Source organism: Myxosarcina sp. GI1(2024) (genome assembly GCF_053543375.1).
Genome location: NZ_JBKGTY010000003.1, coordinates 375,125 through 546,901, shown reverse-complemented (window position 1 = coordinate 546,901; position 171,777 = coordinate 375,125). Strand labels below are relative to the sequence as shown.

Annotated in this window: 152 protein-coding genes and 19 pseudogenes; 97 read left to right on the top strand and 74 right to left on the bottom strand. The window is 41.4% G+C overall.

Translation table 11 applies throughout. The features are described from left to right. From ACLFKQ_RS16190 to ACLFKQ_RS16155, 8 genes are all read left to right on the top strand, one after another. On the top strand, positions 1 to 3,468 hold a 3,468-nt coding region (locus tag ACLFKQ_RS16190; RefSeq protein WP_449000806.1), incomplete at its 5' end, for a type I polyketide synthase. Between the two features lie 49 nt (positions 3,469 to 3,517). Beyond that, positions 3,518 to 5,398 (top strand): TubC N-terminal docking domain-related protein, encoded by a 1,881-nt coding sequence (locus tag ACLFKQ_RS16185; RefSeq protein ID WP_449000805.1) that lies wholly within the window; start codon positions 3,518 to 3,520, stop codon positions 5,396 to 5,398. Positions 5,399 to 5,457: 59 nt separating this feature from the next. Further along, positions 5,458 to 6,324, top strand: a complete 867-nt coding sequence (locus ACLFKQ_RS16180; protein WP_449001051.1) for an SDR family NAD(P)-dependent oxidoreductase — start codon at positions 5,458 to 5,460, stop codon at positions 6,322 to 6,324. 50 nt (positions 6,325 to 6,374) lie between these two features. After that, positions 6,375 to 7,550, top strand: a complete 1,176-nt coding sequence (locus ACLFKQ_RS16175; RefSeq protein WP_449000804.1) for an MGDG synthase family glycosyltransferase — start codon at positions 6,375 to 6,377, stop codon at positions 7,548 to 7,550. Next, positions 7,551 to 8,717, top strand: a complete 1,167-nt coding sequence (glf, locus tag ACLFKQ_RS16170; RefSeq protein WP_449000803.1) for a UDP-galactopyranose mutase — start codon at positions 7,551 to 7,553, stop codon at positions 8,715 to 8,717. A gap of 139 nt (positions 8,718 to 8,856) precedes the next feature. Continuing rightward, positions 8,857 to 9,987: a sulfotransferase family protein gene (locus ACLFKQ_RS16165; RefSeq protein ID WP_449000802.1), complete on the top strand. Its 1,131-nt coding sequence runs from the start codon at positions 8,857 to 8,859 to the stop codon at positions 9,985 to 9,987. Positions 9,988 to 10,330: 343 nt separating this feature from the next. Continuing rightward, a complete protein-coding gene (locus ACLFKQ_RS16160; RefSeq protein WP_449000801.1) occupies positions 10,331 to 11,965 on the top strand; it encodes a cyclic peptide export ABC transporter in 1,635 nt (544 codons plus the stop codon). Between the two features lie 280 nt (positions 11,966 to 12,245). Beyond that, entirely contained in the window at positions 12,246 to 14,066 is a 1,821-nt protein-coding gene (locus tag ACLFKQ_RS16155; RefSeq protein ID WP_449000800.1) for an SBBP repeat-containing protein, read from the top strand. Between the two features lie 25 nt (positions 14,067 to 14,091). On the opposite strand, the gene ACLFKQ_RS16150 is transcribed toward ACLFKQ_RS16155, so the two are convergent. From ACLFKQ_RS16150 to ACLFKQ_RS16105, 10 genes are all read right to left on the bottom strand, one after another. Continuing rightward, entirely contained in the window at positions 14,092 to 14,613 is a 522-nt protein-coding gene (locus ACLFKQ_RS16150) for an isoprenylcysteine carboxyl methyltransferase family protein (protein WP_449000799.1), read from the bottom strand. A gap of 20 nt (positions 14,614 to 14,633) precedes the next feature. Next, entirely contained in the window at positions 14,634 to 15,326 is a 693-nt protein-coding gene (locus tag ACLFKQ_RS16145; protein ID WP_449000798.1) for a methyltransferase domain-containing protein, read from the bottom strand. A gap of 135 nt (positions 15,327 to 15,461) precedes the next feature. After that, complete coding sequence (locus ACLFKQ_RS16140) at positions 15,462 to 16,583, bottom strand: type III polyketide synthase (protein WP_449000797.1); 1,122 nt, start codon at positions 16,581 to 16,583, stop codon at positions 15,462 to 15,464. A 17-nt stretch (positions 16,584 to 16,600) separates the two neighbouring features. Then, a complete protein-coding gene (locus tag ACLFKQ_RS16135) occupies positions 16,601 to 20,596 on the bottom strand; it encodes a beta-ketoacyl synthase N-terminal-like domain-containing protein (protein WP_449000796.1) in 3,996 nt (1,331 codons plus the stop codon). Beyond that, positions 20,593 to 27,132, bottom strand: a complete 6,540-nt coding sequence (locus ACLFKQ_RS16130; protein WP_449000795.1) for a type I polyketide synthase — start codon at positions 27,130 to 27,132, stop codon at positions 20,593 to 20,595. The genes ACLFKQ_RS16135 and ACLFKQ_RS16130 overlap by 4 nt, the downstream gene beginning before the upstream one ends. Before the next feature lie 70 nt (positions 27,133 to 27,202). Then, complete coding sequence (locus ACLFKQ_RS16125) at positions 27,203 to 28,561, bottom strand: hypothetical protein (RefSeq protein WP_449000794.1); 1,359 nt, start codon at positions 28,559 to 28,561, stop codon at positions 27,203 to 27,205. Between the two features lie 54 nt (positions 28,562 to 28,615). Next, positions 28,616 to 28,939, bottom strand: a complete 324-nt coding sequence (locus ACLFKQ_RS16120; RefSeq protein WP_449000793.1) for an acyl carrier protein — start codon at positions 28,937 to 28,939, stop codon at positions 28,616 to 28,618. A 323-nt stretch (positions 28,940 to 29,262) separates the two neighbouring features. After that, positions 29,263 to 30,171, bottom strand: a complete 909-nt coding sequence (locus ACLFKQ_RS16115) for an acyl-CoA desaturase (RefSeq protein ID WP_449000792.1) — start codon at positions 30,169 to 30,171, stop codon at positions 29,263 to 29,265. 17 nt (positions 30,172 to 30,188) lie between these two features. Beyond that, the gene (locus tag ACLFKQ_RS16110) at positions 30,189 to 31,094 is read right to left on the bottom strand and encodes an acyl-CoA desaturase (protein ID WP_449000791.1); all 906 of its coding nucleotides are present in this window, start codon (positions 31,092 to 31,094) and stop codon (positions 30,189 to 30,191) included. Between the two features lie 95 nt (positions 31,095 to 31,189). Beyond that, positions 31,190 to 31,507: a hypothetical protein gene (locus ACLFKQ_RS16105; RefSeq protein WP_449000790.1), complete on the bottom strand. Its 318-nt coding sequence runs from the start codon at positions 31,505 to 31,507 to the stop codon at positions 31,190 to 31,192. Positions 31,508 to 32,010: 503 nt separating this feature from the next. On the opposite strand from ACLFKQ_RS16105, the gene ACLFKQ_RS16100 reads away from it, so the two are divergent. Next, entirely contained in the window at positions 32,011 to 32,265 is a 255-nt protein-coding gene (locus ACLFKQ_RS16100) for a hypothetical protein (RefSeq protein WP_449000789.1), read from the top strand. 179 nt (positions 32,266 to 32,444) lie between these two features. Here the strand turns inward: ACLFKQ_RS16100 and ACLFKQ_RS16095 are convergent, their stop codons facing one another. The 6 genes and pseudogenes from ACLFKQ_RS16095 to ACLFKQ_RS16070 form a co-directional block, all read right to left on the bottom strand. Beyond that, the gene (locus ACLFKQ_RS16095; RefSeq protein WP_449000788.1) at positions 32,445 to 32,717 is read right to left on the bottom strand and encodes a hypothetical protein; all 273 of its coding nucleotides are present in this window, start codon (positions 32,715 to 32,717) and stop codon (positions 32,445 to 32,447) included. A 32-nt stretch (positions 32,718 to 32,749) separates the two neighbouring features. Next, positions 32,750 to 34,585 (bottom strand): fatty acyl-AMP ligase, encoded by a 1,836-nt coding sequence (locus ACLFKQ_RS16090; RefSeq protein ID WP_449000787.1) that lies wholly within the window; start codon positions 34,583 to 34,585, stop codon positions 32,750 to 32,752. Positions 34,586 to 34,814: 229 nt separating this feature from the next. Further along, a complete protein-coding gene (locus ACLFKQ_RS16085; protein WP_449000786.1) occupies positions 34,815 to 35,366 on the bottom strand; it encodes an NUDIX hydrolase in 552 nt (183 codons plus the stop codon). A 324-nt stretch (positions 35,367 to 35,690) separates the two neighbouring features. Then, positions 35,691 to 35,927 (bottom strand): hypothetical protein, encoded by a 237-nt coding sequence (locus ACLFKQ_RS16080; RefSeq protein ID WP_449000785.1) that lies wholly within the window; start codon positions 35,925 to 35,927, stop codon positions 35,691 to 35,693. A gap of 33 nt (positions 35,928 to 35,960) precedes the next feature. Further along, positions 35,961 to 36,203 (bottom strand): annotated as a pseudogene (locus tag ACLFKQ_RS16075) (IS110 family transposase); the annotation flags it as partial. Positions 36,204 to 36,265: 62 nt separating this feature from the next. Next, positions 36,266 to 36,950: pseudogene (locus ACLFKQ_RS16070) on the bottom strand (IS1 family transposase); the annotation flags it as partial. Positions 36,951 to 36,991: 41 nt separating this feature from the next. Between ACLFKQ_RS16070 and ACLFKQ_RS16065 the strand changes: the two are divergent. Together ACLFKQ_RS16065 and ACLFKQ_RS16060 are read left to right on the top strand one after the other, a co-directional pair. Continuing rightward, positions 36,992 to 37,378, top strand: coding sequence for a helix-turn-helix domain-containing protein (locus tag ACLFKQ_RS16065; RefSeq protein WP_449000784.1), 387 nt, complete (start codon positions 36,992 to 36,994; stop codon positions 37,376 to 37,378). 73 nt (positions 37,379 to 37,451) lie between these two features. Further along, positions 37,452 to 37,754 (top strand): annotated as a pseudogene (locus tag ACLFKQ_RS16060) (transposase); the annotation flags it as partial. A gap of 15 nt (positions 37,755 to 37,769) precedes the next feature. Here ACLFKQ_RS16060 and ACLFKQ_RS16055 read toward each other — a convergent pair. Further along, positions 37,770 to 37,934: an IS1/IS1595 family N-terminal zinc-binding domain-containing protein gene (locus ACLFKQ_RS16055; protein WP_449001050.1), complete on the bottom strand. Its 165-nt coding sequence runs from the start codon at positions 37,932 to 37,934 to the stop codon at positions 37,770 to 37,772. 112 nt (positions 37,935 to 38,046) lie between these two features. Next, a pseudogene (locus ACLFKQ_RS16050) lies at positions 38,047 to 38,166 on the bottom strand (ISKra4 family transposase); the annotation flags it as partial. 418 nt (positions 38,167 to 38,584) lie between these two features. Here ACLFKQ_RS16050 and ACLFKQ_RS16045 point away from each other — a divergent pair. From ACLFKQ_RS16045 to ACLFKQ_RS16015, 7 genes and pseudogenes are all read left to right on the top strand, one after another. Further along, entirely contained in the window at positions 38,585 to 40,381 is a 1,797-nt protein-coding gene (locus ACLFKQ_RS16045) for an XRE family transcriptional regulator (RefSeq protein ID WP_449000783.1), read from the top strand. A gap of 420 nt (positions 40,382 to 40,801) precedes the next feature. Then, positions 40,802 to 40,942 (top strand): hypothetical protein, encoded by a 141-nt coding sequence (locus tag ACLFKQ_RS16040; RefSeq protein WP_449000782.1) that lies wholly within the window; start codon positions 40,802 to 40,804, stop codon positions 40,940 to 40,942. Between the two features lie 94 nt (positions 40,943 to 41,036). After that, positions 41,037 to 41,366, top strand: a complete 330-nt coding sequence (locus ACLFKQ_RS16035; RefSeq protein WP_449000781.1) for a hypothetical protein — start codon at positions 41,037 to 41,039, stop codon at positions 41,364 to 41,366. Between the two features lie 17 nt (positions 41,367 to 41,383). Further along, positions 41,384 to 41,632 carry a hypothetical protein gene (locus tag ACLFKQ_RS16030; RefSeq protein ID WP_449000780.1) on the top strand — a complete coding sequence of 83 codons (249 nt, stop codon included), beginning with the start codon at positions 41,384 to 41,386 and terminating at the stop codon, positions 41,630 to 41,632. Between the two features lie 234 nt (positions 41,633 to 41,866). Then, on the top strand, positions 41,867 to 42,019 hold the full coding sequence (locus tag ACLFKQ_RS16025) for a hypothetical protein (protein WP_449000779.1): 153 nt from the start codon (positions 41,867 to 41,869) through the stop codon (positions 42,017 to 42,019). Positions 42,020 to 42,041: 22 nt separating this feature from the next. Beyond that, positions 42,042 to 42,870: pseudogene (locus ACLFKQ_RS16020) on the top strand (transposase). A gap of 3 nt (positions 42,871 to 42,873) precedes the next feature. Continuing rightward, positions 42,874 to 43,071, top strand: a pseudogene (locus tag ACLFKQ_RS16015) (transposase); the annotation flags it as partial. A gap of 75 nt (positions 43,072 to 43,146) precedes the next feature. On the opposite strand, the gene ACLFKQ_RS16010 reads toward ACLFKQ_RS16015, so the two are convergent. The 3 genes from ACLFKQ_RS16010 to ACLFKQ_RS16000 all read right to left on the bottom strand — a co-directional run bounded on the left by ACLFKQ_RS16010 (position 43,147) and on the right by ACLFKQ_RS16000 (position 48,229). Then, entirely contained in the window at positions 43,147 to 44,523 is a 1,377-nt protein-coding gene (locus tag ACLFKQ_RS16010) for a chromosome partitioning protein ParB (protein ID WP_449000778.1), read from the bottom strand. A gap of 859 nt (positions 44,524 to 45,382) precedes the next feature. Beyond that, on the bottom strand, positions 45,383 to 45,673 hold the full coding sequence (locus tag ACLFKQ_RS16005; protein ID WP_449000777.1) for a hypothetical protein: 291 nt from the start codon (positions 45,671 to 45,673) through the stop codon (positions 45,383 to 45,385). A gap of 1,197 nt (positions 45,674 to 46,870) precedes the next feature. Then, positions 46,871 to 48,229, bottom strand: coding sequence for an HlyD family secretion protein (locus tag ACLFKQ_RS16000; protein ID WP_449000776.1), 1,359 nt, complete (start codon positions 48,227 to 48,229; stop codon positions 46,871 to 46,873). A gap of 649 nt (positions 48,230 to 48,878) precedes the next feature. Between ACLFKQ_RS16000 and ACLFKQ_RS15995 the strand changes: the two genes are divergently transcribed. From ACLFKQ_RS15995 to ACLFKQ_RS15970, 6 genes are all read left to right on the top strand, one after another. After that, the gene (locus tag ACLFKQ_RS15995; protein ID WP_449000775.1) at positions 48,879 to 49,157 is read left to right on the top strand and encodes a hypothetical protein; all 279 of its coding nucleotides are present in this window, start codon (positions 48,879 to 48,881) and stop codon (positions 49,155 to 49,157) included. 457 nt (positions 49,158 to 49,614) lie between these two features. Next, positions 49,615 to 51,762, top strand: a complete 2,148-nt coding sequence (locus tag ACLFKQ_RS15990) for a peptidase domain-containing ABC transporter (protein WP_449000774.1) — start codon at positions 49,615 to 49,617, stop codon at positions 51,760 to 51,762. 55 nt (positions 51,763 to 51,817) lie between these two features. Further along, positions 51,818 to 53,770 carry an SBBP repeat-containing protein gene (locus tag ACLFKQ_RS15985; protein WP_449000773.1) on the top strand — a complete coding sequence of 651 codons (1,953 nt, stop codon included), beginning with the start codon at positions 51,818 to 51,820 and terminating at the stop codon, positions 53,768 to 53,770. A gap of 1,178 nt (positions 53,771 to 54,948) precedes the next feature. Further along, positions 54,949 to 56,271, top strand: a complete 1,323-nt coding sequence (locus ACLFKQ_RS15980) for an ABC exporter membrane fusion protein (protein WP_449000772.1) — start codon at positions 54,949 to 54,951, stop codon at positions 56,269 to 56,271. A gap of 39 nt (positions 56,272 to 56,310) precedes the next feature. After that, positions 56,311 to 57,480 carry an ABC transporter permease DevC gene (gene devC / locus ACLFKQ_RS15975; RefSeq protein WP_449000771.1) on the top strand — a complete coding sequence of 390 codons (1,170 nt, stop codon included), beginning with the start codon at positions 56,311 to 56,313 and terminating at the stop codon, positions 57,478 to 57,480. A gap of 12 nt (positions 57,481 to 57,492) precedes the next feature. Further along, positions 57,493 to 58,173 (top strand): DevA family ABC transporter ATP-binding protein, encoded by a 681-nt coding sequence (locus ACLFKQ_RS15970; RefSeq protein ID WP_449000770.1) that lies wholly within the window; start codon positions 57,493 to 57,495, stop codon positions 58,171 to 58,173. A gap of 84 nt (positions 58,174 to 58,257) precedes the next feature. On the opposite strand, the gene ACLFKQ_RS15965 is transcribed toward ACLFKQ_RS15970, so the two are convergent. From ACLFKQ_RS15965 to ACLFKQ_RS15925, 9 genes and pseudogenes are all read right to left on the bottom strand, one after another. Beyond that, the gene (locus tag ACLFKQ_RS15965) at positions 58,258 to 58,569 is read right to left on the bottom strand and encodes an Hsp20/alpha crystallin family protein (protein WP_449000769.1); all 312 of its coding nucleotides are present in this window, start codon (positions 58,567 to 58,569) and stop codon (positions 58,258 to 58,260) included. Positions 58,570 to 58,787: 218 nt separating this feature from the next. Next, on the bottom strand, positions 58,788 to 59,276 hold the full coding sequence (locus ACLFKQ_RS15960; RefSeq protein ID WP_449000768.1) for a DUF4278 domain-containing protein: 489 nt from the start codon (positions 59,274 to 59,276) through the stop codon (positions 58,788 to 58,790). Positions 59,277 to 59,436: 160 nt separating this feature from the next. Beyond that, positions 59,437 to 59,805 (bottom strand): STAS/SEC14 domain-containing protein, encoded by a 369-nt coding sequence (locus tag ACLFKQ_RS15955; RefSeq protein ID WP_449000767.1) that lies wholly within the window; start codon positions 59,803 to 59,805, stop codon positions 59,437 to 59,439. 19 nt (positions 59,806 to 59,824) lie between these two features. Beyond that, complete coding sequence (locus ACLFKQ_RS15950; protein ID WP_449000766.1) at positions 59,825 to 60,361, bottom strand: universal stress protein; 537 nt, start codon at positions 60,359 to 60,361, stop codon at positions 59,825 to 59,827. A 279-nt stretch (positions 60,362 to 60,640) separates the two neighbouring features. Continuing rightward, positions 60,641 to 60,838, bottom strand: a complete 198-nt coding sequence (locus ACLFKQ_RS15945) for a hypothetical protein (RefSeq protein WP_449000765.1) — start codon at positions 60,836 to 60,838, stop codon at positions 60,641 to 60,643. Between the two features lie 304 nt (positions 60,839 to 61,142). After that, positions 61,143 to 61,352, bottom strand: coding sequence for a hypothetical protein (locus ACLFKQ_RS15940; protein ID WP_449000764.1), 210 nt, complete (start codon positions 61,350 to 61,352; stop codon positions 61,143 to 61,145). Between the two features lie 198 nt (positions 61,353 to 61,550). After that, the gene (locus tag ACLFKQ_RS15935) at positions 61,551 to 61,775 is read right to left on the bottom strand and encodes a hypothetical protein (RefSeq protein WP_449000763.1); all 225 of its coding nucleotides are present in this window, start codon (positions 61,773 to 61,775) and stop codon (positions 61,551 to 61,553) included. A 111-nt stretch (positions 61,776 to 61,886) separates the two neighbouring features. Further along, a pseudogene (locus ACLFKQ_RS15930) lies at positions 61,887 to 62,171 on the bottom strand (IS701 family transposase); the annotation flags it as partial. Positions 62,172 to 62,895: 724 nt separating this feature from the next. Beyond that, a pseudogene (locus tag ACLFKQ_RS15925) lies at positions 62,896 to 63,018 on the bottom strand (ISAs1 family transposase); the annotation flags it as partial. Positions 63,019 to 63,893: 875 nt separating this feature from the next. Between ACLFKQ_RS15925 and ACLFKQ_RS15920 the strand changes: the two are divergent. The 3 genes from ACLFKQ_RS15920 (at position 63,894) to ACLFKQ_RS15910 (ending at position 67,324) form a co-directional block, all read left to right on the top strand. Then, complete coding sequence (locus ACLFKQ_RS15920; RefSeq protein ID WP_449000762.1) at positions 63,894 to 64,499, top strand: FeoA family protein; 606 nt, start codon at positions 63,894 to 63,896, stop codon at positions 64,497 to 64,499. Between the two features lie 58 nt (positions 64,500 to 64,557). Then, positions 64,558 to 66,906, top strand: coding sequence for a Fe(2+) transporter permease subunit FeoB (feoB, locus tag ACLFKQ_RS15915; protein WP_449000761.1), 2,349 nt, complete (start codon positions 64,558 to 64,560; stop codon positions 66,904 to 66,906). A gap of 67 nt (positions 66,907 to 66,973) precedes the next feature. Further along, positions 66,974 to 67,324 (top strand): YwiC-like family protein, encoded by a 351-nt coding sequence (locus tag ACLFKQ_RS15910; RefSeq protein WP_449000760.1) that lies wholly within the window; start codon positions 66,974 to 66,976, stop codon positions 67,322 to 67,324. A gap of 45 nt (positions 67,325 to 67,369) precedes the next feature. Here ACLFKQ_RS15910 and ACLFKQ_RS15905 read toward each other — a convergent pair whose 3' ends face one another. Then, a complete protein-coding gene (locus ACLFKQ_RS15905) occupies positions 67,370 to 67,501 on the bottom strand; it encodes a hypothetical protein (protein ID WP_449000759.1) in 132 nt (43 codons plus the stop codon). A 147-nt stretch (positions 67,502 to 67,648) separates the two neighbouring features. Here ACLFKQ_RS15905 and ftnA point away from each other — a divergent pair, with 147 nt between their 5' ends. After that, on the top strand, positions 67,649 to 68,170 hold the full coding sequence (ftnA, locus tag ACLFKQ_RS15900; protein WP_449001049.1) for a non-heme ferritin: 522 nt from the start codon (positions 67,649 to 67,651) through the stop codon (positions 68,168 to 68,170). A gap of 53 nt (positions 68,171 to 68,223) precedes the next feature. Here the strand turns inward: ftnA and ACLFKQ_RS15895 are convergent, their stop codons facing one another. The 4 genes from ACLFKQ_RS15895 to apcD all read right to left on the bottom strand — a co-directional run bounded on the left by ACLFKQ_RS15895 (position 68,224) and on the right by apcD (position 71,663). Beyond that, on the bottom strand, positions 68,224 to 68,730 hold the full coding sequence (locus tag ACLFKQ_RS15895) for a ferritin-like domain-containing protein (RefSeq protein ID WP_449000758.1): 507 nt from the start codon (positions 68,728 to 68,730) through the stop codon (positions 68,224 to 68,226). A gap of 259 nt (positions 68,731 to 68,989) precedes the next feature. Beyond that, positions 68,990 to 70,474, bottom strand: a complete 1,485-nt coding sequence (locus tag ACLFKQ_RS15890; RefSeq protein ID WP_449000757.1) for a chlorophyll a/b binding light-harvesting protein — start codon at positions 70,472 to 70,474, stop codon at positions 68,990 to 68,992. Positions 70,475 to 70,557: 83 nt separating this feature from the next. Then, the gene (locus tag ACLFKQ_RS15885) at positions 70,558 to 71,043 is read right to left on the bottom strand and encodes an allophycocyanin subunit beta (RefSeq protein WP_449000756.1); all 486 of its coding nucleotides are present in this window, start codon (positions 71,041 to 71,043) and stop codon (positions 70,558 to 70,560) included. 146 nt (positions 71,044 to 71,189) lie between these two features. After that, positions 71,190 to 71,663: an allophycocyanin subunit alpha-B gene (gene apcD / locus ACLFKQ_RS15880; RefSeq protein WP_449000755.1), complete on the bottom strand. Its 474-nt coding sequence runs from the start codon at positions 71,661 to 71,663 to the stop codon at positions 71,190 to 71,192. A gap of 1,543 nt (positions 71,664 to 73,206) precedes the next feature. Here apcD and ACLFKQ_RS15875 point away from each other — a divergent pair. From ACLFKQ_RS15875 to ACLFKQ_RS15855, 5 genes are all read left to right on the top strand, one after another. After that, complete coding sequence (locus tag ACLFKQ_RS15875; RefSeq protein ID WP_449000754.1) at positions 73,207 to 73,614, top strand: FeoC-like transcriptional regulator; 408 nt, start codon at positions 73,207 to 73,209, stop codon at positions 73,612 to 73,614. After that, positions 73,611 to 73,886, top strand: coding sequence for a heavy-metal-associated domain-containing protein (locus ACLFKQ_RS15870; RefSeq protein ID WP_449000753.1), 276 nt, complete (start codon positions 73,611 to 73,613; stop codon positions 73,884 to 73,886). Before ACLFKQ_RS15875 ends, ACLFKQ_RS15870 begins: the two co-directional genes overlap by 4 nt. Positions 73,887 to 73,952: 66 nt before the next feature. Continuing rightward, the gene (locus tag ACLFKQ_RS15865) at positions 73,953 to 74,516 is read left to right on the top strand and encodes an HMA2 domain-containing protein (RefSeq protein WP_449000752.1); all 564 of its coding nucleotides are present in this window, start codon (positions 73,953 to 73,955) and stop codon (positions 74,514 to 74,516) included. A gap of 31 nt (positions 74,517 to 74,547) precedes the next feature. Then, on the top strand, positions 74,548 to 76,866 hold the full coding sequence (locus tag ACLFKQ_RS15860) for a heavy metal translocating P-type ATPase (RefSeq protein ID WP_449000751.1): 2,319 nt from the start codon (positions 74,548 to 74,550) through the stop codon (positions 76,864 to 76,866). 39 nt (positions 76,867 to 76,905) lie between these two features. Next, positions 76,906 to 77,241, top strand: coding sequence for a DUF5132 domain-containing protein (locus ACLFKQ_RS15855; protein ID WP_449000750.1), 336 nt, complete (start codon positions 76,906 to 76,908; stop codon positions 77,239 to 77,241). Here the strand turns inward: ACLFKQ_RS15855 and ACLFKQ_RS15850 are convergent. After that, a complete protein-coding gene (locus ACLFKQ_RS15850; protein WP_449000749.1) occupies positions 77,229 to 77,549 on the bottom strand; it encodes a hypothetical protein in 321 nt (106 codons plus the stop codon). The two genes, ACLFKQ_RS15855 and ACLFKQ_RS15850, sit on opposite strands and share 13 nt — an antisense overlap. Before the next feature lie 428 nt (positions 77,550 to 77,977). Next, positions 77,978 to 78,937 (bottom strand): NAD-dependent epimerase/dehydratase family protein, encoded by a 960-nt coding sequence (locus ACLFKQ_RS15845; protein ID WP_449000748.1) that lies wholly within the window; start codon positions 78,935 to 78,937, stop codon positions 77,978 to 77,980. Between the two features lie 216 nt (positions 78,938 to 79,153). Between ACLFKQ_RS15845 and ACLFKQ_RS15840 the strand changes: the two genes are divergently transcribed. From ACLFKQ_RS15840 to ACLFKQ_RS15820, 5 genes are all read left to right on the top strand, one after another. Beyond that, complete coding sequence (locus ACLFKQ_RS15840) at positions 79,154 to 79,384, top strand: hypothetical protein (RefSeq protein ID WP_449000747.1); 231 nt, start codon at positions 79,154 to 79,156, stop codon at positions 79,382 to 79,384. Positions 79,385 to 79,466: 82 nt separating this feature from the next. Continuing rightward, positions 79,467 to 80,177: an IS6 family transposase gene (locus tag ACLFKQ_RS15835; protein WP_448997902.1), complete on the top strand. Its 711-nt coding sequence runs from the start codon at positions 79,467 to 79,469 to the stop codon at positions 80,175 to 80,177. Positions 80,178 to 80,365: 188 nt separating this feature from the next. Beyond that, entirely contained in the window at positions 80,366 to 82,135 is a 1,770-nt protein-coding gene (locus ACLFKQ_RS15830; RefSeq protein ID WP_449000746.1) for a hypothetical protein, read from the top strand. Further along, positions 82,135 to 82,596 carry a hypothetical protein gene (locus ACLFKQ_RS15825; protein WP_449000745.1) on the top strand — a complete coding sequence of 154 codons (462 nt, stop codon included), beginning with the start codon at positions 82,135 to 82,137 and terminating at the stop codon, positions 82,594 to 82,596. Before ACLFKQ_RS15830 ends, ACLFKQ_RS15825 begins: the two co-directional genes overlap by 1 nt. Before the next feature lie 175 nt (positions 82,597 to 82,771). Then, a complete protein-coding gene (locus ACLFKQ_RS15820) occupies positions 82,772 to 83,179 on the top strand; it encodes a hypothetical protein (protein ID WP_449000744.1) in 408 nt (135 codons plus the stop codon). Between the two features lie 80 nt (positions 83,180 to 83,259). Here the strand turns inward: ACLFKQ_RS15820 and ACLFKQ_RS15815 are convergent, their stop codons facing one another. Together ACLFKQ_RS15815 and ACLFKQ_RS15810 are read right to left on the bottom strand one after the other, a co-directional pair. Next, a complete protein-coding gene (locus ACLFKQ_RS15815) occupies positions 83,260 to 83,712 on the bottom strand; it encodes a hypothetical protein (protein ID WP_449000743.1) in 453 nt (150 codons plus the stop codon). After that, positions 83,709 to 85,016, bottom strand: coding sequence for a ParM/StbA family protein (locus ACLFKQ_RS15810; RefSeq protein WP_449000742.1), 1,308 nt, complete (start codon positions 85,014 to 85,016; stop codon positions 83,709 to 83,711). The genes ACLFKQ_RS15815 and ACLFKQ_RS15810 overlap by 4 nt, the downstream gene beginning before the upstream one ends. Positions 85,017 to 85,310: 294 nt before the next feature. Between ACLFKQ_RS15810 and mobC the strand changes: the two genes are divergently transcribed. The 4 genes and pseudogenes from mobC to ACLFKQ_RS15790 form a co-directional block, all read left to right on the top strand. Beyond that, entirely contained in the window at positions 85,311 to 85,532 is a 222-nt protein-coding gene (mobC, locus tag ACLFKQ_RS15805; RefSeq protein WP_449001048.1) for a plasmid mobilization relaxosome protein MobC, read from the top strand. Then, positions 85,529 to 86,164, top strand: coding sequence for a relaxase/mobilization nuclease domain-containing protein (locus tag ACLFKQ_RS15800; protein WP_449000741.1), 636 nt, complete (start codon positions 85,529 to 85,531; stop codon positions 86,162 to 86,164). Before mobC ends, ACLFKQ_RS15800 begins: the two co-directional genes overlap by 4 nt. Before the next feature lie 96 nt (positions 86,165 to 86,260). Further along, the gene (locus ACLFKQ_RS15795; protein WP_449000740.1) at positions 86,261 to 87,301 is read left to right on the top strand and encodes a hypothetical protein; all 1,041 of its coding nucleotides are present in this window, start codon (positions 86,261 to 86,263) and stop codon (positions 87,299 to 87,301) included. 302 nt (positions 87,302 to 87,603) lie between these two features. Next, positions 87,604 to 87,714, top strand: a pseudogene (locus tag ACLFKQ_RS15790) (transposase); the annotation flags it as partial. Positions 87,715 to 87,877: 163 nt separating this feature from the next. Here ACLFKQ_RS15790 and ACLFKQ_RS15785 read toward each other — a convergent pair. Beyond that, the gene (locus tag ACLFKQ_RS15785; RefSeq protein WP_449000739.1) at positions 87,878 to 88,444 is read right to left on the bottom strand and encodes a peroxiredoxin; all 567 of its coding nucleotides are present in this window, start codon (positions 88,442 to 88,444) and stop codon (positions 87,878 to 87,880) included. A 363-nt stretch (positions 88,445 to 88,807) separates the two neighbouring features. Between ACLFKQ_RS15785 and ACLFKQ_RS15780 the strand changes: the two genes are divergently transcribed. From ACLFKQ_RS15780 to ACLFKQ_RS15755, 6 genes are all read left to right on the top strand, one after another. After that, positions 88,808 to 89,458: an ISAzo13-like element transposase-related protein gene (locus ACLFKQ_RS15780; RefSeq protein ID WP_449001047.1), complete on the top strand. Its 651-nt coding sequence runs from the start codon at positions 88,808 to 88,810 to the stop codon at positions 89,456 to 89,458. Next, a complete protein-coding gene (gene pdxR, locus ACLFKQ_RS15775) occupies positions 89,445 to 90,866 on the top strand; it encodes a MocR-like pyridoxine biosynthesis transcription factor PdxR (RefSeq protein WP_449000738.1) in 1,422 nt (473 codons plus the stop codon). The genes ACLFKQ_RS15780 and pdxR overlap by 14 nt, the downstream gene beginning before the upstream one ends. A 433-nt stretch (positions 90,867 to 91,299) precedes the next feature. Next, positions 91,300 to 92,259: a diiron oxygenase gene (locus tag ACLFKQ_RS15770; RefSeq protein ID WP_449000737.1), complete on the top strand. Its 960-nt coding sequence runs from the start codon at positions 91,300 to 91,302 to the stop codon at positions 92,257 to 92,259. Positions 92,260 to 92,270: 11 nt separating this feature from the next. Then, positions 92,271 to 93,011, top strand: a complete 741-nt coding sequence (locus tag ACLFKQ_RS15765) for a glutamine amidotransferase (RefSeq protein ID WP_449000736.1) — start codon at positions 92,271 to 92,273, stop codon at positions 93,009 to 93,011. A gap of 120 nt (positions 93,012 to 93,131) precedes the next feature. Beyond that, positions 93,132 to 94,070, top strand: coding sequence for a hypothetical protein (locus ACLFKQ_RS15760; protein WP_449000735.1), 939 nt, complete (start codon positions 93,132 to 93,134; stop codon positions 94,068 to 94,070). Between the two features lie 163 nt (positions 94,071 to 94,233). Continuing rightward, entirely contained in the window at positions 94,234 to 94,872 is a 639-nt protein-coding gene (locus ACLFKQ_RS15755; protein WP_449000734.1) for a methyltransferase domain-containing protein, read from the top strand. Here the strand turns inward: ACLFKQ_RS15755 and ACLFKQ_RS15750 are convergent. Then, on the bottom strand, positions 94,837 to 95,751 hold the full coding sequence (locus ACLFKQ_RS15750; RefSeq protein WP_449000150.1) for a tyrosine-type recombinase/integrase: 915 nt from the start codon (positions 95,749 to 95,751) through the stop codon (positions 94,837 to 94,839). The genes ACLFKQ_RS15755 and ACLFKQ_RS15750 overlap by 36 nt on opposite strands. A 202-nt stretch (positions 95,752 to 95,953) precedes the next feature. Here ACLFKQ_RS15750 and ACLFKQ_RS15745 point away from each other — a divergent pair. Both ACLFKQ_RS15745 and ACLFKQ_RS15740 read left to right on the top strand, forming a co-directional pair. Beyond that, positions 95,954 to 98,920: pseudogene (locus tag ACLFKQ_RS15745) on the top strand (Tn3 family transposase). Positions 98,921 to 99,091: 171 nt separating this feature from the next. Further along, on the top strand, positions 99,092 to 99,721 hold the full coding sequence (locus ACLFKQ_RS15740) for a Vat family streptogramin A O-acetyltransferase (RefSeq protein ID WP_449000733.1): 630 nt from the start codon (positions 99,092 to 99,094) through the stop codon (positions 99,719 to 99,721). A 64-nt stretch (positions 99,722 to 99,785) separates the two neighbouring features. Here ACLFKQ_RS15740 and ACLFKQ_RS15735 read toward each other — a convergent pair whose 3' ends face one another. Next, positions 99,786 to 100,394 carry a tyrosine-type recombinase/integrase gene (locus tag ACLFKQ_RS15735; protein WP_449000732.1) on the bottom strand — a complete coding sequence of 203 codons (609 nt, stop codon included), beginning with the start codon at positions 100,392 to 100,394 and terminating at the stop codon, positions 99,786 to 99,788. A gap of 129 nt (positions 100,395 to 100,523) precedes the next feature. Here ACLFKQ_RS15735 and ACLFKQ_RS15730 point away from each other — a divergent pair, with 129 nt between their 5' ends. The 6 genes from ACLFKQ_RS15730 to ACLFKQ_RS15705 all read left to right on the top strand — a co-directional run bounded on the left by ACLFKQ_RS15730 (position 100,524) and on the right by ACLFKQ_RS15705 (position 106,836). Continuing rightward, complete coding sequence (locus ACLFKQ_RS15730; protein ID WP_449000731.1) at positions 100,524 to 100,988, top strand: pyridoxal-phosphate dependent enzyme; 465 nt, start codon at positions 100,524 to 100,526, stop codon at positions 100,986 to 100,988. 517 nt (positions 100,989 to 101,505) lie between these two features. Then, positions 101,506 to 102,831: a Na+/H+ antiporter NhaC family protein gene (locus tag ACLFKQ_RS15725; protein ID WP_449001046.1), complete on the top strand. Its 1,326-nt coding sequence runs from the start codon at positions 101,506 to 101,508 to the stop codon at positions 102,829 to 102,831. A gap of 257 nt (positions 102,832 to 103,088) precedes the next feature. After that, complete coding sequence (locus ACLFKQ_RS15720) at positions 103,089 to 103,829, top strand: MOSC domain-containing protein (RefSeq protein WP_449000730.1); 741 nt, start codon at positions 103,089 to 103,091, stop codon at positions 103,827 to 103,829. Between the two features lie 30 nt (positions 103,830 to 103,859). Continuing rightward, positions 103,860 to 105,155: a serine hydroxymethyltransferase gene (gene glyA / locus ACLFKQ_RS15715; RefSeq protein WP_449000729.1), complete on the top strand. Its 1,296-nt coding sequence runs from the start codon at positions 103,860 to 103,862 to the stop codon at positions 105,153 to 105,155. A gap of 16 nt (positions 105,156 to 105,171) precedes the next feature. Further along, the gene (locus ACLFKQ_RS15710) at positions 105,172 to 105,774 is read left to right on the top strand and encodes a trimeric intracellular cation channel family protein (RefSeq protein WP_449000728.1); all 603 of its coding nucleotides are present in this window, start codon (positions 105,172 to 105,174) and stop codon (positions 105,772 to 105,774) included. A 126-nt stretch (positions 105,775 to 105,900) separates the two neighbouring features. Beyond that, the gene (locus ACLFKQ_RS15705) at positions 105,901 to 106,836 is read left to right on the top strand and encodes a gamma-glutamylcyclotransferase (RefSeq protein ID WP_449000727.1); all 936 of its coding nucleotides are present in this window, start codon (positions 105,901 to 105,903) and stop codon (positions 106,834 to 106,836) included. Between the two features lie 473 nt (positions 106,837 to 107,309). Here ACLFKQ_RS15705 and ACLFKQ_RS15700 read toward each other — a convergent pair whose 3' ends face one another. The 4 genes from ACLFKQ_RS15700 to ACLFKQ_RS15685 all read right to left on the bottom strand — a co-directional run bounded on the left by ACLFKQ_RS15700 (position 107,310) and on the right by ACLFKQ_RS15685 (position 109,629). Then, positions 107,310 to 108,182 carry a tyrosine-type recombinase/integrase gene (locus ACLFKQ_RS15700; RefSeq protein WP_449000726.1) on the bottom strand — a complete coding sequence of 291 codons (873 nt, stop codon included), beginning with the start codon at positions 108,180 to 108,182 and terminating at the stop codon, positions 107,310 to 107,312. Between the two features lie 55 nt (positions 108,183 to 108,237). Next, positions 108,238 to 108,639 (bottom strand): hypothetical protein, encoded by a 402-nt coding sequence (locus ACLFKQ_RS15695; protein ID WP_449000725.1) that lies wholly within the window; start codon positions 108,637 to 108,639, stop codon positions 108,238 to 108,240. A 74-nt stretch (positions 108,640 to 108,713) separates the two neighbouring features. Continuing rightward, positions 108,714 to 109,037, bottom strand: a complete 324-nt coding sequence (locus ACLFKQ_RS15690) for a hypothetical protein (protein ID WP_449000724.1) — start codon at positions 109,035 to 109,037, stop codon at positions 108,714 to 108,716. Beyond that, complete coding sequence (locus tag ACLFKQ_RS15685; protein WP_449000723.1) at positions 109,030 to 109,629, bottom strand: ParA family protein; 600 nt, start codon at positions 109,627 to 109,629, stop codon at positions 109,030 to 109,032. The genes ACLFKQ_RS15690 and ACLFKQ_RS15685 overlap by 8 nt, the downstream gene beginning before the upstream one ends. A gap of 303 nt (positions 109,630 to 109,932) precedes the next feature. Between ACLFKQ_RS15685 and ACLFKQ_RS15680 the strand changes: the two genes are divergently transcribed. From ACLFKQ_RS15680 to ACLFKQ_RS15670, 3 genes are all read left to right on the top strand, one after another. After that, positions 109,933 to 110,712: a hypothetical protein gene (locus ACLFKQ_RS15680; protein WP_449000722.1), complete on the top strand. Its 780-nt coding sequence runs from the start codon at positions 109,933 to 109,935 to the stop codon at positions 110,710 to 110,712. Positions 110,713 to 110,938: 226 nt separating this feature from the next. Further along, positions 110,939 to 111,547 carry a hypothetical protein gene (locus tag ACLFKQ_RS15675; RefSeq protein WP_449000721.1) on the top strand — a complete coding sequence of 203 codons (609 nt, stop codon included), beginning with the start codon at positions 110,939 to 110,941 and terminating at the stop codon, positions 111,545 to 111,547. Positions 111,548 to 112,039: 492 nt separating this feature from the next. Further along, a complete protein-coding gene (locus ACLFKQ_RS15670; RefSeq protein ID WP_449000720.1) occupies positions 112,040 to 113,515 on the top strand; it encodes a DUF3854 domain-containing protein in 1,476 nt (491 codons plus the stop codon). Between the two features lie 12 nt (positions 113,516 to 113,527). On the opposite strand, the gene ACLFKQ_RS15665 is transcribed toward ACLFKQ_RS15670, so the two are convergent. Both ACLFKQ_RS15665 and ACLFKQ_RS15660 read right to left on the bottom strand, forming a co-directional pair. Then, a complete protein-coding gene (locus tag ACLFKQ_RS15665) occupies positions 113,528 to 114,238 on the bottom strand; it encodes an IS6 family transposase (protein WP_448997902.1) in 711 nt (236 codons plus the stop codon). Positions 114,239 to 114,999: 761 nt separating this feature from the next. Then, positions 115,000 to 115,669: pseudogene (locus ACLFKQ_RS15660) on the bottom strand (RNA-guided endonuclease InsQ/TnpB family protein); the annotation flags it as partial. A gap of 120 nt (positions 115,670 to 115,789) precedes the next feature. On the opposite strand from ACLFKQ_RS15660, the gene ACLFKQ_RS15655 reads away from it, so the two are divergent. After that, positions 115,790 to 117,136, top strand: a complete 1,347-nt coding sequence (locus tag ACLFKQ_RS15655) for a glycoside hydrolase family 15 protein (protein ID WP_449000719.1) — start codon at positions 115,790 to 115,792, stop codon at positions 117,134 to 117,136. Between the two features lie 139 nt (positions 117,137 to 117,275). On the opposite strand, the gene ACLFKQ_RS15650 is transcribed toward ACLFKQ_RS15655, so the two are convergent. Continuing rightward, positions 117,276 to 117,599 carry a hypothetical protein gene (locus ACLFKQ_RS15650; RefSeq protein WP_449000718.1) on the bottom strand — a complete coding sequence of 108 codons (324 nt, stop codon included), beginning with the start codon at positions 117,597 to 117,599 and terminating at the stop codon, positions 117,276 to 117,278. Positions 117,600 to 117,697: 98 nt separating this feature from the next. After that, on the bottom strand, positions 117,698 to 118,138 hold the full coding sequence (locus ACLFKQ_RS15645) for a hypothetical protein (RefSeq protein ID WP_449000717.1): 441 nt from the start codon (positions 118,136 to 118,138) through the stop codon (positions 117,698 to 117,700). An 88-nt stretch (positions 118,139 to 118,226) separates the two neighbouring features. Here ACLFKQ_RS15645 and ACLFKQ_RS15640 point away from each other — a divergent pair, with 88 nt between their 5' ends. The 3 genes from ACLFKQ_RS15640 (at position 118,227) to ACLFKQ_RS15630 (ending at position 118,881) form a co-directional block, all read left to right on the top strand. Further along, a complete protein-coding gene (locus ACLFKQ_RS15640) occupies positions 118,227 to 118,520 on the top strand; it encodes a nucleotidyltransferase family protein (RefSeq protein ID WP_449001045.1) in 294 nt (97 codons plus the stop codon). Continuing rightward, entirely contained in the window at positions 118,517 to 118,690 is a 174-nt protein-coding gene (locus ACLFKQ_RS15635) for a hypothetical protein (RefSeq protein ID WP_449000716.1), read from the top strand. Before ACLFKQ_RS15640 ends, ACLFKQ_RS15635 begins: the two co-directional genes overlap by 4 nt. Positions 118,691 to 118,755: 65 nt before the next feature. Further along, positions 118,756 to 118,881 (top strand): HepT-like ribonuclease domain-containing protein, encoded by a 126-nt coding sequence (locus ACLFKQ_RS15630; protein ID WP_449000715.1) that lies wholly within the window; start codon positions 118,756 to 118,758, stop codon positions 118,879 to 118,881. 86 nt (positions 118,882 to 118,967) lie between these two features. On the opposite strand, the gene ACLFKQ_RS15625 is transcribed toward ACLFKQ_RS15630, so the two are convergent. The 4 genes from ACLFKQ_RS15625 to lepA form a co-directional block, all read right to left on the bottom strand. Then, the gene (locus ACLFKQ_RS15625; RefSeq protein WP_449000714.1) at positions 118,968 to 120,260 is read right to left on the bottom strand and encodes an Ig-like domain-containing protein; all 1,293 of its coding nucleotides are present in this window, start codon (positions 120,258 to 120,260) and stop codon (positions 118,968 to 118,970) included. A gap of 463 nt (positions 120,261 to 120,723) precedes the next feature. After that, positions 120,724 to 121,095 (bottom strand): DUF1622 domain-containing protein, encoded by a 372-nt coding sequence (locus ACLFKQ_RS15620; protein WP_449000713.1) that lies wholly within the window; start codon positions 121,093 to 121,095, stop codon positions 120,724 to 120,726. A gap of 46 nt (positions 121,096 to 121,141) precedes the next feature. Beyond that, complete coding sequence (locus ACLFKQ_RS15615; RefSeq protein ID WP_449000712.1) at positions 121,142 to 121,492, bottom strand: DUF952 domain-containing protein; 351 nt, start codon at positions 121,490 to 121,492, stop codon at positions 121,142 to 121,144. Between the two features lie 15 nt (positions 121,493 to 121,507). Then, the gene (gene lepA, locus ACLFKQ_RS15610) at positions 121,508 to 123,322 is read right to left on the bottom strand and encodes a translation elongation factor 4 (protein WP_449000711.1); all 1,815 of its coding nucleotides are present in this window, start codon (positions 123,320 to 123,322) and stop codon (positions 121,508 to 121,510) included. Between the two features lie 148 nt (positions 123,323 to 123,470). Between lepA and ACLFKQ_RS15605 the strand changes: the two genes are divergently transcribed. Both ACLFKQ_RS15605 and ACLFKQ_RS15600 read left to right on the top strand, forming a co-directional pair. Continuing rightward, positions 123,471 to 123,701 (top strand): hypothetical protein, encoded by a 231-nt coding sequence (locus tag ACLFKQ_RS15605; RefSeq protein ID WP_449000710.1) that lies wholly within the window; start codon positions 123,471 to 123,473, stop codon positions 123,699 to 123,701. 419 nt (positions 123,702 to 124,120) lie between these two features. Then, complete coding sequence (locus ACLFKQ_RS15600; protein ID WP_449000709.1) at positions 124,121 to 125,806, top strand: ATP-binding protein; 1,686 nt, start codon at positions 124,121 to 124,123, stop codon at positions 125,804 to 125,806. On the opposite strand, the gene ACLFKQ_RS15595 is transcribed toward ACLFKQ_RS15600, so the two are convergent. After that, positions 125,800 to 125,985 carry a type II toxin-antitoxin system HicB family antitoxin gene (locus ACLFKQ_RS15595; RefSeq protein WP_449000708.1) on the bottom strand — a complete coding sequence of 62 codons (186 nt, stop codon included), beginning with the start codon at positions 125,983 to 125,985 and terminating at the stop codon, positions 125,800 to 125,802. The two genes, ACLFKQ_RS15600 and ACLFKQ_RS15595, sit on opposite strands and share 7 nt — an antisense overlap. 226 nt (positions 125,986 to 126,211) lie before the next feature. On the opposite strand from ACLFKQ_RS15595, the gene ACLFKQ_RS15590 reads away from it, so the two are divergent. From ACLFKQ_RS15590 to ACLFKQ_RS15565, 6 genes and pseudogenes are all read left to right on the top strand, one after another. Next, positions 126,212 to 127,651 carry a DUF7305 domain-containing protein gene (locus tag ACLFKQ_RS15590; RefSeq protein ID WP_449000707.1) on the top strand — a complete coding sequence of 480 codons (1,440 nt, stop codon included), beginning with the start codon at positions 126,212 to 126,214 and terminating at the stop codon, positions 127,649 to 127,651. Positions 127,652 to 127,799: 148 nt separating this feature from the next. Then, on the top strand, positions 127,800 to 128,240 hold the full coding sequence (locus tag ACLFKQ_RS15585; protein ID WP_449000706.1) for a hypothetical protein: 441 nt from the start codon (positions 127,800 to 127,802) through the stop codon (positions 128,238 to 128,240). Next, the gene (locus tag ACLFKQ_RS15580; RefSeq protein ID WP_449000705.1) at positions 128,185 to 128,706 is read left to right on the top strand and encodes a pilus assembly FimT family protein; all 522 of its coding nucleotides are present in this window, start codon (positions 128,185 to 128,187) and stop codon (positions 128,704 to 128,706) included. Before ACLFKQ_RS15585 ends, ACLFKQ_RS15580 begins: the two co-directional genes overlap by 56 nt. Positions 128,707 to 128,852: 146 nt before the next feature. Then, a complete protein-coding gene (locus ACLFKQ_RS15575; RefSeq protein ID WP_449000704.1) occupies positions 128,853 to 130,415 on the top strand; it encodes a PulJ/GspJ family protein in 1,563 nt (520 codons plus the stop codon). A 205-nt stretch (positions 130,416 to 130,620) separates the two neighbouring features. Beyond that, positions 130,621 to 131,331 (top strand): IS6 family transposase, encoded by a 711-nt coding sequence (locus ACLFKQ_RS15570; RefSeq protein ID WP_448997902.1) that lies wholly within the window; start codon positions 130,621 to 130,623, stop codon positions 131,329 to 131,331. Between the two features lie 100 nt (positions 131,332 to 131,431). Then, positions 131,432 to 131,858: pseudogene (locus ACLFKQ_RS15565) on the top strand (zinc ribbon domain-containing protein); the annotation flags it as partial. A gap of 13 nt (positions 131,859 to 131,871) precedes the next feature. Here the strand turns inward: ACLFKQ_RS15565 and ACLFKQ_RS15560 are convergent. The 3 genes from ACLFKQ_RS15560 to ACLFKQ_RS15550 all read right to left on the bottom strand — a co-directional run bounded on the left by ACLFKQ_RS15560 (position 131,872) and on the right by ACLFKQ_RS15550 (position 134,794). Further along, on the bottom strand, positions 131,872 to 132,543 hold the full coding sequence (locus tag ACLFKQ_RS15560; RefSeq protein ID WP_449000703.1) for a Uma2 family endonuclease: 672 nt from the start codon (positions 132,541 to 132,543) through the stop codon (positions 131,872 to 131,874). Positions 132,544 to 132,571: 28 nt separating this feature from the next. Further along, positions 132,572 to 134,260, bottom strand: a complete 1,689-nt coding sequence (gene ilvD / locus ACLFKQ_RS15555) for a dihydroxy-acid dehydratase (RefSeq protein WP_449000702.1) — start codon at positions 134,258 to 134,260, stop codon at positions 132,572 to 132,574. Between the two features lie 270 nt (positions 134,261 to 134,530). Continuing rightward, positions 134,531 to 134,794 (bottom strand): hypothetical protein, encoded by a 264-nt coding sequence (locus tag ACLFKQ_RS15550; protein WP_449000701.1) that lies wholly within the window; start codon positions 134,792 to 134,794, stop codon positions 134,531 to 134,533. 231 nt (positions 134,795 to 135,025) lie between these two features. On the opposite strand from ACLFKQ_RS15550, the gene ACLFKQ_RS15545 reads away from it, so the two are divergent. After that, a complete protein-coding gene (locus ACLFKQ_RS15545) occupies positions 135,026 to 135,958 on the top strand; it encodes an AAA family ATPase (RefSeq protein WP_449000700.1) in 933 nt (310 codons plus the stop codon). Between the two features lie 191 nt (positions 135,959 to 136,149). Here the strand turns inward: ACLFKQ_RS15545 and ACLFKQ_RS15540 are convergent, their stop codons facing one another. Both ACLFKQ_RS15540 and ACLFKQ_RS15535 read right to left on the bottom strand, forming a co-directional pair. Next, positions 136,150 to 136,473 carry a thioredoxin family protein gene (locus ACLFKQ_RS15540; protein WP_449000699.1) on the bottom strand — a complete coding sequence of 108 codons (324 nt, stop codon included), beginning with the start codon at positions 136,471 to 136,473 and terminating at the stop codon, positions 136,150 to 136,152. Between the two features lie 185 nt (positions 136,474 to 136,658). Next, positions 136,659 to 137,426, bottom strand: a complete 768-nt coding sequence (locus ACLFKQ_RS15535; RefSeq protein WP_449000698.1) for a PspA/IM30 family protein — start codon at positions 137,424 to 137,426, stop codon at positions 136,659 to 136,661. 307 nt (positions 137,427 to 137,733) lie between these two features. On the opposite strand from ACLFKQ_RS15535, the gene sbcD reads away from it, so the two are divergent. Then, positions 137,734 to 138,951: an exonuclease subunit SbcD gene (gene sbcD, locus ACLFKQ_RS15530; protein WP_449000697.1), complete on the top strand. Its 1,218-nt coding sequence runs from the start codon at positions 137,734 to 137,736 to the stop codon at positions 138,949 to 138,951. Between the two features lie 44 nt (positions 138,952 to 138,995). After that, on the top strand, positions 138,996 to 139,424 hold the full coding sequence (locus tag ACLFKQ_RS15525; protein WP_449000696.1) for a hypothetical protein: 429 nt from the start codon (positions 138,996 to 138,998) through the stop codon (positions 139,422 to 139,424). 23 nt (positions 139,425 to 139,447) lie between these two features. On the opposite strand, the gene sfsA is transcribed toward ACLFKQ_RS15525, so the two are convergent. Then, the gene (gene sfsA / locus ACLFKQ_RS15520; protein WP_449000695.1) at positions 139,448 to 140,197 is read right to left on the bottom strand and encodes a DNA/RNA nuclease SfsA; all 750 of its coding nucleotides are present in this window, start codon (positions 140,195 to 140,197) and stop codon (positions 139,448 to 139,450) included. Between the two features lie 123 nt (positions 140,198 to 140,320). On the opposite strand from sfsA, the gene ACLFKQ_RS15515 reads away from it, so the two are divergent. The 3 genes from ACLFKQ_RS15515 (at position 140,321) to ACLFKQ_RS15505 (ending at position 144,252) form a co-directional block, all read left to right on the top strand. Further along, entirely contained in the window at positions 140,321 to 141,796 is a 1,476-nt protein-coding gene (locus ACLFKQ_RS15515; protein WP_449000694.1) for a folate/biopterin family MFS transporter, read from the top strand. 249 nt (positions 141,797 to 142,045) lie between these two features. Then, the gene (locus ACLFKQ_RS15510; protein WP_449000693.1) at positions 142,046 to 143,443 is read left to right on the top strand and encodes a cytochrome P450; all 1,398 of its coding nucleotides are present in this window, start codon (positions 142,046 to 142,048) and stop codon (positions 143,441 to 143,443) included. Between the two features lie 44 nt (positions 143,444 to 143,487). Next, positions 143,488 to 144,252 carry a phytanoyl-CoA dioxygenase family protein gene (locus ACLFKQ_RS15505; protein ID WP_449000692.1) on the top strand — a complete coding sequence of 255 codons (765 nt, stop codon included), beginning with the start codon at positions 143,488 to 143,490 and terminating at the stop codon, positions 144,250 to 144,252. 42 nt (positions 144,253 to 144,294) lie between these two features. Here ACLFKQ_RS15505 and ACLFKQ_RS15500 read toward each other — a convergent pair whose 3' ends face one another. The 4 genes from ACLFKQ_RS15500 to ACLFKQ_RS15485 all read right to left on the bottom strand — a co-directional run bounded on the left by ACLFKQ_RS15500 (position 144,295) and on the right by ACLFKQ_RS15485 (position 147,529). Further along, complete coding sequence (locus tag ACLFKQ_RS15500) at positions 144,295 to 144,927, bottom strand: DUF1361 domain-containing protein (protein WP_449000691.1); 633 nt, start codon at positions 144,925 to 144,927, stop codon at positions 144,295 to 144,297. 50 nt (positions 144,928 to 144,977) lie between these two features. Next, complete coding sequence (locus ACLFKQ_RS15495; protein ID WP_449000690.1) at positions 144,978 to 146,294, bottom strand: alkaline phosphatase PhoX; 1,317 nt, start codon at positions 146,292 to 146,294, stop codon at positions 144,978 to 144,980. A gap of 56 nt (positions 146,295 to 146,350) precedes the next feature. Further along, on the bottom strand, positions 146,351 to 146,689 hold the full coding sequence (locus ACLFKQ_RS15490) for a hypothetical protein (RefSeq protein WP_449000689.1): 339 nt from the start codon (positions 146,687 to 146,689) through the stop codon (positions 146,351 to 146,353). A 72-nt stretch (positions 146,690 to 146,761) separates the two neighbouring features. After that, the gene (locus tag ACLFKQ_RS15485; RefSeq protein ID WP_449000688.1) at positions 146,762 to 147,529 is read right to left on the bottom strand and encodes a TIGR00297 family protein; all 768 of its coding nucleotides are present in this window, start codon (positions 147,527 to 147,529) and stop codon (positions 146,762 to 146,764) included. A gap of 42 nt (positions 147,530 to 147,571) precedes the next feature. Here ACLFKQ_RS15485 and ACLFKQ_RS15480 point away from each other — a divergent pair, with 42 nt between their 5' ends. The 14 genes and pseudogenes from ACLFKQ_RS15480 (at position 147,572) to ACLFKQ_RS15415 (ending at position 159,050) form a co-directional block, all read left to right on the top strand. After that, positions 147,572 to 147,790, top strand: coding sequence for a hypothetical protein (locus ACLFKQ_RS15480; protein ID WP_449000687.1), 219 nt, complete (start codon positions 147,572 to 147,574; stop codon positions 147,788 to 147,790). Positions 147,791 to 148,038: 248 nt separating this feature from the next. Beyond that, a complete protein-coding gene (locus ACLFKQ_RS15475; protein WP_449000686.1) occupies positions 148,039 to 148,503 on the top strand; it encodes an orange carotenoid protein N-terminal domain-containing protein in 465 nt (154 codons plus the stop codon). A gap of 22 nt (positions 148,504 to 148,525) precedes the next feature. Next, the gene (locus tag ACLFKQ_RS15470) at positions 148,526 to 148,729 is read left to right on the top strand and encodes a hypothetical protein (RefSeq protein ID WP_449000685.1); all 204 of its coding nucleotides are present in this window, start codon (positions 148,526 to 148,528) and stop codon (positions 148,727 to 148,729) included. Between the two features lie 954 nt (positions 148,730 to 149,683). Further along, complete coding sequence (locus ACLFKQ_RS15465) at positions 149,684 to 150,232, top strand: methanogen output domain 1-containing protein (protein WP_449000684.1); 549 nt, start codon at positions 149,684 to 149,686, stop codon at positions 150,230 to 150,232. Then, a pseudogene (locus ACLFKQ_RS15460) lies at positions 150,229 to 151,395 on the top strand (ATP-binding protein); the annotation flags it as partial. The gene ACLFKQ_RS15465 and the pseudogene ACLFKQ_RS15460, both read left to right, overlap by 4 nt. Positions 151,396 to 151,588: 193 nt before the next feature. Beyond that, positions 151,589 to 151,840, top strand: a pseudogene (locus tag ACLFKQ_RS15455) (poly(ADP-ribose) glycohydrolase domain-containing protein); the annotation flags it as partial. Between the two features lie 54 nt (positions 151,841 to 151,894). After that, positions 151,895 to 153,946, top strand: a complete 2,052-nt coding sequence (locus ACLFKQ_RS15450) for a S9 family peptidase (RefSeq protein ID WP_449000683.1) — start codon at positions 151,895 to 151,897, stop codon at positions 153,944 to 153,946. A 160-nt stretch (positions 153,947 to 154,106) separates the two neighbouring features. Next, positions 154,107 to 154,331: pseudogene (locus ACLFKQ_RS15445) on the top strand (IS1/IS1595 family N-terminal zinc-binding domain-containing protein); the annotation flags it as partial. A gap of 109 nt (positions 154,332 to 154,440) precedes the next feature. Next, entirely contained in the window at positions 154,441 to 155,583 is a 1,143-nt protein-coding gene (locus ACLFKQ_RS15440) for an IS4 family transposase (protein WP_448998311.1), read from the top strand. A gap of 27 nt (positions 155,584 to 155,610) precedes the next feature. After that, entirely contained in the window at positions 155,611 to 156,087 is a 477-nt protein-coding gene (locus tag ACLFKQ_RS15435; RefSeq protein ID WP_449000682.1) for an L-dopachrome tautomerase-related protein, read from the top strand. Positions 156,088 to 156,127: 40 nt separating this feature from the next. Beyond that, positions 156,128 to 156,787, top strand: a complete 660-nt coding sequence (locus ACLFKQ_RS15430) for an L-dopachrome tautomerase-related protein (protein WP_449000681.1) — start codon at positions 156,128 to 156,130, stop codon at positions 156,785 to 156,787. A gap of 84 nt (positions 156,788 to 156,871) precedes the next feature. Beyond that, entirely contained in the window at positions 156,872 to 157,438 is a 567-nt protein-coding gene (locus ACLFKQ_RS15425) for a hypothetical protein (protein WP_449000680.1), read from the top strand. A gap of 103 nt (positions 157,439 to 157,541) precedes the next feature. Further along, entirely contained in the window at positions 157,542 to 158,684 is a 1,143-nt protein-coding gene (locus ACLFKQ_RS15420; protein ID WP_448998311.1) for an IS4 family transposase, read from the top strand. 90 nt (positions 158,685 to 158,774) lie between these two features. Then, on the top strand, positions 158,775 to 159,050 hold the full coding sequence (locus ACLFKQ_RS15415) for a hypothetical protein (RefSeq protein WP_449000679.1): 276 nt from the start codon (positions 158,775 to 158,777) through the stop codon (positions 159,048 to 159,050). A gap of 181 nt (positions 159,051 to 159,231) precedes the next feature. On the opposite strand, the pseudogene ACLFKQ_RS15410 reads toward ACLFKQ_RS15415, so the two are convergent. Beyond that, a pseudogene (locus tag ACLFKQ_RS15410) lies at positions 159,232 to 160,210 on the bottom strand (SDR family oxidoreductase). Positions 160,211 to 160,532: 322 nt separating this feature from the next. On the opposite strand from ACLFKQ_RS15410, the gene ACLFKQ_RS15405 reads away from it, so the two are divergent. Next, positions 160,533 to 161,081, top strand: coding sequence for a hypothetical protein (locus ACLFKQ_RS15405; protein ID WP_449000678.1), 549 nt, complete (start codon positions 160,533 to 160,535; stop codon positions 161,079 to 161,081). A gap of 128 nt (positions 161,082 to 161,209) precedes the next feature. Here the strand turns inward: ACLFKQ_RS15405 and ACLFKQ_RS15400 are convergent, their stop codons facing one another. The 5 genes from ACLFKQ_RS15400 to ACLFKQ_RS15380 form a co-directional block, all read right to left on the bottom strand. Further along, complete coding sequence (locus tag ACLFKQ_RS15400; RefSeq protein ID WP_449001063.1) at positions 161,210 to 161,536, bottom strand: hypothetical protein; 327 nt, start codon at positions 161,534 to 161,536, stop codon at positions 161,210 to 161,212. Continuing rightward, entirely contained in the window at positions 161,436 to 161,765 is a 330-nt protein-coding gene (locus ACLFKQ_RS15395; RefSeq protein ID WP_449000677.1) for an IS110 family transposase, read from the bottom strand. The genes ACLFKQ_RS15400 and ACLFKQ_RS15395 overlap by 101 nt, the downstream gene beginning before the upstream one ends. Before the next feature lie 4 nt (positions 161,766 to 161,769). Continuing rightward, entirely contained in the window at positions 161,770 to 162,096 is a 327-nt protein-coding gene (locus ACLFKQ_RS15390) for a hypothetical protein (RefSeq protein ID WP_449000676.1), read from the bottom strand. Between the two features lie 371 nt (positions 162,097 to 162,467). Continuing rightward, on the bottom strand, positions 162,468 to 162,674 hold the full coding sequence (locus ACLFKQ_RS15385) for a chlorophyll a/b-binding protein (protein ID WP_449000675.1): 207 nt from the start codon (positions 162,672 to 162,674) through the stop codon (positions 162,468 to 162,470). 389 nt (positions 162,675 to 163,063) lie between these two features. Then, positions 163,064 to 163,798, bottom strand: coding sequence for a hypothetical protein (locus ACLFKQ_RS15380; RefSeq protein WP_449000674.1), 735 nt, complete (start codon positions 163,796 to 163,798; stop codon positions 163,064 to 163,066). 394 nt (positions 163,799 to 164,192) lie between these two features. Here ACLFKQ_RS15380 and ACLFKQ_RS15375 point away from each other — a divergent pair, with 394 nt between their 5' ends. From ACLFKQ_RS15375 to tnpC, 5 genes and pseudogenes are all read left to right on the top strand, one after another. After that, positions 164,193 to 164,978, top strand: coding sequence for a DUF5765 domain-containing protein (locus ACLFKQ_RS15375; RefSeq protein ID WP_449000673.1), 786 nt, complete (start codon positions 164,193 to 164,195; stop codon positions 164,976 to 164,978). Positions 164,979 to 165,099: 121 nt separating this feature from the next. Next, a complete protein-coding gene (locus ACLFKQ_RS15370) occupies positions 165,100 to 165,690 on the top strand; it encodes a DUF4126 domain-containing protein (RefSeq protein ID WP_449000672.1) in 591 nt (196 codons plus the stop codon). Positions 165,691 to 165,768: 78 nt separating this feature from the next. Further along, positions 165,769 to 167,082, top strand: coding sequence for an FAD-binding oxidoreductase (locus ACLFKQ_RS15365; protein WP_449000671.1), 1,314 nt, complete (start codon positions 165,769 to 165,771; stop codon positions 167,080 to 167,082). A gap of 132 nt (positions 167,083 to 167,214) precedes the next feature. Next, on the top strand, positions 167,215 to 168,522 hold the full coding sequence (locus ACLFKQ_RS15360; RefSeq protein WP_449000670.1) for a (Fe-S)-binding protein: 1,308 nt from the start codon (positions 167,215 to 167,217) through the stop codon (positions 168,520 to 168,522). Between the two features lie 235 nt (positions 168,523 to 168,757). After that, positions 168,758 to 169,715, top strand: a pseudogene (gene tnpC / locus ACLFKQ_RS15355) (IS66 family transposase); the annotation flags it as partial. A gap of 118 nt (positions 169,716 to 169,833) precedes the next feature. Here tnpC and ACLFKQ_RS15350 read toward each other — a convergent pair. The 3 genes and pseudogenes from ACLFKQ_RS15350 to ACLFKQ_RS15340 all read right to left on the bottom strand — a co-directional run. Beyond that, a pseudogene (locus tag ACLFKQ_RS15350) lies at positions 169,834 to 171,104 on the bottom strand (IS701 family transposase). A gap of 187 nt (positions 171,105 to 171,291) precedes the next feature. After that, positions 171,292 to 171,606: a response regulator gene (locus ACLFKQ_RS15345; protein WP_449000669.1), complete on the bottom strand. Its 315-nt coding sequence runs from the start codon at positions 171,604 to 171,606 to the stop codon at positions 171,292 to 171,294. After that, a pseudogene (locus ACLFKQ_RS15340) lies at positions 171,593 to 171,777 on the bottom strand (IS66 family transposase); the annotation flags it as partial. The pseudogene ACLFKQ_RS15340 and the gene ACLFKQ_RS15345, both read right to left, overlap by 14 nt.

The window sequence follows — 171,777 nt, the reverse complement described above, 5'->3', positions numbered from 1 at the left end:
GGAGTCAGTTCTTTTGGGTTTAGCGGTACCAACGCCCATGTAGTTTTAGAAGAAGCACCACAACCAAAGTTAAAGCAAGCTGAATTCGAACGCCCCGTACAATTGTTATCGCTTTCAGCCAAAACCAAAGGGGCACTAGCTGAATTAGTCACATCCTATCAACAGTATCTCGCAACTTACCCGGAATTAGCCCTCAGCAATATTTGCTTCAGTGCCAATATCGGGCGTTCCCACTTCAAACATCGACTGAGTGTGGTAGCTCCCTCTACTTTAGAAATGGGGCAAAAATTAGCCAGCTATGTCGATGAGCCCTCAAGTTCAGGCATCTCTACCGGACAAATTTCAGGAACGACTCAGCCCAAGCTCGCCTTGATGTTTAGCGGACAGGGGTCGCAATACGTAGGTATGGGAAGACAACTCTACGAGACCCAACCCACCTTTCGAGCCAGTCTCGAGCGCTGCGAGGAAATTCTGCGTCCCTATCTCGATGTCTCCCTACTAGAAATACTCTACTCCAACAGCGACAATTCCCGATTAGACCAAACCGCCTACACCCAACCCGCCCTATTTGCCCTCGAATATGCCCTCTACCAGTTATGGCAATCTTGGGGGATTGAAGCCGATGTAGTCATGGGTCACAGTGTCGGAGAATATGTCGCCGCCACAGTCGCAGGAGTGTTTAGTTTAGAAGAGGGCTTAACACTAATCGCCCATCGGGGAAGATTGATGCAACAATTACCCTCTGGGGGGATGATGCTAGCAGTGATGGCCTCAGAAGCCCAAATCGAGCCACTGATACCCCCCTACCAAGATAAAGTAGCCATCGCCGCAGTTAACGGACCTCAAAGCGTAGTAATTTCCGGTGCGGCAGCAGCGATTGAGACGCTGAGGGACAAGTTAGAAGCAGCAGGCATCAAGACCAAACAACTACAAGTATCCCATGGCTTCCACTCTCCACTGATGGAACCAATGTTAGCGGAGTTCGCAGCCCTAGCCAATCGAGTAACCTACCAGCAACCTCGGATTCCATTGCTCTCAAATGTAACGGGAATTAGAGAAGACGAGCGTCTGACCAGAGCAAGCTACTGGGTAAATCATGTCAGACAACCGGTGCAGTTTGCCCGCAGTATGGAGACTTTGCACCAAGAAGGTTACCAAGTCTTCCTCGAAATTGGACCCAAGCCAATTTTATTATCTATGGGGCAACAGTGCCTACCAAAAGAAGAAGCCCTATGGTTACCCAGTCTGCGTCCGGGACGGGATGATTGGCAACAAATGCTTCATAGTTTGGGGGAATTATATGTGCGGGGAGTCAAAGTAGATTGGTCTGGGTTCGATGCAGATTATTTTCGTAGCAAGGTAGTATTGCCAAATTATCCATTTCAGCGACAGCGTTATTGGGTAGAGGAATCTAAAAATAGGCATCAAACAGCAGGGACTTTATCTTCACAAAAAGTTCAGACCCCAATTATCAATCTCCTTCAACAAGGAGATAGTCAAAAACTTGCTCGACATTTAGAGACTGTAGGACAACTGTCAGAAGATGAAGTAAAACTACTGCCTAAGCTGCTGGAATTATTAGTCGAACAGCACCAACAACAGCTAACGACAGCCTCGATTGAAGATTGGCTTTACCAGCTAGAGTGGCAATCTAAGCCCAGAATTCCCAAGACTTCTTTAAAGAGAACCCAAGCTTCCGAACCGGGCATTTGGTTGATTTTGGCTGACCCTGATGGTTTAGGACAAAACCTAGCCGACCTATTACGAGCTCGGGGACATAGCTGTATTCTAATTTATGCCGGGCATGGCTATCAAGCTAAAGAAACCGGAAGTTGGATTCTCAACCCAGCTAGTCCTGACGATTTCGAGCGTTTGTTACAAGAAGATTGGGCAACCAGTGAGATGCTCTTAAGGGGTGTTATCCACCTGTGGAGTTTAGAAGCAGCTCCGCCAGACGTGCTGACCGCCTCTTCTTTAGAATGGGCTCAGAGCCTCTGTTGTGCTAGCTTATTACACCTAGTACGAGTCTTGGTCAAGCACAAGTGTTCGACCTCACCTCAATTGTGGTTAGTGACCAGGGGGGCATTACCAGTCAGTCAGTCTCTGCCGGCAGTAGCTCAAGCTCCTCTGTGGGGACTAGGTAAAGCGATCGCTCTAGAACATTCGGAATTTTGGGGAGGGATGGTGGATTTAGCTCCTGAGATGACCGATGATGAGGCGGCAAAGCTGTTGGAAGAGATTGAGGATTCCCAAGGAGAAGACCATCTTAGTTTTCGAGATGGACGACGCTATGTGGCACGCCTAGTGCGGAGCCAACCCTCAGAAGTCCAAACATTATCGTTACGCTCAGACAGTACTTATCTAATTACTGGTGGATTGGGGGCTTTGGGACTTAAGATAGCTCGGTGGATGGTGGAGCGGGGCGCGAGGCACTTGGTGCTTATCGGGCGTCGTGAAGCTTCTTTGCAGGCACGGCAGGTCATTACTAATCTGGAGCAGGTAGGAGCGAAGGTCCTAGTGGCTCGCGGTGATGTGACTAACCGAGGAGAGTTAATCAAAGTTCTCGAAGAGATTCAGGCATCAATGGCTCCGATCAAAGGCATCGTTCACGCTGCTGGTATTCTTGACGATGGCATTTTGTTGCAGCAAAATTGGTCTCGCTTTAAGCTGGTTATGGCTTCAAAGGTTGAGGGTACTTGGAATTTGCACATCTTAACTCAGCAGTTACCATTGGACTTTTTTATAATGTTTTCTTCTGCTGCTGCTTTGCTGGGATCGCCAGGGCAAGGTAATTACGCCGCAGCGAATAGTTTTATGGATACTCTAGCCCATTATCGCCGCTCACTGGGACTGCCGGGATTAAGCATTAACTGGGGACCATGGGATGATGCTGGAATGGCGGCTAGTTTAGCCAGCAGTCACCAGAACCGCATGATCTCTCGAGGACTAAATGCGATCGCGCCAGAGCAGGGATTACAGGTGCTAGAGCACTTACTAGGGCAAACTAACGCTCAAGTTGGCGTGTTGTCAGTCGATTGGTCGATGTTTGAACGACAATTTCCCACTGACATACGATTACCGTTGCTTTCTGAGTTAGTCGATGAGACGCAATCTTTGAAGCAAGAAGAGCAGAGCTTAGCAAAGCGAGCTGAGCTGTTACAGTGCTTAGAAGAGGCTACCACCAGAAAAGAGCGTGAGGCAATTTTAATTACCTACATTCAAGATTGGTTGGTCTGCCAAGTTGCCAAGGAGTTAGGATTTAAACCTGAGGACATAGATATCAGAGCACCTTTTGATAGCTACGGCATGGATTCATTGCTAGCAATAAGTATTAGCAGTGCTGGCAGGCAATTTCTAGGGATTGAGATGTCTCCTCTTCTGCTGCTTCACTATCCTACTATTGAGTTGCTTTCACAACACTTAGCCGAAGAATTTGAAGCTAGCGAATCAGAAATCATTGAGATTTAAATACTATACTACTGTTTCTCAATTGCAGAACTAGGGAGATTGTCGAACTATGAAGGTAACCGAGCTTTTAGAAAACCTTACCCAACAGGGCGTTCACTTGTGGAGCGATCGCGGAAAACTAAAGATTCATTCTCCAAAGGGAATACTTACCCCAGCACTACGCACAGAGTTAGCCGAACGCAAAACGGAGATTCTAGCATTGTTGCGGGACACCGATCGTACTGCAAGGGATAGTTCTCCACCTAATGGTCTAGATTTGAGTTTGCAGACAATTGGTTACTTAATTGGAGGACTTGACGCTTGCTCCACAGTAAACTTCAAGCCACCGGTTATTGAGCCAATAGCAATGGCTAAAAAGCTCAAGATTGCTTTTAGACCTTTGCCCAGTGGATACACAAATAAAACAATTCTGAAATTTAGAGAAGAATTAAAAGACAAACTAGAAAACTATGGAGTTCGGATTGAACCCTGGGAGCGAGCTACCAAAGAGTTCAGCTATGAGATTAACCTACCACTTACCAAATGGAAGAAAAGAATTAACACCAGAGTAGTTAAGTCTGATATCACTGCAGTAATTGATGTCGAAAGACATCCTTCTTGGATAGGTAAAGTAAAGCTCCACATAGCAGAAATGCTATATGGAATATACTCACAATTTGTTTTGAGAAATCGAAAAATATCCGTCTGGAAAATTGCTCAGTTTATTAGTTGGGCTGAAGATAATCTCAGAAACATTGAAAATCCCACCAACACCCAGACGATCGTACTTACAGAACTAGATGAGGAGTTTGTCAGCCCGAAACTTTCATATCAGGATAAGATCCCAATTGGTGTCAACACTTTGGTCAGAACATTTTCTGAGATTGTTATCGGAGTTTCCAATACTGATATTTCCATCCTAAATATGAATCTTTCAGATTCAAAATTTCCTGTTGAGAAAATAGATAAATTTGTCTTGAATTCTCTGATTCCCAAAATTTATGTGCCGATACTTCCATTACCGATGAGCAGATTTGAAGTGGGAGAATACGATCCTCAGCAATCGAGCTATGCAGTCCAATTGGTAAGATTGGGTCGGCAATTGGCTTCGACAGGTCTACTCCCTTCTGGTTTTAAAATCGGTAATGTGATTAAAAGAAAATCCCATAGAGATATTGTTGACTGGATGGCGAATGGCAGGACGGGTGTTTCTTATGGTTTTGTTGCCTATGCCGAGCCCCCAAAATACATTGGAGCACCTGAAATATCAGAGAAGGAATGGGAAAATTTATCTCCTGTATCGGGATACAGCAGCAATGAAGTACGACAGAATCAACATGGTAGAAGATATCTCAAAACAAGATTGGGAACCAAATATGCATTCAAGCAGATACCAGATATCTGGCTAGTGAGTTCTCGCTCCGGTTCGTGTAAAACAGACTTAGATCTTGAATGTGACATTCTCAGAATTGGTTTGAAAAATAAGTTATTGCTGCAATTTCCGCAAGGAGTTGAGCCAGGAACTATGGATATCAAACCTTCTTACGATATTTATGTCATGGTTGCTATTGCTCTGGCAACTGCTTTATATCTACCGAAGCTAATTGAAAATGGCGCGCCCATGGTTCATTTTCACGGATACCCATCTAAGAACTGGTTTAAGTCGGAAAACGAATACTACACTGGAGTTTCTAATCCTTCCGTTCCCTGTGGAACTTATGAATCGGGAGTCTTTAACTTCTTAGGAGTGCGTAATTTGGTCGAGCGCTATGGTAACGATATTGCTTTAGCTTGTTCGATCGAGCCAGATCATGGCACGAACATCATCGCCTCTAACTGGGAGTATTTAGTTGAGAGAATCAAAACTGGCGTAGAAAGGGGACAAATCGAACTAGGTGGCAAGCATTTCGCTTCTCTTACCGAAAGACAATTAGCAGTTACCAAGTTGTAGGGACGCAGTATGACACCTTAGCACAGAAGATATTAATTTTGAATTCGGAGCAAAGCGACGTGACAACTATAGCAGGTAAGACAGTACTTCTAACGGGTGCCTCCCGAGGAATTGGCGTATTTATCGTTCGCGAACTAGCCCAAAAAGGAGCAACTGTAATTGGCATCTCCCGTTCTCAAGCAGGACTCGATCGAGTTTGTGCGGAAATTAAAGCTATGGGTGGTAAAGCCATAGGTATTCCTTTCGATCTTAGTCAGGTAGAACAACTACCAAAGCTAATAAAAGAAATTGAAAAACTTTTCGGTTCGGTTGACATCTTAATTAACAATGCTGGCATGGAAATTTATAAAGCCTTTCCAGATTATTCCCTTGCCGAGCTTCAGTTGATAATGTCAGTTAACTTACTTGCTGCGATGGAGTTAACTCGTTTCGTGTTGCCAAATATGTTACATAGGCGTAGCGGTCACATTGTCAATATTGCCTCTCTCGCCAGTAAAAAAGGACATCCTTACGACAGTGCTTATTCTGCTAGTAAAGCAGGTTTGCTGATGTGGAGCGATGCCCTCCGACAAGAATTAGCCGATACCGGAGTGGAGATTACTTCTATTTGTCCCGGATACATTTCCGACTACGGATTGCTTGCCGATACTGGTGTAGCCGCACCGAAATTAGCAGGAAACTCTAGAGCGATAGATGTAGCTAAAGCAGTAGTCAAGGCGATCGAGAAAAACAAGGCTGAAATCATCGTAAATGGCGGATTGCTCTCAGAAATTTTGTCAAAGCTGTTATTGGCAGTCGAACAATTTTACCCTCGACTGGGAGATTTGGTTAATCGGTGGCTTGGTGTGACTAAGCGCAATCAAAGGCGGATAAAAAGTTTAGATAACAGTAAAGAAAATCTTAAACAATCGAGTTTGGTTGGCTAAATTTTTAAGGCAAAAAGAGTATAAAAGCCTCACGCGGGAGATTTAATTAAATGAAAAAAATATATTTCACTATTTATGATATGGGAGCAGGCCATCGCAGCACTGCTAATGCCTTAAAAGAAGTAATCGAACAGCGAAAATTACCTTGGGAAATTCAAATAATCGAAGTTTTTAAAGAAGTTTTTGATACCACTAGACCTCAGTTTATCTACAACAATTGGGTCTTGACAAAAAAGTGGGCAAAATTAATTAACGACCCCTTATCAGTGCCCCTATTTAAGCTAGAAATTCGCCTTCGTCATCGAGCTTGGCGAAAACGCCTGCAACAGTATTGGCGCGGGCATAAACCAGATCTCGTTCTTTCTTTAATACCATTAGTCAACCGAGTGCTGTATGAGAGTGTATTAGCGGAGTCGCCAGAGACTCCTTTTGTCACTTTTATAACAGATTTTGCCGATTGTCCTCCCAGCTACTGGATAGAACCCCAAGAGCAATTGCTCATTTGTCCTTCGGAACGAGCAGTCAAGCAAGCCCAAGATTTCGGGTATCCAGACGAGAGAATTTTCCGGACATCAGGAGTAGTTATTCACCCTTGCTTTGAGGAGCCAGTGACAGTGAATCGGCAGGTTGAAAGGCAACGACTGGGACTAGATCCCGATTTACCCACCGGCTTAGTCATTTTTGGCAGTCATGGCTCGAAGGAAATGCTCGAGATTGCCGAACGTTTAGAGCGCTCATCCTTGAAACTCCAACTCATATGTATCTGCGGTAGAAATGACCGACTAGCAAAAGATTTGCAAAATAGGCAAACTCGCTTTCCTAAGTATGTTGAAGGATTTACCAAACAAATTTCTTACTATATGGATTTGTGCGATTTCTTTATTGGCAAACCAGGCAGTGTTGGCGTTAGCGAGGCTGTAGCCAGAAAATTGCCAGTGATTACTGAGTGCAATCATACCACGACTTTGTTTCAAGAAAGGGCTACTGCTGATTGGCTGGCAGATAATCAATTGGGCATTGTGGTCGCTAATTTTCGTGAGATTGACCGAGCTGTTGCCGAGCTAATCGCTCCTGAAAATTTTCCCGGTTATAAAACTCGTGTTGAAAATTATCACAATCAGGCTGTATTTGAAGTCGTGGATATTTTGGAAAACATTTTGACAAACTCCGATTTGAAAGCCGACCAAAAACTAATTCAAGTTGGAGAAATCACCGGAGTGAAATAAATGATATTTGATTGGCTAATCGTAGGGGCAGGATACTCAGGTTGTGTAATAGCCGAACGAATCGCAACTCAGTTAGGACAGCGAGTGCTAATTGTAGAACGGCGAGACCATATCGGTGGCAATGCCTACGATTATTACAACGAACATGGCATTTTAGTGCATAAATACGGACCGCATATCTTTCATACTAAATCTAAAAAAGTCTGGAATTACCTCTCCCAATTTACAGAATGGAGACTTTACCATCATCACGTATTGGGAGTAGTAGAAGGAAAAAAAGTTCCCATTCCTTTTAATCTCAATTCCCTTTATGCTCTGTTTCCGCCAAAATATGCAGAAAAGCTCGAGAATTTACTGCTAGAAAATTTTGGTTTTGGTGTAAAGGTACCTATTTTAAAACTGCGTGAGAGTGCCATTGGAGATTTAAGGTTTCTAGCCGATTACATCTATGAAAATATTTTTCTTCGCTACACGATGAAGCAATGGGGTGTAAAACCGGAGGAACTAGACCCAGGGGTTACTGGACGCGTACCGATTTATATCAGTAGGGATAACCGTTACTTTCAAGACCCCTACCAGGCTATGCCCAAGCTTGGCTACACGCAAATGTTCCGGCGAATGCTGGCTCATCCCAACATTAAGCTCTTACTAAACACGGATTATCGGGAGATTATTAAGGATGTTAAGTTTAATCGGCTAATTTACACCGGACCAATTGATACCTTCTTCGACTACATGTATGGAGAATTGCCCTATCGCAGTATTCGTTTTGAGTTTGAGACTTTAGATCGCGAATACTATCAAGAAGTGGGTACAGTCAACTACCCCAATGACTACGATATTACTCGTATCACCGAACAGAAGTATTTGTCAGGACAAAATTCTCCTAAAACTACCTTAGTTATGGAATATCCCCAAGCTTATCTACCGGGAAAAAACGATCCTTATTATCCTATTTTGAATAAAGAAAATCGCGATCGCCTGAACCTTTATCTTAAAGAAGTGGAAAACCTTAACGGTACAGTATTATTTACTGGTCGACTTGCTGATTATAAGTATTACGACATGGATCACGCAGTGCTTCGAGCACTTGGTGTATTTGAAAAAAAGACAGCGAATTCAAGCCAGAAAGATCGAAGCGGGCGAGAAAAGTTAATTCACGTTTAACTTGCTAATTATCAACTTTCAGAAGTATGGAAACATCATTTTATCCTAAACAAAGGTTTTTAATTAGCTCTCTTTTGTCACTCTAGGAAAATTGAACGAGTTTACGTCATTTATTTTAGAAAAAAGTAAGGATCGACCTATGATGATAAAATTACATCGATTGTCTGGTGGCTCATTTACAAATTGGATAAAGCTCCTCTGGAAAAATGGAGGTATTGATAGAAATTATCTCTTGAGAGCTTTGTCTGTTTCATTGCTCAGTTTTTTGAGTATTCCAATGTTAATTTATGAGAATATCAGATTTGGCAAAAAGATTGAGAATATTCAAATCAAGGAGTCTCCAATATTTATTATTGGACATCCCAGAAGTGGAACAACATATCTGCATAACTTAATGAGCCAAGATAAAAATTTTGGATGGGTATCATTACTTCAGTGTGTAGCTCCAAACCATTTTTTGGTAAATGAAAAACTCCTGAAATTAATATTAAAAATATTTCTGCCTAAAACAAGAGAGATGGATAATGTAACTCTGTCTATTTACGATCCACAAGAAGAACAGTTTGCTATGTCAAATATTTCATTTTATTCTGCGTTTCACTTATTTCATTTTCCCAAGAATATGGTCGAAATATTTACAAAATATGTCTTGCTCGATGAAATTTCACAAAAAAACATAAATCACTGGAAAAATCAATATGTAAAAGTATTAAAAAAAGCTTCATTTTGCATGTATGGAAAAAAAATGCTCCTTAAAACTCCTGAAAATATGGGTAAAATTAGATTATTACTAGAAATATTTCCTGATGCAAAATTCATTCATATTTATAGAAATCCTTATTATGTTTATTTGTCTACTAAAAAAATGTATTTATCGACCTTGTCAGAGTACAGCTTTCAAGACGTAAATATCAATGAAATAGAAAGGAATATTTTTTTGTTTTATACAAAAATGATGCAAAAGTTTTTTAAAGAAAAACAACTAATTCCATCGCAAAATTATGTAGAAATCAAATTTGAAGATTTTGAAGCTAATCCTTTGGAAGAACTTGAGAAAGTGTATTGCGCACTCAATCTTCCGGGTTTTCAGGAAGCACAAGAGCATTTTAGAAAGTATATTGAGACTCAGAAAAAATATAAAAAGAATGAATATATGTTAGATGATAAAACCAAAGAGAAAATCGAACAAAACTGGAAGTCTACGATAGAAAAATGGAAATATGATGTTCCTAATAACTTACGACCAAAAGTAGGAATTAATATTTTATAGATCCGGATCTAGCTCGCTGTATCCGCGCTCTGCTCAATCAGGTCTGCCTACAATACAGTTTGGGGTCTAGGATTGCTCAATAAGAACATCTTTATCAACTCTCAAGTCATACTAAATCCAATCGATCTAGGTCACAATCGCCGTTCTTTAAGTTTCCAGAATTGGTGGATTTAGGAAGCTTTTTAAAAGTCACTTATACGAACGGGATTTAGTATCAGTGTAAGGATTCAGGTAGGATCAAAAACCTTTAAAACTTTACTTCTTTAAGCTGCAAAATTCTAGAAAAGAAAACTACTAAGTTCGACTATGCAATTCTCGATTAAAACAAACTAACAGTTTAGTAATGAACCTGATCCGCTTTCTCTTACGTCATTCTCCTCTTCACCTTACTCTCGCTGTGTTAACCGGCATTCTCAGCGGTGCTAGTGCTGCTGGTCTGGTCGCCCTAATTAACACCATGTTAACTCAGAATAAACCTTCAGCGGCTACCCTAATTTGGTTCTTTGCCAGTCTCTGTCTGCTGCGACTCGTTACTAGCCTAGCTTCTCAAGTCCTCTTAATCCGTCTGGCACAAAATGCGATTCTCAACTTGCGGATGCTACTGAGCCGTCAAATTCTTGCCTCTCCCTTACGTAAATTAGAAGAGATCGGTGCTTATCGCCTTCTAGCAGTCCTGAGTGAGGATGTCCAAGTCATCTCTGATACATCTCTGATTATTCCCTTTTTCTCAGTTAATATCGCGATCGCGATCGGCTGCTTGGTCTATCTATTCTGGCTCTCCCCAACTGTATTTTTGTTAGGCTTTACCTTTTTGGTCATAGGAATATGCACCTATCAATTACCAATGAGAAAAGCTTGGTTTTTACTGAAGTTGGCACGAGAGCAAGAGGATAGGCTGTTTCATCACTTTCGCGCTCTCACCGAAGGAGTTAAGGAACTCAAGCTCCATCCTCAGCGACGCCAATCATTTCTCTTAGAAGAACTTCAGACTACTGCTCTATCCTATCGACGACATAACATTCTCGGCAATACTGTTTTTGCTGCTGCAGCTAGTTGGGGTCAGGTTTTATTTTTTGTCGCCATTGGCTTGCTGATTTTTGTCCTGCCTGCGCTTCGAGGGATCGATGTTCCAATTCTATCGGGTTATGCCTTGACTATTATTTATTTAATTAGTCCCTTGGAACACATTATGGCTATGCTACCGCGATTAAGCAAAGCTACCATTGCTCTGCAAAAGATTGAGTCCTTAGGTTTATCCCTGGCAACCTATGCTGGTAAGAAGGTCTCGACTTCCCTGATTAAGTTCCAAGATTCATCGAGTTACTTAGCACTTGTTGGCGTGACCCATACTTATTATCAGGAACGAGGCGACGCTGATTTCACCTTTGGTCCGATTGACTTAGTCTTTCATCCTGGAGAACTAGTTTTTATCGTGGGCGGTAATGGTAGTGGCAAGTCTACTCTCGCTAAGCTGCTGGCGGGTCTCTATACCCCTGAAACTGGACAAATTTATCTAGATGGTCAGCGGATCGATCGCCATAATCGGGAGTGGTATCGCCAGCAATTTTCGGTAGTCTTTGCTGACTTCTATCTTTTTGAGCGTTTACTGGGTATTGACAACCTCGATCTCGACGCTCGGATAAAAGACTATCTGGTCAAACTGCAACTCGATCATAAGGTTCAGGTCAAAGATGGCGTGTTTTCTTCTACTGCTCTTTCCCAAGGGCAGCGTAAGCGTCTCGCTTTGCTGAATGCCTATCTAGAAGACCGTCCGATCTACTTGTTCGATGAGTGGGCATCAGATCAAGATCCGCTGTTTAAAAAAATTTTTTACACTCAACTACTGCCTGAGCTAAAGAGTAGAGGCAAAACCGTCCTGGCAATTAGCCACGATGACCGATATTTTAGTCTGGCAGACCGAATTGTGAAGCTGGAATACGGCAAGGTGATAGATAACAAATGCCTCTACATTAAGTAAATCAAATGCAGAAGATTTTCTTGCATTCAAACCCAAATAACTTAAAGGAGCAATTTAGGCATGAAAATACTACTACGGAATGCGGTCATCGCAGGCACCGTCGTTGATTGGCGATGTACCGATGACCCAAAGGTAGAAAAATAAGACACTACGGGTTTCAAAGTAGACGGGGTTTAAATTTAGCAAATTGAATTATTATGCCACTCAATTGAATGGTTTTAGAGCAATAACTTTGAGCCTCAGCTCCATGAAATTTTTATTAGGAGACAATTAAACCAAAATGGCTATTCTAGACCGAGTATTAGCAATTCTTTTGCCTTTATTCGACACTTTCTTTGATATTCAAACATTAACACCAGGCAGCGACCTCGTTCCCGGAGGACCGAACAATCAAATTCTTCTGGGTCGTGATGGAAACGATACTCTGGTTGCTTTTAATCCTGCTGCTGATGAATTCGAAAGTCAAAAACTCGATCTTTTTTTTGGTGATACAGAGCTTGCTCCCACATCGATATTATCAGTAATATTTCCAACTATCGAAGATCCTTTACCAAAGAATGGGAAAGATAGATTTATTTTGGGTGATTGGCAACAGCCTTACTATGTCAATAGCGGTTTTAATGACTTAGCTTTAATTTTTGATTTTCAATTGACTCAGGATAGCATTGCACTATACGGCGAACCTCAAGACTACCAACTACTGGAAACACCAATAGGCACAGCCCTTTTTGGGAAGCAGGGAATTATTCCCGAGCCAATCGCTTTTTTTTATTTAGTTTCCGATTTGAAACTTGAAAGCGACTCTTTCGAGTTTGAGGGCGACACTCCACCGAAAGGACCAGTCCTAGAGAAAACGCAGCAACTGGGAACTGCCGGGATTGATGTCTCTATTAGTTCGGTCGCCGATTCTGAGAGTAATGTTTATTTAGTAGGACAAACCAGCGGCGATCTGGAAGGAACCAATGCCGGGGCTTCTGATGCCTGGCTAGCAAAGTATAATAGCCAAGGGGATCGGGCGTGGCTCGAACAATTTGGCACTTCTAGTTCAGAATTAGCCACTAGGATCGTTACCGATAAGGACGGCAACTTATACTTGACAGGAATTACTGGAGGTAATTTAGCAGAAACCAAGCAAGCAAATAATACTGATGCCTGGTTAGCTAAATATGATAGCCAGGGCAATCGGCTATGGATTCGACAGTTTGGAAGCGATCTGATTAATACTCCATTTGGCATTGATATTGACGGGGAGGGTAATGTTTACTTGTCTGGAGTAACTGTTAAGCAAAACGAAGAAGGAGCAGAATTTCCCGTTCAAGATGATTCTTGGGTGACCAAATACGACAGTAATGGCAACCGACAGTGGTTTCGAGAGTTTGGCACTCCGACGGCATTCGACGAAGCTTACGACGTTACTATCGATCGCGATGGCAATGTCTATGCTACTGGATGGACTGTAGGAGATTTAGGAGGAGCTAATGCCGGTGGTTACGATCTCTGGCTGGTTAAATATGACAATGATGGCAATCGACAGTGGCTCGAACAGTTTGGAAGTTCGGAAGATGAATTTCCCTGGGGAGCAGAAACTGACAGTCAGGGCAATATCTATGCTACCGGATGGACGAAAGGAGACTTAGGAGGAATCAATGCGGGCTCTTATGATACCTGGATAGCTAAGTATAACAGCCAAGGCGATCGCTTATGGGTCGAACAATTTGGTACTAGTGGAGATGATGGCTCTTTTGTTGGCGGCATGGAAATCGACTCAAGTGACAATATCTTTACGGTTGGATATACTAATCGCAATTTAGGTGGGGATAATGCCGGTGCATACGATGCCTGGGTAGCTAAGTATGACAGTGAGGGTAACCAACTCTGGCTCGAACAGTTTGGTACCTCCGAACTAGACTATGCCACGGATGTGAGCGCCGATCGCTTTGGCAATCTCTATGTAACCGGATTTACAGAAGGCTCTTTGGGCGATACTAATGCTGGCTCGGTGGATGCCTGGGTAGCCAAACTAGATATTAATTCGGGCAACCTAAAAGACTTTTCTGGCAGTAGTATGGAGCCATCGTTGGATGTTGGAGGTGAATTGTAGTCAGCGTTCATTTAGTTAATTGGTACTAATTAAAGTTTCGAGTAAAAGCTAACTCTTCGGTTTGTATGCGTTTATGGAGCAAAAATGCATTAGCCAGACTAAAAATAGTTGCCGTTAGATAAGCACTGTGAATCAAGGGCAAACCAGCAATTTCCAGCATAACTCCCAGCCAATTAGGGTGTCGCAAATAACGATATATTCCGTTTTCGACTTTAGGCATCCCAGGAATTGTGATAATCGGCAGAGTCCAACGGTATTCCAAAGCCCGCATAGACAAGTAGCGTAAAATTTGACCCGTGACTATCGCTAGTAACCCCAAGATAGCCAAAGTAGGAATAAAGGGGCGATCGAGCCACCATACTTCTACAAGCATTGCGAGCCACCAGCTTACCTGTAGAACTTTGACCATGCCAAGAAAATTATCACTATGTTTCCGGGCTCCTAGCGCCAAAAGATATGCTTCATTGCGCTGGCTCAAGCGCAGTTCGAATAATCGCTGTAAGATAACAGCGGCAATAATGATATAAAAAAAACCTTGAGTCAACATCGTCAACTAGAATTAAAATTTTACTGAGAGTAAATGAGTAACAGTCGAGAGAACAATAGGCGTTTTACTCGCCAGCGATCGCCAGCGATTGCTATTAATTCCGAACTAGTATAGCTTCGTCTAATCGATCGCGGACCATCTATCCAAATAAAAGAACTGGGAAAAAATGGTTTTGTAAGTAAACTAAGCAGACTGAAAGCAAAATATAAAGTATCGGAACGCTCGACATCATTGAAAATAACTAACTTGTTTGCCAAATGCTCTACGTCGCTCATAATCTCTTTTAATTCACTGGGGTTGAGATGATGAATTAAGTGGTTAGAAATGATTAAATCGAAAGATCTATTTGAAGATAGTAGATCTTTGGTCGAAGCGTGCTGAAACTTGACATGGTGAGGATTACTCAAGTTTTTGACAAAATTAATCGCTCTGATGTCTGTATCTATAGCAGTGATATCTAATGATAAATTATCTGCTGCTGCCCATTCAGCTATTTTTAGAGTTACATCACCCCCTCCACAACCAATATCTAGTAAAGTCAACGTTCTATTTTCCCGTTCTAGCAGAGGTCTGATATAAAGCTCGTATATGCTTCGCCAGTGTGAAAAGAGTAAATTGAGAATTTTAAATTGGGTATAGGTATTATAGAGTATCTCTTCGCTACAATCGGGAGCATCAGCTAGTTCTCGTAACTGGGTTGCTCTTTGATTCAAAAAACAAAGCATAACAGCATGGCACGATAATTGTTTACAATGCGAGCGACTTAAATGGCACCAAACTACCAAGTCCGGTAATAAATATCAAAGCATTGATTGTTTAGCTAATTTTGGCATCATCTCGGGCAAAATTTACCATTGCAACAAAATTACTTCTTGAGAGAAGCCAGGTCCCATAGCCAATAATAAGCCATAAGAACCTGGAGGCGGCTGTTCGCCCTCTAGAGTTCGGTCGAGAATGTAGAGTACTGTAGGAGAAGAAATATTGCCAATTTTGGCTAGGGCATCGCGACTTGCTTGCAGTGCTTCAGGAGGTAGTCCAAACTCGTCTTCTATGGCTTGAATGATTTTCGGACCACCTGGATGTACGATCCAGCGAGCGATTTTATCTAGGGACAGATCGTATTCGTCTAAAAATGGATCGATTAACTTTCGCAGTCCAATTTTGACATGGTCGGCTACTTCAGGTCTGAGAATATTCCTCGTACCCGTATCGACTAAATCCATACCCATCAGGGGAACGGTGTTGGGCAGCATAATCGAGCGGCTGTCGATGATTCGAGGCTGTCCTGGCTGGGCTAAAGGATGTTCGCTACCGACCATTAATACTGCTGCCGAGCCATCACCAAACAAAGCCGCAGTAACGATCGCCATGATAATATTAGTATATTGAGATGGATCTTCGGGCAATTGCTGGATCAGAGAGTATAAATCCCGTTGTAGCGAGCCTTGCCAAAGACATGAAGAAAGCTCGATCGCAAATAAGACTGAGGCTTCTGTAGGACGGCACTTGAGATATTCTGCGCTTCTGGCCAACCCAAAAGCTCCACCCATACAACCCACTCCGCATAAAGGCATTCTCTTCACATTGGGAGTGAAGGGAATCTGGTTGATCAATCGGATATCCAGTGAAGGAACTGCCGGAGTTAAAGTGACTGAGGTCAGCTGTGAAACTTGCTGTGGCTCTAGTCCTGCTTGCTCTAATAATCTACCTACAGTTTCCTCCAGAAGCTCGACGCTAGTTTTAATCGCCGCATTAGCTATAGTTCCAAATCCAGGCGGCTCGTAAAACGAATCTAGAGGAAAGGCAAAGTAACGACCGTCGATCGCGCTATTGGTAAAAAAGCGATCGATAGTATTGAGATCGAAATTTAGTTCCATAGCCAGAAAGTACTTTTGCAGAGCTGTAGATAGCACCTCCTGTGGGTAATAGTGGGGAGGAAAGCCGGTAGATGTAGCAACAATAAAAGCCATAATGTTTTGTCTGGTGTTTAGCTAAGAATCAAAAGTTTTTGCATCTGTTGAGCTAGAGCGGGCAGCAGCTTGCGGCAGGCAGTATGTAAGAAGAAATGGTCGCCAGAAAACATTTGTAGGTTAAACTCACTATCGGTTTGTTCGCGCCAGGCAGCAAGTTCTTCTAGGCTAACTTTGTTATCTTCTAAACCACCAAAAGCAGTAATGGGAAAGTTCAAGGGTTTCTCGTCAAGATAAAAGTAAGTTTCTAACAGCTCGAAGTCAGCACGTAAAGCAGGAAGAAATAGCTGCATGAGTTCTGAGTTTTCTAGCACCTCCTCTGGTATGCCCTGGAGACGCTTGAGCTTTTCCATAAACCTAGCTTCAGATAGGCGATGAATGGGCGGTTCGGGGTCTGGCAGTTGGGGAGCACGGCTACCAGAAACTAGTAAGCGAACTGGGTTTTGGCAATTTCGCCGCCGCAGTTCGCGCGCTAGTTCGAAGCTCAGCAAAGCTCCCATACTATGACCGAAAAAGGCAAAGGGTTTATCTAAATAGGATTGAATGAGTGTGGCAAGAGTGTCAATTATTGGTTTCATCCTTGTTAAAGGAGCTTCCATTCTGCGATTTTCCCTTCCTGGTAACTGAATCGAGCAAATTTCTATTTCTGATGGCAGAGACTCAGTCCAGGTGCGGAAACAGGAAATCCCCGCTCCAGCATAGGGAAAGCAAAATAGACGAAGATGGGCTTGAGGATTTGGTCGGGAGCAGACGATCCACGAATTAGCTGGAGTACTAATTGGGCTGTGGGTACTGACAGAGCCGATCGCACTCTCACCATTGGTGACAAAACTTTGAGAATTAGTAGTGCTATTGACTGGGGACGGTAATTTTGATGAAGATTGCTGCTCGATTAGAAAAAGAACCTGAGTGATGAACTGTTCGATCCTCAGCTCGGCGAGAAACTCTACCGGAACTTCAATACCTAAGTTGTCCTCAAGCCGTTTTCTCAGCTCGGTTGCCATTAAAGAATCGAGACCTAGATCGGAAAGACGCTGCTGCCAGTCTAGTTCCGAGGCAGAAAGTCCCATCACTTGACCGAGGAGCTGGCTAAAGTAACTTTCTAATAAAGGTCGGCGTTTTTCTGGATTAGCACTCAAAAGCTCATCGCGCTTTTGGCTCCACTCTATCTCTGAGTCAGCAGCACCGAGAGGGGAAAATTTTTCATTTAGTCGTATAGACTGATTCGATTCTGCTTGTCGCTGGTCACCCTCGGCAGACTCAAACCAATAACGCTGACGCTGGAAGGGATAAGTGGGCAATGCTAGTTTGCGGCGCGGATAATCTCGGTCGAATCCCCTCCAGTCCACTTTGACTCCCCGCAGGTATAACCGAGCTAAACTAGACAGCAATTGTTCCCAATCACCAGCCCTTGGACGCAGACTCGGCAGCCACTGTCGGGCTTGAGTACCATTACTCTCTCCTGCTGCCAGACACTGACGACCCATCGAGACTAATGTCGGCTTGGCTCCGATTTCCACAAACAGATCGTACCCCTGTCGTTCTAGCTCGCCGATTCCGGCAGCAAACTGGACTGGCTCGAGCAGATGACGACACCAATAGCGGGCACTGGCTACTTCTGTTCTTACCTCTCGTCCGCTCAGATTGGAGATTAGAGAGATTCGCGGTGCAGAATAGTCGATTTCCTTAGCAACTTGCTCGAACTCTGACAGCATCGGCTCCATCAGCGGAGAATGGAAAGCATGAGAGACTCTTAACTTTCTCGACTCGATTCCCTCTGCTGCTAGGGAGACAGTAACTGCGGTCACCGCCTCAGCCTTTCCAGAAATAACCACATTTTGGCTGCCGTTAATCGCAGCAATGGCAACTGTTCCGGCGTAGGGTTTAATCGCTGCTCTAACTCGTTCTTCATTAGCAAACAGGGCAACCATAGCACCAGTTTGAGGTAGAGCTTGCATCAACCGTCCTCGCTGGGCAATTAACCTCAGCCCTTCTTCGAGGCTGAAGACTCCGGCGATGCAGGCAGCGACATATTCGCCCACGCTATGACCCATGACGGCGCTGGGACGAATGCCCCAAGAGAACCATAATTGACACAGAGCATATTCGAGGGCAAATAGGGCGGGTTGGGTGTAGGCGGTCTGGTCTAATCGGGAATTGTTGCTGTTGGAGTAGAGTATTTCTAGTAGAGGAACATCGAGATAGGGACGCAGTATTTTATCGCACTGCTCGAGGGTGGCTCGGAAGCTAGGTTGTGTTTCGTAGAGTTCTCGTCCCATTCCCACATACTGTGACCCCTGTCCGGTAAAGAGAAAGGCGATTTTGGGCTGAGTTTCCCGCACTCGTTCCCAAAAAACTCCTGGAGCTTCTTGTCCAGAACTGTAGGCAGCTAGTTTTTGCGCTACTTCGGCAGTCGAGCCAGCCAATACACCCAATCGATGAGCAAAATGCGATCGCCCGCAATTGGCGGTATGGCAGACCTCTGCCAGGGTTAAACTGGAATCTGCGGCTAAGTAACTTTGGTAGCGTTGAGTTAACTCCAACAGTGCAGTTTCTGTTTTCGCAGATAGGGTCAGTAGATGTATTGGGCGTTCCAATTCAGCTTGCGCCAGTTGGGTTGGCGGTGCTTCTTCTAAAACTACATGGGCGTTGGTACCGCTAAACCCAAAAGAACTGACTCCTGCAATTCGCCTCTTTACTCCGGCAGTCCAAGGTATCGGCTCGGTTGGCACTGATAATGGTAAGTCGTCCCAATCGATATAAGGATTGGGCTCTTGGAAGTGCAAATGTGGCGGAATTTCCTCGTGTTGTAAGGAAAGCACTACTTTGATCGAACTTGCTATGCCAGCCGCTCCTTCTAAATGCCCGATATTAGTTTTGATCGAGCCAATCTTCAGCGGTTCTTCAGTGGAATGGTTATTAGCAAAAACACCTGCTAAAGCTCCGACTTCAATGGGATCGCCTAGAGCTGTGCCGGTGCCGTGAGCTTCGATATAGCTGACTTCGGCTGGTTCTACTCCAGCATTTTTCAAAGCTTGACGAATCACCACTTGCTGAGAGGGTCCATTAGGTACGGTCAAACCACTGCTACGACCATCCTGATTGACTGCCGAGCCGCGAATCAGAGCTAAGATATTATCGCCGTCGTTTACAGCATCTGACAAACGTTTGAGAACTACGACACCACAACCTTCTCCTCGCACATAGCCGTCTGCTCTGGCATCAAAAGTCTTGCAGCGACCATCTGATGATAGCATCCGGGCTTTCGAGAAATTAATCGACACTTCTGGGGCGAGAAGCAGGTTTACCCCTCCAGCCAAAGCTAAGTCACTCTCTCCATTACGCAAACTGGCGATCGCTAAATGAACTGCTACCAATGATGAGGAACAGGCTGTATCTACTGCTAGGCTCGGACCAGTGAACCCTAAGAGGTAAGACAAACGTCCTGCCGCCACACTATGACAATTACCAGTACCTACATAAGCATCAATCTCAGTTGGCTTTCTAGTCAGCAAGCGTTGGGAGTAATCATTGCTACAAATGCCGATGAATACTCCCGTGGAACTGCCTGCTAGTCGCTCGCTCGCTAGCCCGGCATTTTCTAGAGCTTCCCAACTAACTTCTAACAATAAACGCTGCTGAGGATCGAGACTGATAGCTTCTCGAGGAGAGAGCCCAAAGAACTGAGCATCGAACTCCCGCAACTGATTGACAAATCCGCCGTAGCGGGTATGCATTTTTCCTGGAGTATCTGGATTGGGGTCATAATACATATCAATGTCCCATCGGTCTGAAGGAACTTCCGCGATTGTATTTACTCCATCGTGCAACAACTGCCAGAAAGCCTCTGGATTATCGGCTCCTCCTGGAAATCTACAGCCCACTCCAACAATCGCAATTGGTTCGGTTTTGGCATAGTTCAAAGCACTGAGTTCGGCTCTCATTTCCTTTAACTCAAGCAGTGCCTTTTTCATTAAAGTTTGATAGTTTGTCTCTGCTGCATTCTCGCTCATCGAACTTTCTCCTCCTCAATGGCAGTTAATTCTCTGGCAAGTAGGACGGCAATTTCATCGTTAGATAGTTCTTCCATGTTGGTTGTTAATTCAAACTCCTCTATAGTTGGTGACTCTTCAGTAAAGCTTGGGTCTGGTTCGAGGGAAAGCAGTTCTCCTGCTAGATAATTCACCAGTGCTTCCACTGTGGGATAGTCAAAAGCCAATGTGGAGGGAATAGAACATCCTAGGCTCGATTGGAGTCGGTTTCTAAATTCTACAGCCATCAATGAGTCCATTCCTAGCTCCGCGAAACCCTGCTCTAAATTTATTGCTTCAGGAGAATTCAAACCGAGAACTGTAGCCAGTTGCTCTCGAACCTGGGCTTGCAACAACTGCCACTGCTGCTCCTGTGGTGCCTGGTGTAATTGTTGCACTAACTCTGGTGTCTGCTGAGAAGACGGCTCGGAGTCCTCTCCAACCAACTCCAAAAACGGCGAAACCATTGCCGATGGTAACTGTGCTAAAAATTGTGACCAGTCAATCGCCATCACCCCTACTTGCGGTCGCTGTTGCCCGAGTAACTGCCCCAATACCTGCAAAGCTCTCTCGGCAGCTATCGGCTCGAGCCCGCTAGCAGAGAAGCGACCGGACTGACCGCGAGCGGCCATACCCAAATGAGCCCAAGGTCCCCAGTTAATCGTCAAACCTGGCAACCCCAAGCGGTGACGATAACCAGCTAAACCATCGAGGAAAGCATTGGCCGCCCCATAGTTACCCTGACCCGGGGAACCCAGCAGGGAAGCTACTGAAGAGAAACAGACAAAAAAGTCTAAGGGTAACGAGCGGGTCAACTGATGTAAATTCCAGGCTCCGGCCACCTTGGGCGCCATCACTCGGGTAAAGCGTTGCCAATCGAGTTGCTGCAGTACTCCATCATCGAGGACTCCGGCGGCGTGAACTAGCCCTCGCAGGGGTGGACCCCAACTATCAACCCGAGCTAGCAGTCTGGTGACATCTTCTGGCTGTGAAACATCGGCGGGGACGGTGAGGAGCTTAGCGCCCAAGGCTTCTAATTCTGTGAGTGTTTGCCGCGCTGCGGTGGAGGGTTCGCTCCGTCCGCTCAGGACTAAATGCCGCGCTCCTCGCTCGACCATCCAGCGAGCGACGGTCAATCCTAAAGCTCCCAGTCCACCAGTAATCAGATAGCTGTTCTCGGGCAGTAACTGAGGCGGCTCCGAGCTGGTAGCAGCGGGCAGTGAAACTATCACTTTGCCAATGTGTTTGGCTCCGGCCAGATAGCGGAAAGCATCCACCACTCGCCCCAGAGGAAAGACTCGATGGGGCAGTGGTTGCAAGCTTCCTGACCGCAATTGTGACATCAGCTCCCTCAACATTTGTCTGATTAAGCCGGGGTCTTGCTGGGCAATTTCTAAGAGATCGAAGGGAATGTAGTCAACATCGGGTCTAGTGGCGCTTACTTGACCTTCAGACCAAATGCCGATTTTACCAATTTCAATCAATCGCCCTTCCCGAGCTAAAGCTTGCAAGCTTTTGGGGATAAATTCGCCATTGAAACTGTTGAGTACGATGTCCACACCCTGCCCTTCGGTCATCGTCATCACTTCGTCGGCGAAATCTAAGCTGCGGGAGTTCATCACCCGGGTGATGCCCAGAGACTTGAGGTAGTCCCATTTAGCTGGACTGGCGGTGGCGAAAACTTCCGCTCCTGCTTGTCGTGCCAGTTGTACTGCTGCCTGTCCGACACCGCCGGCAGCGGCATGAATTAAGACTCGCTCTCCCGACTGAATTTTTGCCCGATGGTGTAATCCGTAGTATGCCGTTAAAAAGGTAGTGGGGATCGTAGCTGCCGCTTCAAAGCTCAATTGCGCTGGCTTGGGTACCACCATGTCGGCCTTGACGGTGACAAAGCTGCTAAGACTACCAATCGCCAGGGCGGCGATGACTTCATCACCAATGCTCAAGTGGCTGACTCCTTCTCCTACTGCTACGATGACTCCGGCACATTCTCCGCCGAAGGGTAAATCGGTAGTCGAGTCGAGACCCAATTCGGAGCTATATTCTTGGAGCATCCCTAAAGCGTTGAGTACATCTCTAAAGTTAAGTCCGGTAGCCCGTACTTGAATTTCCACTTCTCCTGGTGCTGGTGGACGTCGTTGTAGCGGCTCGAGTCTCAAGTTTTCCAAGATTCCCGGGGGAGATATCTTGACTCGCACCGCTTCTCCCTGCTGGGGATGTTCTCGAAACTGGGTTCTGACTAGTCGGGCGACATGACGCACCTGCTGACGATAGGCAATTTGGTTTTCAGCATCCCTCGAATACAACTCCTCAACTAAAGCTTGAAGCTGACCGCTCGGCTCTGCTGGGTCGAGGTCGAGGCAGGTACAGTTAAGCTCGGGATGCTCTAAACTAATGGTGCGTCCCAAGCCCCACAATGGTGTTTGTGAGAGCCCAACTGGCACTCGGTCGGTGTCGAGCAGTTGCGCTCCGGCAGTGACTAGCCACAGACGAGGTAACTGAGACCAGTTGGTGTTAGTTAGGGCTTGCACCAGATGTAAGATGCTGCCACAGCTGTTGTTTTGCGCTGGTTGTAAGTCGGCGAGGGATAACTCGGTGCTGCTGGGGTGGTCTAAGCTCCACAGGTGAACGATCCCCTTGAGGGGCGGTCGCTGTTGGCGGCATTGGTCTAGTAGCTGTCGAATATCTTCTGGTCGCTCGGGATTGAGTTGATAATTGGTTTCGTCTTGCTGCTGATAATTAGTGCCTCGAGTAACTAAGAGGGGGTAATCTCCTCGTTCTTGGAGTTGTCGAGCAACTCGAGCGGCGATTCCTCCCCCATCGGCAAACAACAGCCAGGTACTTGGTTGGGTTGTTGCTGCTGGCTGGGAGTGGTGAGTTTGGGGTTGCCAGGCAATTTCATAGAGCCAATCGTTCGCGTCTTGTGCTTTGGACTCTGCTGGTGGCAGGATTCGCTTGAGGGCAGCTCGACTGACCCGTCGCAGAGACAAACCTTCGATTGAGACGACGAGATTTCCCGTTGCGTCTAGTAGTCGCACTTGGGCAGTTAAATGCTGCTGCTGGTGACCATTAATCGGGCTGAGGGATACTTGACTCCAGAGGCGGGAACTCTGAGAACGGTATCGTCTCAATCGTTTGAGCTTCACTGGCAGATAAGCATCTTCTCCTGGCTTATCTAAGAAGAGTGCTCCTAGTACCTGAAAGCTGGCATCGAGTAAGACTGGGTGCAGTTGGTATGCTGCTGAGTCTAATTCTAGGTGGGGCGGTAACTGAATTTGTCCCAGGGCGGCAGTACCAGGCTGCTGGGACAACCGGCTAATGGCTTGGAAACTGGTGCCATATTCCATGCCTCGTGCTCGCAATTTTTGGTAGTAGCTCTCTGGAGAGATGGATTCGGCATACTCTAGTGGTACACTCTCTAAATCGATTTGGGGAGTTTCTTCTTCTTCAGCTACGGCAATTTTGCCCGAGGCGTGAGTTATCCAACTAGGCTCTGAGTTACCCGACTTGAGGTCGAGGCTGTAGATCCCGAATGAATAACTGGTGGCAGTTTTGGGAGTGAGAATCGTCTGGATGGTGGTGACTGATGATTCTGGTAGTGCCAATGCCTGTTGAAGGTTGACCCGTTCGAGAACTAAGTTTTCAGTTCCCCAAATCTGTTTTCCTGCGGCTAAGGCAATTTCGAGATAGGCGCTGGCTGGGACGATGGCGGTTTGGTAGAGCTGATGGTCGGCTAAATATCCAGTCTGCTCTCTACTCAGCTGGCTCTCGAATTGGATTTGGTTCGAGTCGGCTAAATACAGCCGTCGACCGAGCAGGGGATGAACAGCACTACTTCGAGCTCCGTTAGTCGAGCTAGATTGGGTTTGATGAGACTGTGGTTCGGCGGTTTCTACCCAGTAACGCTGACGTTGGAAGGGATAAGTAGGCAATGCTAGCTGGCGCCGGGGATAATCTCGGTCGAATCCTCTCCAGTCAACTTTCACCCCTCGCCGGTATAACTGAGCTAAACTAGACAGCAGTTGTTGCCAGTCCGAGCCACCAGAACGCAACGAAGGCAGCCAGAGCGATCGCTCTGACTCGATGCACTGTTGCCCCATAGATAATAAAATTGGCTTGGGTCCAATTTCGAGGAAGACTTGGTAACCTTCTTGGTGCAAAGTCTCCATACTGCGGGCAAACTGCACCGGTTGTCTGACATGATTTACCCAGTAGCTTGCTCTGGTCAGACGCTCGTCTTCTCTAATTCCCGTTACATTTGAGAGCAATGGAATCCGAGGTTGCTGGTAGGTTACTCGATTGGCTAGGGCTGCGAACTCCGCTAACATTGGTTCCATCAGTGGAGAGTGGAAGCCATGGGATACTTGTAGTTGTTTGGTCTTGATGCCTGCTGCTTCTAACTTGTCCCTCAGCGTCTCAATCGCTGCTGCCGCACCGGAAATTACTACGCTTTGAGGTCCGTTAACTGCGGCGATGGCTACTTTATCTTGGTAGGGGGGTATCAGTGGCTCGATTTGGGCTTCTGAGGCCATCACTGCTAGCATCATCCCCCCAGAGGGTAATTGTTGCATCAATCTTCCCCGATGGGCGATTAGTGTTAAGCCCTCTTCTAAACTAAACACTCCTGCGACTGTGGCGGCGACATATTCTCCGACACTGTGACCCATGACTACATCGGCTTCAATCCCCCAAGATTGCCATAACTGGTAGAGGGCATATTCGAGGGCAAATAGGGCGGGTTGGGTGTAGGCGGTTTGGTCTAATCGGGAATTGTCGCTGTTGGAGTAGAGTATTTCTAGTAGGGAGACATCGAGATAGGGACGCAGAATTTCCTCGCAGCGCTCGAGACTGGCTCGAAAGGTGGGTTGGGTCTCGTAGAGTTGTCTTCCCATACCTACGTATTGCGACCCCTGTCCGCTAAACATCAAGGCGATTTTTGGGGGTTTACGGCTGCGTACTCTACCTTGGACTAATTGGGGTGTTTCTTTCCCAGCCATCAAAGCTGTTAGTTGCTTACCCAACTCTAAGCTAGATTCGGACACTATGCTCAGGCGATGTTCGAAATGCTCTCTTCCCGTATTGGCACTGAAGCAGATATCGGCGAGCGCTATTTCCTGATGGGACTCTAAGAAATCTTGATACTTTTGTGCCAATTCTACTAAAGCTGTCTCACTTTTAGCTGAGAAGGTAAACATATGCTTGGGGCGTTCAAACTCGGGAGCTATCAAAGTAGCCACGGGAGCTTCTTCGATGATTACGTGACAATTAGTGCCGCCAAAGCTAAAAGCACTCACTCCAGCTAAGCGGGTTTGTGTGGTAACATTCCAAGATTGAGGTTCGAGAGGGATTGAGAGGGGAGTTCCTTCAAGAGAAATATAAGGATTGAGCTGTTTTAAGTGTAGGTGAGGAGCAATCTCTCGATGTTGTAGCTGTAAAACCACCTTAATCAAACCTGCGATGCCTGCTGCTGCTTCTAAATGTCCGATATTTGTCTTGACCGAGCCCAGCCAACAGGGCTGATCTGGCTCACGTTCTTTCATCAGTACGGACTTAAGTGCTCTGACTTCAATTGGGTCTCCTAAAGGAGTACCCGTACCATGGGCTTCGATGTAACTAATTTGTGCTGGCGCTACACCAGCATTTTTAAGAGCTTGACGAATAACCTTTTCTTGAGCTGGTCCATTGGGAGCGGTCAGCCCGTGGCTAGTACCATCTTGGTTAACTGCGGAACCTCTAATAATGGCTTGAATGTTGTCTCCATCCTGAAGAGCCTCGGAGAGACGCTTGAGCACGACTATGCCGCAACCTTCTCCTCGAACATATCCATCGGCAGCAGCGTCAAAAGTCTTGCAGCGACCGTCGGCTGCCATCATTTGAGCCTGAGAAAAGGTAATACTAGGCTCGGGGGAGAGCATCAAATTTACTCCTCCGACAAGACAGAGACTCGATTCGCCTTGTAGCAAACTCTGGCAACCTAAGTGTACGGCTACCAAAGAAGAAGAGCAAGCGGTATCGATTGTCATACTCGGTCCCCGCAAATCTAGCAAATAAGATAAACGGTTGGCAGCAATACTGGGACCGGTACCCGTGCCACTATAAGCATTAAGACAGGCATAATCTCTGTAGAGCATCCTGTGGTAATCTATATTGCTGAGACCGATAAACACACCAGTCTGACTACCAGCAAGATCGGCTCGAACGATGCCGGCATTTTCTAGAGCTTCCCAGGCTACCTCTAAGACTAATCTTTGTTGGGGATCCATCTGCTCGGCTTCTCGAGGGGAAATCTCAAAAAAGCTAGGCTCAAAACGATCGACCTGTTCCAAAAATCCCCCCCACTGAGTAGTCATTTTTCCTGGTTTGCCTGGCTGTGGATCGTAGTAAGCGTTAACGTTCCATCTTTGAGGGGGAATTTCAGTGATGGCATCAACCCCATTACTTAACAGATGCCAGAATTCTTCTGGGTTCTGAGTACGGGGAAAACGACAACCAAGACCGATAATTGCTATGGATTCCATGCCAAACCTACTTAATAGATGTACTTTACAAAATTTTTGGTCATACGAGCGAGCCGAGCGATCTTTACGATTAGCCGATGGTAAGCTTAGAAAACTGCTTAAAGGTTTTGATATTATTCTGAATGGCTCGATTGATGTCGGCTCCTAAAGCCATGAGGCGCATTTTTCGGTTTACCGACCACAGATAGTCAAAATCTTCGAAAAAGCGGAGAAAATCTGCAAGTAGCCGCCGGTGGTTCTCAATTGCTAGATGAAAACCCTGATGTTCGCTACAAAAGCACTGATTCATCCAATGTAGTGCTTCTCGTGATGACATTCCAAATACAGGTGACTGTAACACTTCGTAGATAAAAGTCATCAAAAAGAGATCGTCTGACAGATAACGATGGGGGAAAACACCAGAAATTCCACTAAAGCTAGCTTGTTGCACCATGTAGATTGACATATTAGCTATAAATTTTTCATATGCCGTCGGCTTGGAAAAATCTTTGTACATTTCCTTGGATAAAACCTTAGATATTGTCGTGTGATAGGCTTCATCTAAATGATGGTAATAAGAGACTGCGGTCGGAACTGGAATAAATTCGCCGTGTTTTTCTAGTTTCCGAAAATACTTAACCAGTGGGTATTCCATACCCTTGAGTAAGATGTTCCCCATCATGCGTGCGGCATAGTATTGGCAAGCCAAAAAAGGCGAACCTCCTCCCCAATTAAAAGTGAAGAAACCTTGCCAGGAACTAGAAACCGCACGCCCTAAAATTCCTTTAGTAGGAGTCGTAACTACAAACTTTTCTCGAGCTTCTAACTGACTTAGATACTGAGAATAATATTGCCTTTGACTTTTAAGCATATTTTTAGCTAAAAAGCGCAAGGCGTAGTATTGAGATGTTGCCCAAGAATCTGTTCCCAAACTCGCTTTGTATGAGTGAGCTTTTTGCAGGTTTTGCAGCGGTTTTTTACCGATTAGAGCCGTCGCAGTCATCAACCCCATTTTGCGAAAGGCGTGAATATGCGAATATTCCTGCTTCGTTTCTAGATCTAATTCTTGACAAACCGTATCGTATCCTCCAATAGCTTTAAAAACGCTAGAGGTAATCTGATTAAAAGCAACTGTTTCGGTTTCAGTTTCGGCAGTGTAATTGTATTTAGTAAACCAATGAAGGTGATTTAAAGCTATTTTTTGAGAGGGAGAAGCAGTCTCATAGACTGGAGTACCATACAGCAGAGAATGTTCTGGTTGGCTCCAATAGCAATTGCTATTCTCGCTATATTTGAAGTTTTTGTCTAGTTTTTCTATTTTTTCGGTGTAGTCAGAAACAATATTGCTGAGATAAGTAGTTTCAATTAGTTTAGAATGTCTATTTCTGGGTCTTTCAATGACAGTTGAAGACGGGCGGTTCGTTGCTGAAGCTTTGATAGTATCTCTCATGTCTTTTTTAGAATAAAAATGTCGATCTTGCTTTCACCGTAAATAGTTCAATATTTAAAATTCCTCAACCAAATATCGAGTCAAAGCCTCAATGGTGGGATAGTCGTACATCAGGGTTGGCTCTAATTCTATTTTTAGCCAATCTTCTAGATCTCCAGTCATACCAACTGCTGCAGAGGAATCAAGACCGTAGCGATCGAAAGGAGTGGTAATATCGATATCATCTGAATCGACTTCTAACAGTCGAGCAAGATAGGAAATCATCCAGGCTTGAATCTCTGCTGTTGTCGGCAGGTTATCAAGGTGGTCTTCAGTAGTAAATGTTTGTTTTTCTGAAACTTTGGGCTTGCTAGCACTCGAAAAACTTTGAAATTTCATTTTCTCAACCTCTATGATTAGTATTAATGCGGCTTGTTAATTAAATTCTCTCAAGCGACCGCAATAAAAGTAAGTCAGTTCGGGATAGGCTATCTAAGCCCATGAGTTTACGAAGGAATAATATTTTTAGCCAACGAAATCATCAGTGTTTCAGCTCCCACCCGAACTTAGGTTTTTGAAAGAGTAAATAAGGTAGTGGAAATTGGGAGTATCTTATGCCATCGGCAAAGCCGTAGGTTTGAGAAGCAGACGAACTACTCGCTCTATTACTCACTCCCAACTTTCTCGACCGAGTAGGCAAGACTAAAACCACAATCTCTCGACTACTCAATTTTTTTTGCTTCGATCGCGCCTGCTTTAGGAGCTTTGACTTTCCAAACCAAACCTACTGCTTCTAGTACCCGAATTACCCAGGTACTGAGGTCGATTTGCCACCACTCCAGTCCGACGATTGCCGAGTTGGGAAAAGCGTGATGGTTGTTATGCCACGACTGGCCGAAAGTCGGTATGGCGAGCCAGATATTGTTAGTACTGCGATCGCCAGTGTCGAAGGGACGACTGCCATAGAAATGGCAGATGGAGTTAGTACTCCAAATAAATTGATGTACTAGAAAAATTCGGACTAGCCCCCCCCAGATAAAGCCTCTAAAGACTCCCATCCAGGTTCCAGTTATCGTTCCTCCCATAACTGCTGGGATAACTAACCCCAAAACTACCCAGATTGGTTGTAGCCGATTGATCTTGGTCATCATGGGATCGCGCAGTAAATCTTTGGCAAAAAGCATGGAATTGGTAACTTCGCCTTGTAAAATCCAACCGACGTGAGCATGCCATAGTCCCCGTACTTGCTCTTTAATTCCATTTCCCCATAAATGAGGTGAATGAAGATCTCCGAGCTGGTCGGCGTACTGATGGTGACGTCGATGATGGGCTACCCAATAAATGACTCCTCCGCCAACTGCCATAGAGCCTAAAATAGCTAAGGCAATCCGAATGAGATTGGTTGTCTCAAAAGCGCGATGGGAAAAATAGCGATGAAAACCTAATTCGAGTCCAAGTGCGGTTAACCCATACATACAAACTAGCAGTGCTATTTCCCAGGTACTAATTCCCGTCTGCCAGAGTAATCCCAGTCCGACTATGAAACCAAGGGTAGGAATGATAACAATAAAAAAGCTCAGCCTTTTGTAAGTGTTTTGTAAATATCTACTCTTGATGGTGATATTCATCATAAATTACTCAAGAAAAATTACACAACTTTAGCTTTTTTAAACTCGATCGCGGCTGTAGTAGGAACTTTGACATCCCAGACTAAGCCAACTTTTTGAAGACCGCGAATCAACCAACTACTAGGGTCAATTTGCCACCACTCCAGTCCGACAATTGCCGAGTGAGAAAAGGCATGATGGTTGTTATGCCAAGACTCTCCCATAGTAGGTATGGCTAGCCAGATATTATTGGTACTGTGATCGCCGGTATTAAAAGGACGTCTGCCATAGAGATGACAGATCGAGTTGATGCTCCAAAAAGCATGATGTACTAGAAATATCCGCACAAATCCCCCCCATAACAACCCTTGTAAGACTCCCATCCACGTTCCCGTGAAAACTCCTCCTAAAACAGCAGGAATTGCAAAACCCAAGAATACCCACAATAAATAGAGTCGATTTATCTTAACGAGAATGGGGTCTCGCAGCAGGTCTTTGGCTAGGAGTACATTGGGAAACTCGCTGTCCAAAAACCAACCACAGTGGGCGTGCCATAGACCGCGAATTGAGTCAAGGTACTGTCCCTGGGGGTTTATATGGGGTGAATGGGGATCTCTAGAGCTGTCGCTGTCCTGATGATGACTTCGATGATGGCTTACCCAATGAACGATGTGACCTACTGCAGCCATAGAACCCAGAATAGCGAGTAGAACTCGAATGGCAGTAGTGGTTTGAAATGCACGGTGCGAGAAATAGCGATGAAAACCCACTTCAAGTCCGACTGTAGTCGAGACATACATACCGACGAATAAGACTACTGCAACAGGATCGATGCCCGCGTAGGGAAGTAGCCCGACTGCGAAAAGTGTCCCGAAACCAGGAACCAAAACAGCCGCCCAGCCAAAATTTCTTTGGATTTTTTTTAAGTGGGCATTGGCTACTGTCATTTTCCGTCTTGACTGAAAATTGTTGTCAAGCTCGATTTGTGTTTCTCGATTTGATTGCACTGACATCGATCTATTCATGATGATTGAGATTAACTCTATTGAGGACTGAAAATGTCATTATCTTGGCTGGAGTTATCTTCTGGATCTGGTATTTCATATTGGATGATGTAGTTTACGACTTCTGATTCATTACGCCCTGTTTTGAACAAACGTTTGACAAAATCTAGACAATAAACTTGATAATCACTCCAATGAGTTTGCTTGGGTATATATTTAAATCGCTCATTCCAGCTAACGACTAATACATTGATGTATTTGTGAAATGTAGCCTCACTAATTTTTAGCTTTCTTTTTGCTTCTAAGCGACTATAAAACCGAACTTTCTTGCCGGTTCTTGGGTCGGTAGCCCACATTAATTGTTTCCCCTTTAAACATGAAAGTTAACTTCTGGTAAAAACTTAGTATTTTCAAGTATTAAGCTTTATTCTCAAATACTCGAATTTTCTTTGTGGCTCCTCCTCCTTACCTTGCTTGCTATTCTAAGCTCAGTCGTTCAATTTTGTCTGTGGAAAGAATCCACATCTTTAAATTTTTTGTTAGAATTTGGTTTGGTAGCGACTTTAGCTAGAGCTTGCTCGATCTGAGCGAGTAACTGAAAGAAGCTCGCTTATAGACCAATCTCTCGGTCAGAGCTCAATCTCTGCTCGATAGAGATCGGATAAAATAGGTACTTTAGGTATGATTTAAAGATTGTTCGGCTAGATGTATTATTCCAATAATTATCCAGAAGTCTTCGCATTAAATCGATCGCTCTGAGTAGGGAACTTTTTTAGCAATCTCTCGCTCTGTATAATTTAACGAACCAAAAATGCGATTCCCGCAATTGAAATTCAAAATCAGAAAAATATAATTAGAAATGTTAGAGATGAAATTAGTGCCGACAGAGAAAAAATCTTACGACTCCAACTACGACTATGCGAAAATCTATGTTCGGGTTTATTGCACCTTACTAAGTCAATCAGAAACTTCTGGATTTTTACCGTCAATTCCTTCTACTCAAGACAAAGCTAAAGCCGACGCAATTGCCAAACAAGCAGGAGTCCACACTGAGGCAATTATTGAATATCTTAGAGCTAATGTTTCTCGAAAAGCACAATCGGCTAAAAGTTAAGTAGAATTTGACTGTTTCGAGCGAGTTATCCTCAAACAATGCCATACTTTCCTAGTGGTTGGCGATCGAATGCAAAATTTTAGCTAAAAAAGATAAATACATTAGATCGAATATTTTAGGTTGTTTGAGCAGATTTGATTTTACAATTACTTTTAGCTTGAGAGTGGTCTCAACAAACTTTAACGGGGATTGATTAAATAGGTCGCATCAACTAACTGGCGTTCTCCAGAAAGCCACTTCTTGGCAATTGTAGCTGCTAGCTTTTTCACTCGTCTAGATGGATTATTCTTCAAATAAGCTCTCATTGTCTGTGGTTCTAAGCATAACTCCTCTGCTGCTTCTTCATGAGTTAGACCAAAAGCCAAGCGAAAATCCAAAGGATGTAATTCCTCTAGCTCACTAATCAACTGATCTGTATCAATCTCACAGTTTTCGTTGTTAGTTACAATCACTTTACTATACCTCTTTAGATCGATTGAACAATTTACAGAAACTTATTTAGTTGTAATTTAGCCAATAAAGACTCAGTGTCAGTCCACAACTGTAAAAACTCGGCTTTACTTTGAGGATTCTCGCTCCAATCAGACACTACCTTCAAACTGCCCTCCTCAAATCCCGAGCGACAGGCATAACGCCGGATTTTGCCACTGGAAGTCTTGGGAATACTCCCCGTCTTGACTAACACTGCCGCATACACCTGTAGTCCGTGTTGCGCTGCCACTGCCTGTCGCAGTTGTCCCACCACCTCGTTGGCATTGAGCCGCCGCAGGTAAGAACGTTTCACCTCCTGCACCACTACCAAGCGCTCTCTCCCTTTAATTTCGACTCCAAAGGCCGCGCCACAACCCGGTCGCAGTGCTGGATGACTGTTTTCCACCGTCCGTTCGATGTCCGTGGGATAGTGGTTTTGTCCCCGAATGATAATCGCATCTTTGATTCTGCCGGTGACGTACAATTCTCCCTCTCGGATAAATCCTAAATCTTCGGTGCGCAAATACGGTCCGGCACCGCTATCGGCGAGGTAGGCTCTAAAGAGCCGTTCGCTTTCTGCGGCTCGCTGCCAATATCCTTGGGCTACCGAGGCTCCGGCTACCCAGATTTCTCCTACTCGCTCTTCGGGGCATTGAGTACTAGTTTCGGGGTCGACGATGATTACTTGTTGGTCGGGCAAGCTCTGTCCGCAACCCACTAAGGTGCGGTATCCTTCTCTTGGGTTTTGGCTGACTACCACTCGATTTTGTTCCAAGGCCGTTGCTGCTACCGAGCAGGTTACTGGTGGCTGGTCTTTGCTACCTCCCGAGACAATTAAGGTGGCTTCGGCCATGCCGTAGCAGGGGTAAAAGGCTTCTCGGCGAAATCCGCAGGGGGCGAAGACCCGACTGAATTCTTCGATGGTTTCGGCTCGCACTGGTTCGGCTCCGCTAAAGGCTACTTCCCAACTGCTCAGGTCTAGTTGGGCTAGTTGGCTGTCGTTGATTTTGCGCAGGCACAGTTCGTAGGCGAAGTTGGGTCCGCCACTGGTGGTGGCCCGATAGCGGCTGATTGCTTGGAGCCAGCGCCAGGGTTTTTGCAGAAAGTCCACTGAGGACATCAGGGTGACTTCGAATCCGCCGTAGAGTGGTTGCAGTACTCCTCCAATCAAGCCCATGTCGTGATAGGGTGGCAGCCAGATTACTCCTTGGCTGTCGGGTCGATGTCCGAAGCATTGATAGATGGCGCCGAGATTGTGCCAGAGGTTGCCGTGAGTGACCATTACTCCTTTGGGGGTTCCGGTGGAGCCGGAGGTGTATTGTAGTAGGGCTAGGTTCTCTGGCTCGCTTGGTCTGGGTTGCCAATCGTTACCTTGGCTGGCGATGCTGTCGGTTGCTAACCAGGGGATTGCTCCGAGTTCTCGATTGTCGACGATGCGCTCTCTGAGGTTGGCGACCAGAAGGCTGATACTCAGTACTACTGAGGCTTGGGCATTACTAACGATGGCCTCTAGTCGCGAGAGGTTTTGATTGCGTCTGGGGGGGTAGGCTGGTACGGCGATTACTCCGGCGTACCAACATCCGAATAAGCCGATGATGAATTCTAGTCCTGGTGGATAGAGTAGTAGGGCGCGACTTCCTTCTAGTTCGAGCTGTTGTAGCTGACTGGCTACGGCTCTTGCTTGCCGGTCTAATTCTCCATAGCTGAGTGTTCCTGATTCCCTTTCTCCGTGGCGGAGATAGGTATAAATGGTTTTTTCTGCCTCTCTTTGGGCTTTGTCTCTTAACTGTTCTACTATTGTCCCTCTTTGACGCTTTTTCTCTGATGATTTGTTGACCAAAGCAGTCATTTCTTTCTCCTAAGTTAGAAATTTAAAACACTTTGTCATTGCTGCTGCAGTGGGTTAATTGGTATTAACAAGCAAATGGAGCAAATTGGCGTTACACAATTGCAGGATGATTTATAATCAAAGGAAAAGTTTTTTTTGCGTCTGGTGCGTCTTTTGTCACCGTATCAAACTATATCATAGGCTTATCGTGCAACGCCAGCAAATTTAAAGCTTATGCTAAAATTAAAGTTTATGCTAAGATAGTAGTAGCATTTAAGTAATTCTTTAGCTGCTCGTCATTATCATAAGAAAGCCCAACCAAGGGCAAATCTTTAGGATTAAAAGCTTTTACTTCGCTTATTTCTAGCGGATCCTGAATTCTGATTTTTCCTTTTACCTCTGCTTCGACGACAATGCAAATAGAGTGAACTCGCGAATCTCGCTCCGGTTTAGAATATACTCCTACCAAACGCGAAATACATACTAATTCCAATCCAGTTTCTTCTTGTAACTCCCGGCGAACTGTAGTGGCAATCTCTTCGCCCCATTCAACCATGCCACCCGGCAGAGCCCATTGCCCAGTATCATGGCGTCGAGCTAGGACAATTCGACCATCTGCTAAAACTGGTATGATACTAGTCCCAGTTACGGGATGTCGTAATATGATCCCCAGTAATGACTTAGCCAAATACAACAAACGCCTAACACTGTAGTCAACTTCTAAAAAAAGGTCGATTGCTTTGAATAGAAAGCTTTTACAGTTAGTTCTACTGCTACTCGCTTCGCTCGTATTATTACTCATTTTCAAAGTTAGCTGAGAATTAATTAAATTTATCAAGCTATCACTAGTCAATTTTACCGATTCGAACTAAGAGATTGATATGTTACGATTAGCTCTTATTAACAGAGAAATATCGCTCTCTATATTGAAAAATCGACATTTTTTTCATATTTAATTTAAACCTATTTTCTTAATCTTGTCAGTCGAAAAAATCAACTATTGTAGCTAAAACTTGAACTTGACAGTATCGAGCCAATTTTGTTGTTATTTCATTAATATTCGGCGTCAGTAAGCTACTCAAAAGATTTACGGAAGGTTATCGGCTCAATAGTTCGGGGTAGACAATTATTCTGGTTGCCACGACCAACCTAAGGAATTAAGAGAAGACTTCTCACGAATAATAGCTGCCAGAGGAGGAATTGTTCCCGTCTTACAAATACGGTCACGCACATAGTCAAAAAAGCTGATTCCCAACTTCCGAGTAGTCGCCACCAGAGACATAAAATTGTCCCAAGCCTGAGTACCTTCAATTGTCTGAATCCCATAACTAATACTTAAGTCGCTGCACCATTGTCCTGGCACCTAACTCGACCGGATTATTGTGTAATCCCTCTTCTAAGAAACCAGATTTGCTGAGGGTTGAGGAATAAGCTCAAAACCCAAAGCAATCGCTTTTTTGTGGAGGTTATTGACCATTCGCTCTCGGTAACGCTGCTCATAATAATCCATGCCAGGAGCGGTATAATCTCCTTGGGTTGTCCAAAGTTTGTAAAAAATTCGTGCAATTTTATGAGCGGTAGTAATGGCTTTAGGGGAGCCAAGTCGAGAACGTCAGCGACGATAAAATGCGCCTAAAGCACAATTTTCAATCTTACTCCCGATCTCTTCCTCCCTCAATTATGCAACGCCCAAGTCAGAGGTCATGAAATAATTTCATGACCTCTGACTTGGGCGTTGCTGAATAGTAATGATTTAAGCGATCGCGCTAACAGTTTTAGACTTGAGATAATGGAGTAGAATTTAGACTTGAGATAATGGAGTAGAAGACGAATAGAATACCTGAGCATTTCCAAAGATTTGGAATAACACAAAGTTTTTCGGTGTAGTCTGGCTAAATAGTGCCTGAGCCTGGTATTTTCTCCCTCTACCCGTGTCATGCATGTTTTACTAACAGCGAACCCTGTTCGCTCCACAGCGTAGCTGTGGGAGAATCAAAAATTCTCGGTCTTCTGGTTCAATAAAATTAGGATAAACAGGATAGCCATCGCTTACATACCAAAAACTACTCCAGCATTTGATAATTAACCAGAGAGAACGGAAAGTTTCATTACTGCGATTGCGCTCCGCGCACTGGCAAAGCCAATCGCCAATTTTCCACTTTAAAATACCTGGTCGCCAGTGATTAACTACCGTCCAAATCCAAATTTTGTTTTTTTTGTTATCAACAAAAGTTTGTCATTCGTCTATTTCGATTATTTCAGGTATTTCGTCTTCTTCTGGACTATCAGGTAAATGTATTCCTGCTACTTTAATCCAGTTCATGATTGTGGTGTGATGAATTTCTGTTACTCTTTCAATTCCCCTCAAACCCATACCATTTATAGCGGTGTGCAAATAGAATAAGTACAATCATTTATACTAACTGATTGAAAGAAATTGTATTTTTAATCAAGCCATACTCTCTAGATTTGCGACAAAAAATTGTTGATAGTTATGAACAGCAAGAAGGTTCGATTAGACAGCTAGCACAACGCTTTAAAGTTAGTTCAGATTGTGTTAAGAGACTTCTCAAACGCTATTATACCGAAGGTACAATCAAACCCAAACCTTACAATGGAGGCAATAAACCGCTTTTACAACCTCAACATCTAGAAGTTTTGACGGCTTTAGTTGAAAAAGACAATGACGCAACTTTACCGCAGTTAGCTCAAAGACTTCAGTCGCAAACAGAGCTGAAAGTTAGTAGCTCAACTATTAGTCGTAGTATCAAAAAATTGGCTCTGACGAGAAAAAAAAACGTTCAAGGCAGCTAAAGTTTACACCCAGGAGAAACAACTTCAACGTTGTGAATATTGGCATCAAATCAAAGATATTAAAGCTGAGAACGAAGAAATTTTAGTTCCCCAATTATGGTCAGGAGCAGTGGTAGTTATGGATAATTTACCAGCACATAAAGTTGAAGGAATCACCGACGCGATCGCGTCGGTAGGAGCTAAAGTTGTCGATCTTTCCCCTGACTCTCGAGACTTTAACCCAATTGAACATCTCTGGTCTAAGCTTAAATCATCTCTTCGTTCTGTCGAGGCTCTAACTCGTGAAACACTTCATCAGGCTATTCGAGACGGATTACAACTTATTAATTTGAAAGATATTCGTCATTGGTTTACTCATTGCTGCTACTGTACTTAACCAGTTTGCACACCGCTATAGGTACATTTTGAGACACAATTGTTTAACTTCTTCTGAATAAGGTTGAAATTTTGGTGATTCTACAAACTGGCGACCGCAAGAGCGACATTGATAGCATTGTTTACTCTGGCGACGACCATTCTTCCGAATTTTGCTACAGTTGCATCTAGGACATTTCATTCCTTCATTTTGCAACATTTATCATTATTTTTCAGCAATGCCTTTTTTCTTCTCTACCCAGGCGTCCCTAGGTAGTGTTGGCAGAGCCTACTTCTTTTAAGATACAAGGACATAAACAACATTTTTGCAGCAAAGGACTGATACGGCTTCTCTCTCCTACTCCCAATCTTTCGAGTTGCTGACGACGTAAACGTAATTTTCCTATAGAACTCTTGATTACTCGCTCTTTTCCTCATCCGCCTAAATCCGAAGCAATTTATACTTGGTTATTTTATTACTAGTTAATTGAAAACGTGGATTTTTTCAACAGACAAAATTTATGATTTAGGTAAAAATATCTGTATCTGCCAAACATTAATTTATGCAATTTAGAGTTTAAAGTTTTTACTTAACTAAAAGTTCTTTGACTTACAAGATAATTATCTACTCACTCGATTGTAAATCAAATCAATCTAAAAAATAATTTCAAAAAACTTTAAGCATAATGGTTAATAAATATGTAGGTCAGAAGTTTCTTAACCATTTTTTGTTAATTGAGTTATTTAAATAACTTTCAATTTCTGCCGAAAGGTTTATGCCTAGTATTTAAGTTACACTTCTAGTGCAGATTTAGTAACGATGAGCAAATCATTAAAAAATAGCCATAACTCATGGAAATTCATAAATTCTACACGTTTTATGACTTTAACAATCATAACGGCTATCCACCTTTTAAACCATTGATTCAAATTCAATTGAAAAGAAGAATGGAATGGCTAGTCAAGCTGTATCCCAATTGGGATCGCAATACATGGGTTAATTATTTTATAAAAATTATTAAAGACAACTCTCAATCCGAGTTAGAAAAACGCTTTGCCCATTGGCACTTAATAGCTTACTTAGATCAAGATCGTTGTTATTTTATCTGGAAAAATTTTCGTAAGTTTCCTTTTTATCCGATCGATTACTACGAGCTTTATGATTTCAGTAATAACTTATTTTTTCAAAGAGATAAATTCCAAAAGTATATTTATAAATACGATTTACAAAATCCCAGTAGTGCTAATTTAAAGACCTACATTTTAGCTATACTTAAAAAAAAGCTTTTGGAAAAATTAGATTTAAAATCTATCTGGCGTATTTTATGCGATGTAGACATTAATAGTACTAAAAAAATCGATCGCGCCTTACAAAAAAGAAGAGAAGCTTTGGAAAACTATGGAATAACAGAGCCATATACATCTCAGTATATTTTCGCCTTAAAACATTTTATTTTAGTTTATAAAAATAATAGAGTTTTTCATCCTAATAGAAAAAAAGGAAGTAGATGGCCAAAACCAGAATGGTCTGATTTTGTAGAAGTTGCCAAATACTATAACGCTCAAAGATTTCTACCAGATGCTCCGCTTCAAGTAGCGGTAGGCTCGGAGGTAACACCAGAAACAATACAAAAATGGATAAATATTTGTATTAAAGCTTTACAATATTCTCCTAGAATAATGGAGATCTCCTATAATCCAAAAATTTACGAACACCATAATAATGAAACGAGCAATCCTTGGAAACTTTTAGAGCTTGAAGACGAACAGACAAACATTTTACAACAAGCTGATTCTATTTTACGGGAAAAAATTGAAATTATCGAGGATAGTTTTGAAAAATTTCGCACCAAAATTCCACAACAGTTTCGGCAAGCAGTCATGCCACTTTGCTATCCTCATTCATTTGCCCCTTTAAACCAAGAAAAACTAGGTAGTCAAATTGGAGTCCATCAAGGAACTGTTTCACGCTATATTTCTAAGTATTTCGAAGTTCCTTTGCTGAATAAATTTAAGCAATTTACCAATGAACAATTAAACCTCAAAACTTATTTGACCGTATTTCTAGAAAAAAAATTTACTAACCCTAGACTTTCAAATTTATTGGATAAAATTTTAATTGAAGCAATTAGAAATTTAGATGACGAATCTCAAAAAATTTTAAAACTACGCTATAGTCAGAAGATGAATATAGCTGATATTGCTCGTCTTATGAGTAATCAAAAAATAGTCGAGCCTAATGAAATTAAATTAATACTCGTCGATGTTAAATATAAGTTGGAAAAAGAATTTTTAAAGAAGCTGAGTAAGTGGCAAGTAGAATATGTTAAGTTGTGGATAAAAAACTATTATCAAGATTTAATCCAATCAGTATTATTAAATTCTTTTAAAGAACTAAATTGTGTGGTTCAAGAAATCGTACAGATGAGATATTGCCAAAAAATAGACGAAGACACAATTATTGATTTTTATTCCCAGGTCAACCCGAAGCAAACTATCGATGAAGCCAAGCAGCATTTACAACGTTCTTTACTGCGTTGGATAGAGATTAATTTCGGTATTGCTTTGGTAACAGAAGATCTACAAATACTAAAAATAGTAGAAGATTGGCTGTCAACTAACTTAATTTATCTCGACCTAAGAAAATAGTTTAATTCACAGGACTTACGCACTTCAGCATTGTAAACCTAGATTTACCGTTGCAAACTCGCTGCTCAAACAACAAAATTTCATTCAACTGCGTAAGTCCTAATTCAAAAAATAGTGGACGTTGTCTGCTCGGGCAACAAAAAGCTTAAAAAGTAAGTGCAATCGGCAATTGAAGGAGATAATCCTCTAAAAAATCAGAGTAAGCTCATCTAATTTAGTAGAAAATGTACTTGACAAAAAGGAAGCACATGAGTTTTTGAGAGGAAATTGAAGAAGTAGTAGTAGAACAGGAAGATAGTGTGGATTGGGTTAGCGGATTAAATTTGCTAACTTGCCCGTCAATGGTTCACTGACAAAGTTTTTTGACCATAAAATCTATAAGATAGTCTTACATTTGAAGATTATTAGAGGAAAGAATTGATGGCAATGGAATTTACACCTGTAGCAGCTAAACCAGTAAAACTACCAGATAAAACCGCAAAATTAGCCTCAATTGCCGAAATACAAGCGAATTTATCCTACTACTTTTCTGAGATTAAAGACCCTAGATTGACTGCCTGACACAAGTAGGTGAAAGTATTGAAATCTCAAGCGAGAAAAGAAAAGGGCGAGTATTCATGGGAAGCTGAAAATAGACGTTTTTAGCTTAGAGTCCATGTCAACTTCTACCCCTCTTTATAATCAACTGTTCAGTTGGCTAAGTCAACACAGCAAATATCGAGACTTACGACATCTAAAAGCATTGGCTTGGATGATTAATAGTTTGATTTGTAGCGGTAAAATTAATCTCAGCGAATGGGAATCTTATGTAGCAAGCCGTGCAACAAAAGCTCAGAGTGTCGAAAGAAGATGGCAGAGGTTGATTCGTAATCCAAGGATTCGAGTCAAATCGTTATACAGACCTTTATTGATGGGAGCAATCAAGAATTGGAAGTTTCAACGCCTTTATCTGGCACTAGATACGACCATATCCACCTTTCAATAGTTTGTGGTGGTCGAGCTGTGCCATTTCTTTGGAAAGTATTAGAACATAAAAGCTCTACTGTGGCTTTTGAAGAATACAAACTGATTCTAAGATTAGCACAACTACTACTGTCTGGTTACTCGAATATCATGCTTCTAGCAGATCGTGGGTTTGGTAATCATGAGTTGGTTAATTGGCTTCACAATAGTAGTTGGCATTACTGCTTGCGTTTACCTTGTGATGTTACTCTTCACGTTGCTAGAAAGCATCCAATTGAATTAAAGTAGGGTGAACGAAAAAAGGTGTGGGAGTAAAAAAGAAAGAAGTAACTCGTCTTGAGTAAAGAGTAAAGAGTTTTTTACTTATTACTTATTACTCCTTACTTAAACGACGCAAAAAATAATTTTTCCACGGTAAATTTCGCTCACCCATTAAAGTATCTCTATCCGGCAAAATCCGAAGCGGTTTTCTACCGTCATGTAGGCTTATGGCTAGACGGAAAACTGCGTTGTAATATCGTCTTGGCAAATGTCAAAGGTGTTAAAGAACCTTGGGCTGTAATCACTGATGAAGAACCTTCTCTACAGACTCTTTGGCAATATGCATTGCGCTTTGGCATTGAAGAATTATTTTTATACCAATTTGAAAAAGTAGCGAGAGACTTGATAAACTAACAAAAACCTAGAGTGTTTGTCAATGTCAGGAGTTTCTAAGATAGCAATTGCTGAATCAGTAGAGCAACTAAAATCTCTGATGAAGCAACAAAAAACTGGATTGGAATATGCCAAAGGACAGACTTTGTATCTGTTAAAAATCAATGCTGTAGAAACCATCAATCATTTAGCAGTAATAATTGGTCGAGGCGAATCAACGATTCATCGCTGGTTGAAAACCTACCGAGAAGAAGGCTGAGAAAAATTACTGGAAGAACCGCCCAAAACTGGAAGAAGAAATAAGCTGGACATTGAAACAATAGCACAACTGCAACAAGAACTATCCGACCCTGAAGGATTTAACTCTTATAAAGAAGTCAAGTTGTGGATTTATATCTGGAAGGAGATTCAGGTATCTTACTCCACAATTTATAAAATTGTCAGATATAAGCTGCAAGCAAAACTCAAGGTTCCACGACCAAATCATGAAAAACAAGTTCCTGGTGTCGTTGAAGTATTCAAAAAGTTTTAATTCTGAGTGTTTTGAATTATACCTCCAACAATTTTCTCAAACGTATCGTCAAGAAATACACATTATTCAGTTGGATAATGCTCCTAGTCATACTGCCCAAAAAATAGTCGTACCAGATAATGTAATTCTTTTATTTCAAACTCCCTCTGCTCCCGAATTGAATCCCATTGAAAGAGTTTGGGAAGATCTTAAGTACCAAATCAAAAACTTGTGGTTTTCTAGCCTAATTGATTTGAAAGAGAAAGTGGCAAGTCTGTTATCTAATTTATCCAATGAAGTAATTGTTTCTCTAACTTCTTGGCAGCACATAGTTGAAGCTCTATCTCTCTCTTCACTTTAGATAATTGGTATAACTTTTAGTGAGGATCGCTGTCGCATTCGATCATGCCACGCACCTCGTAACTTTGCTCTCCTGAGACACATGGCACTAAATGCCCTGAATCTAGAGACAACTTTGAAGCGATCGCTGCGTCAAACAACGAAACGCGCAGCTATGAATAATGACTATATGATGACTGTTATAGAATTATACAATCCTTAAAGATTTATTAATAATGTAAATTATTGGAATTTTGTCTTTGATTAAGTTTGATAATTTTAGTTCTGTAAAATCCGATTATTTCTTTGTATTTGTCAATGGTTTAACTCGGTTCCGATTTTGATTTTTTCGACTTTCTTTAATTGGCTGTTTTTCAGTCCAATTTTGCCATCGAGATATTGCCAGAGACACTGTTTGGGGATTTTTATCTCCGGCAAAACAGATACGTCCCATTTTTTCACAAGTTATGATGATTTCGCCATTTCCCAAGTTAGGTGCGAGGACAAAGAAGCCCAGGTTTCTATTGGTATATTGGTTGACGAGATAAGCTACAATTCCTTCTACTCCTTCTATTTCTGTTGTTTGTCGAAGCTTAGAGATCGATTGATGAGAAAAAATTGCGACGTATAGCTTACCCATCATTAATTCAAATCTAAAAGGCATCTGCTGTCGGGTACAAAAGTCACAAATTTGTCCTTCTTTGAGAATTACAGAAACGACACGAGCTTTATCGATTAAATAGTCATGATTCCAGGGTGTAGAACAAGTCGCGATTGCCAAAGCAGCCTCAGAAGGCAAAAGCTCGATAAATTTATTCTCGGTTGTGTCTCCACAATAAACCAGATGCCGCTCTAAGAGCCATTCATCACCATCGTGAACTTGAGGCTGATTGGAATGACTTGAAGCTCGAATTTCAGTGTCAACTTTTTTGGTAGTAGACTTAGCTTTTTTGTTCAGAACTTCGTTTAAGGTTAACAACTGCAGCTGTTTTTGTTTGGCTCTTGCCCGAGCTAGGATCGCTTCTTGCCGTTGAGCTTCTTCTTTGTTCCCTTCGCTTCTGGCTTTAAGTGCGGCTTTTTCTGCCTCTTCTGCTTTCTTATCTTCTTCACTGCCAGCTCTTGCTATCTCCAGCAACGCTGTAGTTTTTCTCGCTATTTGAGTACCTTTAATTGCCTGCTTTACTTCGGGAAGAATTTTACTAGCAATCTGCTTGCCATATTGGTAAGTTCTTTTGGTAAATCCAATCTCTTTGGCAAGCTCTTCAGTAGTTTTGGGAGGTGAGGGAATCCCTGTATTTGGTTTGCGGATATACTGATTTTCTCCTGGTTTAGCCCTTAGTCCCATTCGTTCGAGTATCCGCTCTCGCTCCAACCAAAGCTCGGCACGTTCTAAAGCTTCTAACTCACTACGGATCAGATTTTCGTCAATCTCTGCCAGACGCGCTTGATCGGAATCTTCGCAAGTAATAATATTACACTCAATTTGTTTAAACCCAAGCATTTTACAGGCTGTAAGCCGGTGTAAACCTGCAATTAAATTCAATTCTCGGTCTAAAGTGATTGGGTTCAGCAGTCCATTAGCTGCAATTGACTCCTTCAATTCGGCTACTTTTTTAGGCTTGAGAGGTCGTCTTCCTGCTTTAACTTTAATTCGATCTATCCCTATAGTTGGCATATGTATACTAGTTCTGGAATTTTAAAATTACTATTGCTTTTGTCCCTAAAATAGTTGACAGGTCTAAAATTGGGCTATGTTCAACCGACACAGTGAACTTAAAACATTATCATTTTGGGTGTATCAAACCCACATCCAAACACGACGAAATGCAACTTCAACTTATCTGCGCCGATTGAAGCTAAAGTCACACCTGATGTAGGAGCAAGGCAAGAATCCAAGCTTAATATAACTCAATACAGTCAAAATTCTTGCTCAAAATCTCAAATTGGCTCAATTTTCTTGCACTTATCCCCATGCCTTATCTTATATCACTATGGTTTTTTTGTCATCGTAATTTGAGTATTGTCCGTGTATTATAACTGCAGGTAAGCTTCTTAACAGTAAAATCTGCTAAGTTATCCATCTCCATCGTTTCACTTAGCTTAAAAGAAGAATTATCACAAGCTAATTCAAGCGATCGCTTACCAAAAGAGAGAGCGAGGTACTTTTTAGTGTGGGGCAATACGTTTTTCTTTGGAGTTATAGTCTCGGTCTACAGCTGAAATTTTGACCGACGGTCAGAGCAGCAGGCAGACCCCCTAAAGAGTTCGGCAGTTGCTCATGGGTGGACCCCTCAAGATTGCATTGCTTCTCAGCGCCGCCGTCAGAGGTCGAAACGCCTTTGAGGTTTTCTCAAAGGGCGCAAGCTAACCTAGCAAGAGAATGCTACCTAAGACAGACTTCGTCAAGGGCGCGGAGTAATCTTTGACCTGCTAAAGTTTAGAAATTAAGCTCTTCTCTGCTTAGCGAGCACGCTCGCTTTGTTTTATTTATCTGTTTATCGGCATTCATTCTATTATCTTTGGTTACTTCGGGCTCAGCCTACTGTTTCATATTGTTCTGGTCGATCCTGAGGTAGTAAATCGATTACATTATTGTAACTGCTGAAATAATCTCGTAGTCCTTGGGCGTGGCTACCTGTAAAATGAAGCCATTCATAATGATATAATTCTGGAGAAGTAGTGTCTTCCCCTGCTAGTAAAGGAAATCTTGGAGTAGCCATGAGAACGGAAAGACTTCTTTCTCCGCTAAAAGTTTGACTTTCTAGTTTGATACTAGCAATGTAATTGGAGTTGAGAACGATATTACCAACTTTCAAGAAGGCCATAGGACAATTGAACTAAGTTTAGAATAGTTAAAAAATAAAGTTGTGTAACTTAATTGACAAAAAAACATTGAATTCAAATAATGTATTAACGGATATTCATCTAGAAATAAGTTATAGTTTTGGTAGTAAGTTTTGAGTCGAATTTGACATGATTTTGACATCATTAGTTTTAGAGAATAAATAATTAGTTCAACTCAAAAAACAAACACCTACCTACTAGCATATTACTCATACTACCCTAGAAATAAAATTTGTAAATATTCGAAAAACTCATACTTAAGACTTATTTGAATGTTTGATTTATCTTTAGTTCTAGCTTCGCTCTAAATAAATATTAAATATTTTAAATGTTTTACAGCTGGCAACTGAAAGGCAAATATTAAATACTTATCTCTAGTTTGTATAAACTATCAGCTAAACTACTGTTTGGTTCGCTCCTGATTCGACTAATAAAATAAATTATGTAAAGTGTAAAGTAAACCAAAACTTACAAATTTTGTGCAAAACTTAAAACTACTCAAACAATACTAGTATTAGACTCATATATTACTTATACCATAATAACCAAATAAATCAAGCGAATTAAATTCATATTTAAATTCTTTATATATGATTTTTAAGTATCCTAATATACGATTTGTAGGTATCATAATATACATCAGATTAAATAATCTAATGTTGGTAAATTCGGGAGCGATTGCGGTCTAAGTAGTCCTAATGTTTTACTAATAATTTGTCACCGAAATACACATCAATTAGAATCTACTTTCCAGTTGTTAGGGCTCGAGAATTAACATTTTTACATTCGTACATAACGTTTTAAACGTTTCCGTTCACTAACATACATATTTAAGTTTAAGCTTTAACAATTCTCAGTCATTCTATTCGATCGTTAAGATTACCTAAAATTTTGTAAGTTTCCATTTCTTTTGTTGGAGCATTTTGCTTGAGTAACGACACCGTTTTCTAGATAGGCTAATTTACACTCAGGATGTTACCACGCGTTAATTAAATACTCAAAAAAAGCGCTTACTTTGATTTGTAACTTACGTAAAATATCCGTTTTCCACGCCAATTCTAGGTTTCGACCACTTGTGTCCGTCAGTCAGCTAGCATTCGTAATGGGATAACTGGGTGACAAAACAGCTCGTGACCCAGTCCGTTGCAACTACAATTTTCTCGTTTTATAGAGATCGATTAAAAATCTGTAAGTAACCTTGCTTTTCTCAAAACAAAAGTTAACACTGTTTCTTCTTTGGAAATAATATCGGCTCTTCCCTCCATGCCCGATCTAATCGCACATTTCTTGTCGCCAGCATTCAAAGACAGAGTTTCTGGTTCGATAGTCACATTATAAACAGTTTGAGCCTCATCCAAACTATTGGTTTCAGCCAAAGTATTAACACCATTGCCTTGAGGAGTGGTGGCATCAGGAGAAATTGTCTTAACGGTGCCTTTGAGAGTGCCATAGTCGGGATAAGGACAGGCAGACACTCGCATTTGGACTTTTCGACCTAGATCCACTTTGTCGATATCCTGTGAAGAGACCAAAGCTTTAATTTCTAGGGGAGCCTTACTAGGAGAAATTTGAGCGATAACATCACCGGGGCTTACTAGTTGATCTGGGTTGCGAAGATTTAGTTCTTGAACGATGCCAGATGCCGAAGCGCGAACTATCGTACCTTCAAGTTCGGTTTCTATTTGTTGGAGTTCTTGGCGATCGCGACTGAGTTGATTTTGGGTTTCAATTTCGTGTTGAATGAGCTGCTCTCGTTCTTTATTTAGTGAAGCTAGAGTAGCCTTCCCTTGAGCTCGTGCTTGAAAAATTTGTTCTCGGGCAATCTCAACCCCTGCTTGGCTGGGATTGAGAACGGCTTGAGCTTTTTCTAAACGAGCCAAAGCAGTTTTGTAAGCCGCTTCCTTTTCTTTTACTTGCAACTGGGGGATGACGCCCGTATCGGCTAGCTGTTGATATCGAGTCATTTCCTCTTTAGCTAACTCGGCTGCGGCGGCTGCTTCTTTAACTTCCGCCTCAGTGGTAACCAACTTATCTTGATAATCCCTTTGAATACGTCTGAGTTCGGCATTTGCGGAGGCAACATTTCCTTGAATGCGATCGCTTTCTGCAGCAATTTGCCTTTCAGTTGCCAGCAGTTGAGCGGCGATTTGAGTCAGTTGTAACTGGGTTCGCTCGATATTGCCCTCTAGTTGGCTTTTTTGCGTCTGAAGACGGGAATCGTCAATATAGGCAACAATATCCCCTTTGGTAACTGTTTGATTGGCTTCGATCGGGATTTGTTCGATTTTACCTTCTACTGCTGCCTGCACGATGCGCAGTTCGCCAACCGGACGCACGGTGGCAGGAGCTTTGATGGTTACTTTGTATTTAAGAATGCTAGTTAGAGCGATCGTTGCACCGAAGATAGCGATAAAGATGAATCCTCCGATAGTCACCCACCAGTCGATCCGAGGCAAAAATTCTTCTGGAGCCACGGGACGGAGAGAATCAGCATCCCGATTAAGCTCGAGAGATTTGGCATTAAGATTACTTAGCATAATTGATAATTGTTAGTGTGAATCCAACTTGGTTGCCTAATCTAGCAGATAGGCAAAATCGATCGTTCGCTCGCGGTTATTGACTAGCTGATTAACTAGTTATTTTTTGTTTTTTCTGCAAATTTAAAACTATATTTTTACAATATAAAGTACCGTTAAACATTTTAATTCAAAATGTTTTTGATTTACTTGTTGATTAATGAAACATTTCGACATTTAATTGTTTAACCTAGCTTACTTTTGCCGATACAGCTTATTGCTTCGATCTGCTCTGATTAAGTTGCCAGTGTGGAGCTTGGAATGCCACAATTTCGTTTACCGACACTTAACAAGTCATTTATTTACGTTAGCTTCAATCTCAGCTAGATACATTTTAAAACAAAAGATACATTATTAAAACAAAATTTTAGGAACTGAACTATATATTAATTATTATATTAATTGTTAATTAGTTCGATTGTAGAAATATTCAACTTAATTAGTTCGATTGTAGAAATATTCAACTAAAATAAATTTTGAATGTATAATTTTTCGACTGACAAAAACAAAATACTAAGTTTAAATGAATTTAGTCGAGAAAGAAACATTAAATTTTGAATGGGTTTTTTCGACTGTAAATTTTTGAGTATACTAGGAGATACGAATTAAAATGATGGGAAAAAATAATACCGCTTCTCAACTAGATTTTCTTCAATTTGAAGAAATTTCCAATGAAGCAGCTGAAGCTATTTCTGGAGGTCAAGACATTTTACTAGGTGGAGTTCAGGAAGTAGAATTTGAATTAGGTGAACTTCCTTTATTACCGCTTATTGCTGCCCAAACCACTGCAGAAACAGCCCTAGACCTCTTTACGGGAATACCTGCTACTGCTCAGGATATGCTTGAGCCAATACTTGGAATAGTCCCGGCTTTTGGCGCAATATTATAGTAAGATCCTACCCACATAGGATCGTAAAACAACTAGCTCTTCTTGCTACCTTAATAAGCTCGGTCGCTCCATTAGCCCTTGCTATTAGCGATTGAGCTAAGCAAAAAACTCATTTTTTGCAGTTTAAAAGTTTACCGAACGAGTCTTAGGTAGGCAAGCCTAATCCTAAGACTTGTTTATTTTTAATTTATTAGAACTTGAAATTGACAATCCCTCGAACAATTATCTAAAAAACTACAGGTTTCAAAGTGGACGCGGTTTAAAAGACAGAAATAGAGAAATAGAATAGATTGCAATTATTTTATTTTTTGATGAAAAAATTTTGACTTGTTTGAGTTGGAGTCAAAATAACCTGGTTGGCTATCTGTGTCGTTTGCTAAAGCCAACCTCTATCTACTATGGTCGCGATCTAAACAAAACTAATTCTGGACAATCCACATACATATTTTATATTTTCATGAAATACCAGACAGTTTTACAGCACAGTGAAGAAGACTGTGGTGCGGTTTGCCTTGCCACTGTTGCCAAACATTACGGACGCACCTTCGCTATCAATCGCATTCGAGAGATTGTCGGTACTGGACAAAGGGGTACCACTCTATTAGGTTTGAGACGAGGAGCGGAAACCCTGGGGTTTAACGTCCGGCAAGTCAAAATCACTAGTAGACTATTCAAGCGTCTTAACAGAGTTCCTCTACCGGCAATTATTCACTGGAAAGGCAATCATTGGGTCGTACTATACGGAAAAAAGCGTAGAAAATATGTTATAGCCGATCCTGCTGTGGGAATCCGTTATCTAACTAGTAAAGAACTAATTGCTGGTTGGACTAATGGCATCGCGCTGTTATTGGTGCCAGACCCCATCCTGTTCGAGGAACAACCGAGCGATCGCGTAGGTGGATTTGGGCGTTTTCTCAAACGAGTTTGGCCTTATCGAGGGATTCTGACTGAAGCATTTTTAATTAACTTAGTCATTGGAATTCTGTCTCTGGCGACCCCTTTTCTGTTTCAAATTCTCACCGATGATGTATTAGTACGAGGAGATACTCAACTGCTTACGGTTGTAGCTATTGGGGTAGTAGTAATGAACCTCTTTAGCAGTATGCTTCAATTTGTTCAATCTAATCTCATCTCTCATTTTGCCCAACGACTTGAGTTAGGATTAGTTCTCGCCTTCGGAAGACAAATTTTGCGCTTACCTTTGAGTTATTACGAAGCTCGTCGCAGTGGTGAAATCGTCAGTCGTCTGAGAGACATCCGCGAAATCAATCAGCTAGTTTCTCAAGTCGTCATCAGCTTGCCCAGCCAAGTTTTTATCGGCACCATCTCACTGGCTTTTATGCTGTTTTATAGTTGGAAACTCACTGCCGCTGCCGTTGGTATTGCTGCGAGTATGACACTCTGCACTGTCATTTTTCTACCCGCCCTACAACATAAAACTCGTACGGTTTTAGTTACTGCTGCTGAAAACCAGGGTTTTTTAGTCGAAACCTTTAAAGGTGCACTGAATCTTAAAACTACTAATGCTGCGCCTCAAGCTTGGGAAGAAATTCAAAGCCGCTTCGGTCGTTTGGCTAATGTAACTTTTGGTACGATTCAGATTGGCATTATCAATGGTGTTTTTTCTAAGTTAGTTTCTGGGATAGGCACTGTGGTCATACTATGGTTGGGTAGTAGCTTGGTCATCGACAGAGAATTGACTATCGGTCAATTGTTAGCTTTCAACAGTATGAATGGCAATTTTGCTGGTCTAATTGTCACCGCGATCGGTTTTGTTGATGAATTTGCCCGTGCTAAAACCGCTACACAGCGGCTTAGCGAAGTAATTGACGCTACACCAGAAGATCGAAGCAACAGCAACAAATCTTGGACGGAAATCTCTGACGAAGCAGACATCGTTTGTACTAACCTGAACTTTCACCACGCTGGAAGAGTCAATTTACTAAGAGATTTTTCTTTGACTATTCCCGGTGGCACAGTCACCGCTTTAATTGGTAAATCTGGCTGTGGCAAAAGTACTCTGGCGAAACTAATTGTCGGTTTATACTCTCTTGAGTCTGGTAATATTCGCTTTGGCAACTACAATCAACAAGATTTATCTTTAGAATGCTTGCGACAGCAAGTGGTCCTAGTGCCCCAAGAATCACACTTTTGGAGTCGCTCGATTATTGACAATTTTCGTTTTGGCACTCCCTATGCCACGCTCGAACAAATTGTCGCAGCTTGTCAGATAGCTGGTGCCGATGAATTTATCAGTCAAATGCCAGATAAATATCAAACCGTTTTGGGAGAGTATGGTGCCAACCTTTCGGGAGGTCAAAGACAACGTCTGACGATCGCACAAGCAATTATCAACAATCCTCCCGTACTAATTTTAGATGAATCTACTAGCGCCCTCGATCCCGTACTAGAAGCTAAGGTATTAGATCGACTCTTGTCTTATCGGCAGAATAAAACGACTATTTTAATTAGCCACCGCTCGAGTGCGATCGGACGTGCCGACTGGATCGTATTGCTAGAGAACGGCGAGCTACAGCTTGAAGGTACGACAGATAAGTTACGGGCTCAGCAAGGCGTACACCTAGATTTTTTGACTGGAAAATAACATATATGACCCTACAGCTTTGAGAAGTTGACATTGCCGGTCGAATGGAGAAATCATGAATAATTTGAACTCCCCCATCTCAAAGGATTTGTCGAACGATGAGTTGCCAAAACCCGAGTTTTTATCGCTCGAACCAGATAAACAAACCTCTCCACCATTCTTAAATATCATCGATTCTTATTTAGGAAGAATTTCGTTTCAAGATGTAATTTCACAGATTTCTTCCTTACCAGCTCATTTATACGAGCTAACTCAAAATTTTATAGTTTTAGAGTTACTCGGACTCATACTTGGTACTCCGGGAAGTGATGCATTTGTTCTCGGTAGAGCCGAAAAAAATGACACTCTTTTGACGCGACAAGGAAAAGATGTTTTATTAGCTGTAGATCCCGCTGCTGACCAACCAGGACAGGGAGAAATCGATATTCTTGCTGGCGATCTAGATATTTTTGAGCTATTTCCTTTACCCGGTAGACCACCATTAGAAGAAAACCCCCGCAGTTGGCAAGATAGATTTATTCTGGGTGATGAGCGCCAGCCTTATTATATTGGTTCTGGTGCCGACGACTATGCCTTAATTCTCGACTTCGATCCAGAATTAGACATTCTTCAACTCCACGGCACGCCAGAAGACTACCAGGCGATCGCATCTTCTAACGATACAAAAATATATTGGCAGCAAGCAGGGGAATTAGACCTCGTTGCCTCATTACCTGGAGTCTCAGATTTGAGTCTGACAGAAGACTACTTTTTGTTCGACGATCCGCCATCGGAAGAACCAGTTTTAGAGGAGGTCGAACAATTTGGAACTTCGGGTGCCGATCTATCTGTTGGTATTGCCAGTGCCAACACCTCCAACGCGGTCGAGACAACTGAGAATCTGGACGCGGTAGAGTCTGCCGACGGTAGTGTCTATGTGACGGGAGTGTCTGGTGATTCTTTTTGGGTGGCTAAGTACGATCGCAATGGCGAGTTGGACTGGTTGGAGTCGTCCCCATCTACTGGAAATCTCGACACCGATAACTTGGGTAATGTCTATGTAGGAGGAGGATTGGGAGATGTTGAGATCGCCAAGTACGATAGCGAGGGCGAGCAGCAGTGGACTCAGTCGTTAGGCACTTTTTCTCTCGATAATTCTTTCAATCTCGACGTTGATGACTTTGGTAATGTCTATCTAACAGGTTATACACTCGGTGACTTGGGAGGAGAAAATGCCGGTGAATTAGCAGTAGGTCCTTTTCCGATATTTACTACCGATGCCTGGATAGCTAAATATGATACTGATGGAAATCAACTATGGCTGGAACAGTTTGGCTCTGGTGATTTTGACGAAGCTTTTGCGATCGCCACTGACAGCAACGGCAATGCCTATACAAGCGGATGGACTTTAGGAGATTTGGCAGAACCCAATGCCGGACTATACGATATTTGGGTTGCTAAAAATGACAGCGATGGTAACCAGCAATGGCTCAAGCAGTTTGGCAGCGAAGATTATGATTGGTCTTGGGATGCCGCTACCGATAGTGAAGATAATGTTTACGTCACTGGCTGGACTTTAGGAGATTTGGGAGAAACTAATTTTGGCTCTTACGATGCTTGGGTAGCCAAGTATGACAGCAATGGCGATCGTCAATGGCTGAAGCAGTTCGGTACTGCTGGGGATGATATTGCTCGTAGTATCGATTTTGATGATTCTGGTAATTTTTATCTGACGGGATATACCGATCGCGATTTGGCAGGGGCTAATGCTGGCTCTTATGATATCTGGGTAGCCAAGTACGATCGCGATGGCAACCAGCAGTGGCAACAACAATTTGGAACCTCTGAAATTGACAATCCTTTCGAGCTTACTGTCAATAGTGAAGGTCGGGTTTTTGTTACTGGATTCACGGAAGGCTCTTTAGGAGCAGTCAATGCTGGATCTTACGATCCCTGGTTAGCTGAGTTGTCTTCTGCAGATGGCAGTTTGCTAAATTTTGGTAACAATGGGGTAGATAATTTGCTTTAAGACTCAAGTTTGTTTGTCAATAAGTTAAATACCAATATGACATTATTACTTCTCTATTTATTCATTGCATGTGGCTACTTTAGTATTTTAATCTTATTAATAGTTAAGGATAGAGAATCATCTTTTAAAAATCCAATTCATTTGCAAATTGCCTTGTTGGCTTCACTGTTATGGCCCATAGTCATACCTCTATCTCTATTAGAACTAAGGCTTAAAGCCAATAAAGCCAAACAAGAAACTGTTTTCTCTAAATTTAAGCTATTATCAATAATTCAAAATAAATTGAAATATTTTAAATCGAGCAAGCAAATTGAAGCAACTAAAAACGAGACTACCTCATCCGATCTGAATCTATAAAGTTGAAATCTATATTTATTGAGTTAAGTCATTAAGATTATAATGATATTTGCAAAGTTTGAATTTGAAAAAATAAAAATGTCATTTACAAAATAACCAGATTGAATCCAATAACTTGAAATAAAAAGTAGTAAGATGTCGATTTTATCGACAGACAAAATTCAACAATCGGTCTTAAATAAATAAAGCCAGAAATTTTCTAGCGAATTATAATTTCAATTAAAAGCTGGAAATTTTGTCAAGTTGTCGCTGCCGATCTATAGTCAGAATAGCTAGTGAGAAAATCAATTATAGCGTTTCTCACAGTGGAGAAGTGCGCTTGCTTCTGCCTTGGGTTTCCTGGCTTCTACCTCAAAGCGATTAACATTGTACCTCGATGAGTTTGAGAACTGCTATATAGTAAAGTAGTTGCTTAACGAGAACTATGGCTATCATAAATTTGCTCTCAATTAAATATAGGAACCTCCAACCATCATGACTCCACTAGAATTAATTTTATTACCAATAATTACATCAGCGATCGCTGTGGTGACTATTAGATTGACAATTTGGATAGACGACAATTTACCTCGTTAATATTTTAGAATAGCTAGATAGCTTCAAATAAAAAGTAGCCAAGTGTTGATTTTATCGACAGACAAAATTCAATAATCCGTCTTAAATATAAACAAGGAAAGTCCTAGTGAACTGCAATTTATTTAATCGAAAAGCTTGAAGTCGAGCTCAATGCTCGTAAAGATTCAGGTCAAAACAATTAATTGCAATCTACAGCTAATAAGCTATTTAAAACTGCCTTCTGTGCAAGCAGAAAAAATTATAGGATGAAAAGTCAGCTATTTTTCAGAGCGATCCAGCGGAGAACGACGACCCTTTTAGTCACTGCTAGTGTAGCGACCACTGCTGTCAATATCTACTTTTTTTTAAGTTACCAGCCTACTGCTCAAAATATCTCAGCGACTTCCTCAGACGATCCGGTAAACGTTGATGCTGTTGCCGCCTTAGGATACATAGAACCATCAGGAGAAGTAATCGAGCTATCTGCTCCCAACTCCTTTGAAGGATCGCGAGTCGAGAAACTGTTAGTCCAACGGGGAGATAAGGTTGAGGTGGGTCAAACGATCGCGATTCTGGATACTCGCGATCGCCTTGAGGCTGCACTTCAGCAAGCAAAAACCCAGGTTGAAGTTGCTAATGCTCGCTTGGCACGAGTGAGAGCGGGTACTAAAGAAGGGGATATTCAAGCGGCAAAGGCAAGATTTCAAGGTACTCAAGCTGAATTACAGGGGCAAATTGCCACTCAACGGGCAACGATCGCCAATTTGGAGGCTCAGTTGCAAGGAGAAAAAAGCGCCCAAGAAGCGACAATCGAGCGGATCGAAGCCGAGCTGCGTAATGCTCAAACCGAATGTAGTCGTTATCAATCGCTGTATCGAGACGGAGCAGTATCTGCACAAGAACGTGATAACTTTTGCCTACAGGCGAAAACAGCCGAAGAAAGACTCGAGGAAGCACAAGCCAATCTCAACCGAATTATCACAACGCGCCAAGAACAAATTGCCGAAGCACAAGCCAATCTCAATCGCACCATAACTACGGTGCAAAGACAGATAGACGAAGCACAAGGAACTTTCGATGCGGTAGCAGAAGTTCGTCCTGTAGATGTACAAGTAGCAATTGCAGAACTTAAAGCTGCCCAATCTGATGTCAAACGAGCTCAAAGCGAACTAGATCTAGCTTATGTGCGCTCGCCTATAGACGGTAGAGTTCTAGAAGTTAATACTCGCTCGGGTGAAATTGTTGGCGAGGGAGGAATAGTCGAAATCGGACAGACAGACCAGATGTACGTAACCGCAGAAGTTTATGAAACCGATATTGGCAGAGTGCGTCTCGGTCAAAAAGCAACCATTAAAACTGGTGGCGTAACCGAAGAGTTACAGGGAACAGTTGATGAGATCGGTTTGCTGATTGGCACTCAAGATGTTCTCGGTACGGATCCGGTAGCAGATGCAGATGCCAGAGTTGTTGAAGTTAAAATTCGTCTGACTCCAGAAGATAGTAAACGAGTAGCGGGATTGACGAATTTGAGAACTAACGTCATCATCCATACCTCCTCGCCACCAAGCTCTAGCGAGGGAGCTAATTAATCTCATAAATCTCACAGTAGATTTTTAAGGAAAATAATCATGTTTCAAAAACTTCCTACCGCTTGGCTACAGCTAAGATATCAAAAAGTTAGGTTGCTGGTAGCTCTTTTGGGGGTAGTCTTTTCTGTCGTTATTGTCTTTATGCAATACGGCATTCGCGATGCTTTATACGACAGTGCAGTTCGGCTCTATCAGGGTATGGTAGGAGATTGTTTTTTAATTAGTCCTCGCTCTACCGCTTTAGTGGCGTTAGGAAGTTTTCCAGAACGCCGTCTCTTGCAAGCTTTAGCTTTTGAAGAAGTCGAACTGGTCAGTCCGATTTACATACAGCAGGCTCAGTGGAAAAATCCCGTAACCAGAGATTATTGGCGTAATATTTTTATCATTGGTTTCGATCTGCGCCATAAGGTTTTTAATTTTCCGGGGGTTGACGAAAATAAAGATAAACTCCAACTTCCCGATGTCGTTTTATTCGATCGAGAATCTCGTTCCGAATTCGGTCCGGTTGTCCAACTATTCGAGCAGCGAGGCAGCGTTACTACAGAAATTGAAACTAGTGGATTCAATCGTCAAGTTCGAGTAGTTGGATTATTTGAATTGGGTACATCTTTTGGCTCTGATGGCAATTTACTGACCAGTCATCTCAACTTTCGCAGGATCTTTCGCACTCGTCCTGCGGGTTTTATCAACGTAGGTTTAATCAAATTAAAGCCAGGAACAGACGTTGAAAATTTTAAAAATAACCTCCAGAAATATTTGTCGAATGATGTCCGTATCTACTCTAAGGAAGAATTGATCGAGTTTGAAAAAAATTATTGGCAAAGCAGCACCGCTATTGGATTCATTTTTAGTCTGGGGGTAGGATTGGGAATTATGGTCGGGGTTGTAGTCGTCTATCAAATTCTTTATACCAATGTTTCCGAACATCTAGCTGAATACGCTACTCTCAAAGCTATGGGATACAAACACGGCTATCTTTTATCGACAATTTTCCAACAGGCCATATTTATTGCTGTTTTAGGTTATATACCGGGATTCTTACTAACCATAATTGCCTACGAATTTGCTAAAGGTATGACGCTTCTACCTTTTGCCATGACTTACAGTCGTGCCGTCATGGTCTTATTAGGAACGATTATTATGTGTTTGATTTCTGGAGCGTCGGCTGTTAGAAAGCTCAGAGCAGCAGATCCGGCAGATATTTTTTAAGCTCAAACTGCTATGAAATCAATTATCGAAATTCGCAACCTCAATCATTATTTTGGTGAAAAATCGTTAAGAAAGCAGATATTGTTTGATATCAATTTGGAATTACACGCTGGAGAAGTTGTGATTATGACGGGTCCTTCGGGATCTGGTAAAACGACTCTACTCTCACTAATTGGTGGATTGCGATCGGTTCAAACAGGAAGTCTTAAAAATTCTGGAGAAGAGCTAAATGGCGCGGATGAAGAGCAACTAGTAAGAGTGCGTCGCTACATTGGCTACATTTTTCAATCTCATAATTTATTACCATTTCTGACCGCGCTTCAAAATGTACGAATGTCAATCGAACTACATGAAAATATCAGCCAATCAGAAGCTATTAATAAATCTAAAGCCATACTCCAAGCAGTTGGGTTGGGAGATAGAATTGATTATTATCCACACGATCTTTCTGGAGGACAAAAACAAAGAGTCGCGATCGCTCGTGCTTTAGTAAGTTATCCCAAATTGGTTTTAGCCGACGAACCTACCGCTGCATTAGATAGTAAGACGGGTCGAGATGTGGTCAATCTGATGCAGCATCTAGCAAAGGAACGAGGATGTACCATTTTAATAGTAACTCACGACAATCGCATTTTAGATGTTGCAGATCGCATCATCCATATGGAAGATGGTCGGCTAGTATTGTCAGGTTAACAATTTATTTAACCTTAATTAAACTAGCAGCTTGTCTACACTAGTAGAGTTAGTTAATCTCGTGTTGCAACCATTCTCACTAAATTACATCTTAGGCATAGTTATAGTCAGCACTCCATCAATAAGTTCGGCATTAACTTTTTCCACTCGAACTTTTACGGGTAAAGGAACATTACATTGAAGCCGACCATAATGAAGTTGAGAAAAAATTAACTCTTTTTCAGATGTTGACTTATGTTGGTCGTGAATTCCAGAAATTGAAACTGATTCTGTTTCAGCATGAATATTTAAATCTTTGATTTCAACTCCTGGAACTTCTGCTTTGAGAATCAAATCTTCATCAGTTTCATTTAATTCAATGGCAGGACACCAAGTTTTACTTTGCTGTTCATTCATCGAAGTTTTCTCCTAATGCTTTGATTAATATGAAATTTTATATGAGATAGTAATTTTGACCGACTTGTGAGGCGAATTGATAAGTTACCACCCTAATTATAGCAATCCTAAATCATTCACGAGATTTACCAGCACTAATGAATGATTTAGGATAATTATAGTATTTGAGTACTTAGTTGCCATCGTAATTCATTCAACTCAAATAAAATCATCCTGTCTTATAACATCTTACTTGATGTTTCCGAATTATTATTTTGGTTATAACTAGGAGTTATTGGCAAACTATCTCGACTAACTTGGCTGGGTTTAATTGGAAGTTTATTACCGTTAATTGCCATAATGCCACTAATACGATAAGTGACACCGCGATACTTTAGCTCAAAACTAGGCTGAGCAATCAAAATGGTATTCTGGGGTGTCTTTTTCCAAGGCAGACCTCGATAAACACCAGTTTTGGTAAAACTTCTAATTAGTTCGATATCCTGTTCTCGTTCCTGTTGTACTGGCTGCCACTCGATTTTTAAACAGCGTTCTAAGTAGCGAACTAGATTAATTTCCCAACAAGTTTCTAAATACCTATTTCTATATCTGCGCCAGAAGCTAAAGGGATTGAGCGATTTTACATAGGTATTAGGACAAACTAATTGTTGAAAATAGAGACTAAAAGGAAAACTAATTTTTATCCTTCGTTCTTCATTAGCTTTCATAGACAAACCTCCACTACGAGCCTTTTTATTTTCAGACTAAGCTAATAATTTGAAGAACTTGTGAGATAAAGTTTTGGAAATTAAAAAGTAAAAATTTAAATATGACTAATCGTGCGATTCTCAACTAAATAAGTTGACAAACAAAAAAACAAAAAAATTTCTAACTAGCGATCCATTCTAAGGCTTTATCTCGATCGGCAAAGGTAAAATGTTTGACTTCGATGCTGGAAAATAATAAATTTCCAAATATAGCTAAGTATTCGAGCCATCCACCCTCCGAAACGATCGCTTCTTTGTCAAAATCTTGGAAGTGTTGTAGGCTGAATTTAAGATCTTTTATCAAAGCCTCTAAAGACATTCCCGACCAATTACTAACCTCAGCATAAATTTTTAATTTTTCTTTCCGTTCCAGTTTTAGACTGTTTTCAATTGATTCGATTACGCGGTCGATATCTTCAGCTTCAATTCTGCCGTCAATATTTAAACCGATTATCTTATCTGGTTTGTGAGGAATGAGTTTAATGGTCATAATTAGTAATCTCTTATAGCTAGCGGCTGGCTGTGAGTTCTTCGTTAGAAGTAATAGTATCTAAATTCGAGCTATTAGCGTTTGCTGAATGCACGACTAAAACCGAACAAGGTGCATGGTGAGTTACATAATTACTAACGCTACCGAGAAACATTTCTTTCAGTCCTTTTAAGCCCCGACTACCAACTACGATTAAATCGGCCGACCAGTTACTGGCTATTTCGCAGATTGTCTGTCCTGGATTACCGGTTAGTTGAAGTTGACTATATTCAGTCTTGACTCCTGCTGCTGTTGCCTTTTCGGTTAGATTTCGTAATAAATCGATTCCCCACTGCTTATACTCAGCCAACTTTTCTTCATATACGTTGTAATTGCGATCGTCCACGATTGGATAGTAAGCATAGGTAGGTAATACGGGATAGTCCGCTTCGTCTTCAGTTAAAACTTGGAGCAACAATAAAGTTGCCCCTGTAGTTTTGGCTAAGAGTATTGCCGAATCAAAGACGGATTTATTTCTTTCGGAACGGTCTATTGCAACCAAAATTTTATCGATCATATTAAGTACCTCGTTCTTAGTTTCTGTTATAGCTAGCTAATTTGAGGAACTTGTGAGGATATTTCTGATAGTTTGACGAGCGCTTTTTCGGCACTAATAGTTAAACTTAATAGTTCCATGTCTCACTTGATTTCTGGTACGCTAGCAAACATTAAAAAGAGGTGCTTCCAAATTGGAATTACACCTCAAGTTATAATCATGCACTCAAAATCGAGCTGCGTTTGCTTTTAAATTATTTAATTGTCTTTTAAATAAACTAATAATTTGACTATTTAATTATTAGCTCATAGCTGCATTAGAGCGGTCGTAAACAGTACCAAAATCATTAATGGTCTTGCCTTGAATGTGATTGTGATAATTGGGATCGACATCTACGCCGATATCAGCAGCAGCACGAGCTAACATCGATCTTTCGCGGTTCATGACCAATTTGTGATGGCGCATCAATAAAGAGCGAGCTTGAGTTTGAATAGACATTTTTCCTTCCTCCTTTTCCTTCCATCATAAATATACTATATTTTCTGTATCAAAAGTTACTTTTTTTGACTAACTTCGCATTTCTTCTTAATTTGCCAGCCAATTTCACAAGACGCAAACCCAGAGAGGATAAAAATATCACCGATACTCTACACCGTTCGAAGATGTATGGATCTGCTTACACAATTCAATTTCAATAAAAAATTGACGATTACCGTCTGTTTGCCTTAACTAAGTTTAAGTTGCCATCGAAAGGTAATCGCCAATCTTAGAGTAGACAGTTTTTCCGAGCGAACGCTCGTGATTATTGGTGACTGATGTTCCATTGAGATAGTAGACGAAATGCCCAGATGCTCAATGTAGCTCCGATGAAAAGTCCCAGCCAGGAGCCCCAGAGCGGAACTGTCACAGCACCAATTTGAAATGTCCAGTTAGCTAACAGTCTGATTAGATGTAAGGTTGCAACTAAAGCAAAAATAGTTGCCGAGATTAAAATATAGTTTTTTTCGCTCATTTTTCAAATCCTTCCTGGCGTATCGCTGGAGGACTGGAAATGTCTATTCCTATAATTCGATCTTGCATCAAACACCAAAAAAGTAGTGACAAATTGTTATTTTCGTAACAAAAAGTCATCCATTACCTCAAAGAAGCAAAAAACTGTGCCGATAATACCGATTGTTAGGACAGTATGTTAGTTAAGAACTATAAGATCTTAATTTAGCTCGAAAGACTCAATTTTATCGAGACGAACGACCGTATCGTCGTTTAGTTTACACCAATCGGCACCGTCGGCAGCATAGACATCGACGATCGAACCCCGTACTTCAGTTAGTTCGTTATTTTCATTGCGATAACTTATATGACATTTTTGATTCATTATCGCCGTAGCTCTCAGGCGATCGTACAACTTGCTACTTACGGGAGTATAATCACTCATAATTTATTTATTTCTTCTAACAATCTGTTTTGAGACTAATTTGAGACTAATTTTATAAATTCAGTCTCGCGATCGACATCTTAGGAGTTTCGCATTGACAGAAAAACCAAGCTATGTAGGCAAAGAAATTGAGGCAAATAATCGCTTCTTAATAAATTCTCTGGACACTTTTAAAGAGAGTTCTTTTTTGAGAAAATACCAAGTCTCAATTTCTTCAGTTATTCTCATCAATTCCAATTGGCAAAAGGCTCTTAAAGAGCAAAACACATGAGTAACCATAGCCTCTGTCTTTCACACTTGAAATTTAGATAAACCACATAATTATTTTAAGGCTCTATGATAGCATTCAATGCCCCAATGGATAGATTGTAACTCTCTGAACTGAAGACAAGTCCAATAGACTTGTCCGAAAATAAGATGAAATACTTAAATGTTTGCTACAGATGACCAAAGTGGGTAAAGCCAATAATTTCTTCTTCTGCCTTCTGCCTCCTGCCTTCTACCTTATAAGATCTATGTGTAGCATTTTTTTTTAGATTTCATATAAGCAACACTAGATAAGCCAAGGGAAAGCAGGGTAAGCGCAAGAAAATTTGGAAAGAAGAAATGCTATTGTAGAGCAGTGTTTAAAACTTTAAGCATATAATCGCAATTCATGGAAGCCAATTTAGTTTTCTGTCTTAAACTACGTTGAGACTCAACTTCTTGATGGAGTAAACTAATCACCATTTTTCTAAAAAGAGTAAAGTTCTCAGGGCTATGTCCTCGACGAACTCGCGACTTATCTTCGTTGAATGTCACATCAAGAACCCAATGCAATTAATTCTCAATTCCCTAGTGTTGGCGGATGGCTCCACTAATAAATGTTTAGTTGGACTATCGGGTTGAATTCTGTGCTGGTTAAAACACTGTTGCACCTGTGAATGTAAAGTAGGATGGTTTCCTTTAAGACTGAGGATGTAATACCATTTACCTAAAGTAGTGAGATGGATAATAATGCTGAAATGACGATATATCGAAATTGAGATTGACTAAGTCTCTCATTACTTTTTCCAATTGGTATAATCTCCTCATCGCCGAACAAATAGTGCGGTGAGGAGGGTTTGTGTTCCCATCGCATGATAATACAACCTGTCAAATCGAATAAATTTAGTAATTGAGGAATCGCCGTGATTTCATTGCTTTTAGTGTTTACTTTTACCTGTCCGAAAATTAAGCGATGTTCATTTGCCCATGCTGTCACTACACTCAAAAAACTATGTTTTCTTCCTTGTTCCCCTCTAGGGTCTTCGAGACTCTTGAAGTATGACAGCCATTGCTGTAACGTTTGCTTAGCTTCGCTGCCTAATTCTGATTGACGAGCAAAATCTTGATTCATGCTGCTTTAGAGATAATTTGCTGTTCTCTCGTCTAGCATATTTTGCTCACTTTTTTCTTGCGCTTACCCTGTAATTTAAAGAGCACAGAGCTCTCTATAGTCGTTCCTCTTTATAACGAAGAGAAAAATATTGATATCAAATTTTCTAAATAGAAAATATTTTTGATAATTCACTAATTTGCTGCTGTCTCGAGCTCACCTCGAAAGCACTCAATATACTTTTAATATTTCTTTAACTACAAAAAAGTTACTGATAATAATAGCATCAGTATTATTTATTTCTACAAATTAGGCGAGCGCATTACCGCTCGTGCCGCTCAAAGCTCTTAATAATAGGGAATACGTCTAAAAATTTTGACCTTAGCTATAGTAAAAAAATTGTAGATTAAGAATTTTTAACCTTTCAAATTGAATTCTCAAATTTGCCTTACAAGGTGCTAAATGTACCCTCTAACTTTAGTGAAAACTTAAACATCTGTTAAGAGAAAGATAGTCATCAAGTTAACCATGATATTAGTAGATCGTGGTAATTAAATGAAAGATCATCTCAACAACTACTAAGAGGTTTGAGTTCGTAGTAAAACTACAAGGGGATCTGGGTTCATCGACATTTAAGACGAGCAAATTGCCTTGGTGCAGGAATAGCTCACGAGGGCGATCGTAACTGTTGTGGCTGATGTAGTTGAGAACATAGTTTCCATGCCAAAGAGTTGATGAGATGAGCGAGCAGGAGGCAGACAATGAATCCCAGCAATAGTAACGAACAACACCGTCATCGACATCGAGAAGGCGATCGCTCAAGAGAAACTGAAAACCATCGCTCCCAACGCTCTCTTATGCCATTGGCAAAGGCTCGGGTAGGCGATCGCCTGTGGATCGCTGGCTATGAAAGTAAACAGGGGATCGAGCGGTTACTGGGAATGGGATTAGCTCCAGGTATGGCGATTGAAGTGGTGCAAAATTTGGCAGGTAACTTACTGGTCGCTGTGGGGGAAACTCGCATTGGTATCGACGGTGGGATGGCGAAGCGAATTCTCGTATCAGACAAGCCGTTTGATTATTTAGTTGAAGTGCAAGAGGTGAATGAAATGGAAAGTAGTGCCACGACATTAAGAGATTTAAAAGTCAATCAACAGGGGAAAGTAGCTCGTTTTGAGGCAATGGACGATCCCACTAAGAAAGCCTACAAGAGAAAGTTATTGGCAATGGGTTTAACTCCCGGTACCGAGTTTACCGTTACCCGCGTCGCTCCACTAGGCGATCCAGTAGAAATCAAGGTGCGGGGCTTTAAATTAAGTTTGCGTAAGGATGAGGCTGCTGCATTAGTGATCGAGGAATTACCGTAGGGGCGAACGGCTGTTCGCCCAGTAAAGAAATAACAGCTAATTATTGATAGGTAAACAGATGAAAAAACAGACGATCGCTTTAATTGGCAATCCTAATTGTGGAAAAACTACTCTGTTTAACGATCTCACGGGGGCTAACCAGCGTACGGGAAATTGGCCTGGGGTGACGGTCGATCGCAAAGAAGGTAAGTATAAACATGACGGTGTGGAAGTTACCGTTGTTGATTTGCCTGGGGTGTATTCCCTAGATGCCGAAGACGAAAGCACCGGACTAGATGAGTTAATCGCCCGGGATTATCTCCTGTCTGGAGAAGCGGATTTAATCATTAATATCGTCGATGCTTCTAATTTGGAACGCAACCTCTACCTAACCACTCAGATTATGGAAATGCGCGTACCGATGGTAGCAGCACTAAACATGATCGATGTGGCGCGAGAACGAGAGTTAGATATCGATACCGAGGTTTTGTCTCAAAGATTGGGTTGTTATGTCATTCCCGTTAGTGCTTTTTTGGGAGAAGGGATCGACATTCTCAGAAGTAGAATTAATGAATTGCTTGATAATCATGGTAATTTGCCGACAGTGGTAGCTTACCCCGCAGTGATTGAAGATAGTCTCAATCAAATTGAACCCTTAGTTGAGGACAAGGGACGCAATAAAAAGATTTCTACTCGTTGGTTTGCTCTCAAATTACTGGAATACGAGGATCGAGTTGCACCCGAACTCAAAGGAAAAGAATTAGACCGTATTGTTATTGAAAATCGCCGTAAAATTCACCAACTATTACATGAAGATATAGATATTATTATCGCCGATAGTCGCTATGGCTTTATCCGCAGCCTGATGCAAAGTTCGGTCAGACAGACTAGAAATATTAGTACTACTACATCAGATAGAATCGACCAATTTGTCCTCAATCGTTGGATTGGTATTCCTCTATTTTTAGTGGTAATGTACCTGATGTTTTTCATTGCCATTAATATCGGTGGTGCATTTATCGATTTCTTCGATATTTCCTTTGGTACGGTTTTTGTAGATGCGCCTCAAGCTTGGCTAGAATCCCTCAATGCCCCAGGATGGTTAATTGGGTTTATCACTGCTATTGGTGGCGGGATCCAAACCGTAGCGACTTTTATTCCCCAAATCGGCTTACTATTTGTCATTCTTTCGATTCTGGAAGACTCTGGTTATATGGCAAGGGCAGCCTTTGTCATGGATAAATTGATGCGTCTAGTGGGATTGCCTGGCAAATCCTTCGTGCCGATGTTAGTGGGTTTTGGCTGTAACGTACCCGCAATTATGGCGACTCGGACTCTAGAAAATAGACGCGATCGCCTGATGACGATCATGATGAATCCATTTATGTCTTGTGGGGCGAGATTACCCGTCTATGCCTTGTTTGCTGCGGCTTTCTTCCCTCGTAACGGACAAAACCTAGTTTTCGGCTTATATTTAATCGGCATTGCTGCGGCGATCTTTACGGGGTTGGTGATGAAAAACACGATCATGCAGGGAGAAGCCTCCCCCTTTGTCATGGAGTTGCCACCCTATCACATTCCCAAACCCAAAGGAATTGCGATCCGCGCTTGGGACAGGCTGAGGGGATTTTTACTCAGAGCGGGTCAAGTAATCGTACTAATGGTAATGGTCTTGAGCTTATTAAATTCTATTGGTACGGATGGTTCTTTCGGTCAGCCAGACCGCAAAGATTCGATCCTCTCAGCTACCAGCCGAGCCGTAACTCCTGTCTTTGCGCCGATGGGTGTTCGTCAGGAAAATTGGCCTGCGACAGTGGGGATTTTTACAGGAGTATTTGCCAAAGAAGCGATGGTTGGTTCTCTCGACTCTCTTTACACTCAGCTAGCAGTTGCAGAATCGGGAGAAGTAACCGAAGCAGAATTTGATTTTTGGGATGGTATTGCTGCGGCTTTTGTCAGTATTCCCGCTAATTTAGCCGATCTGGGCAATCAAATACTCGATCCTATTGGTTTGAATATCGGCGATGTCCGAGACCCAGAGTTGGTTGCCGAAGAACAAGAAATAGCCGTGGGAACGTTCGGTCAGATGTCCCAAAGATTCAACACTACGACAGCAGCTTTTGCCTATCTCTTATTCGTGCTAATGTACTTTCCCTGCGTTGCCGCGACAGGTGCCGTTTACCGCGAAACCAATTTGGGTTGGACGCTTTTGGTTGCCGGATGGACGACTGGTTTGGGTTATTGGGTAGCCACTATGTTCTATCAAATTGCTACTTTCCTCCAACATCCAGGTTCCTCTCTAGCTTGGATTATCGGTGGCGCAGTCGTTATGGCAGGAACTATTTTTATCCTCAAGCTGTCTCGAAGTCCTCAGAAAATTTCTGGCGATCGCGAACAGCAAGGAGCTAGAACCACAACTCGCGTATAGCAATTATGGAAAGTAGTCAACTACCCACTCTCCAAGCATCAGAGCAACTGTGTAATCGATAAATCAAATGACCTCGATCGCGACTCATTCCCATTTACCAAAGTCCCAACAGTTGTATCGTCCGACATTTTCTCCAGAACACGGGGTTTATGTGATGCTCATAGTATCATTTCTTACGGGGGCTGCTGCCGCCCAACAGTGGACGTGGGGAACGACCCTGGGATTGATTTGTGCTTTCTGTGGCTTTCAAGCAGAACATCCCTTAGTTTGGCAAATTAAGCAGCCTAAAAGCTGGAAACCAAGATTATTAGTTTGGGCGAGTTTTTATAACAGTAGCTACTGGCACGATTTCCCAAATTGCGCTCGCTCTTTGGCTACTAAATACATTATTCTTTTCCACTGCCATTTTTACCGTTAAGCTGCGGAAAATCAAAACTGCTGCAGTTATTCCAGCTATTATCTTTCATGGAATAGCTAGTGCGATCGCTCTATTACTTTGCCTGACTGGCTGGCTATCACCAATTACAGCTTCGGCATTTGGAGTATCACTAATTAAGTTCGCTCTAATTATCTGGCAAAAGAACTGGTACTGCACTGCTAAAATTCAGCAGGTGGCATTGTTGGAAACATTATCGAGCTTCGCTTTTTTAATAATTGTCGCTTTGTCAGTGCTGCCAGCCCATTTATCTGGGAATGATTCAATAACCTATATTCAATTTTGACTAACAAAAAAGGACAAATTATGCTATCTCAAAAAACTATCGATCGCCTTAACCAACAAATTAACTTAGAGATCTATTCTTCCCATCTCTATCTGCAAATGAGTTCTTGGTGCGCTTACAAAGCCCTCGATGGCTGTGCCACTTTTTTAAGTCAACACGCCGATGAAGAAATGATGCATATGCGCCGCCTACTCAACTATCTGCAAGAAACAGGTGCATTAGCAACTATTAGTGGGATGCAAGCACCACCCACTGATTTTAGTTCTCTAACAGAAATGTTTGAGCAAATCTACGAACACGAACAACTCGTTACCAGTAAAATCAACGATCTAGTGCATCTAGCCAATACCGAACCAGACTATGCTACCCTTCAGTTCCTCCAATGGTATGTCACCGAACAACATCAGGAAGAATTTTTGTTCAAAAGCATTCTGGACAAAATTAAGCTAATAGGTACGGAAGGACAGGGGATCTTTTTTATCGATCGCGAAATTGCTAATATGGCAGCCAACCGAACTGCCGAAACAACAGCGATGAATTAGAAAAGCAGGCAGGAGGCAGGAAAAAAGACATTTTCACACGCTAACAATATTAACTAACAGTAGCGATGTCTTCTGCCACCACAACCACCATGATGTTGTCTTCTTCCTTTACCTCTGGTGAAGTTAGCATTTTGTCGTTCTGGCGAAGCAGTTATGTCAGCAAGTTGCTCTGCACGACGTTGAAAAGCACGTAGATGATTTTCTTGGGATGCTCGTTGTAAGTTGGAAAAAACTCGCCGAACATCTGGATATTCTTCGGTTACAGCTAATAACCGTCGATACATCTCTCCATTCTCTATTTCTGCTTCAACACCAATCTGACAAGCTTCTAAAACCGAAGCAGGCACTGTAACCTTTTCTGCCCAATTATCTACGGGAATGGGGATTTGATACTTCTGAAATAATGAAAGCAATGCTTGAATATGTCCTTCTTCGGACTCCAGAATGTTAATAAACGGTCTAATTTGTCCAAATTTATTAATTACCAGTCGATAGGTCGCACGAGCTTTATATTCGTCCTCAAGAGCTTCAACTAAGGCTCTTTCTAAATTCTCTAGCATAGTACATTTCTCGAAAGCTAATTTTTGATTATCTCAGGTTCTATAGCAATCTTATCTGAGTTGTGAAAATTATTAGTCTTGAGTGTCATTCGTCATTAGTCTTTTGTCATTTGGTAAAGATATCTGGATATTCTCCTTACCTCTTTGTCCTTTACCTTAACGTGCGACATAAGCCCCTGCCTTGAACGCAAGAGCTTATGTCAACTCAACCAAGCATGAGATAGTTAAATCGTTAATTTAAAAGTATTAACTAACTAGCCTAGTTATTCTCTTTGGCTACTGGGGTTGCTACTTCAGAAATATGAGTTTTTCCTGATGAGTTGCGATTATGTTTGGGTTCATAAAACACTGTTTCAATTCGTTGGGAATAAGGCGACGCTTTAGTCCGAGTCCTTGGCTGTTCGTACAGTTGCGTCGAGCTATTACTACCATATCCAAACATTTCCTTAGCCTTCGACTGCTTAGGAGATTGATAAAAACTGTATTTTCTGGTTTGATAAGTGGTTTGATACAGTGTATTCTCAATCCCATCGATCGTTGTCAAGTCAGGTTGCTCAATTCCTCGAGACGGACGATAAAAATAGTCATCAAAGGGTTGTTTTTGTTTGAGGTAGGGTTGAGGTTCAGCTTGAGGCATTCCGTATTGTAGCAAAGGAAAAGTCTGAGGCTGTGACTGCCTTGGCTGCTGATACGCTAACTGTGGATTGTCACTTGCTAACATCAGATTCTGCTGCCAGTTTTTTAGTACCTTGCTAATATCAAAGCCCATTGCTCGCTGAAAATGCCATAAGCCTCCTTGTAAAAAGAAAAATGCCAAGTAAAAATGAGCATTAGCCAACCAAGTACGGACGGTATAACCTTCGGCTTGGGTTGGTTGAGACTCAATATAGCGTGGCAAAAATGCCGATTTCAATTCTAAAGTGGGACCGTAAAATTTCTCTGGATAGGACAGTGTATCAAAGCCACAGTAATAAGACGCAGCAAATCCTGCCAAGGCAATGCCAAACAAGGAATAAGACAAGATACCATCCCCCGAAAAAAGGAAGACTCGCTCAACCCACTTAAAGGGTGGTCTCAGGATATGCCAAGCACCTCCTGCGATAAGTAACACGGCTACATATATGTGTCCGCCTACTAGATCTTCCAAGTTTTTGACATCAAACAGATGGGTTTTATAATCCCAAATGATAGCAGGATCGAGGGTCGGAGACGTGACTAGGCGCACTCGATCCAAATTGGCATCATAAAGACCACCAAAGAATTGTGCTTTGACAACGAGCAACAATGCACCTAAACCTAAAAAGATTAGGTGATGTCCTAAAATAAAGCCGAGCTTGCGAGCATCTTGCCATTCAAAATCAAATTTCGCAGCTTTTTCTCCAGCCTTCGCTAAGCTAGATGGCAGTCGAGTGCGATGAAAATAGGCTCCACCTGCTAATACGACTGCCGCAACAATATGAATTACACCGATCGCAAACCAGGGGTAAGTATTGACAATAGCTCCTCCTGAGCCTATGCCCCACCCTTCAGTCGCCAAATGCGGCAACAAAATTAGTCCTTGAGTGTATAGTGGCTCATCAGGAGAATAGACGGCTAACTCAAATAAGGTAAATGCTCCAGCCCACAACATAATTAGGGCAGCATGAGCAACGTGAGCCACAATAAACGTGTTAGATAAGTCAATAAATCGGGCATTTCCCGACCACCAGGGATATTGCTCCTGGGTTTTATTAGAAGCGTACATAATAATAGGTTGACTTCAGCAATAATTTCTCAAGTAAGCCTACCCGTAAGAAAGAGTAGGCTTTAGGGGAAGATTTTTAGAACCTATCCCAGACCATTAATAATGTGATCGAGATAGAAATCCATTTCTTGACCTGCTTCAGTCCCCACCCGCCGAGTAACTACTTCTTTCATAGCCTGAAGAGCCTGAATCGTTGGCTCAATAGGAACTCCAAGAGATGAGTAGGTGTCCTTCAAGCCATTTAGAACTCGCTCATCCAAGATAGAGGTGTCAGCTGCCAACATGGCATAAGTTGCATAACGCAAAAAGTAGCTTAAATCCCGCAGACAAGCTGCATAGCGTCTTGTGGGGTACATATTGCCACCAGGGAGTGTAATGTCTCCATATAGTAGGCTTTTGGCAACTGTTTCACTGATAATACTGGCAACACTCGACCCAATCTGATTAGCTGCTTTGACCCGCAGAGTACCAGTTTGAAAGTATTTCTTGAGTTTTTCTAGTTCATTACCCTCAAGATATTGACCTTTCTCATCAGCAGGGTTAATGAGGGAAGTAATTGTGTCTTGCATGGCTATTTCTTATTTTTTAATACGGAGTTTAAGTACAGAAAAAATACGCTTTTATGTCTTGAACCTGTCTCGCCTCAGAACCTAGAATTTTTGATTCCTTTCTAGGCTTGAACCAAGTTCTTTAAGAGAGTTAAAAGCGATCGACCTTAAAAGGCACGTACAAGCTGATCGAAGTAAGGACCAGCTAGGGCAGCTTCCTCGGAAGTTAATAGACCCATAGCAACTGACTTTAAGCAGCGCATTGCTAACTTTAGATTAGTAAGGGGAACTCCTAGAGAGATATACATATCGCGCATACCATCCAGTCCAATATCTTCTAGAGGCTTAGAATTACCAGCTAGTATGCAATAACTCACTAAACGAATGTACCAACCTTGATCGCGTTGGCAAAGGGCAGTTTTTTTCGGGTCACCGCTATTACTGGGGGTATTGGGGCAACTAGACCAGAACTGCTTGCTGCCTTCATCAACAATCTTCTGTTCGTTAGCTGCTAATTTTTGGGCAGCGCTAATACGTACACTACCTTGATTGAAAAAATCTTGAAGTTGAGTTAACTCAGCACTACTTAAAAATCGCTCAGAAAGATCCGATTGAGCAATCACTTTAGCCACAATACTCATTGATAAAATCTCCTTTAAATTGATGCTATTTTGCTCGGGAAATTTACATTTGAAGTTAGAATTTCAAACCGAACGCTTGATGTGAATTAAAATTACCTTTTATTCAATAAGGATTCTAAAGCTAGTCAAAAATGGTAATTTTAAATTATCGAAGATATTACAAAGGTTCTATAATTTAATTCACATTAAACGTACAGAATAAATTCTAAAAATGATTTTTTTGATCTATCAAAAAAACCAAAGGATTGAAATCTTTTCCATAGAAAAAATCCAATCTTTTCCATAGAAAAGTTCTATTGCCAATTGCTTCCTTTTTAGATCGATATTGATTTTTCAATTTTTAGATTATCATATCTAATTTTAAATTATCATATCTAAATCTTGTCTTAATATAAGTTAATGATTATCTCGGGGATTCAATAAAGAATAAAAATTGCCAAGTTATTCTTATTTTCAGCATTTTTCACAAATCAAGGCTTTTACTTAAAGTTATATATACTTAACAAAGTATTTAAAGTTAAGTTTTATAAACTATTTTTTGAGCTAGCTTCCTATATACAATTACTGAAGTTAATGTAATTTATCTAAATGCTTTATTTCTAATTTGTTGAGGTATTTCTGTTATCTGCAAAATTATTATATAATTGACTGGGTAATCGCATCTTAATCGAGGTCTCAAATTGCCGAAACCTGGTTGAAAATTTGACTGAACAATTCAGGCTCTGCCCCGAACAAAGCTCTATAATTAGTGTGTTTGTATCAAACCAGTACTGGTTATCCTGGAGTTGGAGCTGGTTAAGTTAGTCCATCAGCTCCTTAAACTAGTTACGCTTCGTCTTGCATCTACCTGGGGCAACTCCTCACTCAGCCGTACTAGCCGCCAGGATTTTCATGAGGAAGTTGTTGTCGAGCCCGGCTTTATACCGTTTCATCTTTAGACTCAGCTTGGATGGTTCGCGCTTCAATAAGTTGACACTTAAATGGAATGGCGCCACAACCCCAGGTTTTCGGCAGCACGATCCTGGCGAATCCGACTAGCATCTTCATTAAAGGTGACATCTAGCACCCAATGCAGACTGTCTCTTGGTGCGCGTTCTCTTGCGGAGGAAAACTCTGCGGGGTCACACGGCTTTTCAATACTCTAATGAGACCGAATCACCCGATTGTGCTGCTGTGCATCCGCATCCAGGCTACTGATGTAGAATCGAACAGGTGTCGTAGTTTTGTTTCATAACTGCCGTCTACTCAATATCATCACGACGGTAGTTAAGCCCAGCCACTGCCGTTGCCGATGTAACGGTGGTAATTGACTTATTAGATGCGATTACCCTGGGTAAATCTATTTATTAGGGTATTTTACTGATATTATTAAATGAGAACTATTAGCTATAGTTTAAAGTTTATTTAAATAATATTAACGCCAATAATTTTTAAAATTATTATCATATCTTACTTAACAGAGCCTAAAAAATCTATAACCTAAAAATATATAGCATTTATCGTAACACTCGATTGCTAAAAATTTCTAAAAAGGATTTTTCTAATGATTCTTAAAGAACTACAAGACTTTGTACTCGATTATCATCGAGTTTCTCTAGCAGAAATGGAGTTGCATTTTCATATGGATGGAGAAGCACTCAGGCAAATGCTTAACAAGTTAATTCAAAAAGGCAGGGTGCGCAAGCTGCCAATTCCCGATAAGTGTCATGGCTGTACTTTCTGCGATCCCGACACGATCGAATTTTATGAATGGGTGAAGGGAAACAATTTTGGTTCTCCCCATCTACCTAAAAGTTCTTTCACAAAAGCTCAAATTCACAGTATTCAACCTCTAGGGGAAGATAATGCCCATGCCGAGCCAACAGAATTCAAATATGCTGTCATTTTGCACGACTGTACAGCAGCAAAAGAAGAAGATAAACGATCGCTCCTTGAAGAAAATCAATCATGAACTGGTTTTTTAAACGCTTTAAACGTTCGTCACCTAAAAATGAAATTCAATTCCACGTCGCAGATCTGCACTGTCAGATGTGCGCTCAAACCGTTAGAGAAGCTTTACGCAAAGTCGAAGGAGTGAAGCAAGTGAGAATTAATTTAGCACGAAAAAATGTAGCGATCGCCGCCGCTCCAGAGATTGAGGTTGATAGCTTGATTGAAGCTTTAAAACCTACGGGATATCGAGCCGAGGCAATCGATCCAGCTAGAGCGAATAAGTTTTCTTAAAATTTCATTTACCAACAGCACATTTTTTCTTAACCTAATAAATAAATATTAGGAGTAATTATAGCCATGACAGCTAATACAGCTTCAACCAACAATCTTAGTAATCTCTCCCCCGAAGATGCTACCGCTCAGTTGGGAGCATTTTTAAAAGAACATGGAGAGATTGAAATGATTCTTCCAGTGGCGATCGGAGTGTTAGCCACCAGTCAGTTCAAACTGCGAGGAGCCAATGCTTTACTAGTTAATTTATTGGTAGCAAGTTTAACCCGTCAAATTTTTACTCAACTCAAACAAGAAGCCCCTCAAGCGGTAACTCAGAGGGATGATTTGGGTTCGACTGAAGAAGAAACGGCAGCATTAGAGACCAATCTTCAAGGCTATGCGATCGCTCATGCCGTACCCGGACGAGTGCGTTTAAAAATGCCTCAATTAGCCATTGACGCTGATTTCGCCCATCGCCTCCAACAGGCTTTAAACGCAGATGAATACGTCAACCACGTCCGAGTTAATCGCACGGCAGCTTCTATTGCCATTAATTACCACAATCTCGGACTTTCTGATTGGGAGTTGGGTATGCGTTTGATGAGTATTATCAATAACGTGCGACAAGAAAGCCAAGTTGTTGTGTAGGTAGTAGATAGTTAGTGGTTATTCCTCATTAATGGCAAAGAATAAAAAACAGAAAAAACGGGAACGCAAACTGCAAAAAAAAGCGAAAAAACTGCAAAAAAAAATTGAAAAACAAAGGATAAAGTATTTGTCAGATTCCCCAACTAGTGGTGACACTCATCAAATTGAAGCAATTGAAGCTCGTTTGGTTCATCATATTCCGGGTAGAGCGAGATTTCGCCTTGACCGTTTACAAAATGATTCAAACTATGCAGCCAATCTTCAACAATTTTTGCTAGCCCAACCCGGAATTAATCATGTCAGGGTAAATTCCGTTGCAGCTTCGATCGCAATTATTTATAGCTACAAAAACGCTTTGCTGAGCGAAATTGCTTCTGGGTTGAGCGAACTAATTCAACGAGTAGATACAACTAAATCACCCACGAGCAAACCAACCAAAAATTCCACTTCAGACAGGGAAAATTGGTTTAGTTTAACTTTACCTGTCTTGACCACTGTCGTTAGTTGGTTGAGCAATTATCGTAGATTGCTATGGTTACGACCTCTCGCCCTAGCAAGTCTAGTCACCGTAACCATACCCATAGCTAAAAGAGCCAGTCAAAGTATTTGGCGCGATCGCAAAGTTAACATAGATTGCCTAGACCTACTAGCGGTGGGTTTGAGTTACGGTCAAGGAAGACTGGCGACTCCTGCTTTAGTGATTACGTTGCACGAACTAGGAGATCTAATTCGCGAACGTACGGCTCGTTCCACAGCAACCCAAACCGCCGATCTCCTCGATGCCATCGGACATTTTGCTTGGGTAATTAGAGAAGGAAAACCTATCCAGATCGAGAGCGATCACGTCGAAGTAGGAGAAACTGTAATTGTCTATCCTGGAGAACAAATTCCTGTAGATGGAGAAGTGCTGAAAGGTTCGGCAACGGTCGACCAACAGCAACTTACAGGAGAATCGATGCCCATCGTCGCCCAAGTGGGAACGGTGGTTTATGCTTCAACTTTAGTTCGCTCTGGACAAATTTATCTTCGTGCCGATAGGGTAGGAAAACAGACTCGTGCTGCTGCCAGTCTCGAATTACTCCAAAATGCCCCCGTACACGATACTCGCATGGCAAATTATGCAGCACAGCTAGCAGATAGGTTAATTTTACCTTCTCTAGTTTTAGCTAGTATTGTCTTAGCCATTACTAAAGAACCAGCACGGGCAGCCTCGATCCTGACTTTGGATTTTGTCACGGGTATTCGCGTTTCCATGCCGACAGCATTTTTAGGTGCATTAAACCACAACACGCGCCACGGTATTTTGGTACGTAGTGGACGAACCATAGAACAATTAGCAGAAGTAGATACGGTCGTTTTTGATAAAACGGGTACTTTAACCCAAGGACAATTGACTGTAGTTGGCATTGAAACCATACCAGGCAGAATGTCTGCAACAGAAGTATTAACTCTAGCTGCTGCTGCCGAACAAAGAATTGCCCATCCCGTAGCCGAGGCAATTACCCATTATGCTCGAAGCCAAAAGATTAATATTCCCCGTCGGGAACAATGGAACTATGAAGTTGGGTTGGGGATTCGTGCCACTGTCGAAGACAAAGAAGTTTTAGTCGGAAGCGATCGCTTTTTACTACAAGAGGGAATTAGTTTAGAATGCCTAGAAACTAAAGCTTTTCCTTTGCGTCATAGCTGCGATCTCGAACAAAAATCCGTCACTTCCTCCTGGTTATCCTTAATCTATGTCGCTGGCGATCGCAAATTACAAGGAGTAATCCAATATGCCGATCCCCTGCGTGTTGAAAGTCCTGCTCTAATCGAGTCTCTCCAAGCATCTGGTCGCGAGATTCATTTATTGACGGGAGATAACCAGCAAAGAGCTAAAATAGTGGCAGAGGAACTCAATATTCCCCTCGCTCGAGTCCACGCCCAAGCTTTTCCCGAACAAAAAGCTGCGATCGTTCGCGATTTAAAGCTGGCTGGCAAAACTGTCGCCTTCGTCGGTGATGGCTTGAATGATTCTGTCGCTTTAGCTTATGCCGATGTCTCGGTATCTTTTGCTAATGGCTCGGATATTGCTAGAGAAATAGCTGATGTGGTGCTGATGAATAACGATCTAGCTAGCTTGATGCAAGCACTCGATATCGCTCGGGAAACTAAGAAGCTAATCGAGCAAAATACCTTGATGGTTGTGGCTCCCAATTTAATGGCTTTGGGTTTGGCTTCTACAGTGGGATTAAATCCGCTAATGGCGACGGTAGTTCATAACGGTTCGGCGATCGCTGCTGGACTTAACAGTCTTCGTCCTCTGATGCAACATCAGTTGGAGGAACAAAATTACTGGAATTTCCAGTAAAATCGGTTAATTTTAGTTAATTTTAGGAGAGGTAACCAAATGTCATCAATACAACGAACGGGAAGTTCCGTTCTCAACCAAGTTCAAAATGCTTACAAAAACAATCCCCTTCAGACTCTTGCTCTTGGAATGGGAGCGGTGATTTTAGCTCCTACAGTATTGCCTTTGGTAAAACCCTTTGCCAAAGTAGCGATCAAAAGTGGTGTCAGCTTCTATGAAAAAAGTAAAGGTGCGATCGCCGAAACCGGAGAAGTAATCGGCGATATTGTTGCCGAAGCTAAAGCAGAAGTAGCTGCCGAACGAGCTAAACAAGCTAGTGTAGCAGCAGGATTAATGTCTACACCAAATACCAATCGAGAGTCTCAAGACAACTGATTGGTTAATTCTCGAGACTGGCGCTCGTCATTATTTTCGATGGCGAGTGCTGCTTGTTGCCAAATTTTAGTTAATTCAGTGGTTGACGAGTTAACTGGTAATGCCTTATCCGGATAAACAGATAAACCATTCTTAATTGCTGCCTTAATTAAAGGTCTGCCTAATTTTGTCACCGCAGGTACGAGCAGGGAACTTACGGCGATCGCGCTCAATCCTGCTAGAGCAACGGGGTTATTGCCGTGACCATCTTCAATGATTTCTTTAAGGTGAAACGAAAGCACGGACTTATCCCAATGAATCAATGACATAATTTTCTTTCTCCACAGCGATCGAGATTAAGAGTTAGAAGAGGATAACTGGTTTGCTATTCGAGAGCTCCAATTCTATAGCTTATTAGCATTTATCATCATTTCACCTAGAATTTATCTCAGCAATGATTGCTATCTAATCTGGGTGTCGATAACTAAATAACCCTTGTTAGTCTGGATTACTCGAGCAAAATTAAATTACCAAGTGTAATTTAATCTTTAAACTTAATGATAATTAATTTCAATTAATTGTCAATAGTCTAACAAAATTCGGTCAAAATTTTAACCGGAAAAAAATTAGATCGATGTCATTAGTGAGACAGTGCTTGGCGAGCGTATGGCAATAGGTTTTGGTCAATTAAAACCATAGAGAATGGTTAACTTGCGATCTATCTGTAGCCAACTTAAGTATTTCGTCTAAAAAGACATTATCGCTCGATTATACCTTGCTGCTGCCAAACCCCGATTGTTTGTTCTAAACCTTCTCGATAACTGACATAGCTAGGACTCCAGTTTAACTGTTGAGTGAAGCGATCGCGGTTGACCGTAGTTGAAAGGTCGAGTATTTCCATTTGTGGCTCTTTAATAATTACTTTAGCTACTGGAGCAGTGAACAAAGGAATGTGACCTGGTTTGGTATAACCCAACTTCATCGCATAGGTATCGATAAAATTAGCAAAAGATGTCGGCGTACCATCAACCACATTAAATACTTCTCCTACAGGTTGCCGTTCGACTACTAAGACCAAAGCTTTGGCTGCATCCTCATAGTGCAGAAAGTTAGCTAGATTATCTTCAGGACCAGCATAATAAGGTCGGTGTAGTTTGAAAGAAGTTTCGTATTTTTTTAAGTCTTCTGATTGAGGACCGTAAAGAAAACCCATTCTTAATAGACAATAGGGAAGATTACTCTCGATTATCTGTTTTTCTGCGGCAATTGCCGCACGAAAGATAGGATTTCGGTCGGGTGCAGTTAAGGTCGTGTTTTCAGTAGCATTTGTAGCATTACCATACAGAAAAGCATAGCTGGGGTGAACTAATAGCTTAACTTCAATATTTTCTAGTGCTTTCAATAAGGCTGCGGTAGTAACGAGCAAAGTCTCGTCATATCCTTGCCAGTTCTGTCTATCATGTAGCAAAGTATTGGGAATTTGAGGAGTCAGATTCAATACGATGTCGGGTTGAGCCGCTCGTAAAGCTTCAGTTAGTTCTGCAGCTTTGGTTAGGTCGGCTTGAGTAAAGGTAGCACCATGTTCTCGCAGCGTCTGGACACTTTCAGGTTTACTCCCAACCCCAGTAACTCGATGTCCTTTTGCTACCAATTGTCTGGTGGTTTCCCGTCCCAGTTCGGTATCTGCACTCAAAACTAAAATCTTTAACGCTGCCATGTTGCACGCTCTCGGCTGAAGTAAACTTTTTCACACTGTCAATTACCGTTCCAGTTGGTATCTTTCTGCGGAGATACAAAGTCCACCGTATGGAGAACGAACGAGATCTAGATCGAACTCAAGCAAATAGTTAGTTTCTTACTGAGGTAGGAAGATATTAGCCAAAAAAATTTTTAAATTTAACATAAATGGATCTTAAAATTGGAGGGAAAACATATGAATATGGATATCGAACACCAAGCTCGAGAAGAAACCACAGCTAGACGACAACGGGAAAAACATTTGCACGATACCATGTCAACTCGCGCCGAAGCTGAGCTCGAAACAGCCGCAGACAATGAGACTAGCGAACGAGCTCGTGAAGGGGAAACTACACGACGACAGCATGACGACCATCTCAGAGAAAAAATGCTGAAACGTTCTCAAGCAGAGATTGGCGATCGCTGATGACAAAAAGTAGATCGGTAATGTTGCAAAAACTTAAGACAAACTTGTAGTATTTAACAAACGTAAATAACTACTAGACCAGATGAACTCAAAGCAACCATTTAAGTGGAAACATTTTCAAGGAGAAATAATTTTACTTTGTGTGAGGTGGTATCTCCGCTATGGTTTGAGTTATCGTGATTTAGCAGAAATCATGCAAGAGCGAGGACTATCTGTAGACCACACCACGATTTACCGATGGGTGATGATTTATGCACCACAAATAGAAAGAAGAGCCAGAAAGCATCTCATCTCAACTAATGACTCTTGGCGAGTAGATCAAACTTATCTCAAGGTCAAAGGAAAATGGAAATATCTATATAGAGCAGTTGACAGCAATGGTATTACCATAGAGTTTATGTTTAGTGCCAGGAGAGATAAACAAGCTGCTAAAAGATTCTTGAAGAAAGCCCTGAAATCGAGACATAATAAGCAGCCAAGAGTTATTAACGTAGACCAAAATCCTGCTTATCCCGCAGCAGTTGAAGAACTTCAAACGGAAGAAATTATCTCTAGTGAGTGTGAATTGAGACAGAACAAATATCTTAATAATATCATCGAGCAAGACCATAGATTTCCGAAAAAGCAGGCTAAGTATAAATTATACTTTCAACATTTCCACTCAGCATGGCGGACATTAAAAGGGTATGAAATCATGAATGTGATTCGCAAAGGGCAAATAAAAAATATCGCTAAAGGTGACATCTTGGGACAAAGAAATTTTGTCTATTCTCTGTTTGGGATCGCTGTCTAAAAAATTAGTTAATCACAGGTATATTCTCTCTGTTCGGATTTTTTGCAACAGAACCAAATTATTTCTCCTTGAAAATGTTTCCACTTAAATGGTTGCTTTGAGTTCATCTGGTCTAGTAGTTATTTACGTTTGTTAAATACTACAAGTTTGTCTTAAGTTTTTGCAACATTACCATATTTACTGCTTTGATGCTGGGATTAAAGATTATGGTGGTTTCTGACTCGAAGAAATTTATCAAAAAATTAGAAGCTGCCATGACGGTCAAAGTATTTGAAGGCAGAGGGCAGAGGGCAGAGGGCAGAAGTGAATTAGACAGTAAATCCGATAATAAATTACGTATCTGGTCGATTCACGCTGAAAATAGCGGTAGCGAAGAGAATGTGGCGTTTATCAAGGATATTTCTACTGAAGTAAAAAATGTCGATGTTCTGCTGGCTTCTCCCAGTTTGGGTACGGGGGTCGATATTCCCAATTACCACTTTGATGCGGTATTCGGGGCATTTCACGCGGTAAGCCAAACTGCTACCGAATGCGCCCAATCCCTCCATCGCTATCGTCCCCAAGTCCCCCTACATATCTGGGTCGCTCCCCGTCCGCCCTTCGGGTACAAAGAAACCAATGCTGCTAAGATTAAGGAGCGGATGCTAGAACTAAACGAGATGACGGCATTTTTAATTCGCATCGACCGCGAAACTGGCAGACGTGGGGCAGAAAAAGATTGGGCTTTGAACGCTTACTGTGAAATTGAAGCTCAGAGAAACCGTTCTATTAATAATTTACGGGACGATTTACATTCTCTGTTGAACGAGATGGGGTATAACCTAACCCCAGCCGATAGTGAAGCAGACCCTTTTGTCGCGATGGAGTTAAAGGAAGCTGGTCGTACTTTAGATACCGCTCACCAACTAGCTGTAGTTCAAGCTAATAATATTAGTAGTAGTGAATACCTCAGCCGTCAGTCAAAAGACTATCTCCAACCAGAAGAGCTTGTGGAGTGCGAAAAATATCGGATTCAACGAGATTACGGGATGCCAGTAACTGAAGAGTTGGTCAAGCAGGATGCTGGGGGCTACCTGATTAGTAAAATAATTGCTTTGGAATCTTTATTAGCCCCCGATGAAGGAGAAATTATCGATCCTACAAGTGGTAAAAAATATCCCACACCACCGCAGATTGTAGCCGAGAAGGATATAAGAGAACGGGATAATCTGTCTTTGTGTATGGATTGGCATAATTACTCTAGTAAATGGTTAGCCCGTCATATTTTGGGTTTACCAAAGATATTAGCCCGATTGCTGGCAGGAGAAGAACTCTGTGCCACTGACACTGATGTAGTTCAGATGACTAAGGCTGCTGTTGCTACTCGCGCCCATATTAAAGCAATCCTGGGATTTACCATTCCAGAAAACTGTAAACCGATGTGGTTGCTGGGAATATTAATGGGGCAACTGGGGTTAAAGATGATTGGTCGTAAAAAAGGCAAGCGAGGACAACAGGTTCGCTATTACAGTTTGTCAGTAGAAGAACTAGCCTTTGCTGTGGAGGTGTTGCAATACAGAGAGCAACAGAGGATTGAAAAAGCGCAAGCGGAACAGGAAATTAAAGAGGAGAATCGAATTTATCAGGATAGAATGCAGACGCAGTATGGCATAGACCCGCCATTACCAACCGTAACCACTCCCCCCGAAAAAAGGGATATTTATCCTTTAAGGGGAGTGGTGGATACGGGAAAAGATGATCCCAATTTGGCAGATAATAGTTCAAATGAACCATCACCCGATCCGTTGTCAAAGCTCAAACCGTGTCTAGAATTATTAGAGGTCACAATAGATCTAGGTTTATCGGTAATTAAAGAGATTATGGTCAAGCTGATGACAAACGATGGCGTACCGAACCAGATTCTTAGTTGGCTCGATCGATCGAAGAAATCGATGATTGTGTATATGGGGGATGGATAATGGGTAAAGCGAATCGTCGGAAAAAACCAAGAAGAGTTTTAGCTGACATAAAAAAGCTAGACAATAAATCAGCTTCCCCCAACACATCAAAGCCAGGACAAGGCTCGTTGGTTATGAGTCTTTTGGACGAGCAGCAAAAAATTACCGTAGCTCAACTGATTAAAGAAGAAGCGATAACTCCTCCCCCTGCTGATGTTCAGTTGGGAGCTTTAAACGGCATCTTTCATGCTGCTTTGGGTCGGGGAATTTTTTCTTTTACCTCTGACAGTCAGCCAGCCTATGTTCCTTTAACTAATCTTCGCTCATCACAAACCCAGGCGATTTCTCTGGTTAACAGTTACGATCCTGAAACCGAATTTCTATTTCATACACAATTAGACCCCGATGATGCCAAATTGGGTGCTGTTGTGGTACACGATCTAAATAGTGGGGTAGGTTGGCGATCGCTTATTCTTAAATAAAACGGCGCATAGTTGGACTTTTGCTTTTGCTACTCTGCTTATATTTCTTTTATTTAACAGTTACCTATTTAGTTAAGTATTAAGGCAGAAAATACCTAGCGGTCATGGTTTTAAACATTGATACTAAAATAATAGACAATGCCAGAATTACTATTATCTATTGGGGGTTGACGTTTTGGGTGAGGCAAAAAGACGAGCAAGGTTAGACCCAGATTTCGGCAAATCAAACTACGAAATAACTTTCTTTAATCTCGATGAGGCAAACGAGCCGATTAAGAAGCTTTGGTCAAATACGACCAAAGGTCATCCACCTTTTACTGGTTTTAAGTTTAGTCATAAATCGGAAACTTTTTTCGGTTTAGCCTTTATCAGAGCCAAAAATGGCGTGATGGCTCTAGATTACGAGTGGATTTTCAATCCTGAAACAATAGCGAGGCAAAAAAGAATTTTAGATCGGTTTATAGAATCAATTAATCAAGAGATGCTAAAAAAACTTTTGCAGGAAGTAGAGCCTGATTTGGAGACCAAAGATATATCAAAAATTTTCCCAAAAAGTACCGAAGCAAAGTTTAACCGATTTTAGAGGTAAATTTTTTCTATGTATGACTGAAGCTTGGTTTGCTTTTGTAATTGTTGGCGTTTTATAACTTGGCTCAGGGTAACCTACCCAAACTCATCATCGGGAAATAAATCATCATCGCCTTCTTCTCCTTCAATTAAACTTTTAGGAATCAATTCCTCATCATCCTCATCAAGCTCAATTTGAGGGTTTGAATTATTGACAGTATGCTGACTATTGCGACTACCATGTGCCACTGTGGTCGGCATAACATTAGAATGCCACTGGGGTTGAGAAACTCGCAAAGAGGAGCGCAGATTAAATCCATGCTTATCTAACAGATTCTGTGTCTCCCAACAGCACCTTTCTATCTCAGTCGAGTCAACACCTTGACTAGCTCTGGCGTAGGGTAAATAAGCCATAACCACAGCGTCTGCTATCAGGTTATTCTTTTCATCGTTCTGATGAGAGTTTAACCACTCAACCACTTCAGCCAACAAAGTACCCGAATAAGGCTGCAAACGGGTACTCAAACTCACTCGCTTTCTTTTGCTCATGCCACCGACCCCTCTTTTACATTTTTGGGCGAAACTTTCTTAGATTTTTTCTGATTCAATGAAATTAAAAGGTCGAACAAGCCGTAGGCATCTACTAACCTATAAGACAAAGAATTTTCCGCTTCTTTTTTACCATCCAGGGCTAAAATCTCTTCAATTTCTTTGGTAAAACCAGCTCCCCAAACCATAGGGGTAAAATGCCGATCGTATTCTAAACGCCTATATTTCCCAGTACGTAGATAGCGAGAAGAATAACCAGATTTTGTCTCGTAAGCGTGTTCACAGTTAAAATGCTTTTCCAAATCGGGTTCTAAAAACCTGGATGCACCACCCGAAATCACCACGGAATCCAAATCTGAGGGAAATATTTTAGCCAGCCATTTTGATACTGTTGCCCAATATTCCTCTGTAGCAATCTCGATCGCGTTACTAACCTCTCTTATTTCAAGGGAGCGTAAATCTCTATCTTTGGCATTAGCCAACTGTTTGATGGCATCCAAACTAGACCATTGCGGATAGTCGGTATGGCTTGCACTATGAGAAGAACTGTAGCTTTCTGTTCTCTTTGATTCTAATCCCTTAAAAATAGCCGATGCTATCCTATCCCTATCTAACCCACTGGTTCTATCGATTACATTGTCGAGAAATTTAGAAAATCCAATTAAGGGGCTATCTCCCGTTAACTCTCCATACTCAAAACACAAAGCCGTAATATTACGATGACCGAACATCAAAATACCCAGCTTCTTATCTTGTTGCCAGTCGCTACCTTGTTTACGTGTATGAATAGCTGCTAACCCACCACCTTCAGGGCGACAAATAAACTTATCTAGTTGGACTGAATATGATGACCCTCGAAAGACGAAATTAGATAAATACTCCTTTAGCTTGTTGTAGAATTTTGCGCGATCTTCGTACTCATTCCAGGGCAATAAAATTGCTAACTGTAGTGAGATTTTTTTAGGGTTAAGCTGACTTTGTTCGGCAATTACACCTACAGCAGCTAAGGTTTTATACAGAGCATTTTCATACTTAATCTCTTGTAATCTGTCTTCGGGGTCAAACTTACTGGCAAAATAACCAACTACAAATGTCCGCTCTTTGACCTCTAAATAGGCTTGTCTAATTGCCGAGGGACTAGACATCGAGGATTCTTTTTCCAGATAGCGTTTCAAATTATCTTCTTTAATTTGTTCTACCTCTGGAGGCATTAATAAGTATCTGGGTTTTTTATCTCTTGTAAGTTGATAGATAATTTTGGTTTGACTCCCTCCAGGGTCAACACAAAGAAAAATTTTGGGCATATAAAATAAGTTATGAATATAATACAACTCAAGTTTAGCCCTCAAAAAAACTAACGTCGATTAGAAACTAAATTAGGCGAAGCAATACTTTCACAGTTTTGGCACTATGATTACCAAAATAGAGCTAAAAACTGTGCCATTTGATAAATTGGTCTGCGTTAAATAGCATTATTACTTTGAACTAATTTGTGCTTAATCTGTGCCAAATGTTGAATCAAACTAGAATATATGAAGTCAAAGTGTGCGCCTACTAAAAAAATTAGTCGCGATTAACTTTCTGGTTGTTTCTGGTCAATAAGAATAGAGATTGGAGAGCCAGCTATCGGGAACAACATCAATCAGATAGCTAAAGTCATAAATACAGCACAATTTAAAGGAGAAGCAATTCCCCAATCCCTACCAAAGCCTGAAAGCCTAGAAAATGCTTTGAAGTTAATCGAGATGATGAAAGAAAAACTGACTGAAGTTAGGTTAGCTCTGTCTGGGGTTAAGCAAGATAATGACATTGAACCATGATCGGTCATATCGAACATGGCAGCGACTTTGGCGGTTTGTTTCGTTACCTTTTGGCTGAAGATAAAGGAGCGAGAATAATAGGGAGGAACGCTGCGGGACGAACACCATCTGAGTTAACCCAAGAATTTAATAATTGTGCCGACCAACGTAGGACTACTAAAAAGCCAGTTAAGCACTTAATTATTAGTTTTGCTGCTGCTGATGGTTATGTATCGGATGAGGTTAAAGCCAGAATTGCCACCGAAGCAGTTGAAGAACTGGGCTATACCTACAATCAATATGTAGTAGTAGATCATCATCGCGATGACCCAGGACACGATTGGAATCACGACCACGACCATATTCATATTGCGGTCAATATGATTACCTTAGACGGTAATAGGGTAGACGATTGGCAGGATAAGCGTAAGTTTGAAGAGATCCTTCGACAGTTGGAACTAACAGAACAATTGACAACTGTTGCTCCGTCCAAAAAGAGAAAGCGAAAAGCCTTATCTCACGGACAAACACAAAGAATTAAACGAGAAATCAAAGAGTTTAAAGAGGGCGAACGCACGGCTTTACCAGAGATCCCATTGAGTATTAAGCTACAGGCTGCTATCGACAAGGCGAGCGAGGACAAGCCCGACTAAACTACGTTTATCGGTCGGTTACAGGGTTTAGATATTGATGTCAGACCAACTATCTCCGATAAGGGTAGAAAGCGTATCAGTTATCGATTGGGAGATTTGAAAGTAAGGGGAAGTAAGCTGCATAATGGTTCTTTTCCTAAATTAATCTCTCAACGAGGTCTTGATTTTGACTCTTATCGCGATCGCTCTGCTATGGATTTGGCTTATTCTGGTCAACGAGTAAGTATTCCCCAGTCGAAACAAGTAACATGGTCCCAGATCGATCTGGTGAGTTATTTGCCGTCTTCTCTTCATAACGATTTCATAAGGGCGCAGACGAACTTCAAACAAAATGAGTCACAGTTGAGCAATGATGTAAAAGATGAAGAAACAAACCAACAGCCAACTGAACTTACTGACGATAAACTATTAGAAATTAAATCGAATGTAGAAAAATGGCTATCGTCGCGTCCATCTGAACCGAAACACGAAATAATTCAAAGTATTGAAACAGAGATCGAAAGGTTAGAAAGGCTCAAAAAACTAGGAGAGCGAAGAATTAGTTCCCAAAAACAACAGCTAGAGCAACTATCACCTCGTTCTCTGCTCAATCCCTTTGGAGTAAGCTCTGATGTCATCGAACAGAAAAAAACTCAGATCCGATTAAATCAGTCTAAGTTAAAAGACATTCAGCGCGAGTTAGCTACAGCCAATAACAACCAGGAAAAATGGCAAAAAAAGGTTCAAGTTTATCAGGATTGGCATACCTCACCCCAAACTCAAGAGATGGAGAAATTAGCCCAGTTGCTTTTAACACCCGATAATATTGCTCGCCTAGACAGAATAGAAGAAGGTTTAATGGTTTATGATTGTGCCAGCTATATTTTGAAGCAGTTGGGAGAGTCATCAGGAGGAACGCGCTGTTTCCAAGGTAAGTTCTATCGGCTTGAAGAACGAGAAAAGACTTTGACCATTTTTCGTCTTCATGACGACTCGATCCTTTATGCAGCGTCAAAAGGTCGAGAACAGGGAGGCATTATTGAAATTGAGAAATTTAATTTGAGCCAACAAGACAGGGAAAGACTAGATGAATCTGTACGATACTTAAAGCAGCAAGAAAAGCAAAAGAAAAGATCTAAAGGATTCTCCATTGGTTAACTGCGCGGGTTCATTCAATGTCTAATAGCGAGTGTTAAACAACGGCTAACATATAACATATAGATAAAAACAGTTGGCTGTTGTTAGCATTGCGCTAGTTCGCGCTTGTAGTCTTCTGATTACTACCTTGCTCCGCGCAACGCTAATCCGCTTCGCCAACACCCTCGAACAAGATGAAGAATGTATATCAAGGCGGAAAAAACTTGGTGTAATAGCTACCTTATATACAACAGATGCAACCAAATTTCTGGGAGTAAATCAACGATGGGAGCATTCCTCAAGCTATTAGAATTACCTTAAAAAGAACCTCTGTAGATTGGTTTTATGGTTTCAAGCTTCATTTGGTAATTAACGATCGCAGAGAACTATTAAATGTTGCTCTCACTCCTGGAAATGTAAACGATAGAAAACCCTCGCCAAAGAAGCCCCGTCGAAATCTAAGATTTCTCGCGATGTACCCAAACGAGCAAAAGATTGGAATGAATTGTTACAGCACATCAGACAGAAAGAAATAACTCGCCACAGACAAAATAGGAGTAGAGGCTGGTCATTGTAAACATTTGTTTGACAAAATACTTAACGCCAAAGTTTTGCTTGCTTTAACCATTCAACAACATCCCTAGCATTTTGATTAGGAGGAAAAACTGGATAAAAAACTTTTACTATTTTTCCTTCTTGGATAATCAAAGTTAGTCGCTTAATAAGTCGTTTGTTTTCTACCTCGAAAGTTGGCAACTGTAATGCTGTGGTCAATTCAAAATCTGCATCACTTAGAAGTTCAAATGGTAAATGAAGTCTTTTCACTGCTTCAGTTTGAGCAGTAGATTCTTGTGTACTTATTCCATAGACTTGAGTACTAAGTGCTTGAAGCTCTTGATAGTGATCTCGAAAACTACATGATTGTGGAGTACATCCTCTCGCGCCAGGAATTGAATCCCAACCATCAGGGAGTTTAATACCTGGTTGTCCCGTCATTGGATAACAATAAAATACTACTTTGCCCTCAATGTTTGAAATATTTACCTGTTTGTCAGAAGTAGAATGAAGAATAATATTAGGCAAGCTTTTTCCTAATAAATGAGAACTTGCTCCATCATCTTGAGGTACAGGTAAGTTAGATGGTAGGTTTGTAAAATTTTTCATTATCGTTTTTCTAGATGGGGTATGAGTATCATTCGATACTGCTGACGAACTTAACAAAAGGGAGAGGGCGAGCGCCTGAAGCATTGGAAGCATTTCGTACAGCTGTGTCTTACCGTTTTGCATCATGGCTCAATCACAATATAGAAGTTTTTACTGCTTATAAAGCTAGTTTGGGGTTTGTTTGGGCTTAATTTTTGTTTAAGGGACTTGCGGATAAATAGAATCCCAGGCATTTTAGAAGATAGCTAATACTAAATTAGAAGCAGATATCCGTTCCCTGGTAGATGCCCAAGCTCAAGCAGACCCAAAATTTCGCTCTACTTTTGGTTATGCTCGTATTAGTGCCAGAGCGGTACGAGAGGCATTAATTGGCGAAAAGGGATATACCGAAACACAATTACCAACTCGCCAGACAATTGGCGAAATTCTCAATCGCTTAGGATATCGCTTAAAAAAACTCAAAAGACCAAGCCTCTAAAGAAGATAGCGCAAACCGATGCCATCTTTGAGAATGTTTTCGGCGAAAATCAACTATCTGATAACAATCAGAGATCGTTGCGAGTATCGATTGATAGTAAAGCCAAAGTCAAGATTGGCAATCTACCGAGGGGTGGCAAAGCGCGGACAATTGAGGCACAAGAAGCAGATGACCATGACACACAATGGCAAGCTACTCTAGTCCCCTTTGGTATTCTCAATACTAGCAATGACCAATTATCGATTTATATGGGTCACTCGTCTGAAACCAGCGATTTTATCGTCGATTGTTTAACGGCTTGGTGGGATGAAAATCAACCTCAGAAATCTCAACTCGATGAATGGGTAATTAACCTAGATGGAGGAGCAGCGACTAGAAGTGACCGAACTCAATTTATCAAACGTATGGTCGAGTTATCCCGAAGTATTGATGTCAAAATTCGACTAATTTATTACCCTCCCTATCGATTAAGTAATTGGTCTAACGTTATACTCTACTTGGTAAGTTTTTTGTTGCACCAATATGCTGCATATTGATTTAGATAAAACTCCAAAGCATCTCCCGTATTACCTGCAAATATCGGAGCAGATTCGCGATGCAATTTCGTCTGGGAAACTGACATCAGGTACAAGGCTACCTTCAAGTCGTCAATTGGCGTTCGAATTGAACATTGCTCGTCAGACGGTGGTTATAGCGTATGAAGAACTTTGTTCACAAGGATACTGCACAAGCACAATAGGACATGGCACTTTCGTCGCTCAGATTCCAGTTGTACAACAAAAATACATTGGCAACACTCGAAGATTTCCCGATTGGCTATTAATGAAAGTCGACTACACCTTTCGAGCAGATGACCAAAATATAGACAAGATATGTTTTACACCAAGCCTCGCTCAGAACACTTACCTACCGTTTAAGGCAATGCGACAGACCTTTAATCGGATGATTCGCCAAACTATTCCTGAATTTAATAATTACAAGAAAGATAGTGGAGATTTATGGCTAATTCAGGCACTCTGCCAACGGGTTTTACCAGCACGAGGCATTCAAGCGGAACCGAATCAAATTTTAATTACTCACGGGTCGCAGCATTCTTCTTCTCTTCTGAGTATGTTGCTTGCACCATACGGTGGCAGCATTACCTATGGGGTTCCTGGTTATCTATCAATTCCTCGAAATTTCACGATTCGGGGCATCAAAGGGATTGCCTGTCCAATAGATTCAGAAGGTATGTATTTAACGGAAGATGCTTACTCAGCTCGAGTTCACTATGTCATGCCCGAACATCATTTTCCTGTAGGTGTAACTCTATCTCCTCGCCGTCGTTCAGCTCTATTACAACTCGCTGAGGAGCAGGATGCACTAATTATTGAGGATGATTATGATAGTGAGTTTTATTATAATAGACATCCATTGCCAGCATTAAAATCCGACGATTTGGGGGGACGAGTCGTTTACTTAGGCACTTTTTCAAAGTCATTGTTTAATAGTTTACGGCTAGGGTATATTGTTGCTCACCCAGAAATTATTCGTTGTCTAGTTGATATTCGATGGCAGTTGGATGGTGGAACGAGTTTAATCTTACAACGTTGGGTCGCGGAACTTTTAAAAGATGGGGCAGTGGAACGTCATCAGCGACGCATGCGAATTCACTACCGTAAAAAACGCGACTTGATTGCGACATACTTACGAGAGTTGTTTCCAAAGTGGAGTTGGCAACTTCCTAGCGGTGGTATGCAGTTTTGGATTAAGCTTCCATCCATTCAGCCAGCAGAAGAGTTAATATATCAGGCCGCAGAACGAAGAGTGGGTCTGTGGTCAGGAGCGACTTATTATGAGCCAGAGGCCAAAAGGGAAGATTGTCATTTGGTACTGGGATATGGTGCAATTACAGAATCTGAGATTCATCAGGCGTTTAATAGACTTCGAGGTTTGATACATTGATACCAGTCAAGGATCATTGGTGACAAGTTAAAGCAGAGCGTAACAAGTCGTGTAAAACTTACGAAAGACGAATGGTTGAGCGATTTGAATAACCATAAGCAAAAATCCAAAATTAAACCGAGACGAAGAGCAAAAAAAACACAACGTTTGATCGTAGAAGATCGAGCAATTGCTCGATTTTCTAGAAGCATTATTTACTCCAGCAGCAGTCTTAACGGACGAAGATACTGGAGATGAACCCTTTCTGCATCTTGTGAGAAATGCGAAATTGGTACACAAAAAAAATCTCTAATTGGGGCTTTTACTAACTCATATAAGGCGATAGCATACTTTAAAGAGAATTATTGTAACTAAGATAACAGTATTATTGGAAAACTGCAATTGTTATTAATTTTCTCTACTGTTGTTTTGCTGAATATCTAGGAGCTTTTTTATGACGACGGCAAACTACCTTGCTGAACCAACCTCTCAAGAAAACTACCGAAGTCCTTTTAGCCGATGGAATAAATCAAGTTGGATACGGAGCAAACCATTTCGAGAGTGCGACATTGGTAACGTTGAAGGTTTACCCTTTTCTCCAGATCTCGTTCCAGTTGCAACTCATCCTGCCATTGTGTCAGTTCCGACTCATCGGATAACGTTTCTAGCTTATCGACTCCTTGCTCATTTGCAATTCACAACCTTATTAGAATTGAGCCATGTCAATCCCGTTTGCAAGAGTCTGGCTCTGGGACGAGCGCCCATTTATTTGAGCACTCTCCAGCAAAATGACGCTTTGAGAATTTACTGCGATGAAGGAGGACATGCTCTTTTTGTAGAACTATTTTCAACTCAGGTGGAAGATGCATTTGGACTCAACCGCTCGGTTGTTGGTCGTCCTCAATTTGACCGCATCATCGAGAAAATCATTACTCAACATCAAACTCGACTGTCACCCAATCTCATTAGATTATTTTTTGTCACTATCTCAGAAACTCTGGTGACAAAAGTCCTAAACGATATTCCCCACGATCCTCAAGTCGCTTCCATTGTCCGTGCAGTCATCGGCAATCATGCGGCTGACGAAGCTTTACACAGCGTTTATTTCCGTGGCTTGTTCCCTGCCCTTTGGCAAAGCCTTACATCCTATGACAAGGAGGAAATGGGTCAATTACTGCCACAATTGGTCTGGGCATTTCTAGGTCCCGATCATCAACTTGAATACAGCATCCTGCGCCGCTTAGGATTTGATGCCAAGGATTCAGAAGGAATTCTAGAAGAGGTTTACGTACCCGATCGAGTCGCCCAGGTTGTTCGGCAAGCTGCTAATCCAACCTTAAAGATGTTTGCAGCGGCAGGAGTATTCGATAATCCTGCAATTGAACGAATTTTCGCAGATTACAAATTGATATGAGGATGACTACCATGAAACAGGCCACTATCATTCGACATATTGCCTTTGAGGATCTGGGAAGTTTAGCTGAAGCCTTGAATCAACGAAACTATACCTTGAGATATGTAGAAGCTGGCTCAGATGACTTGACTAGCATTGATCTTAGCACAGATCTGCTGGTGATTCTCGGAGGTCCAATTGGAGCTTGCGATGAGCACGATTACCCATTCTTAGTTGATGAGCTGCATTTGTTAGAACGCCGTCTTGCTGAAGATTTACCTACATTGGGGATTTGCTTGGGGGCACAGTTAATGGCTCGTGCCTTGGGAGCAAGAGTCTATCCAGGTTCGCAAAAGGAGATTGGGTGGTTTCCTCTAGAGTTAAGTTCAATAGGTCAGAAAACATCGCTTGCTCACCTGGAAGGAGATCGAACAGCCGTTCTCCACTGGCATGGAGACACCTTCGATTTGCCTACTGACGCTACTCATTTAGCCTCTAGCTCACTTTACCACAATCAAGCTTTTTCCTGGAAGCAAAGAGGGTTGGCGTTGCAGTTTCATCCAGAAGTCACAGCTAAACAGCTAGAGCAGTGGTTTATCGGTCACGCCTGTGAGATTGAGGCAACGCCTGATATTACAGTAGCTAAACTTCGAGAAGAAACAGTTCGTTACGCTGAGCGACTATCAATTCAAGCAGCGAAATTCTGGCAAGATTGGTTAGGATCTTTGGCAACTTCTGAAAGCAGAGAAAAGAACGTAGTTACCAGCATCTAACCCCATCTTCATGGCTGGGGTTAGATTTGATTGTTGCCCCGAACGCTGAAAACGGTCATGAATTTTCGACCTGCACTGTCCTGTAGAAACTACCCAATTCTGAGTATTAGAAAGATTCTTATGAAGAGTAAAAAAGTGTATTTAACAGGTCTTGCATATGAGCTAGGAGATCTTTGTGATATTAGAGAAATAGACGATTTGAAAAGAAGTTCTCAACTTCTAGACATGCTATTAATGCTTAATTTAGATAAATACAGTAAAAGTCAACTAACAGCATCAGAGCTTGCTAAAAATAGCATCTTGCAAACTCTAGAGAAAGCACAAGTTTGCCGAAAAGATATTGATGTAGTTATATACGCTACTAATAGTTTTTGGAATTTAGGTGCTGGGGTGAATGGTACTGGATTACCAGAAGTTGCTCGTCTGATCGACGAATTAGCATTAGAGCAAGCTTATCCTATAGGAATAAATCTTTCTGAGTGTGGAAATTTACACTCAGCCTTAAGGGTAGCAGCAAGTTTAGTCAGAGCAGGAGATTGTGAAAATGTTTTGATAGTCACTACTGATAAGAATTCAGAGGAAGAAAGAATACTTCAGGGTACATTGTCAGTATTAAGTGATGGAGCAGCAAGTTTTCTTCTAACTAACTCTAGAGAAAAAGGAGAATTTGAACTACTTTGCACTAGTCAATATATAAATTCAAAAGCTAGTAATATCGATCCGAAAACACCAGAATTCCTCGAAGAGACAATTAAAGGGGTAAAACAAACCGCGAACATAGCCTTAAAGAAAATAAACAAAAAGCCCAACGATTTTCGCCGGCTAATAACCAATTGTTATAACATTTCAGTATCCAGAACCTTTTGTCATATCTTGGGTTTTAATGAGGCTCAAACCTATACTAAAAACATTTCGAGATTTGCTCACGCCTGGGCCTCAGATAACATAATAAATTTGCATGACTTTTCTATCGAAAGCCCTCTTTTAACAGATGAACTTGCCATGTTGATTGGAACAGGATCGAGTGGATGGGGATGTAGTTTGTTATCTAAAACTTGAAGATTGAAACTATGTTTTTGCCGAAATATAGTTAGATGTCGCGACTAGAAATTGAAATTGAAAATATTCTTTTGAGGAAGTATACGGAAAAAGTTTACAGATAAATTGCCTTTCCGTTATATATATTCCGCTAACTCAACATATATGGTAGGAATAGTAATTTATGTTTAATGTTAGTGATACTGTAAATGTCGGTGATGCTATATCTGTAAAGAACGCGCGTTGGTCTTTTGGTGGTAATGTACCGCAGACATTCGATCAGCACGTTAGCCGTTCGGTGCCGCAGTATGAACAAGGTCACAAGATTGTTGTAGCACTGTCCGATTTTTTTATTCGTAACGGTTCGGTAGTTTATGAATTAGGCTGCTCGACAGGTGAACTTACGCGCCGACTAGCTGAGGCTAATTGCGATCGTGATGTTTCTATTACCGGTTTAGAAATTGAGCGAGCGATGGTTGAAGTGGCAAATCGCAAAAACTCGGACTTATCAAAGGTCAAGATTTGTCAAGCTGATATCTTGGATGCGGAACTAGATGCTGCCGATTTGATTGTTGCTTACTACACCATCCAATTCGTTAATCCTGCCATGCGACAACTATTATTTAACAAAATCTACAACAGCTTGAACTGGGGCGGCGGCTTCATTCTTTTTGAAAAAGTTAGAGCTGCCGACGCTCGTTTTCAGGACATAATGGCGTTGAGCCGAGATACGTGTAAAATCGTGCCACATCTCCTTCTGACCCTTGCCAGTCAAAGCTTTCAAGCTTCACTGCCAAGCAATCTGCTCCACGTCTCTCTGTAAATCTTCACTCGTCCCGCGAACATAAACCATCGTCGTATCAAGAGAATCATGTCCCATGATTTGAGCCAAACGATGCAAAGGTACAGTTTCAGCCATTCGATAGCCAAAGCGATGGCGTAAATCGTGAGGACTAATATCTTCAAACCCAGCAATTCGAGCATATTTACTAACTAAATAGCCCAAGGCACGGGTAGTTATGGCAGATTTAGTTTTTCGAGAAACAAATAACCAACTACCTTTTACTGTGGGAAGATACTCTAGCAACATCTTTCTGACTGTGGCATTAAGAGGCACTTCTCGATACTTATTTCGTTTGCCATAAACCTGTAGATAGCCACTACGTTTTCTCAAATGAATATGCCCTTTCTTTAGCTGACAAACCTCTGCTGCTCTCAAGCCTGTATGAAGCATCAAAATGATTATCGTGCGATCGCGAGCAGAACCATAATTGGTAACAGCCGAAACTATCGCCGATTCCTCCCCATCGCTAATTTGACGTGGCGAAGATTTAATCAGAGGAATTAATTTAACTACTTTTGCGGGGTTACTAGTAATTTTCTGACCTTCCACAGCGAGCGCAAAATAGGATTTAAGAGTTACTAAATAGCGATTAATCGAAGCAGGAGCTAACTTTAGCTGAGATTGAAGATAGCTACGATAGCGAGTCAAAGTAGGAGTTGTAATTTTGGTTAAATTGAACCCGACTTTTGCCGAGTTAATACTTTTTGTTTCATACCAAGTAATAAAAGAACGTAAATCTGACAAATAATTACGAACCGTTACGGGACTAATATCTCTTTGTCCGCGCAGATAAAGTTCGTAGTCAGCTAATTCCTGACGACCTAATGGAGATAAAGATGTGGTAGCATCAGGCTTCATAACTACGAAATATGCAGGTGATTCATCGTCGGCGACGGGGGGTCACTCTTCAATGCTACCGAGGAAAAACCTTAGCAGACATTAAGAATTGAAGTTAATTACAGCATTAGCAGACATAAACGGTAAGATTATGGCAGTTTTATGTCTGCTAATATCAGTTATCAGACACGATGAAAACACTATCAGATGGAGGTGATGAGAAATTACATCAATCGAGCGTACTGCTTACCCTCGTTTTAAACCCAATCCCAGTAACAAAGAATTAATTGAGCTTTACACCCCAACATCCGCAGAAATTAAATTAGCTACATCTAAGACTCGAAGTTACGACGGACAGTTTAGCTTTCTAGTTATGCTCAAAACCTTTCAGCGTTTGGGCTATTTCTGTCAATTCGAGTTTATCCCCCTTCCCATTATCGACCATATCCGTAGCTGTTTGAATTTAGGTAAAAAGAAGAGCGCGATCGCTCCCGAACGTTCTTGCCGTCGCTACAGAGAAGCAATTCGGCAGTATTTGAAAATATCTACCTACAACAAACAAGGACAAAAAATCATAGCTAAAGCAGTGGGAGTTGCAGCTACAGTTCGCGACCATCCTGCGGATTTAGTTAATGTCGCTATCGAAGAACTGGTTAAAGAACGCTACGAATTACCAGCCTTCAGCACGCTAGACCGTCTGGTACTGCATATTAGAACAGTAATTAATAATCGCCTGTTTAGAAAAGTAGCTAGTTCCCTTTCGGTGACTGAGATTTCTTATCTCGATAGTTTATTAATCGATGACCCCGATTCGGATTCGGTAACTCTTAACGAAGTCAAACAACTCCCTAAAAAAGCTACATTAAATCAAATCAAGAAGCTATTAGCTAAATTCGAGCGTTTGATGTCTTTTGGCGATGCAAAGAGACTATTTTCGACTATTGCCACCACTAAAATCAAACATTTTGCTGCCTATGCTCGAACCTTAGATGCAGCCGAATTTCAAGATATTCTCCTACCCAAACGGAGAACTTTACTGCTGTCTCTAATATATCAATCCCAAGTCAAAGCCAGAGACAATTTAGTATCCATGTTTCTCAAACGGTTGGCTACCATTCACAATCGAGGTAAGGAAAGGCTAGAGCAAATTAGAGAAGAACAAAGAGCTATGACTGAGGCTCTTTTGGGGGTTTTTGGAGAGGTGCTTGATGCTAATGATGCTACTGACAACGAAATAATCTTAGGTCGGCAGGTAAAATCTCTCATTCAAACTCATGGTGGAAGCGAGAAGATACGCGCAAATTTGGAAGAAGTCACCGCTTACAACAACGATAATTACCTTCCCTTATTAAGAAAATACTACTCTAACTACCGTGCTTCTCTATTCAAGCTAATTCAGGGCTTAGAGCTACGTTCCACCACTCAAGATCGTTCGGTAATAGACGCAGTAACCTTCTTGCTCGATAATCAGCACCGAAGAGGAAAATGGCTACCCCCAACGGTGGAGTTAGATTTTGTCTCAGAAGCTTGGCGTAAATTGATCAAAACCCAGAAGAGAAACAATCCCATGTATCTACGTCGTTCCTTTGAAATCTGTATTTTTTCCTATCTGGCAAATGAGTTAAAGACGGGAAATATTTGCGTTGAGGGTTCGGAGAGTTTTGCTGACTATCGCGAACAGTTATTATCTTGGGAGCAATGCCAAAAGTCCCTTCAATCCTACTGTGAGGAATTAGATTTTCCGACTGAAGCCGAAGAGTTCGTCGCATCTTTAAAAACTCAATTAAGCGAATTGAGCCATTCGATAGACCAACTTTGCCAACAAGGAGATTTTATTAGTATCAATGAAGATGGTGAACACGTTCTAAAAAAGGTTCAGGCAAAAACACCATCAACCGACGCTGCTGCATTAGAGAAAGCGATTCTTCAACGAATGCCAGAACGCAGTATCTTAGATATTCTCTGTAATGTAGAGCATTGGCTCAATTGGACGAGACATTTTGGGATGCTTTCTGGTTCAGAGCCAAAGATAGATAAACCCCAGGAACGCTATATCCTAACTGCTTTTGCTTATGGCTGTAATCTGGGAGCGAATCAGATGGCACGTCATGCGAGAAGAAAGATAAGTTCCCATGCTCTGTCGTACACCAACCGCCGTCATATCAGTGCCAAGAAATTAGAAGCAGCAATTCGAGATATTATCAACAGCTACAATCGCTTTAACCTTCCTAAAATCTGGGGTACGGGGAAATGAGCAGCAGCCGATGGTACGAAGTTTAATATCTACGAGAATAATTTAGTAGCAGAATATCACATCAGGTATGGAGGCTATGGTGGTATTGCCTATCACCACGTAGCCGACAATTATATTGCTTTGTTTACTCACTTCATTACTTGTGGAGTCTGGGAGGCAGTCTATATTCTCGATGGACTGCTGAAAAACACCTCGGATATTCAGCCCGATACTCTCCATGCGGATACTCAAGGTCAGTCATCTCCTGTATTTGCTTTGGCTCACTTGCTGGGTATCAAGTTAATGCCGAGGATTCGCAACTGGAAAGACTGTAACTTTTATCGTGCCAGTACTGACGATAAATATCAATATCTTGAGCCTTTGTTTGGAGATGTCATTAATTGGGAGCTAATTAAAACCCATTGGCAGGATTTGATGCGAGTAGTACTGTCCATCAGAGCAGGAAAGCTGATGCCCTCAACTATCTTGAGAAAATTGGGAACCTATAGTCGCAAGAATAGACTATATCAGGCTTTTCGAGAATTAGGCAGGGTAGTGAGGACTATGTTTCTACTACAATATATTTCCGACATGGGTTTGAGGAGGCAAATTACTTCCTGTACCAATATCGTAGAAGCATATAACGGTTTTTCTAAATGGCTGTTCTTTGGTAAAGATGGACTGATTACTGACAATGACCCCTTAGAACAGGAAAAACGGCTTAAGTATCTCGATTTAGTTGCCAATTCGATTATTTTGCAGAATGCTTTTGATATTTCTTCGATTATCCGTTCTTTGAGTGCGGAGGGATATGTCATTAAGCCTCGAACTTTAGCTACTTTGAGTCCTTATCTGACAGGTCATCTCAAGCGTTATGGAGATTATATAGTTGATTTTGATAACTTGCCTCAACCTCTGGAGACAGTGATGGTGATTCCTATAGAACCTGAAATGTAATCAGGGTAGTGGTTAGAGGGAGATGTGGCACGATTTTACACGTATCTCGGCTCAACGCCAGGTTATCGCAACCATTGGTAGCTTAGAAGTTGATATCGAGACTATCACAACCATCAGCATAAATCCGACTAAACTTAAGTTGACTTTAAGAAAAAGAGAAAAATCAGAGTAATGTATGGCGCAAATCCTCAAGAAAAACATCCAATGCCAGGATTCCCCCAAATTTGTTTTATCAAGAACACCGTTAAAAATCCTAAAATCATTATTGGAGACTACACATATTACGACGATCCAGAAGATTCAGAAAATTTTGAGCGTAATGTTTTATATCACTATTCTTTTAGCCAAGACAAATTAATTATTGGTAAATTTTGTGCTTTGGCTAGGGGAATAAAATTTATTATGAATGGCGCAAATCATCAGCTATCTGGATTTTCTACTTATCCTTTTTATATCTTTGGCAAGGGTTGGTCAAAAGTAACTCCAAAAGATGAAGAATTACCATTCAAAGGGGATACATTAGTCGGAAATGATGTTTGGATTGGTTATGAGTCTGTAATTATGCCTGGAGTAAAAGTGGGAGATGGCGCGATTATAGCTGCTAAATCAGTTGTAGTTAATGATGTCTTACCATATACCATTGTCGGAGGTAATCCTGCTCAAATTATTAAGCAAAGATTTAATGACGATATAGTTGAAAAACTACTAGAAATTGCTTGGTGGAATTGGGATATCAAGAAAATATCAGCTAACTTAGATAGAATTGCGGCTGCTGATATTCAGGCTTTGCTGTCAGCTTAGAATAGTTTTTTCGTAATTGTTTTTACCGTTTTCAGTCAAATCTACTTCAAAGTACTTCTTCAATTTAATCCATCCAAAAGTTCTCAAACCTTTGGGGCGACATCTGAGTATAGCGAACTGTGTGGTGAATATTTTTATGTCCCAAGTAATCCTGAATCGCTCTCTTATCATGTCCTTGGGCAGCTAAATAGTATCCGCACCCATGACGCAGTTGATGTGGACGAACCTGAAAGGAAAGACCAGCTAATTCTCCCGCCCTACCTATAATGTGACGAATAGAACGAGTTGATAAAGGAGCTTTGCGTTCGGAGACAAAAACATAGCTCGTATCGGCATAGTCTCTCTGAATTTGGCGTAAGGCTCTTATTTCGGGAGAGCGTAGGGGATGAATACTGTCGCGACCGTGTTTGACCCGATGAACTTCAATGTAACCACCTGCTAAATCTATCTGCATCCATTTGAGGGCAACTAATTCAGCAGTTCTCAAGCCGTGACGAAACATCAGTAAAATAATTCCTCCATCTCTGATGCCATGACGACCTACTTTTTTAGCTGCGCGAATCATCGCATTAATTTCTGAGCTACGCAAGTATTCTCTTTCTCTGGTTGATGGTTTTTTGGGTGGAGGAGAAAACTTTGCCTTTAAGGGAAGTTGGGCAGTGGTTTGTAGCATGGGTTAGGTCCTCATGCTGATGTTTATATCTTCATGATACTTTGCCTAGAATGCTTCATTCTAGGCAATGTTTTGATTTGTATTTCTTATCATTCAGACCGAAAAATGGTATAAAAAATCACAATTATTTTGAGGCTGCACTTCGTTGCACGAACCTTCTATTTCCGCCAAGTAGTAGCAGTGGATGCGGTCGGCTCTTCAATTTTTAATTTTCCTTTCAAACCTTATTTAATGAACGGAATTGGCTTGAGCTGGCAACCTGCTAACCTAGACACCCAATACATCGACCGAGTAAAAATAGTTTCAGATTTGGAAGCATTCTCAACTTGCCACCTGTTAGCCAAAAAAGAAGGTCTTCTAGTTGGAGGGTCTAGTGGAGCAGTATTATTTGCCTGCTTGTGTGCAGTCCTGGAAAAACAGAATCCACAGAGGGTATTGGGTATTATGCCCGATAGTGGAACGAATTATTTAAAGGAAATTTTTAGTGATGAATGGCTAAGTCAGAAAAATTTAAAGCTATTTGCCAACTTAGACGAATTGTTTGACGCTATCAAACATACCACTCCCAGTAAACCATTGAATTTAGTTTGCTGATGAAAAATATTAATTATATTGCTGAACCTTAGTATTATACACCTCAATGTTTTGGGATGAGTATTGTTAAGTACGCTTCTGTGTAATTTATCGAAGAAAAGCTGTATCAGTAGTTTCTAGAATCGTAAAACACAAAAGTACTGGCGTTTCATTTACTCATTTTCAGGAAATGACTCAACAGGCAAAAGATAGATTATCAGAAAGAGCGAAGAAAATCGGTGCATTCATCACGATATTAATACTTCTTTTTATTCAAGGCGCGATGTATCTACTTCCCTTGTTGTCACCTGGACAGGTTCGGCAAGTCTGAATTCAATTCAACTTTGGGAATAGTCTTTCTAGACTTACTTTAAACAACTTGTAAAGTCTAATTGTTCCCTTTATCAATAGACACTTTTTGGTTTTTGGCAATTCCTTCGAAACACGCGAAATGTAAGTTTTAAGTTTGATTCTTACTTGCCCATTTACTTTCTTTTTCGGTTTTCCCCTTGAAATAAGATGCCTCCAAAGAAGTTTTATGCAAAGGATAATATTGTTATTCGTTCTGACACTGTGCTTTCTGATTCTGCTGGTTAGCACAGCTCAAGGTATTTTTATTGCTTATCCACTGCTGCTGACTCTCACTATTATAACTTTTGTTTATGTTTGGCAAGGATTTACACTTCAGTCTCTCATTCGAATGGCTATTGTCGGCAGTCAAAAGTCTTTTTCAATTTTAATTATTTTGCTTTTGATTGGGGCTTTAACTTCTGTTTGGATGGCTGCTGGCACCATTCCAGCCCTTATTTATTATGGAGTTAAAGTTATTAATCCTCAATACTTTATCCTTTCTGCATTTATCTTAACGAGCTTTGTTTCTCTGCTCATCGGCACTTCTTTTGGTACTGTTAGCACAATTGGTGTGACTCTTATGGCAATCGCTAGAGGCAGCAATGTTAATCTACCTCTGATTGCTGGAACGATTATTGCTGGAGCTTATTTTGGAGATCGATGCTCGCCTATGTCTTCTAGTGCTCACTTAATCGCTAGCTTAACTGAAACCAACATCTATCAAAATCTCAAAAATATGATGAGCAGGAGCAACCTGGTGTCGCTGCTTGGTTCCATTCTTGTTTATGGGGTTTTATCGTGGTTGAATCCAATTGCAGAAGTCAAACATTCTCTCACTCTAGCAATCAACCAAGTTTTTGAAGTTAACTTCATCGTCTTACTACCTGCATTAGTAATTTTAGTTCTCTCTTTGGTGCAGATCGAAGTCAAGCTTACCATGCTAGTCAGCGTGATAATTGCTCTAGCAATTGGCATAGAAATCCAGCACTACTCTTTGGCGGAACTTTTTAAATTTGTCATGCTCGGTTACAGCTTAGAAGAACCATCCTTGAATAACATTTTAAGGGGAGGAGGCGTTCTTTCTATGGCTAAGGTTTCATTAGTTGTAATTATCTCTACTGCAATAGCTGGCATTTTCGCTGGAACAAAAACTTTATCGATGATTGAAAGGTTTGTAAATCAAGCCAAATCGAGAAGAGCATTATTTTTGAGAACAATTACAATTTCTTTAGCTGCTGCCGCCTTTGGCTGTACCCAAACTATTGCTATCGTTCTAACGCAGCAGCTTGTTCAAAAAAAATACGAACAAGAACAACTCGATAACTATCAGTTGGCAGTAGACCTTGAAAACACAGCAGTTGTTTTGTCTCCATTAATTCCTTGGAACATTGCTGGATTAGTTCCTGTTACTGTGCTCATGACCGACTCAAGTTTTATTCCTTATGCATTCTACTTATATTTTTTACCACTGTTTTACTTGGCTCGATTGGAAATAAAGCAGAGATATTTATGAAATATAACTTTTAAGCTGAGAGCGATCGCCTGATTGGTCGCTTTTTGAATTCGTCAACAGTATCAAGTTTGTGAAAAATTGGCATACAAAAATTATCTTAAATTGGCTCATTACATCAGTCTATTTGCTCTTATATGATGAGATGATATCTAATTCGCGAATTTTTTTACCGTGCACTGATAAAAGAAATTTAGTAGCAAACGCTTAGCAGATTGAGTTCTCAGGATTGCCTCAGAACTCGATAAACAACTATATTGATGCCGACTAAACGTATGAGTTTAATAAATACGCCCCATTTAATTTCAATTCAAGTGAGTTTACCTATAAATTTAGGGATAGAAGATGCTCTTAATCCAATGGATCGTCCTTGGTCAACTGGATTTTTTAAGAAGCCGATTGAGGGTGCTGTATGGCTAGGAAAAACGAATTTAGATGGTGATGGACAAGCTGATTTATATCATCATGGCGGACTCGAAAAGGCAGTGCTTGCTTATGCAGCCGAGCATTATCATAAGTGGCAACGGCGATTAATGCGTTCAGAGTTAACATGGGGAGCATTTGGAGAGAATTTTACTATCGTTGGACAAACGGAGTTGTCGGTCTGCATCGGCGATATTTATAAAGTTGGCGATGCTCTAATTCAAGTCTCTCAGCCCCGTCAGCCTTGCTGGAAATTGTCGCGACGGTGGCGTATTAAAGATCTGGCATTGCAGGTGCAGCGAACAGGTTGGACAGGCTGGTATTTTCGTGTTTTACAGGAAGGATTTGTAGCACCCAAGCAGCCCGTTATTTTGGTTGAGTGTCCCTATCCCCAATGGACGATCGCGCGTGCTAATGAAATTATGCACCAGCATCTTAACGAACGCAAATTAGCTGCCGAGCTAGCCGATTGCCCATTACTAGCTCCAAATTGGCAACGAACCTTAGTGAATCGCGCTAGTAGAGGCATCAACCCAGATCCTAAACCTCGGCTTGTTGGAGCAAATGAACAGCTATGAATTATAGATTTGAATTGTATTAACAACATCATGCCTAAATCCAACTTTGATTTTTTGACTGAAACTGATCCCGTAATCGCCGAGTTGATTCAGTGCGAGCTTCAACGACAACAAAATCATCTAGAACTCATCGCCAGTGAAAACTTCACATCGCCTGCTGTATTGGCAGCGCAAGGATCGGTGCTCACCAATAAATATGCTGAGGGGCTTCCAGTTAGACGCTATTACGGAGGATGTGAATTCATCGATCGAATTGAGCAGTTAGCAATTGACCGCGCCAAACAGCTCTTCAATGCAGCATACGTGAATGTTCAACCGCATTCTGGTTCACAAGCCAATTTTGCGGTTTTCTCAGCTTTATTGAAACCAGGAGACACTATTCTCAGTCTCGATCTTTCTCACGGTGGACATCTTACCCACGGTTCTCCCGTCAATCTTTCAGGGCAATTGTTTTACACCGTTCATTATGGTGTTCATCCTGAAAAAGAAATGTTGGATTATGAGCAGATTCGTAAACTTGCTCATCAGCACAGACCACAATTGATTATTTGTGGTTATACTGCCTATCCTCGCAAAATTGACTTTGAGAAGTTTCAAGCGATCGCCAATGAAGTTAATGCCTACTTGCTGGCCGACATGTCCCATATTGCTGGATTGGTTGCCACGGGCTATCATCCTAGTCCAGTCCCCTATTGTGATGTTGTGACGACAACCACCCATAAAACCCTGCGAGGTCCCAGAGGGGGGCTCATTCTCAGTCGTGATTCAGAGTTGGGTAAACAACTGGATAGAGCCGTATTCCCAGGTACTCAAGGAGGTCCGTTAGAGCACGTCATTGCGGGAAAGGCAGTCGCTCTAGGTGAAGTCTTACAGCCAGCTTTCAAAGACTATGTTCAGCAAGTGATTACTAATGCTCAAGTCCTAGCCGCTCAACTTCAACTACAAGGAATCAGAATAGTGAGTGGTGGAACTGACAATCACCTCCTGCTCATTGACTTGCGTTCACTCGGACTCACAGGAAAGCAAGCCGATCAAAAACTGAGTGACATCGCTATAACTGCAAACAAAAATACTGTCCCTTTTGACACCCAACCCCCGTGGATTACAAGTGGGATTCGACTTGGATCTCCTGCGCTCACGACTCGTGGCATGGGAAGTGTCGAATTCGCAGAAATTGGGGAGATTATCAGTGCTTGCCTCTTAGATTCAAGTAATACTGTACTCAAAGAGCAGTGTCGTCAGCGCGTTGCGCAACTGTGTGAAGCTTTTCCACTTTATCCCCATCTCAATCAGAAACCGTCAACGCTTGTCTCAAGTGCTTGTTAATCAATTTTTACTGTCTATGAACGCTGTACTCATTCTTGATTTAGTTGGAACATTTGCCTTTGCAGCGGTAGGAGTAATTGCTGGATTACATAAAGGTGTAGATATTTTAGGTGCGTTTCTTATCGGCTGCGTAACGGGTCTTGGCGGAGGAATTATTCGAGATTTGATTCTAGAGCTCCCAGTTTCAGCCTTTCACAACTCTTGGTATTTGCCCGTTGTTTTTCTGGCAATAATATTGACCTTTCTATTCCCAAAACCTTTTATTTCGAACTACCAAGTTCTCATCGTTCTAGATGCATTAGGATTAGGAATTTTTGCTGTAATCGGAACTGAAAAAGCAATTCAAAGTGGGATAACGTTGGCAGGAACATTGGTTTTAGGAATGATTAGCGCAGCAGGGGGCGGGATGTTGAAGGACATACTGTTAGGAGAGATGCCGTCAGTGCTATGTAAGGAGGTTTACATGACAAGTGCCTTAGCTGGTTCAAGTGTATTTTATTTGCTCCATTCGTTACTACCGCTTGATCTTGATTTCTTGTTCAGTGCCTTAATCACGCTCTTTTTACGGCTCGTTTCTCTAAAGAATGGATTGAACTTACCATTTAAGTTTTTACAATAAGATAGAACCGATATTCCGCAGACATAAAATGGCGACTGAACAATTAATTTGAGAGACAAAAAGACAATTATCAAATGAACAAAAATAGAAGAAGAAGTTGACGATATTTATCTTGTAATGACACCAGTGAACAGCGCAATAATTACATTAAGAGAAAAAATCATCAGTGGAAGCTTTCTAAGTATTCTGAATAACTCCTTTGAGTGGAATAAAGGAAGCGTTATAGTTAGTTCTGCTCCAGTAGAAGCCAATAATGAAAAAATGATCGTTATTACGACTCCGTACGCTTCTGTTATGAGTTGGCTTTTCCAACAACTTGAAGAGACTATGTATGCTCTTCAGAATCCTCAGAAAGAAGATTTTTACAAGAAGTTTGCCATTTTCATAAAAAGATATCTTGGCGAAGTTGATACTAATGATATTCATCTGTGTGACTTTCTGCTCAATCTGACTAAGAAAGCTGAGGATATTTTAGACGAGTTTTATGTTGAAGTTTTTGTCTACGGTACTCTCATGTCTGGAGAATCTAATCATTCTATAATGAGGAATGCTGAATTTTTAGGAGAGGATATTGTCGAAGGAGCTCAACTTTTTCATCTAGGGACTCATCCCATGCTAGTTCGAGGGGAGGGTATAGTTGGCGGTGAATGCTACCGCATTTCCCTTAAAACTTTGGAAACGCTAGACAGGCTGGAAGGTCATCCTGAATATTATCATAGAAAACAAACCTGTCTAAAGAGTGGACGTCAAATGTACGTGTATCAAGGAATGATTGAACAGGTTCGAGGGTATCCACATATCTTTTCTGGTCAGTGGAGTGAAGTATCTCGCAGTAAAACTAGGTTTAGCGTGAGCTCTGAAGAAGATTTTGTGTCTTCAGATACCTACGACCTAATCTTGCGCTTGCGTAGATTGAACGTCAAGATCCATGCTGAGAATGGAAATCTACGCTGTGAGGGTCCTCATGGAGCTTTATCAGCTACTCTTCGAGCAGAAATATCTCAACAAAAAAAGGAGCTACTGATGCTGCTACGCAGAAATAATTCTATTAGAGGGGTTTGAGTAGCAACTGATATCGCTATTTCCCTTGGATTTTAACCACAGCGCAAAACCATCTAAATCGCAGAAATAGTTTCTAATCGTATAAGCACTTCGTTCTGATTCGGTTAGAAACTGCTCGAAACTGTCTCGATGGAAAATTGAGAGGGCATTTGAGAAATCAAAGATAGGCTTTAGGATAGCAACGGAGAAATTTTGGTCGGTAAGGAAAATTAAAGTGCTGAAACCCTTATAAATAAAAAATTTTGATTTTCGGGGTAGAATTACATAGCGATCGCGTACAAAAAAATGAGCATTCTTCAGTTAGTGTCCCACTTTTGGGACAGTTTTTTCTGAAACTGTTGCCACATGGTTATCACAGACTTGAATAAATTGAATATTCAACCATTAAAAATGGGACAGTTACTATCCAAAAATCTTTTAGCGACCAAAATTTCTCTTCTGCTATACAGACACCAGATACGGCGATCGCTCCTCTACAAGTACAGACTACTACTCTGGTCTGGTCGAACATGGAGATAACGGGACGTAATAGCAACACTGCTATGACCTAAAGTCTCTTTAACTAATGAGATCGGCGCACCTTTTTCTAGAGAATTAGTAGCATGGCAATGTCTGAGGGTATGAGACGAGACAGGTTTATCAATGCCTACCTCCTTCGAGATCGCCTTAATCAACTGAGTTACAGACTCTCTTCTCAACTTAGATTTAGTTCTAGCTGAGATAAACATATAGTCATCTCGTTTACTCAAGCGAGGCTTAAAGTCTTTCAACTCAGCAACTATTTTGGCTGGTAGTCTAACAATTCTGGTTTTACTGCCCTTACCAAACACATTGAGATATTCCCCGTTCAAATCTTTCCAGGTCAGATTAATTAATTCACTTACTCGCAAGCCAGCATAGTAAAACAGGTTCAGGATTAACCGATTGCGATCGCTAGTGTTGGCATTGAGCAGAGCGTATAGTTCATCTCGGTCTAAAATTCGTTCTGAGAGCTTGTCTTTAGCCATCGGAGGTTTGACAGAAGCACCCACATTAAAGTTGATTAACCCGCATTTGCTGGCGAAACTAAGAAGAGACTTAGCAGCACTGATATACGTCCGACGGCTAGAATCAGATAATTCTTCAGCTTCTAGGCGATCGCAGAATAGTTGAATATCCTCTAAAGTAAGCCAAGCTAAAGGTTTATTGTCTGTGGCTTCATTTAATCTCACAATAGTTCTGTGGTATAACTCCCGTGTGTGTGAGGATTTACCGTGTAACCACAATTGTTCTATCTTTTCATTAGTAGGAGTATCGGCGGTGATTCTGTGGCTTGGAAGTGGCGATAGTTTAGACGTAGAGTACATAGAGCGTAATTCTCACATTAGAACAGTTATGTGCGATCAATCGGGTTTTTAAAAACTACTGGAGCTTGCTTGCCATCCAGAAAAAGCCAGCAATACCACCTAAAATACTGACAACCAAGCTTCCGCCGATAACACGGTTAAAAAACTCTTGGTTGCTAATCCTCTTTTCTAATTGGTCGCTCTTGGTGTCGATTGCCTCCTTTTGCCCCGATACCTTTTCGTCTAGTGTCTTAATTTGTCCTGACAATTTCTCATCGACATTTTTAATTTCTCCCGACAACTTTTGGTCTAAGGTTTCGATCTGTCCTCCCAGTCTTTCGTCAACCGCCTCAATCTTCCCTTCGATCTTGGCTTGACCCACTTCTAACCTGCCCAGGCGATCGTTTATACCTCTTAATTCCTGCCTAACTTCGCTTAGTATTTCTGCTATGTCAGTTTGAACAACTGGATTAGTCATTGCTATACTCCTAATAGTATTGATTTGATTAGAACATCCCTTCATGATTGGTAGTCGGTGGGGATGTTCTCATTTTATGACCCAAGCTCGGTTTTTAGATAGTCCGAAATGATAGCGGTTAAAGTAGTTCCCCTCAATCTAGATTCTGCTACCCACTTCTGTCTGAGTCTTCTAGGCACTTTAATACTCAAATTTACCAGATCTTCCGATACTACTTTCTGGTTTTCTGGTTCTCTGGTTTTAATGTTTTCTCGCCTGCCAGATTTATTGCTTTCAACATTACCAGTTTTACTGTTTTGTTCTTTGATGGTTTTATTACTTTCTGGTTTTGTTACTTTTTGGTTTTCTGGTTCGCTGTTTTGACTTTTGCGTTTGACGATTTCGCTGTACTTACCCATTAATTATTTCCTCTACTTCTTTACCTAAAACTTTGTAATCTTCCCAAGCTACCCTTGTCTTATCTCTTAGATCTCTGATCGGAATGCCTGCGATCGCAGCTTTACCGAAACCCGATGTCCGCCGAATCGTGGTATTAAAAACTGGAACACCGCCAGAAATTAGATCGTCTTTCATCTGTTCCCCTTCCTTGCTTGGGTAGGGAGGAACGACGCAGATTAACACTCGATAGTTAGAACTACTAGGTAAATCATTCGCAGTAGCTAACATCGGCTGGAGGCTTACTACGTCGGGGATAGTCGGTAGAATTAATAGATCGCAGCCGTCGGCTAACTCCTGTAGATCGTCGCTTTTCGGTCTAGCTGGCGTATCCACAATGACATAATCGCTGCCAGGAATGAGCTTAATCGCTTTTCGCTCGTCTTCCACTGTGAAAGGTAGATTGCCTCTTTTAGACCATTCGATTGATGTCCGATTTGGGTCTGAATCTATTAGTAATGTCTTCCCGCGATCGCTGAAGTAAGTAGCTAGATGTATGGCTGTGGTTGACTTTCCGCAACCCCCCTTATATCCAGTGACGGTAATTAATTTCATGTTTTCTCCCTTTACAGAAAACCAGATAACAATATAACCTGCTTTCTGCACGGCTGGTTAAACTAAATTGTTAAGTTGTTTATCTGTATTTAGGATTAGCTTCTTTGAGCGTATGGAAGTAGAGGGCATCACTTCTAGCTATTCTATATGTAGATTATCATAGTCTTTTACTAAGCAAAAGACTCTTTACATTACTTTTAAAGCGCGAGCAAAAACTTATACATTACTATTACTTATTGGTACTTTACCAAGTCAATTACTTTTAATACAATACTAAGTAAGGTCTATAGTAAAATACTCACTTTGGCTACCAACAAAAAAGCGATCTCAGCTTACCTAGCATCTGATCTTGAAGAGTACTTGACTGAGTACTGTATTGAGTACGATATTACCCGTAAAGATAAATCGGGAGAAATCAAACCCGCATTAGGAACAGCAGTAGTAGAGATACTTAGAATATTTTTTAGTAGCGAGAATATCCTTAGTCCATTACCAGATAATGTACCTTTACTTCCAAGTAATGTAGTCACCGAAGATAGACTATCAGAAGCATTATCAGAGTTCAAAAAAACTAGCAAGCTAGTAGATACTGTACCCAGTAATGTACTTACTAAAGATGACCTTGATAAACGGGTTGAGGCTGTAATCAATGAAACTATACCAAAAGCGATCGCAGTTTTGAAAAGTGATGAGGATTTTTTAAAGGCGATTGCGCTCCGCGCACGCGATAGCATCGCCAATTCCGTTGTTCAAAAAACATCTACAGTAGCTACAGGTAAAGAGAATTACCCCAACGAAAAAGCTACAGAACAAACGGAAACTGAAGAAGATGAAGACGAAATCATTACTCAAATAGATAAAGCTTCTTCTTCTCCTATCTTTGAGGAAATAGAAGCAGAAAAGTCTACAGAACCTACACAATCCGCTTCATTAACTGATGCTGAATTAGCCAAGCAATTAGGCATGAGTAAATCTACTATTTATCGCTACCGTACAGGAAAATCCAAACAAAGCCAAGGTTATCAACAAGTAATGAACGATTGGAAACCAGTTGGCGATCGCTGGTATAAACAAGAAGAATAAATCATGGGACAACAAACAAACTATTATATTGTCTTAAAGATAATGATTTATTCGAGCGAAAATAAATGTAAGATAGATTACATTGGGTAAGCGGTGAAGCTATAAAGCTGATGTTTCATCGCCTTGAGCTATCTACTCTCTTCCAAAGATTGGTTGAATATTTGATAGCTAAATGTAGCTCGAACTAGAATTAGGTATCGATCTCAATCTTTAGCAGAGTGCAGTCATGGTAGATAAAATTGCCTTCCAGAGTATTGGTGGAGTCGAAGGAATTTATTTGCCCTCAAAAGAGAATCCTAAATATGGAACACTACTTACTGACTATGGAATTTTTACCACAGAGACATCTAAACAAGTAAGAAGAACATTTCCTAGATTTGCAGGTCATCCTATATCTGAAGCTAATGGCGAGACACGATTAAAATTTTTGACTTGGGTTAAAGGTACTGAAAATAGTCCCTTCTACAGCCTCGATCTACGCTCGATACACAATAGCTTTCCTGAATGGATTGAAGGCAGCAACTGGTTCTATCTTCAAGGAATAGTTCGCGAACGTACTCCCGATCTGGTTAGCCTAAGAATGCAGCGTAATTATTGGCAAAATTATACCTCTGAAGCGATCGCCTCTTCGATTAACTATCTCAAGATTAAAAATTGCCCTAGTTCAGTAAGAGCGTCGCAATTTTGGCTCTTTACGGTCTGTTTTCGTGATGGCTTCCTATACTGTTTAACTGGCGAGAGATTAGCCGATGCCATCACCACGAAAAAGATTTTAAAATCTTGGCATACCGATCCCATACATGCCGACAATTATGAAGAATTATTAAAACGTTAGCAATAATTGTGGCGGTTTCCATCTCTGCTTTGATTCGGATAAGGTTATTTGTACCCCAATGCAGATAAGGAATAGAAGCGTCGATAACTCAGTGTGATTGTCTTGCTAAAAAAGTTAAAGGTAGATGGAGAATCGAGTACTTAAACTCAACAATTAGATCGATTCCGCATCTGAAGTTAAAATATGGTGAGTAATTAAATATTTAGGACGGACGCTGGTCCGATACCTCAAAGCAGTGAGAATATTGTTTGCCGACGATACCACTGAATTGAGTCAATTTCTGTTGGATGGATACCCGTCCTACTGATAATTGTACCGCGTTTGTCTGTAATCCTCAACTTTTAGATCCTGGATACAGACCGTACAAAACAAAGCAATAACCCTCAAATCCCACTAAGTCAAGAACCAAGCCGAGTTTTCGACCATCACTTAACTGAATGGCGATCTAGTTCAGTTGACCCAAAATTAATAACTCTTAACCTAATTTCCCTATTGGGGTTTACTATTTACGAGTACCTCCTCTACGGACTCCCAGACTCGGAACGCCGTAATGACGGAAGGTTAAGGGATAAATGGTTAAATCGCTATGCTCCCTTACTCGATGGGGGCTGGTGGGTATCGGGGCTTGACCCCTTAAATAATTGGCTGCCGATGATTTGGGGCAGATACAAGCCCGATAATTCCAGGATTATTGGCAGTAAAAGTAAGCCGATTAAATATGAGTCTCCTCCAAAAGTTGCTAACAGAGTCACCTATTTCAATGTTCCCCAACATATCTGGTCAAGGGTAGCCCAACGCTATGGCATTAAACTTTACCACTCACCATTAGCTCGACGTTTAACTGCCAGAACCAAACCCCTCTGCTTCTGGGAGTGGGTACGTGCCAATTCTCAAATTCCAATTATTCTGACCGAAGGAGAAAAAAAAGCAGCTTGTTTGCTTTCAATGGGCTTTGTGGCGATCGCCCTCCCTGGAATTTGGAATGGTCGGGTAGGTAAGAAAGAACGGGAAAGACTACATCCTGACTTAGTGCCAATGGCTCAAGCAGGACGTAAATTTATCATCCTCTTCGACTACGAAACCAAACCTAAAACTCGCTATGCTGTCTATCAAGCTACTCTTCGCACGGGTAAGGCAATTGAGGCTGCTGGTTGTGAGTGTGAAGTAGCAATCTTACCAGGACCAGAAAAAGGCGTTGATGATTTTGTAACTGCTCGTGGGTCAGAAGCGGAAGCACTTTTGAGCGCGATTATCGATGACGCACATAGCTTAAAAGATTACCGTCGAATTTGTTTTCCTAAGAAGCGAGGACTCAGTAATAAGTATCCCCCTAATGTCAAACTCAATACTCGCTTTTTAAGTAACGCGGTAAGTTTACCAACAATGGGGCTGGTAGTTCTCTGGAGTGGTATGGGGACGGGTAAAACCGAACTAATGGCGAAGTTTCGCGAGCTTTACCCACAAATGCGCTTCCTCAATCTCGGTCATCGGGTAAATCTGCTTAAAAACCTTTCCAAGCGGTTAAATACGGAGATGTATTCTGCCATTTCTCAAGGAGATTTAGCCAAAGCTGTTGGACTTTCGATTACGGTAGATAGCTTACACAAGCTACAGACCCAGCTTAATGAGTACGGCTGCATTTTTATCGATGAAGCCTGTCAGTATTTAGCCCACCTGCTTCATAGTAAAACCTGTAGAGAACATCGGGCAGAAATTTTAGAAGTTTTAGAATTTCTGCTCCGCAAGGCTAAATTAGTGGTGCTAGCAGATGCCCACATGGATGATGTGACGCTCGATTTCTTCCGTGCTATGCGTCCATGTGGGGAAGTTCCTTTTATTATTAAGAATGATTATAAGCAAACTGGCAGAACGGTTTATCTCTACGAAGGTGACGATAGCAGTGCCTTAGTCTCTAAAATATTTACGGTTCTGTTGCAAAAAATCCGAACAGAGAGAATATACCTGTGATTAACTAATTTTTTAGACAGCGATCCCAAACAGAGAATAGACAAAATTTCTTTGTCCCAAGATGTCACCTTTAGCGATATTTTTTATTTGCCCTTTGCGAATCACATTCATGATTTCATACCCTTTTAATGTCCGCCATGCTGAGTGGAAATGTTGAAAGTATAATTTATACTTAGCCTGCTTTTTCGGAAATCTATGGTCTTGCTCGATGATATTATTAAGATATTTGTTCTGTCTCAATTCACACTCACTAGAGATAATTTCTTCCGTTTGAAGTTCTTCAACTGCTGCGGGATAAGCAGGATTTTGGTCTACGTTAATAACTCTTGGCTGCTTATTATGTCTCGATTTCAGGGCTTTCTTCAAGAATCTTTTAGCAGCTTGTTTATCTCTCCTGGCACTAAACATAAACTCTATGGTAATACCATTGCTGTCAACTGCTCTATATAGATATTTCCATTTTCCTTTGACCTTGAGATAAGTTTGATCTACTCGCCAAGAGTCATTAGTTGAGATGAGATGCTTTCTGGCTCTTCTTTCTATTTGTGGTGCATAAATCATCACCCATCGGTAAATCGTGGTGTGGTCTACAGATAGTCCTCGCTCTTGCATGATTTCTGCTAAATCACGATAACTCAAACCATAGCGGAGATACCACCTCACACAAAGTAAAATTATTTCTCCTTGAAAATGTTTCCACTTAAATGGTTGCTTTGAGTTCATCTGGTCTAGTAGTTATTTACGTTTGTTAAATACTACAAGTTTGTCTTAAGTTTTTGCAACATTACCTACCGTTTCGACCTATTAAGTAAGAGTTACTAGAGGATTTCTTCGTTCCAAATAACCTGTTGATATGAACCTTTAGAGTGTGTCTATATACCGACTGTGGCTAGTGTTGTATTTCTTAAAAAACAACTTAAGAAATAACCTTTGTTACAGTTTCACCTTTTTGGTTGCAGCTTCTCAGTTCTGTTTAGCTGCCTCGTGATAACGATACTTGCGACTTTTACCTATCTACCGACTACAGTTAGTGTTGTATTACTTAACCGGTAATTAAGTAATAACTTTCGCGTAGTTTTACCTTTTGGTTACAGCTTGTCAGTACTGATTTAGCTGTTTTGTGGTAACGATAGTTACGGTACTTTGAGCGAACGCTCTACTCATGGGTTTCTTGCTAGAGGATGATTGGCTCAGACTACCGTTCAGAGCCCCGTTTAACCCCGCTTTACCGATTGATGACCAGTCACTACAGTAGGGGTTATGCTTTCACTCCCAACACCGAGAGGGTAGGGCTTGAACTGTTATGCTTTTATTAATATTTAGCAGCCTTGTTACAGGTTGTTCTCACCTACACAGGTTATTTAGTTGTCATGGTTCAATTTGGATGGTTAAGTTTTGTCAATTTCTTGACATAACTCAATTTTCCATCTTTTTTACCAAGCTAGTATCACGTACTTTCCAGTACTTTTGTACTAAACGAGTCGCACTGTATTTGTCATATCACAAAGTTTATGAGCTAGCTTGAACTGGTAATCCTTGCGTTTGAAAGCAATATGATTATGTAGCCACTCTACCTTTTTTCTAGCTTTCTCGTAATTCGCCGAACGCCTTTGTTTCTTCGACAGTCTGTGCTGTAGTACTTTCAACCGACGATGCAAACTTTTGAAGAACTTGCGTCTAGGCTCGACAAAACCATCGCTGGTAGAAACGTAAGAATAACAGCCCGACATCTATTCCAATGCAGTGACCGTGAGGTACTGGGTCGGGGATAGATATATCCGATTCTTTAGCAATCACCGCCAACCAACCTATAGCTTTCTTGAGAACTCGTACCTGCTTGACCGCAAACCCTTCAGGTATAGGTCGATGTAAGTTGATTGATACGCTACCTAATTTTGGTAGTTTCACGTGGAAGTCTCTCAAAGGATTAGTTTTGAACTGTGGAAACAACAAAGATTTCATTTGCCCAAACTTTTTGAATCTGGGAAATCCATACCCCCGATTACGAAAAAAATCCCAGGCATCGTGCAGTCTTCTAATATTCGTCTGAAGAACCTGAGAAGGTACTGTTTTGAGCCTGGGATACTCTTTTTTTGCTTTGGGAAGATTGTTTTGCTGTTGGTGGTAGCTTGGAAAAGGGTAATCGGCTGCCATACGCCGCAGATTAATTGGTTTAAAGTCTAATTAGCTGGTTCGCTGTCGAGGGTTAAGTGAAAATTGAAACTATCGACAATCGACGATCGACTATTAATTATTTGCAAAGTAGAATAAGTTATGCTGAAGCTGCCGATTATCAATAACAGTGAAGTTGCGCGATTAGTTAAAACTGATTACCAACTGCACGATCTACAAGCGATTGCCTCCTTATTAAATCATAGAAAGACTTTACAATTTCCCGCCTTAGAAAACGGTCTATTTCCCGCCGCGATCGTAGCAGATTCCACAGAATATACGGGATACACTGCGGTGTGGGTGCGAGATAATGTTTACGTTGCCTATTCCTGCTACCTTTCAGGAGAAATTGACGTTGCGGTTAAAAATGTTCGCTGCTTGATAGAATACGTCAAAGAACATCGATTTCGTTGGCAACAGATTATCGATCGCCAAGTAAATCCAGATAACGTAATGCAGCGTCCTCACGTACGATTTAATGGCAGAGATTTAACCGAAATCGACCAGCAGTGGCAACACGCACAAAATGATGCTTGGGGTTATTTTTTATGGTTCTACTGTAAGTTAATTAGCGATCGCGTCTTAGAACCCAGTCCAGAAGAAATAGAAATCTTAATTCTGTTGCCGCTATATTTTCAAGCCATCGCCTACTGGGAAGATGAAGATAGCGGACATTGGGAAGAAGATCGCAAGGTGTCAGCTTCTAGTATTAGTGTAGTAGTGGCAAGTTTGCAGGTTTTTAGAGATTTACTTAAAGAGCGTGCTTGCCTGTTGTCCCACTGCCGTTATCGAGAGCGTCCAGTTGCGATCGCACTTTTAGATAAGTTAATCGAACGAGGCTGGAATGCTTTGCAGAAAATTCTCCCGTCTGAGTGTATTCAGCCAGAGAAACCAAGACGTTATGATGCTGCCTTATTGTTTGCAATTTATCCTCTAGGAATTCTAACTGACGATTTGAGTGATCGCATTATTCAGGACGTAACTGAGAATTTGCAGGGTGAATACGGTATTTCTCGCTATTTATACGATTCATTTTGGTGTCGCGATTATCAACAGATTCCTGAAAGTATCCGCACTAGCATCTCTACGGAACGGGAACAGTGGATGAAAGAACGGGGACGCACTCTACAAGAAGGTGAAGAAGCACAATGGTGTATTTTCGATCCGATTATCTCGGCTATATTTGGGGTGAGATTTCAACAGACTTTAAAGTCAGAGTTCTTAACAAAACAAACTTTTTATTTAAATCGCTCTTTGGGTCAACTAACTGCTAAAGACTTTAGTCTCGGTGGATGTAAATGTCCAGAGCTTTATTATTTAAAGCAAAATCGCTACGTTCCTAACGATGCTACACCGTTGTTATGGACTCAGGCAAATCTGCGTACGGCAATGAAGATGATGGAACGAAGTTTGAGATTTAAAGAGCGCGATTTTAGAATCTTGATTTAAAACCCATATATTCAATTACTCAAGGTTGCTCCCTGACGATTTTAAGGCTTGATGGATACAATCTTTATTGGCAGAATGGGTGATAATTTTATAGCGATCGCCCGAGTAGCAAGCGATCGCGCCTATTAATAATACTCAGTTATTGCGGTGGTTGCTGAGTAATTCGCTGTAAAATTTCGACAATTTCACCCTGACGGCGGGATAGTTCGTCTTGCCGTTGGTCTACTTCTGCTAAACGACCATAAAAACCAGCTTGTGCAGAAGCTAAGTCAGCCATTGTTTGATATAGTCTAGCGCGATCGCGATTGAGTTCTCGTTCTACTTGTTTTCTCTCGTTGCTGAAAGCTTCAATCGACTTACCATTAGCATAAGCGACCGCTCTAGTTTCTTCTAATCTTTGAGCAATTGATTCGAGTAAGGCTTCAATTCTATCTAATCGGTTACTACTATTGTTACTAGTCATTGAATTGCATTAAATTTTTTCTGTAGTAATTTTAATTTATTGTCAATAAAAAGCGATCGCCAGAGTAGAGAGCGATCGCGCCTATTAACATTACTCAGTTATTGCGGTGGTTGCTGAGTAATTCGTTTTAAAATTTCAACAATTTCTCCCTGACGACGGGATAGCTCATCCTGTCGTCGATCTAACTCTTCTTGTCTAGCATACATATTACTTTGAAACTCAGCGTGGGTAGTTGCCATGTTTGCTTGTGCGCTAGCCAAGTTAGACATAGATTGATATAGTCTAGCGCGATCGCGATTGAGTTCTCGTTCTACTTGTTTTCTCTCGTTGCTGAAAGCTTCAATTGCTTTGGCATTAGAATTAATTCTATTGTCTAATTGTTCTAAGTTTTGGGTAAATCTTTCTTGGCTCTGAGCAATCGAATCAATTCGATCGTCCAACTGTTCTAGGTTTTCGGTAAACCTTTCCTGCCTTTGGGCAATTGATTCTAGCAAAGCTTCTATTCGGTCTAATCGGTTGCTGCTATTGCTGTTAGTCATTAATTTACATTACAAAAATATTTATAATTTAGAAAGTTTTATTTAATTGTAACTCTGTGTGCATTGGCGATCGCCCGATCGCCAAAAAATGAAAACTCTAGCAGAAATCGAGCAAATTTTAAGTCAATTAAAGCCAATAGTTGCCGAGAAATACCATGTAACCCAATTGGGAATATTTGGTTCTTATGTTCGTGGCGAACAAGATAAAAGTAGCGACGTAGACGTTTTAATTGACTACCAAGAAGCTCCTAGCCTATTAGAATTAATAGACTTAGAATTCTATTTAAGCGAACGTTTGGGCATTAAAACTGATGTAGTGACGAAAAAAGGGCTTAAACCTCGAATTAAAGAAAAAATCCTGGCTGAGGTTGTTTATGTATGACTTCCAGAAAGGCAGTTGACTCGTTACAAGATATTCTTGAAGCGATCGCCGCTATAGAAAGATTTACCACAGAGGTCGATTTTGAGCAACGCTCAATCGCAGCGCTGGATGTAAAATCCAGCGAACGATTGAGAGCTTTCATCAAAATGAAGAAAAAATATTTGCTGTAGAAAAAGCATTAGAAATCATTGGAGAGGCGGTTAAAAATATTCTCTTATCTGTCAGAACTGCTTATATGCGAGATAAACTAGCTCATCAATATTGGCGAATAGACGTAGAAGTAATATGGAAAGCTGTTACTAACGATCTACCAAAACTCAAATTAGCAATTTCAGAAATTATTGAAGATATGCAGATCTGAGTTATTGATACTATAAAATATTAAGCGATCGCTCTCTAGTCGGGCGATCGCTTACATTGTTATTTCAAATTTGGCCGATGTTTAATTTAGTCGGCGAAATATGAAATTCCATTTATATTTATAGTTACATCAGCACTGCTAACCACATCATTTTCATTTGTGATTGTATAGTTAAAAGTATCGCTATCAGTCTCACCGTCATTAAGTGCATCAAAACTATTGTTAGGATCGTATTCATAAGTTCCATCTTCATTGAGAGTTAATAAAGCTCCCGATTCTAGAGTGTAGGAACCAGCAGTAGTGACGGTTAAAGAACTACCTGTATCATTAGTCAAAACATTACCAGTAACAAGAGTATTTTCATCGGTAGTGTTTGAATCATCAACCGCAGCAGGAGGATTGAAGACCGCTTCTTGAGCACCCTTAGGAACAAAAAGTCCACCACTAGAAATTAGATCGAGTCCACCATGATTCGACTGAGAACTAGTATTTAAAGGAAAATCGGAAAGACCAACTAAATCATTGTCCGAATCAATATCACCAGGAAAGACAGAATAACCATAAATAGTTTGCTCGGCGGTAATTCCCAAGGCAGAAATTGAAACAAAAACGCCTTTAAGGTTTTGGCTAGGAACATTAGCTGTTATTTTTGGCTCGGTCCAGTCTGCCTGATTTTGAAAGACGGCGGTTTCCATGCTGATTCCCGAACTTCCCCAAGTCTCTTGAGAAACACTAACCAAATTTCCAAACTCAGTTGGATTGCCATTAGCATCAATTGCAGTAATAGCTGCAATTTTGAATGGATCGTTCCCGCCTCGTTCTAAAAGCAAAAATCCAGCATTATTAACGTAGGTAGGTTTGACGTTCAAGCCGCTGTTAATAATAAAATCAACTCTTTCAATATTATTGAAGTTTGGCGTACCATCATTTTCTCTGTTGGCAAAAACATTATCCGTTCCACCATTAATAAAATCACTTCTTACCGCTTCTTGCATCGTGGATATAGCAGAACTAGCTATAGAACCGTCAGAACCCTTTTCCAAAAAGTATATGTGTCTTTGACCACTGATAGATTCATTATCCTTTCTTTGAAACTCAACCCTATCTACAAGTTCAAAAATTTCATAGTCTTGCTCTCCAACAGTAAATCCATTCAGTTTAATATTGTTTCCAGTACCAAAATTTTTAGAACTACAACTATTTCCCTCACAAACATTCATAGATGAAGACGTAGCGTTTTCTGTTGTTGTATCCAACGAACTAATCCCTACTGGTTCGTTAGATCCTGCACCTACTGGACGAATAGACAAAGAGCTTGCTATTAATAGACTAAGAACACTAGTGGAAGAAATTTTCTTAAAATTAACTGAATTAAGCATTATAGAGATTCCTTTTTTATTTAATATCTGTTTTGAAGCTATTTAATTAAGAGGTGAAATTTATAAATCAGACTTGGTAAGTTCATTTGAATCTACAATAGCAATGACCACGAGCTATAGTAAATTCAAAAAAATACCGATTTTTTTTATAAAGCAATGATTAAAATCGCGTAGTTTAATTTAGCTTTTGATGAAGTTAATAATTTAAAGCAAAGGAATATAAATTAAATTACTTAGCTTTTATTCTTTTGTGTACTGGAATCAAAATGCTTTTTTAGTAGCTGTGATTTGATACTAGAGAATGTCAAAATTTAATCAGTCAGGAGCCACACACTTGCCCCCTTATATCTTGAATTTAGAGAAATACCACGTTCGTCATCAAGACTTTCAAAGCGAATCGTAATTTTTTAGAGTGAAGAGGAAAATTAGATAAAGTAATTGTCGGTATGAGTTTGCCCTTTCATCAAGACAGGCTTTCACTAAGTTCCTGCGATCGCTCTACAGTGGAACTACCTGCGTCGATCGCTCGTAGCAAGAGAAAGTTAATCACCGTGCGCAAGGCAATAATTGCGGCTAGTTGAGCGATTTCATTCCAATCTGGGGCGATCGCAGTTTTAAGGATACTCGAGCCGATCAAAAAACTCAGTCCCAAGGAAAAAGAATAGCCGATTGCGAGGCGACTTGCCTGAAAAGAGATTGCCGCACCAGAAATCGAAAAAATATTTTGACAGAAGATAATAAATCCTTTGGCAATACCTACGACAATAATTATTAGTGCTAGTGTTTGGGTGAGAATAATTCCCCAACCGTAAAGAGTTGGAATTAAGCTTTTCATCTTAATTGTTTTGAGTCAAAGTTTCTTACCAGAGACAGCGATCGCCCTATTTAGCTAATTGTGTTGGTAGATCGAAACTGCCGTCACTATTGCAGGGAAAAGCAATTATTTCTACCACGGCAGCTATAGGTAATGAACCATAAAGATGAGGAAATAATTCTGCCTCTCCTAGCAAATTTTCTTCGACAATCTCGCCTGTAACTAAGCTTGGCGCGATCGCTAAGATTGCCAAATTATCTCTGCCGCGAAACAAGCGATTAGCCACTGGTAGTAATTGCCAAGCGTAAGAACAGTGGATAAATCCCTCCGTAGCAAACGAACTAGGTCGGTATTCTCCCGTACTTTGTGCCTGCTGCCATTCTTCAAGAGAAGTGATGTGGTAGATCTGCCGCTCCATCGTTACTAAATGATATTATTGTTGACCGCTCAATCTCAACACTGCCATAAATGCCTCTTGCGGAACATCAACCGAACCGATCGCTTTGAGGCGTTTTTTACCTTTGGCTTGTTTTTGCAGTAATTTTTTCTTACGAGAAATGTCACCGCCATAGCATTTGGCGAGTACGTCTTTACGGAGAGGAGGAATATGTTCGCTGGCAATTACTTTAGAACCGATACTAGCTTGTATGGGTACTTTAAACTGATGACGGGGAATTAATTCCTTAAGTTTTTCGGTCAAAGCTCGACCTACGTAGTAAGCTTTATCACGATGGACGATGGTGGAGAGAGCATCCACGGGCTCTTTGTTAACTAAAATGTCTAATTTGACCAAGTTATCGGCACGATAGCCCAACAGCTGATATTCCATGCTTGCATAGCCGCGAGAACGAGATTTCAACTGGTCGAAAAAGTCGGTGACTACTTCAGCTAATGGCAATTCGTAAACCAGACAGGTGCGGTTTTGGGCAAAGTATTTCATGTCCTTAAAAACACCCCGACGGGTTTGACATAACTCCATCAGCGTACCGACAAAGTTCTCGGGAGTAATGATCTCGACTTTGATGTATGGTTCTTCGATTTTTTCTCTTTTTTGAGGTTCGGGCAGCAAGGAAGGATTGTCAACTTCCAAGACTTCTCCCTCTACCGTAGTGACGCGATAGATTACTGAAGGAGCGGTAGTAATCAAATCGAGATTATATTCTCTTTCCAATCTTTCCTGGACTATTTCCATGTGCAGCAAGCCCAAAAAGCCACAACGGAAACCAAATCCCATTGCCGACGAGGTTTCGGGTTCGTAAGATAGAGCCGCATCGTTGAGTTTGAGCCGATCCAAGGCTTCACGTAAGTCTTCGTATTGGTCGGCATCTGTGGGGAACAAACCACAGAAAACCATCGGTTTGGCTTCAGTATACCCCGGTAGTGGTTCGTCAGCAGGAGATTCAACTAAAGTTATGGTATCGCCAACGCGTGCATCTTCTACCGCTTTAATCGCTGCCGCAAAATAACCCACTTCTCCTGCATGAAGTTCTTCTACTTCTATTTGATTGGGAGAAAGAACGCCCAGTTCGTCGATTTCGTATTCTTTACCCGATGCCATCAGACGAACGTTATCACCTTTTCTGACTCTGCCATCCATCACCCGAAAATAGACGATTACGCCGCGATAGGAGTCGTAATAACTATCAAAAATTAAAGCTCTCAGTGATTCGTCTATGGTATCCTGTGGCGGAGGAACCAAATTAACGATCACCTCTAAGATTTCATCGACACCAATTCCCATTTTGGCGGAGGCTTTGATAATTTCGGTACAGTCTAAACCTACTACGTTTTCAATTTCCTGGGCAACTCGTTCGGGTTCGGCACCGGGAAGATCGATTTTATTGAGTACGGGAATTATTTCTAAATCGTTTTCTAATGCTAGATAGACGTTAGCCAAAGTCTGAGCTTCTACCCCTTGAGATGCATCTACTACTAGTAATGCCCCTTCACAAGCTGCTAGAGAACGGGAGACTTCGTAAGAAAAATCTACGTGACCGGGAGTATCGATTAAGTTTAAAATATAGTCCTGACCGTCTTTAGCCTTGTAGTTCATTCTCGCTGCCTGAAGCTTAATCGTAATTCCTCGCTCTCGTTCCAAATCCATATTGTCGAGGAATTGTTCCTTCATTTTCCTCTGGGCGACAGTTTCGGTATACTGCAACATGCGATCGGCTAAAGTTGATTTGCCGTGGTCGATATGGGCGATAATTGAGAAGTTACGAATACGAGAGACGGGGACGTCAGTCATAAATAGTAATTAAGTTATAATCTTGAAAATTTTAGTCGTTCTTAAACTATTGTAAGGTCGATCTTTACCGATTTTCTATGGAGCGATAAAATTTGTCTTCACCATAGACGAAACAGGTAAAATTAAAGAGAAGCAATAAGAAACTTATATGAACGAAGATGCCTTACAACAAGAGCGTTCTGCTGAAAAAGTAGAAATATCAATTCAACTCGATTCTGAAATTTTAGAACAAATACAACATTTAACTAACGACCCCAGTCGGGCAATTGAAGCTGCGCTCAAGCACTGGCTGAGAGGCGAACGCGATCCCAACACCGATCTTACTCGCACTTGGCAACGCAATCCACCCCTACCGCCGCGAGGAGAATGGAATGATTGAGCTATAGACAAATATCTAGAGCTAAACTAAGCTATTAGTCACAGATTACTCTGCCGCACTCGTTAGGAGTGCGAATCTCTGTCTTTTGCAAGATGGCGATGCTAGAAAAACTCTAAGGTTGACGCTATTGGCTTGAAGTCATTACGGCTCGAGCGTGAGAGGTGTCGAGCAGCGTTATTCTGCTAGATTTAAGCGTTTGCCGTCTAGCTGTTGAGGTTTGGCACCACTCTCGGCGATCGACAGAGACCGGTTTTCAAACCTACTGGGATCGTCAATTTACTATAAGATAAATACTCTAAATATTATGTTGTGCGAGCCTCTAAAAAATAGGTTAATTTTACTCTAATATCTATAAAAGTTTTAGTTTTGCCAGAACTCGCTATTTTTTAAAACTTAATTCAAACCAAACTCATCTGCTAATGTTGCCTAGATTTCATCCAGAAATATCTACTACGAGTGCTACTGCACCAAATATTAGTACTAATTGGCAAGATTTAGGCGCAGAATTAGTTTTTATTCAGGATATTTCTGGAAACTATTTTTCATTTTGGTGGGCAAAAGCTGAAGTATATGGATTAAATCAGGATGATTTGAGTTGCTCAGAAACAGCAGTTTTTACTCCTGTAGATCGCCAGGCTTATATTCGGAAAATTCAGCGTGTCATAAAACGCAGGCTTCCCGAACAATGTTACTGTATGTTTGAGTGCGGGGATTATTCTTTTTCTTTTGAATTAGTTATCAGTCCAATTTTGCCCCCTCAAGGAGAGGTTCGCGCGGTAATGGTGATTGGGCATCTGCTCGAAGAGCAAGAAGTGTTTTCTTGTTCTCATCCCAAAACTTCAGTACCGATTTACAGTTATCAAAAACTGCTAGACCGAATCGTACGCAAGATTCGCCGTAGCTTAGATTTAGATAATATTTGGCAACAAACAGTTACTAGTTTGGGTCAAACTCTATCGGTAAGCCGCTGTTCGATCTTAGTCCCCAATCCTTACCAAACCAAGTTAGAGGTAAAGGCTGAATACTGTCAGACAGAATTAGCTTCGATTTTGGGGGCAGAGATTGATTGGCGGGAGCAAACCGAGTTCAAACAGGCTCTAATTTCTTCTTATGTCATCGCTCTAGATTATATCGTTCCAGATCGATTCGAGCAAAAATCGGTTTTAATGGTTTCTACGTCTTGTACTAGCGAGCATAATGTTTTAATCTGCCTCCAGCAGTGCGATCGCTATCGCTTTTGGACGACGGCAGAAATGGAACTAGTCAGAGAAATTGCCGAACACGTAGGAGGAGCGATTTATCTGGCTAAACTCTATCAAGAAGTAGAACAAGCCAGCATTCAAGCAGAAGAAGCTAACCGTCTCAAAAGCGACTTCTTAGCCAACACTTCCCATGAATTACGTACTCCACTCAACGGTATTATTGGCTTTCTCAAGTTGTTGATGGAAGGGATGGCAGATAACCCAGAAGAACAGCAAGAATTCATTGAAGAGGCGTATAAATCTTCCATACATTTACTAGATCTAATCAATGACATTCTCGATATTGCCAAAATTGAAGCTGGCAAAATGGAATTGGAATTAACGGAGATAGAATTAGATGAATTACTCCAAGATGTGGATAAACTAGTTCGTACCCAAGCCGAGCAAAAAAATCTTCAATTTCAGATCGCATATCCCTCTACCCTCACTCCAGTAACGGTTTATGGTAATTATCAACGCATATTGCAGGTAATGCTTAACTTGATTGGTAACGCGATTAAATTCACTCACGAAGGGGGAATTGCGATCGCCGCAGAAATTAGTAATAAAAAAATCGAGTTTCAGGGTAGAGAGTTTCCCGGTACGGTGAAAATTAGCGTTGCCGACACGGGTATTGGGGTTTCCCTAGAAAAGCAAGATAAGCTGTTTGAAAACTTTTTTCAGGTAGATGGTTCTCGTACCAAATCTTACGGTGGTACTGGTTTGGGTTTAGCAATTTCCCAAAAGCTCGTCGAGGCAATGGGAGGAACGATTTCTTTCTACAGCATGGGTGAAGGCTTGGGTTCTACTGTTACCTTTAACGTTCCCCTTAGCCACATACCCGTAATTAAGACCGTTCAGTAGCGCGATCGCACTGGTTCCCTGGAGATATCTGCCAAGCGATCTTCAATAATCAGTTGAATAGCATTTTTCAAACTTTCCTTAGCTTCTTCGATAGTTTCACCCTGACCATTAGCACCAGGAATCTCAGGGCAAATAGCCCAGTATCCACCCTCGATAGTTGCTGTTAACTCTGATTTCATAACAATTTTTATTTTTTGAAATGTCTACTTTGTGAATAAAAAATATTTGATGCGATTGCATAGGAAAGAACCAACAAAGTAATTCGCGATCGCGCTACTACAATTTCTCTTTCTAATTAACTTGATAGATTTTTCGGTTTTTGTCAACGATCGCGATCGCACTAGATTGAGAATATTTGAGCCAAACTACAGATAGTGACTATTTATATCTATCTGTAGATTTTATATGAAATTACTATTAAAAACGTTATTAATTCGTCGCGCTAGGGATGAAGGTTTTGTCCTTCCTGTAGCCGTTGCGCTGGGTTTAATTATGGCTTTATTGGGTACATTTAGTATAGTTCAGTCAAGTGAAGAAAATTTATCTGCAACTGTTCAAAATGAAAAGTCTAAATCTCTAGCTGCGGCTGAAGCTGGAGTTTCTCGTTACTTAAATTTGATTGCTAGAAATCGTCCGATTGCGCTTTACGATAATGCTGATTGGTCAAGTTGGGATAGTACACCTACACCTGCTGGTGTTCCCACCAATGGTCTTTGTAATATTTACAGTGAAATAAGTGATGCAATTGACGGCTGGGAGGATGTAGTTAGCAGTACTGGTACTTATGATGATTTGGGACAATATCGATTGATTAGTTATCAATATTTGGACAATACTAATGCCGTTGTTCCATCAGGAACAACTCCTACAGACTTAACGAAAGGAAGATTAATAGTCGAAGGTAGAGCTAGTTCTGGAGATACTAGCGCAACTAGAGTTCAAGTTGATATTCCCGTTCGACGAGAACAACCAGACTTGAGTAATTTCGATCCCGCTTTGTGGATTGGCAGTCCTCAAGTTACTAATATTGGCGGTAACAATCTCAAAGTTGGGGATAATAATGGTGGTCTCCGCAACCTAGATCCAGCCGATGGCGATACTTACAACACTATTGTTTTTTCCGACCCAGCAGGAGGAGCAGAAGAATGTAATATACCTACAGTAAGCAATCAGCCGTCTTCAGACAACACTACACAAGTCATTTATCAAGCTTATAGTTTACCTGACACTCCCGCAGAACCTACAAAGTATATTCTAATTACCTCAACTCAGTTAAACAATGCTTTAGCAGCAGGAGCAAGCCTACCTTATCGCTTTACTTCACCAAATATTTCTTCGGCTGAGGATAGTAGTGGATATTTCCATTACATAATTAATGGCAATCTTACTATTGATAATACTTTATCAGTAACTACTGGTGCAAAAGTTATTCTCTATGTTTGCGGTGACATTACTATCGATAACAGTGGAGGAACTTTAAATATAAACCAAGGTGGTAATACCTCAGAATTTTTAGAAATTTATGGAAACTATGTAGATAGTGGTGTCGTTACCAGATTTAATACTGTTTGCGGTGCAACCACTACACAAAATATTACATTGCAGGGAAGTGGAACTACTAATATTACAGCTTTTATTCACGCACCTGATGCTGAAGTTAAGACCAACAGCGATCCCACAGTAAACTTTACTGGGGCAATCTGGGTTGATGATTGGAACGATACATCTACTAATTCAGATATTATTATTACCCCAGATTCATACGAATCATATAGCAGCAGACAAACAATGGTAATTCCCAGCATTGGTGCTCCTACTGATTGGCAAATAGTCGATACTAATTAACTCACAATGAAAATACTTAAATTTACAGAACTAGAACCAAAAAAAAAACCAATCTGACCGAGGTTTCACTATTTTAGAGGTTTTAATTGCTATTCTAGTTGCTTTATTTTTTGTCAGTACTTCTTTACAGGCAATAGTTTTAGCAACCATGTTCCGAGTTAAAGCACAAGAAAAGCAATTGTCTTATCAGGCAATACAAGAAGATATTGAGGCTATTCAGGCTACGGCTAGTAGTCTGCCAGCCGATAAAAGCCTTTGCAATGCTACTAACTTTGCTGATGGATACGCCGATGCTTTAATCGACCGATATCAAACTCTCAATGGTTACACAGGTCCTAATGTTTCATTGCTTTATTCATTAGACGAGAATTTTCTAGGCTATACCATGCGTCTGCATAGAGACTTCTTAGGTGATGGTCGGGATATTGATGGCAATACTGGTGATGCTACGGATACTGCCGAAAGTGATGCACCTCACAGAATTTTAAAAATTAGATATTTAACTCAATCAATAAAAAATAGTCAAACAAAAAATGTCACCGAACACTATGTTGAAATTGTACCAAATGCCGCTTTACAGTGCCCCTAAAAATAACAGAGGTTTTAGTCTTATGGAGTTGTTAGTTGCTGTGATTTTTGTGGGAATAATTTCGGCAATTGCGGCACCAAGCTTTATCGGTTTGTTTGCTCGCAATCAAGTAATAGATGCAATGGGAAGTATAAAAGGAGCTTTAAAAGAAGCCCAAAGACAGGCTAAAAAAATTGGGCAAACCTGTACTGTTACTTTCAATGATTCTACTAAAGCTATTACTGGTGCTCCAAATAGCTGTTTACTTAGTGATAGACTGCTAGATGACAGAATTAACATTAGTGCCACGGGACGTACGAGTCCCTTTGATATATCTTTTTCTTATAAGGGAACTACTACTGATGCAACAACAATAATTGTGACTGGAAATAATACCGCTCTTCAGAGGTGCCTTTCTATCAGTAATGGAGTTGGAATTATGAGAATAGGTAATTACGTAGGTAGCAATTGTGAAAAATTAGACTAAATATAAAAAGTAATATTTTAACTTTTGATAAAAATTATTCAACAAGCTTTCAAGATAGTTTATTGCTTTTACTCATTACAAAAGCTTTTTATATACATAAAATACAAATAAATTATGTAAATTTTAATTTAAATTTTACCAAAATTATGAATAAATTAGATTTGCTTAAAAGCGTTTATAGACGAAAATACTCTACTGGTTTTACTTTAACAGAATTAATAATCGCTTCATTCATCAGCATAGTTGTAGTAGGTGCCGCAGGTTTTGGCTTATTACAAATGATGTCAGCAAGTGGCAGTAATAGTGATGAAACAGAAAGACGAGAAGAAGTAAACCGCGCCATGGATTTTATTTCTGATGAAGTAAGACGTGCCCGAAGAGTCTGGCAGAACTATCCAGGAAGTGCTGCTGTCACTGGTACGAGAGTTTTGCAACTAGAAATTCCTGACGTTGATGGCAATGGAATTGATGAAATTGTTACTTATCACATAGTAGACTGGGCAAATCTTAGTTCAAGCAGTCAAGCTAGATGGTACGGACCGCAAGTACTATATCGTACTGGTCCTGCCTTTAAAGGTGATGGAGACTATTCTATAGATTCTGGTACTGGCTTAGTTAATACCTCTACCAATCCACTTATCGATCGCCTTGTCACATTTAACACTCCACCCTGTGGTGGTTTAGTTAGCCCAACTCCAAGTAGTGGAGACGTACCAGGTTTTGCAGTATGTTTGGAAAATTCTGAAACCGTTAATATTAGTGGTACAAATTATACTGCTTATGAAGCGGCTCAACTACACTTTAATGCTGTTTTTGATTCTAGCGGCAGCGATACGTATACAGCAAATTCCAAAGTATATGCCAGAGTAGATGAGGATTTCACTGTTGCTGCTGCAACTCCATCACCTTCATCATACACACCACCAACTAGCTCTTGTAGTATTGCAAATAATGGAATAAGCTGTACCAACAATACTATTATGACTATTCGTAGTATAGGAAGTAGCTATAGTTGTGATACATCTGGCACTAACTGGAATATGAAAACGACTGTTAAACTTGGAAGTGATGATGGAAGTGGCAATATCGCTAGTCCTACTCAATCGGCAATTTTGGATGAAAATAATAGTTCTACCACTGTACAATTAGCAGCAGGAGAGTCAACACAGGTAGAGTCAGATCCGTACATTCCAACCTCTGGAGGAGATTGGAGTAGTATAGATACTACTGCTGAAGGAAATTGCCTGAATAGTTCCAATCCTGTTGATAGTACCAACACAACACAAGTTTCTTTACTGGACGTTACCAATAACTCTTTTACCAGAAGGGATGGTTACGATTTCACTCCTGACGATGATTCTGATGATGATACAACACAACAAGATTCAATTTTTGATATTCTGGCTGCTGAAGAAGATATACTTTTAACTAAAGAACTTGTTGAGCAGATAGATAGATATCAGCTTTTAGATGACGGAACTATCCAAGAATTACAGGATGATGGAAGCTATGCTGATACCACTCATAAAGTAGTTGATGTTGATGGGACGGACTATATTTTTACTTCAGATGATAAACCAATATTAAACATTGAAAAAGATCAGCAAGTTTTTCTATATCTTTTTGAAATAGGTCAAACTGATACAAGTGCACCAGGATTCGACCAACAAGATAACATTGTTTTAATTATTACTGATAACGCAAGTTAATTAGATTTCATTTGTTTATTTAATTTTCGCGATCGCATTAACTAACAATTTTCATTTGTGCGATCGCTTTTTTATTATCTTAAGTTGCGATCGCCTATTATATAAGTACCATTTTATAGTTACTTTCTTTATGACTTCTGGTACTGTTGCAAAAACTTAAGACAAACTTGTAGTATTTAACAAACGTAAATAACTACTAGACCAGATGAACTCAAAGCAACCATTTAAGTGGAAACATTTTCAAGGAGAAATAATTTTACTTTGTGTGAGGTGGTATCTCCGCTATGGTTTGAGTTATCGTGATTTAGCAGAAATCATGCAAGAGCGAGGACTATCTGTAGACCACACCACGATTTACCGATGGGTGATGATTTATGCACCACAAATAGAAAGAAGAGCCAGAAAGCATCTCATCTCAACTAATGACTCTTGGCGAGTAGATCAAACTTATCTCAAGGTCAAAGGAAAATGGAAATATCTATATAGAGCAGTTGACAGCAATGGTATTACCATAGAGTTTATGTTTAGTGCCAGGAGAGATAAACAAGCTGCTAAAAGATTCTTGAAGAAAGCCCTGAAATCGAGACATAATAAGCAGCCAAGAGTTATTAACGTAGACCAAAATCCTGCTTATCCCGCAGCAGTTGAAGAACTTCAAACGGAAGAAATTATCTCTAGTGAGTGTGAATTGAGACAGAACAAATATCTTAATAATATCATCGAGCAAGACCATAGATTTCCGAAAAAGCAGGCTAAGTATAAATTATACTTTCAACATTTCCACTCAGCATGGCGGACATTAAAAGGGTATGAAATCATGAATGTGATTCGCAAAGGGCAAATAAAAAATATCGCTAAAGGTGACATCTTGGGACAAAGAAATTTTGTCTATTCTCTGTTTGGGATCGCTGTCTAAAAAATTAGTTAATCACAGGTATATTCTCTCTGTTCGGATTTTTTGCAACAGAACCGTTCTGAAGACGAGTCGCCTCGGTGACGAGGTGGCTTAGTTTAACATCTTTGTTGAAGATTGCGACTTTCGTATTATGGCTAAAGGTTTTTTAAGTAAGCATACTATTGACGCTAGCTTTGGTCAGTTTCGGCAGATACTCAAGTACGTTGGCAAACGAAGAAATGTTTTTGTGGGTGAGGTTGACCACCGAGGTACTAGTCAAGTATGCCCGAATTGCCAAATAGCAGTCAAGAAAGAACTTGGCGATAGATTACACTCATGCCCAGAATGCTTATATGAAGTCGATAGAGATATCGCATCGGCTCAAGAATTATGTAATCGAGGGATAGAAACGTATCGGGGGACTTCCGAAAAGCAAGAAATTGGCTCTCAAGTCGTAATGTCGGGGAACTTGGCTAGATAAGTGGCGCGGGGGAGCAATGCCCAATTGTGAGATTGGGAAGCCCACACTATATTGCAATAGTAATTAGCGTCGGGAGGATGTCACTTGGCAAAGATTCGTTCGGCAGTAAGTTGCAGTTGAGGAAAAATTTTAGAAGCGATCGCGCGATCGCTTTCATATACGGTTTCTTCGTAAAGTCCCTCATTTAAAATTAATATCGTTACTTTACTCGCTTGAGGATCGACAATCCAATATTCAGCAATACCTCTAGCTGCATACTCCGACTTTTTATAACGATAATCGCGATTTCTACTTACCTTTCCAGGAGAAACAACTTCTACTACCAATGCCGGAGTAGGCATATCTGACATAATTGTACTGCGTCTATTGCCATATAAAGCATCAGCTAATTCTTCTGTTAATACCATTAAATCTGGTAGGCGAACCGTCGTGCGACTGCCACTAACGACAATTTCAGTGTCCTTACAGCGAAGTAAACGAGGAGCGACAAATTGAGCGAAGAGTAATAATAGTTTGATAGCGATTTCGGCATTTTCAGGGCTTTTAGGTGGCATTTCTATCAAACTTCCCGCCACTAACTCAAAGTGCAGTTCGGTATCATTATTGTTGCTGTATTTTAGATAGTCTTCTAGGGTGAGCCGTTCTCTAGCGATAGTCATTCGTTTTAAAGAACACAGTAGTAAAATTTTAGCAATTCCCGATAAATGACAAAACCGAGTAACCTGAATTTCTAAGGACACAGCACATGCCATGTCCCCATAATTGGAGTTGCAACTCAATCTAATCAAATAAATCCAAATCCGTTACTGCGCCCAGGCTACTAGAAGAAACCAACTTAGCGTATTTTGCCAGTACTCCGCGTCGATAGCGAGGAGGAATTGGTTGCCAGTTAGCTCTTCTTTTAGCTAATTCTTCATCGGAAACGTCGAGATGTAATAATTTTTGTTGGGCATCTATGGTAATGTTATCTCCTTCTTGGACTAGCGCGATCGCGCCACCAACAGCGGCTTCAGGTGCGACGTGACCCACAACCATCCCGTAAGTACCGCCAGAAAATCTGCCATCGGTAATCAAGCCTACAGAGTCACCCAAACCCGCACCGATAATTGCTGAAGTAGGAGCGAGCATTTCTCGCATTCCAGGACCACCTTTAGGGCCTTCATAACGAACGACGATAATGTCTCCTGGTTTAATTTTGCCCGTAAGGATCGCATCCAAACAGCTCTCTTCGGATTCAAAGACTCTCGCCGAACCAGTAATCTGTGGCTTTTTAACCCCCGTAATTTTAGCAACTGCACCTTCTGTCGCCAAATTGCCTTTTAAAATCGCCAGATGTCCTTGTTTATATAGAGGATTATCCCAGGTACGAATTACCTCTTGTCCAGTCGGAGGCATATCGGGAACCTCGGCGAGAACTTCGGCGATAGTTTCACCGGTAATGGTTAAAGCGTCGCCATGTAGTAAATCGTTAACCAACAACATCTTCATGACCTGGGGAATACCGCCAGCCTGATGTAGATCGACAGTAACGTATTTACCAGAGGGCTTGAGATCGCAGAAGACAGGTACTCGTTTGCGGATTTCCTCGAAGTCATCTAAGGTTAGTTTCACTCCAATGGTATTGGCGATCGCCAGTAGATGCAGTACGGCATTAGTCGATCCTCCCACCGCCATGATAACGCTAATGGCATTTTCAAAAGCCTTACGAGTCAAAAGATCTCTGGGTAAGATTTGCTGGCGAATTGCCTCAACCAAAGCAAAAGCAGATTTTTGCGTACTGTCTGCTTTCTCTGCATCTTCAGTCGCCATCGTCGAGGAGTAGGGCAAACTCATGCCCATCGCTTCAAATGCTGAAGACATAGTATTAGCTGTAAACATACCGCCACAAGAACCAGCACCAGGACAGGCGTGATGTTCGATCGCATCCAACCTTTCCTTATCGATTTTTCCCGCACTATACTGCCCGACAGCTTCAAAGGCACTAACTACGGTTAAATCTTCACCATTGTATTTTCCTGGCTTAATCGTACCCCCATAGACAAAGATTGCCGGAATATTTATACGCGCCATAGCAATCATTGCCCCAGGCATATTTTTATCGCAACCGCCAATTGCCAATACGCCATCCATACTCTGTCCGTTACAGGCGGTTTCGATCGAGTCGGCAATTACCTCGCGGGATACTAGGGAATATTTCATCCCTTCCGTACCCATAGAAATTCCGTCGCTAATGGTAATGGTGCCAAACATCTGCGGCATTGCCCCCGCCTGCTTTAAGGCAGTTTCAGCTCGTTGCGCTAAGAGATTAATGCCCATATTACAGGGAGTGATAGTGCTGTAGCCGTTAGCCAGTCCCACTATTGGTTTATTAAAATCATTATCGCCAAAACCCACCGCCCGTAACATAGCGCGATTGGGCGATCGCTGGTTGCCTTGTGTAACTACTTTACTTCTGCGATTGTCCGACATTTATCTACATTTCCTTACTAACCGTAACTGTAAGATATCTAACTATTGACCGAAACGGAATTGAAGTTAGTAATTTTCCCGATAGATAACAACTATAAGATTTTGCTTTCTTGTGCCCAAATTTAGGGAAAAATAAAATTTAAGCAGCCGTGTTGGTTCAGTAGGATTAAACCACAGGGTGTTTGAGATATTTTTGTTTTACGATTACTGGAAGTGTATTAACTGTAACAACATTGAAAACATACAACCATCGCAATAATTTGTATCAGTTCATGGATTGGGAAAGAAAATAAATTTGCCCAATCCAATTACCAAACTTACTATGGCAGTAAAAGCCAAAACAATTAACGCCCAAATCTGTTTATTCTGCGAATCTTTAAGCTCTGTAACTATTTTTTCTTGTGCTTCAAACTTCTCTTCTAATCGTGCCTGAGAGATTTCTATATTATTTAGGCGATCGTCAATCTTACCTAGCTTGGAGTCGATCTTACCCAATATTTCTTTGAGGTCAGATTCTACCTGTATGTTACTCATAGTGAACGTTTAAGAGCATTAAATATATTCTACTACTGGGCAACCGCATCATCCCTAACACTACAATAAAGCTATAGCTACATTAGTTATACTATTAGTCAAAAATAGCAAGATAAATAAAGAACGAATTGTAGATTTTGGGTTTCGTCACAACTGTTAGTTTTTATTTAGTTGCGGGAATATTAAATTTATCGATAAAAATCTTTAAGAAACTATCAAATCAAAGTTACTATGTACAGTTGGGGCGCGCACAGTTTACATAACGATTGGGTCGATAAAGAGTTTGAGCTTTTAGAGCTTCAATTGAACAGACAAGATAGAGAAGCTCAAATTTACGAACAAACAAAGTTAGATAATCTCGATGATATTTTACGAGAATTAAATAGCTTAATCGGACTAAACGATCTAAAATCAACAATAAATAATTTAATTAATTTTCTCAGTATTCAACGCCAACGCCAACAACAGGGTTTAAAGCAAGTTCCCGTTACTTTGCATTCGGTGTTTTGTGGTTCTCCTGGCACGGGTAAAACTACCGTTGCTCGATTAATTGGAAAAATATATAAAGAACTAGGAATACTCAAGAAAGGACATCTGATTGAAACAGACCGTTCTGGTATTGTTTCGGGGTATATCGGACAGACGGCAATTAGAGTCGATAAATTAGTAGAATCAGCTTTAGATGGCGTGCTTTTCATCGATGAAGCTTATAGTTTAAAACCAGTAAATTCTGATAAAGATTTCGGACAAGAAGCGATCGATACTTTACTCAAAAGAATGGAAGATTATCGCGATCGCCTGGTAGTAATTGTTGCTGGCTATAGCGATGAAATGACCAGATTTATTAAATCCAATCCAGGTTTACAGTCTCGATTTACTCGTTATTTTTATTTTGAAGATTATCAACCGAATGAACTATTGGCTATATTTGAAAAAATTTGTAACTCATATAATTATGAACTGGAAGTAGCAACTAAACAGCAACTAATAGATAAATTCCATCGATTATATCTCGAAAGAGATAAAAGTTTTGGTAATGGTAGATTAGTTAGAAATTTATTTGAAACAATTGTAGAAAAACAAGCAAATCGTTTGGCACTCATAGATAAAGTCGATCGCCAGATGATGAACCAAATAATTCTTGAAGATATTGATATATTTTAATTTAATTGATTAATTTATAGTTTATTTTTTGGTTGCAAGTATAGCAAGTAGCGAATAACTCGCTACTTAATTACTATTTAACAATTGATGTATTTTATCTCAAAGCTAAAAGCTACCAGTCATGGCACGATCTCTAGATCGCAGAAGCCAGTGAGCTAGTCAGAAGATTACGCTTAAAGCTGGCGAGCGATTTATAAATATTTTTCTAGCATAGTTTGTAATTGCTGTTTGCCGATCGCTCCTTCGTGAGAAGATAGAACTTTATCATCTTTAAACAATCTCAAAGCTGGCACCCCTTCAACCTTACATTTAGCTACAGCTTCAGGACTGGGATCGATTTCCAGCTTAACTACCTTGAGGCGATCGCTGTAGTTTTCTGCTGCCCAATTAATGGAAGGAGAAACCAAACGACAAGGACCACACCAGTCTGCCCAAAAATAAACCAGCACTGGCTTATCGGCTTCAAATACTTCTTTATCGAATTGGGCATCTTCAATTTCAATTACGCTACTCATTACTTCTTACTCCTGGTCAAAAAGCGAATATCTTTAAAAAACTCTACCGAAATGTGGCTAAAAATGGAAATAGCAGGTAGCTAGTACCTGCTCGAATTGCTGATGAAAGCAATAATTTTCGATTGGCGATTTATTATATAAATCTCTAAAATTTCTCCCAGTCTTAGAGCGAAAAAGGATCTGGTTTAGCGATCGAGTTGAGAACGTAATTCATCTAACTCGGCATCTATTACCGAATCTTTGGATGAAGTGTCAGATTCTTCACCAGCAGGCAGAGCTTCTTGACTGGGGGATGCACCAGACAACTGAGCTTTCATTGCTGCTAGCTCGTCGTCAACACCAGTACTGGCTTCGAGTTGGGCAAACTGTTGCTCGATTCCCGTACCGCCCAATTCGGCAGCAGCTTGAGATGTTGCTTCCAGCTCAGCTACCTTATCTTCCATGCGCTCGAACGCTCCCATAGCGCTACTAGTACTCATATTACTCACGCTATCTTGCAGTTGTTTCTGAGCTTTTGCAGCATTAGCTCTGGCGCGGAGCATATCTTTTTTGGTCTTGGCTTCAGAAATTTTGCTTTCTAAGGCAATGAGGTTGCGTTTGAGAGCAGTAACTGTATTGGATTGTTGCTCTAGCTGCACTTTCAAAGTGGCAGCAGTATCGGCAAAAGATTTTTTGCGTACTAGTGCCTCGCGAGCTAGATTTTCATCACCTTTAGAAAGAGCCAGTTGCGCCCTTTGCTGCCAGGTGTTAGCTTCAGATTGGTTTTTATTGTACTGTTGTTCGGTTCGTTTCTGAGTCGCGATCGCACGGGCAACGGCTTGGCGAAGCTGTACCAAGTCCTCTTGCATATCGATTACGGCTTGTTCTAGAACTTTTTCCGGGTCTTCAGCTTTGCTAACTAAATCGTTAACATTAGCTCGAACCACTCTGCTAAGACGATCGAATAATCCCATGATGACTGTATAGATCCTTTATTCGTTGACAAAAAGCGTGAAAAATCGGCAAACTCAAGGATATTAGCCTGCCATAAATTGCGTCTTCAGACTGTGATGACCAACGGTCAGAGCAGGCTCCGTCGTGTCTTGGTGCGCGTTCCCTTGCGCCGTGAGACGACGCGGGGTCGCACCGCTTTTACGGCGGAGTAATCTCTGACTTTCACGAAGTTAAAGCAAGCCCCATCGTTTGACAGAGGGGTTTCTCTAACATTATTAGTGTTACACATTCCACTAGGCTAACTTCTATTTTAGAAAATAGGACAAAATGATTAAAATCCTTCACTTATCAGATATTCATATGGGTAGCGGCTTTGCTCACGGTCGCATCAATCCCGAAACTGGAATTAATACTAGATTAGAAGATTTTCTCAATACTCTCAATCTCTGTATCGATCGCGCCATCTCCGAACCCGTAGACTTGGTTTTATTTGGTGGCGATGCTTTTCCCGATGCTACCCCCGCACCCTATATTCAGGAAGCTTTTGCCAGTCAGTTTCGCCGTTTGGCAGATGCCAACATACCTGCGGTGTTGCTGGTGGGCAATCACGACCAGCATTCCCAAGGCAATGGGGGCGCGAGTTTGTGTATTTATCGCACTCTGGTAGTACCGGGATTTATCGTCGGCGATACGGTTAAGACTCATCGCCTCACTACTCGCAATGGCGAGATTCAAGTAATTACCCTTCCTTGGTTAAATCGCTCTACTTTGTTGACTCGCCCTCAAACAGAAGGTTTAACTCTAGCAGAAATCAACCAGCTACTGGTACAAACTCTACAGCCAGTTTTAGAAGCAGAAATACGACGTTTAGATCCCGACTTACCGACCGTCTTGCTAGGACATTTGATGGCGGATCGGGCTAATCTGGGGGCGGAGAAATTCCTTGCCGTCGGTAAAGGGTTTACTATTCCCCTGTCTATGTTAATTCGCCCCGAATTCGATTATGTGGCTTTGGGACACGTTCACAAACACCAAAATCTCAACCCAACTAACGATCCTCCTGTAATTTACCCAGGTAGCATCGAACGAGTTGATTTTAGTGAAGAGAAAGAAGATAAGGGTTACGTTTTAGTCGAAGTAGAAACGGGTAAAGCTAAGTGGAAATTTTGTCCCTTGCCCGCACGTCCCTTTCGTACGGTAGAAATAGATGTTTCCCAGTCTGAAGATCCTCAAGAGGCAATTTTAGCAGCGATCGCCAAAACTTCCATTGAAGGGGCGGTAGTTAGATTAATCTACAAACTTCGCTCCGAACAGTTAGAGTCGATCGATATTGCAGCCATCAACTATGCTTTAAAACCCGCTCACAGCTACAGCATTCAACCCCAACTCCTCAGCCAGCTAGCTCGTCCCCGTCTACCAGAATTAGGCGCGGGTAACACCTTAAATCCTATCGAAGCTTTGAAAACTTACCTCAATAACCGCGAAGATTTAAAAGATATTTCTAGCGATTTATTAGCAGCAGCAGAAAATTTGCTAAGTAAGTAGTATGAACCAAGGGAATAGAGCACGGATTAGGTAGATAACCATATATGGAACGTGGATTACTTTGGCTACCTCTATTGTTGGCATTTATTTGGCTGGCTTGGAGTGGTTGGAATGAATACCAGAAACTAGAAGCTTATAAGATTTGGGCAGAACAATTCGACCGAGCTAAATATGATATCTATGCAGTATTGGGTAAAAAAGATGCACAGTTAACCTGGGGCAAACCGACTCGCAAGGGAATGGTAGATTTGAAAAGCTTTTCTCTCGACGAGGTTACGGCAATTGAATTATTAGTCGGCGATCGCGTCGTCGAGCTTGACAATCTTCCTACCAAAGGTAAAACTGCGCTTAAATTTAGTCGCAATCGCGCCGAGTCACTAGAGATACCTTTTACCGAAATTCCCCTCGCTGCGAAGTGGTGTCAATATCTACAAGAGGAACGAGATAAGCTAGTAAAAAACAGTAGTACGTAAGGGCAACGAGCGTTTTTCCCCGACTAAATAGAGTAATGGTTGGATAGAGAAGCTTTATCTAATAATAATTTTGCCAGTCCTAAATAATTAATTCCTTGGGGCGTAATTTCAAAACGACATGGTAAAATTTGGACTCCCATTGCTGCCGCTTCTCGTAGTAATTGGGCATATTGCGGATCGCAGCGATCGCTCGGTGAAAACTGAGAACAGTCGTTTCGATTGATAAAATAAAGCATTACTGGTTGGGCAGCGGGTAGTAGTGCCATTAACTCTTGCAAATGTTTCTGTCCGCGAGTGGTTACTGTATCGGGAAATAGAGCCAGGTTTTCTGCTGAGAGAGTAACATTTTTTACTTCTACGTATAGAGGTGGTTGGGCATCATCACCTGTAAGTACGAAATCGATCCGACTTTTTTTATTTTTGCCGTAGGGAACTTCAGCGCGGACTTGACTATATCTTCCTGCTAATTCGGGCAAGAGCTGTTGTTGTAAAGCTGACTTGATGATGCGGTTGGGTAGAGCTGTATTAATCCCTACCCAGGTATCTCTAACTAAAATCGCTTCCCAGGTGTATGCCAGCTTGCGTTTGGGGTTATTGCTGTATGACACCCAAACCGAGCTTTCTGGGGTGCATACTCCCGTCATGGGACCTGTATTGGGACAATGGGCAGTTATTACTTCCCCGGTAGCTAGCTCGATATCTGCCAAAAAACGTTTGTAGCGTTTGATAAGCTTACCAGAAATCAGAGGTGGATAGTGATAAATATAGGTCATATGGCGATCGCAATAAAGTATTGTAATTGTAATCGATCGGCTTAAATCCAACTTATAGAAGAGAGACTTTGACAGTATAATTGCTTATGATTAAAGAACCGATATAAATCTTTAATAAAATACATGAATTTTTCTTCTCTTGAGCTAAAGGATTTTAGGCATCAGCTACAGGAAAAAGTTTTTTTGGGTTATAAAATAACGCCAGAACTTTTGGGAATTCTGACGGTTTACTTCGTTCAAGGAATATTAGGTCTAGCACGTTTGGCAGTGAGTTTTTTTCTCAAAGACGATTTGGGATTGAGTCCTGCCGAAGTTGCTGCCCTCACTGGTATTGCTTCTCTACCTTGGATCGTTAAACCTGTTTTTGGCTTTTTATCCGATGGCTTACCTATATTTGGCTATCGTCGCCGTCCCTATCTGATCTTATCGGGGTTGTTGGGCAGTCTCTCCTGGCTGGCATTAGCTACAGTTGTCGATACTGGTTTGAAGGCAATGGTAGTAATTTTGCTTACTTCTCTTTCCGTAGCAATTGGCGATGTGATCGTAGATTCTTTAGTTGTAGAAAGAGTTAGAAAAGAATCTTTAGCAAGAGCAGGTTCTCTACAATCGTTATGTTGGGGAGTTTCGGCGATTGGTGGTTTGATTACCGCCTATTTAAGCGGTTGGTTGCTCCAGCATTTCAGCAATAGTACCGTATTTGAAATCACTGCTACCTTTCCTCTATTAGTAGCGATCATAGCTTGGTTAATTAGCGAAGAAAAAGTAGATCTCTCTAAATCTCAAGAAAAAACAGAATCTGTAGTTACCAGTCAAGTTCGGCAACTCTGGCAAACAATGAGGCAAAAAACTATTTGGTTGCCCGTAGCTTTTCTGTTTATTTGGCAAGCCACTCCTACGGCAGATTCGGCATTTTTCTTCTTTACCACCAATGAATTGGGATTTGAGCCAGAATTTTTAGGAAGAGTGCGCTTAGTAACTAGTATTGCTTCTCTAATTGGTATTTTTATTTTCCAACGTTATTTAAAAACCGTTCCTTTTCGCACTATTCTGGGTTGGAGTACGGTAATTGCCGCTGGTTTGGGTATGACCACCTTATTACTGGTCACTCATACTAACCGAGCTTTGGGAATTGACGACCATTGGTTTAGTTTGGGTGATAGTCTGATCCTAACGGTGATGGGACAAATTACCTGGATGCCGATGATGGTTTGGTCGGCTCGTCTTTGCCCCAAGGGTATAGAAGCCACTTTGTTTGCTTTGTTAATGTCAATTTGGAATTTGTCGGGACTGCTATCCCACGAATTTGGAGCGTTGTTAACTGCTTGGTTGGGAATCACTGAAACCACTTTCGATAATCTGTGGTTGTTGGTAATTATTACCAATCTTTCTACTTTACTTCCCCTACCGTTTCTAAAATGCTTGCCCGCAGAGACTACAGAAGAGGTGGCGGAAAATCAAAATGGCTCTTTTGCTCCTGCAGAAGCCCCAGATCGACACCGTGTAGGTTCTCTAATTGAAACTAAGTTAATGCCCGATCTCGTACCGGAATTTGTGGTCGATATTTTCGATCGAGAGAAACATGAACATTCCCAACAATAGCTAAGTTGGAAGACTCGTGTCGAGCATTTTCATCAGTCATCAGTTCACCGCCTTCCGAAAGCGCAGAAAGATAGAATAAACATAAACCAGTCTGGTGGCTAGCAATAAATGTAATCTCACGAGCTTTTTAGGCAGGGACATTGCTGAGAAAATAATGGCAACCCAAACGTTCTCCAGTTGGAAATTGAATACTAACCACTAACTACTAACACTACGATTCATTCTGCAAGATCTTTGGCAGTATAGTTTATGTCTACCTCAACTGATTCCTCCATAACTAAACTTCCCAATGGACCTAAAAAGTTTATTTTTCTCGCCAATCTTCAAGCCATAATCGATCAGTTTGGCTCTCTAGATAAATACAGTCGAGAATATGGTGACATTTTTTATATCCCCCAATCGATGGGATTTCCGCCGTTAGTAATTTTTAGCAATCCTCAAGCGATCGCTCAGGTATTTACTGCCGATCCCAATTTATTTGAGGTAGGAAAACAAACTTCTGCACCGATTAAAGCTTTACTGGGGGATAATTCTCTGGTTTTACTCGACGGCGTACGACATCAACGTCAGCGCAAGCTATTGATGCCTCCTTTTCATGGCGAAAGAATGAAAAGTTATGGTCAGACAATGGTAGATGTCACTAAAGAAGTCATCGAGCGATGGCAAGTCGGTCAAACCGTTGCGATCCGCTACTACACTCAAGAAATTTCTTTGGAGATTATTATCCGGACTATTTTCGGCATCGATCGAGGAGAAAAATACCTGCATTTGAAAAAAGTTCTGCTCGACTGGCTCGAAATTTTTAATTCTCCGGTTAAATCGATCTTTCTCTTTTTTCCTGGGCTGCAAATAGATTTAGGTTGGTTGACTCCCTGGGGTAAATTCGTCAGACAAAAGCAGATTATCTATGAAATTTTACAGACAGAAATCGATCGCCGTCGCCATAATCCGGCTTTATTGGGAGAAGATATTCTTAGTTTGTTGCTTTCGGTTAAAGATGAAGACGGACAGCCCATGAGCGATGAAGAAATTTGCGATGAGTTGATGACCATGCTGTTTGCGGGACACGAAACCACCGCCAACACCTTAGCCTGGTCGTTTTACTGGCTGCACTATCTTCCTCAAGTGGGACAAAAATTACGGACTGAGTTGAATTATGTAAGCGATACTGACTATGGAGCGATCGCCAAACTACCCTATCTTAATGCCGTAGTATCTGAAACCCTCAGACTCAATCCCGTTGTCGCTTTTGTCGGTCGTCAGTTAAAACAACCCTTCGAACTAATGGGATACCAATTAGAAGCGGGGACGACTTTGCTGCCTTGCATTTATCTAACTCATCAAAGAGAAGTTGTCTATCCCCAACCCAGAGAATTTAAACCAGAAAGATTTTTGGCAAGAGAATATTCTCCTTATGAATTTATCCCCTTTGGTGGCGGTAATCGACGCTGTTTGGGTTATGCCTTCGCGCTGTATGAAATTAAGTTGGTTTTGGCGACTGTTTTGTCTCGAGTAGAACTAGAACTTTTAGATAATCGTCCCTTAAAGTCTCTGCGTCGGGGTATTACCTTTACCCCTGCCGGTGGAGTCAAAATGAAGGTGAACCAGATTAAATTCGATCGTTTTTCAGCCGCCGATAAACTATAAACTATTGTTTTCGATAACTGACTTGCTAAACTAAAGCGATTGCCATGAAGTTTAATATTCAAGATTTAACTCAAGAAATTATCCACGGCAGAGGTTATGTTACCCTTCCCAATTTGATTAGCCCTCAAGAAGCTGAAACCGCTCGCCATTTGGTTTTAGAACGAGCAGAACGCGATAGACAACGAGATAAATCTAGACGCAGCAATAAAGAGAGAGTTTATGGTTTAATCTATCAGGGACAAATTTTCGAGCGATTGGTTCAAAATTCGACTTTACTATCGGTTATCGAAGCAATTTTAGGGGAAGATCTAATTTTAGGCGGATTTTCAGCACATATTCTCCATCCAGGCGCGTCGCCAATGGGAGTTCATGTAGATTATCCCTACTGGGCAATGTCTTCTCCTTTTCCCCAATATCCTATTTTGGAAATACAAGTAATTTGGTTAGTAGAAGATTTTACCGAGGATAATGGCGCACCGTTATTTGCCGCCGCAACTCAAAAACTCCCTACCAAACCAGATTTAGAAAAGTTCGCACAAATCGCGGAAAAAGTCACGGGAACTGCAGGAACGGCGATTATTTCTCATGGACTGTGCTGGCACGATACTTCTGAAAATAGGAGCGATCGCCCTAGAGTGTCTCTACTGGGCAACTACACGCCTCAATACATTCACCCCTTAGAAAACAACTTATTCGAGTATCAACCAGCGGTATTCCAACGCGCTACTCCCAAACTCAAACACCTACTACGACACGAATGGCAATCGCCACAGGAGCCAATGTTGGGGATGAAGTTCAAAATGGACTGAGTGGAATTATGAGGGGGAGTGCCTTATTTATCTTGGCATTGGTTACTTCAGTTTCAAAATCGTCTGGCGAATTCTCAACAGTAAGCCCAGAGTAATTTGCTTCATCAACCAATAAGTTACGATTAAAACAACAAAAGTAATAGCGATTACTAGCAAAGGTCGTTTGTCAGTAAGTTCCTCGATCGCACTGACAAATAACACATTAGGCTGGGTGACAATGTCCCAACTATTGAAACGCAGAAATCTGCCTAAATAAATCCCGATCGCGCACAGAAAGTGGGTAATTAATTCGCTGCCTAGAATAAATCTTTTCTTACCTTGCTGTTTGAGATAGTAACCTTGATTTATCAGGCAAATAACATAAGCTTCCCAACCCAGCCAAATTGCGATCGAATGTAGGGGAATAAAGACTAAGGTAGTAATCCAAACTGAATAGCCAGCGCGAATTGCCTCAATTAAATGAATGATATCCGTCAATAAATATGGCGCATTGGGTAGAAAGGCAAAATAAACTATGAAACCAAGCCACCACAAAGGCGATCTCCTATAGGCTTTGGGTTTGAGAAATAGCCAAAAACTCAAAACGAGGGGAATAAAGGCTAAAAATAAGTTCCAGACAATCCAGCCGCTATATTTATTAAATGCTCCTAAAGCATTAGCCAGTATCGCTTCCATTTGTTTGTTTCGTTTACTTTAAAAACAGATTAACAAAAGCCCGACCGATCCTACCACTCTCCCCAGACTGCTAAAGTCATGCCTGGATTATAGATATTAACGAACATAGTCTTTCCGTCAGCAGAAAAGCAAACACCAGCAAATTCACTACTATTTAAAGCATTACGGGCGAATTTATAGTATTTGCCCTCTGGAGTAATTCCCACTAAAAACTGTTCGCCTCTACCGTCTTCGCAGACGATCAGATCGCCAAAAGGTGCTAGAGTTAAATTATCGGGGTAGTCTAGGACACTCTTACCTGGAGACTCGACGAATAGTTCGAGGGTTCCTGTAGCGGGACTGTAGCGAAAGATTTGTCCCACACCCGCTCGACCTCCATTAGTACAAGTCCAGTAGAAATCGCCCCTTGCATAACACATTCCTTCCCCTCTTCTAAAAATGGCTCCACCTTTAGATTGAGCCTCATAGCGTAGGGTATCGTGTTCGGGATCGACATCTTCCAATCTCACCCAAGTAACTGGTTGGGGTTCGCCGACGGGAAAATTCATTCCCGTATCTACTTGAGGCAACTTGGCGATCGCCAAAGCTTCTAAAGTTCCTCCTGCTGCCAAATTGCCTGCTTTATAAGGTCGAAACCGATAGATACAGCTATCGGTGCTATCTTCTGTTTGATAAATGTAACCCGTTTGGGGATCTGTGGCGATCGCTTCATGATGGAATCTGCCCATAGCAGTTAGAGGTACTGGTTGGGCTAATCCCCCCCTTGCCGGAACTTCAAAGTTATAGCCGTGTTTGCGAGATACCTGACCCCAACGAGCTTCGCTCTCTTCGATGCTATAGTTTGGTGGCGGATACGGGGTAGTAGTTACTTCCTCGCAACTGATCCAAGAACCCCAGGGAGTCGTTCCTCCCGCACAGTTACGACTAGTTCCAGCCAGGGAAAGATAATGTCGTTTGAGTCGATTGTGAGGATCGATAACTAGGGTAGTAGTGGCGCCAGGACACAGGCGATCGTATTGGGGAAGATCTTCAGCTAGAGTATTTCTGGCTTGCAAGGGATGGAGTTCGTGATTTCTGACTAGAATAGTCGCGCCATCTTTGTCTGCAAAAGCCGCCATGCCATCGTGATGGTTGGGTACGAGATGTCCGTCATTCATGGTTTCGCCGACGGGAGAGAGAATGCGATACTGAAAACCTGCGGGTAAGTCTAAGATTCCCCGAGGATCTGCTTTTAGTAGTCCAAATTTATTAGTGACCAGAGATTTTCCGCGATCTGCCCTCAGATAAAGCTTTTTAAGAGGTTCGGCGAGTAAACCTCCTGCTACTCCTACTCCTGTAAGGGAAAAAAACTTTCTTCTAGATAACACAGTTCAACTCGGCGAATCATCATTTGCCAATATAGCCTATGAAATGGTTAAAATAACTACTCCCCACAACAGCGATCGATACCGAGACTGTCTAAAATTAGATCGCTAACTGCATTGGCGATCGCAAACTCGCTATAAAAACTACGACTAAAATCAAAAGCTTGCATCTCGGTAACAATGGCAATCACCAAAGAACCCAGATCGTTTTCCCCTTCCAAACGCTGGCGAACGAAAATTTCTGAAGCTCTAGTGGCGATCTTTTCATTGATCTTCTCTGGTAAGAACTCCGTATCTAACCAATGATGTAAAGACTGCTTGAGCCACTGAGCTTCCACATCTGGGTGTTGTATGGGCGGTAAGATAATTGGAGGAATCGGTTGGGCAGATTCTGTCATATATTTATCAGTCTATACTTAAATTTAATTTTAACTATCTCTCCATCGCCGCCATTAATAGATAATTTAATTTTATTGCAAGATATTCAGTTGAGTATAGATGAGTGCCAAGCCGATCACCGCGATCGCACCAATTGTCGTATTGATAAAGTTAACCACTTCGTTGCTCAGCCAAGTAAATTGAGACTGCAGCGTCGCACCGATTAGACTCTCAATGGTAGTGGCAATTAATGCCGCGATTGCACACCAGACCACACCAATGGGAGCGATGATGCCAATTGACCAGGCTAGTGAGGCAATAACCAAAGAAGCCGCGAATCCTGCTATGGTTCCTTCCCAACTTACCGCTCCTTCCGTACCTTGGGGGACTGGTTTTAGGGTAGTAATTAAAAAAGTATGCTTGCCGTAGGCTTTACCGACTTCACTAGCGGTAGTATCGGAAAGCTTGGTGGCAAAACTGGCTACGTAACCCAGAATTAATAACTCTTTAATTGGAGCAGCATAGAATAAACTCGCTACCGCACAAATCGCTGCCGTCAATGCCGAACCCCAAACATTTTCGGGACCTCGCATTCCCGAGCGTTTTTCGGCAATTCCCCGTGCCTCTTTTTCGGTCATGCCGATGCGAGTTACCAGCGAACCGACTAAAAAGTAGAACATTACTACTACATATCCCCGCCAGCCTAAAGTTGCCCAAACCAATACGCCCAAGATCCAGGCATGAACGTAACCAGCAGGGGTCAATAACTTTTTCGAGGAGATCCAGGCGATCGCCAAAAGTACCGTATTTAAGATCGAAGCAATCGACCAGGGGTTATACCAATCAATGTTAATTTGCATGTTTAATTACAATAAACCACAGCAATCTCTTAGCTAATTCTTATGACTATTTCCAAAGCTGAAGCCAAGCAAGTTTTAGAACGCCTAATCTTTGACGATCGCCAACCCCGAGAATGGGTAGAAGATGTTTGGGGACTTACGCCAATTTTAGGAGACAGTGCGGCAAAATTACTAGAAGTTTTTGAAGCGTTAATTGAATGCTGTCCTGAAGAAAAACTCGATAATCTCTTACAAACTTACTTACAGGAAAGGATCGAGTAGTCTCGTGATAAGCTCTTTGGTTCGACTTCGTTCTCTACGTCCATAATTGCCGTTAAAGCTGACAGAGTGCTTCTCTTCTATCTGGTGACAGAATTTTCCAGTTTAATTTCGGCGCCGATGTCTATCTCTGGTTCATTAGTTTCTTAACATTACTTCACTAAGCTATGTAAAGAAAGTAAAAACAACGACTGGCGAAGTAAAGATAAACAAGTGCTCGCTAAGTCGATGAATTAATTCGGAGGTATTTTATGACTTATACAACTCTTGAAAGTATCAAACAACCCCTTAACGAATTCAACAAATTCGATGCCGATACTAAGCTTGCTTTGCTGTGGTATGGTTATCTAGATATTAAAGACAACTTAAGCCCCGCACCTGCTTCTGATGTCGAAGCGATCGGTAACAGTGTGTTCGACAATGTTAAAGCTATGTCTCAAGAAGAGCAACTAGAGGCTCAAAGAGACATTGTCAATCGCAAAGACACAGCCATTAGTCGCGAATATGGTGCACTAAGTCCTAGTGGCGCATTGGAATTTTGGCTGTTACTAGCTCGCGGAATGGAAGAAGGTACTATTATTAACGTTCCCGATGACTACAGTTTGCCCGAACAGACAAATGAGTTCGTCGAGATGATTAAAAAGCTTGATTTTGAAGAACGAGTTAACTTTACCCGTAACGCCGTCGAACAAATGGGTAGTAAGCAATCTGCATAAAATTTCGCAGCAGGATCGAGGGTTGAGAAAATACCCTTGTCTGCTATATATCATCAAGAATTGCTGTTGTAGCAAATTGGGCGATCGCCGTCGAGCTTCCATTGAGCTTGGATCGATCGCTTCTCTTTGGCAGCAATTTTCGTTGGTAAAAATAGGCTTTCCAGACTTAGGCGACGCAAAACAATTACAAATTAAAGATAATTGCGATCGCAAGCGTTTCCTATAAGTCGGATGTCTATTTCTTTATTCTGCGGTACTAAATATCAAAGCGATCGCCCTTGACGGACTTTAATCGACCTCTATCCTCACGATTTTAGTAATCTGGGTTGTTCGATAGTATTTTACTCGATCGAACACAGCCCTGAGTGGCTCAGATCCTTAATTGTAGCCAATATCAAAACGCAATTACGTTCTGCGTCAGTAGATGGAAAGTATGTCGGCTCGTTTGATTGAAATGATTAAGCTGATTCCTCTTACTCGACAGTCTAGATTTGAATACTCTCGACAAAAGAACCTATCGACGTTTTATTTCCGTCGTCTCTCAAGAAACAATTTTATTTGAAGGGACAGTGATAGAAAATTAGCAACGACAATTGAAGAAAATAGAGTCAGAGATTACTGCGGAGACAAGCGAGTCCTACTCGCGAGGCGAGAAGCTACGCAACGGACTTGCTGAGTCTACGACTTGCTCCGCAAACGCAACCCGCAGCCTGTGACCGTTGCTCAAATTATCGAGGTGACAAAGACAGAGATTGGCAATTGCCCTTGCTTTAATTCGCAATCCGAGAGTATTAATTTTAGACGAGGCGACGGCTTATTTAGATACTGCTTCGGACTCTCTGATTCAGGAGGCTTTGAAAAGATTAATGCAACATCGCACTACATTTGTGTGCTTATCGCTTTTCCGCAATTCGCCAGGCAAATCGGATTATGGTACTAGACAGAGGAAGAATAGCAGTGATTGGCAATTATCGTTTTTTGCTTGCCAATGGAAGAATTTTTGCCAAACTACACGAGTTACAAATCTAAACGCGATCGCCTTAAATTGCGATTACTCGTTCTTTGTATAAATATAATAGTGACATTGGTCTCTATGTTTACTCATATTGCCTGTCACTCTGCTTGGTGACATTATAGTTGTAAGTAAATTTCTGTCGAACTCCATTCACGAGATATTGCGATGAATAATTCTCTTAAGTCTGAAATACCTGTCGACGAGCTAAAAATTTCTTTCAACCACGATGTGTTTTTACGTAACTTAATTAGAGAGTTAACAGGTACATTACAGGATGTAGTAGGCTTAGAGGAAGCTTCGGGGTTTATTAGTGTAGTGGGTCAAAATATGGGTAGGCAAATAGACCGCGACTATAAAGGGGCTCTACAGGTATCCCATCTGACGCGAGAGCAAGTAGCCTATGTCTTAGTGGATTTGAAGCGACGAATCCGGGGTGACTTTTATATCATCGAACAAACGGATGAAAAAATTGTCTTAGGTAACCGTGTTTGCCCGTTTGGCGAAAAAGTCATCGATCGCCCTGCTATGTGTATGATGACCTCCAATGTTTTTGGTTCTATTGCAGCAGATAATCTAGGATACGCTAAGGTGGAACTAGAAGAGACCATCGCGAAGGGTGACTCTGGTTGTCGGGTAGTGGTTTATTTGAAATCTACTCCGGAGGCAGAGGCAAGTCAAGGAAGAGAATACTTCAATGGAGGAAACCAGGGGTGACTCCCGAACAGTTTCTCGAATTCGCCAGTCTTTTGCCGGAACCCGTACTCTTGATTTTGGGAAACGGTCAAATTATCGCTGCTAACCCTTCATTTTCTAAAATGCTGGGGCTACCCCTCCAGAGCCTGCTAGGAAAAATGCTCTTTGAGTTAGTAGTCAATCCTCCCGTGCAGGTCAAACAATATCTAGGCAATTGCTCCAGCAGTCGAGAAATGGTGCTTGGTTCCTTAACCTTGAGGCTCGAAAACGGAAAAACTTGTTCGTGTCGCTCTGAAGGAGCGGTTATCCGTCCGTGGTCTCCTGAATCCCCCGCACTAATTTTATTGCGCTTAACCAAGAGGCAATCTGCCAGTAGGCGATTTATCCTACTCAACCAAAAGATCGATGAATTGTCACGAGAGATTCGGCAGCGTCAACAAGCAGAAGCAGAACGTGCTCGACTTTTGGTACGAGAACGGGAAGCACGAGCCGAAGCTGAGAAACTCAACCGTTTAAAGGACGAATTTCTGACAACCGTTTCCCACGAACTGCGGACTCCACTAAATGCTATTTTAGGCTGGTCTCAAATCCTTCGAACTAACAGACAAGACGAAGCAACACTCGCTCGTGCCCTAGAAACGATCGAGCGCAACGCCAGATCTCAAGCCCAGTTGATTGAAGACCTTCTAGACATTTCGCGCATGGTTACAGGCAAGATTAAGATCGACGTTCAAACGGTCGAACTATTACCAATTATTGAAGCAGCGATAAATACGGTGCGACCTGCGGCTGATGCCAAGAATATAGAACTGCAATCGGTGCTCGATCCAGCATCGGGTTATGTTTTAGGTGACTCAGAACGATTACAGCAGATTGTCTGGAATTTGCTTAGCAATGCCATTAAGTTCACACCGAAACGCGGGCGTGTTCGGGTTTGCTTGGAGCGAATTAACTCTTACGTTCGAATTATCGTGGCGGATACAGGTCAAGGTATTAGTGCCGAATTTCTTCCCCACGTCTTCGATCGCTTTCGCCAGGCAGATAGTTCGAATACCCGTTCTTCTGGTGGGCTGGGACTGGGTTTGGCGATCGCTAGTAAATTAGTAGAGCTACATGGCGGAACGGTACATGCAGAAAGCCCAGGGGAAGGACAAGGAGCGACGTTTACAGTAAAATTACCACTTCACCTACACTTTATTTAAGAGCAAAAAGAGCCATTCTCGCTCGTACCTCCATCTTCTGCTACTGCAACCCCTCTAGAAAAAAATTACTAAAAAATACGTGAGTTCGACGAAAGAATTTTATTCATTGTGGTTACGAAAAATATACTCTTCTGCATCCTGACTTAACCTAAAAAATTAATTTTGTTCTGGTTTATACTCCTGTTTGCTAAAGCAACCTACTTATTATCAGGTCAATCGCTCATTTAGATCTCCGCTCTATACCGATCGTATTATCTATTTGTCCCAAGTTCCTTGGTTTAGAACTCATAGCCACGAATTGTTAGAAGATTTTTTTAGCCTCGGTAATTACGTCTCCAGCACCCAATGCAGGGGAGATATTGCTCTTGGAGTCCGGGATAAGGCGATCGCTTTTGTGGTTACTCTAGATTCGGTGCGGTCGCCCTAAATTATTAAATCTAATCTTTAAAATAAACTCAAAGCCGGAAAAAAATCTCTAAACATGACTCAACAAACGACTCCTCCCATTGCTGCCAAACATCCTCACGAATTGGTAACCCACGGCGATAAAAGAATCGATAACTACTATTGGTTGCGCCAACAGGAAAATTCCCAAGTTATCGCCTATCTTAAAGCTGAAAATGACTATACAGCCGCTAAAATGCAACATACGGAAGGGTTGCAAAAATCCCTGTATGACGAAATGCTCTCGCGGATTAAAGAAACCGATCTTTCCGTACCCTATCGGATTAAAGATTACTTTTACTACTCTCGTACCGAAGAAGGTAAAGACTATTCAATTTTATGCCGTAAATATCAGAGTTTAGACGCAGCAGAAGAAATACTCCTAGACCAAAATGAGTTAGCCGCAGGCAAAGAGTTTTTTAGTTTGGGAGTAAGCTCGATTAGCCCCAATCAGCAAATTTTGGCTTATTCGACCGATACAACTGGTGCAGAGCAGTATACGCTCTTTTTTCTCGATTTAGCTACCAAAGAGCTTTATTCAGAAACAATTGCCAACACCTATTATTCTTTTGCTTGGGGTAATGACGACCGGACGGTTTTCTACACTAAAGTAGACGATACCAATCGTCCCTATCAGTTATGGCGGCACGTTTTAGGTAGCGATTCGAGTAGGGATGTTCTAGTCTACCAGGAAAATGATGAAGCCTACTATCTAGATGTAGGAAAGACTCGTTCTCGTGCTTATATTTTACTGGAATTGGGCAGTCAAATTACTTCAGAAGTCCATTATCTCGATGCCGACAATCCTGATGGCGAGTTTCAACTATTCCAACCCCGTCAGTTGGGAGTTGAATATTCTTTAGAACATCATCAAGATCGCTTTTATATCCTGACTAACGAAGAGGCAATGAACTTCAAGTTAATGGCAACCCCAGTTAATTCCACCGATAAAACTAACTGGAAAACCATTATTCCCCATCGAGAAGAAGTAATGTTAGAAGAAATTGATGCCTTTGCCAATCATTTAGTCATTTACGAACGCCAAGGAGGTTTACCTACCGCCAGAATACAAACTTTAGCCACGGGAGGAATGAGAGATCTAACTTTTCCCGAACCAACTTACTCTTTTTCAGGAGGAAACAATCCTGAATTCGATACTACCAAGTTTCGCTTTGCCTATACCTCAATGGTTACTCCTTCTTCTGTTTTCGATTACGATTTAGAAACGGGGGAAAAAGAACTCAAAAAAGAAACAGAAGTATTAGGCGGATACGATCGCACTCTCTATGCTAGTGAGAGATTGTATGCCACTACTTCAGACAGTACGAAAGTTCCCATCTCTTTGGTATATAAACAAGGAATTGCCAAAAATGGTAATAATCCTCTGTGGTTGACTGGTTATGGTTCTTACGGCTATTCTTATCCCGTCACCTTCTCTTCACTGCGTCTTTCTCTCTTAGATCGGGGATTTGTTTTTGCGATCGCCCATGTTCGCGGCGGAGAAGAAATGGGACGTAAGTGGTATGAAGATGGGAAGTTCCTCCAGAAAAAAAATACCTTTACCGATTTTATCGCCTGTGCCGAACATTTAATTGCCGAGAAATGGACCGATCGCGATCGCCTGGTAATTTCTGGTGGTAGTGCGGGGGGGTTGCTGATAGGTGCGGTAATTAATCTCCGTCCAGACTTATTTAAAGCCGTTGTCGCCGATGTCCCCTTTGTCGATGTCTTAACCACTATTTTAGATACATCTTTACCTCTAACGATTTTAGAATGGGAAGAGTGGGGCAATCCCAATCAGCCAGAATATTACGACTATATCAAATCCTACTCGCCCTACGACAACGTTACTGCTACAGACTATCCTGCCATGTTAATTACCGCAGGTTTGAATGACTCTCGGGTTAAATATTGGGAACCGGCAAAGTGGACAGCGAAACTGAGAGAACTGAAAACCGATAACAATCTGTTGCTGCTAAAAACCAATATGAGTGCAGGACACGGCGGCGCATCGGGACGTTATGAAGCTCTTAAAGAAATTGCCTTGGAATATGCCTTCGTTCTAGATCGTTTGGGCATAAGTTGCTAATTTTGGGCGGTCGTAATTGATGTGGGAGCAGGAGAATATTAATACAGGGCACCTCGATTAATTAGGTTCTTGGGAACTTGAGGAAGAGAAAAAAGGAAGGTAGTCCTGTAGAAGTAACGATCTAAAATAAACGTCGAGCTTAAATAACTCGAGAGCAAAGCCTACTTGTCCAAGCTGCCATTCTGAGAAAATTGTCAAAAATGGTCGGATTCACAACGGAAAACAAAGGTTTAGATGTAATCAATGTCATCGTCAATTTGTAGAGAAACCGCAAAAAATCGTCGTTAATCAAGAGAAACGGGAGTTGATTGACAGGCTCTGATTAGAAAGAATTTCTTTGGCGGGTATTGCACGAGCAGTTGAAGTGTCAGAAAAGTGGCTTCAAACCTGACGGGGTGACAACCCTGTGAGAAGTCAGACAGTGTAGGGAACAGAGACAACCTATGGTAAAAAAGATTCGGTCAGTTATTGAGAATCCGACCGAACCCTAAAAAATGTTAAACCAATTGTACCGCAATCATCTTTCACGTTATCTGAGTGATGACCAACTAATTACTTTGGAAGTGCTGGTATACCTTATCCAGACCTACAAACAAGTAAAGATAGAAAGACTAGCTGCATACTTCCCTTTACCAATTAAATATGAGAGCCGTCGTCGCCGAATCCAAAGGTTTTTGAAGTCCTCAGCTTTATCAGTTTCGTTAGTCTGGTTTCCCATAGTCAAAGAAGTAGTTCAAAAGAAATTCTTGCCAGACCAGACAATTTATCTAGTCTTAGATAGAACTCAATGGCAAGATAAAAATCTGTTCATGGTTGGAGTAGTGATGGCGAAAAGAGCTTTGCCTATATACTGGCAGTTTCTAGAGAAGAAAGGAGCCAGTAACTTCGCTCAACAAAAAGCCATATTACGTCCAGTATTGAAGCTGTTTAAACAACACCAAATCGTTATTTTAGGAGACAGAGAATTCCAGAGTGTTGAACTAGCTAAGTGGCTGACCCAGCAGCAGGTCTACTTTGTGCTTCGACAGAGAAAGAGTACGAAGATAATGGTAACTCAATTAGGTTTTACTCCCTTAAAAGACCTAGACGTTAATCCAGGAGACCAACGGTTTTATCAAGAAACTAAAGTCACTCAACTGCATCAAGTTTCGGGGATTTATTTAGGGGTCTATTGGCGACGTATTTACCGAGGCATGGGGGCAAAGGAACCCTGGTATCTGCTGACAAATTTACCCAATTTACCTGAAGCTGTCAAAGCCTATAAAAAGCGCGTAGGGATTGAGGCGATGTTTAAAGATTGCAAGTCAGGTGGCTACAATCTCGAGGGGTCGCAAGCTCAGATTGAACGCCTTACTCGTCTAGTTTTGCTCATCGCCATTGCTTACACTCACTCGGTGTTCAAAGGACATACTCTTAGCCTTCGAGGTCAGTCTAAATACATCGGTCGCCATCGAAAAATTAAACAATCTTTGACTCGCAACAGCTACTTTTGGCTTGGTTTATATGGTAGTAGCTGGCTGGTTTCATTTACCTTGATGAAGGAATGGATAAACAAATTGATGTGGCTCAATCTCAATAAGCTGCCTTTTTACCAGAGGGGTCTACGAGCTATGTTTATTATCCAGCAATCTTTCTAGCTCCCTTGTCACCCCTTCAGAGTCTGCATGACTGCTTTTATAGTCTGCATTGCTAATTATTCAAAAATCGAGAAAGTTGCGAATTCAACTCCTAAGACGGAAATACCAGTCGAACTAGCTGCCAATGATACTGAGAATGCCCAAATTGGACAAACAGAAATCGTCGCCGAACTCGACATCATGCCTGGCAACGTTACGGTTTCTCGTGACGGAAGAATATTTGCTTCGGTACATGGCAGACGACGCGGGGAAGCACAGCTTATAGAGGTTACGGGTTATAACACTTGGGAGCCATTCCCCAATGAAGCTTGGAATGCTACTCCAGGTAGCATTCCTGACGTACTTAACACACCTCATGGCGTGGTTATTGACTCGCGCGATCGCCTGTGGGTTATCGATCATGGGAACTGGCTTTCAGAACAACAAAGACCTAAACTACTCGCCTTCGATATTAATACCCGCGAACTGGTCTACCGCTACGACTTTAACGAGCTACGACTTTAACGAGACGGAAGCACCAGGACAATTTCCAGACGGGCAGTTTATGCAAGATCTGGCAGTAGATAGCGACCGTGGTTTTGTCTATATTGCCGATAGTTCTTCCGAATGTCCTGCAATTGTCGCAGTTGACATCAATCGCAATACAGTAAGACGCTTTGAGGGTCATCCTTCATTACAGAAAGAAGAGCGAGTTGTCGTCATGGTTGAGGGAAAAGTCTGGACGATTACAACTCCCGACGGTGAAAATATCCCAATTGGTGCGCCTCTCAATCCCATTACTCTATCGGCAGATGGAGAAACTTTATTTTTCGGTGCGGTCAGAGGATTGACTTGGTATGGCGTACCTACTCAACTGTTTCACAACGGTGCTGACGATGAAGAAATTGGCGCAGCTATCGAAGTAGTAGGGTCTAAACCAGTTACCGATGGTGTCAGCACCGATGCAGAAGGAAATCATTTTTTTACAAATCTTGCAGCGAATTCGGTAGATGTACTGTTTAGCGATGGAAATATAACTCGTTTAGCTCAAGACCCAAGATTCCTTTGGCTGGACAGCGTGCGGTTCGGTCCAAATTCCTGGCTTTATGCGTCGATTAATCAACTGCACCGCGCTCCAAATTTCAATAACGGAAAAGAGCTGGGAGAACCGCCTTATTTAATAGTCCGAATTTGGACGGGAACAGAAGGACAAATTGGACGATAAATTCTTATGACTGCAAAATTAGCTATTCAAAGTATCAATCATTTAGCAGTAATTCAGTAAATCACCTTTCATCTAAATCAGATTATGACTAATATCAAAAAACTTGTTTTATCCCTAATTGTAGTAACACCTTTGTTTGTGACTAAAGGTTTCGCTCAAACACCAACAGAGACAGAAGAAACAACTGCAAGAGTATTACTCAACACGACATTAGATAGCGATACGGGTGCTATGGTTCTCGATGAAGTCACTATCTACGAAGGTACGAGAGTCAGAAATCTTACCGATCGAGATTTACAAAAACCAGAACTGGTAGGCTATCAAAATAGTGGTTTATCACCCGCTCTCTACGCTCATCCAATGTCCCCAGGAACGGAAATCGTTGAGGTTGAGGGCGACATAGGTAGTCCAGTTTCGGATAGTGTACGACAGGAGGCAAAAAATTATCTCAGCGATAATATTGTTAACTCTGTATTTTTTGATATTGGTAGTAATGATAACGGAATCACCTTTCGTTTCGATCCCCCTTTAGTCAATGAACCTGGAGTAGATCTGCTCGTTGGAGAAATGGGCGCGCCAGCTGGTAGTGTTAGTTCTGGTTGTCCCAATACTCCCTCTCCTGGTGGCGATCGCCTTCTATTACAGAGCTGACGGGGTGACAACCCTGTGAGAAGTCAGACAGTGTAGGGAACAGAGACAACCTATGGTAAAAAAGATTCGGTCAGTTATTGAGAATCCGACCGAACCCTAAAAAATGTTAAACCAATTGTACCGCAATCATCTTTCACGTTATCTGAGTGATGACCAACTAATTACTTTGGAAGTGCTGGTATACCTTATCCAGACCTACAAACAAGTAAAGATAGAAAGACTAGCTGCATACTTCCCTTTACCAATTAAATATGAGAGCCGTCGTCGCCGAATCCAAAGGTTTTTGAAGTCCTCAGCTTTATCAGTTTCGTTAGTCTGGTTTCCCATAGTCAAAGAAGTAGTTCAAAAGAAATTCTTGCCAGACCAGACAATTTATCTAGTCTTAGATAGAACTCAATGGCAAGATAAAAATCTGTTCATGGTTGGAGTAGTGATGGCGAAAAGAGCTTTGCCTATATACTGGCAGTTTCTAGAGAAGAAAGGAGCCAGTAACTTCGCTCAACAAAAAGCCATATTACGTCCAGTATTGAAGCTGTTTAAACAACACCAAATCGTTATTTTAGGAGACAGAGAATTCCAGAGTGTTGAACTAGCTAAGTGGCTGACCCAGCAGCAGGTCTACTTTGTGCTTCGACAGAGAAAGAGTACGAAGATAATGGTAACTCAATTAGGTTTTACTCCCTTAAAAGACCTAGACGTTAATCCAGGAGACCAACGGTTTTATCAAGAAACTAAAGTCACTCAACTGCATCAAGTTTCGGGGATTTATTTAGGGGTCTATTGGCGACGTATTTACCGAGGCATGGGGGCAAAGGAACCCTGGTATCTGCTGACAAATTTACCCAATTTACCTGAAGCTGTCAAAGCCTATAAAAAGCGCGTAGGGATTGAGGCGATGTTTAAAGATTGCAAGTCAGGTGGCTACAATCTCGAGGGGTCGCAAGCTCAGATTGAACGCCTTACTCGTCTAGTTTTGCTCATCGCCATTGCTTACACTCACTCGGTGTTCAAAGGACATACTCTTAGCCTTCGAGGTCAGTCTAAATACATCGGTCGCCATCGAAAAATTAAACAATCTTTGACTCGCAACAGCTACTTTTGGCTTGGTTTATATGGTAGTAGCTGGCTGGTTTCATTTACCTTGATGAAGGAATGGATAAACAAATTGATGTGGCTCAATCTCAATAAGCTGCCTTTTTACCAGAGGGGTCTACGAGCTATGTTTATTATCCAGCAATCTTTCTAGCTCCCTTGTCACCCCTTCAGATTACAGAGTAACGATTCTACCTTCACTATCGAACCAGAAACCTACACTCCGCAGGGACCCTTGGGCGTTATGCATTACTACGGAAAAGAAGAGCTACGAGAGAACACTCAAATAACCTCTGTAGCCAATCTGGAAAATTATCCCGCATTAGAACGCAATGTAATCGACCATTTGCATCTTTACACTACCACTGTCGATTTGAGTAATCTGGGAATTTCTGAAGGAGAAACCATCAGTCAATTAACAGTCGGTGCAGTTCCGATTGAAACTACAGTTGAGGGAGAAGTAGTACTCTGCTTTACTGCCGATCCAGCCTTTGTTTATGGACTTTCAGCCGAACAGTGAACAGTATTCCCTCCTTTACGGTCGGAGCTTACAAGAGTGAGGAAGCGGTACGCTCGCATATACGCGCACGAATACATTTCTCGCGACCATCTCACTACTTCGGAAGTGAAGCTCTGAATTGAGGCGGTAAAGAATAAAAGTAGTTGGTAAGCAATTTTGAAATTCTTATGTAGCATGGATTTCAGCCTAGATTGCACTTGGTAACAGCTTCGCTAGTTTTGCCCCTAATAGTGGGATTTTTCGCCAGCCAGTCGGAAATGCTGGGAATGGTTAAGCGATCGAAATCACCTGTTACTTGAGTATATCCTGCCATTGGCGCATACAAATTGTTAGGCTCGTCGATAGCTTTGGGTTCTGTGGTACGCTGTCCTGAAAAGCCAGTAGCTAATAACAAAGCGTCCATCAGTTCTGGAGAGAGCCGTTGACAAAAGTCTAATATTCGACCCACATCACCGACAATAAAATCACGAGTGGGATGTTCTGCCGTGTAAAGAATGGCTTCAGCTACTAGCTTGGGGGAATAGTAAGGTGGTAATCCCGTAGGCTTTACTCCTAATTTAGTTAGTACGTGGTTGTAAAAGGGTGTGTTAATTACTGCTGGCTTGATGCTAGTAACGCTGACGGGTATTTTTTGATGTTGCAGTTCTATGCGCAGAGATTCGAGAAAACCTTCTAAACCCTGTTTGGCTGTGGAATAGGGACTTTGGAGCGGTAAGGCTCTTCTTCCTTCCATAGAAGAAATATGGATCTCCGGTTCCTTCCCGTTTGAGATGGGGTAGTGCTGCCATTGCTCCATACACCTGTCCCATTAAGGTAACATCGATGACGCTCTCGAACTCTTCGGGAGTAATTTCGGTAAAAGGAGCGAGAATACCAGTAGCGGCGCAATGTACCCAGGTATCTATTCGTCCATACTGCTCGACAGTATAATCGGCGATCTCTTTTACTTGTTGGTAATCTGCCACATCAGCAAGAATTGCCTTAGCCTCACCTCCAGCAGCTTGAATTTCCGCTACGAGAGAATTTAGTCCTGATTCGTTGCGTGCCGAGACGACTACTTTAGCTCCTCTGTCGGCAAATTGAAGCGCTGTTTCGCGTCCGATCCCACTAGAAGCACCGACGATGGCGACTACTTGCCGCTCGATTGGTTTTAGTTGCATTTGGATTCCTGTGAATAGTACGAATCACACTAAATAAAATAAGATTAGTGTTTACAATCTATTGTCCGCTTGCTGCTAAAATCCTCTGTCAAAAGAAGTGAACGACAAAAATTTACTTGGTAATTTAAGTATCGGTTGGATTTCTCTTCTTGGTTCTTTTCGAGCTAATATTTAAATTTCCTTTCTGCCTCAATTATAGATGCTGGATCTAACCAAAGGTATAAATTGAATCGTCTAACTTCAGTAATTTAACGCTACCATAACCCTGACTTACTATGATGAGCTAGATACAATTGAATTAGTCGGTCTTAGCGATATTTCCATGATTAACTTAGGTAAAAAAAGAGTAGAATCTCTCAGTGCAATCGCCCGTTATGCTGTCGGTGGGGGAACTTTGGCAGCCGCTCCGCTTCTGGGAGGTGAAATTCCCAAACAAATCGCTCTGACTGCTTCTGATATATTTATGTATGTCTCGATCTGGAGAATTTATTTTGAGGAGGATTTATCTCACAAGGAATTATTTGAGGTATTGAAAGAGATAGGAATAATTACTATAGCGGCAACAGGAACGGCATATGTCGTGGCTAAAGGCAGTAGTGCGCTATTAAGCGAAATTTGCAATCGTTTCGGACCCGTCGGCTGGGGAATTGTAGCTACGATAACGGGTTCGTTAACCGGTCTGTGTGGTTTGTTATGGATTTTGTATTGTGATTTTGCCTACGAATACCAACGAAAATCTCGTCAAAAATCAGCTGGAGTTGTCGATTCGGGCTCTGAAACCGATAGTAATACTATTCGTAGCTTTAAGCGCGAAATGCCTCGTTTGGAAGCACTTGAAGCAGAGCTTAGCGGCTCAAATGCCTTTGGTTAAAAAAGCTCGTCACTATTTATTCTATTTTGTACCGAATTTGTACCGAGCCAAATTTAGGGTAGTGGGATCGCTTACAGCAGTTTTTTCTTGGGTAGGAAATTATTAAATCGCTGTAAATCGTCTTACTCTTAAGAAACACATTCGCTCTTGGAGGAATGGGGAACAAGGTCAAAACCAAGAGCCTGAGCCTTTTGCTCAAGATATGAAAGGGTGCGTTGGCGATACTTTTGTTCATAAGCATCGACACCAGGCTCGATGTAAGCATCACCAGTCTTCCAAAGATGATAAAAAATACGAGCTATTGTCTTGGTGCGCGTTCCCATGCTGGGGAAACCCCAGCGGGGTCGCACCGCTTTATGTGCGGTAGCAGTGATAGCTTGAGGTCCACCTAAGCGACTTCGCATTCGCCGCTCGATTAACAACATGGCGGGTTTGAGAACTTTTAACTTTACCACCAGTAATGCGACTGCCAGGGCATAAACCCAGCCAAGAAGTAAAATGTTTAACTGTGGGAAATCGAGAAGAGTCTAAACCTAATTCAGACAAAAGAACTAAAACAGTTAAAGCTCCTATTCCATCAACTTGGGTAAAATCTACACCACTGAGACGGTAAAGATAAGTGCCTAAATCAAATTGAGGATCATTAGCTGGTTGCTTTTTGCCTCGACGCTTGGGTTGAGGCAAAGGTTTAGCAGCTACATCCGACTTGAGGGGCAAAGGTGGTCAAGTATTGCTCAATTTGAAGCTCGATAGCCGTAATTTGAGCTTGATAACTTTCGTAAAGTTGTAACTCTTGAGAGAGGATAAACAACAATTCAGGTCGATAATCCCCTGTTAAAGCAGCAGCGATATCCCTACAGCTTGCCTTAATTCGACCATCTCTTAAAGATGCTAACTTATTAGGGTCGCCGTCTCCTGCCAAAATTGCGGTGATAATTGCCATTCCAGTTTTACCAGTTATATCGCTAATGACTCGATGCAGTTGTAGGTTCATCTCCGTGAGGGCTTTTTGCATTCGTTGAATGTGAACACAGCTACTTTTGATTAGATTATCCCGTTGTCGGATGTAACTACGTAAAACACAAATCTCTTAAACGGGATAGTGGGAATCCACTTCACCAATACTATTGCCATTTACCTCCAGAACTAGGCTCACATTCGGACGCGATTGCGTACCATTGTGATGACGGTCTTAACTGTCACGGTACAAGTAATAGTGTAGGGTGGATTGCTTGTGTTTCTTTCTACTATTGCTAGTGGCGATCGCCGCTAGTTAGAGGCTCACATCAAAAAAAATACCCAAGTACAGTTTTACCTGTTACTTGGGTTGATATATTTTATTCAATTAATAAATACTTTTTTAGGACTAAAAGCGTAACCGACTAATTACACTAGACCTAGCCAGTGAAAGAAGCCTTGTCCTGTAGTTAACTCTACGATAAGAGCAGCGAGAAAACCAATCATTGCTAATCTGCCGTTCCAGATTTCGGCACTAGGATTAGAACCAAACTGAAACTTGGTGGCGAATTCGCCGTATTTACGCTCTGATTGTTCTGAGTAATGTGGGGTTGTGTTAGGATTTGGACTTGTCATAATAGAGAATAATTACGTTTGTGTGTGCTCAACTATTGGTTATATTAAAAAAAATGAAGTTAAATTTTTTCTATCAAAAGTCATAAAAAAGATATCTAGACCGAATATTTCAAAATAATCTTTCTACCAATTAGTATTTTTAGTATTTTGGTATACAAAATCGCAGAATTCGGCTTCGGAGCAATATTTTATAGCTGAGTTTATTTAAAAGGGAAATTTAAGCTATCGCTGCTCCAACCTACATCAGAATCAATCGATCTACTTAATTTAGATTTATATGTAGAACTCGGAGGCATAAAGTTTTAGCGACAAAAAGATTACAATTAGGATTGCTATTCGATTTAAAATTAAACAGAATATTTTCTAGTCTTAACTGAGAGAATCCGAGTCTACCTACGACGATTAGAATTTACATATTTCAAAATATCGCTATTGTCTTTGTCGAGTTCGTAAATATATCCCAGGTCGATCGCAATTCTTCTTCTCAAACCCCAAGAAGGATATAAGTTATCCTCTAAAACATTGGTAGCATAGAAATTTGCAGCTTTGATAATTTGAAGAGTAGTATCTTTGGACAAGTTTTTACCAAAAGTACTAAAAATATTGTTGGCACATTCATTTTTAGGGATTTTTTCTAGTTCTAGTTCTCTCTGCTCGTAGGCTAATAAAATTGCATCTAGACAGATCCCATAATCATAAGAATTATCAAAATTAAAAGTTAGTTGTTCTACTCGGGGATCTTTAGTTACGGCTGCATTATCAACCGATTCGTTTTGTGGTGTATTCGTCGAGCCATTATTAGTTTGAACTTGTGGTGTATTAGTCGAATCAGTAGCAACTTGACGAATTTTATTGTTAGTAGAGTCATAAATAAACTTACCAGCATCAATTCTTTCATCGGGAACTATGCAAGCAATTTCTCCAGTACGATCGTGTTCGATCTCGGCAACATTACCTTGACAGTTGGTAATTTCAAATCCCCATGCAGTAGACAACTCGATCATCTGGTTAGAAGCATTTGAAAATTCATTTTTAGTTACCTCAGTTTCGATGGGAACTGCTATGACCGAGGGAGCACTAACTAGTACTCCTAAAGTTATCGATATTTTTACGATTTGGTTCATTGTTAATAATTCCCTCGAACGAAAGATGAAATAATATCTTAACTCAATCAAACGAGCTCTTGGATTGATTTTTATTAATAGTATGCATACCCTTAGTACATTTTTAAATGCTGCGATCGCCACGAATCATGATAGCAATTTGTGATTATTTATAGATGTAATTAAATTTTAAAAAGATTGTGGTTTTTGTCTATGTCTTAGTGGTAGTCTGAGGCATACGATTCAATAATCGAGTGAGTGTCGCGATCGATACCAGATTGTTCTCAAACGGACACCTTGAAAAGGCTGCTCTGTATTCACGAGTATTGGCTAATTTATTCCGAACACGATCGCAGTAACTGTATTTAAGGTCACAACAATTCAATTTTCAAGCTAAATTGAGGAGATATTATTTATGTGTTGGAGCGGAGAAGCATCTGCAACCTTAGCCACGGTCGGTCTGACCAGCACCGCATATGTTGCTTGGAAAGGCGAAAAAAAAGCATTTTGGATTCCACTCGGCTATTTCTCATTGATGGAATTGCTGCAGGCATTTACTTATACCGTTATCGATCGTCCCGAACTGCCTCTAAATCAGATTTTTACCCTGCTTGGAGTCTTACATATTATTTTTCAACCGTTTTTTATCAGCGCGGTAGCACTACAATTTATTCCCGAGAAAGTCAGAAACCAAGTTACCCCGATTATCTATACTCTGTGTTTTGTGGGAACGATCTTGATGTCCATCAAGCTGTATCCTTTTGAATGGGCTGGAAAATGTACTATTGGATACGAACCTCTTTGTGGTAGTCAACTTTGTTCTGTGTCGGGAAATTGGCACATTGCCTGGAACGTACCGATGAACGGCTTGAAATGGCTGACTTTGGGTTATTATATTCCAGTATTTGTCGCTCCCCTAATTTATGGTTCTTGGAAATTTACGGTGTACCATCTGCTCGTCGGACCGTTAGCAGCTCGCATTTTAACCGATAATATTAATGAATGGCCTGCCGTATGGTGTTTGCTATCGATTGGCATGTTTTTAATTGCCATCAAAACTCCCTTGCGACAAGTACTCTACGTCAAAAATTGGTGGTTTTGGCAATCTGACGAACCGCAATCCGAATTGGCTGCGACACCAAGTATTCCATCAACTGTAAAAACTGCTACTAAACAAATCGAACAAGTAACTGCCGAGTGAGTTGTTATCTGCCTTTGCCCTAGGAATCCTGCAAATTTGTCAGGCTCATTATCATCAAACTGCTACGGTATTTAAGTAAAAGACTATTGGGCGAGCGATCGCCAAGGAATCAGCGCAGGTTATGGAAATTATTTTAGGACTTTGCTTGGGAATAACTCTAAGTGCGGCTTGTGGCTTTCGGGTTTTCGTACCACCTTTAGCAATGAGTTTGGCAGCTATTTATGCTAATTTTCCTCTATCCTCGGGATTTGAATGGCTGGGTACTCCCGAAGCGGCGATCGCCTTGGGGGTGGCAACTTCAATCGAAATCTTAGCTTATTATCTTCCCTTTATCGATAATCTTTTAGATACCATTTCAATTCCCTTGGCGATAAGTATTGGTACCGTAATTACTGCAGCCAATCTTACCGATGTCGATCCGGTGGTGCAATGGACGTTAGCGGCGATCGCCGGAGGTGGTAGTGCGGGAATTATTCAAAGTGTGTTTGGATTTAGCCGCTTTGCCTCTACGGGAATGACGGGGGGACTGAGTAATTTTATTATCGCTACTGTAGAAGCATTGGGGGCGGCAACGCTCTCGGTTTTAGGCTTGACCGCACCTTGGTTCGCTGGGGGAATTGTGATTGTCTTACTAATCCTAGCTATAGTTAAAATCGCTCAATTTGTGCTTTCTAGGTTGCCCGACAATCAGAGTCAGAGCAACGATGTTTAACTGAATGGGTTTTTGCTTCTTTTTAAAGCTAAAAAAATGGGACAATCGATCGCACGTAGAAGTAAGCTAACTATCTAAATGGATAAGGCGATCGCCACTCAACTGCAATCTCTAATCGGTACGGACACCGAATTAATCGAATTAAGTAATAGTGAATTTTGGCTAAAAAAAATTTCTACAGCTATTACCGAGCCTGTCGATTCTCTTTATGTGGTTTTTCCCGAAACAATAGAAATCCTCTCAGAAATCGTCAAACAAGCCCACCAGCAGGGGTGGCGAATTTTAATTTGTGGTAACGGCACTAAATTAGACTGGGGCTACTTAACTTTGAACATTCAACTAGTAGTCAGCACTCAAAAATGCGATCGCCTCATCGAACATGCAGTGGGAGATTTAACGGTTACGGTAGAGGCGGGAATGAAATTAGCCGATTTACAGGCAAAGTTAGAGGTTCACCAGCAGTTTTTGCCACTCGACCCGGTATATCCCCAACAAGCTACCATTGGTGGCATAATTGCTACGGCCGATACGGGAAGTTGGCGACAGCGTTATGGTGGGGTTCGAGATCTGCTACTGGGAATATCTTTTGTCCGCGCCGATGGTCAAGTTGCCAAGGCAGGAGGCAGAGTAGTTAAAAACGTGGCGGGTTACGACTTGATGAAGTTGTTTACTGGAGCTTATGGCACTTTAGGAATTATCTCTCAGGCAACTTTTCGAACTTACCCCCTACCCAAAGCCTCGACAACACTGCTGTTAACCGGAGATGCCGATCGTTTAGCCACAGCAACTCAAACTATTCGCAATTCTGGTTTGACTCCTACCGCCATGGATTTGGTTTCGGCATCGGCGATCGCCAAGCTAGAGTTGGGCAATGACATGGGTTTATTACTACGCTTTCAAACCATACCCGAAAGCATCGAGCGACAGTCAGAACAGGTAAAAGCGATCGCCCAGCAGACAAATCTAGCGGTCGCTTGTTTTACCGGTAGAGATGAACTAGATCTATGGCAAGGATTGACTAAAATCGTTCGTATTCCCCACACAGAAACTGGAATTGTTGGCAAAATAGGAATAGTACCCACTGAAGTTGTAGCTTTACTGTCAAAACTATTCCAGAGTGATCGCCAAAGTCTAGCTTTGATTCATGCCGGAAGTGGTATCGGACACATCCAGTTACCCACTGGAACGACTATAGATTTAATTCGAGAACTACGTTCCTTTTGCCAAGTTCGTGGCGGCTTTCTAACTGTTTTGAGCGCGCCTAACGCCATCAAACAGCAATTGGATATTTGGGGTTATACCAGTAATGCTTTAGAGATTATGAAGGCGATCGCTCGTAAGTTCGATCCCAATCGAAGCCTAAATCCAGGTCGTTTTGTCGGCAAGATTTGAGGGTACGATGACTACAGCAATTTTTAAGCTATCTCCTCTAATAATAGGCAACGGGAAATAGAACTTTGTAGCTTCTTACCGAGCTGAATTTTCAAGGCAGATCGATTTAAAAACCGCTATAAAAAATCTAAAATGACTCATTTTGATTCTAAGAATCCTCCTCAACCAGAACTAATTGACACCTGCGTTCATTGTGGTTTCTGTTTGGCTACCTGTCCGAGTTATCGAGTTATCGGTAAAGAAATGGATTCTCCCAGAGGTAGAATTTATTTAATGGATGCAATTAATCGCGGTGAAGCAATCATAGATGACACGACTACCTCACACTTCGATTCTTGCTTGGGTTGTTTGGCTTGCGTTACTACCTGTCCTTCTGGGGTAGAATACGGTAAATTAATCGCTGCTACTCGTCCTCAAATCGAAAGAAATCAATCCCGCAGTTTACCAGATAGACTGGTTAGAGCTTTAATCTTCAATTTATTTCCCTATCCTAACCGCTTGCGCCCTTTACTCGTGCCTTTATGGCTATATCAAAAGTTGGGATTATCTCAATTAATTCGCCAAACCAAACTACTCCAGAAAGCCGCACCTCGTTTGGTAGCGATGGAGGCGATCTTACCAGAAATCAGCAACCCTTTGGTAACCAATAATCTACCAGAAGTTATTACCGCCCACGGAAAAACACGCTATCGTGTCGGTGTTATTTTGGGTTGCGTACAAAGACTATTTTTCTCTCATGTCAATGAGGCTACGGTTAGAGTATTAACAGCTAATGGTTGTGAAGTGGTCATCCCTAAAAATCAAGGATGTTGTGCTGCTTTACCCGCGCACCAAGGGCAAGAAGCCCAAGCCCAAACTCTAGCCAAACAAATGGTCGATCGCTTTGCCGATACGGGTGTCGATGCAATTATTATTAATGCGGCTGGTTGCGGACATACTCTTAAAGAATACGGACACATTTTAGCAGATGACTTGGAGTATCAAGCAAAAGCTCGTGAATTTTCCGCCAAAGTTAGAGACGTACAAGAATTTCTAGCTGAAATCAAGATGACTGCGGAACTATCGCCCCTAACTTCCAACGAATTAGAAGTGGTTTATCAAGATGCCTGTCATTTACTCCACGGACAAAAAATTAGTCTGCAACCCCGTCAGTTATTAAGACAAATTCCCAACCTTAGACTAAAAGAACCAATTGATGCTAGTTTGTGTTGCGGTAGTGCGGGAGTTTATAACATGTTACAGCCCGAAGTGGCTGACGAACTAGGTAAACAAAAGGTCGCTAATTTAGCTAATACTGGTGCTAAATTAATTGCTTCTGCTAATCCTGGCTGTGCTTTACAAATTAAAAAACATCTAGCTGCACGAAAAATCGACCTTCCCTTATTACATCCAATTGAATTATTAGATTATTCAATTCGCGGTATCAAATTGAACATTTAAATTTTCATAAATCAGACCAAATTTCTGTGCGCTTGAATACATCTTGAGATAAGCGCCTGTAAATTGACACTGAATATTGAGCTGTTGCTTCTGTCCCCAGCTATCTTCCTAATTGACTAGCTAATTTACTACTACATATAGTCTATATATAGTGATTTTCAGTTGAAGAGAACAAAACTAATAACCTATTATTTTTTGCCTTCTGCCTTATACCAAAATGCGATTTACCCAAATGATTCCAGGTCAAGACTTGGGAGTCAGACTACAGGGGTTACTTTCCTGGCTGGGAAACTATGCTCATATGTCCTATGCTAAACAGCAAGAACTGTTGTGGGAACTGGGAGCAATAGAAATTAGTAGGGGAACTTTAGTTGCCACCAATGAACGAACGAGTACAACAAGCGAGTATCAACAGTGTTGAAGGGTTGAAAAAGTCGATTAATTCAGAGCATCCTCCTCTACATTGTGACGAAACCCCCTGCTCAGTTAAAGGAGTCAAAGAATGGCTCTGGGTTTTAGCTGGGTCAGAGTTCTGCCTGTTTCATGCCGGCGATACTAGAAAACGCAGAGAATTGGAAGCTGTATTAGGAGTATTCTATGATGGAGTTTTGATTAGCGACGATTTTAGTGTCTACAACGGCTATTCAGTAGCAGGACAACAAAAGTGTTTGGCTCATCTACGTCGTCATTTTCAAAAACTGTTAAAGACTAAAGGGGTAGATAACCAAGAAATTGCTACCACCTTTCTGTCTCTAATTGATGAGGCATTTAAGCAACATCGGGTTTGGCGACAGACCCATCAGGAAAGCCACTATCGAGATTGGGCAGAGGATTTCCGAAGGCGAGTGACTAGCGCAATTAAGACTTGGCTCAAGAATGCTGGTCATGAAGCTGGAAAACTGCTACGTTCGCTGCGTGATAAGGCGGAGCAATGGTGGTATTTTCTGACACATCCTCAGATACCCCCCGACAATAATCTAGCTGAACGATGTTTGAGAACTGCTGTAACCAAGCGGAAAGTTTGTGGTGGCTCTCGTTCCATCGAACGGTTTCAACATACAGCCAACCTGCTGAGTGCAATTCAATCTTGTCGTTTGCAAGGACGTTCGGTGATTACTTTTTTTCAACAGACTTTACAAGCTACAGTTGGACATTGTTCTTATCCTTCTCTTATTCCTCATGCTTGCACCTGAATCCTTACCAATTGAGATTGTTGGAGCATCATCGTCTTTAATTGGGTAATTTCTTGCAAATCGTTCTGAGATTTTCCAAGTTTGTGTAAATACTTTTCTAACGGTACTTAAACAAAAATCAAGCCCAAACAAAGCCCAAACTAGCTTTATAAGCTACGAATACGTCGCGATTTTGGTTCAACCATTGGACAAAACGATAAGATATACCTGTACGAAAAGCTTCTAATGCTTCAGGAAATGTCTCCAAAGGTTTGTTCGCCCAACGTCTTCTTAAACCTCCAGTAAGCTTATGCCAAAGGATAAAAGTATAGGCACAAAAAACTAGAATAAAATGTCTTTCCAAACTCTTCTTATCTCTAACTTGATACTCTTTTAATCCTAACCATCCCTTGGCTTCTCGATAGAAAACTTCTATCCAGTTTCTCTGAGCATAAGTTTGAACTATCCATTGCTCGGTTACTATTTCTCCCTCAACATTTGTGAGTAAGTAGTCAATATCTTCAGCATCTTCAAAGATTGGTGCACTCATGACGATAGCTATTTTTCTGATTCCTTCTAGCCTTGATATTTCTGCTTCTATTATTGCTACCCAGACGGTTCTAGGTTTTTCACCCTGGATTTGAATCTCCTTAAATTCCTCATCAGATAACCATTGAGCATATTCATCTACTCTGATTTTTTCTAATTGATTTGATGGAGTTTTAACCAAAATATTACGATTTTTAGCGATTCCTCCTATATACTTTAATTTCTTTTTTTCCAGTTCGAGTAAAACAGTTGTGTTGTTACCATAGGACGAATCTATTAATACTAGTCCTGGTCGATATCCCCTCTTCAAACTTTTATCGATTAATTCTAAGGCTAAGGTGGGTTTTTTCTTGAATTCTCTGTCTTTCTTTCCTTCGGGCAACGAATTACCATGTTGATATAGTTCTATGTCTAAAGGTAAGCTTTTTTGGCCATCATATAGATGAGTTGTTACTACAACATTGCCATTATCTGTTTTCCCAATTTCCCCAATATATTGACGACCTACTGCTGCGGTAAAGTTACCACTTTTTCTATGCCCAGAGTCATCAACAATTAGACTAAATCCCTTACTGATTCTCGTTTGATTACACTTGTTCATCACTTCTAAGCGACGTTCATTTATCTTGTTCGCTGACCAAGTTGCTTCAGTTAAGAAATGGTGTAATTTGTGGTATGTGACCTCTACTGCGTCTTTAGCCATTTGAGATACATTTTTTCGCTCACTTTCCCCTAATAATCCTCCTAAATAATGTCTGAATTCCCTTTTTTGCGCTTTAGTTCTCAGTAAATCATCAAACTTTTGACACCATCTCATCTATCGAAACAGGGAGGCATGGCTGCGGGAGTAGTTTCTTTCATAAAGTAAGTGCGATCGGGCTTTAGAATAATGTTAAAGTTAATCAGCAAAGGTATTCTATCTTATTTTGTCTGTTTAAATTGTTTAAGTACCGCTAATAGTCCCGATCCTAGATGAAAATAACCTTTATATGCAGAATAAACAGCATTAATTAATTCTTTGGCTGGAGTATTTTTTAATAAATATCCTTTAGCACCGACTTGCAAAGCAATATTTAAATAATTCTTTCTCTTCATCATGAACACTGATGATTATGACATTACAATCGACAAATCTCTCTGAAATGATTTTAGTAGCTGTCAAACCATCTAGTACGGGCATTTCTATATCCATTAAAATTATCTGAGGACGATGAATTTCAACAATTTTTAAAGCCTGCTGTCCATTTCTAGCGCAATCTAATATTTCTAAAGAAGATTCTGTTTCTAGATGGCTTTTTAAAATCTCTTGAACTGTTATTCGATCGTCAACTATTAAAACTTGTAAGGATTCAGGTGCAAGCATGAGGAATAAGAGAAGGATAAGAACAATGTCCAACTGTAGCTTGTAAAGTCTGTTGAAAAAAAGTAATCACCGAACGTCCTTGCAAACGACAAGATTGAATTGCACTCAGCAGGTTGGCTGTATGTTGAAACCGTTCGATGGAACGAGAGCCACCACAAACTTTCCGCTTGG

Bases quoted from the DNA above. Each gene is read 5' to 3' on its own strand.
- ACLFKQ_RS15440 (WP_448998311.1), top strand. From the start codon at position 154,441: ATGTTAAACCAATTGTACCGCAATCATCTTTCACGTTATCTGAGTGAT.
- ACLFKQ_RS15360 (WP_449000670.1), top strand. From the start codon at position 167,215: ATGACTCATTTTGATTCTAAGAATCCTCCTCAACCAGAACTAATTGAC.
- ACLFKQ_RS15825 (WP_449000745.1), top strand. From the start codon at position 82,135: ATGGGTAAAGCGAATCGTCGGAAAAAACCAAGAAGAGTTTTAGCTGAC.
- ACLFKQ_RS15390 (WP_449000676.1), bottom strand. From the start codon at position 162,096: ATGCAAAAAGCCCTCACGGAGATGAACCTACAACTGCATCGAGTCATT.
- ACLFKQ_RS16185 (WP_449000805.1), top strand. From the start codon at position 3,518: ATGAAGGTAACCGAGCTTTTAGAAAACCTTACCCAACAGGGCGTTCAC.
- ACLFKQ_RS15585 (WP_449000706.1), top strand. From the start codon at position 127,800: ATGTTCCGAGTTAAAGCACAAGAAAAGCAATTGTCTTATCAGGCAATA.
- ACLFKQ_RS15600 (WP_449000709.1), top strand. From the start codon at position 124,121: ATGTTGCCTAGATTTCATCCAGAAATATCTACTACGAGTGCTACTGCA.
- ACLFKQ_RS15815 (WP_449000743.1), bottom strand. From the start codon at position 83,712: ATGAGCAAAAGAAAGCGAGTGAGTTTGAGTACCCGTTTGCAGCCTTAT.
- feoB (WP_449000761.1), top strand. From the start codon at position 64,558: ATGAAAAAACAGACGATCGCTTTAATTGGCAATCCTAATTGTGGAAAA.
- ACLFKQ_RS15365 (WP_449000671.1), top strand. From the start codon at position 165,769: ATGGATAAGGCGATCGCCACTCAACTGCAATCTCTAATCGGTACGGAC.
- ACLFKQ_RS15370 (WP_449000672.1), top strand. From the start codon at position 165,100: ATGGAAATTATTTTAGGACTTTGCTTGGGAATAACTCTAAGTGCGGCT.
- ACLFKQ_RS15465 (WP_449000684.1), top strand. From the start codon at position 149,684: ATGAATAATTCTCTTAAGTCTGAAATACCTGTCGACGAGCTAAAAATT.
- ACLFKQ_RS15695 (WP_449000725.1), bottom strand. From the start codon at position 108,639: ATGACTAATCCAGTTGTTCAAACTGACATAGCAGAAATACTAAGCGAA.
- ACLFKQ_RS15690 (WP_449000724.1), bottom strand. From the start codon at position 109,037: ATGGGTAAGTACAGCGAAATCGTCAAACGCAAAAGTCAAAACAGCGAA.
- glf (WP_449000803.1), top strand. From the start codon at position 7,551: ATGATATTTGATTGGCTAATCGTAGGGGCAGGATACTCAGGTTGTGTA.
- ACLFKQ_RS15655 (WP_449000719.1), top strand. From the start codon at position 115,790: ATGCTGAAGCTGCCGATTATCAATAACAGTGAAGTTGCGCGATTAGTT.
- ACLFKQ_RS16140 (WP_449000797.1), bottom strand. From the start codon at position 16,583: ATGGCTTTTATTGTTGCTACATCTACCGGCTTTCCTCCCCACTATTAC.
- ACLFKQ_RS15835 (WP_448997902.1), top strand. From the start codon at position 79,467: ATGAACTCAAAGCAACCATTTAAGTGGAAACATTTTCAAGGAGAAATA.
- ACLFKQ_RS15870 (WP_449000753.1), top strand. From the start codon at position 73,611: ATGAACTGGTTTTTTAAACGCTTTAAACGTTCGTCACCTAAAAATGAA.
- ACLFKQ_RS16130 (WP_449000795.1), bottom strand. From the start codon at position 27,132: ATGGAATCCATAGCAATTATCGGTCTTGGTTGTCGTTTTCCCCGTACT.
- sfsA (WP_449000695.1), bottom strand. From the start codon at position 140,197: ATGACCTATATTTATCACTATCCACCTCTGATTTCTGGTAAGCTTATC.
- ACLFKQ_RS16155 (WP_449000800.1), top strand. From the start codon at position 12,246: ATGGCTATTCTAGACCGAGTATTAGCAATTCTTTTGCCTTTATTCGAC.
- ACLFKQ_RS15845 (WP_449000748.1), bottom strand. From the start codon at position 78,937: ATGGCAGCGTTAAAGATTTTAGTTTTGAGTGCAGATACCGAACTGGGA.
- ACLFKQ_RS16165 (WP_449000802.1), top strand. From the start codon at position 8,857: ATGATGATAAAATTACATCGATTGTCTGGTGGCTCATTTACAAATTGG.
- ACLFKQ_RS15550 (WP_449000701.1), bottom strand. From the start codon at position 134,794: ATGAGTAACATACAGGTAGAATCTGACCTCAAAGAAATATTGGGTAAG.
- ACLFKQ_RS15860 (WP_449000751.1), top strand. From the start codon at position 74,548: ATGGCAAAGAATAAAAAACAGAAAAAACGGGAACGCAAACTGCAAAAA.
- ACLFKQ_RS16115 (WP_449000792.1), bottom strand. From the start codon at position 30,171: ATGATGAATATCACCATCAAGAGTAGATATTTACAAAACACTTACAAA.
- ACLFKQ_RS16005 (WP_449000777.1), bottom strand. From the start codon at position 45,673: ATGGCCTTCTTGAAAGTTGGTAATATCGTTCTCAACTCCAATTACATT.
- ACLFKQ_RS15765 (WP_449000736.1), top strand. From the start codon at position 92,271: ATGAAACAGGCCACTATCATTCGACATATTGCCTTTGAGGATCTGGGA.
- ACLFKQ_RS15405 (WP_449000678.1), top strand. From the start codon at position 160,533: ATGATTAACTTAGGTAAAAAAAGAGTAGAATCTCTCAGTGCAATCGCC.
- ACLFKQ_RS15895 (WP_449000758.1), bottom strand. From the start codon at position 68,730: ATGCTAGAGAATTTAGAAAGAGCCTTAGTTGAAGCTCTTGAGGACGAA.
- ACLFKQ_RS15500 (WP_449000691.1), bottom strand. From the start codon at position 144,927: ATGGAAGCGATACTGGCTAATGCTTTAGGAGCATTTAATAAATATAGC.
- ACLFKQ_RS15375 (WP_449000673.1), top strand. From the start codon at position 164,193: ATGTGTTGGAGCGGAGAAGCATCTGCAACCTTAGCCACGGTCGGTCTG.
- ACLFKQ_RS15950 (WP_449000766.1), bottom strand. From the start codon at position 60,361: ATGATCGATAAAATTTTGGTTGCAATAGACCGTTCCGAAAGAAATAAA.
- ACLFKQ_RS16110 (WP_449000791.1), bottom strand. From the start codon at position 31,094: ATGACAGTAGCCAATGCCCACTTAAAAAAAATCCAAAGAAATTTTGGC.
- ACLFKQ_RS15345 (WP_449000669.1), bottom strand. From the start codon at position 171,606: ATGCTTGCACCTGAATCCTTACAAGTTTTAATAGTTGACGATCGAATA.
- ACLFKQ_RS16040 (WP_449000782.1), top strand. From the start codon at position 40,802: ATGGCAATGGAATTTACACCTGTAGCAGCTAAACCAGTAAAACTACCA.
- ilvD (WP_449000702.1), bottom strand. From the start codon at position 134,260: ATGTCGGACAATCGCAGAAGTAAAGTAGTTACACAAGGCAACCAGCGA.
- ACLFKQ_RS15840 (WP_449000747.1), top strand. From the start codon at position 79,154: ATGAATATGGATATCGAACACCAAGCTCGAGAAGAAACCACAGCTAGA.
- ACLFKQ_RS15785 (WP_449000739.1), bottom strand. From the start codon at position 88,444: ATGAAAAATTTTACAAACCTACCATCTAACTTACCTGTACCTCAAGAT.
- ACLFKQ_RS15725 (WP_449001046.1), top strand. From the start codon at position 101,506: ATGCAAAGGATAATATTGTTATTCGTTCTGACACTGTGCTTTCTGATT.
- ACLFKQ_RS15675 (WP_449000721.1), top strand. From the start codon at position 110,939: ATGGTAGATAAAATTGCCTTCCAGAGTATTGGTGGAGTCGAAGGAATT.
- ACLFKQ_RS16035 (WP_449000781.1), top strand. From the start codon at position 41,037: ATGTCAACTTCTACCCCTCTTTATAATCAACTGTTCAGTTGGCTAAGT.
- ACLFKQ_RS16085 (WP_449000786.1), bottom strand. From the start codon at position 35,366: ATGAGTAATAATACGAGCGAAGCGAGTAGCAGTAGAACTAACTGTAAA.
- ACLFKQ_RS16100 (WP_449000789.1), top strand. From the start codon at position 32,011: ATGTTAGAGATGAAATTAGTGCCGACAGAGAAAAAATCTTACGACTCC.
- ACLFKQ_RS15415 (WP_449000679.1), top strand. From the start codon at position 158,775: ATGCATTACTACGGAAAAGAAGAGCTACGAGAGAACACTCAAATAACC.
- ACLFKQ_RS15985 (WP_449000773.1), top strand. From the start codon at position 51,818: ATGAATAATTTGAACTCCCCCATCTCAAAGGATTTGTCGAACGATGAG.
- ACLFKQ_RS15630 (WP_449000715.1), top strand. From the start codon at position 118,756: ATGCGAGATAAACTAGCTCATCAATATTGGCGAATAGACGTAGAAGTA.
- ACLFKQ_RS15450 (WP_449000683.1), top strand. From the start codon at position 151,895: ATGACTCAACAAACGACTCCTCCCATTGCTGCCAAACATCCTCACGAA.
- ACLFKQ_RS16150 (WP_449000799.1), bottom strand. From the start codon at position 14,613: ATGTTGACTCAAGGTTTTTTTTATATCATTATTGCCGCTGTTATCTTA.
- ACLFKQ_RS15605 (WP_449000710.1), top strand. From the start codon at position 123,471: ATGAACGAAGATGCCTTACAACAAGAGCGTTCTGCTGAAAAAGTAGAA.
- ACLFKQ_RS15955 (WP_449000767.1), bottom strand. From the start codon at position 59,805: ATGACCATTAAACTCATTCCTCACAAACCAGATAAGATAATCGGTTTA.
- ACLFKQ_RS16000 (WP_449000776.1), bottom strand. From the start codon at position 48,229: ATGCTAAGTAATCTTAATGCCAAATCTCTCGAGCTTAATCGGGATGCT.
- ACLFKQ_RS15960 (WP_449000768.1), bottom strand. From the start codon at position 59,276: ATGAAAGCTAATGAAGAACGAAGGATAAAAATTAGTTTTCCTTTTAGT.
- ACLFKQ_RS15580 (WP_449000705.1), top strand. From the start codon at position 128,185: ATGTCACCGAACACTATGTTGAAATTGTACCAAATGCCGCTTTACAGT.
- ACLFKQ_RS16045 (WP_449000783.1), top strand. From the start codon at position 38,585: ATGGAAATTCATAAATTCTACACGTTTTATGACTTTAACAATCATAAC.
- ACLFKQ_RS15625 (WP_449000714.1), bottom strand. From the start codon at position 120,260: ATGCTTAATTCAGTTAATTTTAAGAAAATTTCTTCCACTAGTGTTCTT.
- ACLFKQ_RS16175 (WP_449000804.1), top strand. From the start codon at position 6,375: ATGAAAAAAATATATTTCACTATTTATGATATGGGAGCAGGCCATCGC.
- sbcD (WP_449000697.1), top strand. From the start codon at position 137,734: ATGATTAAAATCCTTCACTTATCAGATATTCATATGGGTAGCGGCTTT.
- ACLFKQ_RS15560 (WP_449000703.1), bottom strand. From the start codon at position 132,543: ATGGCATGTGCTGTGTCCTTAGAAATTCAGGTTACTCGGTTTTGTCAT.
- ACLFKQ_RS15865 (WP_449000752.1), top strand. From the start codon at position 73,953: ATGACAGCTAATACAGCTTCAACCAACAATCTTAGTAATCTCTCCCCC.
- ACLFKQ_RS15505 (WP_449000692.1), top strand. From the start codon at position 143,488: ATGAAGTTTAATATTCAAGATTTAACTCAAGAAATTATCCACGGCAGA.
- ACLFKQ_RS15770 (WP_449000737.1), top strand. From the start codon at position 91,300: ATGACGACGGCAAACTACCTTGCTGAACCAACCTCTCAAGAAAACTAC.
- ACLFKQ_RS15645 (WP_449000717.1), bottom strand. From the start codon at position 118,138: ATGACTAACAGCAATAGCAGCAACCGATTAGACCGAATAGAAGCTTTG.
- pdxR (WP_449000738.1), top strand. From the start codon at position 89,445: ATGCTGCATATTGATTTAGATAAAACTCCAAAGCATCTCCCGTATTAC.
- ACLFKQ_RS15590 (WP_449000707.1), top strand. From the start codon at position 126,212: ATGAAATTACTATTAAAAACGTTATTAATTCGTCGCGCTAGGGATGAA.
- ACLFKQ_RS15545 (WP_449000700.1), top strand. From the start codon at position 135,026: ATGTACAGTTGGGGCGCGCACAGTTTACATAACGATTGGGTCGATAAA.
- ACLFKQ_RS15755 (WP_449000734.1), top strand. From the start codon at position 94,234: ATGTTTAATGTTAGTGATACTGTAAATGTCGGTGATGCTATATCTGTA.
- ACLFKQ_RS15735 (WP_449000732.1), bottom strand. From the start codon at position 100,394: ATGCTACAAACCACTGCCCAACTTCCCTTAAAGGCAAAGTTTTCTCCT.
- ACLFKQ_RS15970 (WP_449000770.1), top strand. From the start codon at position 57,493: ATGAAATCAATTATCGAAATTCGCAACCTCAATCATTATTTTGGTGAA.
- ACLFKQ_RS15935 (WP_449000763.1), bottom strand. From the start codon at position 61,775: ATGAGTGATTATACTCCCGTAAGTAGCAAGTTGTACGATCGCCTGAGA.
- ACLFKQ_RS15380 (WP_449000674.1), bottom strand. From the start codon at position 163,798: ATGAACCAAATCGTAAAAATATCGATAACTTTAGGAGTACTAGTTAGT.
- ACLFKQ_RS15980 (WP_449000772.1), top strand. From the start codon at position 54,949: ATGAAAAGTCAGCTATTTTTCAGAGCGATCCAGCGGAGAACGACGACC.
- ACLFKQ_RS15965 (WP_449000769.1), bottom strand. From the start codon at position 58,569: ATGAATGAACAGCAAAGTAAAACTTGGTGTCCTGCCATTGAATTAAAT.
- ACLFKQ_RS15425 (WP_449000680.1), top strand. From the start codon at position 156,872: ATGACTAATATCAAAAAACTTGTTTTATCCCTAATTGTAGTAACACCT.
- ACLFKQ_RS15875 (WP_449000754.1), top strand. From the start codon at position 73,207: ATGATTCTTAAAGAACTACAAGACTTTGTACTCGATTATCATCGAGTT.
- ACLFKQ_RS15920 (WP_449000762.1), top strand. From the start codon at position 63,894: ATGAATCCCAGCAATAGTAACGAACAACACCGTCATCGACATCGAGAA.
- ACLFKQ_RS15485 (WP_449000688.1), bottom strand. From the start codon at position 147,529: ATGCAAATTAACATTGATTGGTATAACCCCTGGTCGATTGCTTCGATC.
- ACLFKQ_RS15525 (WP_449000696.1), top strand. From the start codon at position 138,996: ATGGAACGTGGATTACTTTGGCTACCTCTATTGTTGGCATTTATTTGG.
- ACLFKQ_RS15635 (WP_449000716.1), top strand. From the start codon at position 118,517: ATGACTTCCAGAAAGGCAGTTGACTCGTTACAAGATATTCTTGAAGCG.
- ACLFKQ_RS15890 (WP_449000757.1), bottom strand. From the start codon at position 70,474: ATGTACGCTTCTAATAAAACCCAGGAGCAATATCCCTGGTGGTCGGGA.
- ACLFKQ_RS15430 (WP_449000681.1), top strand. From the start codon at position 156,128: ATGCAAGATCTGGCAGTAGATAGCGACCGTGGTTTTGTCTATATTGCC.
- ACLFKQ_RS15885 (WP_449000756.1), bottom strand. From the start codon at position 71,043: ATGCAAGACACAATTACTTCCCTCATTAACCCTGCTGATGAGAAAGGT.
- ACLFKQ_RS15490 (WP_449000689.1), bottom strand. From the start codon at position 146,689: ATGACAGAATCTGCCCAACCGATTCCTCCAATTATCTTACCGCCCATA.
- ACLFKQ_RS15595 (WP_449000708.1), bottom strand. From the start codon at position 125,985: ATGAAATCAGAGTTAACAGCAACTATCGAGGGTGGATACTGGGCTATT.
- ACLFKQ_RS15540 (WP_449000699.1), bottom strand. From the start codon at position 136,473: ATGAGTAGCGTAATTGAAATTGAAGATGCCCAATTCGATAAAGAAGTA.
- ACLFKQ_RS15945 (WP_449000765.1), bottom strand. From the start codon at position 60,838: ATGTCTATTCAAACTCAAGCTCGCTCTTTATTGATGCGCCATCACAAA.
- ACLFKQ_RS15995 (WP_449000775.1), top strand. From the start codon at position 48,879: ATGATGGGAAAAAATAATACCGCTTCTCAACTAGATTTTCTTCAATTT.
- ACLFKQ_RS15700 (WP_449000726.1), bottom strand. From the start codon at position 108,182: ATGTACTCTACGTCTAAACTATCGCCACTTCCAAGCCACAGAATCACC.
- ACLFKQ_RS15620 (WP_449000713.1), bottom strand. From the start codon at position 121,095: ATGAAAAGCTTAATTCCAACTCTTTACGGTTGGGGAATTATTCTCACC.
- ACLFKQ_RS16010 (WP_449000778.1), bottom strand. From the start codon at position 44,523: ATGCCAACTATAGGGATAGATCGAATTAAAGTTAAAGCAGGAAGACGA.
- ACLFKQ_RS15830 (WP_449000746.1), top strand. From the start codon at position 80,366: ATGCTGGGATTAAAGATTATGGTGGTTTCTGACTCGAAGAAATTTATC.
- ACLFKQ_RS16055 (WP_449001050.1), bottom strand. From the start codon at position 37,934: ATGAAATGTCCTAGATGCAACTGTAGCAAAATTCGGAAGAATGGTCGT.
- ACLFKQ_RS15855 (WP_449000750.1), top strand. From the start codon at position 76,906: ATGTCATCAATACAACGAACGGGAAGTTCCGTTCTCAACCAAGTTCAA.
- devC (WP_449000771.1), top strand. From the start codon at position 56,311: ATGTTTCAAAAACTTCCTACCGCTTGGCTACAGCTAAGATATCAAAAA.
- ACLFKQ_RS15510 (WP_449000693.1), top strand. From the start codon at position 142,046: ATGTCTACCTCAACTGATTCCTCCATAACTAAACTTCCCAATGGACCT.
- ACLFKQ_RS16105 (WP_449000790.1), bottom strand. From the start codon at position 31,507: ATGTGGGCTACCGACCCAAGAACCGGCAAGAAAGTTCGGTTTTATAGT.
- ACLFKQ_RS15420 (WP_448998311.1), top strand. From the start codon at position 157,542: ATGTTAAACCAATTGTACCGCAATCATCTTTCACGTTATCTGAGTGAT.
- ACLFKQ_RS15650 (WP_449000718.1), bottom strand. From the start codon at position 117,599: ATGACTAGTAACAATAGTAGTAACCGATTAGATAGAATTGAAGCCTTA.
- ACLFKQ_RS15720 (WP_449000730.1), top strand. From the start codon at position 103,089: ATGCCGACTAAACGTATGAGTTTAATAAATACGCCCCATTTAATTTCA.
- ACLFKQ_RS15535 (WP_449000698.1), bottom strand. From the start codon at position 137,426: ATGGGATTATTCGATCGTCTTAGCAGAGTGGTTCGAGCTAATGTTAAC.
- ACLFKQ_RS16120 (WP_449000793.1), bottom strand. From the start codon at position 28,939: ATGAAATTTCAAAGTTTTTCGAGTGCTAGCAAGCCCAAAGTTTCAGAA.
- ACLFKQ_RS16125 (WP_449000794.1), bottom strand. From the start codon at position 28,561: ATGAGAGATACTATCAAAGCTTCAGCAACGAACCGCCCGTCTTCAACT.
- ACLFKQ_RS15385 (WP_449000675.1), bottom strand. From the start codon at position 162,674: ATGACAAGTCCAAATCCTAACACAACCCCACATTACTCAGAACAATCA.
- ACLFKQ_RS15475 (WP_449000686.1), top strand. From the start codon at position 148,039: ATGACTTATACAACTCTTGAAAGTATCAAACAACCCCTTAACGAATTC.
- ACLFKQ_RS15685 (WP_449000723.1), bottom strand. From the start codon at position 109,629: ATGAAATTAATTACCGTCACTGGATATAAGGGGGGTTGCGGAAAGTCA.
- ACLFKQ_RS15740 (WP_449000733.1), top strand. From the start codon at position 99,092: ATGTATGGCGCAAATCCTCAAGAAAAACATCCAATGCCAGGATTCCCC.
- ACLFKQ_RS16160 (WP_449000801.1), top strand. From the start codon at position 10,331: ATGAACCTGATCCGCTTTCTCTTACGTCATTCTCCTCTTCACCTTACT.
- glyA (WP_449000729.1), top strand. From the start codon at position 103,860: ATGCCTAAATCCAACTTTGATTTTTTGACTGAAACTGATCCCGTAATC.
- ACLFKQ_RS15480 (WP_449000687.1), top strand. From the start codon at position 147,572: ATGACTATTTCCAAAGCTGAAGCCAAGCAAGTTTTAGAACGCCTAATC.
- ACLFKQ_RS15665 (WP_448997902.1), bottom strand. From the start codon at position 114,238: ATGAACTCAAAGCAACCATTTAAGTGGAAACATTTTCAAGGAGAAATA.
- ACLFKQ_RS15990 (WP_449000774.1), top strand. From the start codon at position 49,615: ATGAAATACCAGACAGTTTTACAGCACAGTGAAGAAGACTGTGGTGCG.
- ACLFKQ_RS15750 (WP_449000150.1), bottom strand. From the start codon at position 95,751: ATGAAGCCTGATGCTACCACATCTTTATCTCCATTAGGTCGTCAGGAA.
- lepA (WP_449000711.1), bottom strand. From the start codon at position 123,322: ATGACTGACGTCCCCGTCTCTCGTATTCGTAACTTCTCAATTATCGCC.
- ACLFKQ_RS15615 (WP_449000712.1), bottom strand. From the start codon at position 121,492: ATGGAGCGGCAGATCTACCACATCACTTCTCTTGAAGAATGGCAGCAG.
- ACLFKQ_RS15760 (WP_449000735.1), top strand. From the start codon at position 93,132: ATGAAGAGTAAAAAAGTGTATTTAACAGGTCTTGCATATGAGCTAGGA.
- ACLFKQ_RS15640 (WP_449001045.1), top strand. From the start codon at position 118,227: ATGAAAACTCTAGCAGAAATCGAGCAAATTTTAAGTCAATTAAAGCCA.
- ACLFKQ_RS16090 (WP_449000787.1), bottom strand. From the start codon at position 34,585: ATGACTGCTTTGGTCAACAAATCATCAGAGAAAAAGCGTCAAAGAGGG.
- ACLFKQ_RS16135 (WP_449000796.1), bottom strand. From the start codon at position 20,596: ATGAGCGAGAATGCAGCAGAGACAAACTATCAAACTTTAATGAAAAAG.
- ACLFKQ_RS15850 (WP_449000749.1), bottom strand. From the start codon at position 77,549: ATGTCATTGATTCATTGGGATAAGTCCGTGCTTTCGTTTCACCTTAAA.
- ACLFKQ_RS15575 (WP_449000704.1), top strand. From the start codon at position 128,853: ATGAATAAATTAGATTTGCTTAAAAGCGTTTATAGACGAAAATACTCT.
- ACLFKQ_RS15515 (WP_449000694.1), top strand. From the start codon at position 140,321: ATGAATTTTTCTTCTCTTGAGCTAAAGGATTTTAGGCATCAGCTACAG.
- ACLFKQ_RS15940 (WP_449000764.1), bottom strand. From the start codon at position 61,352: ATGAGCGAAAAAAACTATATTTTAATCTCGGCAACTATTTTTGCTTTA.
- ACLFKQ_RS15710 (WP_449000728.1), top strand. From the start codon at position 105,172: ATGAACGCTGTACTCATTCTTGATTTAGTTGGAACATTTGCCTTTGCA.
- ACLFKQ_RS15435 (WP_449000682.1), top strand. From the start codon at position 155,611: ATGACTGCTTTTATAGTCTGCATTGCTAATTATTCAAAAATCGAGAAA.
- apcD (WP_449000755.1), bottom strand. From the start codon at position 71,663: ATGAGTATTGTGGCTAAAGTGATTGCTCAATCGGATCTTTCTGAGCGA.
- ftnA (WP_449001049.1), top strand. From the start codon at position 67,649: ATGCTATCTCAAAAAACTATCGATCGCCTTAACCAACAAATTAACTTA.
- ACLFKQ_RS15810 (WP_449000742.1), bottom strand. From the start codon at position 85,016: ATGCCCAAAATTTTTCTTTGTGTTGACCCTGGAGGGAGTCAAACCAAA.
- ACLFKQ_RS15910 (WP_449000760.1), top strand. From the start codon at position 66,974: ATGACCTCGATCGCGACTCATTCCCATTTACCAAAGTCCCAACAGTTG.
- ACLFKQ_RS15800 (WP_449000741.1), top strand. From the start codon at position 85,529: ATGATCGGTCATATCGAACATGGCAGCGACTTTGGCGGTTTGTTTCGT.
- ACLFKQ_RS15570 (WP_448997902.1), top strand. From the start codon at position 130,621: ATGAACTCAAAGCAACCATTTAAGTGGAAACATTTTCAAGGAGAAATA.